Source organism: Streptomyces sp. NBC_01618, assembly GCF_045209435.1.
In the GTDB taxonomy this organism is placed as follows: domain Bacteria; phylum Actinomycetota; class Actinomycetes; order Streptomycetales; family Streptomycetaceae; genus Streptomyces.
This window is the reverse complement of record NZ_CP109297.1, coordinates 1889446-2120131: the sequence shown is the minus strand read 5'-3', so window position 1 is coordinate 2120131 and position 230686 is coordinate 1889446. Positions and strand designations below refer to the sequence as shown.

The window sequence follows — 230686 nt, the reverse complement described above, 5'->3', positions numbered from 1 at the left end:
TCAAAGGCGGCGGTGTCCACGGCCTCGTGCCGGGTCTCGGTCAGCCGGTCGACGCGCCGGGCCAGTTCCTGCTCCTGGGTGGGGGCCAGCATCGCCCGGGTGATCAAGAAGTGCAGCCGCACCAGCCGGTCACCGACCAGCACACCGGTCGCGAGGATCGCCACGCCGAGCGCGGCGGCGGCAAGCCCCGACGCCTGGCTGTCGACCGGCACGAACCCGTACCAGTACCGGTCGTCGGTGAAGACCCGCCACAGGCCCGCCGCCAGGACGAACCCCTCCAGCGGGTAGATCATCAGCAGCGTCGCCAGGGTCGCCACGACATAGCCCGCGGTCATGTCGACCAGCAGCCAGCGGAGGTCCCGCCAGGTCGCCGGGTCCTTCAGCATCAGCGTGGTCCGCTCCACCTGACCCGTGAAGCCGGTGCGCAGATCCTTCGGGAAGGGGCGGTACGGGACCGGGATGCGTATGCCGGACCAGGTGACCGCGAGCAGCCGGCGCCGGTTGGCGTGCTTGCGGACCAGCTCCAGCACGTGGGGGGTGGTGAACAGGCCGACGCCCAGCGGGATGAAGGAGATCGAGAGCACGGCCCACACGAAAAGGGTGAGCGACCCGGCCAGGCCGGCGAGCGACAGCACGAATCCGCGCCCGGCGGCCGACAGCGCGCCCCGTATCCGTGTCCCTATCGCGTTCATCCCGGTCCCGTCCTTCCCTTGCCGGCCCCGTGGCAGGCCCGTCCGGGACAGTCTCACCCGCCGGGCGTCCCCGATGTCAGCCGGTTCGCCCCCCGGGCGGGGTGTATCCAGCACCACTCCGCCGCCCTCGCCCTATGGCTCCGCGAGTGGGGGTTTCGACGGCTGGGACGGCAGGCGCCCCGTTCCTAGATTCATCGGCGACGCACTTCCTGCGTCTCTTCCACTTCTTCCACTTCCGTCCGAACCTTCTGGGGGCGAACACGCCATGAGGCGCAACCTCGCGGCACGCATCGGTGTGTGGAGCGCACACCACCGCAAAACCGCCATTCTCGGCTGGCTGCTCTTCGTCGTGCTCGCCACGGGCATCGGCGGCGCATCCGGCCTGGTCGAGATGACCGACTCGGAGAACGCCGCGGGTGATTCGGCGCGGGCCGAGCAGATCCTCGACGACGCCGGACTGGGGCGGCCCGCCGGCGAACTGGTCATGGTCTCCGCCACGAAGGCGGGGGACTGGCGGGGCCCCGCCCGCGACCTCGCCGCGGCCATCGGGCGGACCGGCGAGGTCACGAACCTCGCGGCGCCGGTCCCCTCCGAGGACGGCAAGGACGCGCTGATCACTTTCGACCTGAAGGGCCACGCCGCGACGGCTCCGGAACGGGTGCAGCCCGTCCTCGACGCCGTGGCCGCCGCCCGGGCGGACCACCCCGACGTCACCATCCACCAGTTCGGCGAGGCCAGCGCCGGCAAGTGGCTCGGCGACCTGCTCTCCGAGGACTTCAAGAAGGCCGAGTTCACCGCCGTGCCCCTGGCCCTCGGCATTCTGCTGGTCGCCTTCGGGACCGTCGTCGCGGCGCTGCTCCCGGTCGGTCTCGCACTGACCGCGTGCATGGCCGCCTTCGGCCTGCTCTCGCTCGCCAGCCACCAGCTGCACCTGTTCCAGACCACGTACTCCGTGATGTTCCTGATGGGCTTCGCCGTCGGCGTCGACTACTGCCTCTTCTACCTGCGGCGCGAACGCGACGAGCGGGCGGCGGGACGCGATGCCGAGACGGCCCTGCGGATCGCGGCGGCGACCAGCGGCCGGGCCGTGCTCGTCTCCGGGCTCACGGTGATGGTCGCGATGGCCGGCATGTTCCTGTCCGGACTGATGCTGTTCAAGGGCTTCGCCCTCGCCACGATCACCGTGGTCTTCATCGCGATGCTGGGCTCGGTGACGGTGCTGCCCGCGCTGCTGTCCTCGCTGGGCGACCGGATCGACGCGGGACGTGTCCCCTTCCTCGGCCGGCGTGGGAGCCGGCGTGGGGGCCGGCGCGCAGGCACCGATGGCGGTACCGCCGGGACGGTGCTGAAGCCGGTCCTGGCCAGGCCGAAGATCTTCGCGGTCGCCTCGGTCGCCGTACTGCTCGCGCTGGCCGCGCCCGCCCTCGGCATGAAGACCGAACAGTTGGGCCTGGAGAAGCAGTTCGGCTCCGACTCGCAGCTCTCGGTCGCCTACCGGCAGATCGACGAAGCCTTCCCCGGCGGCCCCGCCCCGGCACAGGTCGTCGTCAAGGCCGACAACATCGAGGCACCCGCACTGCGCAAGGCGTTCGCCGGCTTCGACAAGGTGACCGTCCACCGGGCGCAGAACGTCGCGGAGATCGAGGTGCCGCTCCCCGGTGGCACGGCCGGCCTTGCCGAGCTGCGCGAGAAGCGGCTGCCCGCCGCGTTCGACGGAACGGAAGCCCAGGTGTACGTGACCGGGGAGACCGCCGGGTCCGTCGACTTCAACGACCAGCTGAAGCGCGGCATCGTCCCCGTCTTCGCCTTCATCACAGCGGTGACGTTCCTGCTGATGCTGTTCTGCTTCCGCTCGTACGTCATCGCGGTGACGTCGATCCTGCTCAACCTGCTGTCCGTGGCCGCCGCGTACGGGGTGATGGTCGCCGTCTTCCAGCACGGCTGGGGGGCCTCGCTGATCGGCTCCGAGGGCATCGGCGCGATCGAGGCGTGGATTCCGCTGTTCGTCCTGGTCGTCCTGTTCGGACTCTCCATGGACTACCACGTGTTCGTGGTCTCCCGGATCCGCGAGGCCCGCGACCGCGGCCTGTCCACCCGGGCCGCGATCGACGAGGGCATCCGGCGGACGGCGGGCGCGGTGACCGGAGCGGCCGTGATCATGGTCGCGGTGTTCGCGGTCTTCGGGACGCTGTCGATGCAGGACATGCAGCAGATGGGCGTCGGCCTCGCCGTCGCCGTGCTGCTGGACGCCACGGTCGTACGGATGGTCCTGCTGCCCTCCGTGATGGCGCTGCTGGGCGAGCGGAACTGGCGGACCCCGCGCGGACTGGGCCGACTGCCGGGCCTGGAGCACGGCGAACCGGAGCCGGAGCCGGGTACGGGGGCGGCCGGAGTCCCGGTGCGGTCCGGGACGCGGGGCTGACCGACGGGCGCGTGAGAGCGGCCCCGGTCCGGTACGCACCGGGGCCGCTCACCCGCGTACGGCAACAGCCCTCAGGGGGCGTACTTGTAGCCGACGCGCCGCACCGTCTGGATCGTCCGGCGGTGCTCGGCGCCCAGCTTGCGGCGCAGCCGGGCGACATGGACGTCCACGGTGCGTCCGTCGCCCACATGCCCGTAGCCCCAGACCGTGGTCACCAGCTGGTCGCGGGTGTGCACCCGGTGCGGGTGCGCGACGAGGTGGGCGAGCAGCTCGAACTCCAGGAAGGTGAGGTCGAGCGTGTTCCCGTCGACCGCGGCGACGCGCTGTACGGGGTCGATGTGCACCGGACCCGCGGCCGGGTCCGCCACCGGCGACGGCACCACGTACTGGGCGGCCGCGGTGACGGCCGGCTGCTGATCGGCCGGTACGAGCACCAGGTAGCCGATCATCGGCGGGCGGCCCGGCAGCGCCGGAACGGTGTGCTGGGGTGCGGGCAGCCAGGTGGCACCCGGCGGCAGGAACTCGGCCACATCGGCCAGTTGGACGAGCTCGTCGGGGTCGACGGCGCGCTGCCGGTGGCGGTTGGGGGAGAGCGGGCGGCGGAAGTGGTGGCCGCAGCGGTCGCCGGAGGCGCCGCGGTGGCAGCGGCTGCGGCGGAGAAGGTACGAGTGTTCGCCATGAGGGTCAGCTCTTTCGCGCGAAGGAGTCGTCGAGGGACGGACTTGCCGGCGCGCGGACCGAAGGCCGGGATGAGCGGCTTTAGAGGGCCTGCGCGTTCAACGCGCGGCAACACACCCGGTCGAAGTCGTGATGCTGACGGGACGGCCAGAACGGTTCGAGGTCGCTGCGACCTGTCGAGGTGTACTGGATGCCGACCATGCCCCCCATTGAACCAGAGAGCGTGACGGCGCAGCAGGGCTCTCTCAGCCGTCGATACGGACCGTTTGGAGTTACGTTCCTCACCCGTCCGGGAGGCGGGCCCGCGGGGCGGATCCGGCGCACGGCGGTGGGCACGCCCGGTGCGAGGTGCCGCACGTCGAATCCGGCCGCGTCGTATATGGGGTTCACGTGCACCATTGCCGTGCGCAGCGCCGGATCAATACGGGAGCGGCCCGGTGAAACCGGCAGACTTGGGCCATGACGACACTTCCCGCGACCTCCCTGCGTATCGGCCTCGTCGGTGCGGGCCCCTGGGCCCGGAACACCCAGGCCCCCGCCCTCGCAGCCCACCCCGGCGTCGCGCTGAGCGGTGTGTGGGGCAGGCGGCCCGAAGCCGCGAACGCGCTGGCCGCCGCCCACGGCACCACGGCGTACACCGGCGAGGCGGGCATCGACGAGCTCTTCGCGGCCAGCGACGCGATCGCGTTCGCCGTGCCGCCGGACGTCCAGGCCCCGCTCGCCGCCCGCGCCGCCGCCACCGGCCGCCATCTGCTGCTGGACAAACCGGTCGCGACCACCGTGGCGGCGGCCCGCGAGGTCGCCCGGGCCGCGAAGCAGACGGGGGCCGCTTCCATCGTCTTCTGCACCCTGCGCTTCGCGGCCGAGACAGCCGACTGGGTCACCGAACAGGCCGCCGTGGACGGCTGGTTCACCGCCCGCGCCGAGTGGATCGGGGCGCTGTTCGCCCCCGGCGCGACCAACGAGTACGCGGCCTCGCCCTGGCGCCGCGAGAAGGGCGGCCTGTGGGACGTCGGTCCGCACGTCCTGTCGGTCCTGATCCCGGTCCTGGGCGACGTCACACAACTGACCGCGGCGCGCGGCCCGTCCGACACCACCCACCTGATCCTCCGCCACACCTCCGGCGCCTCCAGCACGGTGACGCTCGCGCTGGGCGCCCCGGTCGGCGCGGTCGGCACGGAGATCGAGTTCAGGGGCGAAGAAGGAACCGTCGCACTGCCGCGGTGGAGCGATCCGGTCGGCTCCTTCCGGGCAGCGGTGGACGCCTTGATCCACTCGGTACGCACGGGGGAGCCGCACCCCTGCGACGTGCGGTTCGGCCTGCGTCTGACGGAGCTGTTGGCCGAGGCGGAGGCGCAGGCGGGGGAGTAGGCGGGGGAGCGGACCCGAGGGAGTACGCGCGGGCGCGTCCCTGCGGACGGGCGCCGGGGCGCACGCGTACAGAAGCGGCGTACGCGTGCGCCCCGGCGACGTGTTCAGCGCTTCATGGCGTCTCGTACCGCCTCGTCCGTGCGCGCCACGACGGCGGTCCCGTCGTCGGTCGTGATGATAGGTCGCTGGATCAGCTTGGGATGCCCGGCGAGCGCCGAGATCCACCGCTCCCGTGAACCGGCTTCGCGCGGCCACTCCTTGAGCCCGAGCTCCTTCGCCTCCGCCTCCTGCGTCCGCGCGATGTCCCACGGCTCCAGCCCGAGCCGGTCGAGCACCGCCCGGATCTCGTCCGGCGACGGCACGTCCTCCAGGTAGCGGCGGACGGTGTAATCGGCACCCTCCGCGTCGAGCAGTTCCATCGCGCCGCGGCACTTGGAACAGGCGGGATTGATCCAGATCTCCATGGGGCCAACGGTACGGGAAGGACGTCCGGAAAGCCCCTCCGGCCAGCGACGATTGTCAGTGGTGGGCCGTAAAATAGAGGGAGTTCGTGAGGGTTCCACGACCGTGCCAGGAGGTTGCCCATGGCCGTTGCCGCAGTCACGACCCAGCCGCTCCACAAGCCCCTGCGGAAGAAGCCGCTCCCCGCGGGCCGGCCCCGCGAGTGGTACGTCAACCACAACCGCCGCCTGAAGGCCATGCGCCTGGCGATCGCCCTGCTCGACACGGGCGTCTACTACCCGTCGACCGCGACCAACGACAAGATACGCACGATCGCCGAGCGCATCGGCATCCACCCGCCGTCCGACACGACCTGCCGCATGGTCCGCGCCCTGATCCGCTACGGCCGCTGACCGCTGACCGTCGCCTGCTCATGGCCCGAAGCCTGTGCCCCCGAGCCCCGGGGGCACAGGCGCGTGCGCACGGACCCGGCCCGGAAGCCACCGCGGGTGCGGTGCCACAGGCCCCCGATTCCGGGACCCCCGTCCTACGCGGTGCGCCATGCCGGATGGGGACGGGCGGGCCAGGCAGTGGCCGGCAGCCCCGCGGCGGGGCGGGTCCACAGGGCGGCCGGGGGGCTCGGCGCCCATCACCGCGATCTCGTTGCCGGGCCAGGCCAGCGAGATGTCCGTGCCGATGGACCGGGAGTCCATGACGATGTACGCACCGCCGTAGGCCTTGCGCAGGATCAGCTGGACGCGCGGCACGGTCGCGTTGCAGTACGCGTAGAGCAGCTTGGCACCGTGCCGGATGATGCCGCCGTGCTCCTGGTCGACGCCGGGCAGGCGAGCCGGACCTGGTCGAGTTGCTCGACCTCCTCCTGCTCGACCTCCTCGGCGGTGAGCCGGTGCGCCAGCCCGAGGGGGCAGGCGTACCACCGACTGGGTCGAGATCGACGATGGTTTGCGCCCGTAACTTTTCGCCGCGTCGGGATCAAGGCTGGTGGATCGGCGGTGTCCCACTCCTGCCGGTAGGCGCCGGCGGGTGGGGCTGTCGCGTCGACTTGAGCTTGAGCCAGGCCGGTTCGCGGATTTTCCCTTCCAGCCGGCCCGGTGTGAAGCATGTGCGGCCGACGTCGACCATCAGGCCGCGCTGTGTGTACGCGGGCCAGTCGGTGATGCGGCCGCTCAGCTCGCCTTTTGGGGGAGGACTTGGAGCCAGGCGAGGGTGCAGTGGAAGACCCCGGCCGCGGAGCCGCCGGTGATCGCGTGACATCATCGGCCGTCTCGACGCGATACGTCTCGGGGGACGCCGAACCGGGCGCCCGGCCGAGCTGGAGGCCAGGTCGTGAGGCGCGGGGCGTGGCTTCACCACGATCTGCGGCGACCGGTCCAGATGGCCCTCCTGGACCAACTCGGCCGCCGGTGTGCGAGCTTCGTCGCGCAGCCGCCCGGCGGAGCCCGGCACCAGGACTATGCGGATGGCGGGGCCCGGCCGCCGGCGCCCCGCCGCCGCGACATCGCGTACGGCCGGGATCGTGGGTGGCGCGAACGTGTCCCCGGCCCCGGATGCGTACCCTGCGGGACGCCTCACCTCGGCGGCCGCCCGAGCGGCCCCCGACGCCGCTGAGCAGGGCGGACGTGGTGGGCGCGCCGCATGCTGGGGCCGACCTGCGGTTGATCACAGAGCTCTCCCCTTCATCGTGTTCGCCTTGGACTCCGTGGTTGGCTCCAGCGAAACGTAGCGACTCAAGTGGTCTAATCCAATAGGTCGGACCTGTTGACAGTGAACTGACCTTCAGAAGTAACCTTTTGTGGTCGTTGCGGTCTAGACCACCTTGGAGATCTTCATGGCAAGACGCAGGATCGCTGCTGGAATGTTTGCAATAGCAAGTGCCATGGTGCTCGGGGTGCTGCCGCAAGCCGCCAGTGCCCAGTCGACCCCGGACGCGGCCTCGGCCGACGCCGGCCTCCTGCCGCCGGTTTCCCCCACCCCGCAGTCCATCTCCCGCGCCGGACGCGACGCGACCGTAACGGGCCGGGTGCTCGTGGTCGCGGACGACCACACGGACGCGGCCGCCCGTGACCGGCTGATCCGCGAACTGAAGAAGCACGGCGCCGCGCGCGTCGATGTCGTCGCCCCCGGCGAAGCCCCCTCGGCGGCAGCAGGGTTGCTCACCATCAGGCTTGGATCCGCCGAACGCCCGGACATCGCACACGCGCTGGGTGACACTGCCGTCGCCGACCACGCCGAGGGTTACGCCCTGCGCGTGTCGGGACAGGCCCCGTACCAGCAGGTCGCCCTCGGAGGCACGGACGCGGCGGGCCAGTTCTACGCGGTGCAGACACTGCGTCAGCTCTTCCAACGCCAGGGCGACGACTGGCAGGTGGCGGGCGCACAAGCGAGCGACTACCCCTCGATGCCACTGCGCGGCACCATCGAGGGCTTCTACGGCCAGCCCTGGACGCACGCCGAACGGCTCGACCAGATGGACTTCTACGGCGACGTCAAGGCCAACACCTACATCTACGCGCCCAAGGACGACCCCTACCACCGTGACAAGTGGCGCGAGCCCTATTCCGCCGACAAGCTCGCCGAACTGGGCGAGCTGGTGAACCGGGCCACCGCGAACCACGTCCGCTTCACCTTCGCCGTCTCACCCGGCGGATCGGTCTGCTACTCCAACCCCGACGACCGTAAGGCCCTCAAGGCCAAGCTCCAGGCCCTCTACGACCTGGGCACCCGGTCCTTCTCGATCCCGCTGGACGACATCAGCTACACCAGGTGGAACTGCGCGGCCGACCAGGCGGCGTATGGCCAGCCGGGGCGCACCGCGGCGGCGAAGGCCCAGGTCGACCTGCTCAACGACCTCCAGCGGAACTTCATCGCCACCCATGAGGGCGCCCGGCCGCTGCAGATGGTGCCGACCGAGTACGGCGACCTCACCGACACCAGCTACAAGCAGACGATGCGGGCCACCCTGGACCCGGCGGTCGTCGTCATGTGGACCGGTACCGACGTCGTACCGCCCGCGATCACCAACGAGCAGGCCGACGGCGCCTCGAAGCTCTTCGGCCGCGAGGTCTTCGTCTGGGACAACTACCCGGTCAACGACTACGGCAACACCAGCGGCCGGCTGCTGCTCGCCCCGTACGACAAGCGCGAGGCGGGACTCTCCGAGCATCTCTCGGGAATCGTCGCGAACCCGATGAACCAGCCGTACGCGAGCAAGATCGCGGTCTTCGGCACCGCGGACTTCACCTGGAACGACAAGGCGTACGACGCGAAGGCGAACTGGGCGCGCGCCATGGCCTACCTCGCGGGCGGTGACCGCCGGGCCACCGACGCGCTGCTCGTCTTCGCCGACCTGGAACACCTGGCCCCGACCTTCGGCACCACCCCCTGGCAGTCCCAGGCGCCGGAACTCGCCAGCCGGGTAGCCGAGTTCTGGAAGGCATGGGACGCGGGCGACCACACCGGTTCTGTCGAGGCGCTGCGCACCTACGCGCAGGAGATCGAGGACGCCCCGGCCGCCATCCGCGCCGGATCGGTGGAGCAGGGCTTCGTCGCCGACGCCAAGCCCTGGCTGGACGCCGCCCGGCTGTGGGGCATGTCGATGGTGAAGACACTGGACGCGCTCGCAGCCCGGCAGGCCGGTGACAAGGAGAAGGCCGAGGCGCTGCTCGCCGACTCCGAGGCTCTGCAGAAGCAGGCCCGGGCCGTACGCGTCGATCCGGCGCGCAACGCCTGGGGCAAGGTCCAGCCCAAGGTCGGCGACGGGGTACTCGACTCCTTCCTCGTCCAGGCGGACATCCGGCTTCAGCTGTGGGATGCCGCGGGCGGCTCGGAGAACCTCGCGCTGAAGGGCACGGCGAGCGCATCCAGCGTCGAGCAGAACCTCGACCGGCTCTCGGCCCGGTACGTCAACGACGGTCAGCTCGGCACCCGTTGGGCATCCGGCTACAGCGACAACGACTGGGTCCAGGTGAAGCTCGCTGCCCCCGCCGAGGTCGCAGCGGTAACCCTCGCCTGGGAGGGTGCCTGCGCGACGGAGTACCAGATCCAGACCTCCCTGGACGGGACGAACTGGAGCGAGGCGGCCACCCAGCACCCCGACAGCTGCGGCAATGACGTGATCAAGATCAACTCCGACAGTGCGGTGCAGTATGTCCGAATGCAGGGCGTCAAGCGGAAGACGACCTGGGGCTACTCGATCTACGAGATGGGTATCTACGGCTCGCCCGCGGTGTGATCCGGCGGTAGCCGCCAAAGCGTAGTCAAGAGGCAGGAGGGCGGTCCGCCCGTGGCGGACCGCCCTCGGCACCTGGTCGGCAACCCTGCCGACGAGCGGGGCCACGAGCTCCTGCTCCGCGGCCTGCTCGCCCTCGGCCGTCCCGAGCAGGCGGCGCGGCAGTACGAGATCGCCCGTCGCGCACTGCACGGCGAGCTCGGCGGTCGCCGGCGAAGCCGGGGTGGGCAAGACGTGGCTGGTTGCCGCTGCGGCGCGCGCCGCCCATCAGCGCGGGGCGATGGTGCTCTGGGCGGCCGGCCACGAGGCCGAGGGCCGGAGGCCGTACGGACTGTGGGCGGACGTGTTCGACGCCTGGCTCGCGGCCCAGTCGTCTGCCGAGCAGGCGGCCGCTGCGGTCCGCCACGACGCGCTCGCGGCGCTGGTGCCCGCCTTCGGGCCGGCCCCGGTGCGGGACGTCAGCCCGGAGGAGGAGAGAGCCCGGCTGTTCCAGTCGGTGAGCAGCCTGCTGAAGGATCTGGCTGCTGTGTCACAGGTGTCGGACGGCGCTGAAGATTTCAGTAGCGCAAGATTCTTTTCAGTGGGTTCTTCACTGCCGCACTGAAGATTTCAGCGTGCTCACGCAGCGTGACGGCGTCGCCCAGTGCAGCGTCATGCCACCCACCCTCGTCTCACGCCTGGCATGCAGCCAGTTCCACCACCGTCACGCCCGAAGGCGCCCCGACTCGAGTCGACGGACCCCATGCGCCCGCGCCGCAGGGATACGTACAGCCGGGTGTCGCCGTACCGCGACTGATATGCGGCTATGACTCTGGGCCGGCCGCTGGGGGCCTTCGCTGCGACCGAAGGGGCTGCCTCGGCGAGCACATGTAGAGGTGGTTCGGCATCGGGCCCCGCGGCGAGCCCCGAACGGCCGTCAAGGGCAGGTGCGACTGCGCCGCTTTGCACTCCTCGGCCTTCGCGGACTACCAACGCATCTCTTCGCCGGCGGCACGCCTTAAGGGAGGGCATCATCGCCCGCCTTGTCCTGACGACGTTCCCCCCGAAGCCAGCGCCACGCGGCCCGTACAGAGCCGGCAAGTTCGGGAACTGGCCTGAAGAGGGACGTAAGCAACGTCGCGACGAGGCTGAGCAAACCGAAGAGGCCAAGCACGGACCGGGTGACGGAGTCCCAATCCACCGTTCGATGCCGTTCAGAAAGCGGTCGAACCGGCTCACAGCAGTCTCAGTCCGACCACCGAGTTGTGGTCATCACTGAGGGACTGCCGACGCTTAGCAAATCCTCATCCGCGCTGTCAGCGCCTATCCGACGGTGCCACTCCCTGAACTACCAGATGCTTCAGACGGGTTCCCTCGTTTCGGGTCCCTCTGCTCCCGGGCAACAGGGATCCGGCGTCTCGGACCGCTGCTCGGCCTTGGCAGAGGCACGCGGGTGCTCTCCCGCGCCGTGTCTGGCGCAACGTTCGTAGCAAGGTCTTGCAATGCCCTGCTCTGGTTGCGGTCAGACTTGACGTCCACTGTACCTAACGAGGCACATCTGCAGCGGAGTTCGATGTGACAGGTGCCCGAGTCCAGTACCCAACCATGAAGCGGACTTGGCTAGCCTGCGCGAGCGCAAGCAGCGTCACCACCAGAGGACCTGACCTTCACGTAGACAGCTCGCTGACGACAGGAACATGGCAGCATGGCGCACAAAGGAGCGGTACCGTAAACAGAGCAACTGGGGGGGCCAGTGCGCCAGGTTGTCTACTTGTCCGAGGGAAAGTTGAATGAGTTCCTCCCGGAACCTCGCCGCGCTCTCCCAACCGTCAAGCTGCACGCTGGAGTATCCGCCGCCGGGATCAACGTCGAGACGCCCGCGCCGGACAACGCTCGGGATCTACGGCGCCACCTGGAACGGGTGGAGAAGGAGATGGGTCTTCACACGGTCTGGTACACGGAACCGGATCTCACCCCAGGCCGCTGGGTCCAGTTCGAGGCACCGCTAAACTGGGTCACGCTCCGGGGCCGGCACCAGGATCTCGTGCTGTTCGTGGATCCGACCCCAGACTCAGCGTCGCCTCATGAGCCCGGTGCCAACCGTCGACTGCTGCTGCATGGCTCCGCCCGACACCTGCTCGGTCGCCCGCCCATCCAGGTCGACGGGCCAGAATTGACCGGCCTCGAAGGCAACGGCCACAGTGCCGGCACACGCTTCGTCACCAACGCTGGCCAAGTCATCAATGCGCTGGCTCACGCTCAGGACCCACTCGAAGCGGGCAGCGGGGCCCCCGAGGGGAATCCATCCGTGCCCCCAACGTCCGTGCGGCGCAGTGGTATCCGTGATCTGCTTGCGGCTGTGGACGCCGAGAGCAGCGAAGTCAGCACCCACGCCCTGATGATCGGCTACGCCCGAGTTAGCGCGCTACTACCCGAGACCGACACCGAGATGGGCTGCCTGGTGGCTAGCCCACTCATTGTGGAATACGCGAACTAGCTCAGCCTGACGGCGGTACGAACGTAGGCCGCGTGTCACAAAACCACCCTGGAGGGAGGCCACCGTGGAAGATCGAAACGACACACCTCAGGACCTACCGGTGCAGGTACGCCAGGTACGTCAGGCACTGACCCACGAGTTCGCCAACCTCCTGGACCTGACCGACGTATCCAACCTCTCTCAGGAACAACAAGAGAGGGTTTTCCTCAGTCGCGCGCTGGCCGCGAAGGCAGTGCAACTGGTCGCGGGATGTACGGCAGCGGAGGCGGCAAATTCCGTCACCGATGGGGCCCATGATAACGGTATCGACGCCGTTATGGTCTCATCGGACACGGCTGAAATCTGGTTGACTCAGGCACGTTGGAGCAACGACGGAAGAGCCCGCTTTGACAGCGCATCCATATTGCAGCTGCTTCACGGCCTGAGGCGGCTTGTCAATTTTCGATACGACCGATTTAATGCAAAGTTTGACCCGCTGATCGAGCAACTCAATGCTGCGCTCAAGGCGCCATCCTGCCGAATTCATTTGGTTCTCGCTGCCATCGGCGACTCCGGACTTGCTGCTGGAAGTCGAGACCTCTTGGACGAGGCGGCATCGGACTTCAACCACGAACAAGAGTTGCTGGACTTTCGATTCCTCGGCGTCGCCGACTTTCATTCTGCGGCACGACGGGGCATGGTTCCTGAGCCAGTTTCGGTAACCGCCACGCTGTCCGACGGCTGGCACATGAACTCCACCCCTTACCAGACCTATCTCGGCACGGTGCGCGCAGACGAACTCGCTAATTGGTACGAGGAGCACGGTCGACAGCTCTTCGACCAAAACGTTCGCTATCCATTGGGCTTGACCAATGCCAACCTCGCCGTCATCGAGAGTCTTCTGAATAACCCTGATGAGTTCTGGTACTTCAACAACGGCGTCACGGTGTTGTGTGACTCCGTACGAGCCCACTACTTTGCCAGACGCGCGGTCGGCCAGCCCGCACGGCTAGAACTGGTCAATGCCCGAGTCGTCAACGGCGCCCAGTCAGTCGCTTCCATCCATCACGCTAACGGACGGGATCCCGAAGCGGTCATGGAAGCGCGCGTCTCGCTCCGAGTCATCTGTTTGGACGGTGCCCCGGCTGACCTGGCTCAGAGGATCACGCAAGCCACCAATACGCAGAATCATGTCGAGCCACGAGATTTCGCCGCGCTCGATCCTCAGCAGATCCTCATCCGTCAGGATTTCGCTCTGTCCCTCGGCAAGATATACGTCCTCAAACGCGGTGAGCTCGAGCCTGCGCCCGCCGCAGGATGCACCGTGGTTGAGGCGGCATTTGCTCTGGCCTGCGCCTACCCCGACGCTGCCGTGGTCGCCCGCCTCTGGCGGGACAGCAGCATTTTGTGGAGCCAAGGCCCGCGCGGGATCTACACCCAGCTCTTTGGCAGCCCCCCGACTGCACTGCAAATCTGGCGGTCAGTCGGGCTCATGCGCGGAGTCCGCGATGCGCTAGCGACTCTGACGGCTGGCCTTGAAGGCCGCGACCAGATGGTCGCCGACCGAGCTGATTTACTCATCACCCACATCGCCTTCCAACTGGTCGGCAACGATGGCATAGATGAACCAGGCGACGAGTGGGATGCCAGACAGCAGGCAACGCTCAAGCGGACCGAAGAACTTCTGTTGGGGCTGATTGAACAACTGGCTGCCGAGTATGGCCAATTCGCTCTACTCGCACGCATCCTCCGCGATGAGGAGCGCTGCCGTCGCCTGGCATCGAGCGTGCTGGAGTCCCTGACAAATGGCGGGAACCAAGAGCTTCCCCGCTCAGTGCAGCCAGCTCGCCGGCGACGCCCGAACGCCGTTCCCTTGCTGATTCAATACGGCCGCCTCGAAGATGGGACGCAGTTGGTCTATCGACCGAACAGCGCCCCTGAACGTGAAGCACTCCACGAGTGGCTCGGCGAGGCCCCAGAGCGGTATCTGGCCTCCTGGGTTAACGACGCCCGAAAGCCTCTGGTCTGGGCTGTAGACGGGCAGCGCTATTCGCCGACCGGTTTGGTGCTCCGGATCTGGGAGCTGGCTCACTGGGCCGACCATCCAGCGGCAGTGGCCGGTACGAGAAACTGGTATGTGCCGGGCGAAGGCACACTAGCCAGCCTTGCAAGCGAGCTGTTGGCCGATGACGAAATAGCGAGTGACGGTCCTGGTGCGAAGTGACGCCCGCGTCCTCAATGAGCGCTATGAGATGCGCCAGCGAATCGGTGGCGGTGCCATGGGAGAAGTGTGGCTAGCATACGACTCCGAAGCACGTCGCTCTGTCGCCGTCAAGTTGATCCACCGGGAGCTACTAGTTTCGCACGCTCCAGAGGAGGCGATTCAGCGCTTCGAACGAGAGGCGGAGTTGCTCGCACGACTGCGGCACCCTGGCATCCCGGAATTCCTTGACGCCCACCTGGGCCTCGGGGCAGACGAGCCTTACCTCGTGATGGAGCTTGTCCTTGGGCAGGATCTGACGGAAATCGTCGGCGGCAGAGGAACCCTGTCTGAGGACGAGGTGGTGTCCATCGCCGTTCAGATTTGTCATGTCCTCGAGTACACTCATGCAATTCCGGTTGTCCACCGGGACCTCAAGCCAGCGAACATCATGTTGACGGGCTATCAGCGAGTGATGATTCTTGATTTTGGCGTAGCCAGGATGTTCAGGGCGGACCACGCGCGATTGACCCAGCATGACAGGGTGCTAGGGACGGTTGCATATATGCCTCCTGAGCAGTGCGAAGGACGCGATGTCAATCCGCGCAGCGATCTGTACTCTCTTTCTTGCTTGCTGTACGAACTTCTAACAGGCGTTCCGACATTCACTGGCAACGCTGCCAGGGTCATGTACCACCACCAGTACCATGCACCCATTTCGATCAGCGTGCTGCGCCCCGGGGTCAACCCGGCGCTGGAGTCCGTAATCATGGCTGGATTGGCGAAGCGGGCTATTGATCGGCCGGCGACAGCTCGTGAGTTTCGTGAACGAATTAGCTCACAGCCGTTGAAATTCGAGGAATATGACACTCCTCCCTCGAACCTTCCAATCCAAACCTGGAACGTGCACAGCCCAAGCCATGGTGTGGCCGAACCTGTTCCGCTACAGGTGCGGGTCGTGCAAGCCCAGGCGCTCTTCGACGAGGGTCTGATTGCGCAGTCCATGCCGATGTTCGCCAGCCTCGTGCGAGAGTTGGAAGAACTCGGCTCAGAGTATGCCGCCGAGGCCGCGAAGTGCCGCTTCAGCCATGCGCGATGTCAGGCGCACCTTGGACTTCAGCAAGATGCACTGAAGGGCATGCAATCGCTCGCGGAACAACTGCGCCTGTGTAGTGAACCTGATGATCGGCTTCTGCTCGAAGTTCGTTTCCAGATAGGGAAGTTACTACTTGACTTGGGGGACCAACACGGTCTTAGCGAGTTCGCAGAGGTTTATACGATCTTGACCGCGGTTGGTCGCCCAGGGGACGCACAGATGATCGTGGAGGTGCGTACGGCACTGGCCCGAGCCGCCTCGTTCGGCTAGTACTCCAGCAGGACTTTGCTGTCTGACCTGCGGGTTTCGCTGGGCGGCTGGAGTGTAGCGTCGCTTCGATTGTGCGGGGGCGGTCTCACGGAGACCGCCCCTCGATCGTGCGACAACGCGGGTCTGTACGGTGATCGGCTCTGCTCCGTAGTCGGTGGTGACGGTGCGTTCTCCTTATTGCAGGAGGATGCGGTGACGGAGGAGGTCGAATCCTGCTCGGCCGTGCATCTGCCGCATGATCTTCTTGGTTCGGGTATTGACGCCTTCTGTCCGGCCGTTGTGGTGGGGCAGGGTGAGGCCGGCGTTCACGGCGGCGCGGTCGAGTTCGAGGCCGTTGCAGAAGCTGTGCAGGTGGGGCAGGCCGGCGGTGCGGACCGTGGCGATCCACTGGGTGAGCTTGTCGTCGTTGGCCTGGGCCGGGGCCAGGAGCGCGGCGAACTCGCCGGTGAGCCGGGCGAGTGCGGTCATCTCCGGGCACGCTGCGGTGAGGAGGCCGAGCAGGTCGGTGTCTCTGGTCCACAGGTGCTCGGGGTGGGTGAGCAGGAGCCGGGCGAGGCGGCGGGGGGTCGTCACAGGACGGTCGCCTTCGGCGCGGCCCTGATTGAGGTAGCGGACCAGCAGGTTGGCGCTGCCGGTATAGCCCAGTTCCCTGATCTCGTGCAGGAGGTGCGTGACGGGAACAGCCGGGTTGTCGGACCGGCGCCGGCGCAGGTGGTCGCGGTAGGGGTCGACCAGGGTGGGCCGGTAGCGGGGGGGCGATGCGATCCGCGGGCGGTTCGGGGATGCGGGCGTAGCGCTTGACGGTGTTCAGGGCGAGGTTCAGTCTGCGGGAGCAGTCGAGCAGGCCGACGCCGGAGTCGAGGAGGGCGTGGACTTTGTGCCAGCGCTCGCGGGTGGTCTGCTCGCGGACGCCGCCGGGCCGGGGCGGGTTGACGGCGGCCCAGCAGGGAGCGTGGGCGCGGACCTCGGCCAGGACTTTGCCGCAAAGGTTCCGCCACAGATGCCAGCGGTCGCTGACCTGCACCGCGTCAGGCAGGGCCCGGCGGATCGCCTCGGCGTAGGTGGCCGAGCCGTCCCGGCACACGACTTCGATCCCTTTCTTCCCTCGCAGCCATGCCTCCAATGTGGCGGCTTCGCGGTCGGGCAGGACATCGAGGCGCTCGCCTGTTTCGGCGTCGATGACGATCGTGGCGTAGCGGTGACGGCGGCGCAGGGCGAAGTCATCGACCCCGATCACCCGCGGGATCCGCACCGCCGGCGGGGGGATTCCCCGCAGCACCCGCAGGGCGGTGGCGAACGAGACGGGCACGGCCAGTATCCGGGTGAGCCGGGCGGCCGCCCGGCCGCATAACTCCTTGACCACCCCCGAGACCTGGCTGGTCAGACGCGTGGTCCGGCGCTGAAGGCGCTCGATCAGCCCAGGGACCTGCTCGCGGAAGGTCTGCCGCCGGCAGCCCAGGACTGGGCAGACCAGACGTCGTACCCGGACATTGACCACGACCCGGCGGCCATCGACCGGCACATCCGCAACCGTCCGGACGTGGTATCCGTGCACCTTCCCCGTCGGTACCCCGCACATCGGGCAGGGAAAGGGAACATCCCTGGTCCGGGCCAAGACCCGGATCACCTCGTCGTCGTCCGCCACATCATCGATGACCAGTGCCGATAGCCCTGAAAACACCGTTGCCACAAGGGAGTTGGCATCTCGCATACAACGTCAACGACGCTCGTTACCTGCCGTCACCACCGACTACGGAACAGAGCCACTCGCTGGACACACCCCCGTCCTGGACGGCTGGCTCGGCATGCTCATGGAGGACCTCGGACCGTCTGTCCGGGAGGCCGACGACCTCGACGGCGTCGCTGCGGCCGTGGTCCTGCACGGAACCCGTACGGCTCCTCCCTTGCCCGTCCTCGACCAGGACCGGCTGCGGACGCTGCCGGCCCGGGCGCTGGAGCATCTCGAACGGCTGCGCAAGGCCGACCGGTGGCAGGACGCCGACGACGTCGAGGACGCACTCGGCAGGATCGCCCAAGCCGCCGAGGTCCGCTCGGTCGGAGCGACGCTGGCACCGTTCGGCTGGGTGCACTCCGAGTTCCACCCCACCAGCCTCCACATCGGCGAGCGCGGGTGGCGACTGCTCGACTTCGCCCGCGCCTTCACCGGCCCCGGCCTGCTCGATCTCGCCAGCTGGCACGGCACGATCGAGCCCCCGCACTCCGTGCGCCTGCGCGTCTTCCTGGAGCAGTACGTCACCGCCGGCGGCACCCCCGACGCCCTCGCCCCGCGCGGCGGACTCACCGCCGAGAACTGGGCCCTGGGCTGGCATCGCATGTGGGCCGTCGAGTGGTTCATGGAGCAGTCCATCCGCTGGATCAACGACCCGGCCACTGACCCCGCCTACCTCAAGGCCGTCCGCCGCCACCTCACCGACGTCCTCCACCTCCTGGAGATCTGACGTGCTCGCCCAGGCTTCCCCGTGGCACGCCCACGCCCTCCAGCGCACCGCAGCCGGACTCGCCGAACCCCTGTCCGTGCCTGCGCGGATGGAGTGGACCACGAGGCCGGGCCAAGGGCCCGGAGCCGAGATCCTCGGCCCCGACCTGCGCAACAAGCGGCTCCTGGGACACGGCTGCGGCCCCGGTCACAACGCCGCCCACCTCGCCACCCGCCACGGGGCTCACGTCACCGGGGTCGACTTGGTCGGCCTGCAGGTCCGCCGTGCCCACTCCCACTACGGACGGCTGAACAACCTCACCTTCGTCGCCGGCCACGCCCTGCACTACCTGCAAGCCTCCGACGAGCAGTTCGACGCGATCTACTCCGTCTTCGGCGCCGTCGGTCTCGTAGCCCCGAGCTCCTGCTGCCAGCCCTCGCCCAGCGACTTACGTCCGGCCGGGTGCTCGCCTTCTCCATCCCCCACCCGCAGCGCGGCGGCCGAAGCCCATCCGGCGACGACCGGACCCGGCTCCCCATCGCCCGCTGGGAGTTCTCCACCGAACGGTGGGAGAAGCACCTCAGCCAGGCGGGTTTCTGGCTCACCTCTGCTCACGAGTTCCACGACCCCCGCATGGGCCACTGGCCCACCACCCTGCTGATCCGCGCTCGCAAGCTCTGACAGCCATTTCGCCCCGGCTTCCCCTGGAGGAACCGATGCGCCCGCCCTACCTGCTCCTCGACATCGACGGCGTCCTCATACCCTTCCCCGACGCGGACGGCTCGACCCCGGCCACCCACGCCCGCCACGACGTCGTCCCCACCGGCCGGAGCGCCGACAACCCGGTCACCGTCTGGCTCGACCCCGACCACGGCCGCCTACTCATGGACGTGATCCGTACCGGCCTGGTCACCCCCGTCTGGTGCACCAGCTGGCGACAGGACGCCACCACCTTGATCGGGCCGCTCCTCGGCGTCCCGCATCTGCCGCACGTCGACCTGCCGCGTCCCCAGATCACCACCAGCCACCCCAACGGCTACCTGTGGAAGCGCGACCACGTCGACGCCTGGCTGGGCGACGCCCCCGTTGTGTGGATCAACGACGACTTCACCAGCCTCGACCACGCCTGGGCCGCAGAGCGCACCACCCGCGGCGCGGCCACCCTCCTGATCCAACCTGGCCCCCGTACCGGGCTCCAGGCTGAACATCTGGCCGAGGCCCGAGCGTGGGCCGGGCGGCTGGTCCCGGGCCTGGCAGAGGGGCAGGCCCGGGCAGGGGCTTCGGGGCTGCTCCGTTGTCCAGTTGCGAGGCCGACTCAAGCCGGCGCCGCCTCCGCTCCGTCGGCGCTGTCGTCCTGGAGCACCGTCGGCATCCCCTCCACAAGCACCACCACCTCCACCACATCCCCGTCTGTGGAGCGCCCCACCCACACTGGGTAGGTACCGTCGCCGGTCGTCGCGAAGGCCACCAGCTCGCCGCCGGAAGCTTTGTCCTGAGTACGCAGGAGGTACATGGAGTCAGGGATGTCCTCCCCGGCACCCGGCTCCCCCCGGACAAGGTGCCGCTCGAAGAGCCGGTGGAGCGACTCCCAGGCACCGGCATCGGCGAAGCATCCGGTCGCACCGTCGGTGTCGAAGCCGAAGATTTCGTTCTCCCCGAGCAGCCTGGGGTCGTCATCCGGCCCAAGGCCCATCTCCCACGACGAGGCGGAGGTCTCGCTGATGCGCAGCCGAACTGCCGTGGTGTCCGTACGGGTGACCCAGCCCTGGCTCCACTCACAGTCGTAGCCGACGCGGACCTGCGCTTCTTCGAGTACGTACTCCCCCGGCGGGACGGGGACCATGATGGCGGGCCCGTCGTCGGATAGGTTGTCCGGTCCGGATATGGCCAGCAGGCCGCTCGGCACGCGCAGGGTTCCGGTCCGGCGCGGCTCCACGACGGTCATCTCGGGGTGGTAGCCGTCGGTCATACGCGTTCCGGGCCGGAACAGCGCGTCGAGCGGCCCGGGCTGCGCGGGACGGGGTGGTCGCCAGCAGGTGGCAGGGGCTTCGGACGCGTCGTCGGACGCGTCCGCCGCGCCTGCGCCTGAGGCGACTGCCGCCGCCTGGAGCACCACCGGTCCCGGCAACCTCCGCCAGAGGGCGGCGACCACCGGCCAGTCTTCGAACCGGGGGCGGACCTGCCAACGCCGTATATCGGCGTCGGGCACCGTGACGAGTTTCCGCCCGCGCGCGCCTCGGGGCTCCTGCGTAATCGAGCCCCTGCCGTCCGGGAACAGCTCCATGGCGGAGTGGGGGCACTCGTCGTCGAACTCCGCCATTTCCGGGCCGGTGTACTGCCACTTGCGCGTACGTCGGCTGAGCAGCCGACTCTGATCGTCCAGCAGCCGCAGGTCCAGCTCGTCGGTGCGACGGCCCTGGTCGTCGTAGAGCCACAGGCCGACGTAGTGGTCCCGCCAGGAAACCAGCCGGACCTCCAGCGGAACCTCCCGCCCCGGGATCTGGTACACCACGACGTACGGCAGCCCCGCGGCATCACGCTCCCGCGCTGCCTCGGTGGTCAGGGGCCGCCACGGCGCGCGAGCCTCCAGATCCCACGCCAGCGCGTACGCCACCTCGACGACCGTACCCGGTCCCTGTTCCCCGCCCATACGGCCACCGTCCGTTCTGCCTGACTCTCACGCACACGGTAGACACCGCCACTGACAACGGCGATGCGGGGCCGGATGCCGGACTGGCTCAGCGCCATCGCGCTGTCGCCACGTGAGACGTGACGACGTGGCTGTTCGTCACGAGGCAACCATGCCGGACGCGGCTCATGACAACGGTGCGGCTCGGTGACCTATTGGGCCTCGGGCGGGTGGCCGCGCAGTACGGGGAGGAAACGCACACCCCGGCGAAGCCGTCACATAATGTCCACCACAACCCACAACCCACAACCCGTGAATAAAGCCGCGCTGCGCCGAGCGAAACCGAGGCAGCCTGACGCGCGGGGCAGCAGGGTCGATGCCCCCACGACCTGTGGCGAGGGCACCCGACCGGGATCAGCGGCGCCGACCTCGTTCCCCGGGCCTCATGGCCACTGGTGTGGCCGGAGGGTGTGGTGTGGCGGACAAGCGCGGCGACGGCCACAATCAACCGCCCCAGCAGTGCGAACCATGTGCCGAGGATGGTCGTCGCGGCCACAGCATTCAGCGCGGGCGGCGTGTCCGCCTCGGTCTCCCACCGGTTTCGGTCGCGCATCAGCCGCCGCGCGAAGTCGACAGCGAGCGCGAGCCACGCGAAGGCGGCGAGGACGAGCAGAATCCGGGAGAGTGCCTCCTGCCCGACCAAGTGCAGCCCGATGGAGACGATCCCGGTCGCCATCACTGTTGTTCCCGCTGCCGGGGGCAGCTCCACCCACCAGCCGGCCAGCCCGTCCCGCGCACGATCACCCATCCCCTCACGTTGGGCCGCGGTGGGGCGAGCCGCAACCAAGACGCCCTGCGGGCCTACGTCAAGCACAGCCTCGCGAACCTCACCAGCGTCGCCCCGGACCGACTCGCCACGCCCGTCCGCAACCGAGTCAAGTACCACCCCACCCGGCCCGTTACTAGGAGACCAAGAAGGCTGAGGTCGCACACGGAGCCTGGACAAACCAGCGAGGGCCGTTACCCCGACGATGGGGTAGCGGCCCTCGCTGTTGTTTCTGGCATCAAGTCAGAGAATTGGCCGGGCGGTGCACACTCGGTGCACAAGGGGGCGGAAAGCATACGGTGACAGTGAGAACTGCTGAGAAGAGCTTTCGCAGGTCACAGTCTGATCGCGGGACTTCCGGCCAGGTTGCTCGACTCCGTCCTTTAGAGGTCGAAGTACAGCTCGAACTCGTGCGGGTGCGGGCGCAGCTGGATCGGGGCGATCTCGTTGGTGCGCTTGTAGTCGATCCACGTCTCGATCAGGTCGGACGTGAAGACGCCGCCGGCCTGCAGGTACTCGTTGTCCGCCTCCAGCGCCTCCAGGACGGCCGGGAGGGAGGTCGGGACCTGCTGGACGGTCGCGTGCTCCTCGGGAGCCAGCTCGTACAGGTCCTTGTCGATCGGCTCGGCGGGCTCGATCTTGTTCTTGATGCCGTCGAGGCCTGCCATCAGCAGGGCGGAGAAGGCGAGGTACGGGTTGGACGACGGGTCCGGCGCGCGGAACTCGACGCGCTTGGCCTTCGGGTTGGAGCCCGTGATCGGGATACGCATCGCGGCGGAACGGTTGCGCTGCGAGTACACCATGTTGACCGGGGCCTCGAAGCCGGGGACCAGGCGGTGGTACGAGTTCACCGTCGGGTTGGTGAAGGCCAGCAGCGACGGAGCGTGCTTGAGGATGCCGCCGATGTAGTAGCGGGCCATGTCCGAGAGGCCCGCGTAGCCCTGCTCGTCGTAGAACAGCGGGTCGCCGCCGGCCCACAGGGACTGGTGGACGTGCATGCCCGAGCCGTTGTCGCCGAAGATCGGCTTCGGCATGAACGTCGCGGTCTTGTTGTTGCGCCAGGCGACGTTCTTCACGATGTACTTGAAGAGCATCAGGTCGTCGGCCGCGGCGAGCAGCGTGTTGAACTTGTAGTTGATCTCCGCCTGGCCGGCGGTGCCGACCTCGTGGTGCTGGCGCTCGATCTGGAGACCGCTCTTCTCCAGCTCCAGGGACATCTCGGCACGCAGGTCGGCGAAGTGGTCGACCGGCGGGACCGGGAAGTAGCCGCCCTTGTAGCGGACCTTGTACCCGCGGTTGTCCTCGCGGGCGCCGGTGTTCCAGGCGCCGGCCTCCGAGTCGATGTGGTAGAAGCTCTCGTTCGACGACGTCTGGAAGCGGACGCTGTCGAAGACGTAGAACTCGGCCTCGGGACCGAAGTACGCGGTGTCGGCGATGCCGGTGGAGGCGAGGTACGCCTCGGCCTTCCTGGCCACGTTCCGCGGGTCACGGCTGTACTGCTCGCCGGTGATCGGGTCGTGGATGAAGAAGTTGATGTTGACGGTCTTGTCGCGGCGGAACGGGTCGACACGGGCGGTCGACAGGTCCGCGCGCAGCGCCATGTCGGACTCGTGGATGGCCTGGAAACCGCGGATCGACGAGCCGTCGAAGGCAAGCTCGTCGGCCGGGTCGAAGGTCGCCGCCGGCACCGTGACGTGCTGCATCACGCCGGGCAGGTCACAGAACCGGACATCGATGAACTTGACGTCTTCGTCGGCGATGAACTTCTTCGCGTCGTCGGCGTTCTGGAACATCCAACTCCTCCTACTCCCGGCCCGGGAGGGACGGGGTTGCAGCTCGTGGTGCGGCCAGTACGGTGGCCCACGCTGGGGCCGACCTTAGGCAGGCCGGATTTCTCAAGCATGACCCATTTGTTTCGCAGAAGTTAACCGAGCCGGGCACGCGCGGCACGTCGAGACCGGTTCGGACCCCTCGTCCGGCCCGCTCGGAAGCCCGCGGCGGCCACCCCGCCCGGCGGGCAGTGGGGCGCGGCGCAGTACCGTGTTCGGGTGGACACTAGGCAAGCAATCGGATCGTGGCTCTCGGGGCCGCGCGCGACCGCCGAGGACATGGGCGTCGAGTTCGGCCACCGGGGCAAGCGGCTCGGGCTGCCCGAGCACGGGCCGGGATCCGTGGCGACGTTCGGCCGGCGCCTCGGCGCGCTCTTCATCGACTGGGCCCTGTGCATGGTGATCGCATACGGACTGTTCGCTCGCGGTGACCAGCAGTCGGCGGGAAACTGGGCGCTCGGCGTCTTCCTCGTACTGGGCGTGCTCACCGTCGGGACCATCGGCTGCACGCCCGGCAAGCGCGTCCTGGGCCTCCGGGTCGTCGCCGAGAGCGGCGGCCGGCTCACGTTCGGGCGGGCGGTCGTCCGCACCGTGCTGCTGTGCCTGGCGATCCCGGCCCTGGTCTGGGACCGCGACGGCCGCGGCCTGCACGACCGGCTGGCCCGCGCGGTCCAGGTCCGCATCTGAGCGGGACCGGAACGACGAAGCGGGACCGGAACGACGAAGAGGGCGGGGCGCGAACCGGTTCGGTTCGCGCCCCGCCCTCTTCACGCGTCCAGCGGAGGCGTCAGCGCATCTTTCCGCCGCGTGGCATCCGCATGCCCTTCGGCATCGGGCCCTTGGGCAGCGGCATGTTGCTCATCAGGTCGCCCATCGCGCGCAGCCGGTCGTTGGCGGCCGTCACCTGCGGGCCGGTCAGGATGCGCGGCAGCTTCAGCATCTTCGTGCGCACCTTCTTGAGCGGCACCTGGCCCTCGTCGTTGCCGACGATGATGTCGTGCACCGGTACGTCGATCAGGATGCGCGCCATCTTCTTCTTCTCGGCCGCGAGCAGCACCTTCACCCGGTTCGGGTTGCCCTCGCCGACCAGCACGATGCCCGCCTTGCCCACGGCACGGTGGACGACGTCCTGGCTGCGGTTCATCGCGACCGCGGGGGTCGTGGTCCAGCCCCGGCCCACCCGGTCCAGCACCGCCGCCGCAGCGCCCGGCTGTCCCTCCATCTGCCCGAAGGCCGCCCGCTCGGCACGCCGTCCGAAGACGATCGCCATCGCGAGGAGGCCCAGCACGAAGCCCAGGATGCCCAGATAGATCGGGTGGCCGATCACGAAACCGACCGCGAGAAGGACACCGAAGGTGACGATTCCCACACCCGCGACGACAAGACCGATCTTGGAGTCGGTCCGCCTGGTCATCTTGTAGGTCAGGACGATCTGCTTGAGCCGCCCCGCGTTCTCGGCGCTGTCCGCGCCTTCAGTGTTTGCCTTCCTCGCCATGTACCGAAGTTTACGTGGCCTAGGAACGGCGGTCGGCCGCGGCCTCCAGTACGTACTCGGCCTCGACCCGGTCCTTGGCCCGGCGCCGGTCCTCCAGGACGGCGGTCCAGGCATTGCGGCGGGCCGTGCGCTGGCCGCTGCTCAGCAGCAGCGACTCGACGGCACGGAGGGCATTGGTGACGGAAGGGATGGCGGTGGCGCGTACCGGCACGGCCTGCATCGTGGAAATCTCCTCGGAGCGGATGTGCGGACTGAGTGGAGTGGACTCAGCTGCCCGGGCCGGCTGCCCGGGACTGCGTTGCGCGAAGTGGGTGGCGTGCGCTGGGTGCGGATAGCGGCGGTGGCAGTGGCCCTGAGAGCCACTGCGCCGTGAGTACCCAGCGTCACTGCTCGGTGTTACCAGCGCATGACCGGTCGGTCAAACACCAATGAAACCTTGATACGGGCCGAGCGCACGCCGACGCGGCCCATACGCGCCCCCGACCTGCGAGGAGCGTATGGGCCGCGTCGGATCAGTCATTACCGCCCGGTAGCTTGTTGTGCGGGGATTCACACGGCGGGCGTCGCCGCGACGGCGCCGCGCCGCTCGATCGCCTGCTGGAAAAGGCGGCCCGCGCGGTACGAGGAACGGACCAGCGGCCCGGACATCACGCCGGAGTAACCCATCTCGTCGGCCTCCTCCTTCAGCTCCACGAACTCGTGCGGCTTCACCCAGCGCTCGACCGGGTGATGGCGCACGGACGGGCGCAGGTACTGCGTGATCGTGATGAGCTCGCACCCCGCGTCGTACAGGTCCTGGAGCGCCTCGCTGACTTCCTCGCGGGTCTCGCCCATGCCGAGGATCAGGTTGGACTTGGTCACCAGACCGGCCTCGCGGGCCCGCGTGATGACCTCCAGGGAACGCTCGTAACGGAAGCCGGGACGGATCCGCTTGAAGATCCGCGGCACCGTCTCGACGTTGTGCGCGAGCACCTCGGGGCGCGCGGAGAAGACCTCGGCGAGCTGCTCGGGCACCGCGTTGAAGTCGGGGATCAGCAGCTCGACCTTGGTACGGCCGGCCTCCCGCTCCGCGGTCAGCGCGTGGATCTGGCGGACGGTCTCCGCGTACAGCCAGGCGCCGCCGTCCTCCAGGTCGTCGCGCGCGACGCCCGTGATGGTGGCGTAGTTCAGGTCCATCGTGACGACGGACTCGCCGACCCTGCGGGGCTCGTCCCGGTCCAGCGCCTGCGGCTTGCCCGTGTCGATCTGGCAGAAGTCGCAACGCCGGGTGCACTGGTCGCCGCCGATGAGGAACGTGGCCTCGCGGTCCTCCCAGCACTCGAAGATGTTGGGGCAGCCGGCCTCCTGGCACACCGTGTGCAGGCCCTCGCTCTTCACGAGCTTCTGCAGCTGGTTGTACTCGGGGCCCATCTTCGCCCGGGTCTTGATCCACTCGGGCTTGCGCTCGATGGGGGTCTGGCTGTTTCGGACCTCGAGGCGCAGCATCTTGCGCCCGTCGGGTGCGACAGCGGACACTCCGGCACTCCCCTTTGCTTTCGCTGCATTGGATTCTTCGGCGAACACCAGGGTACGCCTGTAGTTCAATCGGTTTTACGTCCGGCCAACCTGTGGCCGGCAGGGCCTATTCCCGGCCCGGTATTCAGGCCGTCATGCCGTGGCCACGGCATCCGTCGGACGTTCGATGGTGCGCGGGGCGAGCTCCGCGTTCTCCAGGACGTCCTTCAGGTGCTTCTCCACGACCGGGACCACGTCCGTGACGGTGATGTCGCGGCCCAGTTCGTACGCGAGCGACGTGACGCCCGCGTCCCGGATGCCGCACGGCACGATGCGGTCGAACCAGGTGTTGTCCGGGTTCACGTTGAACGAGAAGCCGTGCATGGTCACGCCCTTGGCCACCCGGATGCCGATCGCGGCCAGCTTGCGGTCCTCACGGCGCTGCCCGGCGTTGGACGGGGCGTACTCGGGGCCGTTCAGCCGCGCATCGAACTCCTCGTCCTGCAGCCGCGGGTCGAAGTCGAGGGAGAGGCCGCCGATCGCCGGGCGGTCCTCGACCGGGTCGCCGAGCACCCAGACGCCGCTGCGGCCCTCGACGCGGGAGGTCTCCAGGCCGAACTCGGCGGCGGTACGGATCAGCGCGTCCTCCAGCCGACGGACGTGTGCGACGACATCCACCGGCCTGGGCAGCTTCTGGATCGGGTAGCCGACCAGCTGTCCGGGGCCGTGCCAGGTGATCTTGCCGCCGCGGTCCACATCGATGACCGGGGTGCCGTCCAGCGGGCGCTCACTGTCGGTCGTGCGCCGCCCGGCCGTGTAGACGGGCGGGTGTTCCAGGAGCAGACAGGTGTCCGGGACGGTGTCCTCGAATCTGGCCGCGTGCACCTCGCGCTGCTTCTGCCAGGCCTCCTGGTAGTCGACGGCTTCCTCGCCGAATCCCAGCCGGACGAACCGAAGCTCGGTCACGACAGATGCCTCCCTACTCGCGGTGCCGGGAGCCGGGGGTGCCCGGAGCCACGTCACCATGCACTGAATCACGCCCCGGCCACTGTACGACCGGGTCCCGGTCGGCGGCCCGGCAGGTCGATCCCGTCAGCGCCACCCACAATCCTCACACGATCGGATGAAAGTGAAGTGAAGGTGGCTGAGGCTGCGGCAGAGGCCGCTAAATTCGCGCCGTTCCATTAGGGCTGCCCGCCCGGCCCCGAAGGCAGGAGACCGTACAGCTGATGTCGGAACGACCTCCGCAGCGCACCCCCAACCGCCGACTCGCCTCGCTCATCTCCGAGGCCGGTTTCTCCAACGCCGGCCTTGCCCGAAGAGTGGACCAACTCGGCCTGGAACACGGCCTCGACCTGCGATACGACAAGACGTCCGTGACCCGCTGGCTGCGCGGTCAGCAGCCGCGCGGGACGACCCCCGCGCTGATCGCCGAGGTCTTCACCCGCCGGCTCGGGCGCCGTTTCTCCGCGCAGGACCTGGGCCTCGACGCGTGCGCCCCCGTCTACGCGGGCCTGGAGTTCGCGGCCACGCCCACCGAGGCGATCGACATCGTCAGCGGACTGTGGCGGAAGGACTCGGGCAGCCATGCGGAGCTGCGCAAGATCGCCTTCACCCCGGCCGGTCTCGTCGTCCCCAGCCGGGACTGGCTGATCGGCCGGGCCGACGAGTGGGTGGGGCGGGGGAACGACGCCTCGCCACCGGTGCCGGGCGGGGGCTCTGGGGCCGCTGGTGTCCGTGCGGCGGGTGGTACTCATGCCGCTGGTGGTGCTCATGCGGCTGGTGGGCTCGGCAGGGCTGCCGGGGCCACGGGGGCCATTGAGGTCGGTGGTGCGGGGCGGACCGGTGGGCCCGGCGGGGCGCGCGGGATCGGAGCGCAGGGGTTACACGGCTCGCACGGCGCGCACTGGCCCGGCGGCAGTGCGCACGGCGGTACGGGAGCGGCCGGCGCCGGCGGCCGCAACGGGGTCCGTGGGCCCGCGCCGTCCCGGCCTTCGGGACCGTCCGCACCTCCCGGATCCCCCACACCCCCGACCGCCCCCGCCGCCCCCGGCGTCCCCCGGCAGCGCCAGTCCGACCGCGGCTCCGGCCAGCGAGTCGGCCTCGGAGACGTCGCCGCCCTGCGCTCGGTCGCCGAGCTCTTCCGCACCCTCGACAACGCCTACGGCGGCGGCCACGCCCGGCAGGCCCTCGTCCGGTATCTGGAGCACGAGGCGGAACCGATGCTGCGCGGGACGTACGGGGAGGCCATCGGGCGCCGGCTCTTCTCCGCCGCGGCCGAGCTGACCCGGCTGGCGGGCTGGACCTCGTACGACATCGCGGCCCACGGCCTGGCCCAGCGGTACTTCGTCCAGGCGCTGCGGCTCGCCCAGGCCGCCGGGGACCGCGCGTACGGCGCTTACGTTCTGATCACCATGAGCCGGCAGGCGGTCTACCTCGGACACGGCAGGGAAGCCGTGCAGCTGGCCCGCGTTGCCCAGCAGGGCGTCGGTTCGGCGGCGCCGCCCGTCGTCCAGGCCCTGCTGCATGCCGTCGAGGCACGGGGGCACGGGGTGCTCGGCGACGCCAGGCCCTGCACCACCTCGTTGGCCCGGGCGGAACGCGCGCTGGAGACTGCCCGTCCCGGGGACGAGGTGCCGCACTGGGCGCGGCACTTCGACGAGGCCCAGCTGGCCGACGAGTTCGGCCACTGTCACCGGGACCTGCAGCAGTACAAGGCCGCGGCGCAGTGCGCGGAGCGCTCCCTCCAGCTGCGCGCCCCGGCGTACGCCCGCAGCAGGCTGTTCTGCCGGGTGGTGCTGGCCTCCGCGCGGCTCGGGCTCGGTGAGCTCGACCAGGCGTGCCTGCTCGGCGCGGAGGCCGCCCAGCAGGCGGCCGAGATGCGGTCGGTGCGGGCGACGGAGTACGTACGGGACTTCGAGCGCCGTCTGGAGCCGTACCGGGACGCGGTCGCGGTGCGCGGATACCGGGACCGGGTCGCGGCCCTCGGGTGATCCCTCCCGCGGGACCACGGATGACGCTTCCGCGTGACTCCTGCGCGCGACAGAACGGGTGGTGGCCCGGACCGGGAGCGATCGGTCCGGGCCACCACCCGTTTCGGCAGGGCTCTCTCAGTGCCCGCGCACCTGGACCTCCGCCAGCGACAGCGGGTTGGTGCCGGAGGTCAGTTGCACGCGGACGTACCTGCCGGAGGTGCCCGCCGGGAGCTGCACGGTGGACGGCCGTCCGGCCTGGCCGGTGACATGGACCGCCGTCACACCGGGTGCGGTCCGTGCTTCATCGAGTCCGTCGGCCGTGATCGGGGTGTCCGAGGTCATGACCCAGAAGTCCTTCAGCCGGTCGGAGCAGCAGTCGGTGCGGTTCCAGATGTCGACTGCGGACAGTGACTTCGAGGCGCCCAGGTCGACCTGCCACCACGCCTGCGACGAGGGCTCCGCGGTGTGGGTCACCGAGCCCGATCCGAAGGAGCCGTCGGTGTTCCCGTCGACGGCGCGGGAGGCAGGGGCGTCCCACGCGGTGCTCTTCTGGGTGGCGGCCTTGTTCCGGGCGAGGTTCTCCGGAGCCACCGTGACCTTGATCGCTGTGGTGGTCGTGAGGCGGCCGTGGCGCAGGGTGACGTTCAGTGTGTACGTACCGGGGGCCGCGGTAGCGGGCGGCGTCACGGTGAACGGGACCTTCGCGTCCGCGCCCGGCGCCAGCGGATTCACCCGGGTGGCCGCCGGGGTGACGGTCCAGCCCTCGGGTCCGGACAGTCCGATCCTGGTCCCGGGTGCGTGCTCGCGGGCGGTGTTGGTGAGGGTCAGCGTGCCGTCGGCGGCGCGTTTGGGGTTGAGCTCCTTCGGTAGTTCGGTCCTTGTGCGGACGAGGGTGTTCACGCCCGGGGTGGTGACCTTGAAGACGTACGCGCTCTTGCTCCTGGTGGCCGACGCCCCGTCCTTCGGCGTCTCGACGATCACGCGGCCTGCGGAGTCCTTGTGCCAGGGCAGCGCGCTGCCGTCCGAACCGAGCAGCGTGATACGGGAGTCGGCGGCGACGGGCGTGTCGGCGCCGAGGGTGAGTTCGGCGCCGGGCCACTCCAGCGCGGTCGCGTACAGCGTGCCGTCCTTCACCGTGTAGCGGATCTTGTCGTCTCCGGTCGGCTCCTCGGCGTGGTGCCAGTAGGTCGTCCCGTAGATCGCCTCACCGTTGATCTTCAGCCAGGCTCCGATGTCGAGCAGTCGCTGCTGCTGGATCTCGGGGATGGTGCCGTCGGCGCGCGGGCCGATGTCGAGCAGCAGATTGCCGTTCTTGCTGACGATGTCGGTGAGCGAGTCGATCAGCTGGTCGGAGGTGAGGTGGTCCTCCTCGGGCTCGTTCTGGTTGTAGCCGTAGGAGTGCGCGATGCCCCGGCTGGCCTCCCACTTGTTCGGGTCGATGTCCGGCTTGACCGTGTACTCGGGTGTCTGGAAGTCGAGTTCCTTGCTGTCCAGCGCACCGGTCTCGATCTTGCAGCGGTTGGCGACCGCGACTTCCTTCGGGTGCGCCCGGTTCTTCGCGCGGTTGTAGTAGTCGGCGATGACGGGCGCGGTCTTCCAGTACGACGCGGGTTTGTCCCACTGTCCGTCGCACCAGATGATGTCGGGATCGTACTGATCGACCAGCTCGTTCAGTTGCGGGACCATGTAGTCGCCGACGTAGTTCTTGACCGACGGGGCGCCGGTGTACGGGACTTCGGCGCCGGTGTACGGGTTGCGGACCGGGCTGCCGGTGTACGACGGGTTGTACCACTCGTACAGCGAGTAGTAGAAGCCCGCCTTCAGCTGCCCGCCCTCGGTGTCCTTGCGCGCCGCCTTGAACAGGTCGCCCGCCAGGTCGCGCTCAGGGCCGAGGTCCACGGTGTCGCGGCCGCTGACCTTGCTGTCGAACAGTGCGACGCCTTCATGGTGCTTGGAGGTCAGTACGAAGTATTTGGCACCGGCATCCTTGAACAGCTTCACCCAGGCGTCCGGGTCGTACTTCTCGGCCTTCCACTGGCCGATGAAGTCGTCGTAGTTCGCGGCCGTGCCGTAGGTGTTCTTCTGGTGGGTGTTGGTGGCGCTGCCCTTGCTGTTCATGTAGTTCCAGTACCACTCGGCGTAGCTGCCGCGCGGGCCCCAGGCGGGCACCGAATAGGCGCCCCAGTGGATGAAGATGCCGAACTTGTCGTCGTTGAACCACGTCGGCGTGGGGTGGCTGTTGAGGGACTCCACCGTCGGCTCGTAGTCCTTCGACGGGGGTTCGGGCGCGGCGGAGGCCGGGGTGGTCAGGAAGCCGGCGAGGGCGGCCAGAGCCGTCGCTCCGACGAGTCTGGTATGGGTACGGGTACGGGCATGGGTGCGGGTCACTGCGGGTTCCCTTCGGCTCAGCGGTCGTAATGCGCGTAGTCGGCCCGGACTTGCTCGGGGCTCAACGCCTCGTCCCAGGTGGTGACTTCGTCGAGATCTCCGCGCAGCCCGGCCTTCTTGGTGCCGATCGAGCGCAGCGGGAGCGGAATGGACGCGTCGATCGTGCCGACGCGCTCGCCGTTCGCATACAGGGTGGTGCGGCCCGGCTCGGTGACCCAGGTCAGCTGGACCCACTGGTTCAGTGGCAGGGTGTAGTCGAAGCTGTGGTCGGCCGCGCCGGATGGGGTCTCCCCGGCGATAGCGAGGGGAAGGGTGAAGCCGACCTTGCCGGTGCCCCACTGCTGGAGTTTGAGCACGCCGGCCTTCGAACTGAGCAGCACCTGGTCACTGGTCCTGCCCGTCGTCCTGACCCAGCCGGAGACGGTCCACGGCTCGGTCAGGTCGAGGCCGCCGAATCCCACCCCGTCGCGGTCGCTGTCGAAGCGCCAGGCCTGGCCGCTCACCCCGTCCGGGACCGGAGTGGGGTTGTTGATGATGTACGAGGTGCCCGGCAGGTTCCCCGCGGTGTCCTCGGCGAAGATCGTGTTGCCGGGGCTGACGGCCCACGTCCAGCCGCTCGGTTCGGTCCACTGGGTCGGTCTGGGAACAACGGGCGACCGTGGCGCCGCCATTGTGGTGCCTGTGCTCGATGCGGGTTCGTTCGGAGGCTCGTTCGCCACCGCGACGGGAGTGATAGATCCGATGACTAGAGCTATAAGGAGTGGCAGAACAGGCATGAATCGGCGCACTGCGGTCTCCTGAACATCCGGTTCGCCAGGACCGTAGCGGTAGACGTGGCGCACGACAAGGGTGTTTGCGGGAGTGGTGTAAACCACTCTCGAAAACAGGAGGTGGAGCGATAGATCCGATCTGTAAGGGGTGTTGGGGTTGGGGTCGGCTGGACCGGGGCAGGATGTGCGCGGGCGGACTCAGGCCGCTTCGCGCAGTTCCGCCTCCAGGTGGCCGGGGCGGATGCCCAGATCGGTGAGGATCGCCTGGGCCGCGCGGCGGCCCGAGAACAGGGCGCCCTGGACCGTGCTCGTGTCGCGGTGGTCGCCGCACACGTACAGCCCGGCGAGCAGCCGGACCGGGCGGCGCAGATCGTGCGGGGCGGGCATCGCGGGGACCGCCTCGGGGTCGTGGTGGGCGGCCAGCAGCTCCCAGTCGTCGGTGGGGGTGCCGTACAGGACGGCCAGATGGGCGCGGACCGTGCGGTCCAGATCGGGCGGTGGCGTGCCGAGCACCGTCGAGCTGATCAGGGTCCGGCCGTGCGGGGCGCGCGACGGGTCGACCGCGCTCATCACCGCGGTGTGCGCGACCGGGCCCGAGCGGTCGGCGTCCAGCAGCAGCGAGGCACCGGTCGACGGGGCAGTGGGGGCGGTGTGGTGAAGGACCGTCACCGGGTGGAAGGGCGGCACCCGCAGGCCGGGCAGCAGTTCGGCGGCGGCGCCCGCGCCGGTCGCCAACAGCAGGGAGCGGCAGCCCAGTTCGCCGTGCTCCTTGGTGCGGACCGAGGTGATGTCGGCTGCTGTGACATGCACGCCCGTCCGTACGGTGCCGGGCGGCAGCGCGGCCGCGAGCAGTTCGGGCAGCCGTGCCGAACCCCCCTCGGGCACGCACAACCGGCCGCGCGCGTAGTCGCGCAGCGCGAGATCGGCGCACCGGCTGGACGTGGTGAGTTGCGGGTCGCTGAGCAGCGCGGTGAGCAGCGGCCGCAGAAAGCCGTTGACCGTACGGGCGGTCGGGCCGCGGCGGGACAGGGCGGCGAGCGCGGTCTGTTCGGGCCGGGCCAGGATGCGGGCGGCCGGGGTCGCGGCGAGCCGGGCCAGGGCCGCGCCCAGCCGGGCCTGGTCGATCGGCCCGCCCATCGGCGAATGGGGGGCGCTCGCCAGGGCGCGCGCTGCCTTGAATGCGCCTCGCGCGCCCCGTACAACGCCGGTCCGGTAACGGCGGCCCTCGCTGTGGACGAGGACTCCCGGCGCGAAGCTGCGCAGCACGAGCCCGTCGAGGGCGGGCATCAGGCGGAGATCCGGATACGAGGTGCTGAGGAGTGGGCCGAGGTGGTCGAGCAGGAAGCCGTTTGTTTCGGCGGTGGTCATCCGGCCGCCGACCCGGGGGCCGGCCTCCAGGACGCTGACGCTGACCCCTGCGCCGGTCAGTCGGTGGGCGGCTGACAGGCCGGCGATCCCGGCCCCGATGATGACGACGTCCGCGTGGCGTGCCGAGCTGAGCACGTGCCCTCCCCGAGTCGGCGCAACTTCTGGGAGGCTCTTGCCCCCGACTGGCCCCCGGAATGCCCGAGTTCGCATGGAGGCTAGGAGGGTGTCCGACGCGGGCGCAGTCGCGCGTACCGGGGGCACCGGTGCACGGGGTCGCACGTCCGTCCGAACGTGAGGGGAATGTGCGGGAAATGTGGGCCGAGGCCGCGCCGGACGCGCCCCGCGTTCAGCGCAGTGCCGCGCGGATCGCCGCGTCGATTCCCGGGAAGGCGAACACGAAGCCCGAGTCCAGCAGTCGGCCCGGCAGCACCCGCTGGCTGCCCAGCACGTCCTCGGCGAAGTCCCCGAGGACGATCCGCAGGGCCGGTGCCGGAGCGGTCAGGAACGTGGGGCGGCGCAGCACGCGCCCCATCGCGGCCGTCACCTCGCCGTTGGTGACGGGGTCGGGGCCGGTCAGGTTCACCGGTCCCGACAGCGATTCCGTCTCCAGGATGTGCCGCAGCGCCGCGACCTCGTCGTGCAGCGCGATGAAGCTCCAGTACTGGCGCCCGTTGCCCAGCCGCCCGCCGAGCCCCGCGCGGAACAGCGGGAAGAGCCGGCCCCAGGCACCGCCCTCTCGCGCGACCACCAGACCGGTGCGCGCGTGCACCGTCCGTACGCCCGCCTCCTGGGCCGCGGCCGTGGCCGCCTCCCATTCCACGCACACCGACGGCAGGAAGCCCTCGCCGGCCGGGGCGCTCTCGTCGACCGCGCGGTCCCCGGTGTCGCCGTAATAGCCGATCGCCGACCCGGACAGCAGTACTTTCGGCGGTGCGTCCAGTGAGGCGACGGCCTCCGCGATCGCTGTCGTCCCGAGCACCCGGCTGTCCCTTATCTCCCGCTTGTACGCCGGTGTCCAGCGGTGGTCGCCGACGCCGGCGCCGGCGAGATGGACGACGGCGTCGCAGCCCACCAGGCCCGCCACGTCGACGTACCGGCGCCGGGGATTCCACTCGACCTCGTCACCGGCCCGTGCAGGGCGTCGCACCAGGCGTACGACCTCGTGCCCGTCGGCCCGCAGCGAGCGCACCAGCGCCGCTCCGAGGAGTCCGGATGCTCCGGTGACAGCGATACGGGAGTGCAGCATGGGGCCATTCTGCCGCAGCGGGCCCGGGCGCGCCTCGCCCGACGGGCCGAGGCCCGGCGCACAGGTCGTCCGAAGAGCAGCCGGAGGGCGACGTCCCGGCAACAGCCAGGGCTGTGTCAGCCCGCGTCAGCCGGAGCAGGACTGGCGCGACCGGTTCGACCGGGTCCACCGCGAGCTCGACTACGCGGTCCTGCCCATCACCCTGCACCCGGACGTCAGCGGCCGCCCGCAGGTGCTGCTGATGCTGGAGCGCTTCGTCGAGTACGTCGCCGGGCACGAGGGCGTCAGCTTCTGCACCCTGGAGGACGCGGCCGACGACTTCCGCCGCCGGTTCCCGTTCGACTCGGCCGAGCGCCCCGCCGATTTGCGCTGAGCCGGAAAACTGGGCTGACCGGGCAAGGTGCTGCGTGGCACAGTGGCACGCATGCCCGATATACACCCGCACCCGGTCAGCCCCGTCCGTTCCGTCCGCCCCGCGGTTCTCGCCGACGAAGCCGCTCTCGGCGAACTCGACCGCTCCACGTGGTCCACGCTGCACGCGGTCATGCCGAAGCCCCAGCCGCCGTACGCGCCGTTCTTCGACGACCGCCACAGGCCCGAGGAGTTTCTCGTCGCCGAGGCGGAGAACGCTGCGGGGGAGGTGTCCATCGCCGGATACATCAGGCTGGTCCCGCCGACCCCGATGGCCTGCAACGCACATGTCCGGCAGATACAGGGCCTCGCCGTGGCGGACTGGGCGCGCGGCCGCGGGGTCGCCAGGACCCTGCTGCGCGCCGCGTTCGCGGCCGCGCGGAGCGCCGGGGCGAACCGGATGACGCTGCGGGTGCTCGGGCACAACGCGCCGGCGCGGGCCCTGTACGAGTCGGAGGGGTTCGTCGTCGAGGGTGTGCTGCCCGGTGAGTTCTTCCTGGGCGGGCGTTACGTCGACGACGTGATGATGGGCCGCTCGCTCGCCCCCTGACCGTTCCCGCTCAGCCCTTGAACAGCCGCATGCCGCCCATGAGTTCCTGCAGACAGCGGACCGCCGGATCGGCGGGTGAGCCGGGCCCGCCCGTCGGCGCGTCCGTCTGCCCCAGGACTCCAGCGCCACGCGTACCGCGTCCGTGGCGGCCGCCGCGGCGAGCCGGACCTCCAGCGGGTCCGCCGCCTCGCCGGCCAGCCGGGTCAGGGCTTCGCCGGCCCGGACACCGTCGCGGGCGTCGTGGCGATGCCCGGATCGCAGGACGGGGCGTTCATCACGGGTACGGAGATCCGGATCGACGGCGGCACGCACTTCTGACGTGGCGGCAGAACCCGCTTCCGGCCTGACGGCGTGACCGCGCGACGGCGTGAGCGCAGGGCCCTGGCGGGTTCAGTCGGTTCAGTCGGCGCCGAACCGCTCCCAGAGCGCGGGAAAGCGTTCCGCCAGCACATCTTCGTCCTCGAGGCTGAACGGGGTGCCCGCCGGCTCGGCGGTCTGGGGCGGCAGGCCGAGATCCGGGGTGACCACGCCGGTGAGCTGTTCGTACGCCTCGTCGGCGGCGTAGCCGAGGTCCTCGGCCTCCCCGTCGACCTCCGGGTCGAAGTCGTCGAGGAGGTCGGCGAGGCCGTCCGGGTCGTGCAGCGCGCCCTCGAAGACGTCCCGGCCCTGCCCGATCAGCCAGCAGCGGAAGAAGTCGAAGGCGTCGTCGCTCGCGCCGCCCAGCAGCACGGTGGCGGCGCCCCACAGATCCCAGCGGTACGCGCGGTTGTAGCGGGCCTCGAAGTGCCTGGCGAAATCCAGCACGGCTTCGGGATCGAGCCGCACCAGCCGTTCGACGAGCAGATCGGCCTGGTCCTCGGGGTCGCCCTCGGCGGCCTCGCGGGTGCTGTCGACGATCTCCCAGAACTCCGTCTCGTCCATCACGGCTCAAGCATCGGCCCTGGCGGCGGGCGATGCACGCGGACGCGGCGAAAAGGCCCCCTCAGCGATAGAGGTCGCGCAGGCGTTCGGCGGCCGCGGCGAACCGGGCCCGCAGAGCGGCCGGTTCGAGAACTTCCAACTCGGTTCCCAGGGTGAGCAGCTGGCTGTAAGCGATGTCGAGGGACTCGACCGGCAGAGTGACCGTCAGCCACCCCTGCGCATCGGCCGGTCCCGCCGCGTCCAGCGCGTCGTGGACCGCCGAACGGTCCAGTGCGTACGGCAGTCGGCGTACCCCCTCCTGCGACACCCGTACCGTCACCTCGGTACGCAGGAGCGAGCGGGCGAACTGCGCGGCCCGCTCGTCCCAGAACCCCGGCAGATCGAACCTCTCGTCGCGCGCGAACCGCTCGTCCGACACCGCGACGGCCGAGAACCGGTCGATCCGGTACACCCGGAAGTCCTCCGCCACCCGGGCGCAGAGGTACCAGACCCCGGCCTTCAGGACGAGCCCGTACGGGGCCAGCTCCCGCTCCACCTCCTCGTCCCCGCCGTTGCGGCGGTAGCGGGCGTGGACGATCCGGTCGTCCCAGACCGCCTCCGCGACGGCGGGCAGCAGCTCGGGAGTGACCGGTTCCTGGTACCAGCCGGGAGCGTCCAGGTGGAAGCGCCGGGCGGCACTTGCCGAGGCGTCCCGCAGGGACGGGAGCAGCGCCGCCGACACCTTGAGCCGGGCCGCGGACGCGGCGTCCTGAAGGCCCATCTCGCGCAGGGCCGACGGCAGCCCGGAGAGGAAGAGCGCCTCGGCCTCGCTGCGGGCGAGCCCGGTGAGGCGCGTACGGTACCCGCCGACCAGCCGGTAGCCCCCGGCCCGGCCCCGGTCCGCGTACACCGGGACACCCGCCTCGGAGAGCGCCTGGGCGTCCCGGGTGACGGTCCGCTCGGACACCTCCAGCTCCCGGGCGAGCTCGGCGGCGGTCATGGCGGGACGGGACTGCAGCAGCAGCACCATTTTGATGAGACGGGCAGCACGCATGCGGCCATTGTGGCCGCATGCGTGCTGCCCTCGAATGCGGGCCGGGAGCGAGAGCCCGGGCCCGTGCAGGAGGCGGCCGGGCGTACCCGGCCGCCTCCTCATCAGGTCACAGCCCGTACTGCTCCCGGGCGTCCTTGACCGCGGACGCGGACACCTCGCCGCGGCGGGCCAGCTGCGCCAGGGCCGCGACCGTGATCGACCGGGCGTCGACGCCGAAGTGGCGACGGGCCGCCTCACGGGTGTCGGAGAGGCCGAAGCCGTCCGTGCCGAGCGAGGACCAGTCCTGCTCCACCCACTGGCTGATCTGGTCCGGGACCTGCCGCATCCAGTCGCTGACCGCGAGGACCGGACCCGGTGCGCCCGCCAGCGCCTGGGTCACGTACGGCACCCGCTGCTCACCGCGGAGCAGCGCCTCGTCGCACTCCAGCGCCTCGCGGCGCAGCTCGCCCCACGAGGTGGCGGACCAGACGTCGGCCCGGACCCCCCAGTCAGCGGCCAGCAGCTCCTGGGCCTCCAGGGCCCAGTGGATCGCCGTACCGGAGGCCAGCAGCTGGATCTGCGGGGCGTCCGCCGCCGTGGGCGTGCCCTCCTTGAAGCGGTAGAGGCCCTTGATGATGCCGTCCTCGACGCCTTCCGGCATCGCGGGTTGCGGCTTCGGCTCGTTGTAGACCGTCAGGTAGTAGAAGACGTTCTCGGCGTCGGGGCCGTACATCCGGCGCAGACCGTCCTTGACGATCACCGCGATCTCGTACGCGAACGCCGGGTCGTAGTTGAGCGACGCGGGGTTCGTGGCGGCGATCAGGTGCGAGTGGCCGTCCGCGTGCTGGAGGCCCTCACCGGTCAGCGTCGTACGGCCCGCGGTGGCGCCGACGATGAAGCCCTTGCCGAGCTGGTCGGCGAGCTGCCACATCTGGTCGCCGGTCCGCTGCCAGCCGAACATCGAGTAGAAGATGTAGAAGGGGATCATCGCCTCGCCGTGCGTCGCGTACGACGTCGAGGCGGCGATGAAGTCGGCCATGGCCCCGGCCTCGGTGATCCCCTCGTTGAGGATCTGGCCGTCCTTGGCTTCCTTGTAGTACATCAGCTGGTCGCGGTCGACCGGCTCGTACGTCTGGCCCAGCGGCGAGTAGATGCCGGCCGACGGGAACAGCGACTCCATACCGAAGGTACGGGCCTCGTCCGGGACGATCGGCACCCAGCGCCTACCGGTCTCCTTGTCCCGCATCAGGTCCTTGACCAGGCGCACGAAGGCCATGGTCGTGGCCATCTCCTGCTTGCCGGAGCCCTTGTACAGGGCCTTGAACGCGCGCTCCTCGGGCTCGGGCAGCGCCACCGCGTGCACCCGGCGGGCCGGTGCGGGGCCGCCGAGGGCGGCGCGGCGCTCCTGGAGGTAGCGGACCTCGGGGGAGTCGGCGCCCGGGTGGCCGTACGGCACCAGGCCGTCGGCGAAGGCGCTGTCCGGGATCGGGAGTCCGAGCAGCTCGCGCATGCCCTTGAACTCGTCGATCGTCAGCTTCTTCATCTGGTGGTTGGCGTTCTTGGACTCGAAGCCCTTGCCGAGCGTGTAGCCCTTCACTGTCTGCGCGAGGATCACGGTCGGCGCGCCCTTGTGCTCGACGGCGGCCTTGTACGCCGCGTACACCTTGCGGGCCTCGTGGCCGCCGCGCGAGTTGTAGAAGCACTCGGCGATCACCGCGTCGGTGAGCAGCTTCGCCAGCTCGGCGAGCGCGGGCTCGGCGCCGAAGAAGTGCTCACGGATGTACGCGACATCGCGGGTGGCGTACGTCTGGAACTGCGCGTCCGGGACCTCCCGGAGCCGGCGGACCAGCGCACCGGTGGTGTCCAGCTGGAACAGCTCGTCCCAGGCGCTGCCCCAGAGCGTCTTGATGACGTTCCAGCCAGCGCCGCGGAACGCGCCCTCCAGCTCCTGGACCACGCGGAAGTTGGCGCGGACCGGGCCGTCGAGGCGCTGCAGGTTGCAGTTGATGACGAAGGTCAGGTTGTCGAGCCGCTCACGCGCCGCGAGGGCGAGGGCCGCGGTCGACTCGGGCTCGTCCATCTCGCCGTCGCCGAGGAAGGCCCAGACGTGCGAGTTCGACGTGTCCTTGATGTTGCGGTTGGCCAGGTAACGGTTGAAGCGCGCCTGGTAGATCGCCGAGAGCGGGCCGAGGCCCATCGACACGGTGGGGAACTCCCACAGCCAGGGCAGCCGCCGCGGGTGCGGGTAGGACGGCAGACCGTCGCCGCCCACCTCCTGGCGGAAGTTGTCGAGGTGCTGCTCGCTGAGCCGGCCGTCGAGGAACGCGCGGGCGTAGATGCCGGGGGAGGCGTGGCCCTGGATGTAGAGCTGGTCGCCGGAGCCGTCCCCCTCCTTGCCGCGGAAGAAGTGGTTGAAGCCGGTCTCGTACAGCCAGGCCGCCGAGGCGAAGGTGGCGATGTGGCCGCCGACGCCGAACCGGGAGCCGCGGGTGACCATCGCCGCCGCGTTCCAGCGGTTCCAGGCGGTGATCCGGGACTCCATCTCCAGGTCGCCGTCGAACGCGGGCTCGGCGGCGGTCGGGATGGAGTTGACGTAATCGGTCTCCAGCAGCTTGGGCAGCGCGAGACCGGCGCCCTCGGCATGCTGGAGCGAGCGGCGCATCAGGTACGCGGCGCGGTGCGGGCCCGCGGCCTTGGTGACGGCATCCAGGGAGGCCGCCCATTCGGCGGTCTCCTCGGGGTCACGGTCCGGGAGCTGATCGAGCTCGCTCGGAAGCTTTCCTACGGGGTCGGTCATGATCGCCGCCTTCCGGAGTGGAGGGGGGTGGAGAAAGGCCCTGGCTGGCAGGACAGGGCGATGGGGCCGGTGGGCCCGCGGAGTGAACTCTAAGCCGCCGATCGATGATCGATCAAAGGATGAACGGCAAAACTTCTCGATATGAAGAAAGTGGCATTCGGTGCCGTAAAGCCGGGCACGGAGTGACGGGATTTAGCGCGCAAAAGGGGCGCTGGTCTGCACGGATGAGCGCATCTTGTGCCAGATGAGCAAGCCGCTCGGGCGGCGTCGCGCGTACGCATCCGCTGCGGGAAATGCCTGACGCCGCTCGGACGGCGACGCGTACGCGGCCCGGGCCCGCGATGCGTACGCTCCTCGGGTCCGTGACGCGCGTGACGCTTACGCTCCTCGGGTCCGTGACGCGCGTGACGCTTACGCTCCTAGGGTCCGTGACGCGCGTGACGCTTACGCTCCTAGGGTCCGTGACGCGCGTGACGCTTACGGACTCAGGCGCGGGGGGCACAGCCGAGGACGTGGGCCTTGACCAGTGCCCCGATTTCCGGGTCCTTCCGCAGGAAGGCCTCGATGAGCGCCTCGTGCTCCTCCGCGTACGACTTCTGCACCGTGCCCAGCCACCGGATCGACAGGGCGGTGAACACCTCGATGCCCAGCCCCTCCCAGGTGTGCAGCAGTACGGCGTTCCCGGCCGCCCGCACCATCTCCCGGTGGAACGCCACCGTGTGCCGCACCTGCGCCTCGCCGTCGGCCAGCCGGTCGGCCTCGTAGAGTGCCGCCACGTGCGGCGACAGCCGCGAGCAGTCCTCGCCGAGCGCCGGAGCCGCCAGTTCCGCGGCGATCTGCTCCAGGCCGGCCCGTACCGGATAGGACTCCTCCAGGTCGGCCGCGGTCAGGTTCCGTACGCGTACACCCTTGTTGGGCGCCGACTCGATCAGCCGGAGCGTCTCCAACTCCCGCAGCGCCTCGCGTACGGGCGTCTGGCTGACCTCCAGCTCGGTGGCGATCCGCCGCTCCACGATCCGCTCGCCCGGCTTCCAGCGCCCGCTGACGATCCCGTCCACGATGTGCTCGCGGATCTGTTCGCGCAGCGAGTGGACGACGGGCGGGGTCATGAGGGGCTCCTTCGGAGAAACCGGCGCTGCCGATCCGGTCGACGCCGAAGCGGCGACCGGTGGTGACTAGACAATACGGCGGCGCCCCCGCCCGGAAGTGGTCCGGACGGGGGCGCCGCTGGTGAGGCTGGTTACAACCGCGGTGCTCAGAGGCCGAGCTCGACCTCGAACTCACCGGCCTCCAGGATCGCCTTGACCGAGGTCAGGTAGCGGGCGGCGTCCGCGCCGTCCACCAGACGGTGGTCGTAGGAGAGCGAGAGGTACGTCATGTCGCGCACCGCGATCGTCTCGCCGAGGTCCGGGTGGTCGATGACCACCGGGCGGCGGACCGTGGCACCGATGCCCAGGATGGCTGCCTGGTTCGGGGGCACGATGACGGTGTCGAACAGCGCACCGCGCGAGCCGGTGTTGCTGATGGTGAAGGTGGCACCGGACATGTCGTCCGGCGTCAGGCCGCCACCGCGGGCCTTGTCGGCCAGCTCGGCGGTCTTCTTCGAGATACCGGCGATGTTCAGGTCGCCCGCACCCTTGATGACCGGGGTCATCAGACCCTTCTCGGCGTCCACGGCGATGCCGATGTTCTCCGAGTCGAAGTACGTGATGGTGCCCTCGTCCTCGTTGATCCGGGCGTTGATGACCGGGTGGGCCTTCAGCGCCTGGGCCGCCGCCTTCACGAAGAACGGCATCGGGGACAGCTTGACGCCCTCACGGGCGGCGAACGCGGCCTTCGCCTGGTTGCGCAGCTTCATCAGCTTGGTGATGTCGACCTCGACGACCGAGGTCAGCTGGGCCTGCGAGTGCAGCGCCTTCATCATGTTGTCGCCGATGACCTTGCGCATGCGGGTCATCTTGACCGTCTGACCGCGCAGCGGGGAGGCCTCCAGCTTCGGCGCCTTGGCGGCGGCGGTCGCAGCGACGGGGGCCGGGGCAGCGGCGGCGGCCCTGGCGGCCTCCGCGGCGGCGACGACATCCTGCTTGCGGATCCGGCCACCGACGCCGGTGCCCTTGACGGTGCTCAGGTCGACACCGCTCTCGGAGGCGAGCTTGCGCACCAGCGGCGTGACGTACGCGCCCTCGTCGACGGGGGCCGTCGGGGCGACCGGAGCCGGGGCGGCAACGGGTGCCGGAGCGGCGACGGGCGCCGGAGCGGCCGGGGCCACCGGAGCCGGAGCGGCGACCGGGGCGGCGGGCGCCACCGGGGCCGGAGCGGGAGCGGCAGGGGCCGGGGCGGCGACGGGCGCCGGAGCGGCCGGAGCCGGGGCAGCCGCCGGAGCGGCACCCGCGGCACCGATGACGGCGAGCTTGGCGCCGACCTCGGCGGTCTCGTCCTCGGCGACCACGATCTCCAGCAGCACACCGGAAACCGGGGCCGGGATCTCGGTGTCGACCTTGTCCGTGGAGACCTCGAGCAGCGGCTCGTCCTCCGTGACCTCCTCGCCGACCTCCTTCAGCCAGCGGGTGACGGTGCCCTCGGTGACGCTCTCGCCGAGCGCCGGGAGGGTGACGTCGGTACCGGCGGCGCCACCGGCCGGAGCGGCGGCGGCCGGAGCCTCGGCCACGGGGGCCGGGGCGGCGGGGGCCTCGACCGGCGCCGGGGCCGGGGCGGCCGCGGGCTCGGCGGCCGGAGCCGCGGCGGCAGCAGGCGCACCCGTGCCGTCGTCGATGACGGCCAGCTCGGCGCCGACCTCGACGGTCTCGTCCTCGGCGACCTTGATGGCCGCGAGGATGCCGGCCGCCGGGGCCGGGATCTCGGTGTCGACCTTGTCGGTCGAAACCTCGAGCAACGGCTCGTCGGCCTCGACTCGCTCGCCCTCGGCCTTCAGCCAGCGGGTGACAGTGCCCTCGGTGACGCTCTCGCCGAGCGCCGGAAGGGTTACGGAAACCGACATGGTTTCAGTTGCTCCTTAACGAAAGTGCGGAAGTAGGTCGGTCGTCGCGCCCGGTCGACTGATCAGTCGTGGGAGTGCAGGGGCTTGCCGGCCAGGGCCAGGTGGGCCTCGCCGAGCGCCTCGCTCTGGGTCGGGTGGGCGTGGATGAGCTGCGCGACCTCGGCGGGCAGCGCCTCCCAGTTGTAGATCAGCTGGGCTTCGCCGACCTGCTCGCCCATACGGTCACCGACCATGTGGACGCCGACCACGGCACCGTCCTTGACCTGGACGAGCTTGATCTCGCCGGCGGTCTTGAGGATCTTGCTCTTGCCGTTGCCCGCGAGGTTGTACTTCAGAGCGACGACCTTGTCCGCGCCGTAGAGCTCCTTGGCCTTGGCCTCGGAGATGCCCACGGAGGCGACCTCGGGGTGGCAGTACGTCACCCGGGGGACACCGTCGTAGTCGATCGGAACGGTCTTCAGACCGGCCAGCCGCTCCGCCACCAGGATGCCCTCGGCGAAGCCGACGTGGGCGAGCTGAAGCGTCGGGGCCAGGTCGCCCACGGCCGAGATGGTCGGAACGTTGGTCTGCATGTACTCGTCGACGAGGACGTAGCCGCGGTCCATCGCGACGCCGGCCTCCTCGTAGCCCAGGCCCTGCGAGACCGGGCCGCGGCCGATGGCGACCAGCAGGACCTCCGCCTCGAAGGTCTTGCCGTCGGCGAGGGTCACGCGGACGCCGTCCTGCGTGTACTCGGCGCTCTGGAAGAACGTACCGAGGTTGAACTTGATGCCGCGCTTGCGGAAGGCGCGCTCAAGAAGCTTCGAGCTGTTCTCGTCCTCGACCGGGACGAGGTGCTTCAGGCCCTCGATGATCGTGACGTCGGTGCCGAAGGAGGTCCACGCCGAGGCGAACTCGACGCCGATGACGCCGCCGCCCAGCACGATCGCGGACTTCGGGACGCGGTCCAGCTTCAGCGCGTGGTCCGAGGAGATGATGCGGTTGCCGTCGATCTCCAGGCCCGGCAGCGACTTCGGCACGGAGCCGGTCGCGAGCAGCACATGGCGGCCCTGGACGCGGCGGCCGTTCACATCCACCGAGGTGGGGGAGGAGAGCCGTCCCTCACCCTCGATGTAGGTGACCTTGCGCGAGGCGATGAGACCCTGCAGACCCTTGTACAGGCCCGAGATCACGTCGTCCTTGTACTTGTGGACGGCCTGGATGTCGATGCCCTCGAAGGTGGCCTTGACACCGAACTGGTCGGCCTCGCGCGCCTGGTCGGCGATCTCGCCGGCGTGCAGCAGGGCCTTCGTGGGGATGCAGCCGTTGTGCAGGCAGGTACCGCCGACCTTGCCCTTCTCGATCAGAGCGACGTCCAGGCCCAGCTGCGCTCCGCGCAGGGCCGCGGCGTAACCGCCGCTACCACCGCCGAGGATCACTAGGTCGAAAACGGTGCTGGCGTCGTTCGCCACGTCACGTCCTCCATGCATGTGCGCCGTATGCCGGGCCCCGTCGCTGGGGGATGACCGGCCGGTCGGCTGGTGTTCGGCCGCTTTGATATTCGGCCCTGTGGTGGGGGCCCTGTCCTGCCGAGAACCCATCTTCGCACTTGTTGACGGTGGGCGGGACGCGGGGCCCAGGTCTGAGACGGATGATCATCCGTCTCAGGTGGTTACCGCTGCGTAGAAAAAGGATAGGCGTGCAGCGCGGCGTCGGAAGGGTGGTGGTGGGAGGCGGGAGGGCCTACTGATTTCGTTGAGAGCGAAACCTGCCGGAACCGTGCCGCGATGCCACCGGGGGAACACGTACGGCCCCGGACGTATGCCCGGGGCCGTACACCAGCTGCGACGTCAGCCGAGGTCTCCGGCCGCGGTGCGCTCCGCCAGCTTCACCAGCGTGCGGACCGCGGAACCGGTGCCGCCCTTCGGCGTGTAGCCGTACGGCGCGCCCTCGTGGAAGGCCGGGCCCGCGATGTCCAGGTGCGCCCAGGCGATGCCCTCGCCCACGAACTCCTGCAGGAACAGGCCGGCCACCAGGCCGCCGCCCATCCGCTCGCCCATGTTGGCGATGTCGGCGGTCGGGGAGTCCATGCCCTTGCGCAGGTCGGCGGGGAGCGGCATCGGCCAGGAGGCCTCGCCGACCTCCTCGGCGATCTCGTGGATGGAGGTACGGAAGGCGTCGTCGTTGGCCATGATGCCGAAGGTGCGGTTGCCCAGTGCCAGCACCATGGCGCCGGTCAGGGTCGCCACGTCGACGATCGCGTCCGGGTTCTCCTCGGAGGCGCGGGTCAGCGCGTCGGCGAGGACGAGGCGGCCCTCGGCGTCCGTGTTGAGGACCTCGACGGTCTTGCCGCTGTACATGCGCAGCACGTCACCGGGGCGGGTGGCGTTGCCCGACGGCATGTTCTCGGCGAGCGCCAGCCAGCCGGTGACATTGACCCGCAGGCCCAGACGGGCGGCCGCGACGACGCTCGCGAACACGGCGGCGGCGCCGCTCATGTCGCACTTCATCGTCTCGTTGTGACCGGCCGGCTTCAGCGAGATGCCGCCCGAGTCGTAGGTGATGCCCTTGCCGACGAGGGCCAGGGTCTTCTCCGCCTTCGGGTGCGTGTAGGCGAGCTTCACCAGGCGCGGGCCGTGGGTCGAGCCCTGGCCGACGCCCAGCAGGCCGCCGAAGCCGCCCTTGACGAGCGCCTTCTCGTCGAGGACCTGCACCTTGATGCCGTGCTCCTTGCCCGCGGCGGTGGCCACGGCGGCGAAGGACTCGGGGTACAGGTCGTTCGGCGGGGTGTTGATCAGGTCGCGGGCGCGGTTGATCTCCTCGACGATCGCGAGCGCGCGGTCGGCGGCCGCCTTGAACGCCTTGTCGCGCGGCTTGGTGCCGAGCAGGGCGACCTCGGCGAGCGGCTGCTTCGGGCCGTTGCCGTTCTTCTTGTCCTTGGGCGCCAGCTTGTTCTCGCCACCCTGGTACGCGGTGAAGGCGTACGCACCGAGGAGCGCGCCCTCGGCGATCGCCCCGGCGTCCTCGACGGAGGCGACGGGCAGCGCGAAGCCGGCCTTCTTCGAACCGGCCAGGGCGCGCGCGGCGGAGCCCGCGGCCTTGCGCAGCGCCTCGGCGTCGTACGCCTCGTCCTTCTTCGGTACGGAGCCGAGGCCGACCGCGACGACGACCGGGACCTTGAGGCCGTCGGGCGCGGGGAGCTTGGTCACCTCGCCCTCGGCACCTGCGGCGCCCAGGGCCTCCAGGACGGTGGCGAGCTTTCCGTCGAACGCCTTGTCCACGGCCTCGGCGCCCGGTGCGAGGACCAGGTCCCCAGACTTGGATCCAGCGCCCTTGGCGACGCCGACGACGAGTGCGTCGGCGCGCAGCGTCGCCGCACCTGCAGTGCTGAGAGTCAGAGCAGTCACGGTGGTGAAATCTCGCTTCCGTTGAGTTCGTTGTCGGTCGATGGGTGGGCCGACCGTGCCCGGCGCATCGTGGACGCCGCCGCAATGTGCCGGGAATGAGCCTACGCGCGCCCTTGCTGCGGTATCACGGCGGCGGGCCGTCGGCGTCCTGTTGCGGCGATCCGGGCCACGGGCAGCGAGCGGTCCGGGACCGGGCCCGTGCGGCCGGAACGGAGCGTGGACGTAGGGTCGTTGGTGGTGCCGGACCAGCAGGGGGAGAAGATCAAGCGCGCCCGCGGGGCTGCACGCGTGCGGGATCGCTGCGGGCGCTGCCCGCGACCGTACTGATGCTGCCGGCCCTGCTGACCGGTTGCACCACGGCCGCGGAGCCCGCCTCGAAGGACCGGTGGCGGCCGGAGCCGGGCATCGGCCGGCAGTGGCAGCTCTCCGGCCGGCTTGACCCCACGGTGGACGTCCCGGTGTACGACATCGACGGCTTCGACCACGGGGGACGGCCGGATCGGGCTCCGAGGTCGAGAGGCTCTAGCCGAGCGCCAGCACCACCAGGGCCGCCGTCGCCGCCGTCTCCGCCAGCGCGCCGAAGACGTCGCCGGTCACCCCGCCGAAGCGGCGCACGCAGTGCCGTAGCAGGAGTTGGGCGACGCCGAGGGCGAGCAGCGCGGCGAGGGCGTGGCGCAGCGCCCCGTAGCCGCCGAAGAGCGCACCGGCACCCGCGCAGGCCACGACCACGACCGCCCCGGCCGCCACCGCGGCCCGGACCGTGACCGTCCCCGCCACCGCCGCACCCAGCCCTTCCGGACGGGCCGCCGGCACGCCCTGACGGGACGCCAGGGTGAGCGCGAGCCGGGCGGTGACCGCCGCGACGGTTGCCGCGACCGTGCCGCGTGCCCAGCTCTGCCCGTACAGCTGGTCGAGGACCGCGACCTGGGCCAGCAGCACGAACAGCAGGGTGATCACCCCGAACGGCCCGATGTCCGACTGCTTCATGATCCGCAGCGCGTCGTCGGCGGGCCTGCCGCTGCCCAGGCCGTCCGCGGTGTCCGCGAGACCGTCCAGGTGCAGGCCCCGGGTCAGCACCGCGGGCACGGCGGCGGAGGCCACCGCGGCGAGCAGCGGACCGGAGCCGAGCAGCAGCAACAGGCCACCGGGCACCGCGGCGAGGAGCCCCACGACGAGACCGGCCAGCGGCGCGCACAGCATCCCGGCGCGGGCGGTACCGCGGTCCCAGCGGGTGACGCGGACGGGAAGCACGGTCAGGGTGCCGAAGGCGAAACGCAGGCCGTGGAGGTTCAGGGAGGTCACGGCGCGCAGGCTAATCGCTGTGCCGGACCGATAGATTGGTCATAGCACGACGGATCATGACGAAAGCGACTTATCTGGAGTGGGTGGCATGGGTCACTGGTTCGAGGAGAACATCGTCGAGCCGGGGAAGGTGCCGTTGCTCCTCGCCCTGGCCGCCTTCGTGCTCACCTTCGCCGTCACCCGGTTCATCACCCGGATGATCAGGGCGGGGAAGGGCCCGTTCCGCAACATCACGCCCGGCGGAGTGCACGTCCACCACGTGGTGCCCGGCGTGGTGTTGAGTGTCGTCGGCGGCTTCGGGGCGGTCGCCAGCGGGCGCCAGGGCGTCGCCGCGGCGGTCTGTGCGGTGATCTTCGGCATGGGCGCGGGTCTGGTGCTGGACGAGTTCGCCCTGATCCTCCATCTCGACGACGTGTACTGGACCGAGGAGGGCCGGCAGAGCGTGGAGGTCGTCGTCCTCACCGCGGCGCTGGTGCTGCTGGTCCTGGCCGGGTTCTCGCCGCTCGGCGTGAACGAGCTGAGCAGCGCCGAACAGCAGGGCAGGCTCGGGGTCGTCCTGACCCTGATCGTCAACTTCTGCTTCGTGCTGATCGCCCTGTTCAAGGGCAAGGCACGGCTCGCGGTCGTCGGCACCCTCGTCCCGTTCGTCGCGCTGATCGGGGCGATCCGGCTGGCCCGGCCGACCTCGATGTGGGCGAAGCGCTTCTACCGCAACCGGCACCGCGCCCGTGCCCGGGCGGTGCTGCGCGCCTACCACCACGATGTGCGCTGGGCGGGCCCGCGCCGCAGATTTCAGGACCTCATCGGCGGGGCACCGGACCGGGTCCCGGCTCCCGGACGCAAACCCTGATCGCGGCGGCGCGCGTACCGGCGCCGGTTCCGGCGGACCGTGACCGCGCAGAGCACGAGCACCGCGGCGATCGCCGCCAGATGCTCCTTGCCGGCCAGATTGTTCTTGTAGTTCACCTCGACCACCATCGCCGCGATCACCAGCACCCCGGTGAACCAGGCCCGGTAGACGCAACACAAATAGACGGCGAGACCCACCACCGCCGCCGACGGACCGGTGTCGACGATCCGGGCGTCGGAGGCGGGCAGTCCGAACGGACCGTCCGGGTCGATCGAAACACCGATCCGTGCGTACAGCGTCCCGGCCAGCGTCGCCACGTACGCGATGAGGAGCGTGCGCCACCGGCCCAGACAGATCTCGGCTGTCCCTAACACCATCAGGATCTGCGCCAGCGCCCCCCACACCGGCAGGTCCGGCGCCGGGACGAACAGCGACAACGGGGTACGCAGCAGGGCCTGCCACAACGGATCCTCGGCCCGCACCGCCCCGAGCGCGCGCACCGCCCCGGACCCCCACGGCTGGTTCTCCACCGAGTGGAGCAGCGCCGTCAGACAGACCGCGGCGAGCGTCAGGGGGACCGCCCGCAGCCGGGAGGCGGTGAGCCCCGCGCGTACCGTGGCGAGGAGCAGACCCCATTCGCGGCGGGCCGCCCCGCTCGGCGGGCGTACGAAACTCATCCACCGGCCCCGAGATGCGAGCGGTGCAGCCACTTGGGCAGACCGGGCGCCTCCAGGAACCCTTCGGCGCGGCCCGCGGCGAGGCCGATGCGCAGCAGGTCGGAGCTCTTCTCGAAGAGCATGAAGCGTGGCTCCCAGATCGGCCGGTACTTGGCGTTGGCGCGGTAGAGCGACTCGATCTGCCACCAGCGCGAGAAGAAGCTGAGCATGGAGCGCCACAGCCTCAGCACCGGTCCGGCGCCGAGCCGTGAACCCCGTTCGAAGACGGACCGGAACATCGCGAAGTTCAGCGAGACCTGGGTGATCCCGATCTCTTCGGCGCGCTGCAGGAGTTCGATGACCATGAACTCCATGAGGCCGTTCTCGGAGTCGCGGTCACGGCGCATCAGGTCCAGCGAGAGGCCGTTCGGTCCCCACGGCACAAAGCTCAGTACGGCGCGCAACTCGCCCGGCGCGGTGCCCTTCGCGACGGGGGTGCTTCCCTTTTCGGCAACCACGCCACCGCTTTCGGCAGCCACGGCACCACTTCCGGTGGCCACGGCGTCACTTCCATTGGCTACGACACCACTTCCGGCGGTCCCGGCGCCCTCTACGGTGGGCGCGCCTGTCTTCCCGGCGGGTGCGTTGCGGCATTCGAGCATCACGCACTGGCCGTCGGCCGGATCGCCGAGCCGGCCCAGCGCCATGGAGAAGCCGCGCTCGGTCGCCCCGTCGCGCCAGTCGTCGGCGCACCGCACCAGTTCGGCCATCTCGTCGTCCGGAATCTCGGCGTGCCGTCGCACGGTCACCTCGTACCCGGCGCGCCTGATCCGGTTGTACGCCTGACGGACGGTCCGCATCGCCCGTCCTTCGAGGGTGAAGTCGGCGGTCTCCACGATGGCCTCGTCGCCCAGCTCCAGGGCGTCGAGACCGTGCCGCGCGTAGACGGTGCCGCCCTCCTCGCTCGCGCCCATCACCGCCGGGATCCAGCCGTGCTCACGGGCCTCGGCCAGCCACGGCTCGATCGCCCCGGGCCACGCCTCCGGGTCGCCGATGGGATCACCGGAGGCGAGCGAGACCCCGCCTACCACCCGGTATGCGACGGCGGCCTTCCCGGTCGGCGACCAGACGACGCTCTTTTCCCGGCGCAGCGCGAAGTAGCCGAGCGAGTCCCGCTCACCGTGCTTGTCGAGCAGCACGCGCAGCCGGGCCTCGTCCTCGGGGGTGATCGGGTCGACGGCCCGGCGGGCCCGGAACGCCGCGTACACCACGGCGATCAGCAGCAGGGTGGAGAGGATGTTGATGCTGACGTTGACCCAGCCCGGCGTGGTGATCCCGGCGTAGTTGGTGTCGGTGTCGGTGATCGAGATCAGTCGCAGGGTGCCGTAGCGCCAGCGGTCCAGGAAGGTCGAGCGGAACTCGTCGTGCGCGGTGTTGGTGAGGGTGACCAGGCCCGCGGCGATCAGCGAGGTGGCCAGCAGCCCGCCGACCGCGACGACCGCGGCCAGCTTCGGATTGGACCGGTCGCCCTTCGCGTAGAACTCACGCCGACCGAGGGCCAGCGCCAGGACGAAGGCCGCGGTCAGCGTCAGCGAGAACCAGTTCTGCGGGTACTGCCGGACCTCCGGGAACGGGATCACCAGGACGAAGAGCAGCAACAGCAGGCTGCTCACCACCATGTTCACGATCCAGGCGGCCCGCTTGCGGCGGCGCATGGTGATCGCGAGGAAGAGCGCGACCACCCCGGAGGAGAAGCCCGCGGTGAGCAGGTACGGGGTGAAGTAGTTCGCGGTGTTGTGGCGGCGCAGGTCGTTGCCGAGAGTGACCCAGACGGCACTCAGGAAATTGATGAACGACACGACACGCAGGTACCAGACGGCGAATGCGGCACAGCGGCGTGACCGGACGGTGCTCGGCGCCCGGGTGCCGCCCCGCCCCGATTCCTCGGTGGCCAATCGGACCTCTCCCATGAAAAGCGATCATATGGTGCATCGCGCCCTATGAGGGGACCGTGCTGCGGCCGGTGTCCGGCGGGCCGCAGCCGTGCCGGGTCCGTCAGCCGTCGGTCGCGTCGCCGTCCTCTTCGCCGTCCGCGTCGCCGTCCACGTCCGCTTCGCCGGCGCCGTCCTTCTCGTCGGCGACGGGTGGGCGTTCAGGCAGCTCCGCCGCCAGCGCGGCAGCGGCCCGAACGAGCGGAAGCGCGAGCAATGCCCCACTTCCTTCTCCCACGATGACGCCGTGGTCCAGCAAGGGGGTGAGTGCCATCCGGTCCAGGGCCTTGGCCTGCGCCGGCTCGCCGCTCGCCTGACCCGCCAGCCACCAGTCCGGCGCCCGGAAGGCCGCCCGCTGACCCACCAGCGCACAGGCCGCCGAGACCACACCGTCCAGGATCACCGGCATCCTGCGCACCGCGCACTGCAACAGGAATCCCGTCGTCGCCGCCAGATCCGCGCCGCCCACCGTGGCCAGCAGTTCCAGCTGATCACCGAGGACCGGCCGGGCCCGGCGCAGCGCGTCCCGGATCGCCGCGCACTTGCGCATCCACGCCAGATCGTCGATCCCCGCGCCACCGCGCCCGGTCACCACCGACGCGTCCGTGCCGCACAGCGCCGCGATCAGCGTGGCCGCGGCCGTCGTACCGCCGACGCTCAGATCGCCGAGCACCACCAGATCGGTGCCCGAGTCGGCCTCCTCGTCGGCGATCGCCATCCCCAGACGTACCGCCCGCTCGGCCTCCTCGGCCGTCAGCGCGTCCTCGATGTCGATCCGGCCGGTGCCGCGCCGCACCCGGTGACGTACCACCGGCTCCGGGAGCAGCTCCGGGTCGCAGTCCAGTCCGGCGTCGACGATCCGTACCGGTACGGAGAACTGACGGGCCAGCACGGCGAGCGGAGTCGCGCCGTCCAGCGTGGCCCGCACCAGCTCGTACGCGCTCCCGGCCGCGCGCCCGGAGACACTCAGTTCGGCAACCCCGTGATCACCGGCGAAGAGCACCACGCGCGGCTGCGCGATCGCCTTGACCGGTACGGACTGCTGGGCGGCCGAGAGCCATTCGCCCAGCTCGTCCAGGCGGCCGAGGGCGCCGGGGGGAACGATCAGGCGCTCCCGGCGTTCCTCGGCGTCGCGCCGTACGCCGCCGTCGGGGCGTTCGATCAGGTCGGAGAAGTCGTCCAGATTCACGGGGGTCTGCCTCGCGGGTCGATACGTGGAGTGGGCCGGCGAGCCCGGCGGCGGGCTCACTGCGGAACAGTACCCGCAGCGTTTCTGACACCCGGTCAGTGCGAGGATCCGTACCCGAACCGCAGCTGCGTCATCGCGGGCGTCAGGGTGCGCAGCCCCGGCAGCAGCGACTGGAGCCGGATCAGCTCGCCCATCGCACCCCGCCCGCGCGGCAGCCGCAGCGCCCGTACCTCGGTGATCGCCGGGTGCGCACTGCGCAGCTTGTGCCGCTCGCCGGGGTTCATCGCCCAGCGCATCGGCGGAATGGTCATCCCGCCGACCTTCGACTTGCCGGTCACCGTGCCCCTGGCCAGCCAGCGCGCCATCGTGTCCAGGACGAGGACGCCGCCGGGCAGCCGTTCGGCGCAGGCCGCCAGGATCCTCCGTACCTCCGCGGGGGGCAGGTACATCAGCAGCCCCTGCGCCGTGACGACCACGCCGCGGTCCTCCGGGTCCTCGATCTCGTCCAGCCAGGACAGATCGGTCGCCGAACAGGACAGGGTGCGCAGCCGTCCGGAGGCGGGCAGTAGTGCCTGCCGCAGCTCGGCGACCTCCGGGAGCTCCACGCTCAGCCAGTTCAGCCGGCCGTTGTCGACCCGCCAGAAACCGGTCTCCAGGCCGTCGCCGAGCGCGACCACGGTGGCCTGCGGGCGGGGGGCGAGATACTCCTGCACGGCCAGGTCGAAGCAGCGGGAGCGCAGCCCCTGGGCCTGCGAGTGGAACGCGTTCGGCTGCCCGAACCGCTCCTCGAAGGGGTAGTCCAGATCCTTCATCAGCCGGAGCGCCATGGGATCGTCCAGCACCGGATAGCGCTGCCCCGCCTCGTACGCCCGGTTGTAGAGCGTCCACAGCAGGGTCTCGGGAACCCCGCTCAACATCGGTCGCATACGTGCCATGTCCGCTCCTCCTGTTCCCGCGATCGCGTTCCTGTCGTGTTCCGTTCGCGCGTCGTCGTTCCCGCGTCGTCGTTCCCGCGTCGTCGTTCGCGCGGCCCGGTCAGCCGCGCAGCGTCAGCACCTGTCCGGCCACGACCAGCAGCACCTGTTCGCACTCGTCGGCGAACGCGACGTTCAACCGGCCCAGTTCGTCCCGGAACCGTCGCCCGGCAGCCGTCGCGGGCACCACGCCCGAGCCGGTCTCGTTGGTCACGGCGACGATCGTGCGCCGCGTCCCGCGCACCGCGGCGATCAGCTCGGCGGTCCGCTCCCGCAGTGCGTTCCCGCCGTCGCCCGCCCACGCCGCGTCGTCCCAGGCGTGCACCCGGTCCATCGCGTCCGTCAGCCACAGCGACAGACAGTCGATCAGCAGCGCAGGCCCGTCCGACTCCAGCAGCTCCACCAGCTCACAGGTCTCCTCGGTGCGCCAGGCGGCGGGCCTGCGTTCCCGGTGCAGCCCGATCCGGGCCGCCCACTCCGCGTCCCCTTCCCTGCCGCCACCGGTCGCCACGTACACCACCTCGGGGAACGTCTCCAGGCGCCGCTCGGCCTCCACCGACTTCCCCGACCTGGCGCCGCCCGTCACCAGCGTGCGCCGGGGTACCTCCGGCACCGCGTGGTACCCGCCCACCACCAGCGTCGTCCCGTCCGGCACGGTCCGCGCGCCGGCCGCCGCGAGCCGCCGGCCCAGCTCGGCGCCGGGCGGAGCGTCATGGTCCAGATGGACGGCGATGATCTCGGTGGTGGGCCCGATCGCCTCGACGGCCCGCAGTCGTGCCACCGCGTCCGGCCGCCCGACCACGTCGCCGACGACCATGTCGTACGGCCGCGGTGCCCGGTCCGCGAGCCCGGAGGGTGCGGCGCCGGGCGGCAGGTAGAGCAGGTGCACGCCCTCCGGCGAGCTCACCTCGTAGCCCGTGCCCGGCGCGTCCATCGCCACCGCCCGCACCCGGTGCCCGCTGATCAGGGTCAGCTCCTGCCCGTCCGGCACCCGTCCCGCCGAAGGCAGCCCGGGGGGCAGCTCCACGGCGGGCCCGTCGTGCGGATGGGTGAGCAGCACCTGCCGTACGCCGGTGAGCGAATGCCCCGCGCGGGCCGCGGCGAACACGGCGCCCGGGGTGAGATCGAGCAGCAGCGCGTCGTCGACCAGCAGCGCGGTCGCGGCCCGCGAGGCCGTCCCGCGGGCGGCGGCGCAGGCGGCGCAGGGACAATCGGGGCGCGGCAGCCCGTCGGGGGCTCCGGTGCCGAGCAGAGTCAGTTCCACGACTCCGATCCTCCCGCGTCCGAGCAACCGGTGCGCGACTTGGGGGGGCGTCCGGGCGGGCGCAGGGCCCGTACCGGCACTGGTCGTAGGCACTAGGCTGCGGGCAGCCAAGCGACCCAGGAGGCGGACATGGCATGGACGTGGCGGTTCGAGAAGTCCGACGGTACGGAGACGGAGCCGACCCTGCAGCCGGAGGAATTCACTACGCAGGGTGACGCGGAGTCCTGGATCGGCGAGTACTGGAAGGAACTCCTCGACGGCGGGGCGGACCAGGTGACGCTCTTCGAGGACACGACCAAGATCTACGGCCCCATGAGCCTCCAGGCCGACGAGGGCTGAATTCCCGCGTTCCGGCGCGCGTCGGCGCTACGGGTTCGGGGCTCACGGCCTGAGGCTCCTGAGCCCGTACGGCCGAGGCCCCAGGCCCGTACGTCGACGTTTCTGCCCGTAAGGCCGAGGCTGCGGCCCATTACGTCGAAGTCTCTGCCCGTACGGCCGTGACCGGCGACGGTTGCCGGTCACGGATCCTGGGTCTGTCCCGCGGATCAGGTCCGGACAGACCCAGGATCTCACCCTGGATCCCGCCCTGGATCTCACCCTAGATCTCACCCAGGGTGACCTGCGCCGTCTTCTCCGCCCCGTTGCGCAGATACGTCACGCCGACCTTCTGGCCGGGCTTGTCCGAGGCCAGTGCCTGCGACAGGGACGTGATCGTCATGACCGGCTGATCGCCGATCTTGGTGATGATGTCGCCGGCCCGCAGCCCCGCCTTCTCCGCGGCGCCGCCCTTCGTCACGCTGACCAGCGCCACCCCGGCCGGCAGGTAGTTCTGGTCGACGACCGTGCGCCCGGTGATGTTCAGTGCCGCCCGGCCCGAGTCCGTGACCTTGCCGCTCTTGATGATCTGATCGGCGACCGTCTTCACCATCGAGACGGGGATCGCGAACCCGATGCCGGGCGCCGAGGTGTCACCCATCTGCGTGTCGACCGCCGCCAGCGTCGGGATGCCGATCACCTCGCTGTCCAGGTTGACCAGCGCACCGCCGCTGTTGCCCGGGTTGATCGCCGCCGAGGTCTGCACCATGTTCGCGATCGTCGCGCCCGTGCCGCCGCCCGCCCGGCTCTCGCTGACGGTCCGGCCGAGCGCCGAGACGATGCCCTGGGTGACGCTGGAGGACAGTCCGAGCGGCGAGCCCATCGCCAGCACGATCTGTCCCACCTCGACCTTTTCCGAGTCGCCGAACTTCGCGGGCTTCAGCCCGTCCGGGGCGGTGTCGAGCTCGAGGACGGCCAGATCCTGTTCCGGATAGGAGGCGACCAGCGAGGCCTTCAGCACCTTCTCGCCGGTGGCGACGGTGACCTTGAACGTCGTGTCGCTGCCGATCACATGGGCGTTGGTGACGATATGGCCTTTGGAGTCGTAGACGACGCCGGAGCCCAGACCGCTGGAAGTCTCGATCTGAACGACCGACGGCAGCACGTTCTTGATCACGGCCTGGTATTCGCTCTGCAGATCACCCCCGGTCCGGGCGGCGGAGGCCGAGGCGGTGGGACCGGTCTTGGGTGAAGCGGAGCCCGTGTCCGAACAGCCGCTCACCAGGGCGACCGCACAGAAACCCGCGGTCAGAGGCAGCAGCAACCGGCGTATATGGCTGGGGGAGTGGAATGCATCCATGCCCGGATTGTTGCTTTCGCGGCTCTCCGCGGCCCGCTGGATTCGGCCGGTCGGGTAAGACCGACCGGCTCGGGCCGAGTCTCCGGCGCCCTCCTGGGGACCGCCGGGCGGATCAGGGTCGGACAGACCTCTAGGGCCTGTCCGGCGGATCATGGCCGGGGTCGCGGCGTCCGGCACGGCACCTCGCGGCGTTGCCGAAACGACCGAATAGCTCCTTCCCCAAGCTCTCAACTCTGTTCGAGCAGGGGAGACCCCACCTTAGGACGCTCCGGCGCCTTGCGATGCACCGCACCAGACGCCGCGCCCTGTCCGGCCCTGATCCGCCGGACAGACCTCTAGCCCCGCACCCCGCACAGATGAAGCAGCGCGGCCACCCGGCGGTACGGGTCCGTCCGCCCGGCCCGGTCCTCCGCGGCCAGCAGTCGTTCCAGTTCGTCGGCGGCCGGCAGTTCCACGTCGTTGCTCACGTTGTCCGTGAAGACGCGCACCCCGTACCAGGCATGCAGGGGCGCCGCGATCCCGGCGAGCGTGGCCGTCAGGGCGTCCAGCCGGTCGGCCCGCACCGTGAGGCCCAGCCGGTTGGTGTACGTGTCCGTGTCGAACGCGGCCAGCGTCGCGTCCCAGTCCCCGGCCGCCCCGGGCCGCATCGCCAGCGCGTCGGCGTTCCGTACGAGCAGCGAGAGCAGCCCGCCCGGGGCCAGCATCCGGGCCAGACCGGCCACCATCGCGTCCGGCTCCCGGACATACATCAGCACACCGTGGCACAGCACGACGTCGAAGCTGCCGGGCAGGAAGTGCACCCCCGTGTCCAGGCCGTCGCCCTCGATCAGCCGGACCCGCTCGCGGATGCCCGCGGGCTCCCCGCAGAGCGACTCACGGGCCACCCGCAGCATCTCGGCATCGGACTCCAGCCCCGTCACGGAGTGTCCGGCCCTGGCCAGACGCAGCGCCTGGGTGCCCTGGCCCATGCCGACGTCGAGGATGCGCAGCCGCTGTCCCACCGGGAAGCGGGCGGCGATCTGCTCGTCGAGCTGGCGCGCGACCAGTTCCTGGCGGACCGTGTTGCGCAGTCCGCCGAGCCCCTTCAACCACACCGAGGAGGCTCCCGAGAATCCAGTGACGGGAGCGGCGACAGGGACGGCGCGGTCCGGCCGGTCGGCGGACGGACCGCCGACCGAGCCGGAGGCATCCGTACTCAGGGCCGCTCTCCGCGCTTGACCTGCGGCTTCGGCAGCCGGAGCCGACGCATCTGAAGCGTACGCATCAGGCCGTAGGCGACCGCGCCACGCTTCGGCGTATCGGGGAAGCGCGCGTTCAGCTGCTTCTTCAGGCGGAACGCGAGACCGATCGAGTCGATGACGATCAGCACGATCACGATCAGCCAGAGCAGCAGCGAGATGGTCTGGATGTTCTGTACCTGGATCACACTGAGGATCAGAATGATCACGGCCAGCGGCAGGAAGAACTCCGCGATGCAGAAGCGCGAGTCCACGTAGTCGCGGACGAAGCGCCGCACGGGGCCCTTGTCGCGCGCCGGCAGATAGCGCTCGTCGCCACTGGCGAGCGCCTCACGCTGCTTGGCCATGTCCACACGGCGCGCTTCGCGTTGCCGCTTCATGGCCTCCTTGCGATCGAGCGGCGCGCCACTGGAGGCGCGACGGCGCTGCGACTGGGCATCGCTGCGCTTGGGGGTGGGGCGACCTTTGGGGGCCTGCGGGTCGCGGGGCTGCTTGGAGAGGTCGGCCGTCACCTTGCCGGTGGACGCCTTCTCTTCCTTCGAACGGCTACGGAACACAAGGCCCAAGGGTACGGGTTCGTTTCCCATGGCCCCAGGCCGGTCGGGAACGATCCGGCAACGGCCCGCGTCCTCGCAGGTGTCCCCGGGTGTTCCGCACGGTGGACGCCGCCGGTCTCCCCGACCGCCACCTACTCCCTGGGCCGGAGTGGTGACCGGGTGCAGTCGTCCTTGGGGAGGAGCACATCTGTGCTCGAACAGTGCGGTAATAGAGGCAGGGCCCGTACTGTGGGTTCTGTTGGAGTGCTGGAGCTCAGTCCGTCAGAAGGGGGCGCGCGAAGCCCATGAGCGGTGTCATGAAGCGTATGGGGATGATCTTCCGCGCGAAGGCAAACAAGGCCCTTGACCGGGCCGAGGATCCGCGCGAGACCCTCGATTACTCGTACCAGAAGCAGCTGGAGCTGCTTCAGAAGGTGCGCCGCGGTGTCGCCGATGTGGCGACCTCGCGCAAGCGGCTGGAGCTGCAGCTGAATCAGCTGCAGGGCCAGTCGTCCAAGCTGGAGGATCAGGGCCGCAAGGCGCTCGCGCTCGGCCGCGAGGACCTGGCCCGCGAGGCGCTGTCCCGGCGCGCCGCACTCCAGCAGCAGGTCACCGACCTGGAGACGCAGCACACCACGCTGCAGGGCGAGGAGGAGAAGCTCACTCTCGCGGCCCAGCGGCTCCAGGCCAAGGTCGACGCCTTCCGTACCAAGAAGGAGACCATCAAGGCCACCTACACCGCCGCCCAGGCGCAGACCCGGATCGGCGAGGCCTTCTCCGGAATCTCGGAGGAGATGGGCGATGTCGGCCTGGCGATCCAGCGGGCCGAGGACAAGACCCAGCAGCTGCAGGCCCGGGCGGGCGCGATCGACGAGCTGCTCGCCTCCGGCGCCCTGGACGACCCGACGGGTACGGCCAAGGACGACATCGCCGCCGAGCTCGACCGGATCTCCGGTGGTACGGATGTGGAGCTGGAGCTGCAGCGCATGAAGGCCGAGCTGGCCGGCGGCCCCACCCAGCAGCAGGCGATCGAGGGCGGCCCGCAGGACGCGGCGCAGCAGCAGTCGTCCCAGTCCCCGCACAAGTTCGACAAGAGTTAAGGCAGCGTCATGATCGTACGGATCATGGGGGAGGGCCAGGTCGCCCTGGCCGACAGCCATCTCGCCGAACTCAACGAGCTCGACGACGAACTGCTCGCCGAGATGGAGAGCGGCGACGGCCCCGGCTTCCGCTCCACTCTCCACGCGCTCCTCGCCAGGGTGCGCGAACTCGGTGAACCCTTGCCGGACGACTCCCTGGAGCCCTCCGAGCTGATCCTGCCGTCGTCCGAATCGACCCTCGAAGAGGTGCGCGCCATGCTCCGGGACGACGGCCTGATCCCCGGCTGACGCCGCTTGCACTCCAGCATTTACACGCACCCGCATTTACACGCACCCGCGAGCACCCGCACGAGCCGGTGCATTGTGCCCTGTGTCCGGTCCGCCGGACACGGGGCACAGTCGTGTCCGCTGCGCTTCGGCGCTTCTCCGTTCACCGGTACGACCGATACGACCGGTTTCTCCGTAGGACTCGGACCGATCGCCGCGCGACACGCCGTAACGTAGCTTGACGTGACCACCCTCGGAACCGGGGTTCTGCGCGTCCGGCACTGGCTGCGCGACCATCCCCTCGCGCTGGACTCCGCGCTCGCCCTGGCCGTACTCGTGGCCATGATCATCGGTTCGTTCGTCCACCCGGGCGCACCGGACGGGCCCTCCTTCGGCACTCGCGCTCACGAGGCGGGCAGCGTGCTCCTGATGGTGCTCGGTGCCGTGGCGCTCATCTGGCGGCGGCGCAAACCCATGGCGGTGCTCGTGGCCACCGCCGGGCTGACGGTCGTCGAACTGGTGGGATTCGACCCGCCCACACCTGTGGTGATGAGCACCGTCATCGCGCTGTACACGGTCGCCGCCCGCACCGATCGGTCCACCACCTGGCGGGTCGGGCTGGTGACCATGGCCGTGCTGACGGCCGCCGCGATGTTCTTCGGTTGGGCGCCCTGGTACAGCCAGGAGAACTTCGGCGTCTTCGCCTGGACGGGGATGGCCGGCGCGGCGGGGGACGCCGTCCGCTCCAGGCGCGCCTTCGTCGACGCGATCAGGGAGCGCGCCGAACGGGCCGAACGCACCCGCGACGAGGAGGCCCGGCGCCGGGTCGCCGAGGAGCGGCTGCGGATCGCCCGCGATCTGCACGACGTCGTCGCCCACCACATCGCCCTGGTCAACGTCCAGGCCGGGGTGGCCGCCCACGTCATGGACAAGCGCCCCGACCAGGCCAAGGAGGCACTGGCCCACGTCCGGGAGGCCAGCCGCTCCGCGCTCAACGAACTGCGGGCCACCGTCGGGCTGCTGCGCCAGTCCGGTGACCCGGAGGCGCCGACCGAACCGGCCCCGGGCCTCGCCGTCCTCGACGAACTGGTGGACACCGTCCGACGGGCCGGTCTCCCGGTCGAGGTGGCCTGCACCGACCGGCGGCCCCCGCTGCCCGCGGCCGTCGACCTGGCCGCGTACCGGGTGATCCAGGAGGCGCTGACCAATGTGCGCAAGCACGCCGGCCCCGGCGCGAAGGCCGAGGTGAGCGTCGTACGGGTCGGGGCCACCGCCGAGATCACCGTCATCGACAACGGCTCGGGCGGGGGCGGCCACAACGGGGACGGCGGCGGCCACGGTCTCCTCGGCATGCGCGAACGCGTCACCGCACTCGGCGGCTCCCTCACCGCGGGCCCCCGCTACGGGGGCGGATTCCGGGTCCATGCGATCCTGCCCGTCGAGGCCCGTACGGCAGAGCCCGAGGAGCCGGGCGCGGTGGGCCGGACGGGGGAGAACGCATGACACCGCCCATCAAGGTGCTGCTCGTCGATGACCAGGCGCTGCTGCGCAGCGCGTTCCGGGTGCTGGTCGACTCGGAGGCCGACATGGAGGTGGTCGGCGAGGCGGCGGACGGCGCACAGGCCGTGGAGCTCGCCCGGTCGACCCGCGCCGACGTGGTGCTGATGGACATCCGGATGCCCGGTACGGACGGACTCGCCGCGACCCGCATGATCAGCGCCGATCCTGAACTGGCGGACGTACGGGTCGTCATGCTCACCACCTTCGAGGTGGACGAGTACGTGGTGCAGTCGCTGCGGGCCGGGGCGTCCGGCTTCCTCGGAAAAGGGGCGGAACCGGAGGAACTCCTCAACGCCATCCGGATCGCCGCGGGTGGCGAGGCGCTGCTCTCGCCCGCCGCGACCAAGGGTCTGATCGCCACCTTCCTTGCGCAGGGCGGCAGTTCGGACGGTGCCGGGCCGGGCACCGCCGAGTACTCCGCGCGGCTCGACGCGCTCACCGGCCGCGAGCGCGAGGTGCTGGTCCTGGTCGCGGGCGGCCACTCCAACGACGAGATCGCCGAACGTCTCGTCGTCAGCCCGCTCACCGTCAAGACGCATGTGAACAGGGCGATGGCGAAGCTCGGCGCACGGGACCGGGCCCAATTAGTGGTCATTGCGTACGAATCGGGCCTGGTGCGCCCCAGGGTGGAGTGAAGGGTGGAGATTCGGCGTACTCCACCTGCGGTATGCGCGGCATAAGAAAGCGACCTCGGGCCGACGCCTCCGGCCTTGCGGATGGGTGATCGTGTAGCTGTGCCGGGTCTGTCCCCAGCTACCCGCCCATCTGCCGCTCAAGCCACAGAAGAGAGACCCACCCATGTCCTGGCTGTCCAGATTCAGCCTCGCGCAAAGGGCCCTGATCGGACTGATCTCGATCGTCGCCCTCGTATTCGGAGCGATCGCGATCCCGCAGCTCAAGCAGCAGCTGCTGCCCACCATCGAACTCCCGATGGTGTCGGTGCTCGCCCCCTACCAGGGTGCGTCGCCCGATGTGGTGGAGAAGCAGGTCGTCGAGCCGCTCGAAAACTCCATCAAGGCCGTCGACGGGGTCACCGGCATCACCTCGACCGCCAGCGAGGGCAACGCCGTCATCATGGCGTCCTTCGACTTCGGCAGCGAGGGCACCAAGCAGCTCGTCGCCGACATCCAGCAGGCGGTGAACCGCGCCCGCGTCCAGCTTCCCGACGACGTGGACCCGCAGGTCGTCGCCGGCTCGACGGACGACATCCCGACCGTCGTGCTCGCCGTCACCTCCGGCAAGGACCAGCAGGCGCTCGCAGACCAGCTGGACCGCACCGTCGTCCCCGCGCTGGAGGACATCGACGGCGTCGGCCAGGTCTCCGTCGACGGCGTGCAGGACCTCCAGGTCTCCGTCACCCCCGAGGACAAGAAGCTCGCCGCCGCCGGACTGAACGCGGCCTCGCTCGCCCAGGCGCTCCAGGCGGGCGGCGCGACCGTCCCCGCGGGTTCCTTCTCCGAGTCGGGCAAGAGCCGTACCGTCCAGGTCGGCGGCGCCTTCACCTCCCTGAAGCAGATCGAGGACTTGCGACTCTCCGGCCAGAACCCGGCGACGGGCAAGACCGGCAAGCCGGTCCGGGTCGGTGACATCGCGACGGTGAAGCAGGAGCCCTCCACGGCGGTCTCCATCACCCGTACGAACGGCAAGCCGAGCCTCGCCGTCGTGGCGACGATGGACAAGGACGGCAGCGCCGTCGCCATCTCGGACGCCGTCAAGGACAAGCTCCCCGACCTCCGCAAGGACCTCGGCGCCGGCGCCGAGCTGACCGTCGTCTCCGACCAGGGCCCCGCCGTCTCCAAGGCGATCTCCGGTCTGACCACCGAGGGCGCGCTGGGTCTCCTCTTCGCGGTCATCGTGATCCTGGTCTTCCTCGCCTCGCTGCGCTCGACCCTGGTCACCGCGGTTTCCATCCCGCTCTCCGTGGTCCTCGCGCTGATCGTGCTCTGGACCCGCGACCTGTCGCTCAACATGCTCACGCTCGGCGCGCTGACCATCGCGATCGGCCGAGTCGTCGACGACTCGATCGTCGTCCTGGAGAACATCAAGCGGCACCTCGGCTACGGCGAGGAGCGCCAGTCGGCGATCATCACCGCGGTGAAGGAAGTGGCCGGCGCGGTTACCTCCTCGACCCTCACCACGGTCGCCGTCTTCCTGCCGATCGGTCTCGTCGGCGGCATGGTCGGTGAGCTCTTCGGCTCGTTCTCGCTGACCGTCACCGCGGCCCTGCTGGCCTCCCTGCTGGTCTCGCTGACCGTCGTCCCCGTCCTGTCGTACTGGTTCGTGCGCGCCCCCAAGGGCACCGCCGAGGACCCGGACAAGGCCCGCCGCGAGGCCGAGGAGAAGGAAGCCCGCAGCCGGCTCCAGCGGCTGTACGTCCCGGTGCTGCGCTTCGCGACCCGGCGCAGGATCACCAGCATCGCCATCGCCGTCGTGGTGCTGCTCGGCACCTTCGGCATGGCCCCGCTGCTGAAGACCAACTTCTTCGACCAGGGCGAGCAGGAAGTCCTCTCCATCAAGCAGGAGCTGACCCCCGGCACCAGCCTGGCGGCCGCCGACGAGGCCGCCAAGAAGGTCGAGAGGGTCCTCGCCGGCGACAAGAGCGTCAAGGACTACCAGGTCACCGTCGGCTCCTCCGGCTTCATGGCGGCCTTCGGCGGCGGTACGGGCTCCAACCAGGCCTCGTACCAGATCACCCTGAAGGACGCGGGCGACTCCGAGGCCGCGCAGAAGCGCCTCGAAGCGGAGTTCGGCAAGCTCGACGGCATCGGCGACATCACCATCTCGGCGGACGGCGGCTTCGGCAGCCAGGACCTCAGCGTCGTGGTCAAGGCCGCGGACGCGGACGTCCTGAAGAAGGCGTCCGAAGAGGTACGGGCCGAGGTGGCCAAGCTCAAGGACGTCACCGACGTCCAGAGCGACCTGGCGCAGAGCGTCCCGCGGATCTCGGTCAAGGCCAACGCCAAGGCCGCGGACGCCGGCTTCAACCAGGCCACGCTCGGCGCGGCCGTCGCCGGAGCGGTGCGCGGCACCCCGTCCGGCAAGGCGATCATGGACGACACCGAGCGCGACGTCGTCATCAAGTCCGCCCACCCGGCCACCACGATGGCGGAGCTGAAGAACCTCTCGCTCGGCCCGGTCGAACTCGGCCAGATCGCGGACGTCGAGCTGGTCCCCGGACCGGTCTCGATGACCCGGATCGACGGCCAGCGCGCCGCGACCATCACCGCCAAGCCCACCGGTGACAACACTGGTGCGGTCAGCGCCGCGCTCCAGACGAAGATCAACGCCCTGAAGCTCCCGGACGGCGCCACCGCCACCATCGGCGGTGTCTCCGAGGACCAGAACGACGCGTTCCTGAAGCTCGGCCTGGCCATGCTGGCCGCGATCGCGATCGTCTTCATGCTGCTGGTGGCGACCTTCCGGTCGCTGATCCAGCCGCTGATCCTGCTGGTCTCCATCCCGTTCGCGGCAACCGGCGCGCTCGGACTGCTCCTGGTCACCGGTACGCCGATGGGCGTACCGGCGATGATCGGCATGCTGATGCTGATCGGCATCGTGGTCACCAACGCCATCGTGCTGATCGACCTGATCAACCAGTACCGCACGCAGGGCATGGGCGTCGTCGAAGCGGTCGTCGAGGGCGGCCGTCACCGGCTCCGCCCGATCCTGATGACCGCACTCGCGACGATCTTCGCGCTGCTCCCGATGGCGCTCGGCGTCACCGGCGAGGGCGGCTTCATCTCGCAGCCGCTCGCCGTCGTGGTGATCGGCGGCCTGATCACCTCGACCCTGCTGACCCTGCTGCTCGTGCCGACGCTCTACGCGATGGTGGAGCTCCGCAAGGAGCGCCGCGCGAAGAAGAAGGCGATCAAGCGGGCGAAGAAGGCTGGCGGTCCTGCGCAGGCCGAGTCCGCCGAGTCGGACGAGACGCGCACGGCGGAGCCGTCGGGCGTGTAGTCGGTTCGGTAGGCCGGTAAAAACGGGAACGGCCTGTCCCGCGCGGGAGCGTGGGACAGGCCGTTCTGCTGTTCTCGCGCCCTACTTGAGGGAGGCGATGAAGTCGTTCCAGGCAGAGGTGGGGATGAGAAGTGCGGGGCCGGTGGGGTTCTTGCTGTCGCGTACGGGGATGATGCCGGGGAAGTCGTCGGCGATCTCGACGCACTCGCCACCGTTGGTGTTGCTGTAGCTGCTCTTGCGCCAGCGGGCGGTGCTCAGCTCGGGGGTGTGTCGCATGATGTGTAGTCCTCCATAGCCGTCCGGATCACGTGCGCCGACTCGGGCAGTGAAAGTGCGTTGGCCCGCAGTACCTCGTACTGCCGCCGCCACTTCTTCACCACGTCCGGATCCTCATAGAGGTGACCGGCCCGGATGCCTTCTTCGTAGGCCACTGTGGTGCCGTCGGTGAGCGTCAGCAGAGTCAGCGCGCCGCCCATGAGCGGGTGTGGCCCCGCGTTGAACGGCATCACTTGAACTTTACTGTTCGGAGTATTCACCAGGCCTAACAGCGCGGCCAGTTGTTCGTACATGCATGCGCGATTACCGACCTTCCGTCGTAGTACGGACTCGTCAATGATTGCCCACCGGAAGGGCGGCGAGCCTCGACTCTGCCTCGTCTGCCGCGACATGCGGGCCATGACGCGCTCCTCGACTTGGGCCTCGCTCAGGTCCTCCTGGCAGCGCAGCAATTCGCGCGCGTACGCCTCGGTCTGGAACAGACCGGGCAGGGCCTGCGCCCCGTACTGCTCTATGACTTCGGCTCTGGACTCGAAGTCCATGTACCGGCGGTACTGGTCCGGATGGATCTCCTTCTTGGCCAGCTCGTACAGCCCGTGGAAGTGCTTGTCCGTGCCGAACGCCGCATCGAGCCTCCCTGGGATGTCCGGCGGCGGCATCAGCTCAGCCGTCTCGATCCGGGCGAGCGTGCTCTTGCTGGAGTTCAGGATGTCCGCCAGCTGTACGAGGGAGAGATCCGCGCGCTCGCGGTGTCGGCGCTGCTCGGAGCCGAAGTAGTGGCGGGCGGAGAGATACGGGGTGAGGGGCTGAGGCCTGAACGTCATGGTGCGTGCCTTCCGTGTGTCCCGCTCTCAACGCCGGGACAGAGCAACCCTGTTGGTGCGACCCGTCGCAACGCGACGATTGCGGCACACACGGTAACCAGCGTGTGCGGCCGGGCGCCATGGAGCCCCTCGAACGGAGACAGTGACGACATGATGTTCGATGCGAAGGGGCGGCCCATGCGGTTGCTTCCGTGGGTCAATCAGAGCGGGGCGCCGTGCTACCTGAGCACCGACGACCCGGACAGCCGGATGTCGCGGTTGGCCGACGAGGTGGAAGCGGATCTGCTCGACTCGGCCGAGTACGTACTGACCGAGGCAAGGGAGTTGCTGGCTGAAGCCACAGCGGGGGAGCGGGAGTTGCGCTTCGCCGGTGTACGGCTCGCGGAGTCGCTGCGGGACACCTTGCGGATCGCCACGAGCCGGGGAGAGCGGCTGGAGGCCGGGCTCACGCTTGCGGAGGACGAGGAAACCGTGGCTTACGCAGCCGAGCACTGCTCTTGTACCAGCGAGGCTTGAGCGGCTGGCCCGGGGGGCGGGGCGTTCCTCGGAACGGATCAGGAAATGGGCCTCGGGCAGATGCCCGGGGGCGGTGTGCAGAACGGGCAGGTGGCCTCGGCGTCCCCGGCGGTGAGGGCGCGCTGTTCCCGAAGACCGCCGCCTGATCACCGCCTACGCCCGCTGGGACCGCATCGCACGTATCCGGCGACGAGCCCGCGGCAAACCGATCTCCGCCTACACCAGCGACATCGCCCAGGCCCAGATCGCCAAGGCCATCGCCTTCCTGACCTGGATCAAGGGGCACGGGGAAACCCTGGCGACCTGCCGACAGCCCCTCGTCGACCTCTGGCTCACCTCCGAGAACCATCAAAGCCCTTACGACGCGGGACCGTTCGTCCGATGGGCGGTCCGCAGCAAGTTCACCTCCGGAATCAGTATCCCGGCCCGGCCGCGGCGGATCTTCCACCGCCCGCTCGACACCGACGAACGCTGGGCGACCGCCCGGCGGCTCTTGAACGACGACTCCATCGAGACCAAGGACCGCATCGCCGGGCTGATGGTCCTGCTCTATGGCCAGTACCCCGCGCGGACCTGCCGACTGACCACGGCACACGTCATCCACGACGAGAACGGCGTCGCCCTCCGTCTCAACGGGACCCCGCTTAGGCTGCCACCACCCCTCGACGGCCTGGTCCTCCAACTCGTCGACATCGCCAACGACCACCAGCACACCGTGATGTCGAACGACCTCAACGCACCCTGGCTCTTTCCGACTCAGAGACCTGGCCAGCCACTGGGCAGCAAACAGCTCAGCCGGCGCCTCCGCAAGATCGGACTCCCTACCGAAGCCGGACGATGCGCGGCCCTGCTTGATCTCTGCACACAGATGCCGCCCGCGGTCCTTCAGCGCCTGCTCGGCATCAGCCCCACAGCTGCCGAGCGCTGGGCCGCCGGGGCCGTCAGGACCGCATACGCAGCCGAGGTGGCCCGCCGATCAGACGGATGAGACCGATTACCCAGCACCCCGTCTGCTCGGCGGGCTGCCATCATGCTCGGATGGCCCACGACATAGTGTTCTTCCTCGCCCCCGACGACGAGGCGGCCGCTGCGACGTGCCGGCGGGGACCTGGCGAGGACTTTGAGTCTGTGACCTGCCGTTTTATTGAGCCGGACAGCGCCATCGCCGAGTGGGACATGTACTTCGAGGCGCCTTCGGCCGAGGTCCCGCCGCTTGAGCAGCTCCTTGGGTGGGCGTGGCCGGAGTGGGTCGCCGCCCCCTTGAACGATGGCGTTGAGGTGTTCGCTCTGCCGAAGCGGCTGACTCGAGCGTTCGCCAAAGCGAGTTCCGCCGAACTCGAAGAGCTCGCCGGCCGCTGGATTACGCGGCTCTGGTCTGAGGACGGCGACGACATGACCGACGATGATCTACTGGCGGTCTTGCAGGGCGTTGCCCGCCTCGCAGCGTCTGCGGTGAACACGGGTGGCGGCCTCTACAGCTGGAGCTTCTGACCGTCCCCCCCGCGAGGGACGCTCGTTCTTGACGCCGCTGCACGCCAGGAGCTCGGTCCCGGTGGCGTCGAAGTACAGGGTGAACAGCCAGGACCGGTCTGCTGCGACGATGTTGCCGGTACGCAGTTGCTCGTCGCGGTGCCGAGCGCGGAGGATCTCAACGGTCTCGTCGAGGCCGAGGGTCGTCAGGCCGTTTTTCAACGACCGTCTCAGCCTTGTCGCAGCGATGCCAAGGACCATCCACTGTGGCGGCTGTCCGCCGTAGAGCACTACCTCGCCGCCGGCGGCGATGGCGTCGCGTGCTGCCTTGCAGGCACTGGTCTGGCCTTTGAGCATCGCAGTGATGTCGGGCTGACTTGGGTTCTCGTCCTCGGTGGCCATGCGGCGACTGCAGGAAGCGAACGTGGGCGTTGCTACAGGATTCGGCGGGGCCTGCCGGCCACTTTGCGCCTCCCCCGGCTCAGTCGAGCTGAACCAGCTGCCCCGCCCGGCGCTCCGAACGGTGGGCTGCGGGAGCCGTCAGGGCCGCCTACACGGCGGCGCGTCGGTCCGAGAGCCCGCCCCGACATGGTCCGTCCCTGCGAGTGATAGACGGATACGCCGCATAGGTACATCGACCTCAGTGATTCGCACAGTCATCTCATCACCGATACGAACCGCCTGTTCCGGCCCTGCTGGTGGTAGCTCGGAGCGATGCACCAGCCCTGCTATCCCATCATCGAGCCTCACGAAGATCCCGAACGGGACCAGCTTCGTGACCCGGCCCCGGATAACGCTGCCGGCGCGATCAGCCCAGAGGCTCCATGGATTCGGCTGGAGAGCTACCAGGGACAGCACCGCCTGACCACGCATCTCGGTATCCAGGGCCAAGACCTCGGCGGTCACGCGCTGGCCCAGTGACACAGCTTCGTGACAAGAAGAGATCCATCTCCATGACAGCTCCGGCGGAGGGATGAACCCCGCTGATGCTTCCGGAGACCCGTCGAGATCAACGAACACTCCGAAGTTCTCGATCCCGGCAACCACCCCTGCAACGACGTCACCTGGGTGGAGCGTCATGAGGAAGTCGTTCAGGGCTTTGGAAGGAAGCGAATACGTCACGGCCCAGACCCTATTCCGCACATCCGAATATCCGAATCTGCCGACACTCGCGGGGAAGGTGGGCAAGAGCGGCTACATCAAGCACGCCACCATCGTCCGCAAGGTCGGCGGTGAGGGCACCGAGTACCCCGAACCTGTCCAGGACGTCTCCGGCCCCGGTACGGCGCTGATGGAGCTGGACCTTCTCTGCATCAACGGCATGAGCCGAAGGCGCCCGATCTTATGGACTGGGCGTGGCCGTAGGTCGATGAACCTCCAGGACAACCGCCGTGCCTGCCACGGATCGGTCCTCGTGCATGGTGATCACTTGGTTGGGCTGAAGGTGCTGCCACTGCGAGGGATCAAGAGGAGCCAGCCGTACCGAGGCTCGCCCACCGGGTTCCAGGAAGGGCGTGAGCTCCACCCAAAGTAGGGCGATGCTGAGAGCTGGTTCGCCAGTCGCGGTCCGGTTTCCAATGTTCCACATCGGCCGTAGAACGCCGGCGCCGGAGATCGGCGTCTGCCGTCGTGCCTCAGTGCCCGGGCGCAGGGTGAGGTCGGCTCGGATGATCCCGTTGCGGGTCTCGTAGCCGCGCCAATGGCACCAGGCCGCGCTCTCCTCAAGTCGCATCTGTTCGGCTGCGGTGGCCAGGGATTCCCAGAAGCTGAACGGAAGCGGGTGGACATCACCGAGTTCTTCCAACAGCCCGAGGGCCACTTCCCACTCGTCCTTGGTGAGGTAGTCCCAGATGTCGTTCACCGTGATGTCGTTCTCGGTGGCGATCTCCTCAGGAACCAGCAGGGAAGCCGCTTCCAGCAGTTCAGGGACGTCCATGCCCTCATTCTGGACCACGGTCTCGATGGCTGGGCGAACCTCACTCACGAAACAGCACCGGGGACTTGGTCGTTCCCAAGCGATCTCAGCTATCGCCTGCCTCGACGCCTCCTCGCAGCCCCCACTCGTCAAGCCCCGAGTAGATCACCGCGATGCGGCCTCCGGGGAAGCCGAGGGACTTGGCCTCCCCGGTATAGAGCGCCACCAGAGAGTCAGAACCTCTCCACCAGGTGTCAGCAAGGCCCATTACCTCGTGCACCAGCTCGTAGCCGTTCAGCTCGATGCCGTCGACGTCATCGCCGACGAGCTTGGTGACCTGCTTCGCCCACATGGATGCGTGGTGGGCCAGGGCGAGCGATTCCACCCAGCCCTCGATGGTCGCGTGGAGAGGTGCCCACCCATCTGCGTGGATTCCGAACTCACCAGACGGACTGATCATGAATGAGTAGGTGACCGCGGTCCGTTGCATCCCAGCCTCGAACCACCACCCTGCAAAGTCTGATTCGGGTGAGTCCGGATCGAGGTACTTGGGGCCTCCGTCGTATTGCGATGCGGGTGGCAGGAGCAGACCACCCCATCTCTCCTGGTAGGCCGCCATTCGGTCGATCGCTGCTGCGGGGACGCCTCGCTCAAGCCACCACTGCCTGTGCCCCTCCACGGGCCGGACATCGACCTTGACGCCGTGCGCGCGGACGAACGATCGGGCTCGTCGAGTCAAGCCATCAGGCACATCGTTGAAGAGGTTGAGATTCACCAGGGCGACGCTACCCAGTAGCCCGAAGGACAGCGGGCTGTGGCCCTCTGTGCCTTCTGCGGCATCGCGGCCAGGTCGAGCTGGAGCGGCTGCCCCTATTCCGCATGCCTGAATATCCGAACCTGCCGACAATGGAGTGACAGAGGAAGATGACCTTGGCGTCCCGCCGGTCGGCTCGGGACCCCCGCCAGCGCCCCAGTTCCTCGTCGACCCGCTCGGCCAGCCGGTCCGCGTTGTAGCGGCAGGAGAGCCGCCAGTCGTAGGCGAAGTCGATCAGGTTGACCGGGGCGTCGGCCTCGTCGCCCGGCAGGCGGCGTCGAAGCGTGAAGCTCCGCTCCAGCCAGTCCAGCAGTGTGTTGTATCCGTCGATCGGCATATACACACCGGGCAGGGAGTGCAGATCACGCATCAGCCCGATGGGCCGTACGCCGTCGCAGGGGTGCTCGTTGCCCAGATCGGGGCGGAGAGTCAGTCCCTTGACGGACTTCCCGAAGGTCCGGATGCCCCGCAGCAGCGCCTTTCCGGAGAGCCCCCAGACCTCGTGCCCGTCCGCGTCCGCCAGCCGGCTGCCCAGAATGCCCGGCACGACAACCACCAAGTCGTCGACCCTGCTGCGCTGTGTCATGCGGCCCATCCCCCGTACCTGTGCAAGCTGTGGGTACAGCAGCGTAGGTACGGGAGGGGTGTCCCAGTGCCGGACGGGACATAATCGGCCTGTCCGGCCCTCCCGGGGCACGGAACCGGCTACGCCAGTGCCAGCATCCGCTCCAGCGCCAGCTTCGCGTACTTCTCCGTCTCGGGGTCGACCTCGATCCGGTTGACCAGGTTCCCCTCGGCCAGCGACTCCAGCGCCCACACCAGGTGCGGCAGGTCGATCCGGTTCATCGTCGAGCAGAAGCACACCGTCTTGTCGAGGAAGGCGATCTCCTTGTCCTCGGCCGCGAACCGGTTCGCCAGGCGGCGCACCAGGTTCAGCTCGGTGCCGATCGCCCACTTCGAGCCGGCCGGGGCCGCCTCCAGGGCCTTGATGATGTACTCCGTCGAGCCGACGTAGTCCGCCGCCGCCACGACCTCGTGCTTGCACTCCGGGTGCACCAGCACATTGACGCCCGGGATGCGCTCGCGCACATCGTTGACGGAGTCGACCGAGAAGCGCCCGTGCACCGAGCAGTGCCCGCGCCACAGGATCATCTTGGCGTTGCGCAGCTCCTCGGTGGTGAGGCCGCCGTTCGGCTTGTGCGGGTTGTAGAGGACGCAGTCCTCCAGCGTCATCCCCATGTCGCGGACCGCGGTGTTCCGTCCCAGGTGCTGGTCGGGGAGGAAGAGAACCTTCTCGCCTTGTTCGAAGGCCCACTCCAGGGCGCGCTTCGCGTTGGACGAGGTGCAGATCGTGCCGCCGTGCCGGCCGGTGAAGGCCTTGATGTCGGCGGAGGAGTTCATGTACGAGACGGGTACGACCTGCTCGGCGACCCCGGCCTCGGTCAGTACGTCCCAGCACTCGGCGACCTGCTCGGCGGTGGCCATGTCGGCCATCGAGCAGCCGGCGGCCAGGTCCGGCAGCACGACCTTCTGGTCGTCGGTGGTCAGGATGTCCGCGGACTCGGCCATGAAGTGCACGCCGCAGAAGACGATGTACTCCGCCTCCGGGCGTGCCGCCGCGTCCCTGGCGAGCTTGAACGAGTCGCCGGTGACGTCCGCGAACTGGATGACCTCGTCGCGCTGGTAGTGGTGGCCGAGGACGAACACCTTGTCCCCGAGCTTCTCCTTGGCCGCGCGGGCACGCTCCACCAGGTCCGGGTCGGACGGGGAGGGCAGGTCGCCGGGACACTCGACGCCGCGCTCGCTCTTCGGGTCGGCCTCGCGGCCGAGCAGGAGCAGGGCGAGGGGCGTCGGCTGGACGTCGAGATCCTGGACGGGGTGGGCCGTGGTCACGTCACGCACCCTTTCTTCTCTGCGGAAAGCCTTTTCGTCTAATTGACGTTATCTATCATATCCGGTTCACGTCACTTTGACGATGTCCATAGTGTCGATGTGACGCATACCGCCGGGTGGCCGGTGTGCGAGCATGAATGGAACAGGCAAGCGCTCGGCCCGGAATGAATCCGTGGTCCCGACGGTTGCAACGTCGGCAAGCAGTCTCCGTACAACCCGGGAGAGAAGCAGATGTCCGTATCGGACGAGACCACCACCGTGAGCGACGGCATCCTCCTGTCCGACGCCGCCGCAGCCAAGGTCAAGGGCCTGCTGGAGCAGGAAGGCCGTGACGACCTGGCGCTGCGCGTCGCCGTCCAGCCCGGCGGCTGCTCGGGCCTGCGTTACCAGCTCTTCTTCGACGAGCGTTCCCTCGACGGCGACGTCGTGAAGGACTTCGACGGCGTCAAGGTCGTCACCGACCGGATGAGCGCTCCGTACCTGGGCGGCGCCTCCATCGACTTCGTCGACACCATCGAGAAGCAGGGCTTCACGATCGACAACCCGAACGCCACGGGCTCCTGCGCCTGCGGCGACTCCTTCAGCTAAAACCTGACGGAATCGGCAGAACGGACGGTGGCGGCCCGGATTCCGGGACCGCCACCGTCGTCGTAAGCGCTGGCGCGCGTCAGGCGCGGGGCACGGTGGAGCCCGACGCCGCGTCGACCACCGTCCGGTCACCGAGCGGCGCGTCCAGCGTCACCGTCCGGGTCAGCTCCTTGGCGATCATGATGCAGACCTTCTCGCCGGCCGGCTTCGACTCCGTCACCGTCACCCGCACCGACTTCCCGTCCTCGGTCGCGCTCGCCGCGTACGTGCTGCACACCCCGCCCCAGAACGTCACCGACAGGCTCCGCCCGTCGGCGCTGTACGATACGACCTGCCGCGAGGACTTCCCCGCGTCCCCCGGGGGCGGGGGCGTCGTCGACGGTGCGTCCTTCGTCAGGTACGCGGGGTCCACGGCGACCTGCGACACGGTGCTGCCCATGCCGGGCGCTGCCGGGTGCACCGAGAAGAGCCAGGACGGTACGAGCGTCCGCTTGCCCGCCACGTACTGACTCGCCAGTCCGAACACCGCCTTGTCGACCATCACGGTGGTCGTCGTCGGCTCCGCACCTGTCCGCGTCCCACAGTGCACCTTGGGCGATTTCAGGCCATCCTGCAGCGGTACGGGAGTGGCGCAGCCGCCGATGTCCGCGCGCCCGTCCGTCCGGGACGTCGCCCCGTTCAACTGCTTCAGCGCCTCGCCCGCGCTGATCACCGGATAGCTGTCCCCCTTCGCCGGCTCCTTCAACTGGCCACTGCCGCCGACCACTTCACCGTCCGGGCCGATCTGGATGCCGGTCGACCAGCCGTACGTGGGAAGGCCGTCCACCTTCGGGTCGGCGTTCACCACCCGTACCGAACCCATGAGTTGGCGGGCGTCGAGAGCGGCGTCGTCCTGGCCCACCGCCTTCAGGACCGGCGTCGCGGCAGCCCTGGCGGCGCTCTCGCTCACCGGGGAGCCGCTGCCGTCCGGGTCCGCCTTCCGGTCCGAACAGGCCGCGATGCCCTCGCAGTTGTCCGTACCGCCGGAGCCGTACCGGGCGAAGCTCCAGGTGCCGGGAGCCTGCTTGTTCACCCGCAGGACCGGGCCCGAGCCGTCCCCGTCGGACCCCACCTTCCAGGACGTGCCCTCCGCCCGCGGCGTGCCCTCCAGGCCCAGCGCCTTCGCCAGCCGGGCCACCTGCGCCGCGGAGACGGTCCCCTCCGCGCGCTGCACCGCCGCCGTACGCGGCCCCTCGGGCAGCTCGCCGGACGCGCGGTAGACCGTCCGGCCGCCGTTCGGGTCGGGTTCGCCCGGCGCGATGCCCGGCGCGCTGCCCGGCGAGGACCCGCCGGGCGCCGCCGCGCCGTCCGCGCGCCCGTCCAGGGCCAGCGGGGGAGGGGCGGGCCTTTCGCTGCCTGCCGCGCTGTCGCCGCTCCTGCCGCCGCCCTCCGCCGCGGTCGCGGCCCAGTACGCGCCGCCGCCCCCGGCCAGCAGTACGGCAGCCGCCACCGAGGCCACGGCGAGCGGCGAACGCCGCCGGGGGCTCGTCACGTCGTTGTCGGGTCGCTCGGTGCTCACCGGATCCGCTCCTTCGCCTGCGTTGCCGTCACAGGCCTCACCCGGCCTGCCGTCCGTCCCACGGTTCGGGGACAACGGTGGGACGGGGCACAGGAGCGCTCGGTTCCCTCAAGGGGCGCCGGAGGCGATCGGTACCGTTCGTGCTCAGTCGCCGTAATCGGACATGGCGTCGATCAGCCGGGCGGAGGCGGCCGGCACCGTCACACCGTGGATCAGGGACGGCGCGACCCGAGCGGGGGCGGATTTCGCGGGGACCACCCAGTGCGGAGCCATCCGCGCGCAGTCACCGCGCAGCTCGGCCAGGCTGATCTCGGACTCGCGCGTAGCGCTGTGGTTCGACATAACCGCACCGTAGGCACCACGCGCCCCGGGAGGAAAGACCTACTATCGGGTAGTTTTCACCCCTTCGGGGTGAGTGTGAGGAGAGGTAGCGTGGACTGTCACGCCGCCCAGGGAACGCAGTCACCCGTTCCCTCCGATCTCCGCAGGAGCAGTCTCCCCGTGCGAATCGCAGTAACCGGCTCCATCGCCACCGACCACCTCATGACCTTCCCCGGCCGTTTCGCCGACCAGCTGGTCGCGGATCAGCTGCACACGGTCTCGCTCTCCTTCCTGGTCGACAACCTCGACGTGCGCCGGGGCGGTGTCGCCGCCAACATCTGCTTCGGCATGGGCCTGCTGGGCACCAGCCCGATCCTGGTCGGTGCCGCGGGCGCCGACTTCGACGAGTACCGCGCCTGGCTCGACCGCCACGGCGTCGACACGGGTTCGGTCCGGATCTCCGAGGTCCTACACACTGCCCGCTTCGTCTGTACGACGGACGCCGACCACAACCAGATCGGCTCCTTCTACACGGGTGCGATGAGCGAGGCCCGCCTCATCGAGCTGAAGGCCGTCGCCGACCGGGTCGGCGGCCTCGACCTGGTCTCGATCGGCGCCGACGACCCCGAGGGGATGCTCCGCCACACGGAGGAGTGCCGCACCCGGGGCATCCCGTTCGCCGCGGACTTCTCGCAGCAGATCGCCCGGATGGACGGCGACGAGATCCGGATCCTCCTCGACGGCGCCATGTACCTCTTCTCCAACGAGTACGAGAAGGGGCTCATCGAGTCCAAGACCGGCTGGACCGACGAGGACATCCTGGCCAAGGTCGGCCACCGGGTGACCACGCTCGGCGCCCGCGGTGTCCGGATCGAGCGGGCCGGCCAGGAGCCGATCGAGGTCGGCTGCCCGGAGGAGGAGATCAAGGCCGACCCGACCGGCGTCGGCGACGCCTTCCGCGCCGGTTTCCTCTCCGGTCTCGCCTGGGGCGTCGGCCTGGAGCGCGCCGCCCAGGTCGGCTGCATGCTCGCCACGCTGGTCATCGAGACCGTCGGCACCCAGGAGTACACCCTGCGCCGGACCCACTTCATGGACCGCTTCACCAAGGCGTACGGCCACGACGCCGCCGCCGAGGTCCGCGCCCACCTGCGCTGATCCGGGAACGCTACGACAGCCGGCGGACCACATAGGCCGAGCCGCGGTCCGCCGGCTCCTCGCCCACGTACTCCTGCTCACGCATCGCGCACCAGGCCGGAATGTCCAGGCGGGCCGCCTCGTCGTCGGAGAGCACGGTCACCGTCCCGCCCGGCGGCACCTCCCCGATCACCTTCGCGAGCTCGATCACCGGGATCGGGCACCGCTTCCCGAGGGCGTCGACCACCAGGGACGCGGCCGCGACGGGCGAGGGCGGCGCCGGGACGGGTGCGCCCAGCCTCTCCCGTACCTCCGCCACCACCCGGGGCAGCACGTCCAGGAAGCGGTCGACGTCCTCGTCCGCCGTGCCGGCCGGCAGCGACACCCGTACGTTCCCCTCCGACAGCACCCCCATCGCCTTGAGCACATGGCTCGGAATCAGCGTGCTGCTGGTGCAGGAGGAACCGGACGATACGGAGAATTCCGCCCGGTCCAGCTCGTGGAGCAGTGTCTCCCCGTCGACATAGAGACAGGAGAAGGTCACCAGATGCGGCAGCCGCCGCACCGGATCGCCGACCACCTCCACATCCGGCACCAGCTCGGGCACCCGGGCCCTGATGCGGTCCACCAGGGCCCGCAGCCGTACGGACTCGGCCGCCGCCTGCGCCCGCACCGCCCGCAGCGATGCCGCCGCGGCCACGATCGCCGGAAGGTTCTCGAACCCCGCGGCCCGCCCCGACTCCCGTTCGTCGGCCGGTCCTTGAACCGCGAACCGCACCCCCTTGCGCACCGCCAGCAGCCCGACCCCCGAGGGCCCGCCCCACTTGTGCGCGCTGGCCGCCAGCAGGGACCAGCCGTCCGGCACCGGCCCCCAGCCCAGCGACTGCGCGGCATCCACCAGCAGCGGCACCCCGGCCGCCCGGCAGACCTCCGCCACCTCGGCCACCGGCTGCTCGGTGCCGACCTCGTGATTGGCGGACTGCAGACAGGCCAGCGCGGTGTCCTCGCGCAGCGCGTCCGCGTACCCCGCCACGCTCACCGCCCCCGACCGGTCCACCGCGACCTCGGAGACCGATCCGCCCTGCGCCTCATGGGCGGCCGCCGCATGGAGTACCGACGAGTGCTCGACCGCGGAGACGGCCAGATGGCGGCCGACACGCCGACGCCCCGCGAGAGCTCCGGAAATTCCGGAGTGCACCGCCCATGTCCCCGAAGGAGTGAATGTGAGCTCGTCCGGACGGCACCCGACGGCCTCCGCGGCGGCCTCCCGGGCCGCGTCCAGCAGGAGGCGGGCCCGCCGCCCCTCGCGGTAGAGCCTGGCCGGGTCGGCCCACCCCTCGTCCAGCGCGGCAAGCAGCGCCTGCCGGGCGACGGGGTGCAGGGGAGCGGAGGAAGCGGCATCGAAGTAGGGCACGAAGCCACGCTAGCCCGCGCGGGGCCCGGGCCTGGGGACGGGCCTGCGGACGGGCCGCCCGCGACGGCAGGAGAGGGGGCGTCAGATGGCGGCCGGAGGCCCGTATTCCACCCCTTCGGGGAGTCGGGCGGCGCGTTGGGCACCCTCCCCGCGCGGCCCCAAATAGCGTCCAGTAGGGTTTGGTCCGCATAAACATCCAAACCCCTGCCCGCGTCAGGGCGGCGACCGACCAGAGACACGGCCGCGCCGACCGCGCGGGCGAGACTCTCGGGAAGGCGCTACGTGAGTCCCAACGGCTCCGACCGCTCGTCGCGGCGCCCGATGCGGCGGAAGCTGCCGCAGGTGCTGACTGCGGGCCTGATCCTTGCGACCGCAACCGGTTGCACATACAAGGACTTCCCCCGCCTTGGTATGCCCACTCCGGTAACGGAAGAGGCACCAAGGATCCTTTCCCTCTGGCAGGGCTCGTGGGCGGCAGCGCTCGTCACGGGCGTGCTGGTCTGGGGCCTGATCCTGTGGAGCGTCATCTTCCACCGGCGCAGCCGCACCAAGGTGGAGGTCCCCCCGCAGACCAGGTACAACATGCCCATCGAGGCGCTGTACACCGTGGTCCCTCTAATCATCGTCTCGGTGTTGTTCTACTTCACCGCGCGCGATGAATCGAAGCTCCTCACGCTCTCCCCGAAGCCCGCCCACACCATCAACGTGGTCGGCTACCAGTGGAGCTGGGGATTCAACTACATCGAGAACGTGGACGGCTCGACCGCCACGGGCAACAAGATCCCCAAGGAACTGGACGCTATCCCGAACAAGTTCCGCGAGGAATTCCCCAAGGGTGCCGAGGGCGTCTACGACTACGGCATTCCGGGAACGCGGAATCCGCAGAACGGCAACCCGGGTCCGACCCTGTGGCTGCCGAAGGGCGAGAAGGTCCGTTTCGTTCTGACTTCCCGTGACGTCATCCACTCCTTCTGGGTGGTGCCGTTCCTCATGAAGCAGGACGTCATTCCGGGCCACACCAACGCCTTCGAGGTGACCCCCAAGGAGGAGGGCACCTTCATGGGCAAGTGCGCCGAGCTCTGTGGCGTCGACCACTCCCGGATGCTCTTCAACGTCAAGGTCGTCTCCCCGGAGCGCTACCAGGCGCACCTCAAGGAGCTGGCGAAGAAGGGCCAGACGGGCTACGTGCCGGCCGGCATCGAGCAGACTGACCCGGCCAGGAATGCGGAGACGAACAAACTGTGAGCATCCTCAACGAACCTCAGGGTGCCGCGGCAGCAGACGACTCGTACGAGGACGAGCTGCCGGTCCGGCGCAAGCAGCCGGGAAACGTCGTCATCAAGTGGCTGACCACCACTGACCACAAGACGATCGGCACGATGTACCTGGTCACGTCGTTCGCGTTCTTCTGCATCGGCGGTCTGATGGCGCTCATCATGCGCGCCGAACTGGCCCGTCCCGGCACGCAGATCATGTCGAACGAGCAGTTCAACCAGGCGTTCACGATGCACGGCACGATCATGCTGCTGATGTTCGCGACGCCGCTGTTCGCCGGATTCGCGAACTGGATCATGCCGCTGCAGATCGGTGCGCCCGATGTGGCGTTCCCGCGGCTGAACATGTTCGCGTACTGGCTGTACCTCTTCGGCTCGCTCATCGCGGTGGCCGGCTTCCTCACCCCGCAGGGTGCGGCCGACTTCGGCTGGTTCGCCTACTCCCCGCTCTCGGACACGGTCCGTTCGCCGGGTATCGGCGCCGACATGTGGATCATGGGTCTGGTCCTCTCCGGCTTCGGCACGATCCTCGGTTCGGTCAACTTCATCACCACGATCATCTGCATGCGCGCCCCCGGCATGACGATGTTCCGCATGCCGATCTTCGTCTGGAACGTCCTGCTGACCGGTGTACTGGTCCTGCTGGCCTTCCCGGTCCTCGCCGCCGCACTCTTCGCGCTGGAGGTGGACCGTAAATTCGGTGCGCATGTATTCGACGCGGCCAATGGCGGCGCATTGCTCTGGCAGCACCTCTTCTGGTTCTTCGGCCATCCAGAGGTGTACATCATTGCTTTGCCGTTCTTCGGAATCGTCAGTGAGATCATCCCGGTCTTCAGTCGCAAGCCGATGTTCGGCTACATCGGTCTGATCAGCGCGACGATCGCCATCGCAGGCCTCTCCGTGACCGTGTGGGCGCACCACATGTACGTCACCGGCGGTGTGCTGTTGCCGTTCTTCTCGTTCATGACCTTCCTCATCGCGGTACCGACCGGTGTGAAGTTCTTCAACTGGATCGGCACGATGTGGAAGGGGTCGTTGTCCTTCGAGACACCGATGCTCTGGGCCGTCGGCTTCCTGATCACCTTTGCGTTCGGTGGTCTGACCGGTGTGATCCTGGCGTCGCCCCCGCTGGACTTCCATGTCTCGGACTCGTACTTCGTCGTCGCGCACTTCCACTACGTCGTCTTCGGCACCGTGGTCTTCGCGATGTTCGCGGGATTCCACTTCTGGTGGCCGAAGTTCACGGGCAAGATGCTGGACGAGCGGCTCGGCAAGATCACGTTCTGGACGCTGTTCGTGGGCTTCCACGGCACGTTCCTGGTGCAGCACTGGCTCGGTGCCGAGGGCATGCCGCGTCGTTACGCGGACTACCTCGCCGCCGACGGCTTCACCGCGCTGAACACGATTTCGACGATCTCCTCGTTCGTGCTCGGCCTGTCGATGCTGCCGTTCTTCTACAACGTGTGGAAGACCGCCAAGTACGGCAAGAAGATCGAGGTCGACGACCCGTGGGGCTACGGCCGTTCGCTGGAGTGGGCGACGTCCTGCCCGCCGCCGCGGCACAACTTCCTCACCCTGCCGCGGATCCGTTCCGAATCCCCGGCGTTCGACCTGCATCACCCGGAGATCGCGGCGCTCGAGCTGCTGGAGCCACACTCCGAGGCTGGCAAGGCCCTCGCTGGTGGCAAGGAGGCCGGCAAGTGAAGATCCAGGGCAAGATGTTCCTCTGGCTGAGCGTTTTCTTCCTCGCTCTGGCCGTCACGTACGGCGTGTGGTCGAAGGAGCCGGCCGGTACCACCGCGCTCGTCCTGGCCTTCGGCCTGAGCGTCATGATCGGCTTCTACCTGGCCTTCACGGCGCAGCGGGTCGACGCCATGGCTCAGGACAACAAGGAAGCCGATGTCGCGGACGAGGCCGGCGAGGTGGGGTTCTTCTCCCCGCACAGCTGGCAGCCGCTCGCGCTGGCCCTCGGCAGCGCCCTCGCCTTCCTGGGCATCGTCTTCGGCTGGTGGCTGCTGTACTACTCGATCCCGGTGCTCCTGGTCGGCCTGTTCGGCTGGGTCTTCGAGTACTACCGCGGTGAGAACCGCACCCAGTGACCTCGCGTCACCGCTCCACCTGACGGGGGGCCCGTACTTCTCCACCAAAAGGAGTACGGGCCCCCCGTTTGCAGTCACATTGCGCGCTTATAGGGATGAACTTCCATAGCGTGTGTTCATGAGCCACACGCCGCGCTTCCGCCCCGTAGTCAGCAGCACTCTGCTGGTCATGACCCTGGTCGCAGGGGTGACCGCCTGTGGGGGGTCCGACGGCCACCCGCTCGCGGCGAGACCGTACGACGCGACGGACGAGATCTCTGCCAACGTCCCCGCGGGCGACGAGAAGGCCGACCCCGACAAGCCGCTGGAACTCAACGTCGAGGACGACGACGGCCGGATCACGGACGTGACGGCCACGGACACGACCGGACGCCACCTGGCGGGCGAACTGGACGCCGACGGGAGGCGCTGGCACTCCACGTCCCCGCTCGCCGCCGGCACCCGCTACACCGTCCAGGTCAGCATGGAGAACGGCGACGGCGACCCGGGCGGCCGTACGCTCTCGTTCGAGACCGCCTCCGTCCGGGCCAAGAAGCTCCTGAAGGTCGCATTCGGACCTCAGGCGGGCACCTACGGCGTAGGACAGCCCATCACGGCGCAACTCAGCACTCCGGTCAAGGACAAGGCGTCCAGGGCCACCGTGGAGCGCGCCCTGCGCGTCCGCTCCACGCCCGCGGTGACCGGATCCTGGTACTGGGTCGACGACAAGACTCTGCACTACCGCCCCAAGGACTACTGGCCCGCCGGAGCCACCATCCAGGTCACCAGCGGCCTGGAGGGCATCAAGGTCGGCGACAACCTGTACGGAGCGCCCACGAAGGCGCTGAAGCTCACCACGGGCGACCGCATCGAAGCCATCACCGACGCCGCCGCGCACACGATGACGGTCAAGCGCAACGGCAAAGTGATCAACACCATTCCGGTGACCACCGGCAAGCCCGGCTTCGCCACCAGAAACGGCGTCAAGGTCGTGCTGAGCAAGGAGTACTCCGTACGCATGCGCGGTGAGACGATCGGCATCTCGGAGGACTCCTCCGACGGGTACGACCTGATGGTCTACTACGCGACCCGCGTCACCTGGAGCGGCGAGTACGTGCACGCGGCCCCCTGGTCCACCGGATCGCAGGGGTTCGCGAACGTCAGCCACGGCTGTACGGGCATGAGCACCAGCCTGGCCGAGTGGTTCTTCAACACCGTGCACACGGGAGACATCGTCCAGGTCGTCGGCAGCCAGGGCGAGACGATGACGCCGTTCGACAACGGCTTCGGCGACTGGAACCTGTCCTGGGCGAAATGGCAGAAGGGCAGCGCCCTGCAGAAGAGCGACACGCCGGACCGCACGGAGACGATCCAGGCGGCGCGACTGCGCCCCGAGGTCTGACCGGCCCGGGGAGTGCGCTGCCCCTCGGCGGAGCCGCGGACACCGCCGCGGCGCGCCTCAGGCGTCCACGCAGTCCCTGCTGCGCAGCAGAGCGGCCAGGGCGTCGGCGAACTCGACCGGTTCGACCGGAAGGGTCACCGCGGCGTCCGCACGGCTCCAGGTGGCCAGCCAGGCGTCCTGGGGGCGCCCCATCAGCAGCAGCACCGGCGGGCAGTGGAAGATCTCGTCCTTGATCTGCCGGCAGACGCCCATGCCGCCCGCCGGGGCCGTCTCGCCGTCCAGGACGCAGACATCGATGCCGCCGTTGTCCAGCGCCTCCAGGACGGCGGGCAGCGTGGCGCACTCCAGGAACTCCACCGGTGGCACATCGGCCGCGGGCCTGCGCCCGGCTGCCAGCCTCACCTGCTCACGGGTGTTGGCGTCGTCGCTGTAGACCAGGACCGTGGCGGTCGGCTGCATTGTTCCTCCGTGACATCTGAGTCTTCGGGGCTTGCCGGGCATGAACCGATGCGCGGATCGTACTCCGCCCGATGGGCTGTCAGCACCGCCCGGGACAGCGGATTCATGGGCCGTTCGGGGAGGGCACACCCTGTTGACACACCGAACAGCACCCCCCGGGGTGAGGGCGGGATAAGGGACCGACATAATGTCGAGCGTGGCGACAGCAACGACAGTAGAAACCGGGCACGCGCACCCGTCGGTCAATCGACCGAACCTCACCAGCGTCGGAACCATCATCTGGTTGAGTTCCGAGCTGATGTTCTTCGCGGCCCTCTTTGCGATGTACTTCACCCTGCGATCGGTGATGGGACCAGCGCACTGGAAGGAAATGGCTTCGGCCCTGAACTTCCCGTTCTCTGCGACGAACACCACGATCCTGGTGCTCTCCTCACTCACCTGCCAGCTCGGCGTCTTCGCCGCGGAGCGGGGCGATGTGAAGAAGCTCCGTACCTGGTTCGTGATCACTTTCGTGATGGGTGCGATCTTCATCGGAGGCCAGATCTTCGAGTACACCGAGCTGGTGACGGTTAAGGGGCTCTCCCTGTCCTCCGACCCGTACGGCTCGGTGTTCTACCTGACGACCGGCTTCCACGGGCTGCACGTGACAGGCGGTCTCATCGCCTTCCTGCTCGTTCTGGGCAGGACATACGCAGCCAAGAGGTTCACCCACGAACAGGCCACCGCTGCCATCGTCGTGTCCTATTACTGGCACTTCGTCGATGTCGTGTGGATCGGCCTCTTCGCCACGATCTACATGATCAAGTAACCGGGCTCGAACCCGAACCACATCCAGCATCGACGCAGAAGATCCTGACACCGGGGTAATCCGTGAAAAAGCTCTCCGCACGACGACGCCATCCGTTGGCGGCGGTCGTCGTACTACTCCTCGCGCTTGCGGCTACTGGGGGGCTGTACGCCGCGTTTGCGCCCGCGAGTAAGGCGCAGGCCGACGAAACCGCCCAGTCCCTCGCCATCGACGAGGGCAAGAAGCTGTACTCCGTCGGTTGCGCCAGCTGCCACGGAATCGGCGGTCAGGGCACCACCGACGGGCCGAGCCTGGTGGGCGTGGGCGCCGCAGCCGTGGACTTCCAGGTCGGTACGGGCCGTATGCCGGCACAGCAGCCGGGTGCCCAGGTACCGAAGAAGAAGGCCATCTACAGCCAGGCCCAGATCGACCAGCTCGCGGCGTACGTCGCGTCGCTCGGCGCCGGTCCGGTCATTCCGACCAAGAGCCAGGTCAGCCCTGACGGCGCGGACATCGCCAAGGGTGGCGAACTGTTCCGTAACAACTGCGCGCAATGCCACAACTTCACTGGTCAGGGTGGTGCGCTGACGAACGGCAAGTACGCGCCCAGCCTCGAAGGCGTGGACCCGAAGCACATGTACGAGGCCATGCAGACCGGCCCGCAGAGCATGCCGTCCTTCCCGGACACGACGATGCCCGAGCAGCAGAAGCGGGACATCATCGCGTACGTCCAGACCGTGAACAGTGGCCAGACCGAGAACCCGGGCGGCCTTTCGCTGGGCGGTCTGGGACCGGTCAGCGAGGGCCTGTTCGCCTGGATCTTCGGGCTCGGCGCCCTGATCGCACTTGCCATTTGGGTCGCGGCCCACACCGCTAAGGCCAAGAAGTCATGAGTAGCCAAGAGATTCCAGACGAGAACCTGCCCGCTGAGCAGGACCACGCGCACGGCGCGGTAAAGGTCGCGGACGACCCGTTCGCCGACCCGGGGCTGCCGGCCCACAAGCCGCGCATCCAGGACATCGACGAACGTGCCGCGAAGCGCTCCGAGCGCACCGTCGCGCTCATGTTCACGGTGTCCATGCTGGCGACGGTCGGCTTCATCGCCTCGTACGTCATCTTCCCGGTCGACGAGATCGTGTACATCTGGCCCTTCGGCCATGTGAGCGCGCTCAACTTCTCCCTGGGTCTGACCCTGGGCGTGGCCCTCTTCGCGATCGGCGCAGGTGCCGTCCACTGGGCGCGCACCCTGATGTCCGACGTGGAGGTCGCCGACGACCGGCACGCCATCGAGGCCGAGCCCGAGGTCAAGGCGAAGGTCCTCGCCGACTTCGCGGCAGGTGCCCAGGAGTCGGCGCTCGGTCGGCGCAAGCTGATCCGCAACACCATGTTCGGCGCGCTGGCCCTGGTGCCGCTCTCCGGTGTGGTGCTGCTGCGCGACCTCGGTCCGCTGCCGGAGAAGAAGCTCCGCAGCACCCTGTGGGCCAAGGGCAAGCAGCTCATCAACATGAACACGATGCTGCCGCTGCGTCCCGAGGACGTCGCCCAGGGTTCGCTGACCTTCGCCATGCCCGAGGGGCTGACGGAGGACGCGGAGGACTTCCAGAACCAGATCGCCAAGGCCGCGCTGATGATCATCCGCATCGAGCCGGACGACATCAAGGACAAGCGCGAGCGCGAGTGGGCCCACGAGGGCATCGTGGCCTTCTCCAAGATCTGCACTCACGTCGGCTGCCCGATCAGCCTGTACGAGCAGCAGACGCACCACGTGCTCTGCCCGTGCCACCAGTCCACCTTCGACCTGTCCGACGGCGCCCGCGTCATCTTCGGTCCGGCCGGTCACGCCCTTCCGCAGCTGCGGATCGGTGTGAACAGCGAGGGCAACCTCGAGGCGCTCGGTGACTTCGATGAGCCCGTCGGTCCTGCATTCTGGGAGCGCGGATGAGTACTGCGACCACTAACACACCCGGTGCTGCCGCACCGGGCAATCGCAAGGCGCCCGCCGGCGAGCGGGTGGCCGACTGGGCGGACGGCCGGCTCGGGATCTACTCCCTGGCCAAGGCCAACATGCGCAAGATCTTCCCGGACCACTGGTCCTTCATGCTCGGTGAGATCGCCCTCTACAGCTTCATCATCATCATCCTCACGGGTGTGTATCTGACGCTGTTCTTCCACCCGAGCATGAACGAGGTCGTGTACCACGGCTCGTACGAGCCGATGCAGGGCATCAAGATGTCCGAGGCCTACGCCTCGACACTGGACATCAGCTTCGACGTCCGCGGTGGTCTGCTGGTTCGCCAGATCCACCACTGGGCCGCGCTGATCTTCCTGGCCGGCATGTTCGTGCACATGATGCGCGTCTTCTTCACGGGTGCGTTCCGCAAGCCGCGTGAGATCAACTGGCTGTTCGGCTTCCTGCTGTTCGTGCTGGGTATGTTCACCGGCTTCACCGGCTACTCGCTCCCGGACGACCTGCTGTCCGGTACGGGTGTCCGCTTCACCCAGGGCGCGATCCTGTCGATGCCGATCGTCGGCACGTACATCTCGATGTTCCTGTTCGGCGGCGAGTTCCCCGGCCACGACTTCGTCGCCCGGTTCTACTCGATCCACATCCTGCTGCTGCCGGGCATCATGCTCGGCCTGCTGGTGGCGCACCTGATCCTGGTCTTCTACCACAAGCACACGCAGTTCGCGGGTCCCGGCCGCACCAACAAGAACGTGGTCGGCATGCCGCTGCTGCCGGTGTACATGGCGAAGGCCGGTGGGTTCTTCTTCCTGGTCTTCGGCATCATCACCGTCATCGCGGCCATTGCCTCGATCAACCCGATCTGGGCCATCGGCCCGTACCGCCCGGACCAGGTGTCCACCGGCGCCCAGCCCGACTGGTACATGGGCTTCGCCGAGGGTCTGATCCGAGTGATGCCCGGCTGGGAGATCAACTTCTGGGGTCACACGCTCGCCCTGGGTGTGTTCATCCCGCTGATGGTCTTCGGGCTGGTACTCGCGGTCATCGCGGTCTACCCGTTCATCGAGTCCTGGATCACCGGGGACAAGCGCGAGCACCACATCCTGGACCGCCCGCGCAACGCCCCGACCCGGACGGCCTTCGGCGTCGCCTGGATCACCGTGTACGTCATCGTCTTCATCGGCGGTGGCAACGACCTGTGGGCCACGCACTTCCACCTGTCGCTGAACGCCATCTCCTGGTTCATCCGGATCTTCATCTTCGTGGGACCGGTCCTCGCGTTCATCGCCACCCGGCGGATCTGCCTCGGCCTCCAGCGCCGCGACAAGGAGAAGGTGCTGCACGGGCGCGAGTCCGGCATGATCAAGCGCCTGCCGCACGGTGAGTTCGTCGAGATCCACGAGCCGCTCGGCCCCGAGCAGCTGCACACGCTCACCGCGCACGAGCAGTACAAGCCGGTCGAGATCGGCCCGACGGTCGACGAGAACGGTGTCGAGCGCAAGGTGTCCGTCCTGCAGAAGCTGCGTGCCAAGCTCAGCAAGGGTTACTTCGGCGAGGACAACCAGATCGCCAAGCCCACCGTCGAGGAGTACGAGGAGATCACCAGCGGCCACGGTCACCACTGATCGCCTGAACTGATCGCCACAGCAGGAGCCCCGTCCATCCGATGGACGGGGCTCTTCGCTGTCCCCGGCCCTCGATAGGGTGGGGGTATCCCTTTTATCGGCTGTGGACCCCAGGAGCGGACCATGAACGTTGTGACCCCGGTCGGCGGCGACAGCGTGGCGGACCGTTCCTGGCCCGGCCTGCTGAACCCGCTGCTGCGTGGCGAGGACCTGACCGCGGACGACACCGCGTGGGCGATGGACCGCATCATGAGCGGTGAGGCGAGCGACGTGCAGATCGCCGGTTTCGCGGTGGCCCTGCGCGCCAAGGGCGAGACGGTCGACGAGGTGTCCGGCCTGGTGCGCGCGATGTACGAGCACGCCCACACCATCCACGTACCCGGTCGTACGGTCGACATCGTCGGCACCGGCGGCGACCTCGCCAAGACGGTCAACATCTCCACGATGTCGGCGATCGTCATCGCGGGCACCGGCGCCAAGGTCGTCAAGCACGGCAACCGCGCCTCCTCGTCGGCGAGTGGTTCCTCCGACGTGCTGGAGAAGCTCGGCGTCAACCTGGAGCTCAGCGCGCAGCGGGTCGTCGAGGTCGCCGAGGAAGCGGGCATCACCCTCTGCTTCGCGGTGAAGTTCCACCCCGCTCTGCGGTACGTGGCCAGGGCCCGCAAGGAACTCGGTGCCCCGACGACGTTCAACATCCTGGGGCCGCTCACCAACCCGGCGAAGGTGCGCTCGCAGGCCATCGGCGTCGCCGACCTGCGGATGGCGCCCATCGTCGCCGGTGTCCTCGCCGAGCGCGGCAATTCGGCGCTGGTCTTCCGCGGCGACGACGGCCTGGACGAGCTGACGACGACCGCGACGTCGCGCGTCTGGGTGGTCCGGGACGGATCGGTGCGCGAGGAGGCGTTCGACCCGCGCGACGTCGGCCTGGAACTGGTGCCGCCACAGGCGCTCCGCGGCGGCGACCCCTCGTACAACGCAGACGTGGCCCGCCGGGTGCTGGCCGGCGAGCACGGGCCGGCGCGGGAGGCCGTGCTGCTCAACTCCGCGGCGGCGCTGGTGGCCCTGGACCCGACGGACGGCACGCTCGAAGAGCAGATCGCCGCCGGGATCGAGAAGGCCGCCGAGTCCATCGACTCGGGTGCGGCCCGGCAGGCGCTGGAGCGCTGGGTGGCGGTCAGCAACGCCTGAACGCACGGAAGGTGACGCGGGGCGCGGTCCGGATTCTGGACCGCGCCTTGCGCGTCGGCGCACGTATGGCAAGATGCTGCGCAGGTCATGAGTGACAGCGACTACGGCCCCGGCCCGCTGTCCGGCAACCCTCCGTCCGTGGCGGGGTGCCCCGGGTGAAGACCAGGCCGTAGGCAGCGAGGTCTGCGGCAAGCGCGGGCCCCTCGGCATCTGTGAATGCCAACCCCCGGGGTCCTGGTCCCTAGGGAGCCTCTTGTGAGCAAGCGAATGCGATAGGGCTTCTCGGCCCTCCTCCGCACCCCTTTTTTCTCTTTCCGCTGCGCTGCCGCGTATCCGCCGGCGCACGCGATTCGCCTGCCTGTTACGGGAGTTCGCCATGTCTGTCTTCACCGCTGCCGCCGACCAGTCGCTTTGTACCCCCTTGCCGGTTCTGGGTAAGGATGTAATGGTTCCGCTCGTCACGGGTGGTGAGGTCACGTACGCCGCTCTCGACTACGCCGCCAGTGCCCCGGCCCTGCAGCGCGTCTGGGACGACGTCGCCGCGTACGCCCCGTACTACGGCAGCGTCCACCGCGGTGCCGGATACCTCTCGCAGCTCTCCACGGACCTCTTCGAGAACAGCCGCGCGACGGTCGCGGAGTTCCTCGGGTGCCGCCCCGAGGACCAGGTGATCTTCACCCGGTCGACCACCGACTCCCTCAACCTGCTGGCCGCCGTCATCCCCGCCGACTGTCAGGTTTTCGTGTACGAGACCGAGCACCACGCCTCGCTGCTCCCCTGGCGTGACGCCCGGGTGACCTGTCTGAACGCCCCGCGCACCCCGGCCCAGGCCGTCGAGACGCTGGAGCGGGCGCTCGCCGACCGAGACCCCTACGGCCCCGCGCTGGTCTGTGTCACCGGCGCCTCCAACGTCACCGGTGAGCTGTGGCCGGTCAAAGAGCTGGCGGCCGCCGCGCACGCGCACGGTGCCCGGATCGTGCTGGACGCCGCGCAGCTCGCCCCGCACCACCCTGTCGACATCACGGACCTGGACGTCGACTGGGTCGCCTTCTCCGGGCACAAGCTGTACGCGCCGTTCGGCTCGGGCGTGCTCGCGGGCCGGGCCGACTGGCTGAGGGACGCCGAGCCGTACCTGGCCGGCGGCGGCGCCTCGCGCAGGGTCGCCCGGCGCGGCGACGGCGGTGTGGACGTCGAGTGGCACACCACCGCGGCCCGCCACGAGGCCGGTTCCCCCAACGTCATCGGCGTGTACTCCATCGCATCCGCCTGCAAGGCGCTCACCGAGGCCGGCTTCGACGACCTGGTCGCCCGCGAGCAGTACCTCGTCACCGCCGTCCGGACCGGTCTCGCCGAGGTCCCCGAGGTCAAGGTGCTCTCGCTGTTCGGCGACGACGCCCCGAGGGTCGGCGTCATCTCCTTCGTGGTGGAGGGCTGGAACAGCTCCCACTTCGCAGCCGCGCTCTCCGCCGAGTACGGCATCGGGGTCCGCGACGGACTGTTCTGCGCACACCCGCTGGTCCGCACCCTGCTGGGCGGCGACCCTCAGGAGGTCGGCGAGTGCGGCGCACCGGAGGCCGAGCCTGGCGAGCGGTCACTGAACGCGATCCGGGTGAGCTTCGGGGCCGGTACGCCGGACGAGCACATCGAGCGCTTCGTCCGCGCGGTCAAGGAGCTGGTGAGCGAGGGCGCCCAGTGGAAGTACCGCACCGAGGACGGCCGCTGCGTCCCGGACCGGGGCACGGCGCAGCTCTGACGGGCACCTGGAGGGGGACGGGCATCCGAGCCCGTCCCCCCGTCGAAGTGTTACGCCGTGATGCGGGGCGTACCTACGCGTCGAGGCCGATGGCGAAGGCGGCCTCCAGGTCATGCTGCGAGTACGTACGGAACGCCACATGCGTGTCGGTGGCCTCGACGCCGGGGATCTTGCTGATCCGGCCGGGGATGACGTCCGCCAGGTCGTCGTGCTTGGCCACCCGCACCATGGCGATCAGGTCGTACGTACCGGTGACCGAGAAGACCTCGCTGACGCTGTCCAGCGCGGCGATGGCTTCGGCGATCTCGGGAATCCGGTCCACGCTGGTTTTGATGAGCACGATCGCGGTGATCACGGCTGACTTTCTCCCTCGGTGGCCCTGGCTGGTGACTTCACTCTATCCGTACGCCGATATCGCCCCCAGGCGTAGAGAAAGCCGAGGGCGAAGCCGACCACATGGGCCAGATAGGCCACGCCGGGTCCCCCGCTGCCCGCGCCCTGGACCGCCAGCCACTGCAGGGCGAACCAGAAGATCAGCACGATCCAGGCGGGGAAGCGCAGCGGCAGGAAGAAGAGGAACGGGAACAGGCTGGTGACCCGGGCCCTGGGGAACAGATAGAGGAACGCCCCGAGCACCGCCGAGATCGCCCCCGACGCGCCGACGAGCGTCTGATCGGACGTGGCGTGCGCGGCGGCGTAGCCGACCAGGGCGAGATAGCCGCAGGCGACGTAGAAGAAGGTGAACTCGGCACGGCCCATGCGTTCCTCGGCCATCGCCCCGAACACGTACAGGAAGAGCATGTTGCCGAGCAGGTGCAGCCAGCTGCCGTGCACGAAGAGGGCGGTGAGCGGGGTGAGCAGAGCGCGTGCGGAGCCGTCCCACAGCTCGCTGGGGATCACGCCCCAGCGTTCGAAGTACCCGGCCTGGGCGGCGAGCAGGGCGTCGGCGGAGCCGTGGGACGAGTTGAATCCGGAGAGCGGACTGAGCAGGAAGACCAGACCGCACAGCGCGATCAGTGAATGGGTCACCGACGGTCCGCCCGCGGTGACCGTCCGTAGGATCCCACTGGTCAGTCTGCCGGCCGCGGCACGCCGATCGATCATGAACAGAGCATGACGCAAGCGGAGGGAACGGGACAGACCGCCTCGCCGTGTCTGGGGGACGCACCGAGGCCGTAGGGTTACGGCAGGACATCCGCAGTTCGACGGCGCACCGCGAGATGCTTGAAGCAGGCAGCACGAGGCTCGATGAAAGAGGACGCACGATGGCGACGGTTCCCCAGCCGACCGAGGAGACCCGCTGGCGTTGCACGCTCTGCGGAAATCTCACGCGCTTCGACGTGACGCGCTCCTCCAAGGTCGTCGAGTACGTCCATCTCGACCTGGCCGGGGAGTCCACCGTCGAGGAGCGCGAGGTGGTCAGTGAGACCATCGAGTCGGTGCGCTGCCGTTGGTGCAACGCGGTGGATCAGATCGAACTGGTGGCCAGGCCGGGTGTCGACTCCTGACGGAGGCGCGCGTACAGACAATTTGGGGTGACGGATGGTGGAGCAGCCCGCTAGCGGCGCAGAGCGGGCCGAGGCGGCCGGCGACGCCGTCGAGGCGCTCGACCGCCCGCTGCCCGAGGCTGTACGGCGACGGGTCGTCGCGCTGGTCTCGGACGCGTTCGGCGGCCTGACGGTCACCGAACTTCCGGCCCAGCTGAGGCAGTACGCCCGCTTCACCCCGACCCGGCGTGCCAAGTTCGCCGGGAACGCGATGGCGGCCGCCCTGGAGGGCGATGCGCTGTTCCGTCAGCGGATCGGCGAACGGCTCAAGGAGGGGCAGCCGGAGCTGACCGCCGCGCTGGAGGCCGGTTCGCCGCCTGCCGCCGCCGACCCCGTCGATGTGGCCGCCGCCGCCTATGTGCTGCGCCCGGCCGGTTGGGTGAAGCTGGTCGCCGCCGCGGGCGAGGAGGCCCAGCGGGCCGACGCCGAGCGCGCCGACGAGGAGAGCCGCCGCGAACTGGAACGGCTGCGCGAGGAACTCGCGCACGCCCGCTCCCAGACGAAGAGCGAGACCGAACGGCTCCGCGGCGAGCTGGACGCGGCCCGCAAGGAGGCCGACTCCCTGCAGCGCAAGCTGCGCAGCGCCGTCAACGAGGTCAAGCGTGGCGAGGCCGCGCTGCGCCGCAGCCGGGCCGAGGTCGACGCCGCACGGTCCGAGGCGGCCGCCCAGGTCTCCGCGGCCGAGAGCGAGACCCGCCGGCTCAAGGCGCGGCTCGGTGAGGCCGAGGCGGCCGTCGAGGCGGGGCGCAGGGCCGCCAGGGAAGGCCGTTCGGTCGAGGACATGCGGCTGCGGCTGCTGCTGGACACGGTGCTCGACGCGGCCGGCGGACTCCGTCGCGAACTGGCCCTGCCGCCCTCCTCGATCCGCCCCGCGGACAGCGTCGACGCGGTCGAGCCCGGCCGGATGTCGCCCAAGGACATTGCGGCCAGGGCGCTTTCGGAGACCGATCCGGCCCTGCTCGACCAGTTGCTCGCGCTGCCGCAGGCGCATCTGATCGTGGACGGCTACAACGTCACCAAGACCGGCTATCCGCAGCTGCCGCTGGAGAAGCAGCGGTTGCGGCTGCTGGGCGGTCTCGCGGTGCTCGCGGCGCAGACCGGCGCGGAGATGACCTGTGTCTTCGACGGGGCCGAACTGGCCGCCCCGGTACTGCTCGCACCGCCGCGCGGGGTCCGGGTGCTGTTCAGCAAGCCCGGTGTGACCGCGGACGAGCTCATCCGCCAGCTGGCACGCGCCGAGCCGCCGGGCCGGCCGGTCGTGGTGGTCTCCACCGACCGCGAAGTCGCCGACGGAGTGGCGAAGGCGGGCGCCAGGCCCGTTGCGTCCGTCTTGCTCCTGAAGCGGCTTTCACGTGTCTAGTGATGCTTGTCGCGACTTGGTGGAAATCGGGGAACGGACCGTCAAGTCGTCGCTACGCCCTGTGTGCTGTGGGTAAAGAAGTACCTCCTGTGAGGAGAATTTTCTTGCGAGGATTTGAACTGATCACAAGTTGGTCACTAGGGTCAGGCCTCGAACCTTCGCACGGTTGATCACCCATCCGGGGTGACGGCGAAGGCACCGCCGAGTCCGTGACGTGCACGGAGCCGGGGATTCACCTCCCCCACAGCCCGGTAGGCGGCTGGAGGAAGAAGGAGCTCGCCTTCGTGGCGTCCCACCGTCGTCCCAAGCAGCCGAGCCGCGCTCGCGTGACCGTGCTCACCGCGACCGCCGCCGCGGCCGTGGCCCTGACCTCCCAGGCGGCCCAGGCCGACCCCAAGCCGACCAAGAGCGAGGTCAAGGCGAAGGTCGACAAGCTCTACCACGAGGCGGAGGCGGCCACCGAGCAGTACAACGGGGCCAAGGAGAAGCAGGAGAAGCTGGAGAAGGAAGTCGGCGCCCTGCAGGACAAGGTGGCCCGCGGCCAGCAGGAGATCAACACGCTCCGCAGCGGTCTCGGTTCGCTCGCCGCCGCGCAGTACCGCTCCGGAGGCATCGACCCCTCCGTGCAGCTCTTCCTCTCCTCGAACCCCGACAGCTTCCTCGACGAGGCCTCGGCCCTCGACCAGTTGACGGCCAAGCAGGCCGAGTCGATGCAGAAGATCCAGGAGAAGCAGCGGGTCCTCGCGCAGGAGCGCAAGGAGGCCCAGGACAAGCTCGGTGACCTCGCGGACGTCCGCAAGACGCTCGGGGAGAAGAAGAAGAAGTTCCAGGGCAAGCTCGCCGAGGCGCAGAAGCTGCTCAACACGCTGACCGCCGCCGAGCGCGAGAAGATGCGCCAGGACGACGTCCGCGCCAGCCGCGCCGCCGGCGACCGCGTCGACCTCGGCAACGAGGTCCCCGCCTCCGCACGCGGCGCCGCTGCCCTCCAGGCCGCCTCCACCCAGCAGGGCAAGCCGTACGTCTCGGGCGGAACCGGTCCCAACTCCTACGACTGCTCGGGCCTGACCCAGTGGGCCTACGCCCAGGCCGGCGTCCACATAACCCGGACCACCTACACCCAGGTCAACGACGGCGTCCGGATCGGCCGCGGCGCCCTGAAGCCGGGCGACCTGGTCTTCTTCAACAACACCACGCACGTGGGGCTCTACGCGGGCAACAACACCGTGCTGCACGCCCCGTACCCGGGCACAGTGGTCCGCTACGAGTCCATGAACACCCTCGGCAGCTTCCAGTTCGGCGTGCGCATCTGACGACGCCCGAAAGGGCGAATTCCCGAGCCCCGCACAGACAGCCCGCCCCGCCGGAGACCACAGGTCACCGGCGGGGCGCTGCCGTTCGGGTCTCTGTTCCGCCCCGCGCGGCCTGTGGTCGCTCCGTAACCGTCCGACTACTGTCTGCCTGCTGTGTGCAGCTCCCGGTCGTCGGTCCGCCCGCCCCGGGTGGCAGGGGCTGCGCACATCTGCGTACAGCGGAAGGGAGTACGGCGTCCTGTGGTGTCCCATCGCCGTTCCACACAGCCCGGACCCAACCGGGGTGCCCGGATCACCGTTCTGTCGGCCGCGGCGGCCACCGCGGCCGCCACTCTCGGCGCGGCCACGGCGAACGCCGACCCGCAGGACACGTCCCGCAGCGCCAAGGCCCGGGTCGACCGGCTGTACAGCGAGGCCGAGCGGGCCGCCGAGCAGTACAACGCGGCCGACGAGAACGCCGGCCGCCTGCGCGGCGAGGTGAGTCGGGCGCGGGACCGGGCGGCTCGCGGCCAGGAACACCTCAACCGGCTGCGTACGGCGCTCGGTTCGGTGGTGAGCGCGCAGTACCGCTCGGGCGGCCTGGACCCCTCGCTCGCCCTGCTGCTCTCCTCCGACCCGGACACCTACCTCGACCGGGCGGCCACCCTGGACCGCCTGACCGAGCGTCGGAGCGCCGAGGTGAGGGAACTCCAGCAGACCCAGCGCACGCTCGCGCAGACCCGCGCGGAGGCCGCCCGGGCGCTGGCCGAGCTGGAGCGCAACCGGGCCGCCGCCACCCGCCACAAACAGACCGTCGAGCGCAAGCTCACCCAGGCCCAGCAGCTGCTGGACGCGCTGCCCGCCGTCGACCGGGCGGACTTCGAGCGGGCCTCGCGCTCCGGCCGCTACGACGTGTTCCCGGCGGTGGCCGACCTCCCGGCCGGCTCCGCACGGGCGGCCGCAGCCGTGGCGGCGGCCCGCCAAGCACTGGGCCGCCCGTACATCTGGGGGGCCGACGGACCCGGCGGGTTCGACTGTTCCGGGCTGACGCAGTGGGCGTACGCCCAGGCCGGGGTCAGCCTGCCGCGCACCTCGCAGGCCCAGCGGTACGCGGGACACCTGGTGCCGCTCTCCGAGGCCCGCCCCGGCGACCTGGTCGCCTACCGCGCGGACGCCGGCCACATCGCCATGTACGTCGGCAACGGCCAGGTCATCCACGCCCCGTACCCGGGCGCCCCGGTGCGCTACGACCCCGTCGGCATGATGCCCGTCTCGTCGGTCACCCGCGTCTGACCCGTACGCTCGACCGGGTGACCCACAGACGGCGTACCGCACGGCGGGCATGTGACAGAGGACGGCGCGCGGCCGGCGCGCTGCTCGCCGGGCTGCTGTTGGTCTCCGCCTGCGCGGCCCCCGACGACGACGCCGTCCCCGCCGCCACCACCTGCGGTATCCGGGCCACCCTGGACCGCCGCGCGGCCGCTGTCCCGGCCCACGACACGGACGCCTACCTGGCCGTCGTGGACCCGCGGGCCACCGGGCTGCGCACGGCCCAGCGCCGGGAACTGGACAACCTCGCGGACGTACCGCTGAGCTCGTGGACGTACCGGCTGACGGACGTCACCGCACACGGCACCGACCGGGCCACCGCCGACGTCCGGCTGCGCTACGCGATCAAGGGGTACGACGCCGCCCCGGTCTCCGTGGACCGGGTGCTCGATCTGCGACGGGACCGGGCGGACGGCCGCTGGTACCTCACCGGCGACCGGGCGGGCAGCGACGGCGCCGGGCAGCTCTGGCAGCAGGGCGACGTGCGGGTGGTACGCGGAGAGCACAGCCTCGTCCTCGGGGTCGGCCGCACGGAGCAGGAGCTGCGCGGGATCGCCCGGACCGCGGACCGGGCGGTGCCCGCCGTCTCCGGGGCCTGGCCGGAACGCTGGGCCGGCCGCGTGCTGGTGCTCGTACCGCACACCATGGAGGACATGGCGGGGCTGCTGGGGTCACCGGCGGCGAACTACCGGGGCATCGCGGCCGTGACCACCGGGCGGACCGGCGGCCCGGACCCGGCGCCCGCGGACCGGGTGATCGTCAACCCGCAGGCGTACGGCGTGCTCAGCACCCTCGGGCAGCGCATCGTCCTGACCCACGAGATCACCCACGTCGCCACCCGCGCCCGCACCTCCGCCGCCACCCCGACCTGGCTCTCCGAGGGCTTCGCCGACTGGGCGGCCTACCGCGCCGAGGACCGCACCGCCGCCGGGGCCGCGCCCGAACTGGCCGGCGCCGTCGCGCGCGGTGAGCTGCCCGCCGGACTCCCCACGGACGAGGACTTCGGCTTCGCGGGCGACTCGGCGCGCCTGGCGAAGGCGTACGAGGGCGCCTGGCTGGCCTGCGAGCTGATCGCCGACCACTGGGGCGAGAAGGAGCTGTTCGCCTTCTACCGGGCCGTCGGAGGGCACGCGGGGCGGGACGGGGCGGTGGAGCAGGCCATGCAGGAGGTGCTCGCCACGACCCCGCAGGAGTTCACCGCGCTCTGGCGGGAGTATCTGCGCTCCCGGCTCGGCTGACCGCGGCGCGCTGCCCGCCGCGCACGCCGGCGGGGCGGGACGGGGCGGTGGAGCAGGCCATGCAGGAGGTGCTCGCCACGACCCCGCAGGAGTTCACCGCGCTCTGGCGGGAGTATCTGCGCTCCCGGCTCGGCTGACCGCGGCGCGCTGCCCGCCGCGCACGCCCCACGGCTGCTGAGCGCCGCGCGTGGTTCAGGAAGCGACCGGTTCCGCCTCGCGGTCGGCGTCGGATGCGGCGGCCGAGGGCTCGGCGCCGTCGCGCGGCGCACCGGACACCGTCTGCCGCCACAGCCGCCGGCAGGCGATGAGCGTCGCCGCGACCAGCAGGCCGTTGCGCAGGAACATCAGCGTCACGCCCGTCGCATCGCTGCTCACCACATGGACGAACCCGAACGGGAACTCCCACTGCGTGATGCCCGTGGCGAGCAGCACCAGAACGGCCGGGAGCACCATCCGGCTCTCGCGGAAGACCAGGCAGACCGCCGCCAGGCCGACCAGCCACAGCATGTACTGGGGGCTGATCACCCGGCTCGTGGTCGTGAACAGCAGCACCGCAGTGAACGCCGCGTCGGCCGGGGTGCTCACCCGGAAGTCGCGGGCCCGCAGCCGCCACACCAGCAGCCAGCCGAACGCGACGACGGACAGACCGAGGGCGAGCGTGCTCACCAGCGGGACATGCGGACCCAGGAACTCCAGGGAGCCGTAGTGCAGCTCCACCCGGCCCTGCCAGCCGAAATTCCGCCACACGTGGAAGACCAGCGCTCCCAGCGACTCGACCTCGGTGCCCCGGTCACGCTGGAAGCCGAGAAAGGCCAGCGCACCCGGCATCGCCACGGTGCACGCCAGCAGCAGCCCGGCCGCCGTCACCGTCGCGGCCGTCCACGCCCGGCGCGTCCACCGCCCGCGCGCGGTACCGGCCAGGATCAGCGCCGGCCACACCTTCAGCAGCGCACCGACGGCGGCCAGCGCGCCCAGCACCCGCGGATGCCGCACGCCCGCCAGCAGCGCCGCCACCGCCACCGCCGTCACCATCACGTCGTAACGGGCGTACGCGGTCGTACCGAGCAGCGGCACCCCCGCCACCCACACCCAGGCGCCCGCCGTCCACCGGCCGGTCCCGCGGCCCGCGTACAGCAGGAGCCCCAGCACCAACCCGTCGCACAGGAACGCGAGGACGAAGAAGGCCGAGGCGTAGTCCAGGAACGGCAGCAGGGCGGGGGAGAGGACGGCGAGCGCGGCGAGGGGCGGGTACTGCCAGGTGACGTCGGACCGCGGATACGTACCGGTCTTCAGGACCTCGGACCAGCCGTGGTAGATCACCGAGACGTCACTGGTCACGTCCGGTCCGGACAGCGTGATCACCTTGGTGACGCAGAGCAGCAGCACGACCCTGGTGAGGGCCCAGACCGCGAGAGCGAGCCGCGTGCCGGTCGATCCGGTCATGACCGCCTCATCCGTTTCGTCAGTGGGTACATCGGTGGGATACCCGGCGGGTGTGGCCCGGTGGGTACGCGGTGGTACGGGGAGCCATGATGCCCGCCCGGCCTGTGCGGGAGCCATTCGGCCGCCCGGTACTGTCGGCCGGGATGGACAAGACCCTGATCGTGACCAACGACTTCCCGCCCCGCCCCGGCGGCATCCAGGCGTTTTTGCACAACATGGCACTGCGCCTGGACCCCGGACAGATCGTCGTATACGCCTCCACCTGGAAGCGCAGCCCCGAAGGCATCGCGGCCACCGCCGCCTTCGACGCCGAGCAGCCCTTCACCGTCGTCCGCGACCGGACGACGATGCTGCTGCCGACCCCGCGGGTCACCCGGCGTGCCACGCAGCTGCTGCGCATACACGGCTGCACGTCCGTGTGGTTCGGCGCCGCGGCCCCGCTCGGGCTGATGGCACCGGCGCTGCGCAGGGCCGGTGCCCGGCGGCTGGTCGCCACCACGCACGGTCACGAGGCGGGCTGGGCCCAGCTGCCCGCGGCCCGGCAGCTGCTGGGCCGGATCGGCGAGACCACGGACACGATCACGTACCTGGGGGAGTACACCCGCTCCCGGATCGCCACCGCACTCAGCCCCGAGGCGGCGGGCCGCATGGTCCAACTGCCGCCCGGCGTCGACGAGAAGACCTTCCACCCGGACTCCGGCGGCGACCTGATAAGGGCCCGGCTCAGGCTCTCGGACCGGCCCGTCGTCGTCTGCGTGTCACGGCTCGTGCCGCGCAAGGGCCAGGACACGCTGATCCTCGCGCTGCCCGCGATCCTGGAGCGGGTGCCGGACGCGGTGCTGCTGATCGTGGGCGGGGGGCCGTACCGCAAGGAGCTGGAGCAGCTGGCCGTGCGGACGGGGGTCGCCGACTCGGTGCACTTCACGGGGCCGGTGCCGTGGGACGAGCTGCCCGCCCACTGCGGCGCGGGCGACGTCTTCGCCATGCCGTGCCGGACCCGTCGGGGCGGCCTCGACGTGGAGGGCCTCGGCATCGTCTTCCTGGAGGCGTCCGCGACCGGACTTCCGGTGGTGGCGGGCGACTCGGGCGGCGCGCCGGACGCCGTGCTCGACGGCGAGACCGGGTGGGTGGTGCGGGGCGGCTCGGCGGAGGAGACGGCGGACCGGATCGTCACGCTGCTCCTCGACCCGGAACTGCGGCAGCGGATGGGGGAGCGGGGGCGGGCCTGGGTCGAGGAGAAGTGGCGCTGGGATCTGCTGGCCGAGCGGCTCAGGGCGCTGCTCTGAACCGGCCCGGGGCGCCGCCCGGCCCGGGTTTCGGCCGTCCCGGACTGCCCGGGTCCGTACCCGTCCCCTGCGGGACAGGTGTTCCCGTGCCACGGCCGGACAGCGGCGCCGCTGTCCGGCCGGTGAGGTGAAGGCGGCCGCGTCGGCCCGCCACCGGCGCAAGGCCGGTTTCCGGCCCATGACCGTCGGTTCCGGCTGACAGCCACCGGCCCCGGGCCGACCTCCGTCAGCCCCGGTAGATCGCCTCGATCTCGTCCGCGAAGTCCTTCGCCACCACATTCCGCTTCAGCTTCAGCGACGGCGTGATGTGGCCCGCCTCCTCGGTGAACTGGGCGGACAGGATGCGGAACTTGCGTACCGACTCGGCCTTGGACACCGAGGCGTTCCCGTCGTCCACCGCCCGCTGCACCTCGGCCACCAGCTCCGGGTCCTCGCGCAGCGACGCGGCCGTCGAGCCGGCCGGCTTGCCGTGCTCCTGCGCCCAGCGGCCCAGGAACTCCTCGTCCACGGTGATCAGCGCGCCGACGAACGGCCGCCCGTCGCCGACCACCATGCACTCGGCGACCAGGGCGTGCCCACGGATACGGTCCTCGATCACCGCGGGAGCGACGTTCTTGCCGCCCGCCGTGACGATGATCTCCTTCTTGCGGCCGGTGATCGCGAGATAGCCGTCCTCGTCGAGCGTGCCGATGTCGCCCGTGTGGAACCAGCCGTGGGCCAGCGCCTCGGCCGACGCCGCCTCGTTGTTCCAGTAGCCGGTGAACAGGTGCTCGCCGTGCAGCAGCACCTCGCCGTCGTCGGCGATCCGGACGACCGAGCCGGGCAGCGGCTGGCCGACCGTACCGATCTTCTGCCGGTCCCACGGATTGAAGGCCGTGGCCGCGCACGTCTCGGTGAGGCCGTAGCCCTCCAGGACGGTGAAGCCGATGCCGCGGTAGAAGTGGCCGAGCCGCTCGCCCAGCGGTGCGCCGCCGGAGATCGCGTACTCGCCGCGGCCGCCGAGCACGGCCCGCAGCTTGCCGTAGACCAGCCGGTCGAAGACCTTGTGCTTGAACTTCAGGCCCATGGACGGGCCCTGAGGGGTGCCGAGCGTCCGGCTGTACGCGATCGCCGTGTTCGCGGCCTTGTCGAAGATCCTGCCCTTGCCATCGGCCTGCGCCTTGGCGCGCGCCGCGTTGTAGACCTTCTCGAAGACCCGCGGCACACCGAGGATCAACGTCGGCCGGAACGAGGCCAGTTCATCGGTGAGGCGCTTGATGTCCGGTACGCAGCCGAGCTTGATCGGGGCCATCACCGAGGCCACCTCGACCAGCCGTCCGAAGACATGCGCGGCGGGCAGGAAGAGCAGCACCGAGCACTCACCGGTACGGAAGAGGGGTTTCAGCCGCTCCACCACGTTGCCGCACTCCGCGAAGAAGCTGCGGTGCGTGAGCACACAGCCCTTGGGGCGGCCGGTGGTGCCCGAGGTGTAGACGATGGTGGCCGGGTCGTCGGCCTTGGCGGATGCCATCCGCAGGTCGAGGATCTCGTCCGAGACGTCCTCGCCGATCGCCGTCAGCCGGTCGACCGCCCGGTCCTCGATCTGCCAGATGCCCTTCAGCTCCGGCAGATCCGCCTGGACCGAGACCACGGAGTCCTGATGCGCCTCGGACTCCACGATGCACAGCGTGGCGCCGGAGTCCCCGAGGATCCACTGGATCTGCTCGGGCGAACTCGTCTCGTACACCGGGACGGTGACCGCGCCCGCACTCCAGATCGCGAAGTCGAGCAGTACCCACTCGTAGCGGGTACGGGACAGCAGGGCCACCCGGTCGCCGGCCTCGACGCCCGCGGCGATCAGCCCCTTGGCGACGCCTCTGACCTCGGCCAGGAACTGGGTGGCGTCGACATCGGTCCACACGCCCGCCACCTTGCGGCTCATCACCGCGACATCGGGATGCTGAGCGGCATTGCGGCGGATGAGATCCGTCAGGTTGCCGTCCGAGGGGACCTCGTACAGGGCCGGAAGGCTGAACTCGCGCAAGACTGCTGCTCCTCATCGGGCTCCGGTGCCACGGCTCTGTGCGACGCACCGGCTGCGGTCCAAGAATGGCTGATGCTCAGTGGGGTGAGCACGACTGGACTGCCCGGACGTTACCCACCAGTACTCGGTTCCCGATAGGGGGTTCCGGCCAGATGTCTGTTGCGTCACATACAACCGTGATCCTTGGGCGCACATTAGTCCACCACCGCTACGGGCCGGAGGTAACCGCAGGTCCGGCGGCCTCTACCCAGGTGCACGGCGGGGTTTAGGGTGATCGGCATGCCAGCAGGACGGAACAGCGAAGGAACCCCGACCTCGCGGCGCACCCGCGTTCACGTGGTCAGTGACGTGCACGGCAACACCGAGGCCCTGGCCCGCGCCGGGGGCGGTGCCGACGCCCTGATCTGCCTCGGTGACCTGGTGCTCTTCCTCGACTACGCCGACCACTCGCGCGGCATCTTCCCCGACCTCTTCGGTGTGGAGAACGCCGACCGGATCGTCGCGCTGCGCACCGCGCGCCGCTTCGACGAGGCCCGGGACTTCGGCCGTGCCCTGTGGGCGGGGCTGGACCGCGACGCCGCGATCGTCTCCGCCGTGCGCAAGCAGTACGCCGAGCTCTTCGCCGCCTTCCCCACCCCGACGTACGCCACCTACGGCAACGTCGACATCCCCGGCCTGTGGCCCGAGTACGCACGCCCGGGCACCACCGTCCTGGACGGCGAACGCGTCGAGATCGGCGGCCGGGTGATCGGCTTCGTCGGCGGCGGGCTGAAGACCCCGATGAACACCCCGTACGAGATCGGCGACGAGGAGTACGCCGCCAAGATCGAGGCGATCGGCTCCGTCGACGTCCTGTGCACCCACATCCCGCCCGAGGTGCCGGAGCTGACGTACGACACCGTCGCGCGCCGCTTCGAGCGCGGCAGCCGGGCCCTGCTCGACGCCATCCGCAGGACCCGCCCCCGGTACGCGCTGTTCGGCCATGTCCACCAGCCCCTGGTGCGCCGGATGCGGATCGGCGCCACCGAGTGCGTGAACGTCGGCCACTTCGCGTCCACCGGCAGGCCCTGGGCCCTGGAGTGGTGACCGCAGCGGCGCCGGACCCTGGACCGGGGCGCCGCGCACACGCGATAGCCTTCTGACGGCAGGCATCTGCCGACGCACCGGTACACCCGCACTGGAGGAGCCACGGCGATGGCTGAACACACCAGCTCGAGCATCACGATCGAGGCGGCGCCGGCCGACGTCATGGGAGTGATCGCCGACTTCGCCCGCTACCCGGAGTGGACCGGCGAGGTCAAGGAGGCCGAGGTCCTCTCCGCCGACGACCGGGGCCGCGCCGAGAAGGTCCGTCTCGTCCTCGACGCCGGAGCGATCAAGGACGACCACACTCTCGCGTACACCTGGATCGGCGACCACGAGGTCAGCTGGACCCTCGTCAAGTCCCAGATGCTGCGCGCCATCGACGGCTCCTACGCACTGGCCCCGCTCGGCAACGGCGACCGCACCGAGGTCACCTACCGGCTGACCGTCGACGTCAAGATCCCGATGCTCGGCATGATCAAGCGCAAGGCGGAGAAGGTCATCATCGACCGCGCCCTGGCCGGCCTGAAGAAGCGCGTCGAGTCCATCCCGAAGGCCTGACCCGGTGCGTACGGTTCTCGTCACCGGCCCCGGCGGCGCGGGCCGTACCACCGTCGCGGCGGCGACCGCCCTGGCCGCGGCCCGCCGGGGCCGCCGCACCCTGCTGCTCTCCGCCGACCCGATACCCGGCTTCCCCGCGGGCACGGAACCCGCCGAGGTCACCGACAACCTGTGGTCCGCCCGCATCGACTCCGGCGAGCACTTCCGCGGCGAACTCCTCACCCTCCAGGAGCGGGCCTCCGGCGTGCTCGACCTGCTCGGCGGGAACCGGCTGGACGCCGAGGAACTCACCGAACTCCCCGGCAGCGCCCAGCTCGCCCTCCTGCACGCCCTGCGCCGCGCCGCCGAGGGCGACTGGTCGCACGAGGGCTACGAACTCCTCGTCGTCGACCTGCCGCCGCTGCGCGAAGCGCTCGCCGTGCTCGCCCTGCCCGAACAGCTGCGCCGCTATCTGCGCCGGCTGCTGCCTCAGGAACGCCAGGCCGCCCGCGCCCTGCGCCCGATGCTCGCCCAGCTCGCCGGCGTCCCCATGCCCGCCCAGTGGCTGTATGAGGCCGCCGCCCGCAAGGACGCCGAGCTGGCCGCCGTCCAGGCCCTGATCGAGGACCGCAACACCACGCTCCGGCTGGTCGCCGAGCCCGGTCCCGCCGCCGAGGACGCCCTGCGCACCGCCCGCACCGGACTCGCCCTGTACGGACTGCGCGTCGACACCCTGGTGGTGAACCGGGTGCTGCCCAGGCACTCCGGCGACCCCTGGTTCGCGGCCCTCGTCGCGCAGCAGGAGAAGACCATCGACAACTGGTACGAGGAATGGGTGCCCGCGGCGGCCCTGTGCGAAGTGCCCCACCTCGGCCGCGACCCGCGCGGACCCGACGACCTCACTCTCCTCGACAACGGGGCGAGCAGCACCGTCTTCGAGGAGGCGGGCACCGGCGGCGGCCTCTTCGAGGGCGACGGACTCGCCGCGGAACTGGACGACCGCAGGCCCGGCCGCGCCGAGGACCCCTGGTGGATCGAGGATCCGGACGCCCCGGATGGCCTGGACGGACTGCTGCCCGGCCCCCGGATCGTGACCGCCCCGCGGTCCGGCGACGGCGACCCGGTGCTCGTCTGGTGCCTGCCCCTGCCCGGCGCCGTCAAGACGGACCTCCAGCTGGTGCGCCGCGGCGACGAACTGCTCCTCACCGTGGGCCCGTTCCACCGGATCGTCCCCCTGGAGTCCGGGCTGCGGCGCTGCACCGTATCCGGCGCCGCCCTCACCGACGGGGTGCTCCGCGTCAGGTTCACGCCGGACCCCGCGCTGTGGCCCCGGACGAGCTGAACGGCGCGTCACGGTTCCGGTAACGTCGGTAGTACGTACCCCCGGATGCGCACCGCAGGCACACCACGTCGCAGGAGTCCGCCATGAGCGAAGCCACCGATCGTCCCGCCGACGACGACGCGTGGGCGAAGGCCTGCGCCGAGGACCTCGAAGCGGAGAAGGCCCGCCGCCGCGCCCAGCACGGCCCGCCGCCCGGCGCCGCCGCCGACGAGCTGCGCAAGCTGGTCGATGCCGTGGCCGACAAGATCTCCTCCCTCCGGACGCCGCTCCTCGGCGCGGCGGCCCAGGGCACCGTGCGGCAGATCATCAAGCAGGCGAAGTCCGCCGTCGAGCCCGTCATCGAACGCAATCCGGACGTCTTCGACCACATCGCCGCGGCCGGCAGCGAACTCCTCGCCGCCTACCGCTCCGCGGTGGAAGGCCAGGAACGCCGCTGGACCCGCGGCGCCGGGGACCCCGCAGGCACCGAAAAGAAGGCCGACGACCCCACCGACCCCCGCGACGAGGGCCCCGCCGCAGGCGAGCACATCGATCTGGACTGACCGGCACGGAAGAGCCGGGCCCCGGCTCGGGTACCGTTGGCCACAGCGGGGCTCGACCGAAACTGAGGGACTCATGGGACTCACCATCGGCGTCGATATCGGCGGCACGAAGATCGCAGCTGGAGTGGTCGACGAAGAGGGCCGGATCCTCTCGACGTTCAAGGTGCCGACCCCGCCGACGGCCGACGGCATTGTGGACGCGATCGCGTCCGCGGTGTCCGGCGCGAGCGAGGGCCACCAGATCGAGGCCGTCGGCATCGGCGCTGCCGGATACGTCGACGACAAGCGCGCCACCGTGCTGTTCGCGCCCAACATCAACTGGCGGCACGAGCCGCTGAAGGACAAGGTCGAACAGCGCGTCGGCCTTCCGGTCGTCGTCGAGAACGACGCCAACGCCGCCGCCTGGGGCGAGTACCGCTTCGGCGCCGGGCAGGGCCACGACGACGTCATCTGCATCACGCTCGGCACCGGTCTCGGCGGCGGCATCATCATCGGCAACAAGCTGCGCCGCGGCCGCTTCGGTGTGGCCGCCGAGTTCGGCCACATCCGGGTCGTCCCGGACGGGCTGCTCTGCGGCTGCGGCAGCCAGGGCTGCTGGGAGCAGTACGCCTCCGGGCGCGCACTCGTCCGGTACGCGAAGCAGCGCGCCAACGCCACCCCTGAGAACGCCACGATCCTGCTGTCCCTCGGCGACGGCACGGTGGACGGCATCGAGGGCAAGCACATCAGTGAGGCCGCCCGGCAGGGCGACCCGGTGGCGATCGACTCGTTCCGCGAGCTGGCCCGCTGGGCCGGTGCCGGACTCGCCGACCTCGCCTCGCTGTTCGACCCGTCCGCGTTCATCGTCGGCGGTGGCGTGTCGGACGAGGGCGAACTCGTCCTCGGCCCGATCCGCAAGTCGTTCCGGCGCTGGCTGATCGGCGGCGAGTGGCGCCCGCACGCCCAGGTGCTCGCGGCCCAACTGGGCGGCAAGGCAGGGCTGGTGGGCGCGGCGGACCTGGCCCGCCAGGGCTGAGCCGGCCGGAACCGGACAGAACCGGACGCCCGTCGCACCCCTGTGGGGCGTGACGGGCGTCCGTCGTATCGTGAGACGCATGGTCCTGACGCCACTGCCCGACTCCCGTACCGAGCCGGATGGTTCGGCCGTCATCAGAGTGCTCGGTTACAACATCCGCTCGATGCGCGACGACTGTGCGGCGCTGGCCCGCGTCATCAGCGCCTGCGCCCCCGACCTCGTCCTCATCCAGGAAGCCCCGCGCTTCTTCCGCTGGCGCAAGCGCGCCGCCTGGCTCGCGGCCCGCACCGACCTCGTCGTCCTCAGCGGCGGCGCCACGGCGGCCGGTCCGCTGCTGCTCTGCTCGCTGCGGGCCACGGTGGAGCGCACGGAGGACGTCCTGCTGCCGCTCACCCCCGGACTGCACCGCCGGGGTTTCGCCACGTCGGTGGTACGGATCGCGGGCACCCGGATCGGTCTGCTGAGCTTCCACCTGAGCCTGCAGCGCGACGAACGCCTGGCCCAGGCCGGGATGTTGCTGGAACGGCTGGACGCGATGGGCGTCGAGCACGCCATCGCGGCGGGCGACCTCAACGACGTACCGACCGGGGCCGCCTTCCGGCGGCTGGCCGGGCGCCTCCAGGACTGCTGGGCGGTCCGGCCGTGGGGCGGCGAGCACACCTTCTCGCCGGACGAGCCGCGACGGCGCATCGACGCGGTCTTCGCGACGAGCGGGATCGAGGTGCTCGGCTGCGGTGTCCCGGCAGGGCTGCCCGGTGTCACCGACGCGGACCTGCGAGCGGCCACGGACCACCTGCCGGTACTGGCAGCGCTACGGGTGCCCGCGACCAGGCCCTGAACCGCGCGGCAGCGGCTCAGGGCCTCAGGGTCACCTCGGCCGGACCGGTCTCAGACCACCGCGCCGCGGCCCGGGTCGTCGTCGTTCTCGTCGTCGTCCTGCATCCGCGCCACGAGCGTGACGAAGCCGCCCAGGAAGCCGCCGATGCAGACCGTCGTGAGCCACCACGTCATGTCCCACCGCAGCAGCACGGCGATCAGCATCAGCACCGGGCCGCCGACGACCGCGAGCCAGGCGAACTTCGCCGTGACATCCGCCTCCGGCAGCGGTGGTGGCTCCGGGGGGACGAAATGCCCCTCGTCGCTGTCGTCGAGGTCGTCGTCCTTCGGCTCCGAGAGCTCGTAGTCGCGCGGGCCGGCGACGCCGGGCGCGAACACGATCGAGCTGCCGAGCGGCTTCTCCGGCGGCTTCGGGGACTTCGGGGACTTCTTCCCGACCCCCTTGTCCGGGTCCAGGACGCCCGACTGATCGTTCTCCGGCAGGGCGAGATCCTCGATCGACCTGAACGGCTTGGCGCCCGGCGGGTCCGCCGGCTCCTCGCCGTACCCCGCGACGATCGCCTCCCACGCGGCTTTCTCGTCGATCGACCGGTCGGGTCCGTCGCCGTCGCCGCCCGGCGGCGCCGTCCGGGCGGCAGCAGCATCCTGCGAGCCCGTGCCCGAGCCCGTGCCCGTACCGTCCTCGGGAACGGCCGTTCCCTCCGCGGGGAGGGGCTCGCGCCCCTCGTCACTGCCCGCGCGCTCCGCGTCGTGCTCAGCCACCTGACGTGCTCCCCTTCTTTCCGATGCTCGGAGCGAGGCGGCCGATGAACCGGTAGCTCTCGTCGAAGATCCGCTCCGCATCGTGGTCCAACGTCGCCACGTGGTAGCTCTGTTCCAGCAGGATCTCCTCGACGTCCGTCGAGGACACCCGGCCGAGGATCCGGGCCGAGTCCGCGGGCGGCACCACATGGTCCTGCGGGCTGTGCAGCAGGACGATCGGCTGGGTGACCTGCGGCAGCTCGGCATCGACCAGGCGGAAGAACTTCCGCAGCGAATGCGCCGCGTGCAGTGGCACCCGGTCGTACCCCACCTCGACGGAGCCCGGCAGGGCGATATCGCTCGCCAGCCCCTTCGTCGTCCGCACCAGATGACGGGCCACCGGCAGCGCGTACGCCGACAGGCCGTGCACCTTGTTCGCCGGATTGACGAGCACCAGACCACTGATCGAGTCCCCGTGCTTCGCCGCCAGCCGCAGCGTCAGCGCGCCTCCCATGGAGAGACCGAAGACGAAGACCTGACGGCACCGCTCCAGCAGGGCACGCAGCTCCCGGTCCACCTCCGCGTACCAGTCCTGCCAGCCCGTGAGCTGCATGTCCTCCCAGCGGGTGCCGTGCCCGGGCAGCAACGGCAGCGACACGGTGAGCCCGCGCTCCGCCAGATGGTCGGCCCAGGGGCGCAGCGACTGCGGGGAACCGGTAAATCCGTGACAGAGAAGGACGCCGACCTCTCCGCCCTCGTGGCGGAACGGCTCGGCTCCAGGCAGGACCGGCACCGGGGTCTCCTGTTCGTGAGGCTCGCAGGGGAGCGAAAAGGGGGAGCGCGGAAGGATTACTTCACCGTACGCGACCGGACTGACACCGACCAGGGTCGTCACTGACACCGGCCGGGGTGGTCACCGATACCGGCCGTGGCGGTCGTCACGGCAGCCGTCATGGGCGTGGCCGCGGCCGCCACTTCGGTTCGACGCCGGGCAGGAGCGCGGACGACCACACGGGTTAAGGTCGTTCCGACAGGACACAGGAGGCACCCGAGTTGATCTATGGCGCAATGAAGTTCTCCATCGGCGGGGGTCTGAAGCTCGCCTTCCGGCCGTGGGTGGAGGGCCTGGAGAACATCCCCGCGCAGGGACCGGCGATCCTCGCGAGCAACCATCTGTCGTTCTCCGACTCCTTCTTCCTGCCGGCCGTCCTGGACCGCAAGGTCACCTTCATCGCCAAGTCCGAGTACTTCACCGCACCCGGGTTGAAGGGCAGGCTGACCGCCGCCTTCTTCAAGGGCGTCGGCCAGCTCCCGGTGGACCGCTCGGGTGCCCGCGGCGCCGGTGAGGCGGCCATCAAGGCGGGCATCGAGGTCATCGAGAGCGGCGGGCTCTTCGGCATCTACCCGGAGGGCACCCGCTCGCCCGACGGCCGTCTCTACCGCGGCAAGCCCGGTGGGCTGGCCCGGGTGGCGCTGGCCACCGGAGCGCCCGTCATCCCCGTCGCGATGATCGACACGGAGAAGATCCAGCCGCCCGGTCAGGTGATGCCCAAGCTGATGCGTCCCGGGATCAGGATCGGCAAACCGCTCGACTTCAGCCGCTACCACGGCATGGAGGGGGACCGCTTCATCCTGCGCTCGGTCACCGACGAGGTGATGTACGAGATCATGAAGCTCTCCGGCCAGGAGTACGTCGACATCTACGCGACCGCCGCCAAGCGGCAGATCGCGGACGAGGCGAAGCGCCGCGCCGAGGAGGAGAAGCGCGCGGCCAGAGAGTCCGGAAAGCAGGAGTGACACAGAAGTGACGGAACGGTTCGGCGCGTAACCGCGTCGTTTCCGTCCGGGGGGTGGGGACATGGCCAAGCGTGAGCGGGTCGTACGGATGTCGGTCGAGCAGCCGCTGTGGCGTGCGCTGACGGCGTACCGGATTCTGACGATGCTCTACGCGGTGCTGCTCGCCGTCTTCGGCCGGGACAGGTACGACCGGCCGTGGGTGGCCGTGGCCTTCCTGGTGGTGATGTCGGCCTGGACGCTCGCCACTCTCCCCAAGGTCGCGGGCGCCGTCGCCTGCACCAAGCGTTTCCTCGGCGCCGACCTGACCATCGCCCTCGTCGGCATCCTCCTCACCCCGCTCGCCGACTTCGAGGCCCAGCAGATCGACGGTCCGACGCTGCCGTCGATCTGGACCGCGGGTTCCGTGCTCGCCTTCGCGATCAAGGGCGGCTGGCGCTGGGCGGCCTTCGCCTCCACCTTCGTCGCCGTCGCCAACATCATCGAGCGCGGCGAGCCCAGCCGGGACACCTTCCACAACGTCCTGCTGGTCTGGGTGGCCTCCATCGCCATCGGTTACGTCGTCGAGGTGGCCAGGGCCAGTGAGCGCACCCTCGCCCGCGCGCTGGAGATCGAGGCCGCCACCCGCGAGCGGGAACGGCTGGCCCGGGACATCCACGACAGCGTGCTCCAGGTCCTCGCGATGGTGCAGCGCCGCGGCACCGCGCTGGGCGGCGAGGCCGCCGAACTGGGCCGGATGGCCGGGGAGCAGGAGGTCGCCCTGCGCACCCTGGTCTCCAGCGGACTCGTGCCCACCACCCGGGTCTCCGAGGACGCCGCCGAGGGCGCCGTGGTCCGCAGCGTCGAGGTGGACGACGAGGAGGACGGGTCCTCCGGGCCGGCCGGCTGCGACCTGCGCTCCCTGCTCGCCCCGCACGCCGGCTCCCGGATCAGCTTCGCGGAGCCCGGCGCTCCGGTGCTGCTCGCTCCGGCGGCCGCGAAGGAGCTGGCGGCCGCTGTCGGTGCCGCCCTGGACAATGTCAGGGTCCATGCGGGGGAGAACGCCCAGGCCTGGATCCTCGTCGAGGACTGGCCGGACGAGGTGATCGTGACGGTCCGGGACGACGGCCCGGGCATCGCGGAAGGGCGGCTCGCCCAGGCGGAGGGGGAGGGACGGATGGGGGTCGCCCTGTCGATCCGGGGGCGGCTGCGTGACCTGGGCGGCACAGCGGAGTTGATCTCGGTGCCCGGCCAGGGCACTGAGGTCGAGTTGAAGGTCCCGAAGGTCGCGTAGTCCCGTAAGTCCCGTAGGTTTCAAACGCTTCAAAGCGTTCAGACTTCAAAGCTTCAAAGCTTCAAAGCTTCACAGGATTCGCAGGTTCGCGGGGGAAGGCAGGATCGGGCAGATGAGCACGGAGAACACCCAGGGCACCGAGGAGCGGGCCATCAGGGTGATGGTGGTCGACGACCACCCGATGTGGCGCGACGCGGTGGCCCGAGATCTTTCCGAGTCCGGTTTCGAGGTCGTGGCGACGGCGGGTGACGGACCGCAGGCCGTGCGCCGTGCCAAGGCCGCCACCCCGGACGTCCTCGTACTGGACCTCAATCTGCCCGGCATGCCCGGCGTACAGGTCTGCAAGGAGCTCGTCGGCTCCCACCCGGGGCTGCGGGTGCTGGTGCTCTCCGCGAGCGGCGAGCACGCCGACGTACTGGAGGCGGTCAAGTCCGGCGCCACCGGCTATCTGCTCAAGTCGGCCAGTACGCAGGAGCTGACCGAGGCCGTGCGGTCCACCGCCGTCGGCGACCCCGTCTTCACCCCGGGCCTGGCCGGGCTGGTCCTCGGCGAGTACCGCAGGCTCGCGTCGGAACCCACCCCCGTCGCGTCCGACGAACCCAAGGCCCCGCAGCTCACCGAGCGCGAGACCGAAGTGCTGCGGCTGGTCGCCAAGGGGCTCTCGTACAAGCAGATCGCCGAGCGTCTGGTCATCTCGCACCGCACCGTCCAGAACCACGTCCAGAACACCCTGGGCAAGCTCCAACTGCACAACAGGGTGGAGCTCGTGCGGTACGCGATCGAGCGCGGCCTCGACGACGCCTGACCCAACTCGCCCGGACTGCACGGAGCTTGACCGTCCGACCCGTTCCTGGGTGACGTGGATCACGATTGCCGTGATCGTCAGGAGGCGCGATGCGGCGTGATACGCCGCGCACCTGCTTCGGCAGCGGTCAGGGCTTGGCCGTCATCCTGCACCCAGGACGCCGTGGCCCAGATCATCGACGCCACCGTCCGCAACGTCGCCGACTACCTGGCCGGCCGCCGCAGCGACAACGTCCTCGTCCCGGCGCTTTTGGAGAGCTGAGACCCCGGAGCTCCTCCGGAGTCCCCGCCGCCCCTTCAGCCGACCACCGGCAGCCCCGCCAGCAGATCGGCCACGATCGTCGCGCCGCGCAGCGTCAGCACCGACTCCGGGTGGAACTGCACCGAGGCGAAGCCCGGCCCGCGCAGCGCGTGCAGCTCCCCGGTCGCCGCGTCCAGGCTCGCCTCGACACCGTGCGCCGCCAGCTCGGTGACCGCGCCGTCGTCGCAGCGCGCGGTGAAGCTGTTGTAGAAGCCGACCGTCTCGGGGCGCCCGAACAGCTCGATCCGGGTCTGCGCGCCCTGGTGCGGCACGGTCTTGCGGACGATCTCCAGACCCAGCTCCGCCGCGATCAGCTCATGGCCGAGACAGACCCCGAGCAGCCCGTGCCGGTGATCACGGACCAGCTCGGCGGCGAACTCACGCAGCAGCCGCATCTTCGGATCGGCCGTGTCGCCCGGATCACCGGGCCCGGGGCCCAGCACGACCGGGCCCGTGTGCGCCCGTACGCGCTCGCGCAGCCCCGGCTCGTCGTAGCGGTGCACCGACACCTCCAGACCCGATGAGCGCAGCAGATGCGCCAGCATCGCGGTGAAGGTGTCCTCCCCGTCGATCACCAGCGCATGGCCGGAGAGCTCGTGCGTACGCTCCTGCATCCGCAGCCAGAACGGCGCCAGACCGTCCCGCCGGGCGTCCAGCGCCCCCTGCACCCGCGGGTCGCCGGCCAGTTGCGGGCGCACCGCCTGGTCGCGGGGCCGGCCCGGCCGCACCCCCAGCGCGGCCAGCACCCCGGCCGCCTTCGCGTGGGTCTCGGCGACCTCGCTGTCCGGATCGGAGTGGCGTACCAGCGTCGCCCCGACCGGCACCCGCAACCGCCCCTCGGCCGTGATGTCGGCGGTACGGATCAGGATCGGCGAGTCCAGGGACTGCGCCCCGCCCGGCTCCTGCCGCAGCAGCGCCAGCGCGCCCGCGTAGTAGCCGCGCCCGCCGGGCTCGTACCGCTTGATGACCCGGCAGGCGTTCTGCACGGGGGAACCGGTGACCGTCGCCGCGAACATGGTCTCCCTCAGCACCTCCCGAACATCCAGCGAGGAGCGCCCGCGCAGCTCGTACTCCGTGTGCGCGAGATGGGCCATCTCCTTGAGCCGCGGCCCGACCACCACCCCGCCCATGTCACCGACGGTGCACATCATCTTGAGTTCCTCGTCGACCACCATGGAGAGCTCGTCCCGCTCCTTGTGGTCGGAGAGGAAGGCCAGCAGCCCCTCGACGCCCGGGCCCTCGGCGGGGTAGCGGTACGTGCCACTGATCGGGTTCATCACGACCGTGCCGCCGGACATCCGCACATGCACCTCGGGACTCGCCCCGACGAGCGTCCGCCCACCCGTCGCCCGCCGCCGCCCCGAGAAGGAGGGCCCTTCGGGCCCGCTGTCCCCCGTGTGCACCACGAACGTCCAGTACGCGCCCCGCTCACCGGCCAGCAATCGCCGGAAGAGCGCCAGCGCGTCCGCCCGCCCGAAGCCGGGGATCTCGCCCCGGAAGGTCCGCCGGACGACGAAGTTCGCGCCCTCGCCCCGCCCGATCTCGTCCTCGATGACCCGCCGCACGATCCCGGCGTACTCCTCGTCCGCAACGTCGAACCCGCCGCCCTCGACCCGCACGTCATGGACCGGCAAGTGGTCCAGCACCTCGGCGAGCGGCAGCTCGTACGAATCCTCGGCGACCAGCACGGACAGCGGCGTCCCGTCGTCGCGCACATCGAAACCGCGCTCGGCGATCTGCCGGAACGGCACCAGGGCGAGCGACGGCAGCTCGCCGACCGGGAGATCGGCGAGCCGGTCCACTTCCCGGACCCGCCCGATCAGCACCTCGACGGTGTCCTGATCGCGGCCGGGAGTGCGCCTGCGCAGCAGCGCGAACGGCGGGCTGTCGTCCCGGAGCAGCCGCTCGATGACGAGGTCGGTGTGGTGCGGCATGGGGTGTTCCTTCCGGATGGAGGAACGGCTCCCTGAACGCAGAGAAGGCCGCCCCTCGGGCGGCCTTCGCGTGGTCTGTTGCGCGCGATCGATCAGTGGGCCGCCGGATGAGCGGTCCACCACCAGTTCTGGTTTGTCTGCGCGAACATGCCGTGGATCCTAGCGCATGGCAGCGTGACCGGCGGGGCGCTCGTCCGTCGGGTCGTCCGGTGCGACGAGGCCGATGGGTCCGTCTCACCAGGCGGTCAAGTACCGGCGGGGGAGCGTCGACCCCGTATTCTTGCTGACGTGATCGTGAACGCTGAATCCCAGAGTGTCGCCGACAAGGCGACCTGGCGAGACCTTCCCGCGGCGCAGCAGCCCGAGTACCCCGATGCCGAGGCTCTGCGCGATGTGCTCGCGGACCTCGCGTCGTATCCGCCGCTCGTCTTCGCGGGCGAGTGCGACCAGCTGCGCGCCCGCATGGGAGCCGTCGCCAAGGGCGAGGCGTTCCTGCTGCAGGGCGGCGACTGTGCCGAGGCATTCGACGCCGTGTCCGCCGAGCACATCCGGGCCAAACTGAAGACGCTGCTCCAGATGAGCGCCGTCCTGACCTACGCGGCCTCCGTGCCCGTCGTCAAGGTGGGCCGGATTGCCGGGCAGTACTCCAAGCCGCGCTCCAAGCCGACCGAGACCCGCGACGGCGTCACCCTGCCGACCTACCGCGGCGACTCCGTCAACGGCTTCGCCTTCACCGAGGAGTCCCGCGTCCCGGACCCGGAGCGGCTGAAGCAGATGTACCACGCATCCGCTTCCACGCTGAACCTGGTCCGCGCCTTCACCACCGGCGGTTACGCCGACCTGCGCCAGGTGCACGCCTGGAACCAGGACTTCGTGAAGTCGTCGCCGTCCGGCCAGCGCTACGAGGCGCTTGCCCGCGAGATCGACAACGCGCTGAACTTCATGAAGGCGTGCGGTACGGACCCGGCCGAGTTCAAGGCGGTCGAGTTCTTCTCCTCGCACGAGGGCCTGCTGCTGGACTACGAGTCGGCGCTGACCCGCACCGACTCGCGCACCGGCCAGCTGTACGACACCTCCGGCCACATGGTGTGGATCGGTGAGCGCACCCGCCAGATGGACGGTGCGCACATCGAGTTCGCCTCGAAGATCCGCAACCCGATCGGCATCAAGCTCGGCCCGACGACCACGGTCGACGAGGCGCTCGGTTACATCGAACGCCTCGACTCCGAGCGCGAGCCCGGCCGGCTGACGTTCATCGTCCGCATGGGCGCCGACAAGGTCCGCGACAAGCTGCCCGACCTGGTCGAGAAGGTCACCGCCTCCGGCGCCACCGTGGCGTGGGTGACCGACCCGATGCACGGCAACACCTTCGAGGCCGCCTCCGGTCACAAGACCCGTCGTTTCGACGACGTCCTGGACGAGGTCAAGGGCTTCTTCGAGGTCCACAAGGGCCTCGGCACGCACCCGGGCGGCATCCACGTCGAGCTCACCGGTGACGATGTCACCGAGTGCGTCGGTGGCGGACACGAGATCTTCGTCGACGATCTGCACCAGCGCTATGAGACGGCCTGCGACCCGCGGCTCAACCGCAGCCAGTCCCTCGACCTGGCGTTCCTGGTCGCCGAGATGTACCGGGATCAGTAGGCATCACCGCAGGTGGTACGCGTATGACTGTGGGGCACGGATCGATGTGATCCGTGCCCCACAGGGCGTTCGAAGGCTTTCAAGGGCTCACGGCGCCGGGTAAGGTTAGGTTAGCCTCACCGATCAACGGGGTGGCAGCAACGACCGATCCCGCCGGGAGGTGAACCGCGTGTACGTCTGCTCGTGCTTCGGCATCACGGAGAAGCAGGTCAAGGAACATGCGGACGCCGGGGCGTGCACACCTCGGCAGATAGCCTCCGCCTGCAAGGCGGGGACGGACTGCGGCGGCTGCGTCCGCGCCATCCAGGCCGTGCTCGGCCGGGGCGCCTGTCCGCGCCGCGAACTGCTCGACCGGAAGCGGACGCCCGGTACCACGGGCGACGCCGATACCACGGGCGACGCCGGTACGGGCACGGCTCCCGAGGCCGATCCGGGTATCGCTCCCGGCACCGTCCCGGGCGTGACTCCGGGCATCCGGCTCTCCGAAGCGGCCTGATCCGGTCGTACGCGGGTCCGGTCTGATCCGTTCCGGCCTGCTCCGGTCGTGCCCGGGTCCGGTCTGATCCGCTCCGGCCCGACCTGCTCCGAACGAGAGGTCCTAGCTGTCCGGCTGCTCGATCTGCTGGGCGATGTAGAGCGCCTCGCCGAGCTTCTCGACCAGTTCCAGCTGGGTGTCGAGGTAGTCGATGTGGTGCTCCTCGTCCTCCAGGATCGACTCAAAGATGTTTGCGGACGTGATGTCGCCCTTGCCGCGCATCAGCTCGATCCCGCGCTTGAGGCGGTCGATCGCCTCCACCTCGACCTGACGGTCCGCCTGGAACATCTCGGTGACGGTCTGGCCCACCCGCACATGGAACAGCCGCTGGTAGTTGGGTAGTCCATCGAGGAAGAGGATGCGGTCCGTGAGGATCTCCGCGTGCTTCATCTCGTCGAACGACTCGGAGCGGGTGTACTTCGCGAGCTTCGTCCAGCCGAAGTTGTCCTGCATCTTTGCATGCAGGAAGTACTGGTTGATGGCAGTCAATTCGGCGGTCAGCTGCTCGTTCAGGAACTCAAGGACCTCGGGGTCGCCCTGCATCGCAGAGGCTCCTTCCAACCGGTGAACTGGTCAAGTTGGCCGCATCCTCGCACCGCACCAGGTGATCGTCCAGTAAGTGCATGCTTAGTACGAGTTGCCCGAATTGCCTACGCCTTGGTCGGAACCACCCCTGCCTGTCTGTCACCATGGAGTCATGGGTCAGCCGGAAAGCCGGGAAAGCCGCGCGTCAGAGCAGTCCGAGCTTCCGCCGGGACAGCGACTCCAGCGTGGTTGGCCGGTTACCCACTACGGGCCCGTGCCCAAGTTCAAGCCCGACCGCTGGGAGTTCCGGGTCTTCGGTGCCACGGCGGACGGCGAGAAGCACTGCTGGAACCACGAGGAATTCTCGGTGCTGCCGTTCACCTCGGTGGTCGCCGACCTGCACTGCGTCACGAAATTCAGCATGCTCGGCGCCGAATGGGGCGGCGTGCTCGCCCGTACGATCCTGGAACTCGCACCGCCCGCGCCGAACGTCACCCATGTGATGGTCTGGGCCGAGTACGGGTTCAGCTCGAATCTGCGGCTCTCCGACTTCGCCTCGGACCGAACACTTTTCGCCACTCACAAGGGTGGTGAGCTGCTCACCGCCGAGCACGGCTTCCCGCTGCGGCTCATCGTGCCGCACCTCTACGCCTGGAAGGGGCCCAAGTGGGTCCGCGGCGTCGAGTACATGACGGCCGACCGCCGCGGCTTCTGGGAGGAGCGCGGCTATCACAACATCGGCGATCCGTGGCGTGAGCAGCGCTACTCGTATCAGGAGGAGCCGGGGGACGGCCCCGAACTCTGACCCGGCGTGATCCGAACGAAAGGCCCTACGGCCCGCGCAGCCCTTTCAGCCGCGCCACGTCCGCCGCGTGGCCGTCCTTGCCGCCCGGCGTCTCGATGATCAGCGGCACTCCGGCCGTCGCCGGGTGGGCGAACAGCTCCCGGAACGGTTCCTCGCCGATGTGACCGGCGCCGATGTTCTCGTGACGGTCCTTGTGGGCGCCCACCACGTCCTTGGAGTCATTGGCATGGATCAGTTTCAGCCGGCCCTCGCCGACCGTGTCCACCAGGAGGTCCAGGGTCCGGCGCATGCCCGCAGGGCCGGTCAGATCGTGGCCCGCCGCGTAGATGTGGCAGGTGTCCAGGCAGATGCCGAGCTTGGGGTGGGCGTCGAGGGCCTCGAAGTACGGGCCGAAGTCCCAGGTCCGTGAGCAGAGCGAGGAGCCCTGTCCGGCGGTCGACTCCAGCAGCAGATACGGGTCGTCGTCGTGCGTCAGCTCGTCCAGGAGCGGCCGCATGTGCGTGCGTACCTGCGCGAGGGCCTGCTCGCGCGGGCGGCCACCGGTCGCCGATCCGGTGTGCACCACGACGCCCAGGGCGCCGATCTCGCGGGCCCGGCGCAGTGAGTGGCGCAGCGAGTCAACGGACTTCTCGACGGTGGCCACGGTGTGCGAGCCGAAGTTGATCAGGTACGGGGCGTGGACGTACGCCGGTATGGACTCGGCGGCGCACTCGGCGCGGAACTGTTCGTCCTGGGCCGGATTGCCGACGGGCGTCGCCCAGCCGCGCGGGTTGGCGACGAAGACCTGGACGGCCTCCGCCGTCATCTCGCGGGCGTACGGGAGGCCGACCTTGGCGAGGCCTCCGGCCACCGGAACATGGCCGCCGACCGGGTTGCGCATATGGATCTAGAGCCCCTTGGTCTTGATGGTGATGGTGCTGCCCTCGGGGGCCTGTTTTCCGCCATCGACGGACTGGCTCGCGATGGTGTCGCTGAAGGAGAGGAACGGGCGGTCGACCTTGACCTCGAAGCCCGCGTTCTCCAGGTCGCTCCTGGCCTCGTCGACGTCCTTGCCGGTGACGTCCGGGACGTCGATCATCCGCGGTCCCTTGGAGACCGTGAGCGTGATGGTGTCGCCCTCGGCGGCCTGGCTGCCCCGGGCCGGTGACTGATGGGCGATGTCGCCCGCGACCTCGGGGGAGTTGACCCGGTCGGGCAGCACCTGGGCCTTCAGGCCCTGCTCGTCCAGCGCGGCGGTGGCGTCCACGACGGACAGTCCGGTGACATCGGGGACGTCGACCGGGGCGCCCTTGCTGACGACCAGGGCGACCGCGGAGTCCGGGTGGCGTTCGGCGCCGGCCGCGGGGTCCGTACGAATCACCTCGCCCCGCCTCGTCTGCTCGCTGAACTCCTTGGTGACCATGCCGGGCACCAGGCCGGCCTTCTTCAGCTCGCGCCGGGCGTCGGCGAGCGCCCGGTCCCGGACATCGGGCACCTTCACGATCTCGGGGCCGCGCGAGACGACCAGCGTCACCGCGTCGTTCCCCCGGATGCGGGCACCGGACGCCGGATCGCTGCTGATGACCTTGCCGCGATCCATGGTGTCGCTGTAGGCCCGCTTGACGCCCTTGAGCTCCAGACCGGCGTCGGAGAGCCGCTGCTGGGCGGTCTTCTCGGTCTGGCCGAGCAGCGAGGGCACCCGGGTGAACTGCCCGGAGTTGATGTACCAGACACCCGTGCCGACCCCCAGCACCAGCAGCACGGCGACGACCGCGGCCATGACGGAGCGCCGCGGACCGAGGCGCCAGGGTCCGCGCGGCACGGGCCGCGGCGGCATCGGCGCGGGCATCTCCAGCCGGCTGGTGTGATGGGCGACGCCCTGATCGGCCGGGACCAGCCGCGGGATCACGCTCGTACGGTCCTCGGCGGCGTCGTGCGCCTCGGCGAGGGCCTGCGGCGGTACGGCGTCCAGCTGGGCGTCCGTGAGGCCGGAGCGGGCCTCACGGGCCTCGGCGAGCAGTGCCACCGCGTCGAACGGGCGGACCTCGGGGTTACGGGCGGTGGCGCTCGCCACCAGGTCGTCGAGCGCGACCGGGAGCCCCGGAACGACGGCCGAGGGGGCCGGGACGTCCTCGTTGAGGTGCTGGTAGATCACCTGGGCGGGGGTGTCTCCGGCACGCGGCTTGGCACCGGTCAGCATTTCGTACAGGACGACACCGCAGGCGTACACATCGGTACGGGTGTCCGCCGTGCCGTGCTCGATCTGCTCGGGAGCGAGATAGGAGACGGTGCCCAGGACCGACCCGGTGGTGTTGGTGACGGCGCCCACCGCCCGTACGAGACCGAAGTCCGCGACCTTGACCCGGCCGTCGTCCCCTATGAGGACGTTCTCCGGCTTCATGTCACGGTGCACGAAGCCCGCACGGTGCGCGGCGCCGAGGGCGGCGAGGACCGGCTCCAGGATGTCCAGCGCGGCTCTTGGCTGCAGGGCGCCGCGGTCGCGCAGCACGTCACGCAGCGTGCAGCCCGCGACGTACTCCATCGCGAGGTACACGTACTGGCCCTGCGTGCCCTGGTCGAAGACCGCGACCACATTGGGGTGCGCGAGCCGGGCCACGGACTTGGCCTCGCGGATGAAGCGCTCGACGAACGAGGCGTCGGTGGCGAGTGCCGGGTGCATCACCTTGAGGGCGAGCACCCGGTCGAGCCGGGTGTCCACGGCCCGGTAGACCGTGGCCATGCCGCCCACGGCGATGCGGGCATCGACGCGGTAGCGGCCGTCGAGCAGCTGCCCGACGAGAGGGTCCTGGAGGGTCGTATCCACACATGCGAGTCTACGAGCCGCCACGGACACCTCCCACGGGCCGGAGCGGTCCCGGGGCCGTACTGCAGCCGAGCCGTGACAGGAACATGCGGTCCACGGCGTCCCGGCGGGTCAGAACGCCGGGCGCTCCGGGTCCAGCGCCGCACGCCCCTTCACCGGCGACGAAGCCTCGGCGAAATGGCGGCGCGGGATCCGGCCCGCGCGGTACGCCAGCCGCCCGGCCTCCACCGCGTGCCGCATCGCCGCGGCCATCAGCTCCGGCTCCTGGGCCCGGGTCACCGCGGACGCCAGCATCACCGCCGCGCACCCCAGCTCCATCGCGAGCGCCGCGTCCGAGGCCGTCCCGGCGCCCGCGTCGAGAATCACCGGCACCCGGGCCTGCTCGACGATCAGCTGGAAGTTGTGCGGATTGCGGATGCCGAGGCCGGAGCCGATGGGGGAGCCGAGCGGCATGATCGCCGCGCACCCCACGTCCTGGAGCCTGCGGGCCAGCACCGGGTCGTCATTGGTGTACGGAAGCACCGTGAAGCCGTCGTCCACCAGGGTCTCCGCGGCGTCCAGCAGCTCGATCGGATCGGGCAGCAGGGTCCGCTCGTCGGCCACCACCTCCAGCTTGATCCAGTCGGTGCCGAGCGCCTCGCGGGCCAGCCGGGCGGTCAGCACGGCCTCGCCCGCGGTGAAGCAGCCCGCGGTGTTCGGCAGCACGCGGATGGAGAGCCGCTGGAGGACGGAGAGCACCGAGCCCTGCACGGTCGGGTCGAGGCGGCGCATCGCGACGGTGGTGAGCTCGGTACCGGAGACGGTCAGGGAACGCTCCAGCACGTCGAGGCTGGGCGCCCCGCCCGTTCCCATGATCAGCCGGGAACCGAAGGCGGTGTCGCCGAGAGCGAAGAGGTCGTCGGACATGGTCAGCCTCCCTGGACCGCGGTCAGGACCTCGACACGGTCACCGTCACCGAGCACGGTCGCGGACCACCGGCCGCGCGGGACGACGGTCTCGTTGACGGCGGTTGCGACGCCGGAGTGCGCCGTGGTCAGGGTGGCGACAAGGGCGTCCAGGGTGGTGCCCGCGGCGAGGAGACGGACCTCGCCGTTCACGGACACGGACACGGACACGGAGACGGGTGCGGGATCGGAGGGCGGTGCGGTCCGGGGGCGGGGCGCGGGCTCGGTCATGCGGGCTGCTCCTGACGTACGGGGGCGGCGGGCTGGAAGCGGTGCGGGGTGAAGGGGCGGGCCGGCTCGGGCAGCTCGCCGTCGGCCAGCAGCGCCGCCATGACGTCACCGGTGACGGGGGTGAGCAGCACCCCGTTGCGGTGGTGGCCGGTGGCGAGGTGGAGGCCGGGCAGGGCGGTGGGGCCGAGCAGCGGGGCGTTGTCGGGGGAGGCGGGGCGCAGACCGGCGCGGGTCTCGGTGAGCGGCAGTTCGGTGATGCCGGGCACCAGCTCGTGGGCGTCCCGCAGCAGCTCGTAGACGCCACCCGCCGTGACCGTGGTGTCCCAGCCCATCTCCTCGCTGGTGGCGCCGACGACCAGTTCGCCGTTCTCGCGCGGTACGAGATAGACATGGCTGCCCCGGACCATGGCCCGGACGGTCCGGGTGAGGAAGGGCGCGTACGCGGCGGGCACGGTCAGCCGCAGCACCTGCCCCTTCACCGGCCGGACCGGTGGCACGACCTCGTCCGGCAGCCCCGGGAGGCGGCCGCTGAGGCTGCCCGCGGCGAGCACGACCTGGTCGGCGCCGAGCTCCGTACCCCCGGCGAGCACGGCTCCGGCGGCCCGGTCGCGTACGACCGTCAGGCGCTCCACCCGGCCGCGGTGGAAGACCACCCGGGCCCGCTCGCAGGCGGTCAGCAGCGCGGCGGCCAGCCGGCGCGGATCGATCTGGTGGTCGCCGTCGACCCGCAGACCGCCGCGTACGTTGGGTGCGAGCATCGGCTCCAGACGGCGGCATTCGCGGCCCGTGAGCCACTGCGACTCCAGGCCCGAACGCTGCTGCAGGGCGTGCAGTTCCCGCAGATGGGCGCGGTCGTCGGAGTCCAGCGCGACGGCCAGGGTGCCGCAGGCGCGGAAACCGGTCTCCCGCCCGCTCGCCGCTTCCAGTTCGGCCGCGAAGGCCGGATAGCGGGCGGCCGAGGCGACATTGAGGGCCAGCAGCATCTGTTCGCCGTAGTGGAGTTCGGTGACGGCGGCCAGCATGCCGGCCGCCACCTGGGCGGCCCCGCCGCCCGGTTCGGGGTCGGCGACCGCGATGCGCAGTCCGCGTTGCGCGGCCCGCCAGGCGGTCACCAGACCGATGATCCCGCCCCCGACGACCAGGACGTCGGATCCGTTTCCGTTCCGAGAAGAACGCATGGGCGTCCAGCCCCTCCCTTCGCCGGCATGACCCGGATCAGGTTCGTACGGTCGGAGGCCGCCCCAGCCTCCCTCTCAGCCCGGTGCGTCCGGGCTCCCGCGAGTGTTTTACGTTGGCCACCCTAAACCCAGCCCTCCGGACCCTGTAAGGGAGCCGTCACCGTGGCCCGTTCGCTCGACGGACTCGTCCTCTCACCGGTCGCCGACCAGGCCCCGGGCCAGGTCGGTACCCGTACCCGCTTCACGTACCACGAGGAGGGCGGCCGGATCTGGGCCGAGTACGCCGGCGGCGACGTGATCCGCGGCCATCTCGTCGGCACCCGCGTCGAGGACACCCTCGACTTCAGGTACGTCCAGCTCAAGCACGACGGAACAACGTCTTCCGGTCACTGCGTCTCCACCGTCGTCGATCTCCCGGACGGACGGGTCCGGCTGGACGAGCGATGGGAATGGGAGTCGCAGGAGGGCAGCGGGACGAGCGCGGTGGAAGAGATCCCTCTTTCCTGACGGACCGTCAGATGCGTAAGGTGTACGGGTGAGCGAGCAGCAGCAGTCAGAGCAGCCGGACCGGCAGTCAGGGCGCCGCGTCGTCATCGTCGGCGCGGGCATGGCCGGCGTACAGACGGCGGTGGCGCTGAGGGAACAGGGCTTCACCGGCTCCCTCGTCCTCATCGGCGCCGAACCGCACCAGCCCTACGACCGACCCCCGCTGTCCAAGGCGGTACTGCTCGGCAAGGCCGAGGACTCCGCCTTCGACGTCGACTTCGACGCGCTGGACATCGATCTGCAGCTGGGTCGCGAAGTCACCGGTGTGCGGCCGGGCGCGCATGAGCTGGACACCCCGTCAGGACCCGTTGCATACGACGTCCTGGTGATCGCGACCGGCGCCGAACCGGTCGTCCTGCCCGGCGCCGAGGGCGTTCCCGGCGTCCATCTGTTGCGCACCCTCGACGACGCGGCACGGCTGCGTCCCGTCCTCGACGAGCGGCACGGCGTCGTGGTCGTCGGCGCGGGCTGGATCGGCGCCGAGTTCGCCACCGCGGCCCGCGCCGCGGGCTGCGAAGTCACCGTCGTCGAGGCCGCCGACCGGCCCCTCGCGGGCGCGATGCCCGCCGAGGTCGCCGCCCCGATGGCCGCCTGGTACGCCGAGAGCGGCGCCGAACTCCTTACCGGAGCCCGGGTCGCCCGCATCGAACCCGGCCGGGTGATCCTCGCGGACGGCCGCACGATCCCGGCCGGAGCGGTCGTCGTCGGAATCGGCGCACGGCCCGCCACCGGCTGGCTGGCCGGCTCCGGCATCGCGCTCGGCCCCGACGGATCGGTGACCGCCGACGGGGCGCTGCGCACCTCGCTCCCCGATGTGTACGCGGTCGGTGACTGCGCCTCGTTCCCCTCCGCCCGGTACGGCGAACGCCTGCTCGTCCACCACTGGGACAACGCCCTCCAGGGCCCGCGGACCGCCGCCGCCAACATCATCGCCGGCGCTGCCGACGGTGAACCCGCGCCGCTGACGTACGACCCCGTGCCGTACTTCTGGTCCGAGCAGTTCGACCGGTTCGTGCAGTACGCGGGCCACCACGGGAGCGCCGACACCCTGCTGTGGCGCGGCGATCCGGCCGGTCCCTCCTGGTCGGTGTGCTGGCTGCGCGACGGCGTCCTGGTCGCGGTCCTCGCCGTCGGCCGGCCGCGCGATCTGGCGCAGGGGCGCAAGCTCATCGAGGCGGGGGCACATCTCGATCCGGCACGGGCCGCCGACCCCTCCGTACCGCTGAAGTCGGCGACTCGTCAATAGGTGTACGGGAAGCGGACGTTGGTGTCCGATATATGGACAACTCCTTGGGGGGAGGTAAAAGTTAGTGCACTGTGCATCTTTTAGAGTGCTCATTTCATACTCTTCGAAGGATGCGCATGTTTCGACACAGATGGGCCCGCGCGTTGCGTGGAATCTCCATGGCCTCGGCGTCGATTGCCCTGGTCGGAGGCGCACTCGCCGCCCCGGCGTACGCGGGCGACACTCCCAAGCCCGGCTCCAACCCGGCTGTCGACTACCAGGATCCGATCGACGCGCTGCCGCCGGTCTCCCGCCCGGACACCGAGCACTGCTCGGTGACGGCCGTCGACCACGACTTCGGCTACACCCTCGGCGGACCGCCGTACACCACCACGCTCACCCCGCCCGAGAAGTGCAAGGGTCCGTGGAACAAGGTCGTCCTCGACTGGTCGGGCAGCGTGAAGGGGCGTCAGTACGACCGCCTCGCCGCAGTCTTCATCGGTGGCGCGGAGGTCTTCCGCACCAGCACCGCCGAGCCCGACGGCGACGGCATCAGCTGGCACGTCGCCAAGGACATCACCGACTTCGCGCCGCTCCTCAAGGACCCGCAGAAGCTCCAGCTCGAACTGGGCAATGTCGTCAACGAGACGTACACCGGCGTGTACAAGATCAACCTGAAGATCACGTACTACCAGGCCGACAAGCGTCACCCGGCCGCCACCACGGCTGACAGCATCATCCCGCTCGGTAACACCAACTCCGCCGGCGCCCCCTGGATGAACGTCGGCAAGGGCGGCTCCACCCGCACCGAGGTCACCTTCCCGCGCAATCTGACCAACGCGCGCCTGGAGGTCTACGCACGCGGGGGCGGCTGCGACGAGCAGTGGTTCGACGCGGTCCCCAGCGACCTGGCGGAAACCGCTCCGGACTACCTCTGCGGCGGCGGCCCCTACCGTGAGGTGCAGGTCGCGGTCGACGGACAGCCCGCCGGTCTCGCCCAGCCGTACCCCGTGGTGTACTCCGGCGGCATCGTGCCGACCCTGTGGCGCCCGATCCCGGCCATCGACCAGTTCAGGACCGAGGCGTACGACATCGACCTCACCCCCTTCGCGGGTCTGCTGGCCGACGGCAAGCCGCACGCGATCAGCATCACCCCGTACGGCGCGGCCGACGGCTGGAATGTCGACGGTTCGCTCTTCCTCGACACGGACGCGCACGCGTCCCGCACGAGCGGCAAGGTGACCACCAACACGCTCAGCCACACCCCGGTCGTGAAGACCGTCCAGACCCCGGGCAAGAACGGCTCCACGGACGTCTCCGTGTCGACCGGCCGCTCCTGGAAGATCTCGGGCTATGTCGAGACCTCGAAGGGCCGGGTCACCACCACCGTCGAGCAGGAGTTCGCGTACACCAACACGGACAACGTCTCCAGGACCGGGCAGCAGCAGACGATGCACCAGCGCGACCACGGCGCCACCACGGTGACGACCACGACGGGCGGGCGTACCAGCGCGCAGCGGCACGCCTGGTCCTACCCCATCGACGTCGACATGGACATCCCGGTCTACGGCGACTACAACAACTACGACCTGAGGGCCGCCGTCACCCAGCGCCGTGTGCTGATCGACACCTCCCGGACGGGCTCCGCGCGCGTGTGGCGCACGGACGCCGTCACGGACGACACCGTGGACTCGACCGGCAACCTCGTCCGCACGGGCGGCGTGGTCACCGCCGCGGACGGTGCCTCGACCGAGAAGTACCGGGGCACCACCGACACCGGAGCCTGCTACTCGCGTGTCCTGGAGTCCGCCCATGGCTGGATCACCAGCGACCAGCAGTCCCGTTGCCGCGTCGCGGACGTGGTCCGTGACGCCCTGAAGGGCTGAGTCCGGGTATCGGCTGTCAGTCCGGGATGGCAGGCTTGTCCCCGTGACCGAGATTGACGCAAAGATCGATGCTCTCGTCCCCGCCTGGCTCCACCTCCCCGACATCGCCGAAATGCTCGGTGTCGAGGTGACGCGCGTGCGGCAGCTGGTCAAGGAGGGCCAGCTCATTGCCGTACGACGTGGTGAGAACCGGGCGCTCCAGGTGCCTGCCGCCTTCATCGACGGCGACAAGGTGGTCAAGGGCCTCTCCGGCACCCTGACGCTCCTGAAGGACGACGGCTACACCGACGAAGAGATGCTGGAATGGCTCTTCACCCCCGACCCGACCCTGCCGGGCACCCCTGCCCAGGCACTGAGCGAGAATCGCGGCACGGAGGTGAAGCGTCGCGCCCAGGCGCTGGCCGTCTGACCGCAGGCCGTATGTGAGGGGCGGGCCGCGCAGCAGTGCGCGGCCCGCACCCCCGCGCCGTACCGACAACCGTTCCGCAACGCTCTCCAGGGGGAACCGCGCCATGCCCACGCCTCGCGCGCAGCTGTCCGACGCCCGGCTCTATCTGTGCACGGACGCCCGCAAGCGCCAGGGTGACCTCCCCGCGTTCCTCGACGCCGTCCTCTCCAGCGGGGTGGACATCGTCCAACTGCGCGACAAGGGCATGGAGGCGGCCGAGGAGCTCGAACACCTGGCTGTCTTCGCCGACGCCTGCAAGCGCCACGGCAAGCTCCTCGCGGTGAACGACCGGGCCGATGTCGCCCACGCCGTCGGCTCCGATGTGCTGCACCTCGGCCAGGGCGACCTGCCGGTCCCCGCCGCCCGCGCCATCATCGGCGAGGACGTGGTGATCGGCCGCTCCACCCACGCCGAGTCCGAGGTCGACGCGGCCGTGGCCGAGCCCGGGGTGGACTACTTCTGCACCGGCCCCTGCTGGCCCACCCCGACCAAGCCCGGCCGGCACGCCCCGGGCCTGGACCTCGTGCGGTACGCCGCCTCGCTCGGCACCCGACGCCCGTGGTTCGCCATCGGCGGGATCGACGCGGGCAATCTCGACGAGGTGCTGGACGCCGGAGCGCGCCGGGTGGTCGTCGTACGGGCGATCACGGAGGCCACCGACCCGGCCGCCGCCACCGCCGGGCTGGCCGAGCGAATCCGGGCGCGCGCCGGAATCTGATCCGACCGGGGTGCCCGAAGCCGGCTGTCCGAAGGGTGGACAAACAACCGGTCAATTCGGACAATTGACGCTGGTCTGGTCCTGCGGTCGTCGCGCTCTGGTTAACCTGCCGGTATGGCCCTTGGCACACCATCTACCAGGACAGATCACGCACGCACGGTGCGTGAGCTCCTCGCGACCGGCAAGACTTCGTATTCGTTCGAGTTCTGGGCGCCCAAGACCGAGAAGGGCGAGCGGAACGTCTGGAATGCGCTGCGCCGCGTCGAGGCGGTGAGGCCGAGCTTCGTCTCCGTGACGTACGGGGCGGGTGGCTCCACCCGGGCGGGCACGGTCAGGGTCGCCGAGCAGATCGCCGCCGATTCCACCCTCACCCCGGTCGCGCACCTCACTGCGGTCAACCACTCCGTCGCCGAGCTGCGCAACATGATCGGGCAGTACGCCGACGCCGGGATCCGGAACATCCTCGCCGTGCGCGGAGACCCACCGGGCGACCCGATGGGCGAGTGGGTCAAGCACCCGCAGGGTGTGCGGTACGCCGCCGATCTCGTCCGGCTCATCAAGGAATCCGGAGATTTCTGTGTCGGCGTCGCGGCATTTCCCGAGATGCACCCGCGCTCGACCGACTGGGACACCGACATCCGGCATTTCGTGGACAAGTGCCGCGCCGGTGCCGACTATGCGATCACGCAGATGTTCTTCAATCCGGAGGACTATTTGCGGATGCGTGACCGGGCGGTCGCTGCGGGTTGCGAAACCCCGATCATCCCCGAGGTCATGCCGCTGACCAGCGTCAAGCAGTTGGAACGCTTTGCGCAGCTCAGCAACGCGTCTTTCCCTTCTTCCCTGAAAGAACGCATCCTCGCCGCCAAGGACGATCCCGCCGCTGTACGCTCCATTGGCATCGACTTCGCAACGCAGTTCTGCGCGAGGCTGCGATCCGAGGGTGTGCCCGGACTGCACTTCATCACGCTCAACAACTCGACGGCGACGCTCGAAATCTACGAGAATCTCGGACTGCACAAGCAGTCGTGACCGGCCGTACCCGCCACGATCCGGGGCGGTGGCCGTAGAAGGGGGCGGACATGGGCTGGACGGTCCTCTACATCGCGTTCGGAATCGTCGCGCTGTGGCTGCTCGGTGAGGTGCTCCTGCAGTACAAGGCACGCCTGCGCTGGCGTCTGCTCGCCTTCGCGGGCTTCGGCTGCGTGGTCGTCGGCGTGCTGATGCCGTCCGTGTTCGTCATCGCCGTCGGCACCATCGCGTTCGCGACCGGTCAGACGTACGTCACGCTGTCCTTCCGGCGCGGCTTCTCCACCGGCTGGGCGATAGGGGGCCGCCCCGGCGAGAGCCGCCGCCGCCGGGGCGGTGGCGACCGGGACGGCCGCGAGCCCACGCTCGAGGTGTCGGACCTGGAACTGGAGTACGACGAGCGGGTCCCGGCGCAGACGGACACCGCGGCGGCACCGTCCGCGGCACCGGGGAGCCCGGCGCAGCGGGCCGCGGTCTACGAGCCGGAGCCGCTGCCCGACGACACCGGGCAGTACGGCATCTACAGTGATCACCAGCGGTCGCAGCAGGGCCGGAGCCAGGGCAGGCAGACGGAACAGCAGCCGCAGTACGCCGCGTACGACCCCTACGCCGGCCACTCCGGGTACGCGGCGCCGGGCCAGGATTCGTATGCGGGCCAGGATTCCCTCGGCGGCCAGGATCCCTATGCGGGCCAGGATTCCCTCGGCGGCCAGGATCCCTATGCGGGCCAGGATTCCCTCGGCGGCCACGACTCCTTCGCCGGCCAGGACTCCTTCGCCGGGCAGGGGCAGTACGACTACGACACCGGTCAGCAGCAGTACGCCGCGTACTCCGACCCGTACATCGGGACCGGCACCACCGGCGGTTCCACGCAGTACGCCGCGTACGACAGCTACGGCAACGGCTACGACAGCTACGGCGGCCAGCAGCAGTACACCGCCGACCCGTACGCCCAGCAGTACGCCCCCGAGACCCCGCCCGGCGGCGTCTGGGTGCCGCAGCAGCGCGAGGGCGAGCAGTACCCGCCCATGCCTCCGGAGCAGCCCGTGCAGCCCGCCCCGTACCCGAACGGCTACGCCAACGGCAACGGCTACGACGAACAGCAGCACCGCTACTGACGACGGGCCCGGCAGACGGGACAGACAGCTACTACCGACGACGGGCGCGGCAGACGGGGCAGACAGCTTCCACCGACGACGGGCCCCTGGCGGCTTCCGGGATCATTGCGAGCCCCGGAACCCGTCCCCCTCCACGATCAGCCCGGCGACCAGCGCCCCCGACATCCCCGCATGGGCGAGCCCGCCGCCCGGGTGCGACCAGCCGCCCGCGACGTAGAGCCCCGGCAGCCGGGTGCGATTGCCCGGATGCAGATACGCGCCCTGCGCCCCGGCCAGCGCGGGCGCGGGCACCGAACCGCCCTCTGCGCCGGTGTCGCCCGCCGTCTCGGCCGGGGTCCGCACCTCGGCGTGGAGCAGCCGCTCCCGCAGGCCGGGCACGGCCGCGCCGGCCGCCTCGATCAGCGCGTCGGCACACCGCTCGCGCACCGCCCGGTCCGTCCAGTCGACCGCGCCGTGCGGGGCGACCGTCGCCATCAGCGTCACCGCCTCGTGTGCGTCGTCGGGGCGGGTCGACGGGTCGTCCGGACGCAGCACCGTCACCGTGGGACGGTCGGCGAGCCGGCCGCCGAACACCGCCTCGCGCTCCGCCGCGCCGTCCGCCGGGTGGACCAGGGTCCGGTGCACGGCGTCCCCCGGCCGGGCGCCGCGCAGCGACAGCAGGACCAGGAACCGGCCCGGCACCAACCCGTGCCCCGGCCGCGGCTGAACCGCCACATCGCCGTCCTGCCACAGCTCCTGACCGGGCACCAGGCCCGGATGCGGGCGGGCTCCCAGCACCACGTGTTCCGCCTCGGCGACCGTCCCGTCCACGAGCTCTACGCCTGCCGCCCGGCCGTCCTTCTCGACGACCCGGGCCACCTCGCCGCCGAAGACGAACTCCACCTTCCGGGCGAGGCACCGCTCGTACACCGCCTGCGCCAGGGCCCGGATCCCGCCGCAGACGTACCAGCTGCCGAAGGTCTCCTCCATGTACGGCAGCAGGGCGGCCGCCGCCGGGGCGCGCAGCGGGTCGAGCCCGTACGACAGGGCGTACCCGTCGAGAAGGGCGGCCAGCCGGGGGTCCGGCAGCTCCCACGCGCCGATCTCCGCCACCGTTTCCGCCCGACGGGCCGGGCGCAGCAGGCGGCGCTGCCGGAGCGCCGGATACGGATCCCGGCCGAGCACCTGCCAGTCGGAGCGCAGCGGCTCCTCCAGGAGCGGACGCCGGGACCGGTCCCAGGCGTCGCGCGCCCGGTCGAGGAACTCGCCCCAGGCCGCGCCCGCGCCGCCCCCGAGCGCGGTGTCCAGGGCGGCGACCACCCCGGCCCGTGAGGCATTGGGCAGCGAGACCGCCGTGCCGTCCGCGAAGACGTGGCGGCTCGCCGGATCGACCTGGGTCATCGTGACGCCCCGCTCCAGCGGCTCCTTGCCCGTCTTCACGAACAGGTCGCGGTAGACCGCGGGCAGATGCAGCAGCGTGGGACCGGTGTCGAACGCGAAGCCCTCATGGGTGTACCGGCCGACCGAGCCGCCGAAGGTGTCCGACCGCTCGTAAACCGTCACCCGGTGGCCTGCCACGGCGAGCCGGGCGGCCGCTGCCATCGCGCCCATCCCGGCGCCGATCACCGTAATACGTGCCATGTCAGTGACCTTAACGGCCACCTCCGACAGTCAGCCCAGCGGCCGGTGCGAACCAGCTCCCGCCAGGCGTTTCTCCTCGCGGCGCCGTGCCCTGCGGCGCAGGAACCGGCGGATCCGGGAGGCCAGGAAGACCAGTACCACCATGCCGAGCAACAGCAGGGTTCCGGCGATGGTCGCGGCCACCAGCGGATGGAATATCGCGAAGGTGACGATTCCCGCGACGCCCAGGTCCTCGGCCGTGCTCACCGCGATGTTGCTGAACGGTTCGGGGGAGGTGTTGACCGCCATCCTGGTGCCCGCCTTCACCAGATGACTCACCAGGGCGGTGGAACCGCCCACGGCCCCGGCCGCGAGCTCCGGCAGCGAACCGCTCCCGCCGGCCAGCAGCGCCGCCACGACGGCCCCGGCGACCGGCCTGATGACGGTGTGCGCCGCGTCCCAGACCGAGTCCACGTACGGGATCTTGTCCGCCACCACCTCGCACAGGAAGAGCACACCGGCCACGACGAGGACATCGGTGCGCTGCAACGACGCGGGCACCTCGTCCGTGAGACCGGTCGCGCCGAAGACACCGAGCAGCAGGACCACCGCATAGGCGTTGATCCCGCTCGCCCAGCCGCTTGTGAACACCAGAGGGAGTACGGACACGGACGCGATCGTAACCAGATGGCGTAAGGCCCGGGATGGGGATCGGTGCGCAGCCCTGAGTATCCGTACCTAGGCGACGAGATGAGTAGTTGCGCGGATGGGTTCCGACCTGCGCGGACGGGAGAGTGGAGCCCACGGGGAGGGGCGCGGCACCGGCACCGCCGACACGGGGCGGCGGAGCGGGTGCGGCAACTCCTTCCGGAACGGGGGAGTACGACGGAGAGTCCGATGACCACGGGGGAAACGGGGGTCACGGGGGAAGGCTCTCCGACAGCACAGGAGACGCCGGTCCGGCGCAGGCTCGGGGGGATCGAGCCTCACCGGACCGGCTTCTTCGCGTGCCCGTACGCCGGACCGTTCCGGCTCAGCGGGCAGCTCGGCAGCGTGACTCGTCCCCGCCGCCCGTACGCCGGTCCGGCCGCCGCCGGGGTTGGCCACCGCCGTCCGCCGGGTCGGCCGACGCCGTCCGCCGGGTCGGCCGACGTCTCCCGGTCAGCGTCCGCTGACCCGGCCGTGCAGCAGGAGCGAGAGCGCCGAGTGCACGTCGTCGATCGACCGCTCCGGCTGGAACGCCTGCCAGTCCAGCGCGGCCACGAGCACCATGCCGACCAGGGCCGCGGCCGTCAGCTGGACGTCGATCTCCTCGCTGAGCTCACCGTTCTTCACCCCCTCGCGCAACACCCCCTCGACCACGGCGACGGCCTCCTGACGCACCACCAGGAGGGTCGACTGCCAGGCCCGGTTGGTGCGCCACAGCTCCGCCACGTACAGCTGGGTGAAGGCCGGGTAGCGGTCGATGAAGACCAGACCGGCCCTGATCATCGCGTCCAGGGCCTCGACCCGGGTGCCGCCGCGCTCCTCGGTGTCCTCGGCCGCGGAGCGCAGCGATGCCGTGAGCAGCCCGACGCCGTGGCGCAGCAACTCCTCGAAGAGTTCGGTCTTGCTCTTGAAGTTGTAGTAGACCGTGCCCTTGGCGACCCCGGCGCGCTCGGCGATCTCGTCCACCGTGGTCGCCGAGAAGCCCTTCTCGGCGATGAGAGTCACGGCCGCCTCGTAGAGCTTCTGCCGGGTGGCCTGGCGGCGCGTGGTGCTACTGCTTTCCATGCCCCTGATTCTCACAGGTCCGATCGCACTCACAGGCTCAGCTCCGGGTGCAGCCGCTCCAGTGTCCACACCTGCTTGCGGCGCGCGGCCACCGCGGTCAGGGCGAGCGCCCCCGCTGTGAACGCCAGCAGCACCGCGCTGCCCTGCCAGACCGGCCCGAGGCCGCCGCCCGTGATCAGCCGGCGCAGGCCCTCGACGATGTAACTCATCGGCAGGTAGGGGTGGATCGCGTTGAAGAATCCCGGGCTGGTCTGCACGGGGTACGTACCCCCGGCCGAGGTCAGCTGGAGCATCAGCACCGCCAGCACGAGGATGCGTCCCGCGGCCCCGAACCGGGCGTTGAGCCACTGCACGATCGCTGCGAAGCAGCAGGTCACCAGCGCGAGGAAGCCGATCGTCCCGGCGGCTCGGGTCATCTGCAGCCCGAGCCCCCAGTGCAGTACGGACATCAGGGCGGCCACCTGGAGCAGTCCGATCGCGGCGACCGGCAGCCAGCCCGCGAAGGCGATCCGCCAGGCGGAGGCCCCGGCGGCGAGTGCGCGCCGGTTGAGCGGCTGGATCAGCATGTACGCCACCATCGCGCCGACCCAGAGGGAGAGCGGGATGAAGTAGGGGGCGAAGCCGGTGCCGTAGTTGGGGGCTGTGTGCAGCGACTCGGAGGCCAGCCGCACCGGGTCGGCCATGACCTTCGTACGTGCGTCGCGGTCCTTCTTGTCGTAGTCGGGGATCTCGCCGACGCCGTCGTTGAGTCCCTCGGCGAGGGTCGCCGAGCCGTCGCCGAGCCGGATCAGCCCGCCGTCCAGGTCGGTCGCGCCCTTCTTGAGATTGCTCACGCCTGTGTCCAGGTTCGCGGAGCCCGTCCTGGCCGTGGCCAGGCCGGTGTGCAGTTCGTTCGCCCCCTTGGCGACCTTGTGGGCGCCGGTGTTCAGCGCGTTGACCTTCTTCACGGCGGACTTCAGGTCCTCGTCCAGGTGCGGCGCGTTCTTGGCCAGGTCATCGGCCTGCCGCTGCAGCGTGGTCAGCCGGCCGCGCAGCTTCTTCAGATCCCCGTTCTGGTTGGTGACCAGCACATTCACATCGTCGGCGACCTTCGCGACATCGGCCGCCGCGGTCTTCGCGCGCTTCAGCGGCGGGCAGGCGGTGGGGTCGGCGAGCGGCTGCTCCGTGCAACGGGTGCGGTAGACCTCGGTCAGTTCGTCGGAGGCCGTGTGGGCGGCGGTGGCTGCGGTGGGAGCCGTCTTCACCAGCAGGTCCAGGTTGTCCCGCACGGTCTGCGAGGAATCGGCGACCAGCCGGGCGGTGTCGCCGATGGACTTGCCGTTGTCCTTCAGGAACGGGCGGACGTCGGCGGCCACGCCGTTGACCTTGTCGGCGAGGAGCTGGGTGCCGTCGGCGACCTGCCGGGAGCCGGTTTCGAGGTCGCCCGCGCCCTTGTTCAGCTTGACGATCCCACCGGCCAGACTGCTGCTGCCGTCCTTGGCGTCCTTCAGCCCGTCCGCGAGATCCTGCGAGCCCTTCTTTGCCTTGCCGATGCCGCCCTTGAGATCGTCGGCACCCTTGGCGGCCTTCGCGGTGGCGTCATGAAGGTCGGAGAAGTTGATGAAGATCCGGTCGAGGAAACCGCGTGAGGCGTTGGTCGACGCGGCGGTGCGCACCTCGGAGAACACCGAACGGGAGATCTGCCCGACGATGTAGTTGTTGGCGTCGTTGGTCCGCACCTGGAGCGCGCCGGTCTCGGGGGAGTCGCCCGAACTGGACGCGATCCGCTTGCTGAAGTCCGACGGCATGGTGAGCGAGAGGTAGTACGTACCGTCCTCGACACCCTTGCGCGCCTCGGCGGAACTCACCTCGTGCCACTCGAAGGTCTTGGAGTCGAGCAGCTTGCCGGTGATCTCGTCGCCTGCCGTGATGCGCTTTCCGGCGGCGGTGGCGCCCTTGTCGTTGTTGACCAGTGCCACCGGGATCCTGTCGAGGCGGCCGTACGGGTCCCAGAAGGAACACAGGTACAGGGCGCCGTAGAGCAGCGGCAGCAGCAGTAGCGCGATCAGCGCGGCGACCGGCAGTTTCCCCCTGCCGAAACGCTTCAGCTCAAGCGCGGCCAGTCTCGGCGAACGCATCGGCCGGTCCCTCCTCGGTCGTGGTCTCCTCGGCCGCGGCATCCAGCGGGTTTGCCCGAGCGGCCGTGGTGTCGGTACGTACGGTGATGGCGTCCTCGGGCGCCTGGCTGCACACGGCGAGCACGGTCGTGCCGCTGTCCGCGACGGACCGCAACAGCTCCCAGGCCTCGACGCGTTCGGCATCGGAGAGCTTGAGATCGGCGTCGTCCACCGCGAGCAGCCGCGGCCGGCCGATCAGCGCGAGGGCGATGGACAGCCGCAGCGCCTCCAGCCGTTCCAGATCCCGTACGGAGGTCCGCTCGGCCTTGGGCAGGGTGGCGGGGTCGAGTCCGGCGGCCTCCAGCGCGGCGTCGATCCGTCCCCGCGCGGCAGCGGCGCGCTCGGCGCGCGGCCGCAGCAGAGTGCGGAGCGAACCGTCGAAGCGGCGCTGCAGCAGGGCCCGCTCGCGCAGATGCTCCGCGACGGTGAAGGCCGGGTCGAGCTCACTGACCCCGGACACCGGGCCCAGTGCGCTGATGCGGCGTACGGCGGCCATCCGGCGCGGCAGACGCAGCCCGCCGATCTCCACCAGGCCCTCGGTGGGGCGCATCCGCCCGGTGAGCGCGAGCAGCAGGCAGGTGCGGCCCGAGCCGGAGGGGCCCTCGATCGCCACGAGTGAGCCGGGCCCGGCCTCGATGCCCACGCCCCGGAAGGCCCAGCCGCGCGGTCCCCTGAGCCCGAGACCCTCGGCGGTGACGGCTGCCCCGTGCGGGCTGTCCACAGACTCCCCCTCGTTTTGAACTGACTAGTCAGTTCAAAAACTTAGCCCGAACTCGCGATCGAAGCAAAGGCGCAGGTCAGGGTGGGGATGCGGCCGACTGTCAGTGGTGCCCGCCACGATGGATACATACGGCCACGGAGCCGTTACACGAGACAGGAGGTTTCGTCATGGCCCACTCGTCCGCAGCAGCCGCACCCCGGCGCCGCGCAGACGGCCCTGCCCCCTCACTGACCGGCCCGGCAAGCGATGTCCATCCCGTTCTGCGCCGCACCCCGGCGCCGCCCGCCGCCCTCGATCTGCTCGCCCAGGCCCGCACCGGCCTCGACGAGGCCGCCGTTCTCGATGTGCCGAACGAGCGGTATGCCACCGCCCACCTCGCCGCGCTGCGCACTGCCGCCGCCGTGCTCGCCGCGCGGGCCCGCCCCGAGACCTCCAGGCGACGCCGGGAGCGGATCCGCAGCGCCTGGGAAATCCTCCCGGAAATTGCCCCCGAGCTGACCGAATGGAGCGCCCTGTTCGCCTCGGGAGCCCGCCGCAGGGCCCGCGCGGAAGCCGGCATACCGGGCGCGGCCAGCCGGCGGGACGCCGACGACCTGCTGCGTGACGTGGAAATGTTCCTGCGCCTGGTGGAGCGGCTGCTGGTGCTTCAGCCGGTGCTTCCACGGGCCCGGAAGGAGCAGCCCGACGCGGGGTGACGGAGACGGTGGCGCGAGGCAATAGGGTGGACAGCACGTGTACCACCTGCACTGTTCACGCTCCGCCGTCAGTGGCGGCACCGTGCCGAGGAGTCATCTGCCGTGTCGGACCAGCTGCGCCCCCGCGCCTCCCTCCGTACCGCTGTGGTCTGGGAGGTCCTGAAGGACGCCCTCGACCACCGGGTCAAGGCGACCGGCCGGGACGCCCTGGATGTCCTGGACACCGGCGGCGGCACCGGCAACTTCGCGGTGCCGGTGGCCCGTCTCGGCCACCGGGTCACCGTCGTCGACCCCAGCCCCAACGCGCTCTTCGCCCTGGAGCGCCGCGCCGCCGAGGCCGGGGTCGCCGACCGGGTTCGCGGGGTCCAGGGCGACATCCACGGCCTGTTCGAGGTGGTCGAGCGCGGTGGTTACGACGCGGTGCTGTGCCACGGAGTCCTGGAGTACGTGGACGACCCCGCCGAGGGTGTGCGCAACGCGGTCGAGGCGCTCCGGCCGGCCGGAGCGCTCAGCCTGCTTGCCGCCGGGCTCGGCGGTGCCGTTCTGGCCCGGGCGCTCGCCGGTCACTTCACCGAGGCCCGGCAGGCGCTCGGCGACCCGGCGGGCCGCTGGGGCGAGGGGGACCCGGTACCCCGGCGCTACACCGCGGAGCAACTCACCGAGCTGGTCTCCGCGGCGAACGTCGAGGTCGGCGCGGTCCACGGCGTACGGGTCTTCGCCGACCTCGTACCGGGCGTCCTGGTGGACACCGAGCCCGGTGCCATGGAGGCCCTGCTCAAGCTCGAGGCGGCCGCGGCCGAACTGCCCGCCTTCCACTCGGTCGCGACGCAGCTGCACGTACTGGGCACGAAGCGCGCCTGAGACGTTCTGGGCGCGATGCGCGGCCGTGCTCGGTGCCGTGCGCGACCGGGTGCCGGTGGTAGCGCGGCCGTAGCGCGGCTGATCAGGGACGCAGCCGCAGATGGAGTACGGCCCAGGACCCCCGATCGGGGGCTTCGCCCCGTATGATCGGGGGACACCATCCGGCATGACGGATCGGAGGTTGGGGAATCAACGCCTCAGCAGCTGAGCCGTTGTGGCGGCCCGGACTGGCTGATTGGCAAAGAGGGCGGGTTTCACGGGGGCGAATCCCTGCCTATCCTGGAAGGGCCGCATACCGGCCGCCCCCCGCGGCCGACGACGAGGAGGACTCCGTGCCGCTCTCGGAGCACGAGCAGCGAATGCTCGAGCAAATGGAGCGAGCGCTGTACGCCGAAGATCCCAAGTTCGCGACAGCGCTCGAGGGAAGCGGGCTGCGTACGTACACCCGGCGACGGGTCTACCAGGCGGTCGCAGGCTTCCTGGTGGGTATCGCGCTCCTCATGGCCGGAATGGTCGCCCAGCAGATCTGGATCAGCGTGGTGGGGTTCCTCGTCATGCTCGGCTGTGCGGTCCTTGCGGTCACTGGTTGGCGCAAGGCGCCCAAACCGGGCGAGCGGCAGGCAGCCGGAGGTGGCGACGACAGCCGTCGGCCCAGGCAACGCCGGACCGTGATGAACCGGATCGAGCAGCGGTGGCAGCGCCGCCGTGACGAGCAGGGCCAATAGGCCCCGGACAATCTTTGGGTGAGGGGCGGCCGCGTTTCCGCGGCCGCCCCTCACGCGTGCCCGGGGGCACCTACCTCCGGGCGGTCCCGGGCCGCCTACCGGCTGTCCCCTTCGCTGATCGAGGCCGGGGGCGGGCACCCGGCCCACGCCTCTCCCGTCACCCATGCCGACGGGACGGCGGCACGATGTTTGCGGGCATCGCGCTCACGCCCCGCCCCTCACGTCCCGCCGCTCACCCCTGCTGGCGGGACGGCCGCCGCAACCACCCCGTCCACCGGTCCCGGCCCCACCGCGCCGCCCACCCGCCGGTGAGCGCCGCCCAGCGGTCCGACGCCGCCCAGATCACCCGAACGGCCGAGCGTGGTGCGACGATCGCGCGGGCCCGGGCGAACCGGCCGGACGACGCCCGCAGGCCCGCCCGTACCGCCTCCACGTCCTCGGCGAGCCCGGTACCCGACCGGGGCTCCGGGGCGTAGAGCACCTGCTCCACCGCCCCCGCCACCCGGTGCACCGCGGCGGCCACGTCGGGTTCGAGCTGCCCCAGCCGCACCACCCTGGCCGCCGTCTTGCGCGGGGTCCGGGAATCGTCCGGCTCGATGCCGTGATCCCACGCCGTGTCGATGATCTCCCGCCAGGCTGCCAGCGTTCTCGCCGTCGCGTCCGCCGGCGTACGACCCGCGGAGAAACCGAGCCTGTGCTTGCGGGCCCGAAGCCGCCAGAGCATCGGCAGCAACGGCAGCACCAGGATCACCAACGCGCCCAGGACCACGCCGAGGACGGTGCCCGTGGGCGTCCCGGAATCCGTCGGGGCCACCACTCCCGGCGCCGCCGAGCTGCCGCACTCGCCCTGCTTACGCAGCTGGGCCGGGCAGCTCTCCGCGACGGACGGCGCGACCGTCGGAGCGGCCGAGGCGCTCTTCTCCGGCCGGGCCGGGTCGGACGTGCCGCCCGACGGGGCGTCCGGCTGGGTGTAGGACGGGGCGGTGCCCCGCGTCGGGGTCGGCTCGAAACGGGTCCACCCGACACCCTCGAAATACAGCTCCGGCCAGGCATGCGCATCACGCAGTCCCACCGACACCGAACCGTTCGACTGCGCGGTGCCGGGAGTGAAGCCCACCGCGACCCGGGCCGGAATGCCCAGCGTGCGCGCCATCGCGGCCATCGTGAACGAGAAATGGACGCAGAAGCCCCGCTTCTCCTTCAGGAACCGGCCGATCGCCGCGCTCCCGGTGCCCGAGTTCACCGAGGTGTCGTAGCTGAAGCCACCCTCCGATGCGAAGAAGTTCTGCAGCTTCACCGCCCGCTCGTAATCGTTGCTCGCGCCCTTCGTCACCCGGTCCGCGGTCTGCCTGACCACCTTCGGCAGGGAGCCGGGAACACGGGTGTACTCGCGCTGCAGAGCGACCGGCGCGGCACCCGCTGCGGCCAGCTGATCGGCGGTCGGCTGGACCACCAGACTGGAGACCTGGTACTGCGCACCGCGGGTCGTCTCCCCGCCGTCACCGACGAGGGTCCGTCCCATCGGTTCGTACCGCCAGCGTCCGCCGATCCTGACCTCGGTCGCGGGGTAGGGGAGCGGCAGATAGGTCTGCTGGTAGGAGCTCGACGCGGAGATGTTCGTGCTGATCTCCGTGACCGTGACGTCCGGCCCGAGACCCTCCGGTGTCGGGAGTCGTTTCGGCACACCTTCCAGGCGGCGCGTGGAGGGCCGCCATTCGTTCCCGTTGAACTGGTCCAGAGCCAGGATCCGCAGGTAGAAGCCCTGTGGGTCGGTGGAATTGGTGCGGTAGGACATCACCTCCCGGTTCTCCGGTTGGTTCAGGTTGTTCTGCAGCGAGACCAGAGGGTTCACCGCGGAGATGGTGCCTCCGCCGCCGCTCCCCTTGCCGTTCTCGTTGCCCGTACCGGCCAGCAGACCGCTGTCGAGCGCGGGCAGCGCCGCCGGTACGAACAGTGAGATCCCCAGCGCCAGCGCGCCGATGCGGCGGCCGGTGCGGACCGGTGCCGTCGGGCGGTCCGCGGAGAACGCCGCACCGGCCGTCGCCCCGCCCCGGGATCCGGCCGCGCCGCTGAAGACCCGCCCCCACTGGGAGAGCCGGTCCCGGCCCTCGGCAAGCAGAAGCAGCAGATAGCCGCCGGCCGCGAGCAGGAACCAGAGCCAGTCCGCTCCGCCCTCGGTCAGCCCCGCGGCGACCGAGTACAGCGCGAGGAGCGGCAGACCGGCCGGGGCCGCGCTGCGGAACGTCACAGCGAGCGCGTCCACGATCAGGCCGACCAGCAGGACACCGCCGATCAGCATCAGCCGAATGCCGTCCGTCACGGGCGCCGGAGCGGCGTACCTTCCGACATCGTTGGCGCCCGACATCAGCAGATCCGCGAGTCGCTGGACGGCCTCCGGACCCGGCAGGACCCCGATCAGAGCCTGCCCCCTGGCGAAGACGACCGTCAGCAGGACGAGCGTGACCAGCGTCTGCGCCACGACGATCAGCATCCGGGGCACGGGCGCCCGGCGGGCGAGCATGCCCGTCCCGCTCTGCACCGCCAGGAGGAACGCGGCCTGCAGGATCCACGCGGCCGGCTCGACCAGTGGCAGCATCGAGCCCGCCACCATGAGCGTCGCCGCAAAGGCGCACAGCGTCAGCCGACCGCGACCACTCATGACCATCCCCCGGAGAAACCTGTCGTGCCACCTGTCGTGCCGCCGACGGCAGCCGACTGCGTCGTCACACCCGGGTGTCCCGCCGCCTGCTGCCAATAACGGGCGAGACCGGTCCCGGGCTTCACGGCCACCGCCGTCCAGCCCGATTCACGCAGCAGCCGAAGCCGCCGCTCGAACGCCGTGTCCGCCCCCGCGGGCGGGACGTCGTCATGTACCCAGGCAGTGCTGTCCAGCACGAACGCGACGGCGCCGCCACTGCGCTGCCGCATCCGGGCCGCCACCGCCGCCTGCTCCTCGTCCAGATCACCGAAGAACGCGATCAGCAGCCCCTCGTTGCCGCCGCGCAGCACGTCGTACGCGCGCGACAGACCGCCCCCCTCGGAGTGATCGACCACCGCCAGGGTGTCCATCATCAGCCCCGCGGAGTCGGCGGACTCCTGCGTCGATCCGGCGAAGCCGCCCTCGCCCTCGCCCGGCACCGCGTTCCCGTCGTCGGTCAGCAGCCGGACCGCGAAGCCGCGCTCCAGCATGTGCACCAGCGTGGACGCGGCCCCCGACACCGCCCACTCGAAGGCGGAATCGGGCCCCGACCCCTGATAGGCGATCCGCCGGGTGTCCAGCAGCACCGTGCATCTGGCCCGCTGCGGCTGCTCCTCGCGGCGCACCATCAGCTCGCCGTACCGCGCGGTGGAGCGCCAGTGGACCCGGCGCAGATCGTCTCCGTGGCGGTAACCGCGCGGAATCACGTCGTCGTCACCGGCCAGCGCCAGCGAACGCTGCCGCCCCTCGCCGTACCCCGAGGCCTCGCCCGCCAGCCGTACGGGCGGCAGCGGCTCGGTCCGCGGAATGACGACGAGGGTGTCGTACGCGCTGAACGAACGGGTCAACTCACACATCCCGAACGGATCGCTCAGCCGCAACTGCAGCGGCCCCAGCGGATAGCGCCCACGCAGATCCGACCGCACGCGGTAGGACACCTCGCGACGGCCGCCCGCCTCCACCCGGTCCAGCACGAACCGGGGCCGCGGCCCGAGCACGTAAGGCACCCGGTCCTGCAGCATCAGCAGCCCGGTCGGCAGCCGGGACACATTCTCCATCCGCAGATGCACCCGCGCCTCCGTGCCCGCGGACACCCGGGAGGGCGAGAGCCGCCGGGTGCCCGTGACCCGGTAACGGGTGCGGACGAGCACCATTACGCAGACCAACGGCAGCGCGGCGAGCAGCAGTCCGACCCGCAGTAGATCCGCCTGCCCCAGCACATAGGCGCAGACCGCCGCAGCGACACCGGCCGCGAGGAAGGACCGCCCACGCGTGGTCAGTCCGCTCAGAGCGGCCCGCAGCGCGCCCTTTCCGTCGCCGTCGTCCATCGAGGCCGGCCCCCCGGCGGTCATCACACCCGCCGTACGCCGGGCTGCTGCCGGCCGTACACCGGACGGCCCGGCTGGTGCTGGGGCTGCACCCGTGGGACGCCACCGCCGTCGCCTGCCGTCGGCACCGGTGTCTGCTGGAGGATCTCCAGCACGACCTGCTCGGAGGTACGGCGGTTCAGCTGGGCCTGGGCCGTCGGCAGCAGCCGGTGCGCGAGCACCGGGACCGCCAGCGCCTGCACGTCGTCCGGCAGGCAGTAGTCCCGGCCGCTCAGCGCCGCGGAGGCCTTGGCCGCGCGCAGCAGGTGCAGGGTGGCCCGCGGCGAGGCGCCGAGGCGGAGATCGGGATGGCTGCGGGTGGCCCCGACGAGCTCCACCGCGTATCGCCGCACGGCGTCGGCCACATGGACCGTCCGTACCGCGTCGATCAACTTCACGATGTCGTGGGCGTGCGCCACCGGCTGGAGATCGTCGAGCGGCGAGATCCCGCCGTGCACATCGAGCATCCGCAGTTCGGCCTCCGCATTCGGATAGCCGATCGACACCCGCGCCATGAACCGGTCCCGCTGGGCCTCGGGCAGCGGATAGGTGCCCTCCATCTCCACCGGGTTCTGGGTGGCCACCACCATGAACGGGTCGGGCAGCTCGTACGTGTGCCCGTCGATGGTGACCTGGCGCTCCTCCATCGACTCCAGCAGCGCCGACTGGGTCTTCGGCGAGGCCCGGTTGATCTCGTCGCCGATCACGATCTGGGCGAAGATCGCGCCCGGCTTGAACTCGAAGTCGCGCCGCTGCTGGTCGAAGATGGACACACCGGTGATGTCCGAGGGCAGCAGGTCCGGCGTGAACTGAATACGGCGCACCGAGCAGTCGATGGACCGCGCCAGCGCCTTGGCCAGCATCGTCTTGCCGACGCCGGGGACATCCTCGATGAGGAGATGCCCCTCCGCCAGCAGCACGGTCAGCGAAAGCCGTACGACCTCGGGCTTGCCCTCGATCACACTCTCCACCGACCTGCGCACCCGCTCCGCAGTCGTGGTCAGATCTGTGAGGCTCGCTCGATCGTCATAGGTCGTCACCCGGCCCTCCTCGGCCCTGCCCCACGCTCACCAGGAGCAGGGGATTCCCCAGTCACGGACCGACGCGCGCGCAGCGGCCCGGCCCACCCCGAAACACGGACACCCCTCCGGAAACGAAACGTCCGGCGAGATGCCACATGCGCATTCTTGTTGCCGTTACCGCTTCGTGTCACTCGCCTGTGGATAAGTCGCGGCGACATGTCGGCTTCGGTGGGTTTGTCGTCTCCGGATGGACGTCATCCGGGCCGGCGGTCAGGACGCGGACGCGGGGAAGATCTCGCGCAGCAAGCCGCTGGTCACGTCGAAGACGAAGCCGCGGACGTCATCGGTGTGCAGCAGGAACGGCGAGGTGCGCACGCGCTGCATCGACTGCCGTACGTCCTGGTCCGCGTCCTTGTACGCCTCGACGGCCCAGACCGGACGCTGGCCGACCTCGACCTCCAGCTCCTGGCGGAATTCCTCGGTGATCGATTCCAGACCGCAGTTCGTGTGATGAATGAGTATGACGCTGCGAGTGCCCAGGGCCCGCTGGCTGATGGTCAGCGAACGGATCACGTCATCGGTGACCACGCCGCCCGCGTTGCGGATGGTGTGGCAGTCGCCGAGCGACAGACCGAGAGCGTCGTGCAGGTCGAGCCGGGCGTCCATGCAGGCGACCACGGCGACGCGCAGCACCGGCTTGGCGTCCATGCCCGGGTCCTCGAACCCGGCGGCGTACCGGACGTTCGCCTCGACGAGGCGGTCGGTGACCGTGCCCCCGGTGCGGGCCCGGTCAGCAGGGGGCGCGGAAGGCCCGGCGGGGGAGTGTGCGGAAGTCGACATGGTTATGACGTTAGCTCTCGGCGGTGGTCGCGTCGCGCTGTGAGAAGGGACAAAGAACGTCAACGAGGCTTGTTGTGAGTTAACCCACAAGCCTCACAGCTGTTCATTCGGCCGGGTGAACAGGGGGCGGGGCGACGCGCTGCCCCGCTGATTGATCGGGAATCGATCGAATGGCAGGGTGGACTAAAGTGACGGGAAGTTACCGACACCCTGCACATTCCGTAGATTTCCCCCGTGTGCGGCGTACGTACGGTCCGGCCCTCTCCCGCTCGCCGGTCGGCCGACGCCTCTTCCCCGGCGCCGGTTGCCCTCCCCTTCTGAGCGGGCGGGGACCAGGCCGTACGTACCACCGCACGGGACCTGAGCCTGAGAGGGCGCATGAGCCAGACCCGACACGTCCCGGTGATGCTCCAGCGGTGCCTGGACCTGTTGGCCCCGGCTCTGGAGGCGCCGGGGCCGCAGCAGCCCGTGGTCGTCGACTGCACCCTCGGCCTCGGCGGGCACAGCGAGGCGCTGCTCTCCGCCTTCCCCTCCGTACGGCTCATCGCGCTGGACCGCGACAAGGAGGCGCTTCGGCTCTCCGGTGAGCGGCTCGCCCCGTACGGCGACCGGGCCACCCTGGTCCACGCGGTCTACGACGAACTGCCCGAGGTGCTCGCCCGGCTCGGCATCCCGAAGGTCCAGGGCATCCTTTTCGACCTCGGCGTCTCCTCCATGCAACTGGACGAGGCCGACCGCGGATTCGCGTACGCCCAGGACGCCCCCCTCGACATGCGCATGGACCAGAGCGCCGGTATCAGCGCGGCCGAGGTGCTCAACACCTATCCGCCGGGCGAACTGGTACGGATCCTGCGGGCGTACGGCGAGGAGAAGCAGGCCAAGCGGATCGTCTCCGCGATCGTGCGCGAACGCGAGAAGGAGCCGTTCAGCAACAGCGCCCGGCTCGTCGAGCTGATCCGGGACTCGCTGCCGCAGGCCGCCAAGCGCACCGGCGGCAACCCCGCCAAGCGCACGTTCCAGGCGCTGCGCATCGAGGTCAACGGCGAGCTCGCCGTCCTGGAGCGGGCGATTCCGGCCGCCGTGCAGAGCCTCGCGGTCGGCGGCCGCATCGCCGTCCTCTCGTACCACTCGCTGGAGGACCGGCTGGTCAAGCAGGTCTTCGCGGCGGGCGCCGCGACCACGGCGCCGCCCGGACTGCCGGTCGTGCCCGAGCGCTATCAGCCCCGGCTGAAGCTGCTGACCCGCGGCGCGGAGCTGCCCACGGAGGAGGAGGTCGCCGAGAACCGGCGCGCCGCTCCCGCCCGGCTGCGCGGCGCCCAGCGGATCCGCGAGGAGGAACGATGAGCGTCCGGTCTCCGGGAACCCGGACACCGGCGACGCCAGGGGCGGCGCGGTGAGCAAAGCGGCCGGGCAGTTGAAAGGGCGGGCGGCGCGGCTTGCCCGGCTGATGCCGGCCGGGCCCAGCAACGCGGCCCGTACCCCCTTTGTCCTGCTGGTCGTGCTGCTCCTCGGCGGCGGCCTGATCACGCTCCTGGTGCTCAACTCGGCACTCAACGAAGGATCGTTCAGGCTGAGCGAGCTGAAGAAGCGGACCACCGAGCTCACCGACGAGCAGCAGGCCCTCCAGCGTGACGTCGACAGCTACTCCGAGCCGGACGCCCTGGAGCGGCGAGCCCGCGAACTGGGCATGGTGCCCGGCGGCAGCCCCGCCTTCCTCGACCCGGACGGCAAGGTCCGCGGCGTTCCCGCACAGTCCACCGCCGAGCCGGCCCCCGCACCGCCGCCGCGGAAACCCCGTACCCCTGAGAAGCCTCCCGAGAAGCCCCCCGCGACCGCCCCGACCACGTCCACCGGCGCCCCGACGCAGGCCACCGGATCGCCCTCGCCCTCGAACCCGCCCTCTTCCGCGGCCACCCCTTCGGGCGCCGCCGTGAAGCCCAGCACCTCCGCGGCCCCGCACGCAGGGCCGCGTACCCCGGCAGTCCAGCCCTCGACGAGCCCCGGCAGGTGACGCAGTGTCCCCCAAGGAACCACCGCGCCGCCGGGTCCCCGGCCCCGCGCGCCCCCGCAACGCCATAGGCGGCCAGGGGCGCCCCAGACCCGCCGCCCGCCGCCGGCCGTCCCCGGCACCGCGCGCCCGCGCGCCCCGCAACCGGACCGCGCGCCCCCTGCGTCTCGGCAGCCCGCGCCCCCGGCTGCGCCTGGTCAGCGTGGCCCTGACGCTCGTCATGCTGGTGTTCGTCGTCCGGCTCCTCCAGGTCCAGGCCATCGACGCCAACGCGTACGCGGCCAAGGCCAAGGAGAACCGCTACCTCAGCTACACGATCTCCGCCGAGCGCGGCGAGATCACCGATCGCAGCGGTATCGCGCTGGCCACCAGCGTCGACGCGTACGACATCACCGCCGACCCGTCGATGTTCACGCCCGAATTCAGCAAGGCCCCCGACGCACCCCGGCAGGCGGCGGCACTCCTCGCCCCGATCCTCGGCGCCGACGCCGCCGAGCTCACCGCGAAACTTTCCAAGAAGGGCCGATACACAGTCCTGGCCCGCCGGCAGACCCCGCAGGTCTGGAACCAGATCAGGGACCTCAAGTCCGTCTTCGCCGAGAAGGCGGCGAAGGACAAGGCGGCCGGCGGCCCCGGAGCCAATGTGCTGGCCGGGGTCTTCCAGGAGTCGACCACCAAACGGGTCTACCCCAACGGAGGGCTCGCCGCCGGGATACTGGGATACGTCAACGCCGAAGGCAAGGGTGCGGGCGGCCTCGAATCGCAGCTGGACAAGGAGCTCGCGGGCGAGGACGGCAAGATCAAGTACGCCCAGTCCGGCGGCCGGCGGGTGCCCACTGCGGGCACCAAGGAGGTCCCGGCCGTCGCCGGGTCCGACATCGAGCTGACCATCGACCGCGACATCCAGTGGGCCGCCCAGCAGGCCATCACGGACCAGGTGAAGAAGTCCAAGGCGGACCGCGGCTACGTGGTCGTGCAGAACAGCAGGACCGGCGAGGTCCTCGCCATGGCCAACGCACCCGGCTTCGACCCCAACGACCTCTCGCAGGCCGACGCCGCGTCGCTGGGCAACGCGGCGCTCCAGGACGCGTACGAGCCCGGCTCCACCAGCAAGGTCATGTCCATGGCCGCAGTGCTGGAGGAGGGCGTCGCCACCCCCGCCACCCACGTCACCGTTCCCAACCGGCTGCACCGCGGCGACCGGCTCTTCAAGGACGACATCGACCACCCCACCTGGTACCTGACGCTCAACGGCGTACTCGCCAAATCCAGCAACATCGGCACCATCCTGGCCACCGGGGAACTGGGCAGGACCCAGGCCCAGGCCAACAAGGTCCTCTACTCCTACCTGCGCAAGTTCGGGATCGGCTCGCCGACCGGCCTCGGCTACCCGGGCGAGACCCCCGGCATCCTCGCCAAGCCCGAGGACTGGTCGACCTCGCAGCAGTACACGATCCCGTTCGGCCAGGGCCTCTCGCTCAACGCCATGCAGGCCGCCTCCATCTACTCGACGATCGCCAACGGCGGGGTCCGCATCGAGCCCACGCTGGTACGCGGCACCAAGGGCCCCGACGGCCACTTCAAGGCCGCCCCCGCTCCCGAACGGAGCCGGGTGGTCAGCGAAAAGACCGCCAAGACGCTCGCCACCATGCTGGAATCGGTGGTCGGGGACGAGGAGGGCACCGGAACGAAGGCCAAGATCCCCGGCTACCGGGTGGCGGGCAAGACCGGTACCGCCAACCGGGTCGACCCCGTACGTGGCGGCTACCACGGCTACACCGCGTCCTTCGCGGGCTTCGCGCCCGCCGACGACCCGCAGATCACCGTCTACTGCGCGATCCAGAACCCCACCAAGGGCAGCTACTTCGGCGGCCAGATCTGCGGACCGATCTACAAACGGGTCATGGAGTTCGCGCTGAAGACGCTCCAGACCCCACCGTCCGGCAGCGGGTCAGCCCGGCTGCCGGTGTCCTTCCAGCCCGGCGAGTGAACACGGGGAGACCGACCAGTGACAACCATCACCCCCGATCCCGGGAACCGGAACGGGAACCACCAGAACCCCGCCCCCTCACTTCGCGAGAGGCCGGGTGCGCCCGGTACGCTCACCGCCGTGCCCCACGCTGATCAGTTCCAAACCACCCAGAAGGACGCGCCTGTGAACTACCCGGGAGCGCCCCGCCCGGACCGGATCGGACCGACACCCCTCGGGGATCTGGCAGCCCGGCTGGGAGTCGAACCGCCGGGAACCGGCGAGGTCACCGGCATCACCCACGACTCGCGGGCGGTCCGTCCCGGCGACCTGTACGCGGCCCTGCCGGGTGCCCGCTTCCACGGCGCCGACTTCGCCGCCCAGGCGGCCGGCCTCGGCGCGGCCGCCGTCCTCACCGACCCGGCGGGCGCCGAGCGCGCCGCCGCCACCGGGCTGCCGGTACTGGTCACGGAGGATCCGCGCGGCCGGATGGGCGAACTCGCCGCCGAGATCTACGGACGGCCCGGCGCCGGCCTCCTCCAGATCGGCATCACCGGAACCTCCGGGAAGACCACCACCGCGTACCTCATCGAGGGCGGCTTCCGCGGCGCCGGGCGCGCCACCGGGCTGATCGGCACCGTGGAGACACGGATCGGCGACGAGCGCATCAAGTCCGAGCGCACCACCCCCGAAGCCACCGACCTGCAGGCCCTGTTCGCCGTCATGCGCGAACGCGGGGTCGACGCGGTGACCATGGAGGTCTCCAGCCATGCCCTGGTGCTCGGCCGGGTCGACGGCTGCGTCTTCGACGTCGCCGTCTTCAACAACCTCAGCCCGGAGCACATGGAGTTCCACACCGGGATGGAGGACTACTTCCAGGCCAAGGCACAGCTCTTCACCCCCCGGCGCAGCCGACAGGGCGTCGTCAACTTCGACGACGAGTACGGCCGCAGGCTGATCGCCGAGGCGAGTGTCCCCGTCGTCACCTTCTCCGCCGAGGGCCACCCGGACGCCGACTGGCGCGCCGAGGACGTCGAAGTCGGGCCGCAGGGCTCCACCTTCACCGTCGTCGGCCCCAAGGACGAGCGGATCGCCGCCAGGGCCCCGCTGCCCGGCCCGTTCAACGTCGCCAACACCCTCGCCGCGATCGTCACCCTCGCCGTCGCGGGCCTCGACCCGCAGACCGCCGCCGACGGCGTTGCCGCCGTGCCGGGCGTCCCCGGCCGACTGGAACGCGTCGACGCCGGACAGCCGTACCTCGCGGTCGTCGACTACGCGCACAAGACCGACGCCGTCGAATCCGTGCTGCGTTCCCTGCGGAAAGTCACCCAAGGCCGGCTGCACATCGTCCTCGGCTGCGGCGGCGACCGCGACACCACTAAACGCGGCCCGATGGGCGCCGCCGCGGCCCGCCTCGCCGACACCGCCGTACTGACCTCCGACAACCCCCGTTCCGAGGACCCCCTCGGAATCCTCGCCGCCATGCTCGCGGGCGCCGCCGAGGTGCCCGTCCACGAGCGGGGCGACGTCCTGGTCGACGCCGACCGGGCCGCCGCCATCGCCGCCGTGGTCGCCCGCGCCGAGCCCGGTGACACCGTACTGATCGCCGGCAAGGGTCACGAGCAGGGCCAGGACATCCACGGCGTGGTACGCCCCTTCGACGACCGCGTGGTCCTGCGCGCGGCCATCGAACGCTCCTTGGGGCACAGCGGACCCGACAACACCGCCCATCGCGCCCACACCCACGAGAACAGTCAGGGATGACCAAGTGATCGCCCTTTCCCTCGCCGAGATCGCCGAAATCGTCGGCGGGCAGTCGTACGACATACCCGATCCGGCAGCAACCGTCAGCGGTCCCGTCGTCATCGACTCCCGAGAGGTGAAGCAAGGCAGCCTGTTCGTCGCCTTCGCCGGGGAGCGGGTCGACGGCCACGACTACGCGCAGCGCGCCGTCGAGGCGGGCGCGGTAGCCGTGCTGGCCGCCCGCCCCGTCGGTGTTCCGGCGATCGTCGTCGACGACGTCGTGGCCGCCCTCGGCGCGCTCGCCCGTGCCGTCGTCGGCCGTCTCGGCACCACCGTCGTCGCCCTCACCGGCTCCGCGGGCAAGACCTCCACCAAGGACCTCATCGCCCAACTCCTCGAACGCAAGGGCCCCACGGTCTACCCGGCGGGCAACCTCAACAACGAGATCGGGCTGCCGCTCACGGCCCTGCGCGCCACCGAGGACACCCAGCACCTCGTCCTCGAAATGGGCGCACGCTACGTCGGCGACATCTGTTACCTCACCGGCCTCGTCCCGCCCCGGATCGGCATGGTCCTCAACGTCGGCACCGCCCACATCGGCGAGTTCGGCGGCCGTGATCAAATCGCCAGGGCCAAGGGCGAGATGGTCGAGTCGCTGCCACAGGACGGCCTCGCGGTCCTCAACGCCGACGACCCGCTCGTGCGCGCCATGACCTCCCGTACGAAAGCCCGGGTGCTGCTCTTCGGCGAAGCCGCGGATGCGGACGTACGGGGAGAGAACGTCCGTCTCACCGACGACGGCCGTCCCGCTTTCAAGCTCCACACACCCACCGGGTGCAGCGACGTGACCATGCGCCTGTACGGTGAGCACCACGTGTCGAACGCGCTCGCCGCGGCCGCCGTCGCCCATGAGTTGGGCCTGTCCGCAGACGAGATCGCCGAAGGGCTCTCCGAGGCGGGCACCCTCTCCCGCTGGCGCATGGAGGTCACCGAGCGTCCGGACGGCGTGACGTTCGTCAATGACGCCTACAACGCGAACCCCGAATCCATGAAGGCAGCGCTGCGCGCGCTGGCCGCCATGGGGAAGGGCCGGCGTACGTGGGCGGTGCTCGGCCCCATGGCCGAGCTCGGCGACGCCTCGCTCGCCGAGCACGACGCGGTCGGACGGCTCGCTGTCCGGCTCAACGTCAGCAAGCTCGTCGCGGTCGGGGGCAGAGAGGCCTCCTGGCTGCAACTGGGCGCATACAACGAGGGTTCGTGGGGTGAGGAGTCGGTGCATGTGTCCGACGCACAGGCTGCCGTCGACCTGTTGCGCAGTGAACTGCGCCCGGGAGACGTCGTGCTGGTGAAGGCGTCCCGGTCGGTCGGCCTGGAGCAGGTCGCCATGGCACTGCTGGAGAACGCGTCCGAGGGCGAGGTCGCCGGCCGATGAGGCAGATCCTCTTCGCGGGGGCCATCGGGCTCTTCCTGACCCTGGTCGGAACTCCGCTGCTGATCAAGCTGCTGGCCCGCAAGGGGTACGGGCAGTTCATCCGGGACGACGGCCCGCGCACCCACGGGTCCAAGAAGGGAACGCCCACCATGGGCGGTATTGCCTTCATCCTGGCGACGATCATCGCGTACGTCCTGGCGAAGGTGATCACCGGCGAGGAGATGCGCTTCTCCGGTGTGCTGGTGCTCTTCCTGATGACCGGCATGGGGCTCGTCGGCTTCCTCGACGACTACATCAAGATCGTCAAGCAGCGCTCGCTGGGTCTGCGGGCCAAGGCGAAGATGGCGGGCCAGCTGATTGTCGGCATCGCCTTCGCGGTGCTCTCGCTCCAGTTCGCCGACGCCCGCGGCAACACCCCTGCCTCCACCAAGCTGTCGTTCGTCGCGGACTTCGGCTGGTCGATCGGCCCGGTGCTGTTCGTCGTCTGGGCGCTGTTCATGATCCTCGCCATGTCCAACGGCGTGAACCTGACGGACGGTCTGGACGGCCTGGCCACCGGCGCGTCGGTGATGGTCTTCGGCGCGTACACCTTCATCGGGCTGTGGCAGTTCCAGGAGTCCTGCGCCAACGCGACGACCCTGACCAACCCCAACGCCTGTTTCGAGGTACGAGATCCGCTCGACCTGGCGGTCGTCGCCTCCGCGCTGATGGGCGCCTGCTTCGGCTTCCTGTGGTGGAACACCTCGCCCGCCAAGATCTTCATGGGCGACACCGGCTCGCTCGCCCTCGGCGGCGCCCTCGCGGGTCTGGCCATCTGCTCCCGTACGGAGTTCCTGATGGCCGTCCTCGGCGGCCTCTTCGTGATGATCACCATGTCCGTGGTCATCCAGGTCGGCTCCTTCAAGATGACTGGTAAGCGGGTCTTCCGGATGGCGCCGCTCCAGCACCACTTCGAACTCAAGGGGTGGTCCGAAGTCCTTGTCGTGGTCCGCTTCTGGATCATCCAGGGCATGTGCGTGATCGTCGGACTCGGTCTCTTCTACGCGGGATGGGCAGCCGAGAAGTGAGCAACCAGGACTGGCAGGGCAAGCACGTCACCGTCGCGGGACTCGGAGTCTCCGGAATCCCGGCGGCCACGGTGCTGCACGGCCTCGGCGCCGTCGTCACGGTGGTCAACGACGGGGACGACGAACGTTCCCGTGCACAGGCCGCGGAGCTGGAGGCGCAGGGCATCACCGTGCGCCTCGGCGACGGGGCGACCCTGCCCGAGTCCACCGAGCTCATCGTCACCACCCCGGGCTGGCGGCCCGACAAGCCGCTCTTCACCGCAGCCGCCGAGGCGGGCGTCCCGGTCTGGGGCGACGTCGAACTCGCCTGGCGGCTGCGCGGCCACGGCGGCCGGAATCCGGCGCCCTGGCTCGCGGTCACCGGCACCAACGGCAAGACCACGACCGTACGGATGCTCGCCGCCATCCTGGAGGCGGCCGGGCTGCGCACCGCAGCGGTCGGCAACATCGGCGTCTCCCTCCTCGACGCCGTCCTCGGCGACGAGGAGTACGACGTACTCGCCGTCGAGCTGTCCAGCTACCAGTTGCACTGGGCGCCCTCGCTGCGCGCCCACTCCGCGGCCGTCCTCAACCTGGCCCCCGACCACCTTGACTGGCACGGCTCCATGGAGGCGTACGTCGCGGACAAGGGCCGGATCTACGAGGGCAACCGCGTCGCCTGCGTCTACAACGCGGCCGAGAAGGCGACCGAGGACCTGGTCCGCGCGGCCGACGTCGAGGAGGGGTGCCGCGCCATCGGCTTCACCCTGGGCACACCGGGCCCGTCCCAACTGGGCGTCGTCGACGGCATCCTCGTCGACCGCGCCTTCGTGACGAACCGGCAGCAGCAGGCCCAGGAGCTCGCCGAGGTCACCGACGTCAACCCGCCGGCCCCGCACAACATCGCCAACGCCCTGGCGGCCGCGGCCCTGGCCCGCGCCTTCGGTGTCGAGCCCGCGGCCGTACGGGACGGACTGCGGGCCTTTTGCCCCGACCCGCACCGCATCGAGCATGTCGAGGACATCGCCCAGGTCGCGTACATCGACGACTCCAAGGCCACCAACACCCACGCCGCCGAGGCCTCCCTCGCGGCCTACGACCGGATCGTCTGGATCGCCGGCGGCCTCGCCAAGGGCGCCACGTTCGACGAGCTGGTGACCGGGGCCGCCGGGCGGCTGCGGGGTGTCGTGCTGATCGGCCGGGACCGGGCGCTGATCCGCGAAGCCCTCGCGCGACACGCCCCCGAAGTCCCGGTGGTCGACCTCGACCGGACCGACACTGGGGCGATGTCCGAGGCGGTCCGCGAGGCGGCACGGCTTGCCAGGCCGGGAGACACCGTACTGATGGCCCCGGCCTGCGCCTCGATGGACATGTTCGTCAATTACAACAAGCGGGGCGAGGCGTTCGCGGACGCGGTCCGCGCACTCGCCGCCGAGAGCGCCTGACGGGCCCGGCCTCCGCACCGTACCGTCCCGGACAACCGGGTGCGGGCGGCCGCGCCACGGGCCGCGGCCCTCGGCGGCGGCCCCGGGCACGAGCAGTGGAGGGGACAGCGACAATGCCGGCCGAAGAGAGCTCCGCCGCACCCCGTGGGGACCGCTCACGGGCCACCGCGGCGATCAGCCGGGCGCTCGCCCCGCCACTCCTCGCCGGCGCGGCCGCCCCGGCGCCGCTCGGCCCCGCCCTGCGGGTCCGGTCCGTCACCGGCTCCCGGCGCCCCTCGGCGCCCCGCTCCAAAGGGCGTTCCACCGGCACCCCGCGTGCCCCGCGCGGCGGCGGCGCGCGGCGGATGTACGAGCAGGCACGCCGGGCCTGGGACCGCCCTCTGACCGCGTACTACCTGATCCTGGGCGCCGGCCTGCTGATCACCGTGCTCGGCCTGGTGATGGTCTACTCCGCCTCGATGATCAAGGCCCTGGAGCTGGACAAACCCGGCACCTACTTCTTCCGTAAGCAGTTCCTCGCCGCCGTCATCGGCGCCGGACTGATGGCGCTCGCCGCCCGGATGCCCGCCAGACTGCACCGGGCGTTCGCCTACCCGCTCCTCATGGGAGCCGTCTTCCTGATGGTGCTGGTCCAGGTGCCGGGGATAGGGATGTCGGTCAACGGCAACCGGAACTGGCTCTACCTGGGCGGGCCCTTCCAGCTCCAGCCCAGCGAGTTCGGCAAGCTCGCCCTGGTCCTGTGGGGCGCGGACCTGCTCGCCCGCAAGCAGGACAAACGGCTGCTGGCGCAGTGGAAGCACATGCTCGTCCCGCTCGTCCCGGTCGCCTTCATGCTCCTCGGGCTGATCATGCTCGGCGGTGACATGGGCACTGCGATCATTCTCACGGCGATCCTGTTCGGACTGCTCTGGCTGGCCGGGGCGCCGACCCGGCTCTTCGCCGGGGTGCTCGGCTTCGCCGGAGTGATCGCCTTCGTGCTGATCAAGACCAGTCCGAACCGGATGTCCAGGCTCGCCTGCATCGGCGCCAGCGAACCCGGCCCCGGGGATTCCTGCTGGCAGGCCGTGCACGGAATCTACGCTCTGGCGTCCGGTGGATGGTTTGGTTCCGGGCTGGGTGCGAGTGTGGAAAAATGGGGTCAACTACCTGAACCGCACACCGACTTCATCTTCGCCATCACCGGGGAGGAGCTGGGGTTGGCGGGGACGCTGTCGGTACTCGCCCTCTTCGCGGCTCTAGGCTATGCGGGTATCCGCGTGGCCGGACGCACGGAGGACCCCTTCGTGAGGTACGCCGCGGGAGGTGTGACCACCTGGATCACGGCGCAGGCCGTGATCAACATCGGTGCGGTGCTCGGCCTGCTGCCGATCGCCGGGGTCCCGCTCCCGCTGTTCTCCTACGGAGGATCGGCCCTGCTGCCGACCATGTTCGCTGTCGGGCTGCTGATCGCGTTCGCGCGAGAGGATCCGGCCGCGAAGGCGGCCCTGGCCATGCGGAGGCCCGGGGTGAGATGGAAGACGATGAGACGGCGCGTCAAGAAGCGTCCGTCCGGAGAGCGGTGAATTTCGGTGCATGTCGTACTCGCCGGTGGGGGGACCGCCGGCCACATCGAGCCCGCGCTTGCCCTCGCGGACGCCCTGCGCAGGCAGGACCCGACCGTGGGAATCACTGCCCTCGGCACGGAGCGCGGACTCGAGACCAGGCTCGTACCCGAGCGGGGGTACGAGCTCGCCCTGATCCCGGCGGTGCCGCTGCCGCGCAAGCCCACCCCGGAACTGATCACCGTCCCGGGACGGCTGCGCGGCACCATCAAGGCCGCCGAGCAGATCCTGGAGCGCACCAAGGCGGACTGCGTCGTCGGCTTCGGCGGTTACGTCGCCCTGCCCGGCTACCTCGCCGCCAAGCGGGCCGGTGTGCCGATCGTCGTTCATGAGGCCAACGCCCGGCCGGGCCTGGCCAACAAGATCGGTTCCCGGTACGCCCACGGGGTCGCCGTCTCCACCCCCGACAGCAAGCTGCGTGGTGCCCGCTACATCGGCATCCCGCTGCGCCGGACCATCGCCACCCTGGACCGGGCCCGGGTCCGCCCCGAGGCGCGTGCGGCCTTCGGCCTCGACCCCAACCTGCCGACGCTGCTGGTCTCCGGCGGCTCGCAGGGCGCCCGCCACCTCAACGAGGTGGTCCAGCGGGTCGCCCCGCTGCTGCAGCGCTCCGGAATCCAGATCCTGCACGTGGTCGGCCCGAAGAACGAATTGCCGCGCATCGACAACATGCCCGGTATGCCGCCCTACATCCCGGTACCGTACGTGGACCGGATGGACCTCGCGTACGCGGCGGCCGACATGATGCTCTGCCGTGCGGGCGCGATGACCGTTGCCGAACTCTCCGCAGTCGGGCTCCCCGCCGCCTACGTACCGCTGCCCATCGGCAACGGCGAGCAGCGGCTCAACGCCCAGCCGGTGGTCAACGCCGGCGGCGGTCTGCTGGTGGACGACGCGGCGCTCACCCCCGAGTGGGTGCAGGGCAACGTCCTGCCGGTGCTCGCGGATCCGCACCGGCTGTACGAGATGTCCCGCGCCGCCGCCGAGTTCGGCCGCAGGGACGCCGACGACCTGCTCGTCGGCATGGTGTACGAGGCGATCGCCGCACGCCGAGGCGCGTGAGGCGGACGGGTCCGGGGGCGGTGCCCCCGGACCCGGCATAAGGAGCGAGCGTGGCCGGACCGACGACCGCCCAGCGCGGTGCAACGCAGCAGGAGGACTTCCCGGCCCGCCCGCCGCGCCTGCGCCCGGAAGGGCGCAGGCGGCCCAGCCGCAGACATCTGATCGTCATCGGCGTGCTGGTGCTCCTGCTCGGCTCCGGCGCCGTGTGGGCGCTCTACGGCTCCTCCTGGCTCCGGGCCGAACAGGTCAGGGTCACCGGCCTCGACGTGCTGACACCGGCCGAGGTGGAGGCCGCCGCGGCCGTACCGATCGGCGCCCCGCTGATCTCCGTGGACACCGATGCCATCGCCGACCGGTTGCGCCGGAAGCTGCCCCGTATCGACTCGGTGGATGTCGTACGGTCATGGCCGCACGGAATCGGGCTCAAGGTGACCGAACGGCAGCCGGTCCTGTTGATGAAAAAGGGCACAAAATTTACTGAAGTGGACGCGAAAGGAGTGCGTTTCGCAACGGTGGACAAATCGCCCGGGCATGTACCTCTGCTTGAATTGATGCCCGATCAGTCGGCGAGTCTGCGCCGCTTCGGCAGTGCCCGGCTGGTGCGGGAAGCGGTCCGGGTCGCGGGCGGACTTCCGGCGGGCGTCGCCAAGGACACCGAGGTCGTACGGGTCACCTCGTACGACTCGATCTCCCTGGAACTCACCCGTGGTCGCACGGTGATCTGGGGCAGTGGCGAGGACGGGCAGGTGAAGGCAAGAGTCCTCACCGCTCTCATGAAAGCCGCTCCCAAAGCGGGACACTTCGACGTGAGTGCACCCACCGCCCCTGCAGTGTCGGGTAGTTGACGCACATTTGGCCTGGCCAGCACCCTGGTTGGTCAGCGCTACGGGTGATCACATAGGGTGAAAAGAAAAACGGGAGGTTCGGCGTGTTCGTTGAACGTGCGCCACTTGTCGACTTAGTGTCCTGTTCGGAAGAGTCCATGAAGCAGACACACTGGTAACCCTAATCTTCAACGTTAGGGTTTGGGTCGGCGTTTCGGACCGCCCCAATCGGCATCCGTCGTCGCGGCGGGACCCCCGCACAGCGACGACACGTAACTCGAGGCGAGAGGCCTTCGACGTGGCAGCACCGCAGAACTACCTCGCAGTCATCAAGGTCATCGGTGTCGGCGGCGGTGGTGTCAATGCCATCAACCGAATGATCGAGGTCGGTCTCAAGGGCGTCGAGTTCATCGCGATCAACACGGATGCGCAAGCCCTGTTGATGAGCGACGCCGACGTCAAGCTCGACGTCGGCCGCGAACTCACCCGCGGCCTCGGCGCCGGGGCCAACCCGGCCGTCGGTCGTAAGGCGGCAGAGGACCACCGTGAGGAGATCGAGGAGGTCCTCAAGGGGGCCGACATGGTCTTCGTCACCGCCGGAGAGGGCGGCGGCACCGGCACCGGCGGCGCACCCGTCGTCGCCAACATCGCGCGCTCGCTCGGCGCCCTCACGATCGGCGTGGTCACCCGCCCGTTCACCTTCGAGGGCCGGCGACGCGCGAACCAGGCAGAGGACGGCATCGCCGAGCTCCGCGAAGAGGTCGACACCCTCATCGTCATTCCCAACGACCGACTGCTGTCCATCTCGGACCGTCAGGTCAGCGTGCTCGACGCGTTCAAGTCGGCCGACCAGGTGCTGCTTTCGGGTGTCCAGGGCATCACCGACCTCATCACGACCCCCGGCCTGATCAACCTCGACTTCGCCGACGTCAAGTCGGTCATGTCCGAGGCCGGATCGGCGCTCATGGGCATCGGCTCGGCCCGCGGCGACGACCGCGCCGTGGCCGCCGCGGAGATGGCGATCTCCTCGCCGCTCCTGGAGGCGTCCATCGACGGCGCCCGCGGTGTCCTGCTCTCCATCTCCGGCGGCAGCGACCTCGGTCTCTTCGAGATCAACGAGGCCGCCCAGCTGGTGAGCGAGGCGGCGCACCCCGAGGCGAACATCATCTTCGGTGCGGTCATCGACGACGCACTGGGCGACGAGGTCCGCGTCACCGTGATCGCGGCGGGCTTCGACGGCGGACAGCCGCCGGCCCGGCGCGAGAACGTCCTGGGCGCGAACTCCACCAAGCGCGAGGAGTCGGCACCGCCGGTCCGGGCCGCCGAGCCGGTGCGCCAGAGCGGCGGACTGGGCTCCGTGATCCCGCGCGAGGAGCCCCCGGTCCAGGCCGAGCCCGTACCGGCGGTCGGCGAGAGCCACCTGCCGCCGGTCGCTCCGCCGCACATCCCGCCGGCCCGTCCCTACCAGGACTCCCAGGCCGAAGAGCTGGATGTTCCGGACTTCTTGAAGTGATAGATCGGCATCACGCAGTTCCCGCAGTGTCCTCAGTAACCTCGGGGCGCAGCGGCGCGCACTTCGCCTTCACCGACAGGTGGGGCGGGGTGAGCGCCGCTCCGTACGAGGAGCTCAACCTCGGCGGCGCGGTCGGAGACGACCCCGCCGCCGTTCTGGCCAATCGGGAGCGGGCCGCCCGGGCCCTCGGTCTCGACCCGGCGCAAGTCGTCTGGATGAACCAGGTGCACGGGCGGGACGTCGCGATCGTCGACGGCCCGTGGGGAGACGCTTCGGAAATCCCCGCGGTGGACGCGGTGGTCACCGCACGGCGCGGACTCCCGCTCGCCGTGCTCACCGCCGACTGCACCCCCGTACTCCTCGCCGACCCGGTCGCCGGGGTCGCGGCGGCCGCGCACGCGGGCCGTCCCGGTCTCGTCGCCGGAGTCGTTCCGGCCACGGTCGAGGCCATGGTCGGACTGGGCGCCGAACCCTCCCGGATCGTCGCCCGCACCGGACCGGCGGTCTGCGGACGGTGCTACGAGGTCCCGTCCCGGATGCGCGCCGAGGTCGCCGAGAGTGTCCCGGCCTCCTGGTCCGAGACCAGCTGGGGCACCCCGGCCGTGGATGTCACCGCGGGGGTCCACGCGCAACTCGAAGCCCTCGGGGTCGAGGACCGGCACGCATCGCCGGTCTGCACTCTCGAATCGGGCGACCACTTCTCGTACCGCCGCGACCGCATCACCGGGCGGCTCGCCGGATATGTCTGGTTGGACTGATAGGGCATGACGGACCGTAAGACTCAACTCGCCGAAAATCTGGCACGGGTGGAAGAACGCATTGCTTCCGCCTGTATCGCCGCCGGTCGCAAGCGGGAAGAAGTGACCCTCATCGTGGTCACCAAGACCTACCCCGCGAGCGATGTGCGGATTCTGCATGAACTCGGTGTGCGGCATGTCGCAGAGAATCGTGACCAGGATGCGGCACCCAAAGCAGCCGAATGTGTGGATCTGTCGCTCACCTGGCACTTTGTCGGTCAATTGCAGACCAATAAGGTTCGTTCTGTGGCGAGTTACGCCAATGTCGTACAGTCGGTGGATCGGACCAAATTGGTCACGGCTCTCTCGGCGGCGGCCGTGCGCGAAGGGCGTGAACTCGGCTGTCTCATCCAGGTCGCGCTCGACGCGGAGAGCGGTGAGCGGGGCGACCGGGGCGGCGTCGCGCCGGACGGGATCGAGGAGTTGGCCGCGGCGATCGAAGTCGCGCCCGGGCTGAGACTCGGCGGTCTGATGACCGTCGCGCCGCTCGCCGGGCCGTACGCGGGACGGCAACGCGCCGCCTTCGACCGGCTGATGGAATTCTCATCCCGCCTGCGCGGGAACCATCCGGCTGCGAACATGGTCTCCGCAGGGATGAGTGCGGACCTCGAGGACGCGGTTGCGGCCGGAGCGACACATGTGCGCGTCGGTACTGCGGTACTCGGAGTCCGACCGAGGCTCGGGTAACGTCGCCAAGCAGGTCGGACCACAGCAGAAAATATGGTCATTCCCGCCCATGGCGGGCAGGCCTCAGTGGATCGTGGGGCACTTGGTGACAGATGCCGATCCACCACAGAGCGGAGGACTCAGAGCATGGCCGGCGCGATGCGCAAGATGGCGGTCTACCTCGGCCTCGTGGAGGACGATGGGTACGACGGTCCGGGGTTCGACCCCGACGACGAATTCGAACCCGAGCCGGAGCCCGAGCGTGACCGGCGGCGGCACCAGCCCGCGCATCAGGTGGAGCGGGACCGGGAACGGGACGAACCGGTACGAGTGGTGCAGCCTCCCGCGCAGCGGGAACCGGTTCAGATCCCGGCGGAAAGGGAGCGACCCGCCCGAATCGCCCCCGTGGCATCCATCACACCTGAACGCCCGAACATGGAGAAGAACGCGCCGGTGATCATGCCCAAGGTTGTGTCCGAGCGGGAGCCCTACCGCATCACCACGCTGCACCCCAGGACCTACAACGAGGCCCGTACCATCGGGGAACACTTCCGTGAGGGCACTCCGGTGATCATGAATCTCACGGAGATGGACGATACGGACGCGAAGCGACTTGTCGACTTTGCCGCAGGACTCGTCTTCGGCCTCCATGGCAGCATTGAGCGCGTGACGCAGAAGGTGTTCCTGTTGTCGCCTGCTAACGTCGATGTCACGGCGGAGGACAAGGCCCGCATCGCTGAGGGCGGATTCTTCAACCAGAGCTGAGAACACGACACCGGGAACAACCCGGCCGTAAGGCCGGAGCTATGAGAGTCAGGGGAGAGGGAAGCGCGAAATGGGCGTCGTACTGCAAGTTGTCTATATCGCGTTGATGTGCTTCCTCATCGTGCTGATCTTCCGGCTGGTCATGGACTACGTCTTCCAGTTCGCACGTTCATGGCAGCCCGGCAAGCCGATGGTGGTCATACTTGAGGCCACCTACACTGTCACGGATCCACCGCTCAAGCTTCTGCGGCGGTTCATCCCGCCGCTGCGTCTCGGGGGCGTGGCACTCGACCTGTCCTTCTTCGTTCTGATGATCATCGTCTACATCCTGATCAGCATCGTGATCAGGCTGTGAGCGATACGGTCTTGCCGACTGCCGACGACTACGTAGAGGTGAAGAAGAGATGCCGCTGACCCCCGAGGACGTGCGGAACAAGCAGTTCACGACCGTCCGTCTCCGAGAAGGCTATGACGAGGACGAGGTCGATGCCTTCCTCGACGAGGTCGAGTCCGAGCTGACCCGCCTGCTCCGTGAGAACGAGGACCTGCGCGCCAAGCTGGCCGCCGCCACGCGTGCCGCCGCGCAGAACCAGCAGCAGCAGATGCGCAAGCCGGAGCCGCAGGACCGGCCCGGGGCGCCTGTGCCCGCCGCCATATCGGGTCCGCCGGTCCAGCAGCAGCCCCCGCAGATGGGTCCGCCCCAGCTGCCCGGTGGTGCTCCGCAGCTGCCCGCCGGTCCCAGCGGTCATGGTCCCGGTCCCCAGGGCCAGCACGGTCCCGGTCCGCAGGGCCCGCACGGCCCCGGTCCGATGCAGGGCGGTCCCATGGGCGGCCCGATGGGCGGCCCCATGGGCGGTCACGCCCCGCAGCAGCAGATGCAGCAGATGCAACAGCCGCCGCAGATGCAGCAGCCGCCGCAGATGCAGCAGCCCGGTCAGGGCCCCGGGGGCGACAGCGCCGCCCGTGTCCTCTCGCTCGCGCAGCAGACCGCCGACCAGGCGATCGCGGAGGCCCGTTCCGAGGCCAACAAGATCGTCGGCGAGGCGCGCAGCCGTGCCGAGGGCCTGGAGCGCGACGCGCGTGCCAAGGCGGACGCGCTGGAGCGGGACGCGCAGGAGAAGCACCGCGTGGCGATGGGCTCGCTGGAGTCGGCCCGCGCGACGCTGGAGCGCAAGGTCGAGGACCTGCGCGGCTTCGAGCGCGAGTACCGGACCAGGCTGAAGTCCTACCTGGAGAGCCAGCTGCGTCAGCTGGAGACCCAGGCCGACGACTCGCTGGCCCCGCCGCGGACCCCGGCGACCGCTTCCCTGCCGCCGTCGCCCTCGCTGGCTCCGGCCGGTGCGGGTGCCATGAGCCACACCATGGGTGGCGGCAACCACGGCGGTCACGGCAACCAGCCGATGGGCGGCAACCCGTCCATGGGCGGTGGCCCCTCGTACGGTGGTCAGCAGCAGATGTCGCCGGCGATGACCCAGCCGATGGCACCGGTGCGGCCGCAGGCGCCGCAGCCGATGCAGCAGGCTCCTTCGCCGATGCGCGGGTTCCTGATCGACGAGGACGACAACTGAGCCGGGTGCGCGCGGTGAGCGCGTAGCCGTCGGCAGGCTGAGGGCCGGGCCCCGGGGTTTCCCCGGGGCCCGGCCCTTTTGCTGTGCGCGGTGGGCGTGTGCCGTGGGCGGGGGTGCGGGGCCGCTGCGCGGGGCTGTTCCCCTACCCGCTCCTTCCCGAACCTGGGACTCTGCCCCAGCCCCCGCTCCTCAATCGCCGGAGGGGCGGAAGAGCGAAGCCGTGAGGCTGGAGAGCAGGGCCGGACAGCTGAAGAGTGGAGCCCGGGAGGCTGGAGATGAGAGGGGCCCGGCCGGACTGTTGTCCGGCCGGGCCCCTCTCCTGCTGCGGGCTAGCGCTCCGTCTTGCGGAGGCGGAACGTCAGGGCCAGGCCCTCGTCCTCGAACGGGGCGCCGTACGCCGTGTCCGCCTCGCCCTGTGCGTAGTCCAGGGCCAGGACCTCGTCCGCGATCAGGGTCGCGTGCTCGGTCAGGGCCTCCACCGTGGCGGGGGAGGCCGACGTCCAGCGGACGGCGATGCGGTCCGCGACGTCCAGGCCGCTGTTCTTGCGGGCCTCCTGGATGAGGCGGATCGCGTCACGGGCGAGGCCCGCGCGGCGCAGCTCCGGGGTGATCTCCAGGTCCAGGGCGACCGTCGCGCCCGAGTCGGACGCCACCGACCAGCCCTCGCGCGGCGTCTCGGTGATGATCACCTCGTCGGGGGAGAGAGCGACCGTCTCGCCGTCCACCTCGACCGACGCCGTGCCCTCGCGCAGAGCCAGCGACAGGGCCGCCGCGTCGGCGTTCGCGACCGCCTTGGCCACCGCCTGGACGCCCTTGCCGAACCGCTTGCCGAGCGCGCGGAAGTTCGCCTTCGCGGTCGTGTCGACCAGCGAGCCGCCGACCTCGGAGAGCGAGGCCAGCGAGGAGACGTTCAGCTCCTCCGTGATCTGGGCGTGCAGCTCGGGGGAGAGGGACTCGAAGCCCGCCGCCGCGACCAGGGCCCGGGACAGCGGCTGACGGGTCTTGACGCCCGACTCGGCACGCGTGGCCCGGCCCAGCTCGACCAGGCGGCGCACCAGCGCCATCTGGGTGGAGAGCGCCGGGTCGATCGCCGCGAGGTCCGCCTTCGGCCAGGCGGAGAGGTGGACCGACTCGGGGGCGTCCGGAGCGACCGGAACCACCAGGTCCTGCCAGACCCGCTCGGTGATGAACGGGGTGAGCGGGGCCATCAGCCGGGTCACCGTCTCGACGACCTCGTGCAGCGTGCGCAGCGCCGCCTTGTCGCCCTGCCAGAAGCGGCGGCGCGAGCGGCGTACGTACCAGTTGGACAGGTCGTCGACGAACGACGACAACAGCTTGCCGGCGCGCTGGGTGTCGTACCCCTCCAGAGCCTGCGTGACCTGGTCCACCAGGGCGTTCAGCTCGCTCAGCAGCCAGCGGTCCAGGACCGTGCGGTCCGCCGGGGCCGGGTCGGCCGCGGACGGCGCCCAGCCGGACGTACGGGCGTACAGGGCCTGGAAGGCGACCGTGTTCCAGTACGTCAGGAGGGTCTTGCGGACGACCTCCTGGATCGTGGTGTGGCCGACGCGGCGCGCCGCCCACGGGGAGCCGCCCGCCGCCATGAACCAGCGCACCGCGTCCGCGCCGTGCTGGTCCATGAGGGGGATCGGCTGCAGGATGTTCCCGAGGTGCTTGGACATCTTGCGGCCGTCCTCGGCGAGGATGTGGCCCAGGCAGACCACGTTCTCGTACGACGACTTGTCGAAGACCAGGGTGCCGACCGCCATCAGCGTGTAGAACCAGCCGCGGGTCTGGTCGATGGCCTCGGAGATGAACTGCGCCGGGTAGCGGCTCTCGAAGAGTTCCTTGTTCTTGTACGGGTAGCCCCACTGCGCGAACGGCATCGAGCCCGAGTCGTACCAGGCGTCGATGACCTCCGGGACGCGGTACGCCTCCAGCTGGCAGTTCTCGTGCGAGCACGTGAACGTGATCTCGTCGATGAACGGGCGGTGCGGGTCGAGACCGGAGAGGTCGGTGCCGGTGAGCTCGCTCAGCTCGGCGCGCGAGCCGACGCAGGTGAGGTGGCTGTCCTCGCAGCGCCAGATCGGCAGCGGGGTGCCCCAGTAGCGGTTGCGGGACAGCGCCCAGTCGACGTTGTTGTTCAGCCAGTCACCGAAGCGGCCGTGCTTGACCGAGTCCGGGAACCAGTTCGTCTTCTCGTTCTCTTCGAGGAGCCGGCCCTTGATGGCGGTCGTACGGATGTACCAGGACGGCTGCGCGTAGTAGAGCAGCGCGGTGTGGCAGCGCCAGCAGTGCGGGTAGCTGTGCTCGTACGGGACGTGCCGGAAGAGCTTGCCTCGGGCGGCCAGGTCCTCGGTGAGCGCCTCGTCGGCCTTCTTGAAGAAGACGCCGCCGACCAGCGGCAGGTCCTCCTCGAAGGTGCCGTCGGGGCGGACCGGGTTCACGACCGGGAGGCCGTACGCCTTGCAGACGACGAGGTCGTCGGCGCCGAAGGCGGGGGACTGGTGGACCAGACCCGTACCGTCCTCGGTCGTCACGTACTCGGCGTTGACGACGTAGTGCGCCTCGGCCGGGCTGTGTCCATCGCTTCCCTCGCCGGCGCTCGGGAAGTCCACCAGGGTGAACGGCCGCTCGTACGTCCAGCGCTCCATCTCGCGGCCGGTGAAGGTCCGACCGGTGGTCTCCCAGCCCTCGCCCAGCGCCTTCTCGACGAGCGGCTGCGCGACGACGAGCTTCTCCTCGCCGTTCGTCGCGACGACATAGGTGACGTCGGGGTGTGCGGCGACAGCGGTGTTGGAGACCAGCGTCCAGGGCGTGGTCGTCCAGACGAGGAGCGAGGCGTCACCGGCCAGCGGGCCGGAGGTGAGGGGGAAGCGTACGAAGACCGACGGGTCGACGACGGTCTCGTACCCCTGCGCCAGCTCGTGGTCTGAGAGGCCGGTGCCGCAGCGGGGGCACCAGGGGGCGACGCGGTGGTCCTGGACCAGCAGGCCCTTGTTGAAGATCTCCTTCAGCGACCACCACACCGACTCGACGTACTCGGGGTCCATCGTGCGGTACGCGTCGTCGAGGTCGACCCAGTAGCCCATCCGGGTCGTCAGCTCGGTGAACGCGTCGGTGTGCCGGGTCACGGACTCGCGGCACTTGGCGTTGAACTCGGCGATGCCGTACGCCTCGATGTCCTTCTTGCCGTTGAAGCCCAGCTCCTTCTCGACCGCGAGCTCGACCGGCAGTCCGTGGCAGTCCCAGCCGGCCTTGCGGCCGACGTGGTAGCCCTGCATGGTGCGGAAGCGGGGGAAGACGTCCTTGAAGACGCGGGCCTCGATGTGGTGGGCGCCGGGCATGCCGTTGGCGGTGGGCGGGCCCTCGTAGAAGACCCACTCGGGGCGGCCCTCGGACTGTTCGAGGCTCTTGGCGAAGACCTTGCTCTCGCGCCAGAAATCGAGCACGGCGTGCTCCAGCGCGGGCAGGTCGACCTGGGCGGGTACCTGGCGGTACTGCGGCGATGTCATGGGCGGACTTCCTCCGGCGGACGTTTTCCACTTCCGTCGGAGGGACGAGAGCCTCATCGACTCCCGCGGTACCACCCTCCTTGGCCCCGGGCGTGCGCCCGTGGCCCCCTCATTGGGGTCGCGATGCCGGTTCTACTGGCCTTGCGGCGTTCTTCCGACAGCTCCGGGTGATCTTCACGACGCGCTCGCCCCCGGGCTCCCACCGTCCCCGGGTCGCTCCTGGCTGCGTACGACGCTACTCGTCCCATCCACGCCTCTCGCTCAGGCCAGTGTACGGGCCCGTACGGGCGACGGCCGACCGGTTTAACCCGTGGGGCGGGGCGTGACCCGATTGGGCAGACGTGTACGTACGGACTCCGGGCGGGCGGCCGGGAGGCGGATTACCCGGCGGGGAGCTGGGCACAACGGATTCAGGCGCGTCGGTATCCGGACACGGGGAGGGGCGATCCGGCGGCGTGCCCCGTTGCCGCGGCGCTGTGGTCGATTTATCGTCCCAGCACGATTCGCGTGCAAGATCACAATATGTGAAGGGGCCGCGGCCATGGTGGTGAAGAAGACCGCCGAGAAGAAGTCGGCGTCAGCGGGATCCACGGGTGCGGCGGCCGGGAAGAAGGCGGCCGTGAAGGAAACGGTCGTGAAGGAAACGGTCGTGAAGAAGGCGGCGAAGAAGGCCGCTGTGAAGAAGGCCGCCGTGAAGAAGGTGGCTGAGAAGAAGGTGCCGGCCAGGAAGGCCCCGGCCGGCAAGGACGCGGAGAAGAAGGCCGCGGCGAAGAAGAAAGCGGGGCCTGCCGCACACGCGGGCGCCGGGCACGCGGAGCCGGCCAGGAAGACGGCTGCGAAGAAGACCGCGGCCAAGAAGGCCGCCGCAGCGGCCATGGTGGCGGCCGAGGCCGCCGAGCAGACGGGAGCCCACACGGTGGTAGCCAAGAAGAGCGCGGCCCGGACCCGCACGGCCGGCAAGGGCGCGGCGCCCGTGCCCCCGGCCCGTGGAGTCGCCACGACAGCCCCCGGCGAGCTGGCGGTCCGGCCGGGCGAGGATCCCTGGACGCCGCAGGAGGTCGAGGAGGCCCGCGCCCTGCTGAGCAGCGAGATCATGCGGCTGCGCAGTGAGCTGGAGGCCGCGAGTGCCGCACTCGCGGGGCTGATGCGCGACTCCGGCGACGGGGCGGGTGACGACGAGGCGGACACCGGCACCAAGAACATCACCCGCGAGCACGAGATGTCGCTCGCCGCCAACGCCCAGGAGATGCTCGACCAGACCGAGCGGGCGCTGGCCCGCCTCGACGCCGGGACGTACGGACTGTGCGAGGTCTGCGGCAATCCGATCGGCAAGGCGAGGATGCAGGCGTTCCCCCGAGCGACGCTCTGCGTCGAGGACAAACAGAAGCAGGAGCGCCGCGGATGATCCGGGGCCGTGTGTCGTACCCTCGTCCTCAGTCAGGAACCTAGGTTGAGGGATTCACGTGGCAGAGGCGGAGCGCATCATCGGTACGCCGGACATCCCCGATGCTGAGGGGACCGAAGGGGACGAGGCCGAGGCCCGGGGCGAGGAGACGGCCCCGAGCAGGGGCAAGCGGAAGGTCATGGTGCTCTTCTGCGTGGCCGTCTTCGCCTATCTGCTCGACCTGATCAGCAAGATGATCGTGGTCGCGAAGTTGGAGCACCACCCGCCGGTCGAGATCATCGGCGACTGGCTGAAGCTCGATGCCATCCGCAACGCGGGCGCCGCGTTCGGAATCGGCGAAGCCTTCACGGTCATCTTCACCTTCATCGCGGCGACGGTCATCGTGGTGATCGCCCGTCTCGCCCGCAAGCTCTACAGCCTGCCGTGGGCCATTGCGCTCGGCCTGCTGCTCGGCGGTGCGCTCGGCAACCTCACCGACCGCATCTTCCGCGCTCCCGGCACCTTCCAGGGCGCGGTGGTGGACTTCATCGCGCCCGCGCACTTCGCCGTCTTCAACCTCGCCGACTCCGCGATCGTCTGCGGCGGCATCCTGATCGTGATCCTTTCCTTCAAGGGCCTGGACCCCGACGGCACCGTGCACAAGGACTAGTGGGGGCAAGGCATACTCGACAGGTGAGTACGTATCCCGAGGTCCGCACCCTGCCCGTACCCGACGGTCTGGAAGGCGAGCGTGTCGACGCCGCCATTTCCCGGATGTTCGGTTTCTCCCGCACCAAGGCCGCCGACCTGGCCGCTGCCGGAAAGGTGCAGGTGGACGGTGCGGTGGTCGGGAAGTCCGAGCGGGTACGCGGCGGTGCCTGGCTGGAAGTCGAGATGCCGCAGGCGGCCGCTCCGGTGCAGATCGTCGCCGAGCCCGTCGAGGGCATGGAGATCGTGCACGACGACGACGACATCGTCGTGATCGTGAAGCCGGTCGGGGTCGCGGCCCACCCGAGCCCCGGCTGGACCGGCACGACCGTCATCGGCGGTCTCGCCGCGGCCGGGTACCGGATCTCGACGTCCGGCGCCGCCGAGCGCCAGGGCATCGTCCACCGCCTCGACGTCGGCACCTCCGGCCTGATGGTCGTCGCCAAGTCCGAGCGGGCCTACACCCTGCTGAAGGCACAGTTCCGCGACCGGGTCGTCGAGAAGAAGTACCACGCGCTGGTGCAGGGCCACCCGGACCCGATGAGCGGAACCATCGACGCCCCCATCGGGCGCCACCCCCAGCACGATTACAAGTGGGCCGTCACGGCCGAGGGCAAGCCCTCCGTGACGCACTACGACCTCATCGAGGCCTACCGTTCCGCCAGCCTCCTGGACATCAAGCTGGAGACGGGCCGCACGCACCAGATCCGGGTGCACATGTCCGCGCACCGGCACCCCTGCGTCGGCGACCTCACCTACGGCGCCGACCCGACGATCGCCAAGCGCCTCGGCCTGACGCGGCAGTGGCTGCACGCCGTCCGGCTCGGCTTCGAGCACCCGTCCGACGGCAGCTGGGTGGAGTTCGCCAGCGTGTACCCGGACGATCTCCAGCACGCCCTGGACACGATCGCGGCGGAGAGTGAATGACCGGCACGCCCGCTCCGTACATCACCCGTACCGTCGTCGACGAGCAGGACCGCGCCGCCTGTTTCCAGGTCCGCAAGGACGTCTTCGTCGGTGAGCAGAACGTGCCCGAGGAGATCGAGTACGACGCCCACGACGCGGACGCGGTGCATGTGATCGCCGTCGCGGCGGACGGCTCGGCGCTCGGCACCGGGCGGCTGCTGCACGGCCCCGCCGCCGCCGACCGGACCGGCGGTGATCCCACCGTCGGCTCGCTCGGCCGGCTGGCGGTGATCAAGCGGGCGCGCGGTCTCGGCGTCGGCGTGGCGCTGGTCCGGGCCATCGAGGACGCGGCCCGGGACCTCGGCCTGGCGGCCGTCGACCTGCACGCCCAGACCCATGCGCTCGGCTTCTACGAGCGGCTCGGGTATGCGGCGTACGGACCCGAGTTCCCGGACGCGGGGATTTCGCACCGGGCGATGCGGCGCGTCCTGTAGCCGACGGCCCGTACCCGTGGAGCCGGGCGGACCGGTTCAGTCCGGCAGGCCCCAGCGCGTCCACGTCCCGTTCGGTCAGGGAAGGGAGCTGACCGCATAAACATCGGAGGGATGGTCGGTCAAGGGGGCGGTATAGAGGCGGTGTTGTCTGGATTGTGGGCCTTGCGTGGCAGGCTTGAAGTTCAGATCAGCCGACCAAAGAGGTCGGCTCACCGTGTTCCGGAAGTCCGCAAGCTCCGGGTCAAGGCGGGCACGGACGCCGAGGATGCCCTGGAGAAGGACCTCGCGATCCGCGCCGCGAAGGCCGCGAAGCAGCGGCTCAAGGAGATCGAGGCGGTCGAGGAGTTCCCGGACGAGGTCGCGGAGCGACTGCAGCGGCTCGCGTACGACGTGGGGGCGACGATCAGTTCCGAGATGGTCGACGACGAGCGCCACGAGGCGTACGCGAAACGCGCCGAGCGCTTCAAGGCGATCAGCCGCGTCCAGTGCGAAATGCTGTCGGCCGCCCGCCACGCGGTGCTCTCCGCCCGCAATGAGGCGGGTACGGACCCGGAGGTCGTCGACCGGGTGCTGCGACAGCTGGACGTACGCAGCCTGCGGTGAGGCGGCGGCCCGCGCCCGGTCAGCCGCGTCCGGTGCGGGGGGACCTGTCCCAGTCCGCCGGCCGCCCGTCCGCCGGTTTTCCATCCGGCGGGCCGAGCGGGTTCGGCCACTCGCCGCCCGGCAAAGGCGCCGCGGGAGCCGTCGTGATCCGTGGCAGTGCGTACGGGTGGTGATCGTGCAGCCAGCCGATGAGCTGTTCCCGCACGGCACAGCGCACCGTCCAGATGTCGTCCGCGTCCTTCGCCGTGACCACCGCGCGGACCTGGATCGTCGACGCAGTGGTGTCCGTGACCGCCAGGGACCAGTCGCGCCCGTCCCAGGCGGCGCACTCGCCCAGGATGTCCCGCAGTTGCTCGCGCATCGCGGCGACGGGGGCCGAGTGGTCGAGGTGGAAGAAGACCGAGCCGGTCATCTGCGCGCCGCCGCGCGACCAGTTCTCGAACGGTTTGCTGGTGAAGTACGAGACGGGCATGGTGATCCGCCGCTCGTCCCAGGTCCGGACCGCGAGGAAGGTCAGGGTGATCTCCTCGATCGTGCCCCACTCGCCGTCCACCACCACCGTGTCGCCGATCCGCACCATGTCGCCGAACGCGATCTGCAGCCCCGCGAAGAGATTGCCGAGCGTCGACTGGGCCGCGATGCCCGCGACGATGCCCAGGACGCCGGCCGAGGCCAGCATCGAGGCGCCGAACGTCCGCATCGCGGGGAACGTCAGCAGCATCGCGCCGACGGCGACCGTCGCCACGATCGCGGTGACCACCCGCTGGATCAGCGTCACCTGCGTACGGACCCGCCGCACCCGCGCCGGATCGCGGGTGTTCGCCGCGTACCGGGCGTAGACGGAGTCGACGACGGCCGTCGCGATCCGCACCACCAGCCAGGCCGACGCCCCGATCAGCACCAGCGTCAGGAACTGGCCGATCCCCACCCGGTGGTCCTTGACCACATCGAGCCGGGTCCGGGTGTACGTGCCCCGCAGCAGCGCCGTGCACAGAGTCAGCTGGAGCGGGATCCGGCAGCGCCGCAGCAGACCCCACAACGGTGTCTCGTGGTGCCGGCCGTCGGTCCGTCTGAGCAGCAGATCGACCAGCCAGCCGACCAGCAGCGTGATCACGACCGAGCCGCCGACGACGACCAGCGGACGCAGCACCCTCTCCATCCCGTCGTTCTCCATGCTTCCGACCGTAACTGGCACCATGGGCCTCATGAACATCATGCTTTTCCACTCGACGTACGGTCTGCGCCCGGCGGTGCACGCGGCCGCCGCACGGCTGCGCGACGCAGGGCACGAGGTGCAGGTGCCCGATCTCTTCGAGGGACACACCTTCGAAACCATCGAGGAGGGCCTTGCCTTCAAGGAGGAGGTGGGCAAGGACGAACTCCTCAGGCGGGCCGTGCTGGCCGCCGCGCCCTACTCGGACCGGGGTCTGGTGTACGCCGGATTCTCCTTCGGTGCCGCCACCGCGCAGACCCTGGCGCTCGGCGACGAGAAGGCGCGCGGTCTGCTGATGTTCCACGGCACCTCGGACATCGCCGAGAACGCCTCGGTGGACGAACTGCCCGTACAGCTGCACGTCGCGGACCCGGACCCGTTCGAGATGCACGACTGGCTGAACTCCTGGTATCTGCAGATGCAGCGGACCGGGGCCGATGTCGAGATCTACCGCTACCCCGGCGCGGGCCATCTGTTCACCGATGCCGAACTGCCGGACCACGACGCGGCATCGGCCGCGCTGGCGTGGAAGGTCGCGCTCGGCTTCCTCGCCACGCTGTGACCGCGACCGCGCGAAGGGCCCCGCGCCGAGCGAGGCCCTTCGGACGGTACGGGGCGGATCAGCCGCGGTAGGCGGTCCAGCTGTCGCTCATCCGCTGCACCTGGCCCGGGGTGAACTGGGTCATGCAGGAGTCGTACGTGTAGTCCATGAAGTTGTGGATCGGGTCGACCCCCGTCTTGCTGGTGCAGCTGTCACGCCCGGTCGGGCAGGCGTACGCGGGGCTGGCCTCGGCCGGAGTGTCGGCCACGTAGTCGCCGTTGCCGTTGCAGCCGCCCTGGAAGGTGTGGTAAAGCCCCATCCAGTGGCCGACCTCGTGGGTGGCGGTGTCGCCCTGGTTGTAGTTGGTCGCGGAGCCGCCGGGCAGCGAGGCGTCGAGCATGACGACGCCGTCGTCGGAGGGGTTGGACTTGTAGGAGCTGGGGAAGGTGGCCCAGCCCAGCAGGCCGCCGCCGAGGTTGGCGGTGTAGATGTTGAGCGCGTTCGCGCCGCCCTTGCGCAGCGTCGACTTCATGGCCTTCTCGGCGGAGGAGCCCGGCGAGACGCCGTTGTACCAGGAGCTGTTGTCCGTGTAGTCCGTGCCGGCCAGCGAGAACTGGAAGCCGGAGTTGGTGTTGCCGCTGCCCTGGCCGCTGTAGGCGGCGTTCAGGACGCTCATCTGGCTGCTGATGGCGGACGCGCTGAGCTTGCCGGTCGTTCCGGAGTGCACCACGTGGAAGTAGACCGGGATGGTCGCTCCGGCGGCGAGCGTGGAGCCGCTGAGCCGGCGGTCCGCGAGTCTCTCCTTGAGCTGGGTGTCCATGGCCTTGGCCTGGGCCGCGGTGAGTTCGTTGGGGTCCGCGGCGTGCTTGGGGCCCGAGGGGCGGGCCTCGCGCGCGGTGGCGGAGGTGCTCGTCTCGCCCGCGCACTTCTCGGCGGATACGGCTGAGGCGGCGGATGCCGAGGAGGTGGACGACTTCGCGGCGGCGGAGCCGGCGGACGCGGAGAGCGGTGCCAGGGCCAGGGTTCCGGCCAGAACGGCGGTGCCGATCGCACGGTTACGTATACGCGGCGATATACGGGCAAGAGTGCGCACAGGGACTCCTCGCGGACTTGTGGGGGAGGGATTTCCTCACCCGCCGCCGGGAGATTACGTGCGCATGTCAGATGTTGAGGAGAGTCGATCAAGCCCAATCGATCGTGGGGCAAACCGGGGAAACGTGAAGAAATAATTCTTCACGTTCCAGAGTTTGAGACGCCCGCGTAACGTGCCGCGTTACCCCGGCGGGTGGTGTGTCCCCATTGGGGCCGGGGGACACGCCACCCGCCGTAGCGATGTAATGTGCCGTCAACACGGGCCGGAGTGGCCGAAAACAGCCCCTCAGCGCACCGGGCGGTCCACCCGCTCGACCTTCTGCGTCCCGCTGAGTGTCCGGTACGAGCGCGTCCACGCGGAGGTCGCGTCCCGCTCCGCCTTGTCGGAGACGGCGTAGTAGTCCATCTGCGATCGCTCGGCGGTCACATCGAGGACGCCGTAGCCGTGCGAGTCCATGTCGACCCACTTCACATGGCGGTTGGCGGCTTTCACCGCCGCGCTCGCGACCAGCGAGACGGTCTGCGGTGCGACATGCAGGATGTCGTCGAGATTGTCGGAGGTCACCGACGTCACCACGAACTCGGTGGCGGCCGACGCCGAGAGCGGATACGTCGCCGCCTTCACCGGTACGTCATTGGCCCACGCCATGTGGATGTCGCCGGTCAGGAAGACCGTGTTGGTGATCGACCGGTCCCGCAGATGGGCGATCAGCTCCTTGCGGTCGTCCGTGTAGCCGTCCCACTGGTCGACATTGACGGCCAGCCCCTCCGTGGGCAGCCCCAGCAGCCCGGCCAGCGGCTCCAGCAGATGCGCGGGTACCGAACCGAACGCGACCGGCGAGATCATCACCGACGTACCGACCAGCTTCCACGTGGCGTCCGAGCCGGCCAGCCCCGACTTCAGCCAGTCCAGCTGCGCCCGGCCGGTGATCGTGCGGTCCGGGTCGTCGACCGCGCCGTTGCCGATCGTCGACTGCCGGGAGCGGAAGGTGCGCAGATCGAGGAGGTGGAGATCGGCCAGGCTGCCGAAGCGAAGCCGCCGGTAGACCGTGCCCTCGGTGGAGGCGCGGACCGGCATCCACTCGAAGTACGCCTGCTTGGCCCCCGCGACCCGTTCGGCCCAGGAGCCCTCCGTCTCCGGTGTGTGGTTCTCGGCCCCGCCCGACCAGGCGTCGTTGGCGAACTCGTGGTCGTCCCAGATCGCGATCACCGGGTGGGTGGCGTGCAGGGTCTGGAGGTCGGTGTCCGTCTTGTAGTTGCCGTGCCGGGTGCGGTAGTCGGCGAGGGTGAGGATCTCGTGGATCGGCTCGTGGGGCCGTACGACGTACTTCGCGGCCGGGTAATCGCCCGACGCGTACTCGTAGATGTAGTCGCCGAGATGCAGCACCGCGTCGAGATCGGCGCGGGCGGCGAGGTGCCGGTACGGGGAGAAGAACCCGGCCTCCCAGTTGGCGCACGAGACCACCCCGAAGCGCACACCGGGCGTGGCCGCGCCGGCCGCCGGCGCGGTACGAGTGCGGCCCGTCGGCGAGAAGACCCCCGTACCCTCGCCCGCCGAGAAGCGGAACCAGTACCCGGTCGCCGGGCTCAGCCCCCGTACGTCGGCCTTCACGGTGTGGTCGGAGGCGGCCCGCGCGACGGTGGTGCCGCGCGCGACGACCCGGGCGAACTCCTTGTCCTCGGCGACCTCCCAGCGCACCGCCGTATCGGCGCCCCGGCCGGAACCGGGCACGGCGTCGGGGGCCGGGGTGACCCGGGTCCACAGGAGTATGCCGTCGGGGAGAGGGTCGCCGGAGGCGATGCCGTGCAGGAAGGCGGGCCCGTCCGCGGCGCCCAGCACGGGGGCCGCGACGGCGGTGGCGGCAGCGGCCTTGACGACCGTGCGGCGGCTGGGGGCGGACAGCGGCGAGGAAAGGTGTCGACTGGTCATGGCGGAACCCTACTGACCGGTAAGCCCAACGGGCAGGCGAACCAAGGAAGTTCGCCTGCCCGTCGGAGATCCGCTGTCGGGGGTTCGCCGCCCGGCCGGGGCCGGGAAGGCGGTCAGCCCTTCAGTGCGGCGTCGATCGCGGTGTTGAAGTCGTCCACCGTCATCGGAGCGTTCTCGCTCCTCCCGTCGGTGAGCGCCTTGCCGTCCATCTTCAGCGTCGGAGTGCCCTGCACGCCGCTCTTCTCGAACGCCGCGGACATCTTCATCGCCCAGCTGTCGTACGTGCCGTCCTCGACGTCCTTCTGGAACGCCTTGTTGCCCTTCAGGGCGTCGACCGTGTCGGCGATCTTGATCAGGTACGCGTCGTCCTTGAACTTGTCGTCGGTCTCCTCCGGGTGGTACTTCGCGGAGTAGAGCGCGGACTTGTAGTCGAGGAAGGCTTCCGGGCTGACATTGAGCGCGGCACCCACCGCGCTCAGCGCGTTCTTCGAGCCTTCTCCGCCGGTCATGCCGTCGATGAACGTGGCACCGACGTACTTGATCTTGTACTTTCCGGCGTCGACGTCCTTGTGCACCGTCTCGCCGATGGACTGCTCAAACGTTCCGCAGATCGGGCAGCGCAAGTCCTCGTACAGCTCCAGGGTCTTCTTGGCGGTCGGCTTGCCGATGACGACGGTCGTGCCGTCCTTGCCCGAGGTGTTCCTGGGCGCCGTGACGTTCTTCGCGTCCTTGGCCGCCTCCCACTGGGACGGCTTGTTCATCTGCATGACACCCCAGCCGACGGCGCCCGCGATCGCCAGCACGCCGACGACCGAGACGCCGACGAGGATCTGCCTGCGGGTCTTGTCCTTCTTGGCCTGGCGCTCGCGCTCGGCGCGCAGACGCTCGCGGGCCGCCGACTTGTTGGCCTGGCTGTTGCGCTTGCTCATGTTCGTCTCTCCTGGATGTGGGTGGTGCGTCGTCGGGGATGGGCGTGCTCAGGCGATGGCGCAGGCCGAGCGCGGCGGTCCCCTCCGTCCCACGGAGTGCACGAGCAGACGGGCATGGACGAGCAGGTGCGGGCCGTGTCCGGCGGGGCGCACCCTGCGGTGCACGGAGCGGCGGGCCGTACCCGCCACAGCGACCGCGGTCAGCAGCGGCCGGAACGCCAGGACGGCGGCCGCGCCCAGCAGGCCGACGAGCGCGGACTCGCCGCGCCGGAGCCAGGCCGCGGCGAGCAGCCCGACCGTCACATGGGCGGCCAGCAGCAGCCACGGCACCGCGGGGCCGGGGGAGGCCAGCAGCGCGGCCGCCGTATGTCCGGTACCGGTCACCGAGGCGAGCGGGGTGCCGACATCGCCGGCCCGTGCCGCACCGGCGCCGAGGTCACCGCCGCCGCACAGCACATCGACACCGACCGAGCGCAGCGGCCCCGCTATCGGGCCGCCCGCCGCGCCGTAACAGAGGTGCTGGCCGGTGGTGAACACGGTGTCGGCGGCCAGCTCCAGCGGGACCAGCAGCCCGGCGATCGCCCCGAAGCCGCGCTCCCGGCCCGCCAGCGCGTACGCCACGGCGAAGACCAGGCCGGCCAGCAGGGCGACGACGGTCAGCGGCAGCGAGACCTGGGAGAGCAGCACATGGGACCCGGCCGAGAGCGTCACGACGAGCGCTGTGAAAAGCGCCGCGCGAACGACTCTGAGCTGCGTCCCGGATATGTCCATCGTCGAGGAGTGTCGCATGTGAACCTGTCAGCGCCCCCGAGGGGGCGGCTGCGCGCGGAGCCCTGCAGTCCGGAGATCCGGCCGTTGCGGAAGAGGTCCACGAAGATCTGGTGGTCGGCGCGGGCCCGGGCGCCGTAGCCGTGGGCGAAGTCCACCAGCAGACCGGCGAAGCCCTCCTCGTCCGCCGCGATCGCCGCGTCGACCGCCCGCTCCGTGGAGAACGGCACCAGTGAGTGGCCGCTCTCGTCGTCCGCCGCGGAGTGCATCGTGGCCGTCGTCCGGCCGAGGTCGGCGACGACCGCGGCGATCTCCTCCGGCTCGTCGATGTCGGACCAGTCCAGATCGACCGCGTACGGAGACACCTCGGCGACCAGCTGACCGGCGCCGTCCAGCTCGGTCCAGCCGAGCCACGGGTCGGCGTGGGCCTGCAGGGCGCGCTGCGAGATGACCGTGCGGTGACCCTCGTGCTGGAAGTGCTCGCGCACGGCCGCGTCGGTGATGTGCCGGGAGACCGCGGAGGTCTGCCGGCTCCCCGAACGCGGTGTCGAAGACCTCAAGGATCCGCTCCCCGCGCTACGCCGCGCCGGTCTGCGCTTCCGACATCTCTGGGTGCCTCCTGGTACCTGACATGCATGACACATGGGATGGGCTTCTCGGCCCCTTCAACGCGCGACCGTAGCCGGGAGTGCCCCTCGGTCGTCACCTCGGAGACGTAGACTTCCACGCTGTCCCCCAGTCCGTCATCGCCCGTTCTCCCGGAGGCACAGCGCCGTGACCAAGCCGCCCTTCACGCACCTTCACGTCCACACCCAGTACTCCCTGCTGGACGGTGCTGCGCGGCTCAAGGACATGTTCAACGCGTGCAATGAAATGGGCATGTCCCATATCGCGATGACCGACCACGGCAATCTGCACGGCGCCTACGACTTCTTCCATTCGGCGCAGAAGGCGGGCGTGACGCCGATCATCGGCATCGAGGCGTACGTCGCTCCGGAGTCGCGCAAGCACAAGCGGAAGATCCAGTGGGGCCAGCCGCACCAGAAGCGCGACGACGTCTCGGGTTCGGGCGGTTACACCCACAAGACGATCTGGGCATCGAACGCGACGGGGCTGCACAACCTCTTCCGGCTCTCCTCGGACGCGTACGCCGAGGGCTGGCTGCAGAAGTGGCCGCGGATGGACAAGGAGACCATCGCCCAGTGGTCCGAGGGCCTGATCGCCTCGACCGGCTGCCCCTCGGGCGAGGTGCAGACCCGGCTGCGGCTCGGCCAGTTCGACGAGGCGGTCCAGGCGGCCTCCGACTACAAGGACATCTTCGGCGAGGACAAGTACTTCCTGGAGCTGATGGACCACGGCATCGAGATCGAGCGCCGGGTCCGTGACGGGCTCCTCGAAATCGGCAAGAAGCTCAACATCCCGCCGCTCGTGACGAACGACTCGCACTACACGTACGCCAGCGAGGCCACCGCGCACGACGCGCTGCTCTGCATCCAGACCGGCAAGAACCTCTCCGACCCCGACCGTTTCCGGTTCGACGGCACGGGCTACTACCTCAAGACGACGGACGAGATGTACGCCGTCGACTCCTCCGACGCCTGGCAGCAGGGGTGCGCCAACACCCTGCTGGTCGCCGAGCAGATCGACACCAGCGGGATGTTCGAGAAGCGCGACCTGATGCCGAAGTTCGACATCCCGGACGGCTTCACCGAGGTCACCTGGTTCCAGGAGGAGGTCCGGGTCGGCATGAACCGGCGCTTCCCGGCCGGCGTCCCCGAGGACCGGCAGAAGCAGGCCGAGTACGAGATGGACGTCATCATCCAGATGGGGTTCCCGGGGTACTTCCTCGTCGTAGCCGACTTCATCATGTGGGCCAAGAACAACGGCATCGCGGTGGGCCCCGGGCGTGGCTCCGCGGCCGGTTCGATCGTCGCGTACGCGATGGGCATCACAGACCTCGACCCGATCGAGCACGGACTGATCTTCGAGCGGTTCCTCAACCCCGAGCGTGTCTCCATGCCCGATGTCGACATCGACTTCGACGAGCGTCGGCGCGTCGAAGTAATCAGGTACGTGACGGAGAAGTACGGCGCCGACAAGGTCGCCATGATCGGTACGTACGGCAAGATCAAGGCCAAGAACGCGATCAAGGACTCCGCCCGCGTCCTCGGCTACCCGTACGCGATGGGCGACCGGCTCACCAAGGCCATGCCCGCCGACGTCCTCGGCAAGGGCATCGACCTCTCCGGCATCACCGACCCCAAGCACCCGCGGTACAGCGAGGCGGGCGAGATCCGGGGGATGTACGAGAACGAGCCGGACGTCAAGAAGGTCATCGACACCGCCAAGGGTGTCGAGGGGCTGGTCCGGCAGATGGGTGTGCACGCCGCCGGCGTGATCATGTCCAGTGAGCCCATCGTCGACCACGCCCCGGTCTGGGTGCGGCACACCGACGGCGTCACCATCACGCAGTGGGACTACCCGCAGTGCGAGTCGCTCGGCCTGCTGAAGATGGACTTCCTCGGCCTGCGCAACCTCACGATCATGGACGACGCCATCAAGATGGTGAAGGCCAACAAGGGCATCGACCTGGAGATGCTCGCCCTTCCGCTGGACGACCCCAAGACGTACGAGCTGCTCTGCCGCGGTGACACGCTCGGCGTCTTCCAGTTCGACGGCGGTCCGATGCGTTCGCTGCTGCGCCAGATGCAGCCCGACAACTTCGAGGACATTTCCGCCGTCTCGGCCCTGTACCGGCCGGGCCCGATGGGCATGAACTCGCACACGAACTACGCCGAGCGCAAGAACGGCCGCCAGGAGATCACCCCGATCCACCCGGAGTTGGAGGAGCCGCTCAAGGAGACGCTCGGCCTGACCTACGGCCTGATCGTCTACCAGGAGCAGGTGCAGAAGGCCGCCCAGATCATCGCGGGGTACTCGCTCGGCGAGGCCGACATCCTGCGCCGCGTGATGGGCAAGAAGAAGCCCGACGAGCTGGCGAAGAACTTCGTGCTCTTCCAGGCGGGCGCCAAGAAGAACGGCTTCTCCGACGCGGCGATCCAGGCGCTGTGGGACGTACTGGTCCCGTTCGCCGGGTACGCGTTCAACAAGGCGCACTCCTCCGCGTACGGACTGGTCACGTACTGGACCGCGTACCTCAAGGCGAACTACCCCGCCGAGTACATGGCGGCGCTGCTGACCTCGGTCAAGGACGACAAGGACAAGTCCGCGGTCTACCTCAACGAGTGCCGCCGCATGGGCATCAAGGTGCTCCCGCCCAACGTCAACGAGTCCGAGTCGAACTTCGCCGCCCAGGGCGACGACGTGATCCTCTTCGGCCTCACGGCCGTGCGCAACGTGGGTCAGAACGTCGTCGACTCGATCATCCGGTGCCGCAAGGCGAAGGGGAAGTACAGCAGCTTTCCCGACTTCCTGGACAAGGTCGAGGCGGTCGTCTGCAACAAGCGCACCGTCGAATCGCTGATCAAGGCCGGCGCCTTCGACGAGATGGGCCACACCCGCAAGGGCCTCGTCGCCCACCACGAGCCGATGATCGACAACGTGGTGCAGGTCAAGCGCAAGGAGGCCGAGGGGCAGTTCGACCTCTTCGGCGGCATGGGCGAGGAGGAGTCCGACGAGCCGGGCTTCGGACTCGACGTGGAGTTCTCCGACATCGAGTGGGAGAAGTCCTACCTGCTGGCCCAGGAGCGCGAGATGCTCGGTCTGTACGTCTCCGACCACCCGCTCTTCGGCCTGGAACACGTGCTGTCCGACAAGGCCGACGCCTCGATCTCCCAGCTGACCGGCGGGGAGCACGCCGACGGCGCCATCGTCACCGTCGGCGGCATCATCTCCGGCCTCCAGCGCAAGATGACCAAGCAGGGCAACGCCTGGGCCATCGCCACGGTCGAGGACCTGGCCGGCTCCATCGAGTGCATGTTCTTCCCCGCCACCTACCAGCTGGTCTCCACCCAGCTCGTCGAGGACACCGTCGTCTTCGTCAAGGGACGCCTCGACAAGCGTGAGGACGTGCCCCGGCTCGTCGCCATGGAGATGCAGGTCCCCGACATCTCGTCGGCCGGCACCAACGCCCCCGTGGTCCTGACCATCCCCACCGTCAAGATCACCCCGCCGATGGTCAGCCGCCTCGGCGAGGTCCTCAGCAACCACCGCGGCGACACCGAGGTACGGATCAAGCTCCAGGGCCCCCGCAAGACGACGGTGCTCCGGCTCGACCGGCACCGGGTGAAGCCCGACCCGGCGCTCTTCGGTGACCTGAAGGTGCTGCTCGGGCCGTCCTGCCTGGCCGGCTGAGCCGGACCACGACCGCTGCGCACGAGAGGGGCGCTCCCGCGAAAGCGGGAGCGCCCCTCTCGGTCACCCGGCCTGTGGCCGGACCGGAGATCCGCCCGGGTCAGTTGTGGCCGAAGCGGCGCTGGTGCTTACGGGCAACATCAGCAGGGCTGCCCTGGGCCTGCGACTGAGGCTGTATCTGCGACTCGTACGCGTTCGACCTGGTCTCTTCCGGACCGTGCTCCGGACCGGACGCGCGGGTCTGGCGGCTGCCCTGCTTGCGGTTCTTGTTCTTGGCCATGGTGTTCCTCCTGTGGGGACTCTCGGGGCCAGGACCGCGTTCAGATTCACATAACGGGATAAAGCATGCATGTTGGATCATTACCGTGCGTAGTGAGGGGGTATCATGCGCCGTTTTCCCGATCCGCCACGCCGATGATCGAGTTCCGGCTGTCAACCCCTGCGCGGTCGGGCAGACTCGAAGGAAACCCTTGGCAAAGACCACACCCGAACTTCTGGAAGAGGGTGGAACGCGTGGACCGTTGCGTCGTCCTGGTGGACGCCGGCTACCTCCTGGGGGCAGCCGCGAGTCTGCTGGCCGGAGAACCCGCCCGTTCCCGCATCACCGTCGACCACGCCGCCCTCATCCGGGGCCTGCGGGAGCTCGCCGAGGCCGATACGCAGCAGCCGCTGCTGCGGATCTACTGGTTCGACGGCGCCCCCGACCGCGTACCGCAGCCCGAGCACCGCAGACTGCGGGTGATGCCCCGGGTGACCGTCCGGCTCGGCGCTCTGACCCGCAGTGACGGGCGCTGGGCGCAGAAGGGCGTCGACGCCGCGATGCACGCCGAACTCACCGAACTGGCCAGGAACCGCGCCTGCTCCGACGTGGTGCTGGTGACCGGCGACGGCGATCTGCTGCCCGGCCTGATGTCCGCCAAGGAACACGGCGTCGCCGTCCACCTGTGGGCCGTCCAGGCCGCCGACGGCGACTACAACCAGTCCGAGGATCTGGTCGCCGAGGCCGACGAACGAAGGGTGCTCGACCGGGCGTGGATCACCCAGGCCGTACGGGCCAAGGAGACCGGCGGCGTCTGCGCCCCGCCGCCCGCGCCCCGCCCGGAGATCGCCGCGATCCTCTCCGCACCGCTGCCCGAGGCGGCCCTCGCCGCCTCCGCCGAGCGTGCCTCGCAGGCCCAGGAGGCGGCCGACACCAACGGCGCCGTCCCCGCGCCGGCGGAGAGCACCACCACCCCCGCCGACCGGCCCGGCCCCGGCGGAAGGGGCGTCCCCACCCCCAAGGACCTGGCGGGCAGCCTGCGCGGCCCCGGCACCCAGGCCGTCCAGCCCCCGCCCGCCGGCGCGACCCTGCGCTGGTCCTCCGACAAAGGCTGGATGGACCGCGGCGGACTGGGCGAGCCCGCCGAAACGGCCTCCCTCCCGACACTGGCCCAGCTCACCAGCGCCGAGCAGCGCTGGGCGGACCGTGAGGAGGACATCACCACCGTCGGCGGCGACCCCTTCGAGGTGGGCCAGGTCTTCGCCCGCCGCTGGATGGAGCGGCTGCCGGAGACCACCCATCTGCAGAAGCTGTCGACCATGTATCCGCGCATCCCGCACCGCATCGACGGCGAGCTCCTGCGGTACGCGGCACGGTTCGGCCTCCTCGCCCACAAGGACGACCAGATCGACGAGCACGACCGTTACGCGATCCGGGCGGGATTCTGGCGGGAGATCGACGTGCGGGCCGCGGCCGAGCACACCCCCGTGACGGAGCGGACGGGTCCGTCCGCCGACTGACGCCACGGCGGGCCTGCGGGCCGGCAACCCGGCCGGCGATCGCCCCGCCGGTGCCCGGCCGGCCCGGCCCCGGGCGCGATACGAGGCATCCGACCCCGTACTCTCGTACCTCGTGAGTACGGGCACAGCACAGGCGCAGACGGCGACCGGGACCGTGTGCGCGGTGCGTGATCTGGTCAAGACCTATCCCGCCGCCCGCGGCCGCCGCGGTACGCCCGGCACCCCCGAGGTGCGCGCCACCGACGGGATCAGCCTGGAGGTGCGGCGCGGCGAGATCTTCGGGCTCCTCGGCCCCAACGGCGCCGGGAAGTCCACCCTGGTACGGCAGCTCACCGGGCTGATGCGGCCCGACTCCGGCAGCGTCACCGTGCTGGGCCACGATCTCGTACGCCATCCCGAGCGGGCCGCCCGGCTGATCGGGTACCTCGGCCAGGAGTCCACCGCCCTCGACGAACTGACCGTGTCGCTCGCCGCCGAGACCACCGGACGGCTGCGCGGCCTGCCGGTACGGGACGCCCGCGCCGAGCGCGACGCCGTACTCGACGAACTCGGCCTCACCGAGATCGCGGCACGCCCCCTGAAGAAGCTCTCCGGCGGACAGCGGCGGCTCGCCTGTTTCGCCGCCGCGCTGGTCGGCGAGCGGCCGGTACTGGTGCTCGACGAGCCGACGACCGGGATGGATCCCGTCGCGCGGCGCGCCGTCTGGGCCGCCGTGGACCGGCGCCGGGCCGAACGCGGCGCGACGGTGCTGCTCGTCACCCACAACGTCATCGAGGCCGAGACGGTCCTCGACCGGGTCGCCGTGATCGAACGCGGCCGGGTCATCGCCTGCGACACGCCGACCGGCCTCAAGGAACGGGTCGCGGGCGAGGTCCGGGTCGAGCTCGTGTGGCGGGAACGGGCGCCCCTGGACGTACCCGAAGTGGCCGCCCTGCGCGCCTCGGCCCAGGAGTCCGGGCGGCGCTGGGTGCTGCGGCTCGGCCTCGACGAGGCACGGGCGGCGGTCGCCGCCGTGACCGGCGGCGCGGCCTTCGCGGCACTCGACGACTTCACGCTGGCGACGCCCAGCCTGGAGGACGTCTACCTCGCGCTCGGCGGGGACGCGACCAAGGGGCTGGTGAAGGCATGACCGGAGCGGGCGGGGCGCGCGGGGCGGTCGGGATGAGTGGGGCGGCTGGGACGAGTGGTGCGGCCGGGGCGGTCGGGATGAGTGGGGCGGCTGGGGCGGTCGGGATGAGTGGGGCGGCTGGGACGAGTGGTGCGGCCGGGGCGCGCGGGGCGGTCGGGATGAGTGGGGCGGCTGGGGCGAGTGGGGCTGCCGGGCGCGCGTGCGTGGCCCGGCCGGGAGCGAACAGGAGCAGCGCCAGGTGACGAGCATCGTTCCCGCGCAGGCGGTGACCGGACCTGCCCGGGCGGCCGAGGACGGCCGGGCAGGCCGCGAGGACGACGGCCACGACGGGGCGGCCCCCGCGCCGCTGGCGCCGCGCGCCCGGCTGTTCCCCTCGCTCGCGGCCGTCTACCGCGCCCAGCTGTCCCGGGCCAGGGTCGCCCGTATCCCGCTGCTCTTCGTCGCGACCTTCCAGTCCGTCGGGATCATGGTGCTGATGCGCGGGGTCGTGGACGGCGGCTCCGAGGCGCGGGCCGTCGTCGCCGGATCCAGCGTCCTCGTGGTGGCCTTCGTCGCGCTCAACCTGCTCGCCCAGTACTTCGGGCAGCTGCGGGCCGGCGGCGGGCTCGACCACTACGCGACCCTGCCGGTGCCGCCCGCTGCCGTGGTGCTCGGCGCGGCGGGGGCGTACGCCTCCTTCACCGTGCCCGGCACGATCGTCACGGCCGTGGCGGGGAGCGTGCTGTTCGGGTTGCCGCTGACGCATCTGTGGGTGCTCGTCGCCGTCATTCCGCTCTCCGGGGCGGCGCTCTCCGGGCTCGGCGCCGCGCTGGGGCTGCTCGCGCCCCGGCAGGAGCTGGCCACGCTGCTCGGGCAGCTGGGCATGTCGGCGGCGCTGCTGCTCGGCGTCCTGCCGCCCGACCGGCTGCCCGCGCCGATCGGCTGGGCCCGCGATCTGCTGCCCTCGACGTACGGGGTCGAGGCGCTCTCGCGGTCCTTCGACGCCCACCCCGACTGGGCGGTCGTCGCGCTGGATCTCGCGGTCTGCGCCGTGGTCGGCGTCCTCTCGCTGGCCGTGGCCACCTGGGCGTACCGCAGGGCAGCGGTCCGGTGAGGCGCGGCACAGGGACGCCTGGCACGATGGCACGGTGACAGCACCTCTGACGCCGCCGCACCAGCCTTCGTCCAACGGCCCCTGGCAGACGCCGCCGAAATGGGGTGGGCCCGGTGGTCCTGGTGGCCCCGGCTCCGGGGGCCTGGTGGAGTCCCAGGGGGAGAACGACCGCCGGTCGGATCTGCGGCAGGCCGCTGTCGTCACCGTGCTCGTGACCGTCGCCGGCATCGGGCTCGGACTCCTCTGGGTGTGGCTGGCCCCGCGGGTTCCGCTGATCTCCGACGGCACGGCCGTCTTCCTCAGCGACAGCGAGGGCGAGGAGGCGATCGGTGCCGACGGCACGTTCGTGCTGCTCGCGCTGGCCTTCGGCGCGCTCTGCGCGGCGCTGGTCTTCTGGTTCCAACGGCGTGGTGGCATCGCCCTCGTGGTGGGGCTCGCGCTGGGCGGGCTGTTCGGTTCGCTGCTGGCCTGGCGGCTGGGGGTGTGGCTCGGACCGAACCAGGACGTGGTCGCCCATGCGCGGGCGGTCGGCAAGGGTGTGGTCTTCGACGCGCCGCTTCGGCTGCGGGCGAAGGGGGCCGCGCTGCTGGTGTGGTCGATCGGGGCGATGGCGGTTCATCTCGGGCTGACCGCGTTGTTCGGGCCGCGGGATCCGGAGCCGGAGTGGGGGGCGCATCCGGGGTGGGGTGCGGGTGGGGCCGTGCCGGGTGGTTCGGGTGCGGGCGGGGGTGTGCCGCCGGCGCCGCCGGCTGGGGCCTAGCCAGGCGGGGTGTGGGGCGCGGGTGCGGGTGCCTCGTGGTGCGGGGTTTGGCCGCTGCGCGGGGCTGTCCCCTACCCGCCCCTTCCCGAAACCGGGGGGCTGTGCCCCCGGACCCCCGGTCCTCAAACGCCGGACAGGCTGAAATGTGCCGGGTGAGCTGAGATGTGCCCCGGACGGGCTGTGAGGTTGTCTAACCCCGGCCGATCTCCGCGAACACCGCGCCCGTCAGCGACGCCAGGTCCGCAGGGGACAGTTCGACCTCCAGGCCGCGGCGGCCCGCCGAGACGTAGATGGTGTCGTGGGTCCTTGCCGACGCGTCCAGTACCGTACGCAGCCGCTTCCGCTGGCCCAGGGGGGAGATGCCGCCCCGTACGTAGCCGGTGGTGCGTTCCGCCGCTGTGGGGTCGGCCATCGTGGCCCGTTTGCCGCCGACCGCGGAGGCCAGCGCCTTGAGGTCGAGGGAGCCGACCACCGGGACGACGGCCACGGTGAGGGTGCCGTCCACCTCCGCGACCAGGGTCTTGAAGACCCGGTCGGGGGAGACGCCCAGGGCCTCGGCCGCCTCCTCGCCGTAGGAGGCCGACGCCGGGTCGTGGTCGTAGGAGTGGACGGTGAACGCCGTGCCGGCCACGGTCAGCGCGACCGTCGCCGGGGTGCCGCCGGGCTGTTGCTGCTTCTTCGGCTTCTTCGCCACGGGGGAGGGTCCTCGGGTCGGTCGGCTGTCGGCCGGTCAGTTGGGGTGGATGGGGGGACGCGTCAGGTCGGCCGCGGGCAGGGACGGCAGATGCCGGATGACGGCGGTCTCGGAACGCAGCAGCGTCAGTTCCTCGCGCAGCCGGGTCGCGGTGTCGGGTGCCTGGAGCAGCCGCTGCTTCGACGGGATGTCGAGTACGGCGGCCGCCGCGACCAGGTACGAGACGACGGAGGGGTCGTCGGGCAGGTTCGCGCCCGTCATCAGGGACCGTTCGCTCGCCCCGGCCAGCCGCTTCTGGTAGCTGCGGAAGGCCCGCAGGACGCCCTCGGCGAGTGCGCCCGCCTCCTCGCCCGGTTCCTCCTCCAGCTCGTCGAGTTCGGCCGTCAGATACGGGCCGCTCGCGTCCACGGAGAGCAGCTTGGCGCGGGTGGTGCCGGTCGCGAGGACCTCGAAGCTGCCGTCCGGCCGTTCCCGGATCTTCGCCGCGTCGGCGATGCAGCCGACCCGGTGGAAGGTCTGGATCGGGTCGGGCCCGAAGCCGTCCGCGGGGCCGCGCTCGACGGGGGTGCTCGTCGGATCCGGCATTCCGGCGGCAGTCGGGGCGATCTCGTGGCCGTCGCGGATCGCGACCACGGCGAAGCGGCGGGGCTTGTCGTCGTCGGTCTTCAGCAGCTCGCGCATCATGGCGCGATAACGCTCTTCGAAGACGTTCAGCGGCAGCACGAGGCCGGGGAACAGCACCGCGTTCAGCGGGAACAGAGGCAGGCGAGCGGTGGTCACAACGGTCAAGCGTAATGGCCGCGGGGCCGGCCCCGGTCGGCCCGGCCCGGCAAACTTGTCACACAGGCCACTCGGAGCCGCGCGTCGTTCCTCGCGTCGAGGAACCGGCCGAGCGGATCGTCGGAGACGGACGACCACGGGAACGACGCCGCGTGGGGTCCGATCCGCCGGAACTGTTCCAGCGCCTCGCCCCAGCGGCCCCGGGCGATCAGCACGAACGCCAGCAGGTTGCGGACCTCGGCGGGCCAGGGGTCGCCGGGCGCCAACGAGGCGGACAGCGTGATCGCCAGATCCACCGCCGCGTCGATCCGTTCCTCCTGCACCGACGTGGTCCGGGCGTGCGGTCCCTCGATCAGCAGGGCGAAGGCGGCCCGCAGCGGCAGCGCCTGCACCAGTGAGCCGGGCAGCGAGTCCTCGGCGGCCCGCTCGGCGAAGTCGAAGCATTCGCGGTGCGAGCCGTACCAGGCGGCGGAGAGGTAGCGCAGCGCCGCGACGTGGCAGCCGTAGTGGTGCGAGGAGCGCCGGATCGCCTGCTCCCACAGCGCCTCGAAGGTGGTGTGCGTGGCGTGGGTGCCGCGCGCGTGGTCGAGCGCGAGCCGCCAGGGCACCGGGTCGCGCGGATCGCTCTCGGCCGCCGCGGTGATCAGCGGCCCCACCTCGCGCAGTTGCTCGGCCCGGACGGGCGACTCCCAGGCCCGGCGGACCGCCAGCTCCGCCTTGACGAGCAGCGCGTCCGGGTCGTGCGGCGCGTCGGCGAGCCAGTCGGTCAGCCAGCCGTCGCGGTTGCGGGCGAACGTGACGAGCCGGCCGAGGTAGCGGTCCCGGTTCTCCCACTCGGCGCCGTCCCGGGTGGTGGCGAGGAGTTTCGCGGCCGGTTCGTAATCCCCGGCGGCGGCGGCGACGAGCGCCGGGGAGAGCCGCTCGTCGGGGGCGTCGAGCAGCACCACGTCGTCCGCGGGCAGTCCGGCGGACCCCTGCGGGGAGCGCCGGATCACGCGCGCGGTACGGAGCAGAGCGCGAAGGAATGGCATGGTGCAGACCATTGAAAAGCGCTGGTCGGGACGGCGCCAGAGGGGCACTGTGAAGCTTTGGTGCCGAGTGAATGGGTTGTATCGGGCTTGGTCAATAAAAGGCAAAGGAAAGCCGGGAACTCGGCTTGCTCCTGCTGATTCGGCGAGACGTTTCCGGTACTTCGGCCGCAGCTCGGCCGGTCGTTCGACCGTGGCCTTTGCCGTGAGGGCCACGGCAAAGGCCGCCGCGAAGGGCGCAGCAGGGGCAACCGCGACGGCCGCCCCGCGGCGGGCCTCGCAGGGATGGGGCGATCGAGGCGTGGCCGGATCCGGTCAGCCCCGGCGCAGCAGCCGTGACGCGCCGGCCGCGATCGTCGTGGCCAGTATCCAGCCGAGCAGGACGAGCGCGGCCGACCCCCACTGCCAGCCGCCCTCCATCCGCCAGTAGCCGTCCTGGCCGAGATTGATCACCGGCACCAGCAGGTCGAGCGCGTAGAGCGCCGGGTTCCACGCCGGATGCTCGTCGTGCTTGATCGCCGCCGGGACGTGCCGCGAGAAGGCCAGCGCGCCCGCCGCCCACAGCACCGCCATCCACACCGCGGCCCGCCCCGGCCGGTAGCCGTACGCCACCGTCCAGTCCTGCAGGAAGCCCCAGAGCTTCGCGGCGGGCGGCAGCGTCTCGCGCCGTCGCCGCTGCTTGGCCAGCAGCACCTCGCGGGCGTCCGCGTCCTCCCCGCAGCTGCGCAGCACCGTCGCGAGGCGTTCGTACGGCTCCGGTACGTACTCCGGGGTCGCCGCCGCCACCCACTCCAGGCGCCGGGAGAGCGGGAAGTGCCCGTACGGGACGAGGTTCTCGTACACGAAACCGCCCATCGCCAGACCGCCGGGCCCCGGCCAGCTGGTGGAGACGTCGATCAGCGTGACGACCTTCGCGCCGTTCAGCACGACCCGGCCCTCTTCCGGCCGCTCCGCGTTGAACCGCAGCTCCGGGGTGACGATCCGGCGCAGCGACAGCTCCTCGTGCCGGGCCAGCACGAACCGTGCCTTGTGCAGATCGACCGCGTCGCCGAACCGCCCGTCGTCCAGGCGCACCCCGCCGCGGCACTCGAAGATCTGCGAACGCGTCCCGCGCGCCGGGGTCGCGGCCATGACGATGCCGTACGGGGGAGTGGTGCCCTGGTTCCCCGTGTCGATGCTGACCCACGCCTCGCTCATGTACAGCGTCCGCTCCACCGTCAGCTGCGGGGCGTTCAGCGCGCGCCGGCCCTCCCTGCCCCGCAGCCGGCTGCCGCGCAGGCTCAGCGAACCGCCGACCTTCGCCCCGCGCAGGCTCAGCTCGCCGCTCGCCTCGATCAGCTCCGCCTGGAGGTCCTGGGCGACCGCCAGCCCGTCGGCGGCCAGGGCGCGCCCGCCCCGGTCCGGCCCGATCTCGATCTGGTTGATCAGCAGATCGGTGCCGATCTGGGCGTCGGTGAGCCGGATCCCGCGCTTGACGCGGCAGCGCGGCAGATGCAGGTCGCCCTCGGTGCGCAGCCGGGCCGCCTCCAGCCGCGGCATCGCGCAGCCGACGATCCGCAACGTCGTGAAATGGCACTCGGGCAGCACCACCTCGCTCTCGAAGCGGCAGCCGGTCAGCTCGACGTACGGGGCGACACGCCCGCCCGCGAGATCGAGCGTCCCGGTGATCCGTACGCCCCGGAGCTTCAGCGCCGCGACCCGGCCGGGCCGCGGCGGCGGCCCGGACAGCAGCAGCCGGGCGACGACGCGCCCGTCCACACTTCGTTCCGGTCCCCAGACGCGCGGCGCGAACGGATCGTCCCGCGCGGGGTCGCGGGCGCGCAGATCGTAGGTGCTGCCGTTCCGGAAGGCCTGCCACATGCCCAGCTCGGCCGCGCTGAGACCGTCCGGAAAATCGCCGTCGTGCGGTTCGGTCACGGGGTGCCCCTTCCGCTCGGAGCTGTTCTTCCCTCTGGGTGACGACGTGAACGCTATGGGGCAGCAGTGACACCCGGGAGATGTATCAGCCAGTGATACGGGCGACCGGACGCCGCGGGCGGTCTGCGAGAATTGCGGTGTGATCTCTCGAATCGATCTGCGCGGCGACGTCCTCCCCGAGGGTGGAGCCCTGCGCGACCTGCTGCCCCGTGCCGAGTTCGACGTGGAAGCCGCCCTGGAGACGGTGCGGCCCATCTGCGAGGACGTACGCCATCGTGGCTCGGCGGCAGTGATCGAGTGGGGGGAGAAGTTCGACGGCGTACGGATCGACTCGATCCGCGTTCCGGCCGCGGTGATCGCCGAGGCGCTGGAGGGGCTCGACCCCGCCGTACGGGCCGCGCTGGAGGAGTCGATCCGCCGCGCCCGCCTCGTCCACCGCGAGCAGCGCCGCACCACGCACACCACCCAGGTCGTCCCCGGCGGCACCGTCACCGAGAAGTGGGTGCCGGTCGAGCGCGTCGGGCTGTACGTGCCGGGCGGGCGCTCCGTCTACCCGTCGTCCGTCGTCATGAACGTCGTACCGGCCCAGGAGGCGGGCGTCGAGGGCATCGCCGTCGCGTCCCCGCCGCAGAAGGCCTTCGGCGGCCTTCCGCACCCCACCATCCTTGCCGCCTGCGCCCTGCTCGGCGTCGACGAGGTGTACGCGGCGGGCGGGGCCCAGGCCGTCGCGATGTTCGCGTACGGAACGGCCGAATGTCTTCCGGTGAACCTCGTCACCGGCCCCGGCAACATCTACGTCGCCGCCGCCAAGCGCCTCCTCAAGGGCCGGATCGGCATCGACGCCGAGGCGGGCCCCACCGAGATCGCGATCCTCGCCGATTCCACCGCAGACCCGGTGCACGTCGCCGCCGACCTGATCAGCCAGGCCGAGCACGACCCGATGGCCGCCGCCGTCCTCGTCACCGACTCCGCGGAGCTGGCCGCCGCCACCGAGGCCGAGCTGAAGCCGCAGGTCGCCGCGACCAAGCACGTCACCGACCGGATCGAGCCCGCACTGGCCGGCCGCCAGTCCGCGATCGTCCTGGTCAACGACCTGGAGGACGGCCTCAAGGTCGTCGACGCGTACGCCGCCGAGCACCTGGAGATCCAGACCGCCGACGCCGCCGCCGTCGCCGACCGGGTCCGCAACGCCGGAGCGATTTTCGTCGGTCCGTGGGCCCCGGTCTCGCTCGGCGACTACTGCGCCGGCTCCAACCACGTCCTGCCCACCGGCGGCTGCGCCTGCCACTCCTCGGGCCTCTCGGTGCAGTCCTTCCTGCGCGGCATCCACATCATCGACTACACCCGCGACGCGCTCGCCGAGGTCACCCACCACGTCGTGACCCTCGCCGAGGCGGAGGACCTCCCCGCCCACGGCGCCGCGCTCAAGGCCAGGTTCGGCGGAGAGGTTCCACAGCAGTGACGCACAGCAACACCCCTCGCACGACCACCCGCATCGACGATCTCCCGATCCGCGACGAACTGCGCGGCAAGTCCCCGTACGGGGCCCCGCAGCTCGACGTACCCGTGCGGCTGAACACCAACGAGAACCCGTACCCGCTGCCCGAGGCGCTCGTCGACCGGATCGCCGAGCGCGTCCGCGAGGCCGCCCGCGACCTCAACCGCTACCCCGACCGGGACGCCGTCGAACTCCGTACGGAACTGGCCCGCTACCTCAGCCGCACCGCAGGCCACGAGGTCGCCCTCGCCAACGTCTGGGCCGCCAACGGCTCCAACGAGGTGCTCCAGCAGCTGCTCCAGACCTTCGGCGGCCCGGGACGTACCGCGATCGGCTTCGAGCCCTCGTACTCCATGCACGCCCTCATCGCCCGCGGTACTGGTACCGGCTGGATCTCCGGACCGCGCAACGAGGACTTCACCATCGACGTCGACGCGGCCCGGAAGGTCATCGCCGAGCACCGCCCCGACGTCGTCTTCATCACCTCGCCCAACAATCCCACCGGCACCGCCGTCGACGCCGACACCGTCCTCGCGCTGTACGAGGCGGCCCAGGCCGCCAAGCCGTCGATGGTCGTCGTCGACGAGGCGTACGGAGAGTTCAGCCACCACGCGTCGCTGCTCCCGCTGATCGAGGGCCGGCCGCACATGGTGCTCTCGCGCACCATGTCGAAGGCGTTCGGCGCCGCCGGGCTACGCCTGGGCTACCTCGCCGCCGACCCCGCAGTCGTCGACGCGGTCCAGCTGGTGCGGCTGCCGTACCACCTGTCCTCCATCACCCAGGCCACCGCGCTCGCCGCCCTGGAGCACACCGATACGCTGCTCGGATACGTCGCCCAGCTCAAGAGCGAACGCGACCGGATCGTCACGGAGCTGCGCGCGCTCGGCTACGACGTCACCGACTCGGACGCCAACTTCGTCCAGTTCGGCCGCTTCGCCGACAGCCACACCGCCTGGCAGCGGATCCTCGACCGGGGCGTCCTGGTCCGGGACAACGGCGTACCGGGATGGCTGCGGGTCTCCGCGGGCACCCCGGCAGAGAACGACGCGTTCCTCGATGCGGTACGCGAACTGAAGAAGGAGCACGACGCATGACTCGCGCGGCCCGCGTAGGAAGAGTGGAACGCACCACCAAGGAGACCTCGGTGCTCGTCGAGATAAACCTCGACGGCACCGGCAAGGTCGATGTGTCGACCGGGGTCGGCTTCTACGACCACATGCTCGACCAGCTCGGTCGGCACGGGCTCTTCGACCTCACGGTCAAGACCGACGGTGACCTGCACATCGACTCGCACCACACCATCGAGGACACCGCCCTCGCGCTCGGCGCCGCGTTCAAGCAGGCGCTCGGCGACAAGGTCGGCATCTACCGCTTCGGCAACTGCACCGTCCCGCTGGACGAGTCGCTGGCCCAGGTCACCGTCGACCTCTCCGGCCGCCCGTACCTGGTGCACACGGAGCCCGAGAACATGGCGCCCATGATCGGCGCGTACGACACGACGATGACCCGGCACATCCTGGAGTCCTTCGTCGCCCAGGCGCAGATCGCCCTGCACGTCCACGTGCCGTACGGGCGCAACGCCCACCACATCGTGGAGTGCCAGTTCAAGGCGCTCGCCCGTGCCCTGCGCTACGCCAGTGAGCACGACCCGCGCGCCGCCGGAATACTTCCCTCCACGAAGGGCGCGCTGTGACCGGCCTCAACACCATCCTGATCGTGGTCGGCCTGTTCCTGGCCGGCGGGGTCTACTCCTTCTCGAAGCAGAAGATGCCCAAGGGAGTCGTCGTGCTGCTCGCGATCGCATCCGTGATGTGCCTGGTCGCAGGTGTCATGCGGATCCAGGGACTCTGGGACTGAGGGAGCGACCTGTGAGTGAGAAGAAGAAGGTCGTCGTCTTCGACTACGGCTTCGGCAACGTCCGCTCCGCCGAGCGGGCCCTCGCCCATGTCGGCGCCGATGTCGAGATCACGCGTGACTACGAGCAGGCGATGAACGCCGACGGGCTGCTGGTGCCCGGCGTCGGCGCGTTCTCCGCCTGCATGGAGGGGCTGAAGAAGGCCCGCGGCGAATGGATCATCGGCCGCAGGCTGGCCGGCGGCCGCCCCGTCATGGGCATCTGCGTCGGCATGCAGATCCTCTTCGAGCGTGGCATCGAGCACGGCGTGGAGACGGAGGGGCTGGACGAATGGCCCGGTACCGTCGCCCCGCTGAAGGCCCCGATCGTCCCGCACATGGGCTGGAACACCGTGCGGTCCCCCGAGGACTCCCAGCTCTTCGCAAGTCTCGACCCCGAGGCCCGGTTCTACTTCGTGCACTCCTACGCCGTGCACGACTGGAGCCTGGAGGTCACCAACGCCAAGATCCGCGCGCCCCGGGTCACCTGGGCGACCCACGGCGAGCCGTTCGTCGCGGCCGTGGAGAACGGCGCCCTGTGGGCCACCCAGTTCCACCCCGAGAAGTCCGGCGATGCCGGCGCCCAGCTGCTGACCAACTGGATTGAGACGCTGTAATGCCGAAGCTTGAACTCCTCCCCGCCGTCGACGTCCGCGACGGCCAGGCCGTCCGCCTCGTCCACGGCGAGTCCGGCTCCGAGACCTCCTACGGCGACCCGCTGCAGGCCGCTCTCGCCTGGCAGCAGGCGGGCGCCGAATGGCTGCATCTCGTCGACCTGGACGCCGCGTTCGGCACCGGTGACAACCGGGCGCAGATCGCCGAGGTCGCCCGCTCCATGGACATCAAGGTCGAGCTGTCCGGCGGCATCCGCGACGACGCCTCGCTTGCCGCCGCCCTCGCCACCGGGTGCACCCGGGTCAACCTCGGCACCGCCGCCCTGGAGACCCCGGAATGGGTCGCCAAGATCATCGCCGAACACGGTGACAAGATCGCCGTCGGCCTCGACGTCCGCGGCACGACGCTGCGCGGCCGCGGCTGGACCCGCGACGGCGGCGACCTCTACGAGACGCTCACCCGCCTCGACTCCGAGGGCTGCGCCCGTTACGTCGTCACCGACATCGCCAAGGACGGCACGCTCCAGGGCCCCAACCTGGAGCTCCTGAAGAACGTCTGCGCCGCCACCGACAAGCCCGTCGTCGCCTCGGGCGGCGTCTCCTCGCTGGACGACCTGCGGGCCATCGCCTCGCTCGTCCCGGCGGGCGTCGAGGGCGCGATCGTCGGCAAGGCGCTGTACGCGAAGGCGTTCACCCTCGAGGAAGCGCTGCAGGTGGTCTCCGGATGACCGATTCCGTCAACCGCATCTCCTCGGGCGCCCCCTGGGAGGAGAAGTTCGGCTACTCCCGTGCGGTCGAGCTGCCGAACGGCCTTGTCCTGGTGGCGGGTTGCACGTCGGTGGAGAACGGACAGATCTCCGCGGGCGGCCCGTACGAGCAGACCGTCACCTCCTTCAAGGTCGCCTTCGACGCGCTGAAGCAGCTCGGTCTGGGCCGCGAGGACGTCGTCCGCACCCGGATGTACGTCACACACGCCCGGGACGTGGACGAGGTCGGCCGCGCCCACAAGGAGCTCTTCGACGACGTCCGCCCCGCCGCCTCGATGATCATCGTGTCCGGTCTCGTGGACCCGAGTCTGGTCGTCGAGGTCGAGGTCGAGGCCTACCGGGCAGGTGTGCGATGACTCTCGCGGTACGCGTCATCCCGTGCCTGGACGTCGACAAGGGCCGGGTCGTCAAGGGCGTCAACTTCCAGAACCTGCGCGACGCGGGCGACCCCGTCGAGATGGCGAAGCTGTACGACGCCGAGGGCGCCGACGAGCTGACGTTCCTGGACATCACCGCGTCCAGCGGCGACCGGGAGACCACCTATGACGTGGTGCGCCGCACCGCCGAGCAGGTCTTCATCCCGCTCACCGTCGGCGGTGGCGTCCGCACCGCCGACGACGTCGACAGGCTGCTGCGGGCCGGCGCGGACAAGGTCGGCGTCAACACCGCGGCCATCGCCCGCCCCGACCTCATCCGGGAGATCGCCGAGCGCTTCGGCCGCCAGGTCCTGGTGCTCTCCGTGGACGCCCGGCGCACCCCCGCGGGCACCTTCGAGGTCACCACGCACGGCGGCCGCAAGGGCACCGGCATCGACGCCGTCGAATGGGCGCACCGGGCCGCCGAGCTGGGCGCGGGCGAGATCCTGCTCAACTCCATGGACGCCGACGGCACCAAGGACGGCTACGACACCGAGATGATCGCGGCGGTCCGCCGACACGTGACCGTCCCCGTCATCGCCTCCGGCGGCGCGGGCCGGCTCGCGGACTTCGCACCGGCCATCGCGGCGGGAGCCGACGCGGTGCTCGCCGCGTCCGTCTTCCACTTCGGCGATCTGCGGATCTCCGAGGTCAAGGACGCTCTCAGAGAGGCCGGACACCCGGTCCGCTGACCGCGGCACTCATCGATCGCCGGGCGGAGCCGATTTTTCGGCTCCGCCCGGCGATCGCCGTTCTGACGGCTGTCGCCTCTCTCCGATCGTGGTCACACCGTCACCGGGAATCCCGCAGCTTTTATTGCGCAATAAAGATTGCGCAAGTTTCCTTTTGTATCTACGGTGGGGGGCATGGCAAGCAATGAATCGCGCCGGATCTCGGATCTGGAAACCCTGAAGGCGTTCGGGCACCCGTTGCGGATGAAGCTCTACCGATTGCTCTACATCTCTCGCAAGGCCACCGCCTCCCAGCTCGCCGAGCAGGTCGACGAGGCGGTCTCGCTGGTCAGCTACCACCTGCGCAAGCTCGCCGACCACGGTCTGATCGAAGAGACCGAGCAACAGGGCGCGGACGGCCGGGAGCGCTGGTGGCAGCCCGCCTCGAAGGGTTTGAGCTTCCGCGACGAGGACTTCAGCGACGCGCCCGAGAAGGTCGCCACGCACACCGCGGTCGGCCGGCTCTCCTTCGAGCAGCGCAACGAGCTGTACCTCCGCTACCTCGACTCGGCCCAGAGCTGGTCACCGGAGTGGCGCAGCGCCTCCTCCGGCTCCGAGTACCTGGCCCGGCTCACCGCCGAGGAGCTCACCGCGCTCAGCCGCGAGGTGCACGAGCTGATCGACCGGTACGAAGAGCTCGGACGTGCCCGCGACGACGCGGGCGACACGGAGGGGCGCGAGAACGTCGCCATGCATCTGTACGCATTCCCGTTCCGCACCTGAGCCGGCGCCCCGAGAGGACGACCCTCATGACCGTCACCGACGTGGCCACGGAAGCTCCCGAACGCCCCGCCCACCGCGACGGAAACGTCCTGCGCTGGCTCAGCGCCTACACCGCTTCGATGATCGGCGACAGCGTCTACTACATGGCGCTCTCCTGGGCCGCCGCCCGCAGCGGCAGCGCCACCCAGGCCGGACTCGTCCTCGCCGTCGGCTCCATACCCAGGGCGCTGCTGATGCTCGGCGGGGGAGTGCTCGCCGACCGGATCGGACCGCGCCGCGTCGTCATCGGCAGCGACGCCGCCCGCTGCCTGGTCGTGCTGGGCCTGGCGGGCGCGCTGCTGTTCACCTCGCCCGCCGTGTGGATGCTGATCGCCGTCGCGCTCGTCTTCGGCGTGGTCGACGCACTCTTCCTGCCCGCCGTCGGTGCCCTGCCGCCCCGGATCACCGCCGCCGGACAGCTGGCCCGCGTCCAGGGGCTGCGCGGACTCGCCGCCCGTACCGCCAACGTCGTCGGAGCCCCGCTCGGCGGCGTCGCGGTGGCCGCCGGCGGTCCGAGGCTCGCGTTCGCCGCGGCCGGGGTGCTCTTCGCTGTATCGCTGCCGCTGCTCCTGTCTCTGCGGATCAGCCCATTGCCCGCCCGGGAAGCCGCCGAACCGGCCGGCACCGCCTGGCGCGACCTGGCCGACGGGCTGCGCTACATCCGCCGTCACCCGGTGCTCGGACCGCTGATGCTCGCCATCGGCCTCTCCGAACTGGGCTTCGCCGGGCCGACCAACCTCGGACTGGTCCTGCTCGTCCGCGAGCGTGGCTGGGGCGCTTCCGGGATGGGCTGGGTCGTCGCCGCGTTCGGGATCGGCGCGGGTGCGTCGGCCCTGTTGCTCGCCGTGCGCGGCCGGGTGCCACGGGCCGGGCTCGTGATGTGTCTGACCGTACTGGTGGGTGCGGCAGGCATCGGGGCACTCGCCTACGTACCCTCGGTAGGCCTCGCCGCCACCGTCGCGGTCTCCATCGGACTCTTCGTCGGCCTCGGCGGCTCCCTGTGCGGCGCCCTGACCCAGACCATCGCCGACCCCGCCTACCTCGGCCGGGTCACCTCGGTCTCGACGCTCTTCACCCACGCGATCGCACCGCTCAGCTACCCGGTCACGGGAGCCGCCGTTGCCGCCTGGGGGACGGGCCCGGTCTTCGTCACCAGCGCCGCAGTGTGCGCATCCGGGGTGGTGGCCGCTCTGGCCTTCACCCGGCTGCGCCGCGCTGAACTCCCACGCTGACCCGGACCCGTACGCCCTGGGGTCTGTCCGACCCCGATCCGCCGGACAGGCTCTACATCCCCAGCTCCGCCGTGTGCAGCCGGGCCACCGCCTCCTTGTCGCCGTCGAGGTCCACCGTCGCCGCGTCCTGTCGGCCGAACGCGAAGAGCAGCAGCTCGCCCGGCTCGCCGGTGACCGTCACCACCGGGGTGCCCTTGTGCGCCACCGCCGTCTGGCCGTCCGGGCGGCGCAGCACCAGCCCCACCGGGGACTTGCGGCCCAGCAGCCGGGCCGTCTTCTCGGCGCGCGACCAGAGCACATCGGCGAAGACCGGGTCCAGCTCCCGTCGCGACCAGTCCGGCTGGGCCCGGCGGACATCCTCGGCGTGGATGTAGAACTCGACGGTGTTGGCGGCCTCGTCGATCTGTTTCAGGCCGAACGGGGACATCCGCGGCGGCCCGGTGCGGATCAGCTGGATCAGTTCCTCGTACGGTTTCGCCGTGTACTCCTCCTGCACCCGTTCGAGGCGGTTCTTCAGCACGCCCAGCACCAGCCCGCCCGCCGCGTCCGGGCGGCGCTCGCGGACCACCACATGGGCGGCCAGGTCCCGGGTCGTCCAGCCTTGGCACAGGGTCGGGGCTTCCGGTCCCGCCGCCTCCAACAGGTCGGCGAGCAGAAGTCGTTCACGCTTCGCATGGGTCGACATGGTCGCCAGCGTACGGCCGTCGCACGCGGTCCGCCCAGTGGACGGGAGCCCGGACCGCTCCCGCGCCCACGGCACAATGGGCGCATGACCAGCGCGCCCACGCCCAGCACCCCGCCGCCGTCCGGCAATCTCGACCCGGCCATCGCCGCCCGCCTCAAGCGCGGCGCCGACGGCCTCGTCCCGGCCATCGCCCAGCAGTACGACACCGGCGAAGTGCTGATGCTCGGCTGGATGGACGACGAGGCCCTGCACCGCACCCTCACCACCGGCCGCTGCACATACTGGTCCCGCAGCCGTCAGGAGTACTGGGTCAAGGGCGACACCTCGGGCCACATCCAGCAGGTCAAGTCCGTCGCCCTCGACTGCGACGCCGACACCGTCCTCGTCAAGGTCGACCAGACGGGTGCCGCCTGCCACACCGGCGACCGCACCTGCTTCGACGCCGACGTCCTCCCGCTCGCGCAGTAGGGTCAGCCGCCATGGATCTTGAAACCTTCCGCAAACTGGCCGTCGACCGGCGCGTCGTCCCCGTCAGCCGCCGCCTCCTCGCGGACGGCGACACCCCGGTCGGGCTGTACCGCAAACTCGCGGGCGAGCGCACCGGCACCTTCCTCCTCGAATCCGCCGAGAACGGCCGCACCTGGTCGCGCTACTCCTTCATCGGGGTACGCAGCGCCGCCACCCTCACCGCACGCGACGGGCAGGCCCACTGGCTGGGCACCCCGCCCGTCGGCGTCCCCGTCGACGGCGACCCGCTGCTGGCCCTGCGCGCCACCATCGAGACCCTGCACACCCCGCACGACCTGGTCGTCGACGACGGACTGCCCCCGTTCACCGGCGGCATGGTCGGCTACCTGGGCTACGACATCGTGCGCCGCCTGGAGAAGATCGGCGACAGCGTCGAGGACGACCTCCACCTCCCCGAGCTGACGATGCTGCTCACCTCGGACCTGGCCGTGCTCGACCACTGGGACGGCAGCGTCCTGCTGATCGCCAACGCGATCAACCACAACGACCTCGCGACCGGCGTCGACGAGGCGTACGCGGACGCCGTCGCCCGGCTCGACGCCATGGAGCAGGACCTCTCCCGCCCGGTCGAGAACGCCCCCGCCACCCTCCCGCCGTCCGAGCTCCCCCCGTACACCGCACTGTGGGGCGGCGAGGCATACCAGGACGCCGTCAAGGACGTGAAAGAACGCATCAGGGCCGGCGAGGCCTTCCAGGTCGTCCCCTCCCAGCGCTTCGAAACCCCGTGCACGGCAAGCGCGTTGGACGTCTACCGGGTGCTGCGCGCCACCAACCCCTCGCCGTACATGTACCTCTTCCGCTTCGACGGCTTCGACGTCGCCGGCTCCAGCCCGGAGGCCCTGGTCAAGGTCGAGGACGGCCGTGCCATGGTCCACCCGATCGCCGGGACCAGGCACCGCGGCGCCACCCCGCAGGAGGACCAGGTCCTCGCCGAGGAACTCCTCGCCGACCCCAAGGAACGCGCCGAGCACCTGATGCTCGTCGACCTCGGCCGCAACGACCTGGGGAGGGTCTGCGAACCCGGCACCGTCGAGGTCGTCGACTTCATGTCGATCGAGCGGTACTCGCACGTCATGCACATCGTCTCCACCGTCACCGGCCGCGTCGCCGAGGGCCGCACCGCCTTCGACGTCCTCACCGCGTGCTTCCCCGCGGGCACCCTCTCCGGCGCCCCCAAGCCCCGCGCGATGCAGATCATCGAGGAGCTCGAACCGACCCGCCGCGGACTGTACGGAGGCTGCGTCGGCTACCTCGACTTCGCCGGGGACTCCGACACCGCCATCGCCATCCGTACCGCCCTGCTCCGCGACGGCACGGCGTACGTCCAGGCGGGAGCGGGTGTCGTCGCCGACTCCGACCCGGTGGCCGAGGACACCGAGTGCCGCAACAAGGCCGCGGCCGTGCTCCGGGCGGTGCATACGGCCAACCGGCTCCACGGCGTCTGAGCGGTGCATACGGCCAACCGGCTCCACGGCGTCCGACGCGGTAAGGGATAGTGGAGTACGTGAGTGCTGTCCCCGTACCCCAGCCCCGTGCCCGAGCGGCCACCGCGCCCGACGCGACGGGAAGCCGCCGCAGTTTGGCCGCCGGCCTGCTCCTCGGGGCGGCCGGCGCCACCGTCGTCCTCCTCGCCTCCGGCCAGACGTGGGCCGAGGGCCGGGCCGCCGTCGGTGGCGGCTCCCTGCCGCTGACCGCCGACGGCCAGGACGTCACCGGACTCCCGGCGGCCCTCGCCATAGTCGGCCTGGCCGCCCTCGTCGCCGTGTTCGCCGTCCGCAGCGGCGGGCGGCTGCTCGTCGCCGGGCTCCTCGCCCTCAGCGGCCTCGGTGCCGGACTGAGCGCCTTCCTCGGCGCCTCCGACAGCGCGGCGCTCGACGAGAAGGCCGCCCAGACCACCGGTGACGCCTCGGCGACCATCGAAGCCCTCAGCCACACCGCGTGGCCCTACGTCACCGCGGCCGGCGGCCTGCTGATCCTCCTCGCCGGGCTGCTCGCCCTGCGGTACGGAAAGCTCTGGCCCACCATGTCGGGACGGTACGAACGGGACGGCACCCCCCGCCCCCGCAAGGCCGCCCGCACCGCCCCGGACCCGGACCGGCCCGAGGACCTGTGGAAGGCTCTGGACCGCGGCGAGGACCCGACGCGCGAGGCATGACCCCCCAGCTCACGCCCTACTCGCACGTACAGGACAATGAAGTCGAGCTTTCTGCACAGCGGCACCAACAGCGGCACCAGCTTTGCGTACAGCGATACCAACAGCGCATCACCAACAAGGAGCAACTCATGGCGGGCAGCAACCACGGACACACCCCGGCCGCCTGGACCGGTGTCATCATCTCCTTCATCGGCTTCTGCGCCGCGGGCGTCTTCGTGGTCGCGGCCAACCCGATCGGCTTCTGGGCAAGCATGGCCGTCATCCTCCTCGGCGGGGTCGTCGGCCTCGCGATGAAGGCCGCGGGCCTCGGCATGCCGAAGGAGTCGGCGGAGCTGGCCGCGGCCAGGGCGCGGGCCGGACAGGCCCAGATCTCCTGACACACGCAGCACACGTACGAATCGCGAGGCGCAGCCCGGCCCGGGCTGCGCCTTCCCGCATCAGCGGGGACAATCACCGAGTGGACGCAACGCCTACTCCAGCCGCCGCACCCCGTGTGCCGGGCTCCGTGCCCGCCCCGGGCCACCCGCCGACGCCACCGACGCCACCGACGCCAGGACAGCCACCGGCGCCCGGACAGCAGCTACCGCCCTCCGGACAGCAGCCACCACCGACGCCGGGTCACCCGTACTCGCCGGTCTTCCCGCCGGCCCCCGTCCCCGCCTCGCGCGTGCGGCGGCTCGCCACCCCGGTGGGGGCGATGGCCGCCGTCATCGGCGCCTTCGGCTACGTCGGCGCCGTCGACCCCAACGAGCCGGGCCACTACCCGGTCTGCCCGCTGCTCCGGTTCACCGGCCTGTACTGCCCGGGCTGCGGCGGGCTGCGCAGCGCGCACGCCGTCGCGCACGGCGACATCGCCGCCGCCCTCGGCTCCAACGCGCTCGCCGTCGTCGGCTACGGGATCTTCGCCGTGCTCTGGGTGGTCTGGATGTCCCGCGCGGCCCGGGGGCGGCCCGTGAGCATCGCCGTGAAGCCCGTCGTCGGGTGGGGGATCGGAGCGCTGCTGCTGGCCTTCTCGGTCGTCCGAAACCTCCCGTTCGGCTCGGCGCTGGCGCCTTGAATGCCCAGGTGCTGGGACATTCGCCCACTGGATTCGAGCCCTCCGGCCTCCTGCGGATAGCATTGACGTGGCTGATCCTGTTCCCTCATCACCGTCCCGGAAGGGGGCCGCTCGCGTGAGTGTGCTCGACGAGATCATCGACGGCGTACGCGCCGACCTCGCAGAGCGGCAGGCGCGTGTCAGCCTCGACGAGCTCAAGGAACGCGCGGCGCGCGCTCCGGCGGCCAAGGACGGAGTCGCCGCACTGCGCGGCGAGGGCGTGACCGTCATCTGCGAGGTCAAGCGCTCAAGCCCCTCCAAGGGGGCCCTTGCCGCGATCGCAGACCCGGCCGCGCTCGCCGCGGACTACGAGGCGGGCGGCGCGTCCGTCATCTCGGTCCTCACCGAGGAGCGCCGCTTCGGCGGTTCGCTCGCCGACCTGGAGGCCGTCCGCGCCAAGGTCGACATCCCGGTCCTGCGCAAGGACTTCATCGTCACCTCGTACCAGCTCTGGGAGGCCCGCGCCTACGGTGCCGACCTCGCCCTGCTGATCGTCGCCGCCCTCGACCAGGAGGCCCTGGTCTCCCTGATCGAGCGCGCCGAGTCCATCGGCCTGACGCCGCTGGTCGAGGCGCACGACGAGGAGGAGGCGGAGCGCGCGGTGGACGCCGGGGCGAAGATCATCGGCGTCAACGCGCGCAACCTGAAGGACCTCAAGGTCGACCGCTCCACCTTCGAGCGCGTCGCCCCCGAGATCCCGGACCACATCGTCAAGGTCGCCGAGTCCGGCGTGCGCGGTCCGCACGACCTGATCGCATACGCCAACGCGGGTGCCGACGCGGTGCTCGTGGGCGAATCCCTGGTCACCGGCCGCGACCCGCGGGCCGCCGTCGCCGACCTGGTCGCCGCGGGCGCCCACCCGGCACTCCGGCACGGACGGAGCTGACCGCAACCGTGTCCGCCCACCGTCCCGCGTCCCGTGTCCGGCCGGGCCTGCGCCCTGCCGGTACGACGGCCGCCCGGGATCCGCACGCGCCGCTGGCGCGCGGCTGCCGACCCCGTGGCTGCCGCGCTCCGGCCCGGCGTGTGCACGGCAGGCGTGTGCGTTACGTGATCGGCGACGAGCCCGGCCAGGTCAACGGCATGCGATGGCGCACGGGGTCCGCGCTGTAGCGAGCCCCGGCCGACGTACCCGCACCACTCCTGCCGTACGTACGACCGCACCGCCCGACCGCCCCGGTCGCGGCGGCGCTCCGCTCACGGCGCATACGGTGAACCCACCCATTGCAATGTCGAGGAGCACGTCGGATGTCATCTGACTTCTTCATCCCGGACCCGGAGGGTCTGATCCCCAGCGCCGAAGGGTACTTCGGTGCGTTCGGCGGCAAGTTCATCCCGGAGGCGCTCGTCGCCGCCGTGGACGAGGTCGCCGTCGAGTACGACAAGGCCAAGGCCGACCCGGCCTTCGCCGCCGAGCTCAACGAGCTCATGGTCAACTACACCGGCCGGCCCAGCGCGCTGACCGAGGTCCCGCGCTTCGCCGAGCACGCGGGCGGCGCCCGGATCTTCCTCAAGCGCGAGGACCTGAACCACACCGGCTCGCACAAGATCAACAACGTGCTGGGCCAGGCGCTGCTCACCCGGCGCATGGGCAAGACCCGGGTCATCGCCGAGACCGGCGCCGGCCAGCACGGCGTCGCCACCGCCACCGCCTGCGCGCTCTTCGGCCTCGAATGCACCATCTACATGGGCGAGATCGACACTGAGCGGCAGGCGCTGAACGTGGCGCGGATGCGGATGCTCGGCGCCGAGGTCATCGCCGTGAAGTCCGGCTCCAGGACCCTGAAGGACGCCATCAACGAGGCGTTCCGCGACTGGGTCGCCAATGTGGACCGCACGCACTACCTCTTCGGCACCGTCGCGGGACCGCACCCCTTCCCCGTCATGGTCCGCGACTTCCACCGCGTCATCGGCGTCGAGGCCCGCCGCCAGATCCTGGAGCGGACCGGCCGACTGCCGGACGCCGCGATCGCCTGCGTCGGCGGCGGCTCCAACGCCATCGGGCTCTTCCACGCCTTCATCCCGGACGCCCACGTCCGGCTGATCGGCTGCGAGCCCGCCGGACACGGAGTGGAGACCGGCGAGCACGCGGCGACCCTGACCGCGGGCGAGCCCGGCATCCTGCACGGCTCGCGGAGCTACGTCCTCCAGGACGACGAGGGCCAGATCACCGAGCCGTACTCCATCTCGGCCGGTCTCGACTACCCGGGCATCGGCCCGGAGCACGCGTACCTCAAGGACATCGGCCGTGGCGAGTACCGCGCGGTCACCGACGACGCCGCCATGCAGTCGCTGCGCCTCCTCTCCCGCACCGAAGGGATCATTCCGGCCATCGAGAGCGCCCACGCACTGGCCGGAGCTCTGGAGGTCGGCAAGGAGCTCGGCAAGGACGGACTGCTCGTGGTCAATCTGTCCGGCCGCGGCGACAAGGACATGGACACGGCGGCCCGCTACTTCGGGCTGTACGGCGGGACCGACGGAACCGTCGAGGCCGATGTGGCCGACGGGGAAGAGGAGATCACCAAGTGAGCGGCAACGTGGAGCTGTTGAGCTCCTCCCTCGCGACGGCGAAGGCGGAGAACAGGGCAGCGCTCATCGCGTACCTCCCGGCCGGCTTCCCGACCGTCGACGGCGCGATCGCCGCCGTGAAGGCGGTCGTGGCGGGCGGTGCGGACATCGTCGAGGTGGGGCTGCCGCACAGCGACCCGGTGCTCGACGGTCCGGTCATCCAGACCGCCGACGACATCGCCCTGCGCGGCGGCGTGAAGATCGCCGACGTGATGCGAACGGTCCGTGAGGCGTACGCGGCGACCGGGGTGCCGATCCTCGTCATGACGTACTGGAATCCGATCGACCGGTACGGCGTCGAGCGTTTCACGGCCGAGCTCGCCGAGGCGGGCGGCGCCGGGTGCATCCTGCCCGACCTGCCGGTCCAGGAGTCCGAGCTGTGGCGCGAGCACGCCGACAAGCACGGTCTCGCGACCGTCTTCGTCGTCGCGCCGAGCAGCAAGGACGAGCGCCTCGCCACCATCACCGCGGCCGGCTCCGGCTTCGTCTACGCGGCCTCGCTGATGGGCGTCACCGGCACCCGTGAGTCCGTCGGCGAGCAGGCCCAGGACCTGGTCGCGCGCACCCGCGCCACCACGTCCCTCCCGGTCTGCGTCGGCCTCGGCGTCTCCAACGCCCGACAGGCCGCCGAGGTCGCGGGCTTCGCCGACGGAGTGATCGTCGGCTCCGCCTTCGTCAAGGGCATGCTCGACGCCCCCGACGGGGAGGCGGGCCTGGCCGCGGTCCGCTCCCTGGCGGGCGAACTCGCCGAAGGCGTTCGAAAGCGCTGAATCGGGTGTAACCCAAACGGGTGGACCTGGACCGGGGAGGCACGCACGTGCCTCCCCGGTTCGTTGCTGCGGGTGTGAGCGAGAAGAACGAACAGGGAAAAAGGGCCGCGCGAGACCGGCTCGTCCAGCAGCGAGAGCGCGAGAAGGCGCATGAGCGCCGCAGGCGCACGCTGATCGTCAGCAGCGCCGTGGTGGGTGTGCTGGCGCTGGCCGCAGTCGTCGGCGTGATCGCCGCGAACACGGGCGGCAAGGGCGGCAAGGGCAATACGGCGGGGCCCGTCGTCGACCCGTCCGGCGCGACCGGCAAGGACAGCCTGGCCATCCAGGTCGGCGCGGACAATGCCCCGTCCACGCTCACCATCTGGGAGGACTTCCGCTGTCCGGTCTGCGCCCAGTTCGAGAAAGCGTTCCGGGACACCGCCCACGAGCTGGAGAGGAGCGGACAGACCAAGGTCGAGTACCACCTCGCCACGCTCATCGACGGCAATCTCGGCGGCAGCGGCTCGCTGCGGGCGGCCAACGCGGCGGCCTGCGCACAGGACGTCGGCAAATTCTCCGCGTATCACGACGTCCTCTACCGCAATCAGCCGCCCGAGACCGAGGACGCCTTCGGTGACAACGCCAAGTTGATCGAGCTCTCCGGGAAGGTCCCGGGGCTCGACACGCCCGACTTCCGCAGCTGTGTGGAGGACGGCAAGCACGACAGTTGGGTCCAGAAGTCCAACAAGGCGTTCCAGGACGGCGGATTCCCGGGCACGCCGACCGCGCTGCTCAACGGAGAGTCGATCTTCCCGAAGAAGGGGAACGAACCGATCACCTCGGCGAACCTGAAGAAGTGGGTCGCCGAGGCCAACAAGGGCAAGAAGCCTGGCACGGTCACCCCGGCTCCGTCGGGCTCCTGACCGTGTCCGGCAGGGGGAAACGCAGGGGGTACGGATGACCTGCCCGTTACCCAGACGTTGCCGGGTGGGTTGCCGTACGCCCCACCCGGCAAGGTAGCGTCGACCCTGCCATGGACCTTGCCTACATTCCCAGTCCGTCGACCGGCGTGATCGATCTCGGCCCGATCCCGCTCCGCGGCTACGCGTTCTGCATCATCATCGGTGTCTTCGTCGCCGTCTGGTTCGGCAACAAGCGCTGGATCGCCAGAGGCGGCAGAGCCGGCACCGTCGCCGACATCGCCGTCTGGGCCGTGCCCTTCGGTCTTGTCGGCGGCCGGCTCTACCACGTCATCACCGACTACCAGCTGTACTTCAGCGAGGGTGAGAACTGGGTCGACGCCTTCAAGATATGGCAGGGCGGCCTCGGCATCTGGGGCGCGATCGCCCTCGGCGCCGTCGGTGCCTGGATCGGCTGCCGCCGGCGCGGGATCCCGCTGCCGGCCTGGGCCGACGCGCTGGCCCCGGGGATCGCCCTGGCCCAGGCGTGCGGCCGCTGGGGCAACTGGTTCAACCAGGAGCTGTACGGCAAGCCGACCGATGTGCCGTGGGCGCTGAAGATCAGCGAGGGCCCCAACCGGGTCGCCGGCACGTACCACCCGACGTTCCTGTACGAGTCGCTGTGGTGCATCGGTGTCGCCCTGCTGGTCATCTGGGCGGACCGCCGCTTCAGGCTCGGACACGGCCGGGCGTTCGCGCTGTACGTCGCCGCGTACTGCGCGGGACGGGGCTGGATCGAGTACATGCGGGTCGACGAGGCCCACCACATTCTGGGCGTACGCCTCAACGTGTGGACCGCGGCGATCGTGTTCGTGCTGGCGGTGCTGTACATGGTGATCTCGGCGAAGGTACGGCCGGGACGCGAGGAGATCGTGGAACCGGACGCGGTGGACGCGGTGGACGCGGTGGACGCCGGAGGCGTCGAGGACGCGGGTGAAGCCAAGGACGCGGGTGACACCGAAGGCGTCGATGCCGCGAAGGACGGCGACGCGAAGGACTGTGACGCCGCGGGTGACGCGGACGGTACCGCGAAGGCGACGGAGAAGAACGGCGCCGCGGCCGCGGAGGCGGCGCAGAACGGCTGAGCCGTCGTGCTTGTACGTGTGGGGCCCGAACCATCTGGTTCGGGCCCCACACGTACAACGCACCGTTACTGACTTCGGCGTATTAGGGTCTGTCCGGTCTGTCGAGCGCGAGGCCCGTCCCGGCGAGGAATCCGCCGAGGATGCCGTGCCGGTACTGCAGCGCTTTGAGCCGCCTGCGGAGCAGAGTCTCCAGCTCGCTGAGGGTGCGGGCGGCCAGGTTGGCCAGGCTCCGCTTGATGTGCGCCCACAGGCCCTCGACCGGGTTGAGGTCGGGCGCATACCCGGGCAGCAGGACCACCGTCAGCCAGTCCCGCTCGGCAACGAGTGCCTTCATCGTCTTGGAGATGTGGGTGTTCAGCCGGTCCCACACCACGATCAGCGGGGCCTTGAGCAGTTGGTGGGCGCCATCCAACAGGCGTATGTAGTCCGCCTCGCCCAGCGAGCGACGCTCGCCCTTGCGGCCGGTATGCCGACGCAGCCGGTAGCACAGACGGGCGGGCAGGCCCGGCCGGTAGCACAGCAGACCGGCCACCGAGAGACGTCCCCGGCTACGGCCGGGCACCTTGACCCTCGGGGTGATGCCGCGCCGGCCCCAGGTGCGGCCCTTGGGCGGCCGACCGGTCACGCCCGCTTCGTCCTCGAAGCAGATGAACGCGCCGGTCGCCGCCCGGAGGGTTTTACCTCCTGCCAGGTCGCCTCCCGCCATGCGGTGATCGCGTCCTCGTCGCGTTCGGCGGCGGGCCGGGCGGGCATCTGCACGCTGTAGCCCATGCGGTGCAGCAGCCGAGTGACCCCGGAGACGCTGTAGGAGAGGTGGAACTTCCGCCCGATCAGCGTGCGTACCCGCGCGGCGGTCCACACCTGGTCGTCCGCCCAGCCGTGCGCGGCCGGCCCCTCATCAAGCCACATCGCGAGCTTGGTCTGCAGGTGTGGGCCGAGCCGACAGTCGTAGCCGCAGGGGCCTCTGGAACGCAGCGCCTCGCGTCCGCCCGTCCTCCAGGTGCGGCGCCACTGGTAGACCGACTTCTCACTCACCCGTAACTCCCGGGCGATGCACGGGACTTCCACGCCCTCATCGAAGAGGTCAACGGCCCGCATCCGTACCTCTTCCCGGCGCCTGCGCTGCTCGGCGGTCAGCCCGCCCCCGTCCGGATACCGCATACCTCCGGCGTACCAGCCCGGACGGACCCCGTCACCCCTCCCGACACAAATCCAGACCCCGAAACGCCGAAATCAGTACCGCCCCTCCCCGTCACCCCTCCCGCGTGGCCAGCGCGAGCGTGCGACGGGCCGAGGCCACTACCGCCGCGTCGACGAACCGGCCGTCCGGGAGGGCCAGCGCCCCCTCGTCCGTCGCGGCCGCCGCCACGATCTCCGTCGCCGCCTCGACCTCCTTGGCCGTGGGGCGGAACGCCCGCTCGATGACCGGGAGCTGGCGGGGATGGATCGCCGCCCGCCCCAGGAAACCCAGCGCCCGGCCGCGCGCGCAGGACGCCGCCAGGCCGTCCAGGTCCCGTACGTCCGGGAACACCGACTGGGTGGGCGGCGCCAGTCCGGCCGCGCGGGCGGCGACCACGACCCGGCTGCGCGACCAGTCGAGCCCGGCGTCGTCCCGCACCCCCAGATCGGCCCGGAGGTCCGCCTCGCCCAGGGCGATGGAGCGTACCTGGGGATGGGAGGCGGCGACCGTGTACGCGTGCTCGATGCCGAGCGCCGATTCCAGCAGCGGACAGAGCGCGACCCCCGGTGCCACGGCCGCGATGTGATGGACGGACGCCGCGTGTGTGATCTTGGGCAGCCGGAGTTCGGCGAGGCCCGGCAGTCCGGCCAGGGCGAGGACGTCCGCCTCGGTGTGGACCCGGACGTGGACCGGCACGGCCGTGTCCTCGGCGGGCTCGGACAGGAGCTCGGCGGTGGCCGACCGCGCGTACTCCTTGCGGTCCGGCGCGACCGCGTCCTCCAGATCGACGATCACCACGTCCGCACCCGCGTCGCGCGCCTTGCGCACCACCTCCGGCCGGTCGCCGGGGACGTACAGCAGGGTGAGGGGGACCACCGCGGTCACAGCACGTGCTCCGCCCGCAGCGCGGCGATCTCCGGAGCCGACAGGCCCAGAGCGGTGAGGATCTCGTCGGTGTCCGCGCCGTGCGGCCGGCCCGCCCAGCGGATCGCGCCCGGCGTCCCGGACAGACGGAACAGGACGTTCTGCATCCTCAGTGGGCCCAGCTCCGGGTCGTCGACCTCGGTGATGGAGCCGAGGGCCCGGTACTGCGGGTCCTCCATCACGTCCTGGATGTCGTGGATCGGCGCGATCGCCGCCTCCGCCTTCTCGAACGCGGAGACCGCCTCCTCACGGGTGTGCCGGGCGATCCAGTCGCCGACCGCCTCGTCGAGCTCGTCGGCGTGCTCGGCGCGGGTGGTGCCGGAGCCGAACCAGGGCTCGTCGATCAGTTCCGGCCGGCCGACCAGACGCATCACCCGCTCGGCGATCGACTGCGCGGAGGTGGAGACCGCGACCCAGTGCCCGTCCGAGGTGCGGTACGTGTTGCGCGGCGCGTTGTTGCGGGAGCGGTTGCCGGTGCGCGGCTGTACGTAGCCGAGCTGGTCGTACCAGACGGGCTGCGGCCCCAGCACGGTCAGGATCGGCTCGATGATCGCCATGTCGACGATCTGCCCCTCTCCGCTCCGGTCGCGTCCGGCGAGCGCGGCCATCACGGCGTACGCGGTGGCCAGTGCCGCGATCGAGTCGGCGAGCCCGAACGGCGGGAGCGTGGGCGGCCCGTCCGGCTCGCCGGTGATCGCGGCGAATCCGCTCATCGCCTCGGCCAGGGTGCCGAAGCCGGGGCGGTGCGCGTACGGGCCGAACTGACCGAAGCCGGTGACCCTGGCCAGCACCAGCCGCGGGTTGACGGCGTGCAGTTCCTGCCAGCCGAGGCCCCAGCGTTCCAGTGTCCCGGGCCGGAAGTTCTCGATGATCACGTCGGTTTCGGCGGCCAGCCGGAGCAGGATGTCGCGTCCGCCGGGGCTGGACAGGTCGAGGGTCAGATTGCGCTTGTTGCGGCCGAGCAGCTTCCACCACAGGCCGATGCCGTCCTTCGTCGGGCCGTGCCCGCGCGACGGATCGGGCCTGCGTGGATGCTCGACCTTGATCACCTCGGCGCCGAAGTCACCGAGCATGGTGGCGGAGAGCGGGCCGGCGAAGAGCGTCGCGAGGTCGATGACCCGCAGCCCGGTCAGGGGTGCCTGCGTGGGCGCGTTCATGCGGCGTCGATCTCGCTGCGGTACGGCATGGAGGTCGAGGCGCCCGGCCGCTGCACGCAGAGCGCGGCGGCGGACGACGCCCAGGCCAGTGACTCGGGTACCGGCCGTCGCTCGCCGAGTGCCACGGCCAGTGTGCCGACGAAGGTGTCCCCGGCACCGATGGTGTCGACGGCGGTGACCTCGGGCGCGGGGAAGAGCACGGGTTCGCCGCCCCGGGCCGCGTACAGGCAGCCCTTCGAGCCGAGTGTGATGACGACCGCCGGGACCTGGCCGAGCAGGGTCTGCGCCGCCGCGTGGGGGTCCGCGGAGCCGGAGAGCGCGGCTGCCTCGTGCTCGCCCGGGATCAGCACATCGACGTAGTCGAGGAGTTCGGACGGCAGGGGCTGTACGGGGGACGGGGTGAGGATGGTCCGTACGCCCTGGGCGTGGGCGACCCGCGCGCCCTCCAGTACGGCGGACAGCGGCAGCTCCAGCTGGAGGAGGAGCAGATCGGCTCCGGCGATGGCGGCCATTTCGCCGGGGCCGAGGCCGGTGACGGTGCCGTTGGCGCCGGGGATCACCACGATGGAGTTGGCACCCGTGTCGTCGACGACGATGTGCGCGGTGCCGCTGGGGCCCTCGGTGGTGTGCAGCAGATCGGTGTCGACGCCCGCGTGCTCCAGGTTGGACCGCAGCAGGGCGCCGTACGCGTCGTCGCCGACCGCGCCGATCATCGTCACCTCGGCGCCCGCGCGTGCGGCGGCCACGGCCTGGTTGGAGCCCTTGCCGCCGGGGACGGTGCGCAGCTCCCGTCCGGTGACGGTCTCGCCGCGCTCCGGGGCCCGTGCGGCGTAGGCGACGAGGTCCATACTGGTGCTGCCGAGCACCGCGATGGCGGTCATGGGCGGAGTGCCTCCTTGTGGGTGAGCCGATGGGTCTGTTCGGCGAGTGCGTCGAAGCCGATGGAGTCGAAACCGGGGACGGACGTGGCGAGGCGGTTCTTCAGCGGGGCGGTCCAGCGGTCGGGCAGCGCGTCGGGGCTCCCGGCCAGCAGACCGGCGAGCGAACCGGCGGTCGCACCGTTGGAGTCGGTGTCCCAGCCGCCCGACACCGCACGGCAGACGGAGTCGGAGAAGTCGCCGTCGGCGTGGGTGAGGGCGGCCGCGAGCAGCGCGGCGTTGGGCAGCACATGGACCCAGTGGTGGCCGCCGTACTCGGCATGCAGCCGGTCGACGGCCGCGTCGAAGCCGTCGCCGCGGGCCGCCCCGACGCCGAAACGCACCGCGTGCGCGAACCGGGAACGCGGCGGTACGACACGCAGCCCGGCGGCCAGAGCGCCGTGCACATCGCTCGCGCCGCCGGCCGCCTCGGCGAGCATCGCGGCGGTGAACATCGCCCCGTACACCCCGTTGGCGGTATGGGTGAGGACGGCGTCCCGATGCGCCTGTTCCGCCGCGGCCGACGGGTCGCCCGGATGCGTCCAGCCGTGCACGTCCGCCCGGATCTGCGCGCCGATCCACTCCCGGAACGGGTTGCGGTACGTGGCGGTGTGCGGGGGCTCGATGCCGTCGAGCAGATTGCGGTACGCGACCCGTTCGGCGGTGAACGTCCGGCCGGCCGGGAGTTCGTCGAGCCAGAGCCGGGCGAGGTCGCAGGTGGTGAAGGACGGTCCGTACCGCTGGAGCAACAGCACGGTGAGCAGCGGGTGGTTGAGGTCGTCGTCCTCGGGCATGCCGTCGATGTTCTCGGCCAGGGAGGTGGGCGCGGAGCGGCGGTTCCAGGGGTAGGTGGCGGCGAGTTCGGCGGGCAGCCCCTTGGCGGTGAACCAGGTGGTCAGGGGCCAGTTGCCGGTGGCGCGGGCCAGCGCGCGGATGCCGGCGAGCGGCAGTTTCTCGACGGGTTTGCCGAGCAGGCAGCCGGCGGCCCGGCCCAGCCAGGCGGCGTGCAGCCGGTCCTGACTCACCGGCGGCGGCTCCGTGCGCGGGGCGGGCCAGTCGGGGCAGGCGGTCCGGATGGCGGCCAGCTCCGTCGGCTCGTCGGCCTCCAACGGCGATTCCAGCAGGGCGAGTTCGTCCAGCAGTCGCTCCGCGAGCGCGCGCAGCTCCGGTGCCGGAGCAGTCGACGCGCCCGCGCGGTCCGGGGCGGGGGCGCCGCCCGCCTCGTACCACCGGCGTGCGACGGCCCGCGCGTCCCGCCCGTCCTCGGCCGCCTGGCGCAGTTCGTGCCCGACCAGGTCCTCGGGCTGCACCCACGTCACCCGTACCGTCATGGCGTGCTCGTCAGCGCGGCGAACGCCGACTCGTGCGCGCGGCGCCGGGCCGTGTCCCGTGCGAACACCTCGCGGGCGACGTCCGCCAGGGTTTGCGCGGGGGCGTGCAGATCGAGCCGGCTGGCCTCGGCGACCGTTTTCACCCAGGTGGCGGGGATCGCCCGCTCGCCGTGGAGCGCGCCCGCGAGGGCGCCGCTCATCGTGGCGATCGAGTCGCAGTCCCGGCCGTAGTTGACCGAGCCGAGGACCGTGTGCCGGTAGTCGCCGCCTGCGACGAGCAGCATGCCGAGCGCGATCGGGAGTTCCTCGATGGAGTGCAGCCGGGACGGCCGGCGGGCGCCGAGCGAGGGGGAGCGGTAGTCGGGGCCGACGGTGTCGAAGGGGGCGACGGCGGTACGCAGCGGCGCCAGCGCCGACTCGAAGTCGCGGTACCGGCAGGCCACTTCGCACACCGCCTCGATGGCGGATCGGGTGCCGTCCTTGGCGAGCGAGAGACAGGTGTCGACGACGGTGGCGGGCGTCGCGCCCGGGGTGCAGGCCGCGGCGACGGCCGCCGCGAACACCCCGGCCGCCTCCCTGCCGTACGAGGACTGATGGGCACCGGCGACATCCAGCGCCTCGGCGTACGCGGCCCGCGGATCGACGGCGTTGACCAGGCCGACCGGCGCCATGTACATCGCCGCACCGCAGTTGACGATGTTTCCGGAGCCCGCCTCACGCGGATCGACATGGCCGTAGTGCAGCCGTGCGACGATCCACTTCTCGGCGAGGAAGATCCGCTGGAGCGGCAGCGCGTCCGCCTCCAGCTCCGGGATCCAGCGGGGCGTGGAGATCAGTTCGGGCACCAGGTGGTCGGCGACCGCGTACGCGTCGAGGTGGTCGCGCACCGCCCCGTACACCCGAACCAGCGCATGGGTCATCAAGGTGTCGTCGGTGACGTGTCCGTCGCCCTTGTGGTACGGGGCGATGGGGCGGGCCGTACGCCAGTCGTCGCCGTCCCACGGGCCGACGATCCCGCTGATCCGCCCGCCGTGACGGGTCGTGATCTGCTCGGGGGACCGGCCCTCGACCGGACCGCCGAGCGCGTCGCCGACCGCGGCGCCGACGAGCGCTCCCGTGATCCGTTCATCGAGTGTGAGTGCCGTGGTCCTCGCCTCGGACCGCGTGGGCATGGTGGATGTCATGTCCGAATTGTCCACCCGTGAGCTTCGGTTCCGTGTCTGCCAGCAGCCCGGCGAGTTCGATGAGATCGGTCCCCGCGAGACGGGGCAGCGCACACCCGGCCAGGGTGCGGCAGGCCTCGCGCCAGCCGTTCGGGACGGCGCCGATGCCGCCGAGCGCACCGGTCAGCGCACCGGCCAGGGCGGGCGCCGAGTCGGCCACCCGGGACAGGCACGCCGCCGCGGGAACGGCCTGGGCGATCTGCCCGCGGGCCGCCGTGGCCAGGGCGAGGGCGACCGGGACGGTCTCGGCGGCGGCGATCCCGTAGCTGTAGACATGGTCGACGATCTGATGCTCCAGCACCGGCACGAGGGCGAACGCGCCCGCCGCCTCGCCGACGAAGTCACGGGCGATCCGGACGGCGTGGACGGCGTTGCGGGCGATCTCCGTGCCGTCGGGGAGTTGGGCGAGCGCGGCGTTCACCGCGGTGTCCACGTCCGCCCCGCCCAGCGCCTCGGCGATCGCGGCGGCCATCGCCCGCGCGCCGTGCACACCGTCGCCGTCCTGCGTGTAGCGGGCGTCGAACTCGGCGAGGTCGGCGGCGGCGGCGGGGTCGGCGGGGTGGACGACGGCGAGCACGGCGGCCCGTACGCAGGCCGCGTCGTCGAAGTAGTGCGGGTTGTCGTGGCCGGTGGCGGGCGGGCGCAACCCGGCGGCGAGATTGCCGAGCCCGGCCCGCACCGAGATCCGGGCGCGCAGCGGGAGCACCGCTGACTCGACCTCGGGGGCCCGGGCGGCGGCCGCGGCGACCTCGGCCGCCAGCGCGTTCCAGGCGACGTCGACGGCGGCCCGCATCCGGCGTTCGGGAGACAGCCCGTGCAGCGGACCGGCCGCCGAGGTGAGCACGGTCCCGGCGGCGAACGCCGCCCATTCGGCGTCGTCGGAGGGCCCGAGCCGCAGGGGTTCGGGCGGCTGGTTGAGCGCGATGGGCACGGGCAGCGTGGTGGTGGCGTTCTGCTCGGCGAAGGTGTCGAGCTCCCGGGTGAGGCGCCGGGTCCACTCGGGCATCCGGGTGGCCCGGTGCCGCGCGGCCGGCCATCCGGCGGCGTCCCCGGCGGCGAGCCCGAGCAACAGCCCCTCGATCCGGGCCCGATGCCCGGGCACCGGACGGGTGCGGAGCCGGGCGGCGGGGGAGACGGGCGCGCGAGGGGCGTTGTCCGGGACCGCGTCCGTACGGTCCGGGCCCGCTTCCGTACCCCGGTGGTTCCGGTCCGGGGCCGTGTCCGTACCCCGGTGGTTCCGGTCCGGGTCCTCGTCGTCGGAGACGGGCGGGGCGCCGGGAGACACGTACGCGGAACCGGCGTCGCGCGTCGGGGCGCCGTCCGGCGTACCGGCTTCGCCCCCCGCGCCCGCGTACGCCCCCGCCCCCGCGTACGCCTCGTCCGCGTCGTCCGGGGTGAGCAACTCCGCGATGTCCAGGACGTGGTAGCCCCGCATCGACGGCAGACAGCTGCCCCGGACCGGGCCGATCGCCTCCCCCCAGTGCCGGGGAATCGCGGACGCCCCGTGCAGGGCGCCGGCCAGGGCTCCCGCCACCGCGGCCGTGGTGTCCGCGTCGCGGCCCATGTTGACGGCGGTCAGCACCGCCGTACGGAAGTCGCCGCGCGCCGCCGCGAACGCGCCGAACGCCAGGCCGACCGCCTCCGGCGCCAGGTCCGTCCACGGGTAACCGCCGACCACCACCGCGGAACGCACCGCGCGCTCCATGGTGAGCCGGTCGGGGTACGTGCGCTGCGCCGCCGCCACCGCGCGCCGCAGCGAGCGCGCCGTCCAGGAGTCCATGGGAACGACGGACAGCGCGGCGGCGATCACCGACGCGAGCCCGGCCCCCGCCATCGCGGCGGCCACCCCGGCCGCCACCGCCTGGCCGCCGTAGATGCCCTCCCCGTCATGGCTGACCCGCCCGTCCACCGCGACCAGCCGCGCCGCCTCGTACGGCCGGCCCGCCGCGAAGACACCGAACGGTGCCGCTCTTATCGCCAGGCCGTCGCTCCAGGCGTGCCGGTGCTGGGCGGAGATCGGGGCGGCGAGGCCCCGGCGCAGATTCTCCAGCGTGCCCCGCTCACTGAACCCGGCGCCGCGGAACGGCCCCTCGTCCAGATCGGCGATCCACAGATGCCAGGCCCGCTCCACCTGGGTGACGGTCAGCGCCGAACCGTGCCGGGCGAGCAGCAGCCCGGAGAAGATCGCGTACTCCGTGTCGTCCGTGCCCGCGGGGTCGTCGCTCACGAAGCCCTCGATCCGGCCCCAGCGACGGCGGATCTCGGACGGCCGCAGGTTCTCCGCCGGTGCGCCCAGCGCGTCACCGACCGCGAGGCCGAGCAGGGAACCCCTGGCCCGGTCGCCCAGGTCCCCGCGCGCCCCCGCGCCCCGGACCGGACCGCCGCCCGCCGCCACCGGTGCGCCGTGCCGCGCCGTCGACGGTGCGCCGTGCCGCGCCGTCGACGGTGCGCCGTGCCGTCCCGCCGCCGTGCCGCCGGCCCGCGGCTCTGCCGGATTCCCTGCAATCGACTCCATCGCGTCGACCCTTCGCTCACACCGAGCCAGTTCTCGTACGCTCGATCTGTCCCACGCGGAGCCCCGACAGAGGCCGATAATCGCAACAAAAGGGCCAGTTGGATGACGGCCCGGCGTCGGTAAGGCAGGCCGTACTCACCTGGTCGCGGGGGCAGGTAAGTACGGCCTGCCTTGCTGGCGGGGGCCCTTTTTCGTGCGTACTTTCGATGGTGTTGAGCGGGGGCGGAGCGCGTGGAAACCCGCTGCCGGAGAAGGGGAGAGCTGTGTCCATCATCGAGACCGACGCCGTACTGCACGAGGCACACCGCGACAACCACACCCACCGCGATGTGAACGGCGGCTGGCTGCGGCCCGCGGTGTTCGGTGCCATGGACGGGCTGGTCTCCAACCTCGCGCTGATGACCGGCGTCGCGGGTGGCGCCGTCTCCCAGCAGACGATCGTGATCACCGGACTGGCGGGCCTGGCCGCCGGGGCGTTCTCCATGGCGGCCGGCGAATACACCTCCGTCGCCTCGCAGCGTGAGCTCGTCGAGGCCGAACTCGACGTCGAACGGCGCGAGTTGCGCAAGCACCCCAAGGACGAGGAGCGGGAGCTCGCCGCGCTCTACGAGTCCCGTGGCGTCGAGCCCGGCCTCGCCCGCGAGGTCGCGCGGCAGCTGTCGCGCGACCCGGAGCAGGCCCTGGAGATCCACGCCCGCGAGGAGCTCGGCATCGACCCGGGCGATCTGCCCTCGCCGCTCGTCGCCGCCGTGTCCTCGTTCGGCGCGTTCGCGCTGGGCGCCCTGCTGCCCGTACTCCCGTACCTGCTCGGCGCGAGTGAGCTGTGGCCGGCCGTGCTGCTCGCACTCGTCGGGCTGTTCGCCTGCGGTGCGGTGGTCGCCAGGGTGACGGCGCGCAGCTGGCTGTACAGCGGGCTGCGGCAGCTGGTGCTCGGCGGCGCCGCTGCCGCGATCACCTACGGTCTCGGCACACTGTTCGGCGTGGCCGCCGGAAGCTAGTGCCCCTCCCGGCAAGCTTTGCCCGGAAGGAGCAAAGCTTGCCGGTCACGGCGATAGCGCCCCTCGGCGGGGAGTGCGACATCGAGCCCGTCCGGCTGAAGGCTTTGTCCTCGAACGCCGGACGGGCTTCGTATCGGAGGTGCGTCCGCCATTCGTAACGCGTCCGCCATCCGTGTGACGTACGTCTTGGTGACCGCCTCTGGGCGGAACGGCATCCTCCCACGTAAAATGAGTCCCTATACAGGGCTCCACATAAGTAGCCGTTACCCGGCGGTTTCGTTTTCTTTGCCGCCGGGCATGAGCCGTAGACACCGCGGGCAACGACGCCTGCTCTCTGCGGTCCCCCCGGGCGCCGATCCTCCGACTGCGACCCCTCGCCGCCTCAGGCAGTGTCCGTATGTTGGAACGAACTATCCGCTTCTTGAGAAGCGCCCCATCATGTAAACCTGAACGGAATCTCGCAGAGGGCCAACGTCGTCCCTCGGCACTGCATATGCCACGACGACGACGGGAGAGCCGATGCGTACCGACGCCTGGTCGCCCATGGACGGTCGCCCCGCCCAGCAGGGGATGTACGACCCCCGTAACGAGCACGACGCCTGTGGTGTCGGGTTCGTGGCCACTTTGACCGGTGTGGCCAGCCATGAGCTGGTCGAGCAGGCGCTGACCGTACTGCGCAACCTCGAACACCGCGGTGCCACCGGATCCGAGCCCGACTCCGGCGACGGCGCCGGAATCCTCCTCCAGGTGCCGGACACCTTCCTCCGCGACGAGGTCGCCTTCGACCTCCCCGAGGCCGGCGCCTACGCCGCCGGAATCGCCTTCCTGCCTGCGGACGACGCCACCGAGGCCGTCCGGAAGCTGGAGAAGATCTCCGCCGAGGAGGGCCTCAAGGTCCTCGGCTGGCGCCAGGTCCCGGTCACCCCCGACATCCTCGGCAACGGCGCCCGCGCCACCATGCCCGAGTTCCGCCAGCTCTTCGTCGCGGACGGCACGAGCACCGGCATCGCGCTCGACCGCAAGGCCTTCGTGCTGCGCAAGCGCGCCGAGCGGGAGGCCGGGGTGTACTTCCCCTCGCTCTCCGCCCGCACGATCGTCTACAAGGGCATGCTCACCACGGGGCAGCTGGAGCCGTTCTTCCCGGACCTCTCCGACCGCCGCTTCGCCACCGCGGTCGCGCTGGTCCACTCGCGCTTCTCCACGAACACCTTCCCGAGCTGGCCGCTCGCCCACCCGTACCGCTTCGTCGCGCACAACGGTGAAATCAACACGGTCAAGGGCAACCGCAACTGGATGAAGGCCCGCGAGTCCCAGCTCGCGTCGAGCGCGTTCGGCTCTGCCGACCATGGGCACAGCGGTAGCGAGCAGCTCGACCGGATCTTCCCCGTCTGCACCCCCGACGCCTCCGACTCCGCCTCCTTCGACGAGGTCCTGGAGCTGCTCCACCTCGGCGGCCGTTCGCTGCCCCACTCGGTGCTGATGATGGTTCCCGAGGCGTGGGAGAGCCCCGAATCGAAGAACGCCATGGATACAGCCCGGCGCGCCTTCTACCAGTACCACGCCACGATGATGGAGCCCTGGGACGGCCCGGCCTGCGTCACCTTCACCGACGGCACCCAGGTCGGCGCGGTCCTGGACCGCAATGGTCTGCGCCCCGGCCGCTACTGGGTCACCGACGACGGCCTCGTCGTGCTCTCCTCCGAGGTCGGTGTCCTGGACATCGACCCCGCCAAGGTCGTTCGCAAGGGCCGCCTCCAGCCCGGCAGGATGTTCCTGGTCGACACCGCCGAGCACCGCATCATCGAGGACGACGAGATCAAGGCCGCCCTCGCCGCCGAGCAGCCGTACGAGGAATGGCTGGAGACCGGCGAGATCGAGCTGGAGGACCTCCCCGAGCGGGAGCACATCGTGCACACGCACGCCTCCGTCACCCGCCGCCAGCAGACCTTCGGTTACACCGAGGAAGAGCTCCGCGTCATCCTCGCCCCGATGGCCCGCACCGCCGGCGAACCCCTCGGCTCCATGGGTACGGACTCCCCGATCGCCGCCCTGTCCGAGCGCCCCCGGCTGCTCTTCGACTACTTCACCCAGCTGTTCGCGCAGGTCACCAACCCGCCGCTGGACGCCATCCGCGAGGAGCTCGTCACCTCGCTGCGCTCCACGCTCGGCCCGCAGGGCAACCTGCTGGAGCCGACCGCCGCGTCGTGCCGCAGCGTCACGCTGCCGTTCCCGGTGATCGACAACGACGAGCTGGCCAAGCTGATACACATCAATGCCGACGGCGACATGCCGGGCATGAAGGCCGCCACGCTCTCCGGTCTCTACCGGGTCAGCGGCAGCGGTGAGGCCCTCGCCGCGCGGATCGAGCAGATCTGTACCGAGGTCGACGTCGCCATAGAGGACGGCGCCCGCCTGATCGTTTTGTCCGACCGGCACTCCGACGCCGAGCACGCGCCGATCCCGTCGCTGCTGCTCACCTCGGCCGTCCACCACCACCTCATCCGTACCAAGCAGCGCACCCAGGTGGGTCTGCTGGTCGAGGCCGGGGACGTCCGCGAGGTCCACCACGTCGCGCTGCTGATCGGTTACGGCGCCGCCGCGGTCAACCCGTACCTGGCGATGGAGTCCGTCGAGGACCTGGTCCGGGCCGGCACGTTCATCGAGGGCATCGAGCCCGAGAAGGCCATCCGGAACCTGATCTACGCGCTCGGCAAGGGCGTCCTGAAGGTCATGTCCAAGATGGGCATCTCCACCGTCGCCTCCTATCGCGGCGCCCAGGTCTTCGAGGCCGTCGGCCTGGACGAGGCCTTCGTCGCGAAGTACTTCAACGGCACCGCCACCAAGATCGGCGGCGCCGGACTCGACGTGGTCGCCAAGGAGGTCGCGGCCCGGCACGCCAAGGCGTACCCCGCTTCCGGCATCTCCGCCTCGCACCGCGCGCTGGAGATCGGCGGCGAGTACCAGTGGCGCCGCGAGGGCGAGCCGCACCTCTTCGACCCGGAGACGGTCTTCCGCCTCCAGCACGCCACGCGCAACAAGCGGTACGACATCTTCAAGAAGTACACGGACCGGGTGAACGAGCAGTCCGAGCGCCTGATGACGCTCCGCGGCCTGTTCGCCCTCAAGACAAATGAGAACGGTAAGTCGGACCGTGAGGCGATCCCGGTCGACGAGGTCGAGTCCGTCTCCGACATCGTCAAGCGGTTCTCCACCGGCGCCATGTCGTACGGCTCGATCTCCCGCGAGGCGCACGAGACCCTCGCCATCGCCATGAACCAGCTGGGCGGAAAGTCCAACACCGGTGAGGGCGGCGAGGACGCCGACCGGCTCTACGACCCGGCGCGCCGTTCGTCCATCAAGCAGGTCGCCTCCGGCCGCTTCGGTGTGACCAGCGAGTACCTGGTCAACGCGGACGACATCCAGATCAAGATGGCGCAGGGCGCCAAGCCCGGCGAGGGCGGCCAGCTGCCCGGCCACAAGGTCTACCCGTGGGTCGCCAAGACCCGGCACTCCACCCCGGGCGTCGGCCTGATCTCGCCGCCGCCGCACCACGACATCTACTCCATCGAGGACCTGGCTCAGCTGATCCACGACCTCAAGAACGCCAACCCGGCGGCCCGCATCCACGTGAAGCTGGTCTCCGAGGTCGGTGTCGGCACCGTCGCCGCGGGTGTCTCCAAGGCGCACGCGGACGTCGTCCTGATCTCCGGCCACGACGGCGGAACGGGTGCCTCCCCGCTCACCTCGCTGAAGCACGCGGGCGGCCCCTGGGAGCTCGGTCTCGCCGAGACGCAGCAGACCCTGCTGCTCAACGGCCTGCGCGACCGCATCGTCGTGCAGACCGACGGCCAGCTGAAGACCGGCCGCGACGTCGTCATCGCCGCGCTGCTGGGCGCCGAGGAGTTCGGTTTCGCGACCGCGCCGCTCGTCGTCTCGGGCTGCGTCATGATGCGGGTCTGCCACCTCGACACCTGCCCGGTCGGCATCGCCACCCAGAACCCGGTCCTGCGCGACCGGTTCTCGGGCAAGGCCGAGTACGTCGTCAACTTCTTCGAGTTCATCGCCAGGGAAGTCCGCGAGCTCCTCGCCGAGCTGGGCTTCCGTACGATCGAGGAGGCCGTCGGCCACGCCGAGCTGCTCGACACCGACCGTGCGATCACGCACTGGAAGGCGCAGGGGCTCGACCTGGAGCCGCTGTTCTACGTCCCCGAGCTGCCCGAGGGCGCGGTGCGCCACCAGCGGATCGAGCAGGACCACGGTCTCGCCAAGGCCCTCGACAACGAGCTGATCAGGCTTGCCGCCGACGCCCTGAACGCGGAGAGCGCCGAGGCCGCCCAGCCGGTCCGGGCCCAGATCGCGATCCGCAACATCAACCGGACCGTCGGCACCATGCTCGGCCACGAGGTGACGAAGAAGTTCGGCGGCGCCGGTCTGCCGCAGGACACCATCGACATCACGTTCACCGGCTCCGCCGGCCAGTCCTTCGGCGCGTTCGTGCCGACCGGGGTGACGCTGCGACTGGAGGGCGACGCCAACGACTACGTCGGCAAGGGCCTCTCCGGCGGCCGCATCGTCGTCCGCCCGGACCGCGGCGCCGACCACCTCGCCGAGTACTCCACCATCGCGGGCAACACCATCGCCTACGGAGCCACCGGCGGCGAACTGTTCCTGCGCGGCCGCACCGGTGAACGGTTCTGCGTCCGCAACTCCGGCGCGACCGTCGTCTCCGAGGGCGTGGGCGACCACGGCTGCGAATACATGACCGGCGGCCACGCCGTGGTACTCGGCGAGACCGGACGCAACTTCGCCGCAGGCATGTCGGGCGGTGTCGCGTACGTCATCGACCTGGACCGCGACAACGTCAACGTCGGCAACCTCGGCGCGATCGAGGCCCTCTCCGACACCGACCGGCAGTGGCTGCACGACGTGGTGCGCCGCCACCAGGAGGAGACCGGTTCCACGGTCGCCGAGAAGCTGCTCGCCGAGTGGGACAGCGCCGACGGCGGTGTCTCCCGCTTCAGCAAGATCATCCCGTCCACGTACAAGGCAGTGCTCGCCGCCAAGGACGCCGCTGAGCTCGCCGGTCTCTCCGAACAGGAGACCACCGAGAAGATGATGGAGGCGGCGACCAATGGCTGACCCCAAGGGCTTCCTGACCACCGGGCGCGAGGTCGCCGAGACCCGCCCCGTGGGCGAGCGCGTCAAGGACTGGAACGAGGTCTACGTTCCGGGCTCGCTGCTCCCGATCATCAGCAAGCAGGCCGGCCGCTGCATGGACTGCGGCATCCCGTTCTGCCACAACGGCTGCCCGCTCGGAAACCTCATCCCCGAGTGGAACGACTACGCCTACCGCGAGGACTGGACGGCCGCGTCCGAGCGCCTGCACGCCACGAACAACTTCCCGGAGTTCACCGGGCGGCTCTGCCCGGCCCCCTGCGAGTCGGCGTGCGTGCTCGGCATCAACCAGCCGGCCGTCACCATCAAGAACGTCGAAGTCTCCATCATCGACAAGGCATGGGACAGCGGCGACGTCACCCCGCAGCCGCCCGAGCGGCTCTCCGGCAAGACCGTCGCCGTCATCGGCTCCGGTCCGGCCGGTCTCGCCGCGGCCCAGCAGCTGACCCGGGCCGGCCACACGGTCGCCGTCTACGAGCGCGCGGACCGCATCGGGGGCCTCCTCCGGTACGGCATCCCCGAGTTCAAGATGGAGAAGTCGCACATCAACCGCCGCATCGAGCAGATGCGCGCGGAAGGCACCAAGTTCCGTACGGAGGTGGAGATCGGCAAGGACATCGACGCCGCCAAGCTCCGCCGCCGCTACGACGCGGTCGTCATCGCCGCCGGCGCCACCGTCTCCCGCGATCTGCCCGTACCGGGCCGTGAGCTGAACGGCGTGCACTTCGCGATGGAGTACCTGCCGCTTGCCAACAAGGTGCAGGAGGGCGACCTGACGGTCTCCCCGATCACCGCCGAGGGCAAGCACGTCGTCGTCATCGGCGGCGGCGACACGGGCGCCGACTGCGTGGGCACCGCCCACCGCCAGGGCGCCGCCTCCGTCACCCAGCTGGAGATCATGCCCCGGCCGGGCGAGGACCGGAACGCCAACCAGCCCTGGCCGACCTTCCCGATGCTCTACAAGGTCACCTCCGCGCACGAGGAGACGACGTACCTGGCTCAGAAGAGGAAGGGCGTCGATCCGGACGAGGGACCCTCCTGCCCGAAGGCGGGCGAGGAGGGACGGGTCTACTCCGTCTCCACCACCCTCTTCGAGGGCTCCGCCCCCGAAGAGGGACAGGCTGTCGGCAACGTCCAGGCACTGCACCTGGTCGAGGTGGAGTTCAAGGACGGTAAGCTGGAGCAGAAGCCCGGCACCGAGCGGAGGATCCCCGCCCAGCTGGTCACCCTTGCCATGGGCTTCACCGGCACCGACCAGTCCAACGGCCTGGTCCAGCAGTTCGGCCTGGAGCTCGACGCACGCGGCAATGTCGCGCGCGACGCGGACTACGCCACCAACGTCGACGGAGTCTTCGTCGCCGGTGACGCGGGCCGCGGCCAGTCCCTCATCGTGTGGGCCATCGCCGAGGGCCGCTCCGCGGCGCGCGGCGTGGACCGCTTCCTGACCGGAGCCAGCGCCCTGCCGGCCCCGATCCGCCCGACGGACCGTGCCCTGACGGCCTGATCACACGGCACACAAGACGTCCCGTACAACGGCGTGCGGAACTGAACGCGGCGCCTGCCCGTCCCCGACCGGACGATCTCGGCAGGCGCCGTGGCGCGTTCCGGGGCTGGTCGTACGGCCCCGCTGGGCTCACCCCGTCAGCGCGGACGTCTTGAGCACCACCAGCAGCACCAGTACGGCGAGCAGCACCACACCCGCGGCCCCCTGAATCACTGTGCGCCGCTCCGCCGGAGCGTACGCGTACGCGACCGTGACGACGGCCCCCGTCAGCAGCCCGCCCAAGTGGCCCTGCCACGAGGTGAATCCGGCCGAGATCAGCATCCAGATCAGGAACCCGGCCATGAACCGGTTCACCGCCTGCATGTCGCGGCCCAGGCGCCGGTTGATGACGTAGAACGCCGCACCGAGACCGAAGATCGCCCCGGAGGCGCCCACCGTGCTGTCGGACGGCGCGATCAGATACACCAGGACCGAACCGCCCAGCGCGGACAGCAGATACAGCGCGAGGTAACGAGCCCGGCCCAGCTGCTCCTCGACGACCCGGCCCAGATTCCACAGCGCGTACATGTTGAAGAGGATGTGCAGCACCCCGAACGGCACCGAGCCGAAGGACGAACCGTCCGGCGGGAGATGCAGGAAAGCCCCGGTCAGCAGCCGGTACCACTCCCCGCCCACCACACCGATCACATCGAAGCCAGGGAAGTCCCCGGCCTCGTAGACGTACTGGGCGCCGTCCGGGCCGTCCAGACCCGCACCGAGCATCGCGAACCGGTCGACGATCCCCGGACGGACCAACTCGCCCAGATACACCAGGATGTTGAGGCCCATCAGCACGTACGTGACGAGCGGCACCGCGCTCCTGGACACCGCACCGCCGAACACAGTGCGCGCCTGCCGGACCGAGCGCTGCCCCTCCTTCACGCACTCCACGCAGTGATGGCCGACGGCGGCCTCACGCATGCAGTCGGGGCAGATGAAGCGTTCGCAGCGCGTGCAGCTCACATACGTCTCGTACGACGGATGGCGATAACAGGTGGTGACCGCGGCATCCACGGCAGGCTCCTTCACGGTGGGCAGACACGAGCGGCCGGTGGGGACGGCGGCGATCAAGATAGCGAACACCGCCGTCCGGGACATATCCGGGTGCCTTACGCTCTGTCCTCAGTGTTCTGACACGTCGGGGATCGGAGAACGCGCATGGTCGGCTCGTCCGCCACAACAGGTCCGGCCATCAGCCTGCGCAAGATCGAGGAGACCGCCCCCGCGCTGGCCGGCCTCTACAAGAGCGCGTCGGTGTCGCTGACGAAGCACGGCATGAGCGGCGAACGGGCCGCGGTCTACCTGGTGCTCGACTACTCCGGCTCGATGAAGGAGTACTACAAGGACGGCAGCGTCCAGGCCCTGGCGGACCGGGTGCTGGGCCTCTCGGCGCATCTGGACGACGACGGCCGCGTACCCGTCGTCTTCTTCTCCACCGGCATCGACGCCGTCACCGACATAGCCCTGGACAATCACCGCGGCCGGGTCGACGCGATCGTGGCGGGCCTCGGACACATGGGGAAGACCAGCTACCACCTGGCCATGGACGCCGTCATCGACCACTACATCGACAGCGGCTCGACCGCCCCCGCACTCGTCGTCTTCCAGACCGACGGCGGCCCGATCAGCAAGCACGCGGCGGAACGCTATCTGTGCAAGGCGGCCAAACTGCCGCTGTTCTGGCAGTTCATCGGCTTCGGCAACAAGCAGAGTACGCAGTTCGACTTCCTGCACAAGCTCGACGAACTGGCCGTACCCGCCAAGCGCCCCGTCGACAACGCCGGCTTCTTCCACGCCGGACCTGACCCGCGCGAGGTCCCGGACGCCGAGCTGTACGACCGGCTGGTCGCCGAATTCCCGCAGTGGCTGACCGCGGCCCGGGCACAGGGAATCGTCAAGTGACGGCCCGGGTGCTGCGGGCGGCCGACCGTACGGCCACGTCCTGGAAGAACGGCGGGGGAGTCACCCGGGAGATCGCGGTGTACCCCGAGGGCGCGCCGCTGGACGCCTTCGACTGGCGGGTCAGCCTGGCCGATGTGTCCGGGGACGGGCCGTTCTCCTCGTTCCCCGGCGTCGACCGCACGCTGACCGTGGTCGAGGGCGCCGGGATGGACCTCATGGTGGGTGGCGAGCACCACATCGTCGACGAGCCGTACTGGCCGCACGAATTCCCCGGCGACCTGGAGACGTACGGCCGGCTGCTCGGCGGCCCGGTCGTGAACTTCAACGTGATGTACCGCAGGGAGCGTACGAGCGCGGAGGTCGCGGTGGTACGCGGCACCGTCCGGCTGTCGGTGCCGCAGGGCGGGGCGGTGCTGGCCGTCGCGCTGGAGGACGGCGCGGTGCTCGACGGCCAGGACGTCGAACTGGACCGCTACGACGCGTTGCTGGCGCGGGAGGAATCACCGGGGGTGCTCCGGACTCAGGGGTGGGCGCTGGTGGTGACCCTGTCGAGGGGATGAGGCTTCGGGCGGACGAGCCGCCGGGCGGACGATCCTTCGGGTCGTGCGCAATTGCGGACAGGGGATGTCGGGATTCCAGGGTTCCATGTCCTCATGACATCGAGTTCCTGGAAAGAGTTCCGGTCCGCACAGCCGGCCTTCGCCGACACCGTCGAGGCCCGTTTCGGGCAGTACAAGCACCATGTCCTGGCGACCCTGCGCAAGGACGGATCGCCGCGGGTGACCGGCCTGGAGGTGTACGTCCTCTTCGGTGAGCTGTGGCTCGGCATGATGCCGAACTCGCGCAAGGCGCTGGACCTGCTGCGCGATCCGCGGTTCGCGGTGCAGGCCAATCCGGGACCGGACGCCGAGATGGCCGACGGCGACGTCCGGATCTCCGGCCGCGCGGTGGAGGAGACCGACCCCGGGATCCTGGCCCGCTTCACCGAGGAGGTGAAGCCGCCGGAGCCGTTCCACCTCTTCCGCGCGGAACTTCAGGAGGTGGTCCGTACGACGCTGGACTCCGATGAGCTGGTGGTACAGGTGTGGCGGCCCGAAAAGCCCCTGCGCACGATCCGCCGGACAGGGGACGACAGCGCCCCGTACGAAACCTGACCTCCGCCCGGAGCGGCCGGGACCGGGGCCGACCGCTCCGGGCGGAGGTCAGGGGCGGTGTCCCGGCGGGCGGAGAATGGGCGCGTGCCTAACAAGAAGAAGCCCCAGGTGACCCCTGCGCCCGAGCGCCGCCGCGAACTGCTCGACACCGCCGCCGAGGTGTTCGCCGCGCAGGGATACAACGCCACCACCGTCCGCAAGATCGCGGACGCGGCCGGGATGCTCGCGGGCAGCCTCTACTACCACTTCGATTCCAAGGAATCGATGATCGACGAGATCCTCTCGACCTTCCTCGACGAACTCTGGGAGGGGTACGACGCGGTGCTCGCCGCCGGACTCGGCCCCCGGGAGACCATCGAGGCCCTCGTCACCGAATCCTTCCGGGAGATCGACCGGCACCACGCCGCCGTCGCCATCTACCAGAAGGAGGCCAAGCACCTGGCCACCCAACCGCGTTTCCAGTACCTCGTCGACTCCCAGCAGAAGTTCGAGAAGGTCTGGCTCGGCACGCTGGAACGCGGCGTCGCCGACCGGACCTTCCGCGCCGACCTCGACATCCGCCTGACCTACCGCTTCGTCCGCGACACCGTCTGGGTCGCGGCGTCCTGGTACCGGCCCGGTGGACAGCACAGTCCCGAGGAGATCGCCCGCCAGTACCTCTCGATGGTCCTGGACGGCATCGCCCTGAACACCTGACCCATGAGAAGGAGCGGCAGCGGCACCCCCGGAGGAGGCCGACGTCAACGGCGGAGCGCTCGCCCCGGGTCACCCAATCGGCGTAACCGGTACGGAATTGATGACGACTACGCTGCACGAGCCGCAGCCCCGACCGGCGGCCGCTACGGCCTGCGGACCGAGGCTGCCCAGCCCCTCCAGCACCTGCCGCGGGAAAGTTTTCGGCGGCGTGTCGAGCCTGCTCCCGGCCAGTTGCCCCATGGGTCCGGGCGAAAATCTGTCGACCGATGGTGCGGCGTGTTCCACCGTCGGCCGACAGATCGTGCTACGGTTGCCGTGTTGCAGTTTTGGTACCCATGAACATTATGTGCGCCTGACGGGAATGCTTCCTCAGGCGCATTATTGTTTTCCGGCTTTCTCCGGATGGGGCTCAATGCGGCGACTTGGAATTCGTAAAGTGCGGATTTCCGGCACTGCACCTCTTTTAGGAGAATGACATGGCTACTGGAACCGTGAAGTGGTTCAACTCGGAAAAGGGCTTCGGCTTCATCGAGCAGGACGGCGGCGGCGCCGACGTCTTCGCCCACTACTCCAACATCGCCACCTCGGGCTTCCGTGAGCTCCAGGAGGGCCAGAAGGTCTCCTTCGACGTCACGCAGGGCCAGAAGGGCCCGCAGGCGGAGAACATCGTCCCGGCCTAATTGCCGGACGCGTACCTCGCAGCCGGGGCCCGCACCGTGAAGGTGCGGGTCCCGGCTTGTGCTGTCCACAGGGCAGGGCACAGAAGTACCGCCCGTCCCGCGGAGGTCCCCAGCACTCCTCAGCAGTCCCCAGCAGTTCCCCGCAGTCCCAAGTAGTCCCAAGCAGTTCCCAGGAATCCCTAGGAATCCTCAGGAATCCCCCAGGAGGGCAATTCCGTATGACCCGCTCCGAACGCCAGGACCGACCCGCCCGCAACCGCCCGTCGAGGGGGCGCGGCACGGCCCCGGCAAAGGCAACCGCTAAGGGTTCCGGCAAGGGATCCGGCAAGGCGTCGCCCCGTCGCAGGGCCACGCCGCCGCAGGGTGAATTCGCCCTGCCCGAAACCATGACCCCCGCACTGCCCGCCGTCGAGGCGTTCGCCGAGCTGGACATGCCCGCAGCCCTGCTGAAAACCCTTGCCGCGCAGGGCGTCACCGATCCGTTCCCGATCCAGGGCGCCACCCTGCCG

At 70.3% G+C, this 230686-nt stretch carries 202 protein-coding genes, 14 pseudogenes and 2 riboswitches (2 of these 218 running past the window's edge); of the genes and pseudogenes, 126 read left to right on the top strand and 90 right to left on the bottom strand.

Translation table 11 applies throughout. The features are described from left to right. Nucleotides 1–692 carry the 5' portion of a sensor histidine kinase gene (locus OH735_RS10015; RefSeq protein WP_406381031.1) on the bottom strand. The gene continues 577 nt to the left of window position 1, outside the view, so the window shows 692 of its 1269 coding nt (coding positions 1–692); its start codon is at nucleotides 690–692; the stop codon falls past the left edge of the window. A 265-nt stretch (nucleotides 693–957) separates the two neighbouring features. On the opposite strand from OH735_RS10015, the gene OH735_RS10010 reads away from it, so the two are divergent. Then, complete coding sequence (locus OH735_RS10010) at nucleotides 958–3114, top strand: MMPL family transporter (protein ID WP_406381030.1); 2157 nt, start codon at nucleotides 958–960, stop codon at nucleotides 3112–3114. A gap of 71 nt (nucleotides 3115–3185) precedes the next feature. On the opposite strand, the pseudogene OH735_RS10005 reads toward OH735_RS10010, so the two are convergent. Beyond that, nucleotides 3186–3793: pseudogene (locus OH735_RS10005) on the bottom strand (winged helix-turn-helix domain-containing protein). Nucleotides 3794–4251: 458 nt separating this feature from the next. Between OH735_RS10005 and OH735_RS10000 the strand changes: the two are divergent. Beyond that, the gene (locus tag OH735_RS10000) at nucleotides 4252–5163 is read left to right on the top strand and encodes a Gfo/Idh/MocA family protein (protein ID WP_406381029.1); all 912 of its coding nucleotides are present in this window, start codon (nucleotides 4252–4254) and stop codon (nucleotides 5161–5163) included. A 104-nt stretch (nucleotides 5164–5267) separates the two neighbouring features. Here the strand turns inward: OH735_RS10000 and OH735_RS09995 are convergent, their stop codons facing one another. Beyond that, a complete protein-coding gene (locus tag OH735_RS09995) occupies nucleotides 5268–5627 on the bottom strand; it encodes an arsenate reductase family protein (RefSeq protein ID WP_406381028.1) in 360 nt (119 codons plus the stop codon). A gap of 120 nt (nucleotides 5628–5747) precedes the next feature. On the opposite strand from OH735_RS09995, the gene OH735_RS09990 reads away from it, so the two are divergent. Further along, a complete protein-coding gene (locus OH735_RS09990) occupies nucleotides 5748–6017 on the top strand; it encodes a hypothetical protein (RefSeq protein ID WP_406381027.1) in 270 nt (89 codons plus the stop codon). A gap of 225 nt (nucleotides 6018–6242) precedes the next feature. Here OH735_RS09990 and OH735_RS09985 read toward each other — a convergent pair. After that, a pseudogene (locus OH735_RS09985) lies at nucleotides 6243–6458 on the bottom strand (carboxyl transferase domain-containing protein); the annotation flags it as partial. A gap of 995 nt (nucleotides 6459–7453) precedes the next feature. Between OH735_RS09985 and OH735_RS09980 the strand changes: the two are divergent. The 7 genes and pseudogenes from OH735_RS09980 to OH735_RS09950 all read left to right on the top strand — a co-directional run. After that, nucleotides 7454–9424, top strand: a pseudogene (locus OH735_RS09980) (beta-N-acetylhexosaminidase family protein); the annotation flags it as partial. Next, nucleotides 9416–9856 (top strand): discoidin domain-containing protein, encoded by a 441-nt coding sequence (locus tag OH735_RS09975; protein WP_406386495.1) that lies wholly within the window; start codon nucleotides 9416–9418, stop codon nucleotides 9854–9856. The pseudogene OH735_RS09980 and the gene OH735_RS09975, both read left to right, overlap by 9 nt. 51 nt (nucleotides 9857–9907) lie before the next feature. Continuing rightward, nucleotides 9908–10051, top strand: a pseudogene (locus tag OH735_RS09970) (BTAD domain-containing putative transcriptional regulator); the annotation flags it as partial. A 16-nt stretch (nucleotides 10052–10067) separates the two neighbouring features. Then, nucleotides 10068–10457: pseudogene (locus tag OH735_RS09965) on the top strand (AAA family ATPase); the annotation flags it as partial. Between the two features lie 1128 nt (nucleotides 10458–11585). Beyond that, nucleotides 11586–12329 carry an SAVMC3_10250 family protein gene (locus OH735_RS09960; RefSeq protein WP_406381026.1) on the top strand — a complete coding sequence of 248 codons (744 nt, stop codon included), beginning with the start codon at nucleotides 11586–11588 and terminating at the stop codon, nucleotides 12327–12329. A gap of 64 nt (nucleotides 12330–12393) precedes the next feature. Beyond that, entirely contained in the window at nucleotides 12394–14532 is a 2139-nt protein-coding gene (locus OH735_RS09955) for an AIPR family protein (RefSeq protein ID WP_406381025.1), read from the top strand. Next, a complete protein-coding gene (locus tag OH735_RS09950; RefSeq protein WP_406381024.1) occupies nucleotides 14510–15874 on the top strand; it encodes a serine/threonine-protein kinase in 1365 nt (454 codons plus the stop codon). Before OH735_RS09955 ends, OH735_RS09950 begins: the two co-directional genes overlap by 23 nt. A 174-nt stretch (nucleotides 15875–16048) precedes the next feature. Here the strand turns inward: OH735_RS09950 and OH735_RS09945 are convergent. Then, a pseudogene (locus OH735_RS09945) lies at nucleotides 16049–17555 on the bottom strand (ISL3 family transposase). A gap of 100 nt (nucleotides 17556–17655) precedes the next feature. On the opposite strand from OH735_RS09945, the pseudogene OH735_RS09940 reads away from it, so the two are divergent. The 3 pseudogenes from OH735_RS09940 to OH735_RS09930 form a co-directional block, all read left to right on the top strand. Continuing rightward, nucleotides 17656–18333: pseudogene (locus OH735_RS09940) on the top strand (aminoglycoside phosphotransferase family protein); the annotation flags it as partial. A gap of 1 nt (nucleotide 18334) precedes the next feature. Then, a pseudogene (locus OH735_RS09935) lies at nucleotides 18335–18993 on the top strand (class I SAM-dependent methyltransferase). A gap of 35 nt (nucleotides 18994–19028) precedes the next feature. Next, a pseudogene (locus tag OH735_RS09930) lies at nucleotides 19029–19553 on the top strand (HAD domain-containing protein); the annotation flags it as partial. A 74-nt stretch (nucleotides 19554–19627) separates the two neighbouring features. Here OH735_RS09930 and OH735_RS09925 read toward each other — a convergent pair. The 3 genes from OH735_RS09925 to glnA form a co-directional block, all read right to left on the bottom strand. Continuing rightward, entirely contained in the window at nucleotides 19628–20962 is a 1335-nt protein-coding gene (locus OH735_RS09925; RefSeq protein ID WP_406381023.1) for a DUF4241 domain-containing protein, read from the bottom strand. Between the two features lie 88 nt (nucleotides 20963–21050). Beyond that, entirely contained in the window at nucleotides 21051–21749 is a 699-nt protein-coding gene (locus OH735_RS09920) for a hypothetical protein (protein WP_406381022.1), read from the bottom strand. 401 nt (nucleotides 21750–22150) lie between these two features. After that, nucleotides 22151–23560, bottom strand: a complete 1410-nt coding sequence (gene glnA, locus OH735_RS09915) for a type I glutamate--ammonia ligase (protein WP_406381021.1) — start codon at nucleotides 23558–23560, stop codon at nucleotides 22151–22153. A gap of 255 nt (nucleotides 23561–23815) precedes the next feature. On the opposite strand from glnA, the gene OH735_RS09910 reads away from it, so the two are divergent. Continuing rightward, complete coding sequence (locus OH735_RS09910; protein WP_406381020.1) at nucleotides 23816–24283, top strand: RDD family protein; 468 nt, start codon at nucleotides 23816–23818, stop codon at nucleotides 24281–24283. A 100-nt stretch (nucleotides 24284–24383) separates the two neighbouring features. Here OH735_RS09910 and OH735_RS09905 read toward each other — a convergent pair whose 3' ends face one another. The 4 genes from OH735_RS09905 to lipB form a co-directional block, all read right to left on the bottom strand. Further along, nucleotides 24384–25091, bottom strand: coding sequence for a DUF4191 domain-containing protein (locus OH735_RS09905; protein ID WP_406381019.1), 708 nt, complete (start codon nucleotides 25089–25091; stop codon nucleotides 24384–24386). 19 nt (nucleotides 25092–25110) lie between these two features. Further along, nucleotides 25111–25311 carry a hypothetical protein gene (locus tag OH735_RS09900; RefSeq protein ID WP_406381018.1) on the bottom strand — a complete coding sequence of 67 codons (201 nt, stop codon included), beginning with the start codon at nucleotides 25309–25311 and terminating at the stop codon, nucleotides 25111–25113. A 329-nt stretch (nucleotides 25312–25640) separates the two neighbouring features. Beyond that, nucleotides 25641–26606 (bottom strand): lipoyl synthase, encoded by a 966-nt coding sequence (lipA, locus tag OH735_RS09895; protein ID WP_406381017.1) that lies wholly within the window; start codon nucleotides 26604–26606, stop codon nucleotides 25641–25643. A gap of 132 nt (nucleotides 26607–26738) precedes the next feature. Further along, the gene (gene lipB / locus OH735_RS09890) at nucleotides 26739–27551 is read right to left on the bottom strand and encodes a lipoyl(octanoyl) transferase LipB (RefSeq protein ID WP_406381016.1); all 813 of its coding nucleotides are present in this window, start codon (nucleotides 27549–27551) and stop codon (nucleotides 26739–26741) included. Nucleotides 27552–27814: 263 nt separating this feature from the next. On the opposite strand from lipB, the gene OH735_RS09885 reads away from it, so the two are divergent. Next, entirely contained in the window at nucleotides 27815–29578 is a 1764-nt protein-coding gene (locus OH735_RS09885; RefSeq protein WP_406381015.1) for a regulator, read from the top strand. A gap of 117 nt (nucleotides 29579–29695) precedes the next feature. Here OH735_RS09885 and OH735_RS09880 read toward each other — a convergent pair whose 3' ends face one another. The 4 genes from OH735_RS09880 to OH735_RS09865 all read right to left on the bottom strand — a co-directional run bounded on the left by OH735_RS09880 (nucleotide 29696) and on the right by OH735_RS09865 (nucleotide 35332). After that, nucleotides 29696–31948: an alpha-L-fucosidase gene (locus OH735_RS09880; RefSeq protein WP_406381014.1), complete on the bottom strand. Its 2253-nt coding sequence runs from the start codon at nucleotides 31946–31948 to the stop codon at nucleotides 29696–29698. A 17-nt stretch (nucleotides 31949–31965) separates the two neighbouring features. After that, entirely contained in the window at nucleotides 31966–32619 is a 654-nt protein-coding gene (locus tag OH735_RS09875) for a LamG domain-containing protein (RefSeq protein WP_406381013.1), read from the bottom strand. Nucleotides 32620–32916: 297 nt separating this feature from the next. Continuing rightward, nucleotides 32917–34221, bottom strand: coding sequence for an FAD-dependent oxidoreductase (locus OH735_RS09870; RefSeq protein ID WP_406381012.1), 1305 nt, complete (start codon nucleotides 34219–34221; stop codon nucleotides 32917–32919). 211 nt (nucleotides 34222–34432) lie between these two features. Beyond that, on the bottom strand, nucleotides 34433–35332 hold the full coding sequence (locus OH735_RS09865) for a TIGR01777 family oxidoreductase (protein WP_406381011.1): 900 nt from the start codon (nucleotides 35330–35332) through the stop codon (nucleotides 34433–34435). Between OH735_RS09865 and OH735_RS09860 the strand changes: the two genes are divergently transcribed. The 3 genes and pseudogenes from OH735_RS09860 to OH735_RS09850 form a co-directional block, all read left to right on the top strand. Beyond that, on the top strand, nucleotides 35331–35705 hold the full coding sequence (locus tag OH735_RS09860; protein WP_406381010.1) for a hypothetical protein: 375 nt from the start codon (nucleotides 35331–35333) through the stop codon (nucleotides 35703–35705). The two genes, OH735_RS09865 and OH735_RS09860, sit on opposite strands and share 2 nt — an antisense overlap. Before the next feature lie 51 nt (nucleotides 35706–35756). Further along, a complete protein-coding gene (locus tag OH735_RS09855; RefSeq protein ID WP_406381009.1) occupies nucleotides 35757–36293 on the top strand; it encodes a GNAT family N-acetyltransferase in 537 nt (178 codons plus the stop codon). Between the two features lie 195 nt (nucleotides 36294–36488). Continuing rightward, nucleotides 36489–36611: pseudogene (locus tag OH735_RS09850) on the top strand (short-chain dehydrogenase); the annotation flags it as partial. Nucleotides 36612–36692: 81 nt separating this feature from the next. Here OH735_RS09850 and OH735_RS09845 read toward each other — a convergent pair. The 8 genes from OH735_RS09845 to OH735_RS09810 all read right to left on the bottom strand — a co-directional run bounded on the left by OH735_RS09845 (nucleotide 36693) and on the right by OH735_RS09810 (nucleotide 48709). After that, nucleotides 36693–37214 carry a DUF4240 domain-containing protein gene (locus tag OH735_RS09845; protein ID WP_406386494.1) on the bottom strand — a complete coding sequence of 174 codons (522 nt, stop codon included), beginning with the start codon at nucleotides 37212–37214 and terminating at the stop codon, nucleotides 36693–36695. A gap of 61 nt (nucleotides 37215–37275) precedes the next feature. Continuing rightward, entirely contained in the window at nucleotides 37276–38247 is a 972-nt protein-coding gene (locus tag OH735_RS09840) for a helix-turn-helix transcriptional regulator (protein WP_406381008.1), read from the bottom strand. A 106-nt stretch (nucleotides 38248–38353) separates the two neighbouring features. Then, the gene (gene aceE / locus OH735_RS09835; protein WP_406381007.1) at nucleotides 38354–41023 is read right to left on the bottom strand and encodes a pyruvate dehydrogenase (acetyl-transferring), homodimeric type; all 2670 of its coding nucleotides are present in this window, start codon (nucleotides 41021–41023) and stop codon (nucleotides 38354–38356) included. 485 nt (nucleotides 41024–41508) lie between these two features. Continuing rightward, a complete protein-coding gene (locus OH735_RS09830; RefSeq protein ID WP_406381006.1) occupies nucleotides 41509–42132 on the bottom strand; it encodes a GntR family transcriptional regulator in 624 nt (207 codons plus the stop codon). Nucleotides 42133–42278: 146 nt separating this feature from the next. Next, on the bottom strand, nucleotides 42279–44021 hold the full coding sequence (sucB, locus tag OH735_RS09825; protein ID WP_406381005.1) for a 2-oxoglutarate dehydrogenase, E2 component, dihydrolipoamide succinyltransferase: 1743 nt from the start codon (nucleotides 44019–44021) through the stop codon (nucleotides 42279–42281). Nucleotides 44022–44083: 62 nt separating this feature from the next. Then, a complete protein-coding gene (gene lpdA / locus OH735_RS09820) occupies nucleotides 44084–45472 on the bottom strand; it encodes a dihydrolipoyl dehydrogenase (RefSeq protein ID WP_406381004.1) in 1389 nt (462 codons plus the stop codon). 378 nt (nucleotides 45473–45850) lie between these two features. Beyond that, nucleotides 45851–47407, bottom strand: coding sequence for a leucyl aminopeptidase (locus tag OH735_RS09815; RefSeq protein WP_406381003.1), 1557 nt, complete (start codon nucleotides 47405–47407; stop codon nucleotides 45851–45853). Nucleotides 47408–47929: 522 nt separating this feature from the next. Further along, complete coding sequence (locus OH735_RS09810) at nucleotides 47930–48709, bottom strand: adenosylcobinamide-GDP ribazoletransferase (RefSeq protein WP_406381002.1); 780 nt, start codon at nucleotides 48707–48709, stop codon at nucleotides 47930–47932. A gap of 88 nt (nucleotides 48710–48797) precedes the next feature. On the opposite strand from OH735_RS09810, the gene OH735_RS09805 reads away from it, so the two are divergent. Further along, the gene (locus tag OH735_RS09805; protein WP_406381001.1) at nucleotides 48798–49559 is read left to right on the top strand and encodes a hypothetical protein; all 762 of its coding nucleotides are present in this window, start codon (nucleotides 48798–48800) and stop codon (nucleotides 49557–49559) included. Here the strand turns inward: OH735_RS09805 and OH735_RS09800 are convergent. From OH735_RS09800 to OH735_RS09780, 5 genes are all read right to left on the bottom strand, one after another. Then, nucleotides 49502–50236 (bottom strand): hypothetical protein, encoded by a 735-nt coding sequence (locus OH735_RS09800; protein ID WP_406381000.1) that lies wholly within the window; start codon nucleotides 50234–50236, stop codon nucleotides 49502–49504. The two genes, OH735_RS09805 and OH735_RS09800, sit on opposite strands and share 58 nt — an antisense overlap. Next, a complete protein-coding gene (locus OH735_RS09795; RefSeq protein ID WP_406380999.1) occupies nucleotides 50233–52185 on the bottom strand; it encodes a phosphatidylglycerol lysyltransferase domain-containing protein in 1953 nt (650 codons plus the stop codon). Before OH735_RS09795 ends, OH735_RS09800 begins: the two co-directional genes overlap by 4 nt. Nucleotides 52186–52270: 85 nt before the next feature. After that, complete coding sequence (cobT, locus tag OH735_RS09790; protein ID WP_406380998.1) at nucleotides 52271–53395, bottom strand: nicotinate-nucleotide--dimethylbenzimidazole phosphoribosyltransferase; 1125 nt, start codon at nucleotides 53393–53395, stop codon at nucleotides 52271–52273. A 95-nt stretch (nucleotides 53396–53490) separates the two neighbouring features. Next, nucleotides 53491–54330, bottom strand: a complete 840-nt coding sequence (locus OH735_RS09785; protein ID WP_406380997.1) for a class I SAM-dependent methyltransferase — start codon at nucleotides 54328–54330, stop codon at nucleotides 53491–53493. A 100-nt stretch (nucleotides 54331–54430) separates the two neighbouring features. Further along, the gene (locus OH735_RS09780) at nucleotides 54431–55633 is read right to left on the bottom strand and encodes a bifunctional adenosylcobinamide kinase/adenosylcobinamide-phosphate guanylyltransferase (RefSeq protein ID WP_406380996.1); all 1203 of its coding nucleotides are present in this window, start codon (nucleotides 55631–55633) and stop codon (nucleotides 54431–54433) included. 129 nt (nucleotides 55634–55762) lie between these two features. Between OH735_RS09780 and OH735_RS09775 the strand changes: the two genes are divergently transcribed. Beyond that, nucleotides 55763–55972, top strand: a complete 210-nt coding sequence (locus OH735_RS09775; protein WP_406380995.1) for a hypothetical protein — start codon at nucleotides 55763–55765, stop codon at nucleotides 55970–55972. 259 nt (nucleotides 55973–56231) lie between these two features. Here the strand turns inward: OH735_RS09775 and OH735_RS09770 are convergent, their stop codons facing one another. The 3 genes from OH735_RS09770 to OH735_RS09760 form a co-directional block, all read right to left on the bottom strand. Continuing rightward, nucleotides 56232–57308, bottom strand: a complete 1077-nt coding sequence (locus OH735_RS09770) for a S1C family serine protease (RefSeq protein ID WP_406380994.1) — start codon at nucleotides 57306–57308, stop codon at nucleotides 56232–56234. 335 nt (nucleotides 57309–57643) lie between these two features. Then, nucleotides 57644–58402, bottom strand: a complete 759-nt coding sequence (locus tag OH735_RS09765) for a class I SAM-dependent methyltransferase (RefSeq protein WP_406380993.1) — start codon at nucleotides 58400–58402, stop codon at nucleotides 57644–57646. A gap of 101 nt (nucleotides 58403–58503) precedes the next feature. Then, entirely contained in the window at nucleotides 58504–59103 is a 600-nt protein-coding gene (locus OH735_RS09760) for a DUF3043 domain-containing protein (protein WP_406386493.1), read from the bottom strand. Between the two features lie 296 nt (nucleotides 59104–59399). On the opposite strand from OH735_RS09760, the gene OH735_RS09755 reads away from it, so the two are divergent. The 5 genes from OH735_RS09755 (at nucleotide 59400) to OH735_RS09735 (ending at nucleotide 65966) form a co-directional block, all read left to right on the top strand. Further along, nucleotides 59400–60182, top strand: coding sequence for a PspA/IM30 family protein (locus tag OH735_RS09755; RefSeq protein WP_384462077.1), 783 nt, complete (start codon nucleotides 59400–59402; stop codon nucleotides 60180–60182). A 9-nt stretch (nucleotides 60183–60191) separates the two neighbouring features. Next, complete coding sequence (locus tag OH735_RS09750) at nucleotides 60192–60470, top strand: hypothetical protein (protein WP_406380992.1); 279 nt, start codon at nucleotides 60192–60194, stop codon at nucleotides 60468–60470. Between the two features lie 222 nt (nucleotides 60471–60692). Beyond that, the gene (locus OH735_RS09745) at nucleotides 60693–61952 is read left to right on the top strand and encodes a sensor histidine kinase (RefSeq protein WP_406380991.1); all 1260 of its coding nucleotides are present in this window, start codon (nucleotides 60693–60695) and stop codon (nucleotides 61950–61952) included. Continuing rightward, nucleotides 61949–62644 (top strand): response regulator, encoded by a 696-nt coding sequence (locus tag OH735_RS09740; RefSeq protein WP_406380990.1) that lies wholly within the window; start codon nucleotides 61949–61951, stop codon nucleotides 62642–62644. Before OH735_RS09745 ends, OH735_RS09740 begins: the two co-directional genes overlap by 4 nt. A 163-nt stretch (nucleotides 62645–62807) precedes the next feature. Then, complete coding sequence (locus tag OH735_RS09735) at nucleotides 62808–65966, top strand: efflux RND transporter permease subunit (RefSeq protein ID WP_406380989.1); 3159 nt, start codon at nucleotides 62808–62810, stop codon at nucleotides 65964–65966. Nucleotides 65967–66047: 81 nt separating this feature from the next. Here OH735_RS09735 and OH735_RS09730 read toward each other — a convergent pair whose 3' ends face one another. Next, nucleotides 66048–66242 carry a DUF397 domain-containing protein gene (locus OH735_RS09730; RefSeq protein ID WP_406380988.1) on the bottom strand — a complete coding sequence of 65 codons (195 nt, stop codon included), beginning with the start codon at nucleotides 66240–66242 and terminating at the stop codon, nucleotides 66048–66050. Continuing rightward, on the bottom strand, nucleotides 66221–67066 hold the full coding sequence (locus OH735_RS09725) for a Scr1 family TA system antitoxin-like transcriptional regulator (protein WP_406380987.1): 846 nt from the start codon (nucleotides 67064–67066) through the stop codon (nucleotides 66221–66223). Before OH735_RS09725 ends, OH735_RS09730 begins: the two co-directional genes overlap by 22 nt. A 150-nt stretch (nucleotides 67067–67216) precedes the next feature. Between OH735_RS09725 and OH735_RS09720 the strand changes: the two genes are divergently transcribed. The 3 genes from OH735_RS09720 (at nucleotide 67217) to OH735_RS09710 (ending at nucleotide 69073) form a co-directional block, all read left to right on the top strand. After that, a complete protein-coding gene (locus OH735_RS09720) occupies nucleotides 67217–67582 on the top strand; it encodes a hypothetical protein (protein ID WP_406380986.1) in 366 nt (121 codons plus the stop codon). A gap of 493 nt (nucleotides 67583–68075) precedes the next feature. After that, the gene (locus tag OH735_RS09715) at nucleotides 68076–68570 is read left to right on the top strand and encodes a hypothetical protein (protein ID WP_406380985.1); all 495 of its coding nucleotides are present in this window, start codon (nucleotides 68076–68078) and stop codon (nucleotides 68568–68570) included. 50 nt (nucleotides 68571–68620) lie between these two features. Next, on the top strand, nucleotides 68621–69073 hold the full coding sequence (locus OH735_RS09710; RefSeq protein ID WP_406380984.1) for a hypothetical protein: 453 nt from the start codon (nucleotides 68621–68623) through the stop codon (nucleotides 69071–69073). Here the strand turns inward: OH735_RS09710 and OH735_RS09705 are convergent. From OH735_RS09705 to nadA, 6 genes are all read right to left on the bottom strand, one after another. Continuing rightward, complete coding sequence (locus OH735_RS09705; RefSeq protein ID WP_406380983.1) at nucleotides 68990–69454, bottom strand: hypothetical protein; 465 nt, start codon at nucleotides 69452–69454, stop codon at nucleotides 68990–68992. The genes OH735_RS09710 and OH735_RS09705 overlap by 84 nt on opposite strands. A 138-nt stretch (nucleotides 69455–69592) precedes the next feature. Beyond that, complete coding sequence (locus tag OH735_RS09700; protein WP_406380982.1) at nucleotides 69593–70174, bottom strand: S1 RNA-binding domain-containing protein; 582 nt, start codon at nucleotides 70172–70174, stop codon at nucleotides 69593–69595. A 220-nt stretch (nucleotides 70175–70394) separates the two neighbouring features. Beyond that, on the bottom strand, nucleotides 70395–70988 hold the full coding sequence (locus tag OH735_RS09695) for a hypothetical protein (RefSeq protein ID WP_406380981.1): 594 nt from the start codon (nucleotides 70986–70988) through the stop codon (nucleotides 70395–70397). Between the two features lie 85 nt (nucleotides 70989–71073). Continuing rightward, the gene (locus tag OH735_RS09690; RefSeq protein WP_406380980.1) at nucleotides 71074–71742 is read right to left on the bottom strand and encodes a hypothetical protein; all 669 of its coding nucleotides are present in this window, start codon (nucleotides 71740–71742) and stop codon (nucleotides 71074–71076) included. Nucleotides 71743–71752: 10 nt separating this feature from the next. Next, nucleotides 71753–72367: a hypothetical protein gene (locus OH735_RS09685; RefSeq protein WP_406380979.1), complete on the bottom strand. Its 615-nt coding sequence runs from the start codon at nucleotides 72365–72367 to the stop codon at nucleotides 71753–71755. A gap of 119 nt (nucleotides 72368–72486) precedes the next feature. Next, nucleotides 72487–73683, bottom strand: a complete 1197-nt coding sequence (gene nadA, locus OH735_RS09680; RefSeq protein ID WP_406380978.1) for a quinolinate synthase NadA — start codon at nucleotides 73681–73683, stop codon at nucleotides 72487–72489. 222 nt (nucleotides 73684–73905) lie between these two features. On the opposite strand from nadA, the gene OH735_RS09675 reads away from it, so the two are divergent. Beyond that, a complete protein-coding gene (locus tag OH735_RS09675) occupies nucleotides 73906–74262 on the top strand; it encodes an iron-sulfur cluster assembly accessory protein (protein ID WP_030933606.1) in 357 nt (118 codons plus the stop codon). Nucleotides 74263–74341: 79 nt separating this feature from the next. On the opposite strand, the gene OH735_RS09670 is transcribed toward OH735_RS09675, so the two are convergent. Both OH735_RS09670 and OH735_RS09665 read right to left on the bottom strand, forming a co-directional pair. Then, a complete protein-coding gene (locus OH735_RS09670) occupies nucleotides 74342–75820 on the bottom strand; it encodes a hypothetical protein (RefSeq protein ID WP_406380977.1) in 1479 nt (492 codons plus the stop codon). A 144-nt stretch (nucleotides 75821–75964) separates the two neighbouring features. Next, entirely contained in the window at nucleotides 75965–76162 is a 198-nt protein-coding gene (locus tag OH735_RS09665) for a hypothetical protein (protein ID WP_406380976.1), read from the bottom strand. A gap of 159 nt (nucleotides 76163–76321) precedes the next feature. On the opposite strand from OH735_RS09665, the gene OH735_RS09660 reads away from it, so the two are divergent. Then, a complete protein-coding gene (locus OH735_RS09660; RefSeq protein ID WP_406380975.1) occupies nucleotides 76322–77296 on the top strand; it encodes a carbohydrate kinase family protein in 975 nt (324 codons plus the stop codon). A gap of 10 nt (nucleotides 77297–77306) precedes the next feature. Here OH735_RS09660 and OH735_RS09655 read toward each other — a convergent pair whose 3' ends face one another. Then, nucleotides 77307–78689, bottom strand: a complete 1383-nt coding sequence (locus OH735_RS09655) for a cysteine desulfurase/sulfurtransferase TusA family protein (protein ID WP_406380974.1) — start codon at nucleotides 78687–78689, stop codon at nucleotides 77307–77309. 282 nt (nucleotides 78690–78971) lie between these two features. Between OH735_RS09655 and coxB the strand changes: the two genes are divergently transcribed. The 4 genes from coxB to OH735_RS09635 all read left to right on the top strand — a co-directional run bounded on the left by coxB (nucleotide 78972) and on the right by OH735_RS09635 (nucleotide 83443). Continuing rightward, nucleotides 78972–79934: a cytochrome c oxidase subunit II gene (coxB, locus tag OH735_RS09650; protein ID WP_406380973.1), complete on the top strand. Its 963-nt coding sequence runs from the start codon at nucleotides 78972–78974 to the stop codon at nucleotides 79932–79934. Further along, nucleotides 79931–81667: a cytochrome c oxidase subunit I gene (gene ctaD / locus OH735_RS09645; RefSeq protein WP_406380972.1), complete on the top strand. Its 1737-nt coding sequence runs from the start codon at nucleotides 79931–79933 to the stop codon at nucleotides 81665–81667. Before coxB ends, ctaD begins: the two co-directional genes overlap by 4 nt. Beyond that, on the top strand, nucleotides 81664–82062 hold the full coding sequence (locus OH735_RS09640; protein ID WP_406380971.1) for a cytochrome c oxidase subunit 4: 399 nt from the start codon (nucleotides 81664–81666) through the stop codon (nucleotides 82060–82062). Before ctaD ends, OH735_RS09640 begins: the two co-directional genes overlap by 4 nt. A gap of 118 nt (nucleotides 82063–82180) precedes the next feature. Beyond that, nucleotides 82181–83443 (top strand): Ig-like domain-containing protein, encoded by a 1263-nt coding sequence (locus tag OH735_RS09635; RefSeq protein WP_406380970.1) that lies wholly within the window; start codon nucleotides 82181–82183, stop codon nucleotides 83441–83443. A gap of 57 nt (nucleotides 83444–83500) precedes the next feature. Here the strand turns inward: OH735_RS09635 and OH735_RS09630 are convergent, their stop codons facing one another. Then, the gene (locus OH735_RS09630; RefSeq protein WP_384459958.1) at nucleotides 83501–83902 is read right to left on the bottom strand and encodes a hypothetical protein; all 402 of its coding nucleotides are present in this window, start codon (nucleotides 83900–83902) and stop codon (nucleotides 83501–83503) included. 187 nt (nucleotides 83903–84089) lie between these two features. Here OH735_RS09630 and OH735_RS09625 point away from each other — a divergent pair, with 187 nt between their 5' ends. From OH735_RS09625 to OH735_RS09600, 6 genes are all read left to right on the top strand, one after another. Then, nucleotides 84090–84710 carry a heme-copper oxidase subunit III gene (locus tag OH735_RS09625; protein WP_406380969.1) on the top strand — a complete coding sequence of 207 codons (621 nt, stop codon included), beginning with the start codon at nucleotides 84090–84092 and terminating at the stop codon, nucleotides 84708–84710. Between the two features lie 62 nt (nucleotides 84711–84772). Beyond that, nucleotides 84773–85582, top strand: coding sequence for a c-type cytochrome (locus OH735_RS09620; RefSeq protein WP_406380968.1), 810 nt, complete (start codon nucleotides 84773–84775; stop codon nucleotides 85580–85582). Then, a complete protein-coding gene (locus OH735_RS09615) occupies nucleotides 85579–86631 on the top strand; it encodes a Rieske 2Fe-2S domain-containing protein (RefSeq protein ID WP_406380967.1) in 1053 nt (350 codons plus the stop codon). The genes OH735_RS09620 and OH735_RS09615 overlap by 4 nt, the downstream gene beginning before the upstream one ends. Further along, nucleotides 86628–88277: a cytochrome bc complex cytochrome b subunit gene (locus tag OH735_RS09610; RefSeq protein ID WP_406380966.1), complete on the top strand. Its 1650-nt coding sequence runs from the start codon at nucleotides 86628–86630 to the stop codon at nucleotides 88275–88277. Before OH735_RS09615 ends, OH735_RS09610 begins: the two co-directional genes overlap by 4 nt. A gap of 123 nt (nucleotides 88278–88400) precedes the next feature. After that, nucleotides 88401–89465, top strand: a complete 1065-nt coding sequence (gene trpD, locus OH735_RS09605; protein ID WP_406380965.1) for an anthranilate phosphoribosyltransferase — start codon at nucleotides 88401–88403, stop codon at nucleotides 89463–89465. An 83-nt stretch (nucleotides 89466–89548) separates the two neighbouring features. Next, a riboswitch (SAM riboswitch) is annotated at nucleotides 89549–89666 on the top strand. 175 nt (nucleotides 89667–89841) lie between these two features. Beyond that, nucleotides 89842–91218, top strand: a complete 1377-nt coding sequence (locus OH735_RS09600; protein ID WP_406380964.1) for an aminotransferase class V-fold PLP-dependent enzyme — start codon at nucleotides 89842–89844, stop codon at nucleotides 91216–91218. A gap of 73 nt (nucleotides 91219–91291) precedes the next feature. Here OH735_RS09600 and OH735_RS09595 read toward each other — a convergent pair whose 3' ends face one another. Both OH735_RS09595 and OH735_RS09590 read right to left on the bottom strand, forming a co-directional pair. Beyond that, nucleotides 91292–91573 carry an Lrp/AsnC family transcriptional regulator gene (locus OH735_RS09595; protein ID WP_093543818.1) on the bottom strand — a complete coding sequence of 94 codons (282 nt, stop codon included), beginning with the start codon at nucleotides 91571–91573 and terminating at the stop codon, nucleotides 91292–91294. Continuing rightward, nucleotides 91570–92322 carry a rhomboid family intramembrane serine protease gene (locus OH735_RS09590; protein ID WP_406380963.1) on the bottom strand — a complete coding sequence of 251 codons (753 nt, stop codon included), beginning with the start codon at nucleotides 92320–92322 and terminating at the stop codon, nucleotides 91570–91572. The genes OH735_RS09595 and OH735_RS09590 overlap by 4 nt, the downstream gene beginning before the upstream one ends. 161 nt (nucleotides 92323–92483) lie before the next feature. Between OH735_RS09590 and OH735_RS09585 the strand changes: the two genes are divergently transcribed. The 5 genes from OH735_RS09585 (at nucleotide 92484) to OH735_RS09565 (ending at nucleotide 97981) form a co-directional block, all read left to right on the top strand. Further along, a complete protein-coding gene (locus OH735_RS09585) occupies nucleotides 92484–92726 on the top strand; it encodes a hypothetical protein (protein WP_406380962.1) in 243 nt (80 codons plus the stop codon). A 37-nt stretch (nucleotides 92727–92763) separates the two neighbouring features. Continuing rightward, nucleotides 92764–94125, top strand: coding sequence for an NYN domain-containing protein (locus OH735_RS09580; protein ID WP_406380961.1), 1362 nt, complete (start codon nucleotides 92764–92766; stop codon nucleotides 94123–94125). 284 nt (nucleotides 94126–94409) lie between these two features. Beyond that, entirely contained in the window at nucleotides 94410–95435 is a 1026-nt protein-coding gene (locus OH735_RS09575; RefSeq protein ID WP_406380960.1) for an NlpC/P60 family protein, read from the top strand. 240 nt (nucleotides 95436–95675) lie between these two features. Next, nucleotides 95676–96707: an NlpC/P60 family protein gene (locus OH735_RS09570; RefSeq protein WP_406380959.1), complete on the top strand. Its 1032-nt coding sequence runs from the start codon at nucleotides 95676–95678 to the stop codon at nucleotides 96705–96707. 17 nt (nucleotides 96708–96724) lie between these two features. Further along, on the top strand, nucleotides 96725–97981 hold the full coding sequence (locus OH735_RS09565) for a hypothetical protein (protein WP_406380958.1): 1257 nt from the start codon (nucleotides 96725–96727) through the stop codon (nucleotides 97979–97981). A 192-nt stretch (nucleotides 97982–98173) separates the two neighbouring features. Here OH735_RS09565 and OH735_RS09560 read toward each other — a convergent pair whose 3' ends face one another. Next, on the bottom strand, nucleotides 98174–99424 hold the full coding sequence (locus OH735_RS09560) for a glycosyltransferase 87 family protein (RefSeq protein WP_406380957.1): 1251 nt from the start codon (nucleotides 99422–99424) through the stop codon (nucleotides 98174–98176). A gap of 143 nt (nucleotides 99425–99567) precedes the next feature. On the opposite strand from OH735_RS09560, the gene OH735_RS09555 reads away from it, so the two are divergent. Next, nucleotides 99568–100710 carry a glycosyltransferase family 4 protein gene (locus tag OH735_RS09555; protein ID WP_406380956.1) on the top strand — a complete coding sequence of 381 codons (1143 nt, stop codon included), beginning with the start codon at nucleotides 99568–99570 and terminating at the stop codon, nucleotides 100708–100710. A 226-nt stretch (nucleotides 100711–100936) separates the two neighbouring features. Here the strand turns inward: OH735_RS09555 and OH735_RS09550 are convergent, their stop codons facing one another. Then, nucleotides 100937–102733, bottom strand: coding sequence for an AMP-dependent synthetase/ligase (locus OH735_RS09550; protein WP_406380955.1), 1797 nt, complete (start codon nucleotides 102731–102733; stop codon nucleotides 100937–100939). 279 nt (nucleotides 102734–103012) lie between these two features. On the opposite strand from OH735_RS09550, the gene OH735_RS09545 reads away from it, so the two are divergent. The 6 genes from OH735_RS09545 (at nucleotide 103013) to OH735_RS09520 (ending at nucleotide 108093) form a co-directional block, all read left to right on the top strand. Next, on the top strand, nucleotides 103013–103819 hold the full coding sequence (locus OH735_RS09545; RefSeq protein ID WP_406380954.1) for a metallophosphoesterase: 807 nt from the start codon (nucleotides 103013–103015) through the stop codon (nucleotides 103817–103819). A 108-nt stretch (nucleotides 103820–103927) separates the two neighbouring features. Continuing rightward, complete coding sequence (locus OH735_RS09540) at nucleotides 103928–104377, top strand: SRPBCC family protein (protein ID WP_406380953.1); 450 nt, start codon at nucleotides 103928–103930, stop codon at nucleotides 104375–104377. Between the two features lie 4 nt (nucleotides 104378–104381). Further along, the gene (locus OH735_RS09535) at nucleotides 104382–105698 is read left to right on the top strand and encodes an ArsA family ATPase (RefSeq protein ID WP_406380952.1); all 1317 of its coding nucleotides are present in this window, start codon (nucleotides 104382–104384) and stop codon (nucleotides 105696–105698) included. A gap of 83 nt (nucleotides 105699–105781) precedes the next feature. Continuing rightward, nucleotides 105782–106240: a DUF5304 domain-containing protein gene (locus tag OH735_RS09530; RefSeq protein ID WP_406380951.1), complete on the top strand. Its 459-nt coding sequence runs from the start codon at nucleotides 105782–105784 to the stop codon at nucleotides 106238–106240. 73 nt (nucleotides 106241–106313) lie between these two features. Further along, complete coding sequence (locus OH735_RS09525) at nucleotides 106314–107255, top strand: ROK family glucokinase (RefSeq protein ID WP_406380950.1); 942 nt, start codon at nucleotides 106314–106316, stop codon at nucleotides 107253–107255. Between the two features lie 79 nt (nucleotides 107256–107334). Continuing rightward, nucleotides 107335–108093, top strand: coding sequence for an endonuclease/exonuclease/phosphatase family protein (locus OH735_RS09520; protein ID WP_406380949.1), 759 nt, complete (start codon nucleotides 107335–107337; stop codon nucleotides 108091–108093). Nucleotides 108094–108143: 50 nt separating this feature from the next. Here OH735_RS09520 and OH735_RS09515 read toward each other — a convergent pair whose 3' ends face one another. After that, nucleotides 108144–108854 (bottom strand): hypothetical protein, encoded by a 711-nt coding sequence (locus OH735_RS09515; RefSeq protein ID WP_406380948.1) that lies wholly within the window; start codon nucleotides 108852–108854, stop codon nucleotides 108144–108146. Continuing rightward, nucleotides 108847–109626 (bottom strand): alpha/beta hydrolase, encoded by a 780-nt coding sequence (locus OH735_RS09510; protein ID WP_406380947.1) that lies wholly within the window; start codon nucleotides 109624–109626, stop codon nucleotides 108847–108849. The genes OH735_RS09515 and OH735_RS09510 overlap by 8 nt, the downstream gene beginning before the upstream one ends. A gap of 275 nt (nucleotides 109627–109901) precedes the next feature. Between OH735_RS09510 and OH735_RS09505 the strand changes: the two genes are divergently transcribed. From OH735_RS09505 to OH735_RS09495, 3 genes are all read left to right on the top strand, one after another. Next, nucleotides 109902–110630 carry a lysophospholipid acyltransferase family protein gene (locus OH735_RS09505; protein ID WP_406386492.1) on the top strand — a complete coding sequence of 243 codons (729 nt, stop codon included), beginning with the start codon at nucleotides 109902–109904 and terminating at the stop codon, nucleotides 110628–110630. Nucleotides 110631–110691: 61 nt separating this feature from the next. Beyond that, nucleotides 110692–111900: a MacS family sensor histidine kinase gene (gene macS / locus OH735_RS09500; RefSeq protein WP_406380946.1), complete on the top strand. Its 1209-nt coding sequence runs from the start codon at nucleotides 110692–110694 to the stop codon at nucleotides 111898–111900. Between the two features lie 112 nt (nucleotides 111901–112012). Further along, nucleotides 112013–112705 (top strand): response regulator, encoded by a 693-nt coding sequence (locus OH735_RS09495; RefSeq protein WP_406380945.1) that lies wholly within the window; start codon nucleotides 112013–112015, stop codon nucleotides 112703–112705. A gap of 296 nt (nucleotides 112706–113001) precedes the next feature. Here OH735_RS09495 and OH735_RS09490 read toward each other — a convergent pair whose 3' ends face one another. Together OH735_RS09490 and OH735_RS09485 are read right to left on the bottom strand one after the other, a co-directional pair. Continuing rightward, complete coding sequence (locus tag OH735_RS09490) at nucleotides 113002–114939, bottom strand: anthranilate synthase family protein (RefSeq protein WP_406380944.1); 1938 nt, start codon at nucleotides 114937–114939, stop codon at nucleotides 113002–113004. 92 nt (nucleotides 114940–115031) lie between these two features. Next, nucleotides 115032–115088 carry a trp operon leader peptide gene (locus OH735_RS09485; protein WP_107408160.1) on the bottom strand — a complete coding sequence of 19 codons (57 nt, stop codon included), beginning with the start codon at nucleotides 115086–115088 and terminating at the stop codon, nucleotides 115032–115034. 139 nt (nucleotides 115089–115227) lie between these two features. Here OH735_RS09485 and OH735_RS09480 point away from each other — a divergent pair, with 139 nt between their 5' ends. Continuing rightward, complete coding sequence (locus tag OH735_RS09480) at nucleotides 115228–116583, top strand: class II 3-deoxy-7-phosphoheptulonate synthase (RefSeq protein WP_406380943.1); 1356 nt, start codon at nucleotides 115228–115230, stop codon at nucleotides 116581–116583. A 169-nt stretch (nucleotides 116584–116752) separates the two neighbouring features. Next, entirely contained in the window at nucleotides 116753–117079 is a 327-nt protein-coding gene (locus OH735_RS09475; protein WP_406380942.1) for a bacterioferritin-associated ferredoxin, read from the top strand. Between the two features lie 102 nt (nucleotides 117080–117181). On the opposite strand, the gene bfr is transcribed toward OH735_RS09475, so the two are convergent. Then, a complete protein-coding gene (gene bfr, locus OH735_RS09470; protein ID WP_329920115.1) occupies nucleotides 117182–117661 on the bottom strand; it encodes a bacterioferritin in 480 nt (159 codons plus the stop codon). A 154-nt stretch (nucleotides 117662–117815) separates the two neighbouring features. Between bfr and OH735_RS09465 the strand changes: the two genes are divergently transcribed. Next, a complete protein-coding gene (locus OH735_RS09465; protein ID WP_406380941.1) occupies nucleotides 117816–118448 on the top strand; it encodes a sulfite oxidase-like oxidoreductase in 633 nt (210 codons plus the stop codon). 25 nt (nucleotides 118449–118473) lie between these two features. Here the strand turns inward: OH735_RS09465 and OH735_RS09460 are convergent, their stop codons facing one another. The 5 genes from OH735_RS09460 to thiO form a co-directional block, all read right to left on the bottom strand. Beyond that, nucleotides 118474–119328, bottom strand: coding sequence for a deoxyribonuclease IV (locus OH735_RS09460; protein WP_406380940.1), 855 nt, complete (start codon nucleotides 119326–119328; stop codon nucleotides 118474–118476). A 6-nt stretch (nucleotides 119329–119334) separates the two neighbouring features. Beyond that, nucleotides 119335–121251, bottom strand: a complete 1917-nt coding sequence (gene pknB / locus OH735_RS09455) for a Stk1 family PASTA domain-containing Ser/Thr kinase (protein WP_406380939.1) — start codon at nucleotides 121249–121251, stop codon at nucleotides 119335–119337. A gap of 111 nt (nucleotides 121252–121362) precedes the next feature. Further along, nucleotides 121363–122157, bottom strand: a complete 795-nt coding sequence (locus OH735_RS09450; protein WP_406380938.1) for a thiazole synthase — start codon at nucleotides 122155–122157, stop codon at nucleotides 121363–121365. Nucleotides 122158–122159: 2 nt separating this feature from the next. Next, on the bottom strand, nucleotides 122160–122426 hold the full coding sequence (gene thiS, locus OH735_RS09445) for a sulfur carrier protein ThiS (RefSeq protein ID WP_406380937.1): 267 nt from the start codon (nucleotides 122424–122426) through the stop codon (nucleotides 122160–122162). Beyond that, nucleotides 122423–123604 (bottom strand): glycine oxidase ThiO, encoded by a 1182-nt coding sequence (gene thiO, locus OH735_RS09440; protein WP_406380936.1) that lies wholly within the window; start codon nucleotides 123602–123604, stop codon nucleotides 122423–122425. Before thiO ends, thiS begins: the two co-directional genes overlap by 4 nt. Next, nucleotides 123602–123715: riboswitch (TPP riboswitch) on the bottom strand. It overlaps the preceding gene by 3 nt. Before the next feature lie 51 nt (nucleotides 123716–123766). Here thiO and OH735_RS09435 point away from each other — a divergent pair. The 7 genes from OH735_RS09435 (at nucleotide 123767) to OH735_RS09405 (ending at nucleotide 130574) form a co-directional block, all read left to right on the top strand. Then, nucleotides 123767–124111, top strand: a complete 345-nt coding sequence (locus tag OH735_RS09435; protein WP_406380935.1) for a hypothetical protein — start codon at nucleotides 123767–123769, stop codon at nucleotides 124109–124111. Nucleotides 124112–124139: 28 nt separating this feature from the next. Next, entirely contained in the window at nucleotides 124140–125396 is a 1257-nt protein-coding gene (locus OH735_RS09430) for an NAD(P)/FAD-dependent oxidoreductase (protein WP_406380934.1), read from the top strand. A 116-nt stretch (nucleotides 125397–125512) separates the two neighbouring features. Next, the gene (locus tag OH735_RS09425; RefSeq protein WP_406380933.1) at nucleotides 125513–127261 is read left to right on the top strand and encodes a peptide-N4-asparagine amidase; all 1749 of its coding nucleotides are present in this window, start codon (nucleotides 125513–125515) and stop codon (nucleotides 127259–127261) included. A 43-nt stretch (nucleotides 127262–127304) separates the two neighbouring features. Next, nucleotides 127305–127670 (top strand): Rv2175c family DNA-binding protein, encoded by a 366-nt coding sequence (locus OH735_RS09420; protein WP_406380932.1) that lies wholly within the window; start codon nucleotides 127305–127307, stop codon nucleotides 127668–127670. Between the two features lie 103 nt (nucleotides 127671–127773). Beyond that, on the top strand, nucleotides 127774–128427 hold the full coding sequence (gene thiE, locus OH735_RS09415; protein WP_406380931.1) for a thiamine phosphate synthase: 654 nt from the start codon (nucleotides 127774–127776) through the stop codon (nucleotides 128425–128427). A gap of 114 nt (nucleotides 128428–128541) precedes the next feature. Then, complete coding sequence (gene metF / locus OH735_RS09410) at nucleotides 128542–129459, top strand: methylenetetrahydrofolate reductase [NAD(P)H] (protein ID WP_406380930.1); 918 nt, start codon at nucleotides 128542–128544, stop codon at nucleotides 129457–129459. A 50-nt stretch (nucleotides 129460–129509) separates the two neighbouring features. After that, nucleotides 129510–130574 carry a hypothetical protein gene (locus OH735_RS09405; RefSeq protein WP_406380929.1) on the top strand — a complete coding sequence of 355 codons (1065 nt, stop codon included), beginning with the start codon at nucleotides 129510–129512 and terminating at the stop codon, nucleotides 130572–130574. A 102-nt stretch (nucleotides 130575–130676) separates the two neighbouring features. Here the strand turns inward: OH735_RS09405 and OH735_RS09400 are convergent, their stop codons facing one another. The 5 genes from OH735_RS09400 to OH735_RS09380 form a co-directional block, all read right to left on the bottom strand. Next, complete coding sequence (locus OH735_RS09400; RefSeq protein WP_406380928.1) at nucleotides 130677–132194, bottom strand: phytoene desaturase family protein; 1518 nt, start codon at nucleotides 132192–132194, stop codon at nucleotides 130677–130679. Nucleotides 132195–132224: 30 nt separating this feature from the next. Then, on the bottom strand, nucleotides 132225–132842 hold the full coding sequence (locus OH735_RS09395; protein WP_406380927.1) for a DUF4126 domain-containing protein: 618 nt from the start codon (nucleotides 132840–132842) through the stop codon (nucleotides 132225–132227). A gap of 492 nt (nucleotides 132843–133334) precedes the next feature. Further along, nucleotides 133335–133946: a TetR/AcrR family transcriptional regulator gene (locus OH735_RS09390; RefSeq protein ID WP_406380926.1), complete on the bottom strand. Its 612-nt coding sequence runs from the start codon at nucleotides 133944–133946 to the stop codon at nucleotides 133335–133337. Nucleotides 133947–133975: 29 nt separating this feature from the next. Next, the gene (locus OH735_RS09385; RefSeq protein ID WP_406380925.1) at nucleotides 133976–136063 is read right to left on the bottom strand and encodes a YhgE/Pip family protein; all 2088 of its coding nucleotides are present in this window, start codon (nucleotides 136061–136063) and stop codon (nucleotides 133976–133978) included. Then, the gene (locus OH735_RS09380; protein WP_406380924.1) at nucleotides 136035–136823 is read right to left on the bottom strand and encodes an ATP-binding cassette domain-containing protein; all 789 of its coding nucleotides are present in this window, start codon (nucleotides 136821–136823) and stop codon (nucleotides 136035–136037) included. Before OH735_RS09380 ends, OH735_RS09385 begins: the two co-directional genes overlap by 29 nt. Nucleotides 136824–136990: 167 nt before the next feature. Between OH735_RS09380 and OH735_RS09375 the strand changes: the two genes are divergently transcribed. The 3 genes from OH735_RS09375 (at nucleotide 136991) to OH735_RS09365 (ending at nucleotide 139104) form a co-directional block, all read left to right on the top strand. After that, nucleotides 136991–137518: an SAV_6107 family HEPN domain-containing protein gene (locus OH735_RS09375; RefSeq protein WP_406380923.1), complete on the top strand. Its 528-nt coding sequence runs from the start codon at nucleotides 136991–136993 to the stop codon at nucleotides 137516–137518. 102 nt (nucleotides 137519–137620) lie between these two features. Continuing rightward, a complete protein-coding gene (locus OH735_RS09370) occupies nucleotides 137621–138379 on the top strand; it encodes a methyltransferase (protein WP_406380922.1) in 759 nt (252 codons plus the stop codon). Between the two features lie 332 nt (nucleotides 138380–138711). Continuing rightward, nucleotides 138712–139104, top strand: coding sequence for a DUF3040 domain-containing protein (locus OH735_RS09365; RefSeq protein WP_406380921.1), 393 nt, complete (start codon nucleotides 138712–138714; stop codon nucleotides 139102–139104). 232 nt (nucleotides 139105–139336) lie between these two features. Here the strand turns inward: OH735_RS09365 and OH735_RS09360 are convergent, their stop codons facing one another. The 4 genes from OH735_RS09360 to OH735_RS09345 all read right to left on the bottom strand — a co-directional run bounded on the left by OH735_RS09360 (nucleotide 139337) and on the right by OH735_RS09345 (nucleotide 145031). Then, the gene (locus OH735_RS09360) at nucleotides 139337–141763 is read right to left on the bottom strand and encodes a DUF3488 and DUF4129 domain-containing transglutaminase family protein (RefSeq protein ID WP_406380920.1); all 2427 of its coding nucleotides are present in this window, start codon (nucleotides 141761–141763) and stop codon (nucleotides 139337–139339) included. Further along, nucleotides 141760–143154 carry a DUF58 domain-containing protein gene (locus OH735_RS09355; RefSeq protein WP_406380919.1) on the bottom strand — a complete coding sequence of 465 codons (1395 nt, stop codon included), beginning with the start codon at nucleotides 143152–143154 and terminating at the stop codon, nucleotides 141760–141762. The genes OH735_RS09360 and OH735_RS09355 overlap by 4 nt, the downstream gene beginning before the upstream one ends. Then, the gene (locus tag OH735_RS09350) at nucleotides 143154–144209 is read right to left on the bottom strand and encodes an AAA family ATPase (protein ID WP_406380918.1); all 1056 of its coding nucleotides are present in this window, start codon (nucleotides 144207–144209) and stop codon (nucleotides 143154–143156) included. Before OH735_RS09350 ends, OH735_RS09355 begins: the two co-directional genes overlap by 1 nt. 252 nt (nucleotides 144210–144461) lie before the next feature. Continuing rightward, the gene (locus OH735_RS09345) at nucleotides 144462–145031 is read right to left on the bottom strand and encodes a beta-class carbonic anhydrase (protein ID WP_406380917.1); all 570 of its coding nucleotides are present in this window, start codon (nucleotides 145029–145031) and stop codon (nucleotides 144462–144464) included. A gap of 378 nt (nucleotides 145032–145409) precedes the next feature. On the opposite strand from OH735_RS09345, the gene rsmH reads away from it, so the two are divergent. From rsmH to OH735_RS09265, 16 genes are all read left to right on the top strand, one after another. Beyond that, nucleotides 145410–146375 (top strand): 16S rRNA (cytosine(1402)-N(4))-methyltransferase RsmH, encoded by a 966-nt coding sequence (gene rsmH / locus OH735_RS09340; RefSeq protein ID WP_406380916.1) that lies wholly within the window; start codon nucleotides 145410–145412, stop codon nucleotides 146373–146375. 49 nt (nucleotides 146376–146424) lie between these two features. Further along, nucleotides 146425–147042: a septum formation initiator family protein gene (locus tag OH735_RS09335; RefSeq protein ID WP_406380915.1), complete on the top strand. Its 618-nt coding sequence runs from the start codon at nucleotides 146425–146427 to the stop codon at nucleotides 147040–147042. 4 nt (nucleotides 147043–147046) lie between these two features. After that, complete coding sequence (locus tag OH735_RS09330) at nucleotides 147047–149029, top strand: peptidoglycan D,D-transpeptidase FtsI family protein (protein ID WP_406380914.1); 1983 nt, start codon at nucleotides 147047–147049, stop codon at nucleotides 149027–149029. 18 nt (nucleotides 149030–149047) lie between these two features. Then, nucleotides 149048–150772 carry a UDP-N-acetylmuramoyl-L-alanyl-D-glutamate--2,6-diaminopimelate ligase gene (locus OH735_RS09325; RefSeq protein WP_406380913.1) on the top strand — a complete coding sequence of 575 codons (1725 nt, stop codon included), beginning with the start codon at nucleotides 149048–149050 and terminating at the stop codon, nucleotides 150770–150772. A 4-nt stretch (nucleotides 150773–150776) separates the two neighbouring features. Continuing rightward, the gene (gene murF / locus OH735_RS09320) at nucleotides 150777–152183 is read left to right on the top strand and encodes a UDP-N-acetylmuramoyl-tripeptide--D-alanyl-D-alanine ligase (RefSeq protein ID WP_406380912.1); all 1407 of its coding nucleotides are present in this window, start codon (nucleotides 150777–150779) and stop codon (nucleotides 152181–152183) included. Next, nucleotides 152180–153250: a phospho-N-acetylmuramoyl-pentapeptide-transferase gene (mraY, locus tag OH735_RS09315; RefSeq protein ID WP_266745659.1), complete on the top strand. Its 1071-nt coding sequence runs from the start codon at nucleotides 152180–152182 to the stop codon at nucleotides 153248–153250. The genes murF and mraY overlap by 4 nt, the downstream gene beginning before the upstream one ends. Then, nucleotides 153247–154674, top strand: coding sequence for a UDP-N-acetylmuramoyl-L-alanine--D-glutamate ligase (murD, locus tag OH735_RS09310; RefSeq protein WP_406386491.1), 1428 nt, complete (start codon nucleotides 153247–153249; stop codon nucleotides 154672–154674). The genes mraY and murD overlap by 4 nt, the downstream gene beginning before the upstream one ends. A 113-nt stretch (nucleotides 154675–154787) precedes the next feature. Next, complete coding sequence (gene ftsW, locus OH735_RS09305) at nucleotides 154788–156236, top strand: putative lipid II flippase FtsW (protein WP_406380911.1); 1449 nt, start codon at nucleotides 154788–154790, stop codon at nucleotides 156234–156236. 6 nt (nucleotides 156237–156242) lie between these two features. Beyond that, the gene (murG, locus tag OH735_RS09300) at nucleotides 156243–157337 is read left to right on the top strand and encodes an undecaprenyldiphospho-muramoylpentapeptide beta-N-acetylglucosaminyltransferase (protein ID WP_406380910.1); all 1095 of its coding nucleotides are present in this window, start codon (nucleotides 156243–156245) and stop codon (nucleotides 157335–157337) included. Nucleotides 157338–157387: 50 nt separating this feature from the next. After that, a complete protein-coding gene (locus OH735_RS09295) occupies nucleotides 157388–158182 on the top strand; it encodes a cell division protein FtsQ/DivIB (protein WP_406380909.1) in 795 nt (264 codons plus the stop codon). 277 nt (nucleotides 158183–158459) lie between these two features. Continuing rightward, nucleotides 158460–159674 carry a cell division protein FtsZ gene (ftsZ, locus tag OH735_RS09290; protein WP_406380908.1) on the top strand — a complete coding sequence of 405 codons (1215 nt, stop codon included), beginning with the start codon at nucleotides 158460–158462 and terminating at the stop codon, nucleotides 159672–159674. Next, complete coding sequence (gene pgeF / locus OH735_RS09285) at nucleotides 159671–160432, top strand: peptidoglycan editing factor PgeF (protein WP_406380907.1); 762 nt, start codon at nucleotides 159671–159673, stop codon at nucleotides 160430–160432. The genes ftsZ and pgeF overlap by 4 nt, the downstream gene beginning before the upstream one ends. Nucleotides 160433–160438: 6 nt before the next feature. Beyond that, nucleotides 160439–161158: a YggS family pyridoxal phosphate-dependent enzyme gene (locus OH735_RS09280; RefSeq protein ID WP_406380906.1), complete on the top strand. Its 720-nt coding sequence runs from the start codon at nucleotides 160439–160441 to the stop codon at nucleotides 161156–161158. Between the two features lie 126 nt (nucleotides 161159–161284). Further along, nucleotides 161285–161902 (top strand): cell division protein SepF, encoded by a 618-nt coding sequence (locus OH735_RS09275; protein WP_114244064.1) that lies wholly within the window; start codon nucleotides 161285–161287, stop codon nucleotides 161900–161902. 70 nt (nucleotides 161903–161972) lie between these two features. Then, a complete protein-coding gene (locus OH735_RS09270; protein ID WP_384456290.1) occupies nucleotides 161973–162257 on the top strand; it encodes a YggT family protein in 285 nt (94 codons plus the stop codon). Between the two features lie 49 nt (nucleotides 162258–162306). Then, nucleotides 162307–163470 (top strand): DivIVA domain-containing protein, encoded by a 1164-nt coding sequence (locus tag OH735_RS09265; protein WP_406380905.1) that lies wholly within the window; start codon nucleotides 162307–162309, stop codon nucleotides 163468–163470. A gap of 329 nt (nucleotides 163471–163799) precedes the next feature. Here OH735_RS09265 and ileS read toward each other — a convergent pair whose 3' ends face one another. Further along, nucleotides 163800–166982, bottom strand: coding sequence for an isoleucine--tRNA ligase (gene ileS / locus OH735_RS09260; protein ID WP_406380904.1), 3183 nt, complete (start codon nucleotides 166980–166982; stop codon nucleotides 163800–163802). 541 nt (nucleotides 166983–167523) lie between these two features. On the opposite strand from ileS, the gene OH735_RS09255 reads away from it, so the two are divergent. From OH735_RS09255 to OH735_RS09235, 5 genes and pseudogenes are all read left to right on the top strand, one after another. Continuing rightward, on the top strand, nucleotides 167524–168387 hold the full coding sequence (locus tag OH735_RS09255) for a TraR/DksA family transcriptional regulator (protein ID WP_406380903.1): 864 nt from the start codon (nucleotides 167524–167526) through the stop codon (nucleotides 168385–168387). 58 nt (nucleotides 168388–168445) lie between these two features. Continuing rightward, nucleotides 168446–169036 (top strand): signal peptidase II, encoded by a 591-nt coding sequence (lspA, locus tag OH735_RS09250; protein WP_406380902.1) that lies wholly within the window; start codon nucleotides 168446–168448, stop codon nucleotides 169034–169036. 23 nt (nucleotides 169037–169059) lie between these two features. Further along, a complete protein-coding gene (locus tag OH735_RS09245; RefSeq protein ID WP_406380901.1) occupies nucleotides 169060–170001 on the top strand; it encodes an RluA family pseudouridine synthase in 942 nt (313 codons plus the stop codon). Continuing rightward, on the top strand, nucleotides 169998–170474 hold the full coding sequence (locus OH735_RS09240) for a GNAT family N-acetyltransferase (RefSeq protein WP_406380900.1): 477 nt from the start codon (nucleotides 169998–170000) through the stop codon (nucleotides 170472–170474). Before OH735_RS09245 ends, OH735_RS09240 begins: the two co-directional genes overlap by 4 nt. Before the next feature lie 225 nt (nucleotides 170475–170699). After that, nucleotides 170700–171077, top strand: a pseudogene (locus OH735_RS09235) (Na+/H+ antiporter); the annotation flags it as partial. A gap of 19 nt (nucleotides 171078–171096) precedes the next feature. Here OH735_RS09235 and OH735_RS09230 read toward each other — a convergent pair. Next, the gene (locus OH735_RS09230; RefSeq protein WP_406386489.1) at nucleotides 171097–172236 is read right to left on the bottom strand and encodes a mechanosensitive ion channel family protein; all 1140 of its coding nucleotides are present in this window, start codon (nucleotides 172234–172236) and stop codon (nucleotides 171097–171099) included. Nucleotides 172237–172273: 37 nt separating this feature from the next. Here OH735_RS09230 and OH735_RS09225 point away from each other — a divergent pair, with 37 nt between their 5' ends. After that, a complete protein-coding gene (locus OH735_RS09225; protein ID WP_406386487.1) occupies nucleotides 172274–172852 on the top strand; it encodes a dienelactone hydrolase family protein in 579 nt (192 codons plus the stop codon). A 58-nt stretch (nucleotides 172853–172910) separates the two neighbouring features. On the opposite strand, the gene OH735_RS09220 is transcribed toward OH735_RS09225, so the two are convergent. The 5 genes and pseudogenes from OH735_RS09220 to OH735_RS09200 form a co-directional block, all read right to left on the bottom strand. Then, complete coding sequence (locus OH735_RS09220; RefSeq protein WP_406380899.1) at nucleotides 172911–173924, bottom strand: zinc metalloprotease; 1014 nt, start codon at nucleotides 173922–173924, stop codon at nucleotides 172911–172913. Nucleotides 173925–174209: 285 nt separating this feature from the next. Further along, complete coding sequence (locus tag OH735_RS09215; RefSeq protein WP_406380898.1) at nucleotides 174210–175853, bottom strand: alkaline phosphatase D family protein; 1644 nt, start codon at nucleotides 175851–175853, stop codon at nucleotides 174210–174212. A 113-nt stretch (nucleotides 175854–175966) separates the two neighbouring features. Beyond that, on the bottom strand, nucleotides 175967–176782 hold the full coding sequence (locus OH735_RS09210; RefSeq protein WP_406380897.1) for a DsbA family protein: 816 nt from the start codon (nucleotides 176780–176782) through the stop codon (nucleotides 175967–175969). Between the two features lie 48 nt (nucleotides 176783–176830). Continuing rightward, entirely contained in the window at nucleotides 176831–177553 is a 723-nt protein-coding gene (locus OH735_RS09205) for a hypothetical protein (RefSeq protein ID WP_406380896.1), read from the bottom strand. Nucleotides 177554–177618: 65 nt separating this feature from the next. Next, nucleotides 177619–178077 (bottom strand): annotated as a pseudogene (locus tag OH735_RS09200) (DUF2252 family protein); the annotation flags it as partial. 247 nt (nucleotides 178078–178324) lie between these two features. On the opposite strand from OH735_RS09200, the gene dnaE reads away from it, so the two are divergent. Continuing rightward, nucleotides 178325–181864, top strand: a complete 3540-nt coding sequence (gene dnaE, locus OH735_RS09195) for a DNA polymerase III subunit alpha (protein ID WP_406380895.1) — start codon at nucleotides 178325–178327, stop codon at nucleotides 181862–181864. 100 nt (nucleotides 181865–181964) lie between these two features. Here dnaE and OH735_RS09190 read toward each other — a convergent pair whose 3' ends face one another. Then, complete coding sequence (locus tag OH735_RS09190; protein WP_406380894.1) at nucleotides 181965–182144, bottom strand: hypothetical protein; 180 nt, start codon at nucleotides 182142–182144, stop codon at nucleotides 181965–181967. Nucleotides 182145–182368: 224 nt separating this feature from the next. Here OH735_RS09190 and OH735_RS09185 point away from each other — a divergent pair, with 224 nt between their 5' ends. From OH735_RS09185 to OH735_RS09170, 4 genes are all read left to right on the top strand, one after another. Continuing rightward, a complete protein-coding gene (locus tag OH735_RS09185) occupies nucleotides 182369–183643 on the top strand; it encodes an NYN domain-containing protein (RefSeq protein ID WP_406380893.1) in 1275 nt (424 codons plus the stop codon). A gap of 154 nt (nucleotides 183644–183797) precedes the next feature. After that, nucleotides 183798–184772, top strand: coding sequence for an ABC transporter ATP-binding protein (locus tag OH735_RS09180; protein WP_406386485.1), 975 nt, complete (start codon nucleotides 183798–183800; stop codon nucleotides 184770–184772). Between the two features lie 346 nt (nucleotides 184773–185118). Further along, nucleotides 185119–185865, top strand: a complete 747-nt coding sequence (locus OH735_RS09175; RefSeq protein ID WP_406386484.1) for an ABC transporter permease — start codon at nucleotides 185119–185121, stop codon at nucleotides 185863–185865. 34 nt (nucleotides 185866–185899) lie between these two features. Further along, complete coding sequence (locus tag OH735_RS09170) at nucleotides 185900–186625, top strand: ABC transporter permease (RefSeq protein WP_406380892.1); 726 nt, start codon at nucleotides 185900–185902, stop codon at nucleotides 186623–186625. Between the two features lie 190 nt (nucleotides 186626–186815). Here OH735_RS09170 and ybaK read toward each other — a convergent pair whose 3' ends face one another. The 4 genes from ybaK to OH735_RS09150 form a co-directional block, all read right to left on the bottom strand. Continuing rightward, nucleotides 186816–187319, bottom strand: a complete 504-nt coding sequence (ybaK, locus tag OH735_RS09165; RefSeq protein WP_406380891.1) for a Cys-tRNA(Pro) deacylase — start codon at nucleotides 187317–187319, stop codon at nucleotides 186816–186818. A 36-nt stretch (nucleotides 187320–187355) separates the two neighbouring features. After that, on the bottom strand, nucleotides 187356–188099 hold the full coding sequence (locus OH735_RS09160; protein ID WP_406380890.1) for an LON peptidase substrate-binding domain-containing protein: 744 nt from the start codon (nucleotides 188097–188099) through the stop codon (nucleotides 187356–187358). Nucleotides 188100–188104: 5 nt separating this feature from the next. Beyond that, nucleotides 188105–189142 carry a hypothetical protein gene (locus OH735_RS09155; RefSeq protein WP_406380889.1) on the bottom strand — a complete coding sequence of 346 codons (1038 nt, stop codon included), beginning with the start codon at nucleotides 189140–189142 and terminating at the stop codon, nucleotides 188105–188107. Between the two features lie 300 nt (nucleotides 189143–189442). Then, the gene (locus OH735_RS09150; RefSeq protein ID WP_406380888.1) at nucleotides 189443–191044 is read right to left on the bottom strand and encodes an oxidoreductase; all 1602 of its coding nucleotides are present in this window, start codon (nucleotides 191042–191044) and stop codon (nucleotides 189443–189445) included. A 139-nt stretch (nucleotides 191045–191183) separates the two neighbouring features. Here OH735_RS09150 and hisD point away from each other — a divergent pair, with 139 nt between their 5' ends. The 10 genes from hisD to OH735_RS09100 all read left to right on the top strand — a co-directional run bounded on the left by hisD (nucleotide 191184) and on the right by OH735_RS09100 (nucleotide 198957). Further along, nucleotides 191184–192506, top strand: a complete 1323-nt coding sequence (gene hisD, locus OH735_RS09145; RefSeq protein WP_406380887.1) for a histidinol dehydrogenase — start codon at nucleotides 191184–191186, stop codon at nucleotides 192504–192506. Then, a complete protein-coding gene (locus tag OH735_RS09140) occupies nucleotides 192503–193636 on the top strand; it encodes a histidinol-phosphate transaminase (protein ID WP_406380886.1) in 1134 nt (377 codons plus the stop codon). The genes hisD and OH735_RS09140 overlap by 4 nt, the downstream gene beginning before the upstream one ends. Further along, complete coding sequence (hisB, locus tag OH735_RS09135; protein WP_376318218.1) at nucleotides 193633–194235, top strand: imidazoleglycerol-phosphate dehydratase HisB; 603 nt, start codon at nucleotides 193633–193635, stop codon at nucleotides 194233–194235. The genes OH735_RS09140 and hisB overlap by 4 nt, the downstream gene beginning before the upstream one ends. After that, complete coding sequence (locus tag OH735_RS09130) at nucleotides 194232–194399, top strand: hypothetical protein (protein ID WP_406380885.1); 168 nt, start codon at nucleotides 194232–194234, stop codon at nucleotides 194397–194399. The genes hisB and OH735_RS09130 overlap by 4 nt, the downstream gene beginning before the upstream one ends. Before the next feature lie 11 nt (nucleotides 194400–194410). Further along, nucleotides 194411–195052, top strand: a complete 642-nt coding sequence (hisH, locus tag OH735_RS09125; protein WP_406380884.1) for an imidazole glycerol phosphate synthase subunit HisH — start codon at nucleotides 194411–194413, stop codon at nucleotides 195050–195052. After that, nucleotides 195052–195777, top strand: a complete 726-nt coding sequence (gene priA, locus OH735_RS09120; protein ID WP_406380883.1) for a bifunctional 1-(5-phosphoribosyl)-5-((5-phosphoribosylamino)methylideneamino)imidazole-4-carboxamide isomerase/phosphoribosylanthranilate isomerase PriA — start codon at nucleotides 195052–195054, stop codon at nucleotides 195775–195777. The genes hisH and priA overlap by 1 nt, the downstream gene beginning before the upstream one ends. Continuing rightward, complete coding sequence (locus OH735_RS09115) at nucleotides 195774–196172, top strand: RidA family protein (RefSeq protein ID WP_406380882.1); 399 nt, start codon at nucleotides 195774–195776, stop codon at nucleotides 196170–196172. Before priA ends, OH735_RS09115 begins: the two co-directional genes overlap by 4 nt. Beyond that, nucleotides 196169–196924, top strand: a complete 756-nt coding sequence (gene hisF, locus OH735_RS09110) for an imidazole glycerol phosphate synthase subunit HisF (RefSeq protein WP_406380881.1) — start codon at nucleotides 196169–196171, stop codon at nucleotides 196922–196924. Before OH735_RS09115 ends, hisF begins: the two co-directional genes overlap by 4 nt. A gap of 174 nt (nucleotides 196925–197098) precedes the next feature. Further along, nucleotides 197099–197686, top strand: coding sequence for an ArsR/SmtB family transcription factor (locus OH735_RS09105; protein WP_406380880.1), 588 nt, complete (start codon nucleotides 197099–197101; stop codon nucleotides 197684–197686). Nucleotides 197687–197712: 26 nt separating this feature from the next. Further along, nucleotides 197713–198957, top strand: a complete 1245-nt coding sequence (locus OH735_RS09100) for an MFS transporter (protein WP_406380879.1) — start codon at nucleotides 197713–197715, stop codon at nucleotides 198955–198957. Nucleotides 198958–199009: 52 nt separating this feature from the next. On the opposite strand, the gene OH735_RS09095 is transcribed toward OH735_RS09100, so the two are convergent. After that, nucleotides 199010–199642 (bottom strand): TIGR03085 family metal-binding protein, encoded by a 633-nt coding sequence (locus OH735_RS09095; RefSeq protein ID WP_406380878.1) that lies wholly within the window; start codon nucleotides 199640–199642, stop codon nucleotides 199010–199012. Nucleotides 199643–199726: 84 nt separating this feature from the next. Here OH735_RS09095 and hisI point away from each other — a divergent pair, with 84 nt between their 5' ends. The 11 genes from hisI to lgt all read left to right on the top strand — a co-directional run bounded on the left by hisI (nucleotide 199727) and on the right by lgt (nucleotide 208782). Then, complete coding sequence (gene hisI, locus OH735_RS09090) at nucleotides 199727–200110, top strand: phosphoribosyl-AMP cyclohydrolase (protein WP_093894911.1); 384 nt, start codon at nucleotides 199727–199729, stop codon at nucleotides 200108–200110. Between the two features lie 11 nt (nucleotides 200111–200121). Continuing rightward, entirely contained in the window at nucleotides 200122–201615 is a 1494-nt protein-coding gene (locus OH735_RS09085; protein WP_406380877.1) for an anthranilate synthase component I, read from the top strand. Nucleotides 201616–201665: 50 nt separating this feature from the next. Next, nucleotides 201666–202325 carry a TIGR02234 family membrane protein gene (locus OH735_RS09080; protein WP_406380876.1) on the top strand — a complete coding sequence of 220 codons (660 nt, stop codon included), beginning with the start codon at nucleotides 201666–201668 and terminating at the stop codon, nucleotides 202323–202325. Nucleotides 202326–202453: 128 nt separating this feature from the next. After that, the gene (locus OH735_RS09075; protein ID WP_406380875.1) at nucleotides 202454–202702 is read left to right on the top strand and encodes an HGxxPAAW family protein; all 249 of its coding nucleotides are present in this window, start codon (nucleotides 202454–202456) and stop codon (nucleotides 202700–202702) included. Between the two features lie 320 nt (nucleotides 202703–203022). Next, on the top strand, nucleotides 203023–203382 hold the full coding sequence (locus OH735_RS09070) for a DUF2752 domain-containing protein (RefSeq protein WP_406380874.1): 360 nt from the start codon (nucleotides 203023–203025) through the stop codon (nucleotides 203380–203382). A gap of 115 nt (nucleotides 203383–203497) precedes the next feature. Continuing rightward, entirely contained in the window at nucleotides 203498–204307 is an 810-nt protein-coding gene (gene trpC / locus OH735_RS09065) for an indole-3-glycerol phosphate synthase TrpC (RefSeq protein ID WP_383976469.1), read from the top strand. Between the two features lie 47 nt (nucleotides 204308–204354). Continuing rightward, nucleotides 204355–204534: a tryptophan biosynthesis modulator TrpM gene (gene trpM / locus OH735_RS09060; RefSeq protein WP_266752132.1), complete on the top strand. Its 180-nt coding sequence runs from the start codon at nucleotides 204355–204357 to the stop codon at nucleotides 204532–204534. A gap of 135 nt (nucleotides 204535–204669) precedes the next feature. Then, nucleotides 204670–205950 (top strand): tryptophan synthase subunit beta, encoded by a 1281-nt coding sequence (trpB, locus tag OH735_RS09055; RefSeq protein WP_406380873.1) that lies wholly within the window; start codon nucleotides 204670–204672, stop codon nucleotides 205948–205950. Further along, a complete protein-coding gene (trpA, locus tag OH735_RS09050; RefSeq protein ID WP_406380872.1) occupies nucleotides 205947–206759 on the top strand; it encodes a tryptophan synthase subunit alpha in 813 nt (270 codons plus the stop codon). Before trpB ends, trpA begins: the two co-directional genes overlap by 4 nt. Nucleotides 206760–206833: 74 nt before the next feature. Next, complete coding sequence (locus OH735_RS09045; protein ID WP_406380871.1) at nucleotides 206834–207661, top strand: DsbA family protein; 828 nt, start codon at nucleotides 206834–206836, stop codon at nucleotides 207659–207661. 110 nt (nucleotides 207662–207771) lie between these two features. After that, on the top strand, nucleotides 207772–208782 hold the full coding sequence (gene lgt, locus OH735_RS09040; protein ID WP_406380870.1) for a prolipoprotein diacylglyceryl transferase: 1011 nt from the start codon (nucleotides 207772–207774) through the stop codon (nucleotides 208780–208782). A gap of 82 nt (nucleotides 208783–208864) precedes the next feature. On the opposite strand, the gene OH735_RS09035 is transcribed toward lgt, so the two are convergent. From OH735_RS09035 to OH735_RS08995, 9 genes and pseudogenes are all read right to left on the bottom strand, one after another. After that, a complete protein-coding gene (locus OH735_RS09035) occupies nucleotides 208865–209488 on the bottom strand; it encodes a transposase (protein WP_406380869.1) in 624 nt (207 codons plus the stop codon). Continuing rightward, complete coding sequence (locus OH735_RS09030; RefSeq protein ID WP_406380868.1) at nucleotides 209404–209943, bottom strand: winged helix-turn-helix domain-containing protein; 540 nt, start codon at nucleotides 209941–209943, stop codon at nucleotides 209404–209406. The genes OH735_RS09035 and OH735_RS09030 overlap by 85 nt, the downstream gene beginning before the upstream one ends. 91 nt (nucleotides 209944–210034) lie before the next feature. Then, nucleotides 210035–210847, bottom strand: a complete 813-nt coding sequence (locus tag OH735_RS09025) for an HpcH/HpaI aldolase/citrate lyase family protein (RefSeq protein WP_406380867.1) — start codon at nucleotides 210845–210847, stop codon at nucleotides 210035–210037. After that, on the bottom strand, nucleotides 210844–212043 hold the full coding sequence (locus OH735_RS09020) for a CaiB/BaiF CoA transferase family protein (RefSeq protein WP_406380866.1): 1200 nt from the start codon (nucleotides 212041–212043) through the stop codon (nucleotides 210844–210846). The genes OH735_RS09025 and OH735_RS09020 overlap by 4 nt, the downstream gene beginning before the upstream one ends. Then, nucleotides 212040–212924, bottom strand: a complete 885-nt coding sequence (locus OH735_RS09015; RefSeq protein ID WP_406380865.1) for a ribokinase — start codon at nucleotides 212922–212924, stop codon at nucleotides 212040–212042. Before OH735_RS09015 ends, OH735_RS09020 begins: the two co-directional genes overlap by 4 nt. Further along, nucleotides 212921–214291 (bottom strand): ADP-ribosylglycohydrolase family protein, encoded by a 1371-nt coding sequence (locus OH735_RS09010; protein WP_406380864.1) that lies wholly within the window; start codon nucleotides 214289–214291, stop codon nucleotides 212921–212923. Before OH735_RS09010 ends, OH735_RS09015 begins: the two co-directional genes overlap by 4 nt. Continuing rightward, nucleotides 214288–215475 (bottom strand): ADP-ribosylglycohydrolase family protein, encoded by a 1188-nt coding sequence (locus OH735_RS09005; RefSeq protein WP_406380863.1) that lies wholly within the window; start codon nucleotides 215473–215475, stop codon nucleotides 214288–214290. Before OH735_RS09005 ends, OH735_RS09010 begins: the two co-directional genes overlap by 4 nt. Next, nucleotides 215417–216616 (bottom strand): ADP-ribosylglycohydrolase family protein, encoded by a 1200-nt coding sequence (locus OH735_RS09000; protein ID WP_406386482.1) that lies wholly within the window; start codon nucleotides 216614–216616, stop codon nucleotides 215417–215419. The genes OH735_RS09005 and OH735_RS09000 overlap by 59 nt, the downstream gene beginning before the upstream one ends. 252 nt (nucleotides 216617–216868) lie before the next feature. Beyond that, nucleotides 216869–218029, bottom strand: a pseudogene (locus tag OH735_RS08995) (ADP-ribosylglycohydrolase family protein); the annotation flags it as partial. 263 nt (nucleotides 218030–218292) lie between these two features. Here OH735_RS08995 and OH735_RS08990 point away from each other — a divergent pair. The 3 genes from OH735_RS08990 to OH735_RS08980 all read left to right on the top strand — a co-directional run bounded on the left by OH735_RS08990 (nucleotide 218293) and on the right by OH735_RS08980 (nucleotide 225706). After that, a complete protein-coding gene (locus tag OH735_RS08990) occupies nucleotides 218293–219027 on the top strand; it encodes a VIT1/CCC1 transporter family protein (RefSeq protein ID WP_406380862.1) in 735 nt (244 codons plus the stop codon). A gap of 519 nt (nucleotides 219028–219546) precedes the next feature. Beyond that, nucleotides 219547–224166: a glutamate synthase large subunit gene (gene gltB, locus OH735_RS08985; RefSeq protein WP_406380861.1), complete on the top strand. Its 4620-nt coding sequence runs from the start codon at nucleotides 219547–219549 to the stop codon at nucleotides 224164–224166. Next, the gene (locus tag OH735_RS08980) at nucleotides 224159–225706 is read left to right on the top strand and encodes a glutamate synthase subunit beta (RefSeq protein WP_406380860.1); all 1548 of its coding nucleotides are present in this window, start codon (nucleotides 224159–224161) and stop codon (nucleotides 225704–225706) included. Before gltB ends, OH735_RS08980 begins: the two co-directional genes overlap by 8 nt. Before the next feature lie 129 nt (nucleotides 225707–225835). On the opposite strand, the gene OH735_RS08975 is transcribed toward OH735_RS08980, so the two are convergent. Continuing rightward, nucleotides 225836–226759 (bottom strand): rhomboid family intramembrane serine protease, encoded by a 924-nt coding sequence (locus OH735_RS08975; protein WP_406380859.1) that lies wholly within the window; start codon nucleotides 226757–226759, stop codon nucleotides 225836–225838. A gap of 144 nt (nucleotides 226760–226903) precedes the next feature. Between OH735_RS08975 and OH735_RS08970 the strand changes: the two genes are divergently transcribed. The 7 genes and pseudogenes from OH735_RS08970 to OH735_RS08940 form a co-directional block, all read left to right on the top strand. Further along, nucleotides 226904–227647 (top strand): vWA domain-containing protein, encoded by a 744-nt coding sequence (locus OH735_RS08970; RefSeq protein ID WP_406380858.1) that lies wholly within the window; start codon nucleotides 226904–226906, stop codon nucleotides 227645–227647. Then, the gene (locus OH735_RS08965; RefSeq protein WP_406380857.1) at nucleotides 227644–228207 is read left to right on the top strand and encodes a HutD family protein; all 564 of its coding nucleotides are present in this window, start codon (nucleotides 227644–227646) and stop codon (nucleotides 228205–228207) included. The genes OH735_RS08970 and OH735_RS08965 overlap by 4 nt, the downstream gene beginning before the upstream one ends. Nucleotides 228208–228300: 93 nt before the next feature. Then, nucleotides 228301–228801, top strand: coding sequence for a pyridoxamine 5'-phosphate oxidase family protein (locus tag OH735_RS08960; RefSeq protein ID WP_406380856.1), 501 nt, complete (start codon nucleotides 228301–228303; stop codon nucleotides 228799–228801). Nucleotides 228802–228885: 84 nt separating this feature from the next. Continuing rightward, nucleotides 228886–229497 carry a TetR/AcrR family transcriptional regulator gene (locus tag OH735_RS08955; RefSeq protein ID WP_406380855.1) on the top strand — a complete coding sequence of 204 codons (612 nt, stop codon included), beginning with the start codon at nucleotides 228886–228888 and terminating at the stop codon, nucleotides 229495–229497. A 40-nt stretch (nucleotides 229498–229537) separates the two neighbouring features. Then, nucleotides 229538–229972, top strand: a pseudogene (locus OH735_RS08950) (hypothetical protein); the annotation flags it as partial. 1 nt (nucleotide 229973) lies between these two features. Then, complete coding sequence (locus OH735_RS08945) at nucleotides 229974–230177, top strand: cold-shock protein (protein ID WP_003969786.1); 204 nt, start codon at nucleotides 229974–229976, stop codon at nucleotides 230175–230177. A gap of 218 nt (nucleotides 230178–230395) precedes the next feature. Continuing rightward, on the top strand, nucleotides 230396–230686 hold the beginning of the coding sequence (locus OH735_RS08940) for a DEAD/DEAH box helicase (protein ID WP_406380854.1). The gene runs 1359 nt beyond the window's last position; only the first 291 of its 1650 coding nucleotides appear in the window; the start codon lies at nucleotides 230396–230398; its stop codon lies off the right edge, out of view.

Coding starts and splice junctions, on each gene's coding strand:
- OH735_RS10010 (WP_406381030.1), top strand. CDS start 958: ATGAGGCGCAACCTCGCGGCACGCATCGGTGTGTGGAGCGCACACCAC.
- OH735_RS10000 (WP_406381029.1), top strand. CDS start 4,252: ATGACGACACTTCCCGCGACCTCCCTGCGTATCGGCCTCGTCGGTGCG.
- OH735_RS09995 (WP_406381028.1), bottom strand. CDS start 5,627: ATGGAGATCTGGATCAATCCCGCCTGTTCCAAGTGCCGCGGCGCGATG.
- OH735_RS09990 (WP_406381027.1), top strand. CDS start 5,748: ATGGCCGTTGCCGCAGTCACGACCCAGCCGCTCCACAAGCCCCTGCGG.
- OH735_RS09925 (WP_406381023.1), bottom strand. CDS start 20,962: ATGGGCGGGGAACAGGGACCGGGTACGGTCGTCGAGGTGGCGTACGCG.
- OH735_RS09920 (WP_406381022.1), bottom strand. CDS start 21,749: ATGGGTGATCGTGCGCGGGACGGGCTGGCCGGCTGGTGGGTGGAGCTG.
- glnA (WP_406381021.1), bottom strand. CDS start 23,560: ATGTTCCAGAACGCCGACGACGCGAAGAAGTTCATCGCCGACGAAGAC.
- OH735_RS09905 (WP_406381019.1), bottom strand. CDS start 25,091: ATGGCGAGGAAGGCAAACACTGAAGGCGCGGACAGCGCCGAGAACGCG.
- OH735_RS09900 (WP_406381018.1), bottom strand. CDS start 25,311: ATGCAGGCCGTGCCGGTACGCGCCACCGCCATCCCTTCCGTCACCAAT.
- OH735_RS09885 (WP_406381015.1), top strand. CDS start 27,815: ATGTCGGAACGACCTCCGCAGCGCACCCCCAACCGCCGACTCGCCTCG.
- OH735_RS09875 (WP_406381013.1), bottom strand. CDS start 32,619: ATGGCGGCGCCACGGTCGCCCGTTGTTCCCAGACCGACCCAGTGGACC.
- OH735_RS09860 (WP_406381010.1), top strand. CDS start 35,331: ATGGGGCCATTCTGCCGCAGCGGGCCCGGGCGCGCCTCGCCCGACGGG.
- OH735_RS09865 (WP_406381011.1), bottom strand. CDS start 35,332: ATGCTGCACTCCCGTATCGCTGTCACCGGAGCATCCGGACTCCTCGGA.
- OH735_RS09855 (WP_406381009.1), top strand. CDS start 35,757: ATGCCCGATATACACCCGCACCCGGTCAGCCCCGTCCGTTCCGTCCGC.
- OH735_RS09845 (WP_406386494.1), bottom strand. CDS start 37,214: ATGGACGAGACGGAGTTCTGGGAGATCGTCGACAGCACCCGCGAGGCC.
- OH735_RS09840 (WP_406381008.1), bottom strand. CDS start 38,247: ATGCGTGCTGCCCGTCTCATCAAAATGGTGCTGCTGCTGCAGTCCCGT.
- aceE (WP_406381007.1), bottom strand. CDS start 41,023: ATGACCGACCCCGTAGGAAAGCTTCCGAGCGAGCTCGATCAGCTCCCG.
- OH735_RS09830 (WP_406381006.1), bottom strand. CDS start 42,132: ATGACCCCGCCCGTCGTCCACTCGCTGCGCGAACAGATCCGCGAGCAC.
- sucB (WP_406381005.1), bottom strand. CDS start 44,021: ATGTCGGTTTCCGTAACCCTTCCGGCGCTCGGCGAGAGCGTCACCGAG.
- OH735_RS09805 (WP_406381001.1), top strand. CDS start 48,798: ATGGGTCACTGGTTCGAGGAGAACATCGTCGAGCCGGGGAAGGTGCCG.
- OH735_RS09800 (WP_406381000.1), bottom strand. CDS start 50,236: ATGAGTTTCGTACGCCCGCCGAGCGGGGCGGCCCGCCGCGAATGGGGT.
- OH735_RS09795 (WP_406380999.1), bottom strand. CDS start 52,185: ATGGGAGAGGTCCGATTGGCCACCGAGGAATCGGGGCGGGGCGGCACC.
- OH735_RS09785 (WP_406380997.1), bottom strand. CDS start 54,330: ATGGCACGTATGCGACCGATGTTGAGCGGGGTTCCCGAGACCCTGCTG.
- OH735_RS09775 (WP_406380995.1), top strand. CDS start 55,763: ATGGCATGGACGTGGCGGTTCGAGAAGTCCGACGGTACGGAGACGGAG.
- OH735_RS09770 (WP_406380994.1), bottom strand. CDS start 57,308: ATGGATGCATTCCACTCCCCCAGCCATATACGCCGGTTGCTGCTGCCT.
- OH735_RS09755 (WP_384462077.1), top strand. CDS start 59,400: ATGAAGCGTATGGGGATGATCTTCCGCGCGAAGGCAAACAAGGCCCTT.
- OH735_RS09750 (WP_406380992.1), top strand. CDS start 60,192: ATGATCGTACGGATCATGGGGGAGGGCCAGGTCGCCCTGGCCGACAGC.
- OH735_RS09740 (WP_406380990.1), top strand. CDS start 61,949: ATGACACCGCCCATCAAGGTGCTGCTCGTCGATGACCAGGCGCTGCTG.
- OH735_RS09735 (WP_406380989.1), top strand. CDS start 62,808: ATGTCCTGGCTGTCCAGATTCAGCCTCGCGCAAAGGGCCCTGATCGGA.
- OH735_RS09730 (WP_406380988.1), bottom strand. CDS start 66,242: ATGCGACACACCCCCGAGCTGAGCACCGCCCGCTGGCGCAAGAGCAGC.
- OH735_RS09725 (WP_406380987.1), bottom strand. CDS start 67,066: ATGACGTTCAGGCCTCAGCCCCTCACCCCGTATCTCTCCGCCCGCCAC.
- OH735_RS09720 (WP_406380986.1), top strand. CDS start 67,217: ATGATGTTCGATGCGAAGGGGCGGCCCATGCGGTTGCTTCCGTGGGTC.
- OH735_RS09710 (WP_406380984.1), top strand. CDS start 68,621: ATGGCCCACGACATAGTGTTCTTCCTCGCCCCCGACGACGAGGCGGCC.
- OH735_RS09705 (WP_406380983.1), bottom strand. CDS start 69,454: ATGGCCACCGAGGACGAGAACCCAAGTCAGCCCGACATCACTGCGATG.
- OH735_RS09695 (WP_406380981.1), bottom strand. CDS start 70,988: ATGGACGTCCCTGAACTGCTGGAAGCGGCTTCCCTGCTGGTTCCTGAG.
- OH735_RS09685 (WP_406380979.1), bottom strand. CDS start 72,367: ATGACACAGCGCAGCAGGGTCGACGACTTGGTGGTTGTCGTGCCGGGC.
- OH735_RS09675 (WP_030933606.1), top strand. CDS start 73,906: ATGTCCGTATCGGACGAGACCACCACCGTGAGCGACGGCATCCTCCTG.
- OH735_RS09665 (WP_406380976.1), bottom strand. CDS start 76,162: ATGTCGAACCACAGCGCTACGCGCGAGTCCGAGATCAGCCTGGCCGAG.
- OH735_RS09635 (WP_406380970.1), top strand. CDS start 82,181: ATGAGCCACACGCCGCGCTTCCGCCCCGTAGTCAGCAGCACTCTGCTG.
- OH735_RS09630 (WP_384459958.1), bottom strand. CDS start 83,902: ATGCAGCCGACCGCCACGGTCCTGGTCTACAGCGACGACGCCAACACC.
- OH735_RS09625 (WP_406380969.1), top strand. CDS start 84,090: ATGTCGAGCGTGGCGACAGCAACGACAGTAGAAACCGGGCACGCGCAC.
- OH735_RS09615 (WP_406380967.1), top strand. CDS start 85,579: ATGAGTAGCCAAGAGATTCCAGACGAGAACCTGCCCGCTGAGCAGGAC.
- OH735_RS09610 (WP_406380966.1), top strand. CDS start 86,628: ATGAGTACTGCGACCACTAACACACCCGGTGCTGCCGCACCGGGCAAT.
- trpD (WP_406380965.1), top strand. CDS start 88,401: ATGAACGTTGTGACCCCGGTCGGCGGCGACAGCGTGGCGGACCGTTCC.
- OH735_RS09600 (WP_406380964.1), top strand. CDS start 89,842: ATGTCTGTCTTCACCGCTGCCGCCGACCAGTCGCTTTGTACCCCCTTG.
- OH735_RS09590 (WP_406380963.1), bottom strand. CDS start 92,322: ATGATCGATCGGCGTGCCGCGGCCGGCAGACTGACCAGTGGGATCCTA.
- OH735_RS09585 (WP_406380962.1), top strand. CDS start 92,484: ATGGCGACGGTTCCCCAGCCGACCGAGGAGACCCGCTGGCGTTGCACG.
- OH735_RS09560 (WP_406380957.1), bottom strand. CDS start 99,424: ATGACCGGATCGACCGGCACGCGGCTCGCTCTCGCGGTCTGGGCCCTC.
- OH735_RS09555 (WP_406380956.1), top strand. CDS start 99,568: ATGGACAAGACCCTGATCGTGACCAACGACTTCCCGCCCCGCCCCGGC.
- OH735_RS09545 (WP_406380954.1), top strand. CDS start 103,013: ATGCCAGCAGGACGGAACAGCGAAGGAACCCCGACCTCGCGGCGCACC.
- OH735_RS09540 (WP_406380953.1), top strand. CDS start 103,928: ATGGCTGAACACACCAGCTCGAGCATCACGATCGAGGCGGCGCCGGCC.
- OH735_RS09530 (WP_406380951.1), top strand. CDS start 105,782: ATGAGCGAAGCCACCGATCGTCCCGCCGACGACGACGCGTGGGCGAAG.
- OH735_RS09525 (WP_406380950.1), top strand. CDS start 106,314: ATGGGACTCACCATCGGCGTCGATATCGGCGGCACGAAGATCGCAGCT.
- OH735_RS09520 (WP_406380949.1), top strand. CDS start 107,335: ATGGTCCTGACGCCACTGCCCGACTCCCGTACCGAGCCGGATGGTTCG.
- OH735_RS09505 (WP_406386492.1), top strand. CDS start 109,902: ATGAAGTTCTCCATCGGCGGGGGTCTGAAGCTCGCCTTCCGGCCGTGG.
- macS (WP_406380946.1), top strand. CDS start 110,692: ATGGCCAAGCGTGAGCGGGTCGTACGGATGTCGGTCGAGCAGCCGCTG.
- OH735_RS09495 (WP_406380945.1), top strand. CDS start 112,013: ATGAGCACGGAGAACACCCAGGGCACCGAGGAGCGGGCCATCAGGGTG.
- OH735_RS09490 (WP_406380944.1), bottom strand. CDS start 114,939: ATGCCGCACCACACCGACCTCGTCATCGAGCGGCTGCTCCGGGACGAC.
- bfr (WP_329920115.1), bottom strand. CDS start 117,661: ATGCAGGGCGACCCCGAGGTCCTTGAGTTCCTGAACGAGCAGCTGACC.
- OH735_RS09465 (WP_406380941.1), top strand. CDS start 117,816: ATGGGTCAGCCGGAAAGCCGGGAAAGCCGCGCGTCAGAGCAGTCCGAG.
- OH735_RS09460 (WP_406380940.1), bottom strand. CDS start 119,328: ATGCGCAACCCGGTCGGCGGCCATGTTCCGGTGGCCGGAGGCCTCGCC.
- OH735_RS09450 (WP_406380938.1), bottom strand. CDS start 122,157: ATGTCCGACGACCTCTTCGCTCTCGGCGACACCGCCTTCGGTTCCCGG.
- thiS (WP_406380937.1), bottom strand. CDS start 122,426: ATGACCGAGCCCGCGCCCCGCCCCCGGACCGCACCGCCCTCCGATCCC.
- thiO (WP_406380936.1), bottom strand. CDS start 123,604: ATGCGTTCTTCTCGGAACGGAAACGGATCCGACGTCCTGGTCGTCGGG.
- OH735_RS09425 (WP_406380933.1), top strand. CDS start 125,513: ATGTTTCGACACAGATGGGCCCGCGCGTTGCGTGGAATCTCCATGGCC.
- thiE (WP_406380931.1), top strand. CDS start 127,774: ATGCCCACGCCTCGCGCGCAGCTGTCCGACGCCCGGCTCTATCTGTGC.
- metF (WP_406380930.1), top strand. CDS start 128,542: ATGGCCCTTGGCACACCATCTACCAGGACAGATCACGCACGCACGGTG.
- OH735_RS09405 (WP_406380929.1), top strand. CDS start 129,510: ATGGGCTGGACGGTCCTCTACATCGCGTTCGGAATCGTCGCGCTGTGG.
- OH735_RS09400 (WP_406380928.1), bottom strand. CDS start 132,194: ATGGCACGTATTACGGTGATCGGCGCCGGGATGGGCGCGATGGCAGCG.
- OH735_RS09390 (WP_406380926.1), bottom strand. CDS start 133,946: ATGGAAAGCAGTAGCACCACGCGCCGCCAGGCCACCCGGCAGAAGCTC.
- OH735_RS09385 (WP_406380925.1), bottom strand. CDS start 136,063: ATGCGTTCGCCGAGACTGGCCGCGCTTGAGCTGAAGCGTTTCGGCAGG.
- OH735_RS09375 (WP_406380923.1), top strand. CDS start 136,991: ATGGCCCACTCGTCCGCAGCAGCCGCACCCCGGCGCCGCGCAGACGGC.
- OH735_RS09360 (WP_406380920.1), bottom strand. CDS start 141,763: ATGAGTGGTCGCGGTCGGCTGACGCTGTGCGCCTTTGCGGCGACGCTC.
- OH735_RS09355 (WP_406380919.1), bottom strand. CDS start 143,154: ATGACCGCCGGGGGGCCGGCCTCGATGGACGACGGCGACGGAAAGGGC.
- OH735_RS09345 (WP_406380917.1), bottom strand. CDS start 145,031: ATGTCGACTTCCGCACACTCCCCCGCCGGGCCTTCCGCGCCCCCTGCT.
- rsmH (WP_406380916.1), top strand. CDS start 145,410: ATGAGCCAGACCCGACACGTCCCGGTGATGCTCCAGCGGTGCCTGGAC.
- mraY (WP_266745659.1), top strand. CDS start 152,180: ATGAGGCAGATCCTCTTCGCGGGGGCCATCGGGCTCTTCCTGACCCTG.
- ftsW (WP_406380911.1), top strand. CDS start 154,788: ATGCCGGCCGAAGAGAGCTCCGCCGCACCCCGTGGGGACCGCTCACGG.
- OH735_RS09280 (WP_406380906.1), top strand. CDS start 160,439: ATGACGGACCGTAAGACTCAACTCGCCGAAAATCTGGCACGGGTGGAA.
- OH735_RS09275 (WP_114244064.1), top strand. CDS start 161,285: ATGGCCGGCGCGATGCGCAAGATGGCGGTCTACCTCGGCCTCGTGGAG.
- OH735_RS09270 (WP_384456290.1), top strand. CDS start 161,973: ATGGGCGTCGTACTGCAAGTTGTCTATATCGCGTTGATGTGCTTCCTC.
- OH735_RS09265 (WP_406380905.1), top strand. CDS start 162,307: ATGCCGCTGACCCCCGAGGACGTGCGGAACAAGCAGTTCACGACCGTC.
- ileS (WP_406380904.1), bottom strand. CDS start 166,982: ATGACATCGCCGCAGTACCGCCAGGTACCCGCCCAGGTCGACCTGCCC.
- OH735_RS09255 (WP_406380903.1), top strand. CDS start 167,524: ATGGTGGTGAAGAAGACCGCCGAGAAGAAGTCGGCGTCAGCGGGATCC.
- OH735_RS09240 (WP_406380900.1), top strand. CDS start 169,998: ATGACCGGCACGCCCGCTCCGTACATCACCCGTACCGTCGTCGACGAG.
- OH735_RS09230 (WP_406386489.1), bottom strand. CDS start 172,236: ATGGAGAGGGTGCTGCGTCCGCTGGTCGTCGTCGGCGGCTCGGTCGTG.
- OH735_RS09225 (WP_406386487.1), top strand. CDS start 172,274: ATGGGCCTCATGAACATCATGCTTTTCCACTCGACGTACGGTCTGCGC.
- OH735_RS09215 (WP_406380898.1), bottom strand. CDS start 175,853: ATGACCAGTCGACACCTTTCCTCGCCGCTGTCCGCCCCCAGCCGCCGC.
- OH735_RS09210 (WP_406380897.1), bottom strand. CDS start 176,782: ATGAGCAAGCGCAACAGCCAGGCCAACAAGTCGGCGGCCCGCGAGCGT.
- OH735_RS09205 (WP_406380896.1), bottom strand. CDS start 177,553: ATGGACATATCCGGGACGCAGCTCAGAGTCGTTCGCGCGGCGCTTTTC.
- OH735_RS09190 (WP_406380894.1), bottom strand. CDS start 182,144: ATGGCCAAGAACAAGAACCGCAAGCAGGGCAGCCGCCAGACCCGCGCG.
- OH735_RS09155 (WP_406380889.1), bottom strand. CDS start 189,142: ATGGTCTGCACCATGCCATTCCTTCGCGCTCTGCTCCGTACCGCGCGC.
- hisB (WP_376318218.1), top strand. CDS start 193,633: ATGACTCGCGCGGCCCGCGTAGGAAGAGTGGAACGCACCACCAAGGAG.
- priA (WP_406380883.1), top strand. CDS start 195,052: ATGCCGAAGCTTGAACTCCTCCCCGCCGTCGACGTCCGCGACGGCCAG.
- OH735_RS09115 (WP_406380882.1), top strand. CDS start 195,774: ATGACCGATTCCGTCAACCGCATCTCCTCGGGCGCCCCCTGGGAGGAG.
- hisF (WP_406380881.1), top strand. CDS start 196,169: ATGACTCTCGCGGTACGCGTCATCCCGTGCCTGGACGTCGACAAGGGC.
- OH735_RS09105 (WP_406380880.1), top strand. CDS start 197,099: ATGGCAAGCAATGAATCGCGCCGGATCTCGGATCTGGAAACCCTGAAG.
- OH735_RS09100 (WP_406380879.1), top strand. CDS start 197,713: ATGACCGTCACCGACGTGGCCACGGAAGCTCCCGAACGCCCCGCCCAC.
- OH735_RS09095 (WP_406380878.1), bottom strand. CDS start 199,642: ATGTCGACCCATGCGAAGCGTGAACGACTTCTGCTCGCCGACCTGTTG.
- hisI (WP_093894911.1), top strand. CDS start 199,727: ATGACCAGCGCGCCCACGCCCAGCACCCCGCCGCCGTCCGGCAATCTC.
- OH735_RS09085 (WP_406380877.1), top strand. CDS start 200,122: ATGGATCTTGAAACCTTCCGCAAACTGGCCGTCGACCGGCGCGTCGTC.
- OH735_RS09075 (WP_406380875.1), top strand. CDS start 202,454: ATGGCGGGCAGCAACCACGGACACACCCCGGCCGCCTGGACCGGTGTC.
- OH735_RS09070 (WP_406380874.1), top strand. CDS start 203,023: ATGGCCGCCGTCATCGGCGCCTTCGGCTACGTCGGCGCCGTCGACCCC.
- trpB (WP_406380873.1), top strand. CDS start 204,670: ATGTCATCTGACTTCTTCATCCCGGACCCGGAGGGTCTGATCCCCAGC.
- lgt (WP_406380870.1), top strand. CDS start 207,772: ATGGACCTTGCCTACATTCCCAGTCCGTCGACCGGCGTGATCGATCTC.
- OH735_RS09035 (WP_406380869.1), bottom strand. CDS start 209,488: ATGGCGGGAGGCGACCTGGCAGGAGGTAAAACCCTCCGGGCGGCGACC.
- OH735_RS09030 (WP_406380868.1), bottom strand. CDS start 209,943: ATGCGGTATCCGGACGGGGGCGGGCTGACCGCCGAGCAGCGCAGGCGC.
- OH735_RS09020 (WP_406380866.1), bottom strand. CDS start 212,043: ATGAACGCGCCCACGCAGGCACCCCTGACCGGGCTGCGGGTCATCGAC.
- OH735_RS09015 (WP_406380865.1), bottom strand. CDS start 212,924: ATGACCGCCATCGCGGTGCTCGGCAGCACCAGTATGGACCTCGTCGCC.
- OH735_RS09010 (WP_406380864.1), bottom strand. CDS start 214,291: ATGACGGTACGGGTGACGTGGGTGCAGCCCGAGGACCTGGTCGGGCAC.
- OH735_RS09005 (WP_406380863.1), bottom strand. CDS start 215,475: ATGACATCCACCATGCCCACGCGGTCCGAGGCGAGGACCACGGCACTC.
- gltB (WP_406380861.1), top strand. CDS start 219,547: ATGCGTACCGACGCCTGGTCGCCCATGGACGGTCGCCCCGCCCAGCAG.
- OH735_RS08980 (WP_406380860.1), top strand. CDS start 224,159: ATGGCTGACCCCAAGGGCTTCCTGACCACCGGGCGCGAGGTCGCCGAG.
- OH735_RS08970 (WP_406380858.1), top strand. CDS start 226,904: ATGGTCGGCTCGTCCGCCACAACAGGTCCGGCCATCAGCCTGCGCAAG.
- OH735_RS08960 (WP_406380856.1), top strand. CDS start 228,301: ATGACATCGAGTTCCTGGAAAGAGTTCCGGTCCGCACAGCCGGCCTTC.
- OH735_RS08945 (WP_003969786.1), top strand. CDS start 229,974: ATGGCTACTGGAACCGTGAAGTGGTTCAACTCGGAAAAGGGCTTCGGC.